General features: G+C 65.9%; 203 protein-coding genes, 2 tRNA genes, 1 other RNA gene, 1 pseudogene and 1 riboswitch (1 of these 208 only partly in view). Of the genes and pseudogenes, 107 read left to right on the top strand and 100 right to left on the bottom strand.

Annotated features, from left to right (window positions below; genetic code table 11):
* Positions 1-237: the 3' portion of a VOC family protein gene (locus tag AC07PE_RS19630; RefSeq protein ID WP_498767539.1), read on the top strand. It extends 132 nt beyond the left edge of the window; the window shows 237 of its 369 coding nt (coding positions 133-369); its start codon lies beyond the left edge, outside the window; its stop codon occupies positions 235-237.
* 11 nt (positions 238-248) lie between these two features.
* Here the strand turns inward: AC07PE_RS19630 and AC07PE_RS19625 are convergent, their stop codons facing one another.
* Entirely contained in the window at positions 249-1865 is a 1617-nt protein-coding gene (locus AC07PE_RS19625) for a M20/M25/M40 family metallo-hydrolase (RefSeq protein ID WP_498767537.1), read from the bottom strand.
* 264 nt (positions 1866-2129) lie between these two features.
* Between AC07PE_RS19625 and prpB the strand changes: the two genes are divergently transcribed.
* The 6 genes from prpB to AC07PE_RS19595 all read left to right on the top strand — a co-directional run bounded on the left by prpB (position 2130) and on the right by AC07PE_RS19595 (position 11667).
* Entirely contained in the window at positions 2130-3020 is an 891-nt protein-coding gene (gene prpB / locus AC07PE_RS19620; RefSeq protein ID WP_498767535.1) for a methylisocitrate lyase, read from the top strand.
* A 21-nt stretch (positions 3021-3041) separates the two neighbouring features.
* Positions 3042-4208, top strand: coding sequence for a bifunctional 2-methylcitrate synthase/citrate synthase (gene prpC, locus AC07PE_RS19615; protein ID WP_498767533.1), 1167 nt, complete (start codon positions 3042-3044; stop codon positions 4206-4208).
* Positions 4208-4741: a GNAT family N-acetyltransferase gene (locus tag AC07PE_RS19610; protein WP_498767532.1), complete on the top strand. Its 534-nt coding sequence runs from the start codon at positions 4208-4210 to the stop codon at positions 4739-4741. The genes prpC and AC07PE_RS19610 overlap by 1 nt, the downstream gene beginning before the upstream one ends.
* Complete coding sequence (gene acnD / locus AC07PE_RS19605; protein ID WP_498767530.1) at positions 4738-7350, top strand: Fe/S-dependent 2-methylisocitrate dehydratase AcnD; 2613 nt, start codon at positions 4738-4740, stop codon at positions 7348-7350. Before AC07PE_RS19610 ends, acnD begins: the two co-directional genes overlap by 4 nt.
* A 93-nt stretch (positions 7351-7443) precedes the next feature.
* The gene (gene prpF / locus AC07PE_RS19600; protein WP_498767528.1) at positions 7444-8640 is read left to right on the top strand and encodes a 2-methylaconitate cis-trans isomerase PrpF; all 1197 of its coding nucleotides are present in this window, start codon (positions 7444-7446) and stop codon (positions 8638-8640) included.
* A gap of 138 nt (positions 8641-8778) precedes the next feature.
* Positions 8779-11667, top strand: coding sequence for a bifunctional diguanylate cyclase/phosphodiesterase (locus tag AC07PE_RS19595; protein WP_498767526.1), 2889 nt, complete (start codon positions 8779-8781; stop codon positions 11665-11667).
* On the opposite strand, the gene xth is transcribed toward AC07PE_RS19595, so the two are convergent.
* On the bottom strand, positions 11657-12421 hold the full coding sequence (xth, locus tag AC07PE_RS19590) for an exodeoxyribonuclease III (RefSeq protein WP_498767524.1): 765 nt from the start codon (positions 12419-12421) through the stop codon (positions 11657-11659). The two genes, AC07PE_RS19595 and xth, sit on opposite strands and share 11 nt — an antisense overlap.
* Before the next feature lie 62 nt (positions 12422-12483).
* Positions 12484-13500 carry an acyltransferase family protein gene (locus tag AC07PE_RS19585; protein ID WP_498767522.1) on the bottom strand — a complete coding sequence of 339 codons (1017 nt, stop codon included), beginning with the start codon at positions 13498-13500 and terminating at the stop codon, positions 12484-12486.
* A 654-nt stretch (positions 13501-14154) separates the two neighbouring features.
* Between AC07PE_RS19585 and AC07PE_RS19580 the strand changes: the two genes are divergently transcribed.
* The 3 genes from AC07PE_RS19580 to AC07PE_RS19570 are packed head-to-tail and all read left to right on the top strand — an operon-like array spanning position 14155 to position 15172.
* The gene (locus AC07PE_RS19580) at positions 14155-14538 is read left to right on the top strand and encodes a phiTE_015 family protein (protein WP_498767520.1); all 384 of its coding nucleotides are present in this window, start codon (positions 14155-14157) and stop codon (positions 14536-14538) included.
* A complete protein-coding gene (locus AC07PE_RS19575; RefSeq protein ID WP_498767518.1) occupies positions 14538-14726 on the top strand; it encodes a DUF1653 domain-containing protein in 189 nt (62 codons plus the stop codon). Before AC07PE_RS19580 ends, AC07PE_RS19575 begins: the two co-directional genes overlap by 1 nt.
* Positions 14723-15172, top strand: coding sequence for a hypothetical protein (locus AC07PE_RS19570; RefSeq protein ID WP_498767516.1), 450 nt, complete (start codon positions 14723-14725; stop codon positions 15170-15172). Before AC07PE_RS19575 ends, AC07PE_RS19570 begins: the two co-directional genes overlap by 4 nt.
* An 85-nt stretch (positions 15173-15257) precedes the next feature.
* Here AC07PE_RS19570 and AC07PE_RS19565 read toward each other — a convergent pair whose 3' ends face one another.
* A complete protein-coding gene (locus tag AC07PE_RS19565; protein WP_498767514.1) occupies positions 15258-16754 on the bottom strand; it encodes a leucyl aminopeptidase in 1497 nt (498 codons plus the stop codon).
* A gap of 44 nt (positions 16755-16798) precedes the next feature.
* Here AC07PE_RS19565 and lptF point away from each other — a divergent pair, with 44 nt between their 5' ends.
* The 4 genes from lptF to AC07PE_RS19545 all read left to right on the top strand — a co-directional run bounded on the left by lptF (position 16799) and on the right by AC07PE_RS19545 (position 22385).
* Entirely contained in the window at positions 16799-17947 is a 1149-nt protein-coding gene (lptF, locus tag AC07PE_RS19560; protein WP_498767512.1) for an LPS export ABC transporter permease LptF, read from the top strand.
* Positions 17944-19128, top strand: coding sequence for an LPS export ABC transporter permease LptG (gene lptG / locus AC07PE_RS19555; protein ID WP_498767510.1), 1185 nt, complete (start codon positions 17944-17946; stop codon positions 19126-19128). The genes lptF and lptG overlap by 4 nt, the downstream gene beginning before the upstream one ends.
* A gap of 10 nt (positions 19129-19138) precedes the next feature.
* Complete coding sequence (locus AC07PE_RS19550; protein WP_498767508.1) at positions 19139-19510, top strand: sirohydrochlorin chelatase; 372 nt, start codon at positions 19139-19141, stop codon at positions 19508-19510.
* A 181-nt stretch (positions 19511-19691) separates the two neighbouring features.
* The gene (locus tag AC07PE_RS19545) at positions 19692-22385 is read left to right on the top strand and encodes a DUF4214 domain-containing protein (protein ID WP_498767506.1); all 2694 of its coding nucleotides are present in this window, start codon (positions 19692-19694) and stop codon (positions 22383-22385) included.
* Positions 22386-22399: 14 nt separating this feature from the next.
* Here the strand turns inward: AC07PE_RS19545 and cobA are convergent, their stop codons facing one another.
* The 6 genes from cobA to AC07PE_RS19515 are packed head-to-tail and all read right to left on the bottom strand — an operon-like array spanning position 22400 to position 28498.
* Positions 22400-23122: a uroporphyrinogen-III C-methyltransferase gene (cobA, locus tag AC07PE_RS19540; RefSeq protein WP_498767504.1), complete on the bottom strand. Its 723-nt coding sequence runs from the start codon at positions 23120-23122 to the stop codon at positions 22400-22402.
* A 46-nt stretch (positions 23123-23168) separates the two neighbouring features.
* The gene (cysN, locus tag AC07PE_RS19535; RefSeq protein WP_498767502.1) at positions 23169-24515 is read right to left on the bottom strand and encodes a sulfate adenylyltransferase subunit CysN; all 1347 of its coding nucleotides are present in this window, start codon (positions 24513-24515) and stop codon (positions 23169-23171) included.
* The gene (gene cysD, locus AC07PE_RS19530) at positions 24515-25453 is read right to left on the bottom strand and encodes a sulfate adenylyltransferase subunit CysD (protein WP_498767500.1); all 939 of its coding nucleotides are present in this window, start codon (positions 25451-25453) and stop codon (positions 24515-24517) included. The genes cysN and cysD overlap by 1 nt, the downstream gene beginning before the upstream one ends.
* Positions 25454-25494: 41 nt before the next feature.
* Positions 25495-26211 carry a phosphoadenylyl-sulfate reductase gene (locus tag AC07PE_RS19525; RefSeq protein WP_498767498.1) on the bottom strand — a complete coding sequence of 239 codons (717 nt, stop codon included), beginning with the start codon at positions 26209-26211 and terminating at the stop codon, positions 25495-25497.
* Positions 26212-26226: 15 nt separating this feature from the next.
* Entirely contained in the window at positions 26227-26814 is a 588-nt protein-coding gene (locus tag AC07PE_RS19520; protein ID WP_498767496.1) for a DUF934 domain-containing protein, read from the bottom strand.
* Positions 26807-28498: a nitrite/sulfite reductase gene (locus tag AC07PE_RS19515; RefSeq protein WP_498767494.1), complete on the bottom strand. Its 1692-nt coding sequence runs from the start codon at positions 28496-28498 to the stop codon at positions 26807-26809. Before AC07PE_RS19515 ends, AC07PE_RS19520 begins: the two co-directional genes overlap by 8 nt.
* Positions 28499-28678: 180 nt before the next feature.
* Here AC07PE_RS19515 and AC07PE_RS19510 point away from each other — a divergent pair, with 180 nt between their 5' ends.
* Both AC07PE_RS19510 and AC07PE_RS19505 read left to right on the top strand, forming a co-directional pair.
* Complete coding sequence (locus AC07PE_RS19510) at positions 28679-29620, top strand: CysB family HTH-type transcriptional regulator (RefSeq protein WP_498767492.1); 942 nt, start codon at positions 28679-28681, stop codon at positions 29618-29620.
* 3 nt (positions 29621-29623) lie between these two features.
* Positions 29624-30154, top strand: a complete 531-nt coding sequence (locus AC07PE_RS19505) for a class I SAM-dependent methyltransferase (RefSeq protein ID WP_498767490.1) — start codon at positions 29624-29626, stop codon at positions 30152-30154.
* A 118-nt stretch (positions 30155-30272) separates the two neighbouring features.
* Here AC07PE_RS19505 and AC07PE_RS19500 read toward each other — a convergent pair whose 3' ends face one another.
* The 5 genes from AC07PE_RS19500 to AC07PE_RS19480 all read right to left on the bottom strand — a co-directional run bounded on the left by AC07PE_RS19500 (position 30273) and on the right by AC07PE_RS19480 (position 35194).
* Entirely contained in the window at positions 30273-31304 is a 1032-nt protein-coding gene (locus tag AC07PE_RS19500; RefSeq protein ID WP_498767488.1) for a porin, read from the bottom strand.
* An 87-nt stretch (positions 31305-31391) separates the two neighbouring features.
* On the bottom strand, positions 31392-32540 hold the full coding sequence (locus AC07PE_RS19495; RefSeq protein WP_498767486.1) for a PAS domain-containing sensor histidine kinase: 1149 nt from the start codon (positions 32538-32540) through the stop codon (positions 31392-31394).
* A 75-nt stretch (positions 32541-32615) separates the two neighbouring features.
* Positions 32616-33398 carry a LytR/AlgR family response regulator transcription factor gene (locus AC07PE_RS19490; RefSeq protein WP_498767484.1) on the bottom strand — a complete coding sequence of 261 codons (783 nt, stop codon included), beginning with the start codon at positions 33396-33398 and terminating at the stop codon, positions 32616-32618.
* Positions 33399-33479: 81 nt separating this feature from the next.
* A complete protein-coding gene (locus AC07PE_RS19485) occupies positions 33480-34916 on the bottom strand; it encodes a sensor histidine kinase (RefSeq protein ID WP_498767482.1) in 1437 nt (478 codons plus the stop codon).
* A gap of 98 nt (positions 34917-35014) precedes the next feature.
* Positions 35015-35194 carry a hypothetical protein gene (locus AC07PE_RS19480; RefSeq protein WP_498767480.1) on the bottom strand — a complete coding sequence of 60 codons (180 nt, stop codon included), beginning with the start codon at positions 35192-35194 and terminating at the stop codon, positions 35015-35017.
* On the opposite strand from AC07PE_RS19480, the gene AC07PE_RS19475 reads away from it, so the two are divergent.
* On the top strand, positions 35193-36131 hold the full coding sequence (locus AC07PE_RS19475; RefSeq protein WP_498767478.1) for an exopolyphosphatase: 939 nt from the start codon (positions 35193-35195) through the stop codon (positions 36129-36131). The genes AC07PE_RS19480 and AC07PE_RS19475 overlap by 2 nt on opposite strands.
* A 37-nt stretch (positions 36132-36168) precedes the next feature.
* Here the strand turns inward: AC07PE_RS19475 and AC07PE_RS19470 are convergent, their stop codons facing one another.
* From AC07PE_RS19470 to AC07PE_RS19460, 3 genes are all read right to left on the bottom strand, one after another.
* The gene (locus AC07PE_RS19470; RefSeq protein WP_498767476.1) at positions 36169-38577 is read right to left on the bottom strand and encodes a sensor domain-containing protein; all 2409 of its coding nucleotides are present in this window, start codon (positions 38575-38577) and stop codon (positions 36169-36171) included.
* Positions 38578-38643: 66 nt separating this feature from the next.
* Positions 38644-39909 (bottom strand): nitronate monooxygenase, encoded by a 1266-nt coding sequence (locus AC07PE_RS19465; protein WP_498767474.1) that lies wholly within the window; start codon positions 39907-39909, stop codon positions 38644-38646.
* A gap of 109 nt (positions 39910-40018) precedes the next feature.
* Positions 40019-40504, bottom strand: coding sequence for a YajQ family cyclic di-GMP-binding protein (locus AC07PE_RS19460; RefSeq protein ID WP_498767472.1), 486 nt, complete (start codon positions 40502-40504; stop codon positions 40019-40021).
* A 106-nt stretch (positions 40505-40610) separates the two neighbouring features.
* Between AC07PE_RS19460 and murB the strand changes: the two genes are divergently transcribed.
* Positions 40611-41633 carry a UDP-N-acetylmuramate dehydrogenase gene (gene murB, locus AC07PE_RS19455; protein WP_498767470.1) on the top strand — a complete coding sequence of 341 codons (1023 nt, stop codon included), beginning with the start codon at positions 40611-40613 and terminating at the stop codon, positions 41631-41633.
* Here the strand turns inward: murB and AC07PE_RS19450 are convergent.
* From AC07PE_RS19450 to AC07PE_RS19420, 7 genes are all read right to left on the bottom strand, one after another.
* Positions 41626-42336: a glutathione S-transferase family protein gene (locus AC07PE_RS19450; RefSeq protein ID WP_498767468.1), complete on the bottom strand. Its 711-nt coding sequence runs from the start codon at positions 42334-42336 to the stop codon at positions 41626-41628. The two genes, murB and AC07PE_RS19450, sit on opposite strands and share 8 nt — an antisense overlap.
* A gap of 69 nt (positions 42337-42405) precedes the next feature.
* Positions 42406-43380 carry a chemotaxis-specific protein-glutamate methyltransferase CheB gene (gene cheB, locus AC07PE_RS19445; RefSeq protein WP_498767466.1) on the bottom strand — a complete coding sequence of 325 codons (975 nt, stop codon included), beginning with the start codon at positions 43378-43380 and terminating at the stop codon, positions 42406-42408.
* Positions 43377-45650 (bottom strand): hybrid sensor histidine kinase/response regulator, encoded by a 2274-nt coding sequence (locus tag AC07PE_RS19440; protein WP_498767464.1) that lies wholly within the window; start codon positions 45648-45650, stop codon positions 43377-43379. The genes cheB and AC07PE_RS19440 overlap by 4 nt, the downstream gene beginning before the upstream one ends.
* The gene (locus AC07PE_RS19435) at positions 45647-46312 is read right to left on the bottom strand and encodes a chemotaxis protein CheW (protein WP_498767462.1); all 666 of its coding nucleotides are present in this window, start codon (positions 46310-46312) and stop codon (positions 45647-45649) included. Before AC07PE_RS19435 ends, AC07PE_RS19440 begins: the two co-directional genes overlap by 4 nt.
* Positions 46309-47538: a CheR family methyltransferase gene (locus AC07PE_RS19430; RefSeq protein ID WP_498767459.1), complete on the bottom strand. Its 1230-nt coding sequence runs from the start codon at positions 47536-47538 to the stop codon at positions 46309-46311. Before AC07PE_RS19430 ends, AC07PE_RS19435 begins: the two co-directional genes overlap by 4 nt.
* Entirely contained in the window at positions 47535-47993 is a 459-nt protein-coding gene (locus AC07PE_RS19425; RefSeq protein WP_498767457.1) for a chemotaxis protein CheW, read from the bottom strand. Before AC07PE_RS19425 ends, AC07PE_RS19430 begins: the two co-directional genes overlap by 4 nt.
* A gap of 9 nt (positions 47994-48002) precedes the next feature.
* Entirely contained in the window at positions 48003-49817 is a 1815-nt protein-coding gene (locus AC07PE_RS19420) for a methyl-accepting chemotaxis protein (RefSeq protein WP_498767456.1), read from the bottom strand.
* A gap of 353 nt (positions 49818-50170) precedes the next feature.
* Between AC07PE_RS19420 and AC07PE_RS19415 the strand changes: the two genes are divergently transcribed.
* Positions 50171-52480: a catecholate siderophore receptor Fiu gene (locus AC07PE_RS19415; protein ID WP_498767454.1), complete on the top strand. Its 2310-nt coding sequence runs from the start codon at positions 50171-50173 to the stop codon at positions 52478-52480.
* Between the two features lies 1 nt (position 52481).
* Here the strand turns inward: AC07PE_RS19415 and AC07PE_RS19410 are convergent, their stop codons facing one another.
* The 8 genes from AC07PE_RS19410 to AC07PE_RS19375 form a co-directional block, all read right to left on the bottom strand.
* The gene (locus AC07PE_RS19410; protein WP_498767452.1) at positions 52482-53327 is read right to left on the bottom strand and encodes an HvfC/BufC family peptide modification chaperone; all 846 of its coding nucleotides are present in this window, start codon (positions 53325-53327) and stop codon (positions 52482-52484) included.
* The gene (bufB, locus tag AC07PE_RS19405) at positions 53324-54265 is read right to left on the bottom strand and encodes an MNIO family bufferin maturase (RefSeq protein ID WP_498767450.1); all 942 of its coding nucleotides are present in this window, start codon (positions 54263-54265) and stop codon (positions 53324-53326) included. Before bufB ends, AC07PE_RS19410 begins: the two co-directional genes overlap by 4 nt.
* The gene (locus AC07PE_RS19400; RefSeq protein WP_498767448.1) at positions 54265-56289 is read right to left on the bottom strand and encodes a ferritin-like domain-containing protein; all 2025 of its coding nucleotides are present in this window, start codon (positions 56287-56289) and stop codon (positions 54265-54267) included. The genes bufB and AC07PE_RS19400 overlap by 1 nt, the downstream gene beginning before the upstream one ends.
* 194 nt (positions 56290-56483) lie before the next feature.
* Positions 56484-57716: an argininosuccinate synthase gene (locus AC07PE_RS19395; protein WP_498767446.1), complete on the bottom strand. Its 1233-nt coding sequence runs from the start codon at positions 57714-57716 to the stop codon at positions 56484-56486.
* Between the two features lie 97 nt (positions 57717-57813).
* On the bottom strand, positions 57814-58740 hold the full coding sequence (argF, locus tag AC07PE_RS19390) for an ornithine carbamoyltransferase (RefSeq protein ID WP_498767444.1): 927 nt from the start codon (positions 58738-58740) through the stop codon (positions 57814-57816).
* Positions 58741-58780: 40 nt separating this feature from the next.
* Entirely contained in the window at positions 58781-59698 is a 918-nt protein-coding gene (rsgA, locus tag AC07PE_RS19385) for a ribosome small subunit-dependent GTPase A (protein WP_498767442.1), read from the bottom strand.
* Positions 59695-60039 carry a 4a-hydroxytetrahydrobiopterin dehydratase gene (locus tag AC07PE_RS19380; protein ID WP_498767439.1) on the bottom strand — a complete coding sequence of 115 codons (345 nt, stop codon included), beginning with the start codon at positions 60037-60039 and terminating at the stop codon, positions 59695-59697. Before AC07PE_RS19380 ends, rsgA begins: the two co-directional genes overlap by 4 nt.
* A complete protein-coding gene (locus AC07PE_RS19375) occupies positions 60036-61334 on the bottom strand; it encodes a M48 family metallopeptidase (RefSeq protein ID WP_498767437.1) in 1299 nt (432 codons plus the stop codon). The genes AC07PE_RS19380 and AC07PE_RS19375 overlap by 4 nt, the downstream gene beginning before the upstream one ends.
* A gap of 56 nt (positions 61335-61390) precedes the next feature.
* Between AC07PE_RS19375 and orn the strand changes: the two genes are divergently transcribed.
* On the top strand, positions 61391-61975 hold the full coding sequence (gene orn, locus AC07PE_RS19370; protein ID WP_498767435.1) for an oligoribonuclease: 585 nt from the start codon (positions 61391-61393) through the stop codon (positions 61973-61975).
* A gap of 69 nt (positions 61976-62044) precedes the next feature.
* Complete coding sequence (locus AC07PE_RS19365; RefSeq protein ID WP_498767433.1) at positions 62045-64519, top strand: hybrid sensor histidine kinase/response regulator; 2475 nt, start codon at positions 62045-62047, stop codon at positions 64517-64519.
* Between the two features lies 1 nt (position 64520).
* Here AC07PE_RS19365 and AC07PE_RS19360 read toward each other — a convergent pair whose 3' ends face one another.
* Together AC07PE_RS19360 and AC07PE_RS19355 are read right to left on the bottom strand one after the other, a co-directional pair.
* Positions 64521-65471, bottom strand: a complete 951-nt coding sequence (locus AC07PE_RS19360; protein ID WP_498767984.1) for an MBL fold metallo-hydrolase — start codon at positions 65469-65471, stop codon at positions 64521-64523.
* 130 nt (positions 65472-65601) lie between these two features.
* The gene (locus AC07PE_RS19355) at positions 65602-65946 is read right to left on the bottom strand and encodes a MarR family winged helix-turn-helix transcriptional regulator (protein ID WP_498767982.1); all 345 of its coding nucleotides are present in this window, start codon (positions 65944-65946) and stop codon (positions 65602-65604) included.
* Positions 65947-66071: 125 nt separating this feature from the next.
* On the opposite strand from AC07PE_RS19355, the gene AC07PE_RS19350 reads away from it, so the two are divergent.
* The 4 genes from AC07PE_RS19350 to AC07PE_RS19335 all read left to right on the top strand — a co-directional run bounded on the left by AC07PE_RS19350 (position 66072) and on the right by AC07PE_RS19335 (position 68799).
* Positions 66072-67241, top strand: a complete 1170-nt coding sequence (locus AC07PE_RS19350) for an HPP family protein (RefSeq protein ID WP_498767431.1) — start codon at positions 66072-66074, stop codon at positions 67239-67241.
* Between the two features lie 228 nt (positions 67242-67469).
* On the top strand, positions 67470-67892 hold the full coding sequence (locus AC07PE_RS19345) for a sigma-70 family RNA polymerase sigma factor (RefSeq protein ID WP_498767429.1): 423 nt from the start codon (positions 67470-67472) through the stop codon (positions 67890-67892).
* Between the two features lie 53 nt (positions 67893-67945).
* Entirely contained in the window at positions 67946-68461 is a 516-nt protein-coding gene (locus AC07PE_RS19340; protein WP_498767427.1) for a DUF4142 domain-containing protein, read from the top strand.
* Complete coding sequence (locus AC07PE_RS19335) at positions 68458-68799, top strand: cupredoxin domain-containing protein (RefSeq protein WP_498767424.1); 342 nt, start codon at positions 68458-68460, stop codon at positions 68797-68799. Before AC07PE_RS19340 ends, AC07PE_RS19335 begins: the two co-directional genes overlap by 4 nt.
* Here the strand turns inward: AC07PE_RS19335 and AC07PE_RS19330 are convergent.
* A complete protein-coding gene (locus tag AC07PE_RS19330; protein WP_498767980.1) occupies positions 68768-69457 on the bottom strand; it encodes a UPF0149 family protein in 690 nt (229 codons plus the stop codon). The two genes, AC07PE_RS19335 and AC07PE_RS19330, sit on opposite strands and share 32 nt — an antisense overlap.
* A 136-nt stretch (positions 69458-69593) precedes the next feature.
* Positions 69594-70634, bottom strand: a complete 1041-nt coding sequence (locus tag AC07PE_RS19325; RefSeq protein ID WP_498767422.1) for an alpha/beta hydrolase — start codon at positions 70632-70634, stop codon at positions 69594-69596.
* A gap of 211 nt (positions 70635-70845) precedes the next feature.
* On the opposite strand from AC07PE_RS19325, the gene AC07PE_RS19320 reads away from it, so the two are divergent.
* The 3 genes from AC07PE_RS19320 (at position 70846) to AC07PE_RS19310 (ending at position 74872) form a co-directional block, all read left to right on the top strand.
* On the top strand, positions 70846-71838 hold the full coding sequence (locus AC07PE_RS19320) for a serine/threonine protein kinase (RefSeq protein ID WP_498767420.1): 993 nt from the start codon (positions 70846-70848) through the stop codon (positions 71836-71838).
* Positions 71839-71937: 99 nt separating this feature from the next.
* Positions 71938-74289, top strand: coding sequence for a hypothetical protein (locus tag AC07PE_RS19315; protein WP_498767418.1), 2352 nt, complete (start codon positions 71938-71940; stop codon positions 74287-74289).
* A 94-nt stretch (positions 74290-74383) separates the two neighbouring features.
* Positions 74384-74872 (top strand): AraC family transcriptional regulator, encoded by a 489-nt coding sequence (locus AC07PE_RS19310; protein ID WP_498767416.1) that lies wholly within the window; start codon positions 74384-74386, stop codon positions 74870-74872.
* On the opposite strand, the gene AC07PE_RS19305 is transcribed toward AC07PE_RS19310, so the two are convergent.
* From AC07PE_RS19305 to AC07PE_RS19290, 4 genes are all read right to left on the bottom strand, one after another.
* Positions 74841-75815: a CE1 family esterase gene (locus AC07PE_RS19305; RefSeq protein WP_498767413.1), complete on the bottom strand. Its 975-nt coding sequence runs from the start codon at positions 75813-75815 to the stop codon at positions 74841-74843. The two genes, AC07PE_RS19310 and AC07PE_RS19305, sit on opposite strands and share 32 nt — an antisense overlap.
* 75 nt (positions 75816-75890) lie before the next feature.
* Positions 75891-76298 (bottom strand): DUF8785 domain-containing protein, encoded by a 408-nt coding sequence (locus AC07PE_RS19300; protein WP_498767411.1) that lies wholly within the window; start codon positions 76296-76298, stop codon positions 75891-75893.
* A gap of 98 nt (positions 76299-76396) precedes the next feature.
* A complete protein-coding gene (locus AC07PE_RS19295) occupies positions 76397-76972 on the bottom strand; it encodes a TerD family protein (RefSeq protein WP_498767409.1) in 576 nt (191 codons plus the stop codon).
* A gap of 19 nt (positions 76973-76991) precedes the next feature.
* Positions 76992-78032: a DUF475 domain-containing protein gene (locus tag AC07PE_RS19290; protein ID WP_498767407.1), complete on the bottom strand. Its 1041-nt coding sequence runs from the start codon at positions 78030-78032 to the stop codon at positions 76992-76994.
* Between the two features lie 135 nt (positions 78033-78167).
* Between AC07PE_RS19290 and AC07PE_RS19285 the strand changes: the two genes are divergently transcribed.
* The 3 genes from AC07PE_RS19285 (at position 78168) to AC07PE_RS19275 (ending at position 83224) form a co-directional block, all read left to right on the top strand.
* On the top strand, positions 78168-78593 hold the full coding sequence (locus AC07PE_RS19285) for a divergent PAP2 family protein (RefSeq protein WP_498767405.1): 426 nt from the start codon (positions 78168-78170) through the stop codon (positions 78591-78593).
* Positions 78594-78833: 240 nt separating this feature from the next.
* Complete coding sequence (locus AC07PE_RS19280; protein ID WP_498767403.1) at positions 78834-80006, top strand: efflux RND transporter periplasmic adaptor subunit; 1173 nt, start codon at positions 78834-78836, stop codon at positions 80004-80006.
* Between the two features lie 11 nt (positions 80007-80017).
* On the top strand, positions 80018-83224 hold the full coding sequence (locus tag AC07PE_RS19275) for an efflux RND transporter permease subunit (RefSeq protein ID WP_498767401.1): 3207 nt from the start codon (positions 80018-80020) through the stop codon (positions 83222-83224).
* Positions 83225-83333: 109 nt separating this feature from the next.
* On the opposite strand, the gene AC07PE_RS19270 is transcribed toward AC07PE_RS19275, so the two are convergent.
* The 3 genes from AC07PE_RS19270 to AC07PE_RS19260 all read right to left on the bottom strand — a co-directional run bounded on the left by AC07PE_RS19270 (position 83334) and on the right by AC07PE_RS19260 (position 85734).
* Positions 83334-83744 (bottom strand): hypothetical protein, encoded by a 411-nt coding sequence (locus tag AC07PE_RS19270; protein WP_498767399.1) that lies wholly within the window; start codon positions 83742-83744, stop codon positions 83334-83336.
* Between the two features lie 231 nt (positions 83745-83975).
* Positions 83976-84956: an NAD(P)H-hydrate dehydratase gene (locus AC07PE_RS19265; protein ID WP_498767397.1), complete on the bottom strand. Its 981-nt coding sequence runs from the start codon at positions 84954-84956 to the stop codon at positions 83976-83978.
* 13 nt (positions 84957-84969) lie between these two features.
* Positions 84970-85734, bottom strand: coding sequence for a histidine phosphatase family protein (locus tag AC07PE_RS19260; RefSeq protein ID WP_498767395.1), 765 nt, complete (start codon positions 85732-85734; stop codon positions 84970-84972).
* A gap of 211 nt (positions 85735-85945) precedes the next feature.
* Here AC07PE_RS19260 and AC07PE_RS19255 point away from each other — a divergent pair, with 211 nt between their 5' ends.
* Positions 85946-87085 carry a hypothetical protein gene (locus AC07PE_RS19255; protein WP_498767393.1) on the top strand — a complete coding sequence of 380 codons (1140 nt, stop codon included), beginning with the start codon at positions 85946-85948 and terminating at the stop codon, positions 87083-87085.
* Here the strand turns inward: AC07PE_RS19255 and AC07PE_RS19250 are convergent.
* Positions 87054-88454, bottom strand: coding sequence for an L-cystine transporter (locus tag AC07PE_RS19250; protein WP_498767391.1), 1401 nt, complete (start codon positions 88452-88454; stop codon positions 87054-87056). The genes AC07PE_RS19255 and AC07PE_RS19250 overlap by 32 nt on opposite strands.
* A gap of 137 nt (positions 88455-88591) precedes the next feature.
* On the opposite strand from AC07PE_RS19250, the gene AC07PE_RS19245 reads away from it, so the two are divergent.
* Together AC07PE_RS19245 and pbpC are read left to right on the top strand one after the other, a co-directional pair.
* Positions 88592-94345, top strand: a complete 5754-nt coding sequence (locus tag AC07PE_RS19245) for an alpha-2-macroglobulin family protein (protein WP_498767389.1) — start codon at positions 88592-88594, stop codon at positions 94343-94345.
* A 17-nt stretch (positions 94346-94362) separates the two neighbouring features.
* Entirely contained in the window at positions 94363-96540 is a 2178-nt protein-coding gene (gene pbpC / locus AC07PE_RS19240) for a penicillin-binding protein 1C (RefSeq protein WP_498767978.1), read from the top strand.
* On the opposite strand, the gene AC07PE_RS19235 is transcribed toward pbpC, so the two are convergent.
* Positions 96447-97460, bottom strand: a complete 1014-nt coding sequence (locus tag AC07PE_RS19235) for a 5'-nucleotidase (RefSeq protein WP_498767387.1) — start codon at positions 97458-97460, stop codon at positions 96447-96449. The genes pbpC and AC07PE_RS19235 overlap by 94 nt on opposite strands.
* 244 nt (positions 97461-97704) lie before the next feature.
* Between AC07PE_RS19235 and AC07PE_RS19230 the strand changes: the two genes are divergently transcribed.
* Entirely contained in the window at positions 97705-98214 is a 510-nt protein-coding gene (locus AC07PE_RS19230; RefSeq protein ID WP_498767385.1) for a transglycosylase SLT domain-containing protein, read from the top strand.
* Positions 98215-98290: 76 nt separating this feature from the next.
* Here the strand turns inward: AC07PE_RS19230 and AC07PE_RS19225 are convergent.
* The 9 genes from AC07PE_RS19225 to AC07PE_RS19185 all read right to left on the bottom strand — a co-directional run bounded on the left by AC07PE_RS19225 (position 98291) and on the right by AC07PE_RS19185 (position 104583).
* Positions 98291-98366 (bottom strand) — tRNA-Lys (locus AC07PE_RS19225).
* 57 nt (positions 98367-98423) lie between these two features.
* Positions 98424-99185, bottom strand: coding sequence for a tol-pal system protein YbgF (ybgF, locus tag AC07PE_RS19220; RefSeq protein ID WP_498767383.1), 762 nt, complete (start codon positions 99183-99185; stop codon positions 98424-98426).
* Between the two features lie 81 nt (positions 99186-99266).
* Positions 99267-99794: a peptidoglycan-associated lipoprotein Pal gene (pal, locus tag AC07PE_RS19215; RefSeq protein WP_498767381.1), complete on the bottom strand. Its 528-nt coding sequence runs from the start codon at positions 99792-99794 to the stop codon at positions 99267-99269.
* A gap of 25 nt (positions 99795-99819) precedes the next feature.
* Positions 99820-101094 carry a Tol-Pal system beta propeller repeat protein TolB gene (gene tolB / locus AC07PE_RS19210; RefSeq protein ID WP_498767379.1) on the bottom strand — a complete coding sequence of 425 codons (1275 nt, stop codon included), beginning with the start codon at positions 101092-101094 and terminating at the stop codon, positions 99820-99822.
* Between the two features lie 30 nt (positions 101095-101124).
* A complete protein-coding gene (tolA, locus tag AC07PE_RS19205; protein WP_498767376.1) occupies positions 101125-102093 on the bottom strand; it encodes a cell envelope integrity protein TolA in 969 nt (322 codons plus the stop codon).
* A complete protein-coding gene (locus tag AC07PE_RS19200; protein ID WP_498767374.1) occupies positions 102093-102521 on the bottom strand; it encodes a biopolymer transporter ExbD in 429 nt (142 codons plus the stop codon). The genes tolA and AC07PE_RS19200 overlap by 1 nt, the downstream gene beginning before the upstream one ends.
* A 26-nt stretch (positions 102522-102547) precedes the next feature.
* The gene (tolQ, locus tag AC07PE_RS19195; RefSeq protein WP_498767372.1) at positions 102548-103231 is read right to left on the bottom strand and encodes a protein TolQ; all 684 of its coding nucleotides are present in this window, start codon (positions 103229-103231) and stop codon (positions 102548-102550) included.
* A 21-nt stretch (positions 103232-103252) separates the two neighbouring features.
* Positions 103253-103657 (bottom strand): tol-pal system-associated acyl-CoA thioesterase, encoded by a 405-nt coding sequence (ybgC, locus tag AC07PE_RS19190; RefSeq protein WP_498767370.1) that lies wholly within the window; start codon positions 103655-103657, stop codon positions 103253-103255.
* Between the two features lie 173 nt (positions 103658-103830).
* Positions 103831-104583 carry an SDR family oxidoreductase gene (locus AC07PE_RS19185; RefSeq protein ID WP_498767368.1) on the bottom strand — a complete coding sequence of 251 codons (753 nt, stop codon included), beginning with the start codon at positions 104581-104583 and terminating at the stop codon, positions 103831-103833.
* A gap of 104 nt (positions 104584-104687) precedes the next feature.
* Positions 104688-104786: riboswitch (ZMP/ZTP riboswitch) on the top strand.
* A gap of 99 nt (positions 104787-104885) precedes the next feature.
* On the opposite strand from AC07PE_RS19185, the gene glyA reads away from it, so the two are divergent.
* The 10 genes from glyA (at position 104886) to AC07PE_RS19135 (ending at position 113909) form a co-directional block, all read left to right on the top strand.
* Positions 104886-106133 carry a serine hydroxymethyltransferase gene (gene glyA / locus AC07PE_RS19180; RefSeq protein ID WP_498767366.1) on the top strand — a complete coding sequence of 416 codons (1248 nt, stop codon included), beginning with the start codon at positions 104886-104888 and terminating at the stop codon, positions 106131-106133.
* Between the two features lie 29 nt (positions 106134-106162).
* Positions 106163-106633, top strand: a complete 471-nt coding sequence (gene nrdR / locus AC07PE_RS19175; protein ID WP_498767364.1) for a transcriptional regulator NrdR — start codon at positions 106163-106165, stop codon at positions 106631-106633.
* A 94-nt stretch (positions 106634-106727) separates the two neighbouring features.
* Positions 106728-107288, top strand: coding sequence for a type IV pilus modification protein PilV (gene pilV / locus AC07PE_RS19170; RefSeq protein ID WP_498767362.1), 561 nt, complete (start codon positions 106728-106730; stop codon positions 107286-107288).
* Entirely contained in the window at positions 107285-108214 is a 930-nt protein-coding gene (locus AC07PE_RS19165; protein WP_498767360.1) for a PilW family protein, read from the top strand. Before pilV ends, AC07PE_RS19165 begins: the two co-directional genes overlap by 4 nt.
* Entirely contained in the window at positions 108211-108993 is a 783-nt protein-coding gene (locus tag AC07PE_RS19160; RefSeq protein ID WP_498767358.1) for a pilus assembly PilX family protein, read from the top strand. Before AC07PE_RS19165 ends, AC07PE_RS19160 begins: the two co-directional genes overlap by 4 nt.
* Positions 108994-109029: 36 nt before the next feature.
* Positions 109030-109476, top strand: a complete 447-nt coding sequence (locus tag AC07PE_RS19155; protein ID WP_498767356.1) for a type IV pilin protein — start codon at positions 109030-109032, stop codon at positions 109474-109476.
* Complete coding sequence (locus tag AC07PE_RS19150; protein WP_498767353.1) at positions 109473-110054, top strand: GspH/FimT family pseudopilin; 582 nt, start codon at positions 109473-109475, stop codon at positions 110052-110054. The genes AC07PE_RS19155 and AC07PE_RS19150 overlap by 4 nt, the downstream gene beginning before the upstream one ends.
* Positions 110055-110102: 48 nt before the next feature.
* Positions 110103-111191, top strand: coding sequence for a bifunctional diaminohydroxyphosphoribosylaminopyrimidine deaminase/5-amino-6-(5-phosphoribosylamino)uracil reductase RibD (ribD, locus tag AC07PE_RS19145; protein ID WP_498767976.1), 1089 nt, complete (start codon positions 110103-110105; stop codon positions 111189-111191).
* 2 nt (positions 111192-111193) lie between these two features.
* Positions 111194-111820, top strand: a complete 627-nt coding sequence (locus AC07PE_RS19140) for a riboflavin synthase (protein WP_498767351.1) — start codon at positions 111194-111196, stop codon at positions 111818-111820.
* A gap of 139 nt (positions 111821-111959) precedes the next feature.
* Positions 111960-113909 (top strand): S9 family peptidase, encoded by a 1950-nt coding sequence (locus tag AC07PE_RS19135; protein ID WP_498767349.1) that lies wholly within the window; start codon positions 111960-111962, stop codon positions 113907-113909.
* A gap of 61 nt (positions 113910-113970) precedes the next feature.
* On the opposite strand, the gene AC07PE_RS19130 is transcribed toward AC07PE_RS19135, so the two are convergent.
* Positions 113971-116838, bottom strand: coding sequence for a M16 family metallopeptidase (locus tag AC07PE_RS19130; protein WP_498767347.1), 2868 nt, complete (start codon positions 116836-116838; stop codon positions 113971-113973).
* Positions 116839-116901: 63 nt separating this feature from the next.
* Here AC07PE_RS19130 and AC07PE_RS19125 point away from each other — a divergent pair, with 63 nt between their 5' ends.
* The 4 genes from AC07PE_RS19125 to nusB all read left to right on the top strand — a co-directional run bounded on the left by AC07PE_RS19125 (position 116902) and on the right by nusB (position 119233).
* The gene (locus AC07PE_RS19125) at positions 116902-117054 is read left to right on the top strand and encodes a hypothetical protein (protein ID WP_498767345.1); all 153 of its coding nucleotides are present in this window, start codon (positions 116902-116904) and stop codon (positions 117052-117054) included.
* 28 nt (positions 117055-117082) lie between these two features.
* A complete protein-coding gene (gene ribBA, locus AC07PE_RS19120) occupies positions 117083-118189 on the top strand; it encodes a bifunctional 3,4-dihydroxy-2-butanone-4-phosphate synthase/GTP cyclohydrolase II (protein WP_498767343.1) in 1107 nt (368 codons plus the stop codon).
* A gap of 77 nt (positions 118190-118266) precedes the next feature.
* A complete protein-coding gene (gene ribH / locus AC07PE_RS19115) occupies positions 118267-118746 on the top strand; it encodes a 6,7-dimethyl-8-ribityllumazine synthase (protein WP_258848016.1) in 480 nt (159 codons plus the stop codon).
* Between the two features lie 10 nt (positions 118747-118756).
* Positions 118757-119233, top strand: coding sequence for a transcription antitermination factor NusB (gene nusB, locus AC07PE_RS19110; protein WP_498767340.1), 477 nt, complete (start codon positions 118757-118759; stop codon positions 119231-119233).
* Between the two features lie 164 nt (positions 119234-119397).
* On the opposite strand, the gene AC07PE_RS19105 is transcribed toward nusB, so the two are convergent.
* Positions 119398-120159 carry a transglycosylase SLT domain-containing protein gene (locus tag AC07PE_RS19105; RefSeq protein ID WP_498767338.1) on the bottom strand — a complete coding sequence of 254 codons (762 nt, stop codon included), beginning with the start codon at positions 120157-120159 and terminating at the stop codon, positions 119398-119400.
* A 619-nt stretch (positions 120160-120778) separates the two neighbouring features.
* Between AC07PE_RS19105 and ubiD the strand changes: the two genes are divergently transcribed.
* From ubiD to AC07PE_RS19065, 8 genes are all read left to right on the top strand, one after another.
* Complete coding sequence (ubiD, locus tag AC07PE_RS19100) at positions 120779-122263, top strand: 4-hydroxy-3-polyprenylbenzoate decarboxylase (protein WP_498767336.1); 1485 nt, start codon at positions 120779-120781, stop codon at positions 122261-122263.
* Between the two features lie 78 nt (positions 122264-122341).
* Positions 122342-122440: signal recognition particle sRNA small type (gene ffs, locus AC07PE_RS19095), an RNA gene on the top strand.
* A 113-nt stretch (positions 122441-122553) separates the two neighbouring features.
* Complete coding sequence (locus AC07PE_RS19090) at positions 122554-124788, top strand: DNA polymerase III subunit gamma/tau (protein ID WP_498767334.1); 2235 nt, start codon at positions 122554-122556, stop codon at positions 124786-124788.
* Positions 124789-124827: 39 nt separating this feature from the next.
* Positions 124828-125154 carry a YbaB/EbfC family nucleoid-associated protein gene (locus AC07PE_RS19085; RefSeq protein WP_498767332.1) on the top strand — a complete coding sequence of 109 codons (327 nt, stop codon included), beginning with the start codon at positions 124828-124830 and terminating at the stop codon, positions 125152-125154.
* Positions 125155-125264: 110 nt separating this feature from the next.
* Complete coding sequence (gene recR, locus AC07PE_RS19080; protein WP_498767330.1) at positions 125265-125855, top strand: recombination mediator RecR; 591 nt, start codon at positions 125265-125267, stop codon at positions 125853-125855.
* 119 nt (positions 125856-125974) lie between these two features.
* Positions 125975-127114 (top strand): glycosyltransferase family 4 protein, encoded by a 1140-nt coding sequence (locus tag AC07PE_RS19075; RefSeq protein ID WP_498767328.1) that lies wholly within the window; start codon positions 125975-125977, stop codon positions 127112-127114.
* Complete coding sequence (locus tag AC07PE_RS19070; protein WP_498767326.1) at positions 127101-127967, top strand: DUF2334 domain-containing protein; 867 nt, start codon at positions 127101-127103, stop codon at positions 127965-127967. Before AC07PE_RS19075 ends, AC07PE_RS19070 begins: the two co-directional genes overlap by 14 nt.
* Before the next feature lie 382 nt (positions 127968-128349).
* A complete protein-coding gene (locus AC07PE_RS19065; protein ID WP_498767324.1) occupies positions 128350-130758 on the top strand; it encodes a penicillin acylase family protein in 2409 nt (802 codons plus the stop codon).
* Between the two features lie 47 nt (positions 130759-130805).
* Here AC07PE_RS19065 and AC07PE_RS19060 read toward each other — a convergent pair whose 3' ends face one another.
* The 4 genes from AC07PE_RS19060 to AC07PE_RS19045 form a co-directional block, all read right to left on the bottom strand.
* Complete coding sequence (locus tag AC07PE_RS19060) at positions 130806-132959, bottom strand: putative bifunctional diguanylate cyclase/phosphodiesterase (protein ID WP_498767322.1); 2154 nt, start codon at positions 132957-132959, stop codon at positions 130806-130808.
* Position 132960: 1 nt separating this feature from the next.
* Entirely contained in the window at positions 132961-135780 is a 2820-nt protein-coding gene (locus AC07PE_RS19055; protein WP_498767320.1) for a response regulator, read from the bottom strand.
* A gap of 140 nt (positions 135781-135920) precedes the next feature.
* Positions 135921-136118, bottom strand: coding sequence for a YbdD/YjiX family protein (locus AC07PE_RS19050; protein ID WP_230029486.1), 198 nt, complete (start codon positions 136116-136118; stop codon positions 135921-135923).
* Between the two features lie 2 nt (positions 136119-136120).
* Positions 136121-138187, bottom strand: a complete 2067-nt coding sequence (locus AC07PE_RS19045; RefSeq protein WP_498767318.1) for a carbon starvation CstA family protein — start codon at positions 138185-138187, stop codon at positions 136121-136123.
* A 199-nt stretch (positions 138188-138386) separates the two neighbouring features.
* Between AC07PE_RS19045 and AC07PE_RS19040 the strand changes: the two genes are divergently transcribed.
* The 12 genes and pseudogenes from AC07PE_RS19040 (at position 138387) to AC07PE_RS18985 (ending at position 152905) form a co-directional block, all read left to right on the top strand.
* A complete protein-coding gene (locus AC07PE_RS19040) occupies positions 138387-139760 on the top strand; it encodes a cache domain-containing protein (RefSeq protein ID WP_498767316.1) in 1374 nt (457 codons plus the stop codon).
* Positions 139753-140382, top strand: a complete 630-nt coding sequence (locus AC07PE_RS19035) for a response regulator transcription factor (protein WP_498767314.1) — start codon at positions 139753-139755, stop codon at positions 140380-140382. The genes AC07PE_RS19040 and AC07PE_RS19035 overlap by 8 nt, the downstream gene beginning before the upstream one ends.
* 139 nt (positions 140383-140521) lie before the next feature.
* Positions 140522-141667: an EAL and HDOD domain-containing protein gene (locus AC07PE_RS19030; RefSeq protein WP_498767312.1), complete on the top strand. Its 1146-nt coding sequence runs from the start codon at positions 140522-140524 to the stop codon at positions 141665-141667.
* Positions 141660-143714: a putative bifunctional diguanylate cyclase/phosphodiesterase gene (locus AC07PE_RS19025; protein ID WP_498767310.1), complete on the top strand. Its 2055-nt coding sequence runs from the start codon at positions 141660-141662 to the stop codon at positions 143712-143714. Before AC07PE_RS19030 ends, AC07PE_RS19025 begins: the two co-directional genes overlap by 8 nt.
* Before the next feature lie 42 nt (positions 143715-143756).
* A tRNA-Ser gene (locus AC07PE_RS19020) sits at positions 143757-143846 on the top strand.
* Positions 143847-144251: 405 nt separating this feature from the next.
* On the top strand, positions 144252-145073 hold the full coding sequence (locus AC07PE_RS19015) for an AbiU2 domain-containing protein (protein ID WP_498767308.1): 822 nt from the start codon (positions 144252-144254) through the stop codon (positions 145071-145073).
* A gap of 21 nt (positions 145074-145094) precedes the next feature.
* Positions 145095-145895 carry a restriction endonuclease gene (locus tag AC07PE_RS19010; RefSeq protein ID WP_498767306.1) on the top strand — a complete coding sequence of 267 codons (801 nt, stop codon included), beginning with the start codon at positions 145095-145097 and terminating at the stop codon, positions 145893-145895.
* Between the two features lie 224 nt (positions 145896-146119).
* On the top strand, positions 146120-146497 hold the full coding sequence (locus tag AC07PE_RS19005) for a lysozyme inhibitor LprI family protein (protein WP_498767305.1): 378 nt from the start codon (positions 146120-146122) through the stop codon (positions 146495-146497).
* 104 nt (positions 146498-146601) lie between these two features.
* A pseudogene (locus tag AC07PE_RS19000) lies at positions 146602-147762 on the top strand (IS30 family transposase).
* 757 nt (positions 147763-148519) lie between these two features.
* Positions 148520-148948 (top strand): hypothetical protein, encoded by a 429-nt coding sequence (locus AC07PE_RS18995; RefSeq protein ID WP_498767304.1) that lies wholly within the window; start codon positions 148520-148522, stop codon positions 148946-148948.
* Positions 148949-149081: 133 nt separating this feature from the next.
* On the top strand, positions 149082-149699 hold the full coding sequence (trhA, locus tag AC07PE_RS18990) for a PAQR family membrane homeostasis protein TrhA (protein ID WP_498767302.1): 618 nt from the start codon (positions 149082-149084) through the stop codon (positions 149697-149699).
* A gap of 140 nt (positions 149700-149839) precedes the next feature.
* Entirely contained in the window at positions 149840-152905 is a 3066-nt protein-coding gene (locus AC07PE_RS18985) for a PAS domain-containing hybrid sensor histidine kinase/response regulator family protein (RefSeq protein ID WP_498767300.1), read from the top strand.
* A gap of 30 nt (positions 152906-152935) precedes the next feature.
* On the opposite strand, the gene AC07PE_RS18980 is transcribed toward AC07PE_RS18985, so the two are convergent.
* On the bottom strand, positions 152936-154447 hold the full coding sequence (locus tag AC07PE_RS18980; protein WP_498767298.1) for an amidase: 1512 nt from the start codon (positions 154445-154447) through the stop codon (positions 152936-152938).
* 68 nt (positions 154448-154515) lie between these two features.
* Here AC07PE_RS18980 and AC07PE_RS18975 point away from each other — a divergent pair, with 68 nt between their 5' ends.
* Together AC07PE_RS18975 and AC07PE_RS18970 are read left to right on the top strand one after the other, a co-directional pair.
* Positions 154516-155247: a transcriptional regulator gene (locus AC07PE_RS18975; RefSeq protein WP_498767296.1), complete on the top strand. Its 732-nt coding sequence runs from the start codon at positions 154516-154518 to the stop codon at positions 155245-155247.
* Positions 155248-155275: 28 nt separating this feature from the next.
* Entirely contained in the window at positions 155276-156955 is a 1680-nt protein-coding gene (locus tag AC07PE_RS18970; protein WP_498767294.1) for an AMP-binding protein, read from the top strand.
* Here AC07PE_RS18970 and AC07PE_RS18965 read toward each other — a convergent pair whose 3' ends face one another.
* Positions 156956-159076: a TonB-dependent receptor plug domain-containing protein gene (locus AC07PE_RS18965; protein ID WP_498767292.1), complete on the bottom strand. Its 2121-nt coding sequence runs from the start codon at positions 159074-159076 to the stop codon at positions 156956-156958. It lies immediately after the preceding gene.
* Positions 159077-159193: 117 nt separating this feature from the next.
* On the opposite strand from AC07PE_RS18965, the gene AC07PE_RS18960 reads away from it, so the two are divergent.
* From AC07PE_RS18960 to AC07PE_RS18950, 3 genes are read left to right on the top strand one after another with little or no spacing between them, the layout of a single operon-like run.
* Positions 159194-159523, top strand: a complete 330-nt coding sequence (locus AC07PE_RS18960) for an ArsR/SmtB family transcription factor (RefSeq protein WP_498767289.1) — start codon at positions 159194-159196, stop codon at positions 159521-159523.
* Positions 159524-159531: 8 nt separating this feature from the next.
* On the top strand, positions 159532-159789 hold the full coding sequence (locus AC07PE_RS18955) for a hypothetical protein (RefSeq protein WP_498767287.1): 258 nt from the start codon (positions 159532-159534) through the stop codon (positions 159787-159789).
* 26 nt (positions 159790-159815) lie between these two features.
* Positions 159816-160259: a hypothetical protein gene (locus AC07PE_RS18950; protein WP_498767285.1), complete on the top strand. Its 444-nt coding sequence runs from the start codon at positions 159816-159818 to the stop codon at positions 160257-160259.
* On the opposite strand, the gene AC07PE_RS18945 is transcribed toward AC07PE_RS18950, so the two are convergent.
* The gene (locus AC07PE_RS18945) at positions 160226-161566 is read right to left on the bottom strand and encodes an alpha-amylase family glycosyl hydrolase (protein ID WP_498767283.1); all 1341 of its coding nucleotides are present in this window, start codon (positions 161564-161566) and stop codon (positions 160226-160228) included. The genes AC07PE_RS18950 and AC07PE_RS18945 overlap by 34 nt on opposite strands.
* 176 nt (positions 161567-161742) lie before the next feature.
* On the opposite strand from AC07PE_RS18945, the gene AC07PE_RS18940 reads away from it, so the two are divergent.
* Together AC07PE_RS18940 and AC07PE_RS18935 are read left to right on the top strand one after the other, a co-directional pair.
* Entirely contained in the window at positions 161743-162747 is a 1005-nt protein-coding gene (locus AC07PE_RS18940) for a porin (protein WP_498767281.1), read from the top strand.
* Positions 162748-162880: 133 nt separating this feature from the next.
* Positions 162881-163222 (top strand): hypothetical protein, encoded by a 342-nt coding sequence (locus tag AC07PE_RS18935; RefSeq protein WP_498767279.1) that lies wholly within the window; start codon positions 162881-162883, stop codon positions 163220-163222.
* Positions 163223-163311: 89 nt separating this feature from the next.
* Here the strand turns inward: AC07PE_RS18935 and AC07PE_RS18930 are convergent, their stop codons facing one another.
* From AC07PE_RS18930 to AC07PE_RS18915, 4 genes are all read right to left on the bottom strand, one after another.
* Positions 163312-164352 carry an SDR family oxidoreductase gene (locus AC07PE_RS18930; RefSeq protein WP_498767277.1) on the bottom strand — a complete coding sequence of 347 codons (1041 nt, stop codon included), beginning with the start codon at positions 164350-164352 and terminating at the stop codon, positions 163312-163314.
* A gap of 25 nt (positions 164353-164377) precedes the next feature.
* Positions 164378-165418 (bottom strand): SDR family oxidoreductase, encoded by a 1041-nt coding sequence (locus AC07PE_RS18925; RefSeq protein ID WP_498767275.1) that lies wholly within the window; start codon positions 165416-165418, stop codon positions 164378-164380.
* Between the two features lie 147 nt (positions 165419-165565).
* Positions 165566-166576, bottom strand: coding sequence for a sulfate ABC transporter substrate-binding protein (locus tag AC07PE_RS18920; RefSeq protein WP_498767273.1), 1011 nt, complete (start codon positions 166574-166576; stop codon positions 165566-165568).
* 103 nt (positions 166577-166679) lie between these two features.
* Positions 166680-166892 carry a hypothetical protein gene (locus AC07PE_RS18915; protein ID WP_379773138.1) on the bottom strand — a complete coding sequence of 71 codons (213 nt, stop codon included), beginning with the start codon at positions 166890-166892 and terminating at the stop codon, positions 166680-166682.
* Between the two features lie 152 nt (positions 166893-167044).
* Here AC07PE_RS18915 and AC07PE_RS18910 point away from each other — a divergent pair, with 152 nt between their 5' ends.
* Genes AC07PE_RS18910 through AC07PE_RS18895 form a run of 4 tightly spaced genes read left to right on the top strand, consistent with a single transcriptional unit; the run spans position 167045 to position 170286 of the window.
* Positions 167045-167773, top strand: a complete 729-nt coding sequence (locus AC07PE_RS18910) for a phosphatase PAP2 family protein (RefSeq protein WP_498767271.1) — start codon at positions 167045-167047, stop codon at positions 167771-167773.
* Entirely contained in the window at positions 167770-168759 is a 990-nt protein-coding gene (locus AC07PE_RS18905; protein WP_498767269.1) for a diacylglycerol/lipid kinase family protein, read from the top strand. Before AC07PE_RS18910 ends, AC07PE_RS18905 begins: the two co-directional genes overlap by 4 nt.
* Positions 168734-169570 (top strand): metallophosphoesterase family protein, encoded by an 837-nt coding sequence (locus AC07PE_RS18900; RefSeq protein ID WP_498767267.1) that lies wholly within the window; start codon positions 168734-168736, stop codon positions 169568-169570. Before AC07PE_RS18905 ends, AC07PE_RS18900 begins: the two co-directional genes overlap by 26 nt.
* Positions 169570-170286 carry a hypothetical protein gene (locus AC07PE_RS18895; RefSeq protein ID WP_498767265.1) on the top strand — a complete coding sequence of 239 codons (717 nt, stop codon included), beginning with the start codon at positions 169570-169572 and terminating at the stop codon, positions 170284-170286. Before AC07PE_RS18900 ends, AC07PE_RS18895 begins: the two co-directional genes overlap by 1 nt.
* A 9-nt stretch (positions 170287-170295) precedes the next feature.
* Here AC07PE_RS18895 and cls read toward each other — a convergent pair whose 3' ends face one another.
* Both cls and AC07PE_RS18885 read right to left on the bottom strand, forming a co-directional pair.
* Entirely contained in the window at positions 170296-171705 is a 1410-nt protein-coding gene (cls, locus tag AC07PE_RS18890; RefSeq protein ID WP_498767263.1) for a cardiolipin synthase, read from the bottom strand.
* Positions 171702-173813 carry a site-specific recombinase gene (locus AC07PE_RS18885; protein ID WP_498767261.1) on the bottom strand — a complete coding sequence of 704 codons (2112 nt, stop codon included), beginning with the start codon at positions 173811-173813 and terminating at the stop codon, positions 171702-171704. The genes cls and AC07PE_RS18885 overlap by 4 nt, the downstream gene beginning before the upstream one ends.
* Positions 173814-173970: 157 nt before the next feature.
* Here AC07PE_RS18885 and AC07PE_RS18880 point away from each other — a divergent pair, with 157 nt between their 5' ends.
* The gene (locus tag AC07PE_RS18880; RefSeq protein WP_498767259.1) at positions 173971-174807 is read left to right on the top strand and encodes a branched-chain amino acid aminotransferase; all 837 of its coding nucleotides are present in this window, start codon (positions 173971-173973) and stop codon (positions 174805-174807) included.
* Positions 174808-175084: 277 nt separating this feature from the next.
* Here AC07PE_RS18880 and AC07PE_RS18875 read toward each other — a convergent pair whose 3' ends face one another.
* The 7 genes from AC07PE_RS18875 to AC07PE_RS18845 all read right to left on the bottom strand — a co-directional run bounded on the left by AC07PE_RS18875 (position 175085) and on the right by AC07PE_RS18845 (position 181919).
* A complete protein-coding gene (locus AC07PE_RS18875) occupies positions 175085-175648 on the bottom strand; it encodes a DUF3617 domain-containing protein (protein ID WP_498767257.1) in 564 nt (187 codons plus the stop codon).
* 79 nt (positions 175649-175727) lie between these two features.
* Entirely contained in the window at positions 175728-176321 is a 594-nt protein-coding gene (locus AC07PE_RS18870) for an NUDIX domain-containing protein (RefSeq protein ID WP_498767255.1), read from the bottom strand.
* Between the two features lie 104 nt (positions 176322-176425).
* Complete coding sequence (locus tag AC07PE_RS18865; RefSeq protein WP_498767253.1) at positions 176426-179281, bottom strand: TonB-dependent receptor domain-containing protein; 2856 nt, start codon at positions 179279-179281, stop codon at positions 176426-176428.
* A 385-nt stretch (positions 179282-179666) separates the two neighbouring features.
* Positions 179667-180344 carry a YiaD family glycine zipper/OmpA-like lipoprotein gene (locus tag AC07PE_RS18860; protein WP_498767251.1) on the bottom strand — a complete coding sequence of 226 codons (678 nt, stop codon included), beginning with the start codon at positions 180342-180344 and terminating at the stop codon, positions 179667-179669.
* A gap of 105 nt (positions 180345-180449) precedes the next feature.
* Complete coding sequence (locus tag AC07PE_RS18855) at positions 180450-180596, bottom strand: lmo0937 family membrane protein (protein ID WP_230029538.1); 147 nt, start codon at positions 180594-180596, stop codon at positions 180450-180452.
* A 90-nt stretch (positions 180597-180686) separates the two neighbouring features.
* Complete coding sequence (locus AC07PE_RS18850; RefSeq protein WP_498767248.1) at positions 180687-180914, bottom strand: hypothetical protein; 228 nt, start codon at positions 180912-180914, stop codon at positions 180687-180689.
* A 153-nt stretch (positions 180915-181067) separates the two neighbouring features.
* On the bottom strand, positions 181068-181919 hold the full coding sequence (locus AC07PE_RS18845) for an outer membrane lipoprotein (RefSeq protein WP_498767246.1): 852 nt from the start codon (positions 181917-181919) through the stop codon (positions 181068-181070).
* A 178-nt stretch (positions 181920-182097) separates the two neighbouring features.
* Between AC07PE_RS18845 and AC07PE_RS18840 the strand changes: the two genes are divergently transcribed.
* Positions 182098-182841 (top strand): Crp/Fnr family transcriptional regulator, encoded by a 744-nt coding sequence (locus AC07PE_RS18840; RefSeq protein WP_498767244.1) that lies wholly within the window; start codon positions 182098-182100, stop codon positions 182839-182841.
* Positions 182842-182970: 129 nt separating this feature from the next.
* On the opposite strand, the gene AC07PE_RS18835 is transcribed toward AC07PE_RS18840, so the two are convergent.
* The 3 genes from AC07PE_RS18835 to AC07PE_RS18825 form a co-directional block, all read right to left on the bottom strand.
* A complete protein-coding gene (locus tag AC07PE_RS18835; RefSeq protein ID WP_379773103.1) occupies positions 182971-183192 on the bottom strand; it encodes a YMGG-like glycine zipper-containing protein in 222 nt (73 codons plus the stop codon).
* A gap of 25 nt (positions 183193-183217) precedes the next feature.
* Positions 183218-183529, bottom strand: a complete 312-nt coding sequence (locus tag AC07PE_RS18830) for a BON domain-containing protein (protein WP_498767241.1) — start codon at positions 183527-183529, stop codon at positions 183218-183220.
* 89 nt (positions 183530-183618) lie between these two features.
* Complete coding sequence (locus tag AC07PE_RS18825) at positions 183619-185745, bottom strand: AsmA family protein (RefSeq protein WP_498767239.1); 2127 nt, start codon at positions 185743-185745, stop codon at positions 183619-183621.
* A gap of 189 nt (positions 185746-185934) precedes the next feature.
* On the opposite strand from AC07PE_RS18825, the gene AC07PE_RS18820 reads away from it, so the two are divergent.
* The 6 genes from AC07PE_RS18820 to AC07PE_RS18795 are packed head-to-tail and all read left to right on the top strand — an operon-like array spanning position 185935 to position 189063.
* Positions 185935-186327, top strand: coding sequence for a DUF4398 domain-containing protein (locus AC07PE_RS18820; protein WP_498767237.1), 393 nt, complete (start codon positions 185935-185937; stop codon positions 186325-186327).
* A gap of 45 nt (positions 186328-186372) precedes the next feature.
* On the top strand, positions 186373-187317 hold the full coding sequence (locus AC07PE_RS18815) for an OmpA family protein (RefSeq protein ID WP_498767235.1): 945 nt from the start codon (positions 186373-186375) through the stop codon (positions 187315-187317).
* A gap of 39 nt (positions 187318-187356) precedes the next feature.
* Positions 187357-187893, top strand: coding sequence for a ferritin-like domain-containing protein (locus AC07PE_RS18810; protein ID WP_498767233.1), 537 nt, complete (start codon positions 187357-187359; stop codon positions 187891-187893).
* A gap of 41 nt (positions 187894-187934) precedes the next feature.
* A complete protein-coding gene (locus tag AC07PE_RS18805; protein WP_498767231.1) occupies positions 187935-188294 on the top strand; it encodes an ElaB/YgaM/YqjD family protein in 360 nt (119 codons plus the stop codon).
* A 17-nt stretch (positions 188295-188311) separates the two neighbouring features.
* Positions 188312-188698 carry a phage holin family protein gene (locus AC07PE_RS18800; protein ID WP_498767229.1) on the top strand — a complete coding sequence of 129 codons (387 nt, stop codon included), beginning with the start codon at positions 188312-188314 and terminating at the stop codon, positions 188696-188698.
* Between the two features lie 11 nt (positions 188699-188709).
* Positions 188710-189063 (top strand): hypothetical protein, encoded by a 354-nt coding sequence (locus tag AC07PE_RS18795; RefSeq protein WP_498767226.1) that lies wholly within the window; start codon positions 188710-188712, stop codon positions 189061-189063.
* 90 nt (positions 189064-189153) lie between these two features.
* Here the strand turns inward: AC07PE_RS18795 and AC07PE_RS18790 are convergent, their stop codons facing one another.
* Entirely contained in the window at positions 189154-189573 is a 420-nt protein-coding gene (locus AC07PE_RS18790) for a hypothetical protein (protein ID WP_498767224.1), read from the bottom strand.
* Between the two features lie 63 nt (positions 189574-189636).
* Positions 189637-190116 carry an outer membrane lipoprotein gene (locus AC07PE_RS18785; protein ID WP_498767222.1) on the bottom strand — a complete coding sequence of 160 codons (480 nt, stop codon included), beginning with the start codon at positions 190114-190116 and terminating at the stop codon, positions 189637-189639.
* Between the two features lie 195 nt (positions 190117-190311).
* On the opposite strand from AC07PE_RS18785, the gene AC07PE_RS18780 reads away from it, so the two are divergent.
* The 3 genes from AC07PE_RS18780 (at position 190312) to AC07PE_RS18770 (ending at position 192699) form a co-directional block, all read left to right on the top strand.
* Positions 190312-190881 (top strand): hypothetical protein, encoded by a 570-nt coding sequence (locus AC07PE_RS18780; protein WP_498767220.1) that lies wholly within the window; start codon positions 190312-190314, stop codon positions 190879-190881.
* 74 nt (positions 190882-190955) lie between these two features.
* Positions 190956-191270, top strand: a complete 315-nt coding sequence (locus AC07PE_RS18775) for a BON domain-containing protein (protein WP_498767218.1) — start codon at positions 190956-190958, stop codon at positions 191268-191270.
* A gap of 301 nt (positions 191271-191571) precedes the next feature.
* Positions 191572-192699, top strand: a complete 1128-nt coding sequence (locus AC07PE_RS18770; protein ID WP_498767974.1) for an AI-2E family transporter — start codon at positions 191572-191574, stop codon at positions 192697-192699.
* Between the two features lie 25 nt (positions 192700-192724).
* Here AC07PE_RS18770 and AC07PE_RS18765 read toward each other — a convergent pair whose 3' ends face one another.
* Complete coding sequence (locus tag AC07PE_RS18765) at positions 192725-193747, bottom strand: YihY/virulence factor BrkB family protein (protein ID WP_498767216.1); 1023 nt, start codon at positions 193745-193747, stop codon at positions 192725-192727.
* A 120-nt stretch (positions 193748-193867) separates the two neighbouring features.
* On the bottom strand, positions 193868-194911 hold the full coding sequence (locus AC07PE_RS18760; RefSeq protein ID WP_498767214.1) for an OmpA family protein: 1044 nt from the start codon (positions 194909-194911) through the stop codon (positions 193868-193870).
* 604 nt (positions 194912-195515) lie between these two features.
* Here AC07PE_RS18760 and AC07PE_RS18755 point away from each other — a divergent pair.
* The 5 genes from AC07PE_RS18755 to phbB all read left to right on the top strand — a co-directional run bounded on the left by AC07PE_RS18755 (position 195516) and on the right by phbB (position 199480).
* Positions 195516-196121: a winged helix-turn-helix domain-containing protein gene (locus AC07PE_RS18755; RefSeq protein WP_487852749.1), complete on the top strand. Its 606-nt coding sequence runs from the start codon at positions 195516-195518 to the stop codon at positions 196119-196121.
* A gap of 193 nt (positions 196122-196314) precedes the next feature.
* A complete protein-coding gene (locus AC07PE_RS18750) occupies positions 196315-197094 on the top strand; it encodes a glutathione peroxidase (RefSeq protein WP_498767211.1) in 780 nt (259 codons plus the stop codon).
* A complete protein-coding gene (locus AC07PE_RS18745) occupies positions 197094-197969 on the top strand; it encodes a M90 family metallopeptidase (protein WP_498767209.1) in 876 nt (291 codons plus the stop codon). The genes AC07PE_RS18750 and AC07PE_RS18745 overlap by 1 nt, the downstream gene beginning before the upstream one ends.
* Before the next feature lie 91 nt (positions 197970-198060).
* Positions 198061-198615, top strand: a complete 555-nt coding sequence (locus AC07PE_RS18740; protein WP_498767207.1) for a hypothetical protein — start codon at positions 198061-198063, stop codon at positions 198613-198615.
* Positions 198616-198721: 106 nt separating this feature from the next.
* A complete protein-coding gene (phbB, locus tag AC07PE_RS18735; RefSeq protein ID WP_498767205.1) occupies positions 198722-199480 on the top strand; it encodes an acetoacetyl-CoA reductase in 759 nt (252 codons plus the stop codon).
* On the opposite strand, the gene AC07PE_RS18730 is transcribed toward phbB, so the two are convergent.
* The 8 genes from AC07PE_RS18730 to AC07PE_RS18695 all read right to left on the bottom strand — a co-directional run bounded on the left by AC07PE_RS18730 (position 199481) and on the right by AC07PE_RS18695 (position 206828).
* Positions 199481-199867 carry a TraR/DksA family transcriptional regulator gene (locus AC07PE_RS18730; RefSeq protein WP_498767203.1) on the bottom strand — a complete coding sequence of 129 codons (387 nt, stop codon included), beginning with the start codon at positions 199865-199867 and terminating at the stop codon, positions 199481-199483.
* Between the two features lie 114 nt (positions 199868-199981).
* A complete protein-coding gene (locus AC07PE_RS18725) occupies positions 199982-200500 on the bottom strand; it encodes a hypothetical protein (RefSeq protein WP_498767201.1) in 519 nt (172 codons plus the stop codon).
* A gap of 15 nt (positions 200501-200515) precedes the next feature.
* Positions 200516-201376, bottom strand: coding sequence for a hypothetical protein (locus AC07PE_RS18720; RefSeq protein ID WP_498767199.1), 861 nt, complete (start codon positions 201374-201376; stop codon positions 200516-200518).
* Positions 201377-201460: 84 nt separating this feature from the next.
* Positions 201461-202240 (bottom strand): hydroxypyruvate isomerase, encoded by a 780-nt coding sequence (hyi, locus tag AC07PE_RS18715; RefSeq protein ID WP_498767197.1) that lies wholly within the window; start codon positions 202238-202240, stop codon positions 201461-201463.
* A gap of 73 nt (positions 202241-202313) precedes the next feature.
* Positions 202314-203621, bottom strand: a complete 1308-nt coding sequence (locus AC07PE_RS18710; protein ID WP_498767195.1) for an MFS transporter — start codon at positions 203619-203621, stop codon at positions 202314-202316.
* Positions 203622-203638: 17 nt separating this feature from the next.
* Positions 203639-204073, bottom strand: coding sequence for a MarR family winged helix-turn-helix transcriptional regulator (locus tag AC07PE_RS18705; RefSeq protein WP_498767193.1), 435 nt, complete (start codon positions 204071-204073; stop codon positions 203639-203641).
* Between the two features lie 165 nt (positions 204074-204238).
* A complete protein-coding gene (locus tag AC07PE_RS18700; protein ID WP_498767191.1) occupies positions 204239-205717 on the bottom strand; it encodes a DEAD/DEAH box helicase in 1479 nt (492 codons plus the stop codon).
* 331 nt (positions 205718-206048) lie between these two features.
* Positions 206049-206828, bottom strand: a complete 780-nt coding sequence (locus tag AC07PE_RS18695) for an inositol monophosphatase family protein (protein WP_498767973.1) — start codon at positions 206826-206828, stop codon at positions 206049-206051.
* Between the two features lie 21 nt (positions 206829-206849).
* Between AC07PE_RS18695 and AC07PE_RS18690 the strand changes: the two genes are divergently transcribed.
* From AC07PE_RS18690 to AC07PE_RS18655, 8 genes are all read left to right on the top strand, one after another.
* Positions 206850-207032 (top strand): hypothetical protein, encoded by a 183-nt coding sequence (locus AC07PE_RS18690; protein WP_498767189.1) that lies wholly within the window; start codon positions 206850-206852, stop codon positions 207030-207032.
* Positions 207013-207771 (top strand): RNA methyltransferase, encoded by a 759-nt coding sequence (locus tag AC07PE_RS18685; RefSeq protein ID WP_498767187.1) that lies wholly within the window; start codon positions 207013-207015, stop codon positions 207769-207771. The genes AC07PE_RS18690 and AC07PE_RS18685 overlap by 20 nt, the downstream gene beginning before the upstream one ends.
* 318 nt (positions 207772-208089) lie before the next feature.
* A complete protein-coding gene (locus AC07PE_RS18680) occupies positions 208090-208611 on the top strand; it encodes a twin-arginine translocation signal domain-containing protein (protein ID WP_498767185.1) in 522 nt (173 codons plus the stop codon).
* Positions 208608-210287 (top strand): GMC family oxidoreductase, encoded by a 1680-nt coding sequence (locus tag AC07PE_RS18675; protein WP_498767183.1) that lies wholly within the window; start codon positions 208608-208610, stop codon positions 210285-210287. The genes AC07PE_RS18680 and AC07PE_RS18675 overlap by 4 nt, the downstream gene beginning before the upstream one ends.
* Positions 210288-210291: 4 nt before the next feature.
* Entirely contained in the window at positions 210292-211206 is a 915-nt protein-coding gene (locus tag AC07PE_RS18670; RefSeq protein ID WP_498767181.1) for an esterase/lipase family protein, read from the top strand.
* A gap of 62 nt (positions 211207-211268) precedes the next feature.
* The gene (locus AC07PE_RS18665; protein WP_498767179.1) at positions 211269-212057 is read left to right on the top strand and encodes a response regulator; all 789 of its coding nucleotides are present in this window, start codon (positions 211269-211271) and stop codon (positions 212055-212057) included.
* A 79-nt stretch (positions 212058-212136) separates the two neighbouring features.
* Entirely contained in the window at positions 212137-212817 is a 681-nt protein-coding gene (locus AC07PE_RS18660) for a TetR/AcrR family transcriptional regulator (RefSeq protein WP_258845812.1), read from the top strand.
* A complete protein-coding gene (locus tag AC07PE_RS18655; protein WP_498767176.1) occupies positions 212814-213380 on the top strand; it encodes an LOG family protein in 567 nt (188 codons plus the stop codon). The genes AC07PE_RS18660 and AC07PE_RS18655 overlap by 4 nt, the downstream gene beginning before the upstream one ends.
* 70 nt (positions 213381-213450) lie before the next feature.
* Here the strand turns inward: AC07PE_RS18655 and AC07PE_RS18650 are convergent, their stop codons facing one another.
* The 4 genes from AC07PE_RS18650 to AC07PE_RS18635 are packed head-to-tail and all read right to left on the bottom strand — an operon-like array spanning position 213451 to position 218891.
* Positions 213451-214563, bottom strand: a complete 1113-nt coding sequence (locus tag AC07PE_RS18650; RefSeq protein ID WP_498767174.1) for a diguanylate cyclase — start codon at positions 214561-214563, stop codon at positions 213451-213453.
* Between the two features lie 2 nt (positions 214564-214565).
* Entirely contained in the window at positions 214566-217256 is a 2691-nt protein-coding gene (locus AC07PE_RS18645; protein WP_498767172.1) for a bifunctional diguanylate cyclase/phosphodiesterase, read from the bottom strand.
* Positions 217253-217687 carry a phosphate ABC transporter substrate-binding protein gene (locus AC07PE_RS18640; protein WP_498767170.1) on the bottom strand — a complete coding sequence of 145 codons (435 nt, stop codon included), beginning with the start codon at positions 217685-217687 and terminating at the stop codon, positions 217253-217255. Before AC07PE_RS18640 ends, AC07PE_RS18645 begins: the two co-directional genes overlap by 4 nt.
* Position 217688: 1 nt before the next feature.
* Positions 217689-218891, bottom strand: coding sequence for a porin (locus tag AC07PE_RS18635; protein WP_498767168.1), 1203 nt, complete (start codon positions 218889-218891; stop codon positions 217689-217691).
* Between the two features lie 248 nt (positions 218892-219139).
* Here AC07PE_RS18635 and AC07PE_RS18630 point away from each other — a divergent pair, with 248 nt between their 5' ends.
* The 3 genes from AC07PE_RS18630 (at position 219140) to AC07PE_RS18620 (ending at position 223306) form a co-directional block, all read left to right on the top strand.
* Positions 219140-219538 (top strand): DUF2946 domain-containing protein, encoded by a 399-nt coding sequence (locus AC07PE_RS18630; RefSeq protein ID WP_498767166.1) that lies wholly within the window; start codon positions 219140-219142, stop codon positions 219536-219538.
* A 166-nt stretch (positions 219539-219704) separates the two neighbouring features.
* Positions 219705-221990, top strand: coding sequence for a TonB-dependent receptor (locus AC07PE_RS18625; protein WP_498767164.1), 2286 nt, complete (start codon positions 219705-219707; stop codon positions 221988-221990).
* The gene (locus AC07PE_RS18620) at positions 221978-223306 is read left to right on the top strand and encodes a PepSY-associated TM helix domain-containing protein (RefSeq protein ID WP_498767162.1); all 1329 of its coding nucleotides are present in this window, start codon (positions 221978-221980) and stop codon (positions 223304-223306) included. Before AC07PE_RS18625 ends, AC07PE_RS18620 begins: the two co-directional genes overlap by 13 nt.
* Positions 223307-223310: 4 nt before the next feature.
* Here the strand turns inward: AC07PE_RS18620 and AC07PE_RS18615 are convergent, their stop codons facing one another.
* The 4 genes from AC07PE_RS18615 to AC07PE_RS18600 all read right to left on the bottom strand — a co-directional run bounded on the left by AC07PE_RS18615 (position 223311) and on the right by AC07PE_RS18600 (position 228337).
* Complete coding sequence (locus tag AC07PE_RS18615) at positions 223311-225998, bottom strand: PAS domain-containing protein (protein WP_498767160.1); 2688 nt, start codon at positions 225996-225998, stop codon at positions 223311-223313.
* A 186-nt stretch (positions 225999-226184) separates the two neighbouring features.
* Positions 226185-226703 (bottom strand): M48 metallopeptidase family protein, encoded by a 519-nt coding sequence (locus tag AC07PE_RS18610; RefSeq protein ID WP_498767158.1) that lies wholly within the window; start codon positions 226701-226703, stop codon positions 226185-226187.
* 130 nt (positions 226704-226833) lie between these two features.
* Positions 226834-227166, bottom strand: a complete 333-nt coding sequence (locus AC07PE_RS18605) for a KGG domain-containing protein (protein WP_498767156.1) — start codon at positions 227164-227166, stop codon at positions 226834-226836.
* Positions 227167-227308: 142 nt separating this feature from the next.
* Positions 227309-228337, bottom strand: a complete 1029-nt coding sequence (locus AC07PE_RS18600; protein ID WP_498767154.1) for an NADP-dependent oxidoreductase — start codon at positions 228335-228337, stop codon at positions 227309-227311.
* Between the last annotated feature and the right edge of the window lie 131 nt (positions 228338-228468).

The raw sequence follows: 228468 nt of genomic DNA, 5'->3' as shown, positions 1-228468 counted from the left end.
GATGAACTGCACCTGAACCTGACGCCGGGGCAAGGCCGCTACGGCCATTGCAGCACGATCGTGCTGTGCGAGGACGTGGATGCCGCGTTCGCGGGCTTCGTCGCCCGCGGGTTCACGCCGCCGGTGCGGCCGGAATCGCCGGTGCACGAAGGTCCGCTCGAGCAGACCTGGGGCACCCGCGAAGTCTATATCGACGACCCCAGCGGCAACACGCTGGTGTTCCAGCAGCGCCGCTGAGCCTTCAAGCCTCAGTCCTTGGCCGGATCCCGGTACTGGAAAGGATCGGTCGGCGTCGGCTGCTTCGGCAGCACGTTGCGCGGCATCGGCGTCTCGCTCTCGGCCGCCTGCAGCAGCACGGTGGCCATGATCACCGCGGCCTGGCGCAGGTCTTCGGTGCGCAGGTGGTCGAAGGTGTCGAGGTTCGAGTGGTGCACGCGCGAGCCGTAGTCCAGCGGATCCTGGATGAACTGGAAGGCGGGCAGGCCCATGCCGGCCATGATCTCGTGGTCGGTGCCGCCGGTCTTCTTGGCCACGACCTTGTCGGCGCCCAGGCTGGAGAAGGGCGCGAGCCAGCTGCGCAGCACCGGCATGGCCGCGAAATTCCCTTCGGCGTAGATGCCGCGGATCTTGCCGGAGCCGTTGTCCAGATTGAAGTAGGCCGCCATCTCGTTATAGCCGGGCAGGGGCGTGATCGGATAGGTCTCCCACATGAATTCCGGCAGTTTGGCATGCGCCGCGTCGCTCGGGCGCGGACGGGTGGCGATGTGCTTCTGGATGTAGGCCAGGGAACCGAGCAGGCCCTGTTCCTCGCCGGTCCACAGCGCAAAGCGGATGGTGCGCTTCGGCTTCACGCCCAGCTGCGCCAGGATGCGCGCCGCTTCCATCACCACCACCGAGCCGGCGCCGTTGTCGGCGGCGCCGTCGCCGGCCACCCAGCTGTCCAGGTGGGCGCCGGCCATCACGTAGCCGGCCTGCGGATCGCTGCCCGGGATCTCGGCCAGCACGTTGTAGGCGTTCATGTCGCCGTCCTCGAAATGCACCTTGTTGTTCATCTCGAGCTTCACTTCGCCGACCTTGGCCAGGCGCGCCAGGCGGCGGTAGTCCTCGGCGGCCATCTCGACTTCCGGCAGCGAAACCGTCTCGCCCTTGCGGTGGAAGTAGCCTTCGCCCTGCACCAGGCCGCCGCCGCGATAGGACATCTTGACCAGAGCTACCGCTCCTTCCGCCGCCATGAAGCGGTCGATCTCGCGCGCCTGCTCGAAGTATTTTTTATACAGGTCGAACGACTGGTCCGGATCGTAGTGCGGCTGGTCGTAGGTCGACAGCTTGCCGAGTTCCGCTTCGTCGTAGCGCTTGAAGGTGGCGGCGGTGTCGTCCTTCGGCGCATCCGGATAGCTGATCAGGACGATCTTGCCGCGGACCTTGCCCTTGTACTGGGCCAGGTCGCGCACGTGGCGCACCGGCGCAACGACGATGGGAGCGCTCAGCGTGCCCTTCGTCGGCGGGGTCCAGGCGACGGGAATCGCGGTCAGCGCCAGCGGGCGCGGCGCGGTCATGCGCACCGACGAGGATTCGATCCACCAGCCGCGGCCGAAGTCGTAGCCTTCGAGGTGGACATTCTGCAGGCCCCAGCCGGTGAACATCTGCTGGGTCCACTTCTCCGCCTGGCGCATGGCCGGCGAGTTGGTCATGCGGCCGCCGATGCGGTCGGTCAGGTGGGCCGCGAGGCTCACGACCTGGCCGCGGTTGTAGCCCTCGTCGGCGATGCGGTTGATGGTGTTGGCATCGACAGCATCCGCGGCGCGGGCGCCGAAGCAGGCCATGACCAGGGTCGCCAGCAGGCTGGCCTTACGAATGTCGCACATAGATCCTCTTGGTGGTTGTTGTTGTCAAAAGAGAACTGCGCTGGCGATTCTACGCTGACGAACTCGGCTATACCAGCGGAACAGGTGCGCTGAACACTGTGCGTTTCATCGTGAAACAATGTTGCAGGATGAAACGCGATACCTGGGCCGGAAAGCTTGCAAGTCCTTGAAAACAGGGCAGGGCGGCGTAGCATGGGGGTTGGCACGGCGTTTGCATTGAGGTGGCCGTACTCCGCTCAATGAATCAATCGAAAGGACAGCACCATGAGTCAACTCTCCGCAGGCGCCAAATTCCGCCTGGCCGTACAGGAAGAACATCCGCTGCAGGTGATCGGCGCGATTAACGCCAACCACGCCCTGCTGGCCAAGCGCGCCGGTTACCGCGCGATCTACCTGTCGGGCGGCGGCGTGGCCGCGGGTTCGCTGGGCCTGCCGGACCTCGGCATCTCGGGCCTGGAAGACGTGCTGATCGACGTGCGCCGCATCACCGACGTCTGCGACCTGCCGCTGCTGGTCGACATCGACACCGGCTTCGGCTCCTCCGCCTTCAACGTCGCGCGCACCGTGCGCTCGCTGATCAAGGCCGGCGCCGGCGCCTGCCACATCGAAGACCAGGTCGGCGCCAAGCGCTGCGGCCACCGTCCGGGCAAGGAAATCGTCAGCCAGGGCGAAATGGTCGACCGCGTGAAAGCCGCTGTCGACGCCCGTACCGACGATAACTTCGTGATCATGGCACGCACCGACGCGCTGGCCGTCGAGGGACTCGACAAGGCCGTGGAACGTGCGGTCGCCTGCGTCGAAGCCGGCGCCGACATGATCTTCCCGGAAGCGATCACCAGCCTCGAGATGTATGCCCAGTTCAAGAAGGCCGTGAAGGTGCCGATCCTGGCCAACATCACCGAGTTCGGCGCGACCCCGCTGTTCAGCGTCGAAGAGCTGAAGGGCGCCGACGTCGACATCGTGCTCTACCCGCTGTCCGCCTTCCGCGCCATGAACAAGGCCGCCGAGAACGTGTACGAGGCGATCCGCCGCGACGGCCACCAGAAGAACGTGGTCGACACCATGCAGACCCGCGCCGAACTCTACGACCGCATCGACTACCATAGCTTCGAGCAGAAGCTGGATGCGCTGTTTGCCCAGAACAAAGCCAAATAATTTGCCTACGGAGACCAAGACATGACCGATCAGACCACGCAAACCGACACCCCGACCTTCAAGCCGAAGAAATCCGTCGCCCTGTCCGGCGTCGCCGCGGGTAACACCGCACTGTGCTCGGTGGGCCGCTCCGGCAACGACCTGCACTACCGCGGCTACGACATCCTGGACGTCGCCGACACCTCCGAATTCGAAGAAATCGCCTACCTGCTGGTGCACGGCAAGCTGCCGAACGCCGCCGAACTGAAAGGCTACAAGGCCAAGCTCAAAATGCTGCGCGGCCTGCCGCAAGCCGTGAAGGGCGCGCTGGAAGCGCTGCCTGCCGCTTCGCATCCGATGGACGTGATGCGCACCGGCGTCTCGGTGCTGGGCTGCACGCTGCCGGAAAAGGACGACCACAACATCCCGGGCGCGCGCGACATCGCCGACCGCCTGATGGCATCGCTGGGTTCGATGCTGCTGTACTGGTACCACTTCAGCCATAACGGCAAGCGCATCGAAGTCGAGACCGACGACGACTCGATCGGCGGCCACTTCCTGCACCTGCTGCATGGCGAAAAGCCGTCGGAGGACTGGGTCAAGGCGATGCACACCTCGCTGATCCTGTACGCCGAGCACGAGTTCAATGCCTCGACCTTCACCGGCCGCGTCATCGCCGGCACCGGTTCCGACATCTACTCGGCCATCACCGGCGCGATCGGCGCGCTGCGCGGCCCGAAGCACGGCGGCGCCAACGAAGTCGCCTTCGAGATCCAGAAGCGCTACGAAAACGCGGACGAAGCCGAAGCCGACATCCGCAACCGCGTCGCCAACAAGGAAGTCGTGATCGGCTTCGGCCACCCGGTGTACACGATCTCGGACCCGCGCAACAAGGTGATCAAGGAAGTGGCGCGTAAACTCTCGGCGGAGGCCGGTTCGATGAAGATGTTCGACATCGCCGAGCGCCTGGAATCGGTCATGTGGGAAGTGAAGAAGATGTTCCCGAACCTGGACTGGTTCTCGGCGGTCTCGTACCACATGATGGGTGTGCCGACCGCGATGTTCACGCCGCTGTTCGTCATCGCGCGCACCTCCGGCTGGTCGGCCCACATCATCGAGCAGCGCATCGACAACAAGATCATCCGTCCGAGCGCGAACTACGTCGGTCCGGAAGACCTGAGCTTCGTGCCGCTGGCGGAGCGCAAGTAATGGACGGCGCCGGCAGTATCGTCGTGCGCGCACTGGCCGCGGAAGACGCGCGCCAGTACCGCGCCCTGCGCCTCAACAGCCTGCGCGATTACCAGCTCTGCCATGGTCCGACGTATGAAGACGCGCTGGAACAATCGGAAGAATGGCACGCGAAGCGGCTGACGCAGGCCGGCGATTACTGGTTCGGCGCCTTCGATGGCGACCAGCTGCTGGGCACCGTTGCCCTGCGCACGCAGGAAAACCGGCGGCTGCGCCATTCCGCCAGCTTGAACAGCCTGATGGTCGATGGGCGGCAGCAGGGGCGCGGGATCGGGCGCCTGCTGGTGTCCCACCTGATCGATTTTGCCCGCTCGCTGGGCAGCATCCGCCAGATCACGCTGGCTTACACCGACGGCAACACGGCCGCGGAACGGCTCTACGAGGCCTTCGGCTTCAAGCAGTTCGGCGTCGAGCCGGACGCCATCCTCCATGAAGGCAGGTACTACGCCAAGCAGCACCTGCAGCTCTCTCTCGTTTCACAAGATCCATCATGAACAGCCAATACCGCAAACCCCTGCGCGGGACCAATCTGCACTACTTCGACGCCAAAGCGGCGGTCGAAGAAATCCAGCCGGGCGCCTGGGACGGCCTGCCCTACACCTCGCGTGTGCTGGCCGAAAACCTGGTGCGCCGCTGCGACCCGGTCGCGCTGGTGCCTTCCCTGAAGCAGCTCATCGAGCGCAAGCGCGACCTCGACTTCCCCTGGTTCCCGGCGCGCGTGGTCTGCCACGACATCCTCGGCCAGACCGCGCTGGTCGACCTGGCCGGCCTGCGCGACGCCATCGCCCTGCAAGGCGGGAACCCGGCCCTGGTGAACCCGGTGGTGCCGACCCAGCTGGTGGTCGACCACTCGCTGGCCGTCGAGTGCGGCGGCTTCGATCCGGATGCCTTCGACAAGAACCGCGCGATCGAAGACCGCCGCAACGAAGACCGCTTCGATTTCATCAACTGGACCAAGAAAGCCTTTCAGAACGTCGACGTGATCCCGCCGGGGAACGGCATCCTGCACCAGATTAACCTCGAGCGCATGAGCCCCGTGGTCCAGGTGAAGGATGGCGTGGCCTACCCGGATACCCTGGTCGGCACCGACTCGCACACCCCGATGGTCGACGCGCTGGGCGTGATCGCGATCGGCGTCGGCGGCCTGGAAGCCGAAAGCGTCATGCTGGGCCGCGCGTCCTACATGCGCCTGCCGGACATCGTCGGCGTCGAGCTGACCGGCAAACCGCAGCCGGGCATCACCGCCACCGACCTCGTGCTGGCGCTGACCGAGTTCCTGCGCAAGTCGAAGGTCGTCTCCGCCTACCTGGAATTCTTCGGCGAAGGCTCGGCCAACCTGACCCTGGGCGACCGCGCCACGATCTCGAACATGGCCCCGGAATACGGCGCCACCGCCGCCATGTTCGCCATCGACGAGCAGACCATCAAGTACCTCAAGCTGACCGGCCGCGACGACGAGCTGGTCAAGCTGGTCGAAACCTATGCGAAGGAAACCGGCTTGTGGGCCGACACCCTGGCCAAGGCCGAGTATGAGCGTACCCTGCAGTTCGACCTGTCCACGGTGGTCCGCAACATCGCCGGCCCGTCGAATCCGCACAAGCGCGTGCCGACTTCGGAACTGGCCGCGCAGGGGATCGCCGGCAAGGTCGAGAACGAGCCTGGCCTGATGCCGGACGGCGCGGTGATCATCGCCGCCATCACCAGCTGCACCAACACCAACAATCCGCGCAACATGATCGCGGCCGGCCTGATCGCCCGTAACGCCAACAAGCTGGGACTGCTGCGCAAGCCGTGGGTGAAATCCTCGCTGGCGCCGGGCTCGAAGGCTGTGGCACTCTACCTGGAAGAGGCGGGCCTGCTGCCGGAACTGGAAAAGCTGGGCTTCGGCATTGTCGCCTTTGCCTGCACCACCTGCAACGGCATGTCGGGCGCGCTGGATCCGGTCATCCAGAAGGAAGTCGTGGAGCGCGACCTGTACGCGACCGCCGTCCTGTCGGGCAACCGCAATTTCGACGGCCGCATCCACCCCTATGCCAAGCAGGCCTTCCTGGCATCGCCCCCGCTGGTGGTGGCCTATGCGATCGCCGGCACGATCCGCTTCGACATCGAGAAGGATGTGCTGGGTGTCGACGCCAATGGCAAGGAAATCCGCCTGGCCGACATCTGGCCGAGCGATGCCGAGATCGATGCCGTGGTCGAACGATCGGTGAAGCCGCAGCAGTTCCGCAACGTGTATGACGTGATGTTCGCGCGCCAGGAATCGACGGAAGAAGCGGTGTCGCCGCTGTACGACTGGCGCCCGATGAGCACCTACATCCGCCGTCCGCCCTATTGGGAAGGCGCATTGGCCGGCGAGCGTAGCCTGAAGGGTATGCTGCCGCTGGCGGTCCTGGGCGACAACATCACCACCGACCACCTGTCGCCGTCGAACGCCATCATGATGAACAGCGCGGCTGGCGAATACCTGCACAAGATGGGCCTGCCGGAAGAAGACTTCAACTCCTACGCTACCCACCGCGGCGACCATCTGACGGCGCAGCGCGCCACCTTCGCCAATCCGACACTGAAGAACGAGATGGTCCGCAACCTAGATGGCAGCGTGCGCGCCGGTTCGCTGGCCCGCATCGAACCCGAAGGCCAGGTGACGCGCATGTGGGAAGCGATCGAGACCTACATGGAGCGCAAGCAGCCGCTGATCGTGATCGCCGGCGCCGACTACGGCCAGGGTTCCTCGCGCGACTGGGCGGCGAAAGGCGTGCGCCTGGCCGGCGTGGAAGCCATCGTGGCCGAGGGCTTCGAGCGCATCCACCGCACCAACCTGGTCGGCATGGGCGTGCTGCCGCTGGAGTTCATGCCGGGCACCACCCGCCTGACCCTGGGCCTGGACGGCACCGAGAGCTACGACGTGGTGGGCGAACGCACCCCGCGCGCTGTGCTCATGCTGGTGATCCACCGCCATAAAGGAGAGAAAGCGGGCGAGACGGTCGAAGTGCCGGTGACCTGCCGTCTCGATACGGCGGAAGAGGTGTCGATCTACGAGGCCGGCGGCGTGCTGCAGCGCTTTGCGCAGGACTTCCTGGCGACGACGAAAGTAGCAGCATAATCGTAGGGTGGGCACCCCGTGCCCACGATATGCGCCGACACCGCGCAAACGTTTTGGTGGGCACGGGGTGCCCACCCTACAAGGACGACATCAATGGCTCATCAACCCCAAATCAAGATCCCCGCCACCTACATGCGTGGCGGCACCAGCAAAGGCGTCTTCTTCCGCCTGCAGGACCTGCCCGAAGCGGCCCAGGTACCCGGCGAAGCACGCGACAAGCTGCTGCTGCGCGTGATCGGCAGCCCCGACCCCTACGGCAAGCAGATCGACGGCATGGGCGGCGCCACCTCGAGCACCAGCAAGACCGTGATCGTCGCCAGGGCCACGCGCCCGGACCACGACGTCGACTACCTGTTCGGCCAGGTCTCGATCGACAAGCCTTTCGTCGACTGGAGCGGCAACTGCGGCAACCTGTCGGCGGCGATCGGCCCCTACGCGATCAGCAACGGCTTCATCCCGGCCGAGCGCATTCCGGAAAACGGCACGGTCACCGTACGCATCTGGCAGGCCAACATCAACAAGACCATCGTCGCCCACGTGCCGGTCACGAATGGCCAGGTTCAGGAGACCGGCGACTTCGAGCTGGATGGTGTGACCTTCCCGGCGGCCGAGGTCCAGCTCGAATTCATGGACCCGGCGGCCGAGGAGGGCGAGGGCGGAGGCGCGATGTTCCCGACCGGGAACCTGGTCGACGAGCTCGAGGTCCCCGGCGTCGGCACGCTCAAGGCGACGATGATCAATGCTGGCATCCCGACCATCTTCGTGAACGCCGAAGACATCGGCTACACCGGCACCGAACTGCAGGACGCGATCAATGGCGACCCCAAGGCGCTGGCGATGTTCGAATCGATCCGGGCCCATGGCGCGATGCGCATGGGTTTGATCCAGCACGTCGAAGAAGCGGCGCGCCGCCAGCACACGCCGAAGGTGGCTTTCGTCGCATCGCCGCTGGATTACGTCGCCTCCAGCGGTAAACAAGTGATGGCCGGCGAGATCGACCTGCTGGTGCGCGCGCTCTCGATGGGCAAGCTGCACCACGCGATGATGGGCACGGCGGCGGTGGCGATCGGCACGGCGGCGGCGATTCCCGGCACCCTGGTCAGCCTGGCCGCCGGCGGCCGCGCCCATGAAGCGGTGCGCTTCGGCCACCCGTCCGGCACCCTGCGCGTCGGCGCCCAGGCGGAGCAGGACGAGAAAACCGGCGACTGGGCCGTCAAGAAGGCGGTGATGAGCCGCAGCGCCCGCGTCCTGATGGAAGGCTGGGTCCGCATCCCCGGCAATACTTTCTAAGCCTTTGTAACACCATGAGCCCGCCGTACAACACGGAGGGCTTTTTTTTGCCTGTTTGATATTTGCGACCGATTGTTGGTTTATGATTCTCCCCGGAAAAAGAGGTCCCGCGGACGGACCCGGAAATTGGGACAAGGGATGGATCGTGTAACGAGCAAACCGGCCATGGTGGCCGAGGCGCTGGCGCTGCTGGCCGCGCCGGCCTGCGCCTGCGATGCGCAGGGACTGATTTGGGCGGCCAACGAGGCCCTCGAGCGGCTGCTCGGCGCAGCGGTCGAGGGCTCGACGCTGCCCGTGCTGTTCTGCGAGCGCAGCAGGCCGCAGGCCGCGCACGAGGCCGCGCTGGCGGCAGGCGGCGAGCGGCGCTGGAGCGGGCTGCTGGCGGCCGGCGAACTCGAAATCCCGGTCGAGGTGAGGGCGCGTCCCTTGCCGCCCGAAGCCGGCATTTTGGGTGCCACCTTCGTCTTCGGCGAGCTGCCCGGCGCCCGCCAGTCCCGCTGTGCGGAAGGCGCGCTGCGCAGCGTCCAGCTGGAGCAGGCGGTGGTGCTCGAGCACGCGCCGGTCGGCATCGTCGTCACCCTGCCGCACCTGGTCAAGTCCTGCAATCCGCGCATGGCCCACATGCTGGGCTACGAGCCCGGCGATCTGATGGGACGCGATCCCGCCGCCTTCTTCGTCTCCCAATCCCAGTACGAAAGCTTCATGGAGCAGGCTGTCTGCGTGTTGACCTCCGGCGATCTGTTCGAGCGCGACGAAATCCAGCTGCGCCGCCGCGACGGCTCGCTGATCTGGTGCCGCATCCGCGCCAGGGCGGTCGACATGACCTCGCGCGATGCCGGCACGATCTGGATCCTGGAGGACGTGACGGAGGCCCGCCAGGCCCTGCGTGAAGTGCAGGCGATCATGACCAATGCCTCGATCGGCATCTTCTTCACGCGCGAACGCGTGATCACGCGCACCAACAGCAGCTTCGACCGCATGTTCGGCTACCGCGAAGGCGAGACTATCGGCAGCCTGACGCGCATCCTGTACGCCGACGATGACGCCTTCGCCTACCTGGGCGCCGAGGCCTATTCCGTGCTCGGGCAGGGCAAGCCCTTCCAGGCCGAGAGCACCATGGTGCGCAAGGACGGTACGCCGATGTGGGTGCGCCTGATCGGCTACGCCATCAACAGCGAAGATCCGGCGCAGGGCACGATCTGGATGATCGAGGACCGCACGCGCCAGAAGTGCGACGAAGAGTCGCTGCGCAACGCGGTGCTGGAAAACCAGGCCATCCTCGACAACGCGGTGCTGGGCATCGCCGTGGTCGAAGGCGGGCGCACGCTGCGCTGCAACCGCAAGATGGAGGAACTGTTCGGCTGCGCGGACGGCGCGATCGACGGCGCCAGCGTGCGCGAACTGTATCCCGACCTCGCCAGCTGGGATGCGGCGCGGCGCCAGACCCAGGCCGACTTCGCGGCCGGCCGCGTGCACATGGCCGAATACCAGCTGATGCGGCGCGACGGCACGCGCTTCTGGGCGCGCCTGTCGGGCCGGCCCTTCGACATGGCCCAGCGCAGCGGCCGCAGCGTCTGGCTGATCGACGACGTGACCGACCAGCGCCAGGCCGCCGATGCCCTGCGCCGCGCGCGCGACGAACTCGAGGTGCGGGTGCAGGAGCGCACCGCGGAGCTGGCGGGCGCCAACCGCCTGCTGCAGGCCGAGATCGTCGAGCGTCGCCAGGCAGAGGCCCGGGTCCACCACATGGCCTACCACGACGCGCTGACCGGGCTGCCGAATCGCGCGCTGCTGTCCGAGCGCCTGGACCGGGCGATGCTGGTGGCACGGCGCGACGGCCGCAAGCTGGCCGTGATGTTCATCGACCTGGACCGCTTCAAGACCATCAACGATTCGCTCGGCCACCTGACCGGCGACCACCTGCTGAAGGAAGTCGCGAACCGCCTGTGCCGCGTGGTGCGGGCAGTGGACACCGTGGCGCGCCTGGGCGGCGACGAATTCGTGGTGCTGGTGCCGGGCGTGCGCGTGGCCGAGGAATGCGCACTGGTCGGCGAGAAGATCATCGCCGCGCTGGCCGAGCCGGTGCGCTTCGAGGGCCGCAGCCTGCACATCTCGCCCTCGATCGGCATCTGCCTGTGCCCGGACGACGGCGAGGATGTCGAAACCCTGATGCGCAAGGCCGACGCCGCGATGTACCACGCCAAAGCCTCGGGCCGCAACAACTACCAGTTCTTCGCCGAGCGCATGAACGTGGCGGCGGCGCGCCACTTCGAGCTCGAGACCAGCCTGCGCGGCGCGCTCGAACGCCGCGAGTTCACGCTGTTCTACCAGCCCATCGTCGCCACGCGGGACGGCAAGGTAGAGGGCCTGGAGGTGCTGCTGCGCTGGCGCCGCCCGGACCACGGCCTGGTGGCGCCGGACGACTTCATCCCCATGCTGGAAGAGAACGGCCTGATCGTGTCGGTGGGCGAATGGGTGATCCGCGCCGCCTGCGAACAGGCGGTGGCGTGGCAGAAGGCCGGTTTGAAGGCGGTGCCGCTGGCGGTCAATCTGTCGGCGCGCCAGTTCATGCAGCGCGGCCTGGTCGACTCGATCCGGCGCATCGTCGAGGAGACGGGCATTGCGCCGGCCATGCTGGAATTCGAGATCACCGAGACCGCGCTGATGCAGCACGGCCAGCAGACCCTGGAAACCTTGGACGAGATCTCGAAGATGGGCATCCGCCTGTCGATCGACGACTTCGGCACCGGCTATTCGAGCCTGGCCTACCTGAAGCGCTTCCCGGTCCACAAGATCAAGATCGACCGCGCCTTCATCCGCGACCTGGCGGGCAGCGGCGAGGATCGCGCCATCGTCGCCGCCATCATGGCGCTGGCCGGCAGCCTGCAGCTGTCGGTGGTGGCGGAAGGGGTGGAGACCGAGGCCCAGCTGGCGCTGCTGCGCGAGCATGGCTGCGACCTGGCGCAGGGTTATCTGTTTGCCAGGCCGGCGGATGGGGCGGAGATCCCGCGCCTGCTTACTCGATAGTCGCGATGACGGGGGTGTGGTCGGACGGCTGCTCCCACTTGCGCGGCTCGCGGTCGATCACGCAGGCCGTGCAGCTCTTCGCCAGGCTGGCCGACAGCAGGATGTGGTCGATGCGCAGGCCGCGGTTGCGGCGGAACGCCATCATTCGGTAGTCCCACCAGCTGTACAGCTTTTCCGGCTGCTCGAACAGGCGGAAGGCGTCCGACAGGCCCAGGCCGAACAGCTCGCCCAGCGCGGCGCGCTCCGGTTCCGAGCAGTGGATCGCGCCGGCCCATTCGACCGGGTCGTAGACGTCACGGTCGTCCGGCGCGATGTTGTAGTCGCCCAGGATTGCAAAATCCGGGTGCGCCGCCATTTCTTCCTTCACCCACTCGCGCAGCGCCGCCAGCCAGGCCATCTTGTAGGCGAACTTGTCGGAGCCGACCGCCTGGCCGTTGACGACGTAGGCGCAGATCACGCGCACGCCCTGCACGGTGGCGGCGATCAGGCGCTGCTGCTCGTCGGGGAAGTGCGGGTTGTTGCGCACCACGTCGGTCAGCGGATGTTTCGAGATGATGGCCACGCCGTTATACGTCTTCTGGCCGGTGAACGCGACCTCGTAGCCGGCCGCGTTGATCTCGGCGACCGGGAATTTGTCGTCGGTGAGCTTGGTCTCCTGGATGCAGAGCACGTCGACCGGATTGGCGGCGAGCCATTGCAGCAGGTGCGGCAGGCGCACTTTCAGGGAGTTCACGTTCCAGGTGGCTAATTTCATGAATGCTTGAGGATGGAGATGGCGAGACTGCCATTATTACATGGCAGCCGGCCACGCTGTCCTCAGGGCAGCAGCAGCGGCACGTCGTCTTCGTCGGGCGTGACCTCGATCTTCTGGGTCAGAACGCGGTTCAGCCAGGTGCGCGCCGGATTTTCGACGAGGTAGAAGGCGGCGATCCCCAGGGCCAGCGAACCGGCCAGCGCCGGCAGCAGCGGCAGGCCCTCGCGGTGATGCAGCATGTAGAAAGGCTGCTGCCACAGGTAGAGCGAGAACGACCAGACGCCCATCTGGCGCAGCGGCCGGAATTCGAGAATCGTGCGGAACAGGCCCGGACTGCGGTCCAGCAGGTTAAGCGCCAGCGCGAAGGCGCCGCCGCCGGCGATCAGCATGAAGGCCGGCGGAAAGCGCCACCAGTAGGCGCAGATGCCGCCCGCGACCAGCACCGGCACGGCGAGCGCGGGCAGGGTGGGCCGGCGCACCCGGAAAGCCAGCAGCAGGAAGCCCGACACCACGATCCCGAAGGCCATCACTTCCGAATGCAGCCACAGGCCCTTCGGCGCATTCTGCCCGAAGGCGAACCAGTACAGCACGGCGATGCCGGCGGCGGCGGCGGCGGTCATCCCGAGCTCGGCCAGGCCAGAGGTCTTCCTGGACCGGCAGGACAGGGCCAGCAGCGACAGCAGGATGTAGGCATGCTCTTCGACGCTGAGCGACCAGATATGCCCGAGCGGCATGGTCCAGGTCTCGGTGCCGACAAAATAGTTATTCGTGAAGGTCGCGGCCGACAAGAGTTCGTAGCCGCTGATCTCGCGCCCGGTGAGCAGATAGGTCAGGGCGACCACGGCCAGCAGTACGACGACCGAGGGTAGGATGCGGGAAATGCGGCGCCTGTAGAAGATCGGCAGGGGTACCTTGTCGATGAACAGGATCTTCGACATCAGGAAGCCGGACAGCACGAAGAACAGGCTGACGCCGATGGCGCCGAAGTTCAAGCCAGGTACCGGCAGGAAGTGTCCGATCAGGAGAAACACGATGGCAAGGCCGCGCCAGCCATCCAGGTAAGGGATATGTGTTTTCATCGTCGGACGGCTTATCGTAAATATGCAAGTGTACTGGCGGGCCATCTGTTGAGCTACCCCTCAGTAAACACTGTTGTATTTGCCATTTCTCCCGCAGTGCATGAAAGCTTTGCATGCCTTCTGTCGGAATTGCTTACAATCCCTGCAGCGGAATCTCGAATTCCGCAGTAAGTATTTGATTTTTAAGGGAAAGAAAAGCAAGGAATGTATTTTGCTTAAATGATGTTGCCGCATAGGGCAGAGTATTTCTCAAGCTGGACCGCGGAGCTGTTGTTTTTTTGAAATATTTCCGTTTAAAACTATGCACTACTGCAACCATTTGCACAAAGAGCAACGTTGATGTCGTAGAATTATTGCTTGATAAGAAAAATATATTGCTCCAGGCTGGCAAACTCGGCCGAACTGTGACAAGATGTAACAATCGCGGCAATAGAGGGGACGATTACGTATCTTTTTCCCTTCTGGAAGAAAAAGTTGCAGTACGCCAATATAGCTTGTAGTATTTGCATATTTCTTTGAAGTCAAGTATCTCTTGGCAATTCATTGCTTTGATAGGGTTGCCGAGGCCGGGTACAAATCACCGGCCGCTGGCAGGTGTGTAACGATCGCGGATCCGTAAGCAGGATTTGCACACAGCTTTTATAAAGGACAGCAATGCGTCAAGCATTCGAAGCATGGGCCCAACGCGATGGCCACATTGTCCGGCGCCGTGAGGACAAGCCGGAAGAGTACCTGGTGTACGAAACCCAGCGCCGCTGGCTGATCTGGCAGGCCGCGCTCGCGCACGGCAGCAAGGCGGTCGACGCTCAGCAGGCCGAGCAGGCGCAGAAGTTCGCGCCGGCCGAGGCCAAGGCCCCGGTCATGCTGGCCGACGAAGCCGCAGTGCGCAACCGCGTGCTGAACGAGGTGCTGGATGCCTTCAGCGAGCTCGACGAGAGCGCCGGCGTCGAGGGCATCGTCCGGGTCATCCAGAACCTGAAGAAGAAAAGCCAGGCCCAAAGCCAGAGCCAGAGCCGCCAGGTCGAAGAACAGACCTGATGCATTACCGCCACTACAAGGGCGGGGTGTACGAGCTGGTCTGCGAGGCCGTGCTCGAGGCGGACCTTACCCCTGTGATGGTTTACCGGGGCGAGGACGGGCGGGTCTGGGTCCGGCCGAAGGACGTGTTTTTCGAAACTGTCGAGCTGGACGGGGCGCAGGTGCCGCGTTTTATTGAAAGCGCATGAACAGATTTTTCTTTTCGGCCGCGCTGGCCCTGGCATCCGCCATCGGCCTGTCCGGCTGCGTGAGCGGCAGCGGCGCCGCCGCCGACGCCAGCTTGCAGCAGGTGGAAGTCCACACCATCCTCGATCACCGCGAAGTCGCCGGCGTCGGCTGCCTGCTGGCGAACGATTTCGGGCGCTGGTTCGTGACGGCGCCGGGGCGCGTGACCATTACCCGCAGCAGCAAGCCGCTGGCCGTCTACTGCAAGCGCGAAGGCGTCGGCAGCGCCGACGAATGGTGGGGCGCACGCTACGACAGCAACCGCCTGATCGGCAATATCCTTTTCACGGCTGGCCTCCACAACTACGTCGAGAACGGCTATGCCTATCCGGCCACGCTGACCGTCTTCATGCATCCGTCGAAGAAGGGCGAGACGGAAGCCGTGGAACCGGGTACGCCGATCTTCTGAGGATTTGTGACTCCCGGTCATGAATAAAAAAAGGACGCCGAGGCGTCCTTTTTTGCATCCCGATGAAGCTCTTAGACGCGCTTAGTTAAACACGATTAAGCAGGAAGGTCGTCAGCAGCGGCACCGGACGGCCGGTCGCGCCCTTGGATGCACCCGATTTCCAGGCGGTGCCGGCGATGTCCAGGTGGGCCCAGGTGTAGTTGCGGGTGAAGTTCTCCAGGAAGCAGGCCGCGGTGATCGACGCGCCGCCCGGGGTGCCGATGTTGGCCAGGTCGGCGAAGTTCGACTTCAGCTGCTCGTTGTACTGCTCGCCGATCGGCAGGCGCCAGGCGGTGTCGCCGGCCTGCTTGCCGGCGTCCATCAGTTCGTCGGCCAGGGCGTTGTGCTGGTCGTCGTCGCGGGTGAACAGGCCCGAGGTGTGGTGGCCCAGCGAGACGATCACGGCGCCGGTCAGGGTCGCGATGTCGATCACGGCGGCCGGCTTGAAGCGCTCGGCGTAGGTCAGGGCGTCGCACAGGATCAGGCGGCCTTCGGCATCGGTATTCAGGATCTCGATGGTCAGGCCGTTCATCGCGGTGACGATGTCGCCCGGCTTGGTCGCGCGGCCGGACGGCATGTTCTCGCAGGTCGGAATGATGCCGATCACGTTCAGCTTCAGGCCCATCTCGCCGATGGCGCGGAAGGTGCCCAGCACCGAGCCGGCGCCGCACATGTCGTACTTCATTTCGTCCATGCCGGGGCCCGGCTTCAGCGAGATGCCGCCGGTGTCGAAGGTGATGCCCTTGCCGACCAGGACCACCGGCGCGTCGTTCTTCTTGCCGCCGTTGTGCTTCAGGACGATGAACTTCGGCGGCTCTTCGCTGCCGCGGGTGACCGACAGGAAGCTGCCCATCTTCAGGGCTTCGAGCTGCTTGCGCTCCAGGACTTCGATGTCGAAGCCAAAGTCGGCGCCCAGCTTCTTGGCGGTGTTGGCCAGGTAGGTCGGGGTGCAGACGTTCGGCGACAGGTTGCCCAGCTCCTTGGTCAGGCTCATGCCGTTGGCGATGGCCTGGGCCTGGGCCAGCACTGCCTTCGCTTGCGGCGTGGCTTGCGGGACGGCGATGGCGAGCTTGCGCACGCCGGTCGGGGCCGGGTCCTTCTTGCTCTTTTGGCTGTCGCTGCGGAATTCGGCTTCGTTGGCGGCAATCACGATGCTGCGCAGGGACCAGGCCAGGTCGCGCTCTTTCACATTCTCGACCGGGAATGCGATAATGGCATCCTGGGCGCCCAGGGTGGAGAAGGCTTTCAGAGCGCTGCTGACTGCGCTGCCGAAGCTCTTCTCGCTCACGGCTTCATCGGCGCCCATGCCCACCAGCAGCACGCGGGCGGCGGAAACGCCGGCCACGCCGCGCAGCAGCAGGGTGGTGCCGGCCTTGCCGGAGATGTCACCCGACTTGACGGCGGCTGCGATCTCGCCATTCAGGTCGAGGGCTTTGGCGGCCTCCGACAGTTTCTTGTTCTCGAACACAGCGACTGCGATGCAGCCCGATTTGGCTGCGGCCAGCGTGTTTTTTGTGTCGAATGCTTTTATGCTAAAGTCCATTGGGTTCTCCGTATTAGTGCCTAACCTGCAATTATAACTATCGAATGATTTTCCGACGCGCCCTACAGCGTGAATTGGCCAGCGTCGCCGGCGCAACCTTCACCGTCCTGTTCTCCATCCTCGTCACCTGGACCCTGATCACCATCCTCGGCAAGGCCGCGGGGGGCAAGGTCGCATCTGGTGACGTGCTGGCGCTCATTGCATTTGCGGTGCTGAATTATCTGCCAACTATCCTGATCCTCACCAGCTTTATTTCGGTGCTGGTCGTGATCACGCGCAGCTACCGCGATTCCGAGATGGTCGTCTGGTTCGCCTCCGGCCAGTCGCTGACGCGCTGGATCGCGCCGGTGCTGCTGTTTGGCCTGCCGCTCGTGATCCTGGTGGCGGTGATCTCGCTGGTCGCCATCCCCTGGGCCCAGTTGAAGAGCAACGAGTTCACCGAGCGTTTCGAGAAGCGCGAAGACCTGCAGCGCGTGGCGCCCGGCCAGTTCCGCGAATCGGCCGCCGCCGACCGCGTGTTCTTCGTCGAGAGCTCGGCCGCGCGCGCCTCCACGGTCGTGCAGAACGTGTTCGTCAACACCATCGACCAGGGCGTCAACACCACCGTGGTGGCCAAGGAAGGCCAGATCGAACCGGACGGCAAGGGCGGCCAGTATCTGGTGCTGAAAAACGGCCGCCGCTACCAGGGCACGCCGGGCAAGCCGGACTTCCAGGCCATGGAGTTCGAGCGCTACCGCATGCGCGTGGCGACCCAGGCGCCGGTGATGGGCGACCTGAGGGTGGAGGGGATGTCGACGGCGGCGCTGATGGCGATGCCGCGCAACCAGTACGCCGACGCCGAACTGCAGTACCGCCTGACCTGGCCGATCATGTGCGTGGTGCTGATGCTGCTGGCGATTCCGCTCGGCTTCGTCAATCCGCGCGCCGGCGCCTCGGCCAACCTGATCCTGGCGCTGCTGATCTTCTTCACCTACCTGAACCTGACCAAGGCCGCCGAACAGGCGGTCAAGCAGGCCAAGGTCGGCTTCGGCATGGCCTGGTGGCCGCTGCATGTGCTGGTGCTGCTGGCGGCCCTCGGCCTGTTCGCCTGGCGCCTGAACATCCACCATCGATGGCACCCGCTGCTGCTGGCGAATGCCTGGAAGCGCCGCCGCCTGCTGCAAAGCGCCGCCGCCAGGGAGGGCGCGCAATGAAGATCCTCGAGCGCTACTTCTTCGTCAACATCGCCCAGGCCGTGGCCTTCGTGCTGGTGGCCTTCCTGGCCCTGGCCGCCTTCATGGACCTGACCGGCGAGCTGCCGGCGGTGGGCAAGGGCGGCTACATGATCCAGCACGCGATGCTCTACGTGCTCCTGCTGGTGCCGGGTAACATGTACCGCGTGATGCCGGTCGCCGCGCTGCTCGGCACCATCTACACGATGGCGCAGTTCGCCCAGACCTCGGAATTCACGATCATGCGCGCCTCTTCGATGTCGACCCGGATGGCGGGTGCGATCCTGTTCAAGATCGGTATCGTGTTCGTCGTCCTCACCTTCATCTTCGGCGAACTGATCACGCCGCGTACGGCGCCGCTGGCCGAGCGCCTGCGCCTGTCGGCCAAGGGCGCGACCCTGTCGGCCGAATTCCGTTCCGGGATGTGGACCAAGGACACCGTCCACGATGGCGGCCAGAAAGGCCCCGTCACCGGTTCGCGCTTCTTCAATGCGCGCCAGATCCGCCCGGACGGCCAGCTCGCCGACGTGCGCCTGTACGAGTTCGACAACAGCATGCGCATGCGCAGCCTGATCACGGCCGCCAGCGCCGTCTTCAGCGGCAACCACACCTGGCGCCTGCAGGACGTGACCGAGACCCAGTTCAGCAACACCCGCAGCCTGCCGGCGCCGGGCACGCCGCTGCCGAACGGCCAGACGATCCAGAACCGCTTCGGCCAGGACACCGCCGCCGTCAGCACCCGCAAGCTGCCTTCGCTCGACCTGGAATCGGAGATCACGCCGAAGATCCTGTCGGTGTCGCGCTCGGACCCGGAGCGCATGTCGGCCAACGAACTGGTGGTCTACACACGCCACCTTGCGGAAAACCGCCAGGAGACGGAACGCTTCAAGATCGCCTTCTGGCGCAAGCTGGTCGGTCCGCTGTCGATCTTCGTGATGATGGTGCTGGCGCTGCCTTTCGGCTACCTGCAGGTGCGCAGCGGCGGCGTCAGCTTCAAGGTCTTCATCGGCATCATGATCGGCGTGAGCTTCATGTTGATCGACAACCTGTTCTCCCACATCGGCATGCTGTCGACCTGGCCGGCCTTCATGACAGCCGCCACGCCCAGCCTGCTGTTCCTGCTGCTCGGGCTCGGGGCCTTGCGCTGGGTCGAGCGGCATTAGGAGCATCGCCATGGAACGCGCCCTGATCCTGTTCGCCCACGGCGCCCGCGCCGCTTCCTGGGCGGCGCCTTTCCAGCGCCTGCGCGAGCTGACGGCGCAACAAAGGCCCGACCTTGCCGTCTCGCTGGCCTTCCTCGAGCTCATGACGCCCAGCCTGCCCGACGAAGCGGCCGCCCTGGTCGCGCGCGGCGTGCGCGAGATCGTCATCGTCCCCATCTTCCTGGGGCAGGGCGGGCACCTGCTGCGCGACCTGCCGCGCCTGCTCGACGAACTGCACGCCGCTCACCCCGGCGTCGCGTTCTCGACCGTGCCCGCGGTCGGCGAAGACCCCGCCGTGCTGGCCGCAATGGCGGCCTACTGCGTCTCCTCCTTGCCGAATTGACAGGTTTTCTCGTTCCTTAACTCTGTTGTTTCGCCTGCAATTCTTTCTGCAAACTGAGTTGTTTCCAGACTAATCTTTTGTTGCTTCCAGGAGATATTTCTGTGCGGGAAGTAATTTCCGCGTTGCATTTTGAGTTGCCGTGAGGAATTATAGTCATCCATGAGCCGTGCGCGCCGCCCGCATGGCAGACCTCTCGATGACGACCATGCCTACTCCCTCGACCACGATCTACGTCCGCCCAAGCTGGGGCATCTCCACCTGGACCTATGCCGGCGCGACCATGCCGTCCGGCGCCGCGTCGAGCGCGGTGACTGCGGTGTCCTTCGACGTCACGAGCAGCCTCGGGCAGCAGCTGACCCGCGGCGAGCTGCAGTACAGCTTTGACAACGGCAAGACCTGGAACGCCTATGCGGTGCCGGTCGACGGCCAGGGCGCCTACGTCGCGGCAGCGGGCACGCTGTGGCGCTTCCTCGACCACAGCAGCGACACGGCGACCCCGAACACCTTCGGCGCCCACTACAAGCTGGCCGACGGCAGCGTGGTCAACGCCGATAACACGGTCATCCCCGACAACCCGCCGGCCAGCCTGGTCGGCGAGAACAACAGCATGTTCTCGACCCTGCAGGCGGGCGCCGTGGTCGACCTGCTGTCCCCGATCGACACCGGGTCGCTGACGGGCGGGCGCTGGGTGATCGACAGCCAGTCGCAGCCCGGCCTGTTCGCGATCTCCTACAACCCGGCCACCGACACCGCGGCGCGCCTGGTGATCGCCGACGCCAGCCAGCTGCCGATGACCGGCCTGTCGGCGGCGGTGACGGTGCACTACTACGACCGCGCCCAGCTCGATACCAACGGCAACCCGATCGCCGGCCAGGGCGTGACCCAGACCCTGGGCTACACGGTGCAGGACGGCGCCACCCGCCAGCTGCCGGGCTTCGGCGACGACATCAAACTCGGCGCGGCCGCCAGCGCATGGGCCGCCAATCCCTCGCTGGCCAAGCTGTCGAACGGCGGCTTCGTCGCCGTCTGGCAGGGCAGCGACACGGTGGCGGGCGGCGCCGGTGCGGGCCTGTGGGCCCAGCTGCGCGACGCCTCCGGCGCGGCCAGCGGCGCGGCCTTCGCGCTGACCCCGAATGGCGACGCCAGCATCGAAGGCGAGCCGGCGGTGGCGGCGCTTTCGGGCGGCCGCTTCGTGGTCGCCTATTCGATCAACGATGGCGGCGCCACCCGCATCGCCTACCGCGTGGTCGAGGCCAACGGCAGCGCCGGCGTCGAGCACGTGCTCGACACGGGCGCCAGCGGTGACGCCGCCATGCCCACCGTCGCCACCCTGGCGGACGGCTCCTTCGCGCTCGGCTGGCGCAGCGGCGGCACGGTCCACGTGCAGCAGGCCGCGGCCGACGGTAGCCTGGCCGGCGGCCAGCAGGTCTACGGCGTGCTGTCCTCGGCCTTCAGCCCGAGCATCTCGGCGCTGAAAGCAGGCGGCTACATGGTGTCCTGGGGCGAGATCAACGACGGCAACGTGTACGCGGCCACCAGCGCATCCGGCCAGGCCTTCGTCGTCAACGGCGACGGCTATGCCGCCAGCCTGGCTACCGCCGCGCCGCTGCCGCATGCGACCACGCTCGCGAACGGCAACGTCGTCATCGCCTGGGACAGCTATGTCAACGCGCCCTTCGGCTTCGGCGGCAGCGATGTCTTCTTCCAGGTCTACGACAGCAGCGGCCATGCGCTGGGCGCCCAGGTGCAGGCGAATATCGACGGCGGCAGCGGGCGCTTCGACGCCGCCGTGACGGCCCTCTCCGACGGCAGCTTCGTGGTCGCCTGGCAGTCGGAAACCGGCGACTACGACGGCGCCGGCATCTTCGGCCGCCGTTTCGGCGCCGACGGCAGCGCCATCGACGCGCAGGAATTCGAGATCAACCAGATGCGCGCCGGCGACCAGACCGGCCCCGACCTGGTGGCGCTGGCCAACGGCGGCTTCGCCGCGGCCTGGGTCGACAACCAGGCCGGCAACGTGTCGGTCGAAGCGCGCGTGTTCACCGTACCGGGCCAGGGCACCGGCCCGCTGCAGGGCGGCACCGAGACATCGACCGCGGGCAGCGCCGTCAGCGATCCGGCGCCGCCGGTCACCGCCCCGATTGTGACCGCGCCGAGCACGCCGGCCAGCACCCCTGGCACCCCGGTGGCGACGGCCCCGAGCGCGCCGGTGGCGAGCACGCCCAGCAGCCCCGCGCCGAGTTCACCCAGCACCTCGGTGCCGGCGAACCTGGTCGGCACGGCCGGCAACAACGTGCTGTCGGCAAGCAGCGCCGGCGGCCTGCTGGACGGGAAGGAGGGGATCGATACGGTACTCTTCGGTAACCAGCGCAGCCAGTATGCGCTGTCGAACGACGGCACCAACGTGTCGCTTTACGACTTCGGCAGCGGCAGCACGACCAAGCTGGCCAACGTCGAGCGCCTGCACTTCAGCGACCAGAACGTGGCGTTGGACATCCACGGCAATGCCGGCGAAGCCTATCGCCTGTACCAGGCCGCGTTCAACCGCACCCCGGACAAGGTCGGCCTGGGCTACTGGATCGATGCGCTGGACGACGGCAACAGCCTGCAGAACGTGGCGCACAGTTTCGTCAACAGCGCGGAATTCGCCAGCATGTACGGCGCCAATGCGAGCGACACCCAGTACGTCGCCGCGCTGTACGCGAACGTGCTGCACCGCGCCCCGGATGCCACGGGCTACGAATTCTGGCTGCACGCGCTGCAGATCGCACCGCGTGACGAAGTGCTGGTGAATTTCAGCGAGAGCCCGGAAAACCAGGCGCAGGTGATCGGCGCGATCGCGAACGGGATCGTCTATACGCCCTGGGTGGGCTGAGCGGAAGCAGCGGTTTAGTCCGGCGCCTGGTGTACGCGGCGCTGCAAGGCTTCGCCGATCATCACCAGCACCGGGCCATTGGCCGTGTCGAGGCCGTGCGCCAGGTCGGCCAGGGTAAGGCGCAGGATGCGCTGGTCGGGGCGGCTGCAGTTTTCGATGACGACCACCGGCAGTTCCGGGCGGCGGCCCAGCGCCAGCAGGCGCTCGGCGGTGGCGGCGGCTTCGCGCCCGCCCATGTACTGCACCATGGTGTCGGTTTCCGGCAGGGCGCCATGATCCGGCTGGTCGGGGGCGGTGCTGGAAGTGAAGAAGGCGACGCTGCGCGCCACCCCGCGCTTGGTGAGCGGCTGCTTGGTGGCCGCCGCGGCGGCCACCGCGGTGGTGATGCCGGGGACGACTTCGACCTCGATGCCGGCTTCCTCGAGCGCGCGCAGCTCTTCGTCGGCGCGCCCGAACAGCATCGGGTCGCCGCCTTTCAGACGCACCACCATCCCGAAGCGCCGCGCGCAATCGACCAGCTGTTCGTTGATGAGGGTTTGCGCGGTGGAGCGCTGGCCGGAACGCTTGCCGACCGAGATCTTCTCGGCCTGCGCGCAGAGTGCCAGCATCTCGGGCGTGACGAGGGCGTCGTACAGCACGACCTCGGCCTGCGCCAGCAGGCGCGCGCCGCGTACGGTGATGAGGTCAGCTGCGCCGGGACCGGCGCCGATCAGATAGACTTTTCCCAGCACCGACATGCCTTCTTTATAGTTGCGTCATTCCCGCTTTCGCGGGATGACGGTGTTACTGATCCAGGCGAATCATACCCGCAGCAACCGTCTGATGGGTCACTTCATCGATGAGGATGAAGGCGCCGGTCGCGCGAATGTCTTCATACGCATCCGCCGCCAGCGGCTGCTGCACGGCCAGCTCGATGCGCGCGATGTCGTTCAGCTTCAGGCCTTCCGCGGCATGGCGCTGCTGGGTGTTGACGTCCAGGATGTTCTCGATCGCCTTCACCTTGGCCATGGTCTGGCGGGTGCCGTGCTTGATCCAGTACTTGCGGCGCACATCCAGCGGCTCGTCGGCCATCCAGCAGACGTCGGCTTTCACCTGCTTGAGCAGGGTTGCCGGCTGGGCGGCCCCGGCCAGCACGTCGCCGCGCGAGACGTCCACGTATTCGTTCAGCAGCAGGGTGATCGACTGGCCGGCCACCGCGGTTTGCAGGGCCCCGTCGAAGGTCTGGATTTCCTTGACCGTGGCTTCGACGCCGGAGGGCTGCACCACCAGCTTGTCGCCAACGGACACCTTGCCGGATTCGATGCGGCCCATGTAGCCGCGGAAGTCCTTGGCTTCGTGGCCGTTGTGGCGCGCCACCAGCTGCACCGGGAAGCGGAAGGGCGCGTCGTGGGCTTCGTCGTAGACGCTGATCGATTCCAGCAGTTCGATCAGGGTCGGGCCTTCGTACCAGGCCATGTTGTCGCCGCGTTCGACCACGTTGTCGCCGGCCAGCGCCGACAGCGGGATCGCGGTGATGTCCTTCAGGCCCAGGCTGTTCGCGAATTTGGTGTACTCGGCCACGATGCGCTCGTACACCGTGCGGTCGTAGTTCACCAGGTCCATCTTGTTGACGGCCACGATCACGTGCTCGATCTGCAGCAGTTTCGCGATGGTCGAGTGGCGCTTGGTCTGAGTCAGCAGCTCGACGCTGCCGTCATCGCCCAGCTTCACCTTCGAGACGTCGACCAGGATGATCACGGCGTCCGCGGTCGAGGCGCCGGTCACCATGTTGCGGGTGTACTGCTCGTGGCCCGGGGTGTCGGCGATGATGAACTTGCGCTTCGGCGTGGCGAAGTAGCGGTAGGCGACGTCGATGGTGATGCCTTGTTCGCGCTCGGCTTCCAGGCCGTCGGTCAGCAGCGAGAGGTCGATGGTGTCGCCGACGGTGCGTTTGTGCTTGGAGCGCGACACCGCCGCCAGCTGGTCGGCGAAGATGCCCTTGCTGTCGAACAGCAGGCGGCCGATCAGGGTGCTTTTGCCGTCGTCGACGGAGCCGGCCGTGATGAAGCGCAGCAGGGCCTTGTCGCCGGGGGCTGCAAGGCGGCCGGACTGGTCGGCGGCGTGGTTGATGTTTTCAGTGACGGCGTTCATCAGAAATATCCTTGCTTCTTGCGTTTTTCCATCGACGCTTCCGAGGTCTGGTCATCCATGCGGGTGGCGCCGCGCTCGGTGATCTGGGTGATCGCGGTTTCGGCGATGATGTCGAGCGGGTTGGCGGCGGTCGAGGCCACCGGGCAGGTGCAGGAGATGTCGCCGACGGTACGGAAGCGAACCGTTTGCGTTTCGACCGTTTCGCCTTCGCGGGCCGGGGTCAGCGGGGTCAGCGGCACCAGCAGGCCGTTGCGCGGGATCACCTGGCGTTCGTGCGCGTAATAGATGGGCGGAAGGGCCAGCTTTTCGCGGGCGATGTACTGCCAGACGTCCAGTTCGGTCCAGTTCGAGATCGGGAACACGCGCATGTTCTCGCCCGGGTGAACGCGGGTGTTATACAGGTCCCACAGTTCCGGGCGCTGGGCCTTCGGGTCCCACTGGCCGAATTCGTCGCGGAAGGAGAAGATGCGTTCCTTGGCGCGCGCCTTTTCCTCGTCGCGGCGGGCGCCGCCAATGCAGGCGTCGAAGCCGTGCTCGGCGATGGTCTCCAGCAGGGTCACGGCCTGGGCTGCGTTGCGCGAGTCGGTGGCCGGGTTGCGCAGGCGCACGGTGCCCTTCTTGATCGAGTCCTCGACCGAGCCGACGATCAGGCGCTCGCCCAGTTCCGCCACGCGGGCGTCGCGGAAGGCGATCACTTCGTCGAAGTTGTGGCCGGTGTCGATGTGGACCAGCGGGAAGGGGAATTTACCCGGACGGAAGGCCTTTTCGGCCAGGCGCAGCAGCACCACGGAATCCTTGCCGCCCGAGAACAGCAGGGCAGGGTTGCTGCACTCGGCCGCTACCTCGCGCAGGATGTGGATCGCTTCCGATTCGAGGGCGTCGAGGTGGCGCGCATTCACGTCGCCAAGCGTCCCGGGAGTGTCAGTAAAAGTCGTCATGATGGCTGTGCCTGTCAATGTCTTGTGTTCGTTCGCGGCGCTCAGGCGGCCACGGACTTGATACGAATAAGTTTGCCGTCAACCAGGTGCAGTCCGCATTCCTTGGACTCCGGATTCTCCCACCACCAGCGGCCGGCGCGGATATCTTCGCCCGGCTGGATCGCACGGGTGCAGGGCTCGCAGCCGATTGACGGGTAGCCGCGCTCGTGCAGGCTGTTGTAGGGCACGTTGTTATCGCGGATATATTGCCATACATCTTGCTCGGACCAGTCGGCCAGCGGGTTGAACTTGGCCATGCCGTGGGCCGCGTCGTCTTCCTGCACCGCCAGTTCGGCGCGCGTGGTCGACTGGGCGCGGCGCTGGCCGGTGATCCAGGCCTGCTTGCCCGCCAGGGCACGGCCGAGCGGCTCGACCTTGCGCACGCGGCAGCATTCCTTGCGCATCTCGACGCTGTCGTAGAAGGCGTTCAGGCCATTCTGCGTCACGTATTGCTCGACCAGTTCCGGCTGTGGGCGGTAGAGTTCGATCTCATGGCCGTAATGGGCCTTGACCTTGTCCAGCACTTCCAGGGTTTCCTTGTGCAGGCGCCCGGTCTCCAGCGAAAAGATGCCGATCGGCAGGCCGGCCTTCAGGATCAGGTCGGTCAGGACCATGTCCTCGGCCGCCAGGCTGGAGGCGAACACGGCCGGCGAAAAATCGCGCGCGATGCGTTCCAGGATGCCGCGGGTTTCTTCCACCCGTGCGTGCAGGTCGCTCATGTTCTTTCCTTGAACTTAAATGCCCGCGCCGACGTCGCTGTGTTCCAGCGGTACGTCGCGCTGGTGGCGGCGGAACAGCGGCAGCGGATCGTCGACCGAGGCCTGGTAGGTTTCGGAAAACACGGTCAGGCCCTTCAGCGCGTCGTGAATGCTGCGGTCCTGGCGCGTCGCATAGGCATCGAAGCCGCAGCGATGCATCTGGAACAGCTGGTCGCGCAGCACGTCGCCGATCGCGCGCAGTTCGCCCGTATAGCCGAGGCGCTTGCGCAGGTTGAAGGCGATCGAATAGCCGCGGCCGTCGCTGAATTTCGGGAAGTCGACGGCGATGAGGGCAAACTTGTCGAGCTCGTCCTTGACGGCGGCCGCCAGCTCGTCGGAGGCGAACCAGATCCCGATCTCGCCGTTCGCGCCGGCCCGGGCCAGCAGCGACTCGCGCTGCGCCAGCCAGACCTTCAGCGGCACGATCACCTTGCCGGCCGGGACCTCAACGGTTTCCGGCGCATCGCCCTCGTCCAGGCGCAGCACGGCCCAGTCGTCGGCGACCACGGAGTGAGAGTTGCCTTGGCCCTTGATGATCTGGGCGTGTTGTTGAATATTAGGCATATTGATCTTCTCCGACAGCCAGTTCACCGGTCGGAATCGGCGTGGCATACACATGTTCCTTGAAAGGCGCGATGCCGAGGCGCTGGACGACGTCGACGAAGCGCTCGCCCTCGACGCGCTCGCGCAGGTAGACGTCGAGCAGGCGCTGCACGACTTCCGGCATCTGCTGGGCCGAGAACGAGGGGCCGATGATCTTGCCGATCGCCGCTGCATTGCCCTGGGCGCCGCCGATCGACACCTGGTACCACTCGGAACCGTCCTTGTCGACGCCCAGCACGCCGATATGGCCGACGTGGTGGTGACCGCAGGCGTTGATGCAGCCCGAGATGTTCAGTTCGATGTCGCCGATGTCGTGCTGGTAGTCGATGTCGTCGAAGCGCTGGGCGATGGCGGCCGCGATCGGGATCGATTTCGCGTTCGCCAGCGAGCAGTAGTCGCCGCCCGGGCAGGCGATGATGTCGGTCAGCAGGCCGATGTTCGGCGTCGCCAGGCCTTTCGATTTCGCCAGCTGCCAGACTTCGAACAGCTTGGACTGCTCGACGTCGGCCAGCACCAGGTTCTGCTCGTGGGTCACGCGCAGTTCGCCGAAGCTGTAGCGGTCGGCCAGGTCGGCCACGAAGTCCATCTGCTCGGCGGTGGCGTCGCCCGGCGGCACGCCGGTCTTCTTCAGCGACAGCACGACCGAGGCATAGCCCGCCATCTTGTGCGGCTTGACGTTACGCTGCAGCCAGTTGGCGAAGGCCTTGTTGTCTTCATGGCCGGCACGCGGGTCGACGTTCTCCAGCTGCGCATACGGCGGCGGGTTGAAGTAGGCGGCGACGCGTTCCACTTCCTCGCGGGTCAAGGTTTCCGGGCCATCCTTGAGGTCGGCGAATTCCTGCTCGACCATGCGTGCGAACTCTTCCGGGCCGGTGGCTTTCACCAGGATCTTGATGCGCGCCTTGTACTTGTTGTCGCGGCGGCCGAACTGGTTGTACACGCGCATGACCGCTTCTGTGTAGGTCAGCAGGTGCTGCCAGGGCACGAATTCGTTGATGACGCTGCCGATGATGGGCGTACGGCCCAGGCCGCCACCAACCATGAACTTGAAGCCGACTTCGCCGGCGTCGTTACGCACCGCGGTCAAGCCGATGTCGTGCACGGCGATCGCGGCGCGGTCCGCGACGGCGCCGTTGACGGCAATCTTGAACTTGCGGGGCAGGGCGATGAATTCCGGGTGGAAGGTGCTCCACTGGCGCAGGATCTCGGCAAAGGGGCGCGGATCGACGATCTCGTCCGCGGCCACGCCGGCGAACTGGTCGGTGGTGGTGTTGCGGATGCAATTGCCCGAAGTCTGGATCGCGTGCATTTCCACCGAGGCCAGGTCAGTCAGGATGTCCGGCGTCTGTTCCAGCTCGATCCAGTTGAACTGGATGTTCTGGCGCGTCGTGAAGTGGCCGTAGCCGCGGTCGTAGGTGCGGGCGATGTGGGCGAACATGCGCAGCTGCTTGGTCGACAGCAGGCCGTAGGGCACGGCGATGCGCAGCATGTAGGCATGGCGCTGCATGTACAGGCCGTTCTGCAGGCGCAGCGGCAGGAATTCTTCTTCGGTCAGCTCATCGTTGAGGCGGCGTTGCACCTGGTCGCGGTATTGGGCGATGCGCTCGCGGACGATGAGATGGTCGTACTGGTCGTAACGGTACATGTTCAGGATCCTGGTATGGCACTTCACGCCGGGCGGGCGTGCAGGCTCGGTAGACTATGTCGAATATTAATAAAATGGCGTCTTATTCCAAACTACTGAGAATTTATTTGCTTATATGAGCCTGAGGTATAAGCAAGCTTGTAAAATGTCGACAAGGCTTAAATCGTATAAAAAAGGGCAATGAACCTACACCAATTACGCTTCGTCCGCGAAGCGGTCCGCCAGAACTTCAACCTGACCGACGCCGCCAAGGCGCTGTTCACCTCCCAGCCGGGAGTCTCCAAGGCCATCATCGAGCTCGAGGAAGAGCTCGGCGTCGACATCTTCACCCGCCATGGCAAGCGCATCCGCGGCCTGACCGAGCCGGGACGGCTGGTGCTGGAATCCGTCGAGCTGATCATGCAGGAGATCGACAGCCTCAAGCGGATCGGCAAGGAATACGCGGCCCAGGACAGCGGCAGCTTCACTATTGCCACCACGCACACCCAGGCGCGCTACATGCTGCCCAAGGTGGTGCAGGCCTTCATGCTCAAGTTCCCCAAGGTGCGCCTGTCTCTGCTGCAGGGCAATCCGCGCCAGATCGCCGACATGGTCAAGAACGATCAGGCCGACCTCGCCATCGCGACCGAGTCGATCGCCGCCGTCGACGGCCTGATCACGCTGCCGTGCTACCAGTGGGAACACGTGCTGGTGGTGCCGCACGAACATGCGCTGACGCGCTCGAAGGCGATTTCGCTGGAAGAGATTGCGGGATATCCGCTGATCACCTACGATGCCGCCTTCGCCGGCCGCAGCAAGATCGACCACGCCTTCGAACTGCGCAACCTGAAGCCGGACGTGCTGCTGGAAGCGATCGACGCCGACGTCATCAAGACCTATGTCGAGCTGGGCATGGGCGTGGGCATCATCGCCGGCATGGCCTTCGACCCGGAGCGCGACCGCAACCTGCGCGCGATTCCGGTCGGCCAGCTGTTCGGCATGAATGTTTCCCGCGTGGCGGTGAAACAGGGCGCCTATTTGCGCAGCTATATTTATACTTTCATCGAGCTGCTCGCGCCTACGCTCAACCGCAAGATGGTCGAGTCGGCGATGCGCGGGACGGCCGACAACTACGAGCTGTAAATCATGAATCACGAAGAACACGACGATTACGAAGATTACGACGACGAAGACTACGAGGACGACGGCGAAGGCCTGTCGGACCGCGATGCTGACCTGGCCGACGTGCGCGAGCAGGTCGCGCAGCTGACCGACGGCCTCGAGACCCTGACCCTGACCGGCGATGATGGCGTGGTGCCGGCCATCCCGGACGGCGTCGCCGGCTGTGGCGCGGTAGTGGTGGAGTTCTGCTGGTCGCGCCTGAAGCGCGATGAGCAGGATGCTTTCCTGGCCAAGCTGAAAAAGGCGTCGGGCAAGGATGCCTTGCTAGTGCTGCTGGACGAGGTGTATGTGGAAGGCAGCAGCAACACCGTGGCGCGCACCGATTTGCAGGGCAATACCTACGAAATCGTCACCACGGAAGACGGCCAGCGGGTGGAACGCCCGATGAGCTATCCGACCGACAGCGCGCTGCGCAAGCGGCTGGCGAATGCGGCCAAGGAGATCCGGGTGGCGCGCTGGGAGTATTTCTGGGTGCTGACCTGCAAGTTCAAATGATATTCGGTTGACTGCGTGGGCACGGGGTGCCCACCCTACGAATGCATCGACAATGCCAACAAAAAAACGCGGCGGCGGGATCACTCCCAGCCGCCGCGTTCATTTCAGGCTCGCCCGATCAGAAGCTGTGACGCAGACCCAGCGAGAACACGTCCGGATCCTTGCCCAGCGCGGTCGCGGCCGGGGCGATGGTGACCGACGAGGAGCTCAGACCGAACACGCCGCTGTTGTTGTTGTCCAGGGTGGCGTAGCTGGCGTAGAGGTTGGTGCGCTTCGACAGCGAGTAGCTGTAGGCCAGAGCCCAGCTGTTGCCCTTGGCATTGCCCTGTTTTTGCTGCTGGTAGTTGGCGTACACGCGGTGCGCGCCGAACGGCATCGAGCCGCCGAAGTTGGCCTGCTTGTACTTGGCCGAGCCTTCGCGGTCGGCGGCCATGTAGTTGGCCTTGAGCTCGAAGCCGCCCAGCTGGTCGAACTTGTAGGCGCCGCCGAATGCGGTTTCCTTGTCTTCGTCTGCCGGCACGCGGTTGATGGTGTGGTAAGCGGCGCCTAGGTACAGGCCGCCCAGCGTGTATTCGACGCCCACGCCTTTGAGGTCGCCCGACGGGGTGTTGGCGGCGGTGACTTCGCCGGCCGAGTAGGCGGCCAGCAGCTTCAGGCCATTCCACGACGGCGACTTGTAGTTGACCGAGTTCGACAGGCGGCGGGTCAGGCGGTTGGTGGTGAAGGCCGACAGGTTGCTGCCGTAGAAGCCCTGGCCGAAAGCGTCGGTGGCGGCGGCGATGGCGGCGATCGGCGAGTATTCGCGGCCCAGGGTCAGGCTGCCGAAGCCGCCTTCCAGACCGACCACGGCGCGGCGGCCGAACAGGGCGGAATCGCCGGCGCCGGTATCGATCGAGGCGCCTGCTTCCAGGTTGAACATGGCCTTCAGGCCGTTGCCCAGGTCCTCAGTGCCGCGGAAGCCGAAGCGGCTGCTCGACTGGTTGCCCGAGTTGACCACGGTGGTGCGGCCTTCCGGACCGCCGGTGTCCTGGGACGAGATGGCGGCATCGAGAATACCGTACAGGGTCACGTTGGTCTGGGCGGCGGCGAACAGCGGGGTTGCGGCGGCAAAGGTTACCGCGAGCGCGGCGGCCAGGCGTTTGGCTTGCATTCAGAACTCTCCAAGTAGATGACGAAACAGGTCGAAACGCGTCGCATCTTATCGAAGAGATATGTCGGTTTGATGACAAAAAGAAATTCAGACAGTGTGGCCGTGGACCGGCACCACGATGTCGATCCGGGTGCCGGGCGGCTCGTCGGAGGTGATGCTGATCTCGCCGTTCATGGCCCACACCCGTTCACGCATGCCGATCAGGCCCAGTGACTCGGCCTTTTCCATGTCCTCGGGACGGATGCCGCGGCCGTCGTCGCGGATGGTGATCAATAGGTCGCTGTTCGAGCGGAACAGGTTCATGGTGACGGCCGTCGCCTCGGCGTGGCGCGCGATGTTGGTCAGCGCTTCCTGCACCATGCGGAAGATGGCCGTGCTGGCGCTGTCGTCGAGGCGCAGTTCGGCTTCGTCGGCGAGCAGGGTGGTGGGGATGTTGTAGCGCTCGACGAAATCGTCGCGCAGGCCTTTCAAGGCGAAATACAGGCCGCCTTCGTCGAGTGCGCGCGGACGCAGGTTGGTGGCGATGCGGCGCAGCGAGGCGATCGCCGTCAGCAGGTTCTGCTCCATGCCCGCCATCAGGCGCAGGCTGTCCTCCGAGGTGCCGTCTTCCTGCTGCAGCAGGGTCAGGTCCATGCGCAGCGAGGCCAGGATCTGCCCGAGGTCGTCGTGCAGCTCGCGTGCGATATGGGTGCGTTCTTCTTCGCGGATGGTCTGCAGTGCGGCCGACAGCTGGCGCAGCTGGTCGTGCGAGCGGGTCAGCTTTTCCTGCACCCGCTGGCGCTCCGAGACGTCGCGCATGATCACGGTGTAGAAGGGCGCGCCTTCGTTGGCGCGCGAGATCGAGCCTTCGATGGGGAAGCGCTGGCCGTCGGCGCGCAGGCCGGTGACGGCGTAGTCGGTGGAGCGGCGGCCGGCGCGCCCGCTGCCGGCGCGGAAGTATTCGAGCAGCTCTTCCGGCTCGGCCTTGGCCGATTCGATGAAGCGCGCCAGCGGGCTGCCGATCAAGGCCTCGACGGTGGTGCCGAACAGCGCGGCGGCGGCGGGATTGGCCATGACGATGGTGTAGCTGCCGTCGGCGGAGACGATGGCATCGTTGGCGTCGTGGACGATCTGGCGGCTGGCCGGCACGGTGTCTGAATCTCCGGAGGACTGGCAGCCCAGCCGGCGGCCGGCCGCGAGCCCGAGCAGGAAGCAGGTCGCGGCCCAGGCGGTCGAGCGAAGGCGCTGATGTTTCATGGATGCCTATGAAAATCAACCCGCAGTGCGGGTCCGGCATCTACCTTACTCGGCAGCGCTTCGTGACAGCTTGATTTACATCTGCTTGAACAAATGCAGGAAGCTGCGGCTGACTTCCAGCTTGTCCGGGCGGCCCTTGATCAGGACCAGGTGGCGGCCGCGGATGTCGCGCGTCACGCCTTCGATGGCGTTGACGTTGACCAGGGTCGCGCGGTGGATCTGCCAGAACAGCGAGGGATCGAGTTCCTCGGCCAGGTCGCGCACCGGCTTCCTGATCAGGGCTTCGAACTTCTCGGTCTGCACGCAGGTGTATTTTTCGTCGGAGCGGAAGAACAGGATTTCCTCGACCGGGATCATGCGCAGGTCTTGGCCGATGCTGGCCTGGATCCACTGCAGGTATTTCGGCTTCGGCGAGGCGATCTTCTCGGCCAGCTGCGACAGCATGGCGGTGACGGTGTCGCTGACGTTGGTCGCCGTTTTGCCGCCCGGCCCTGCGGGCGCCGACAGGCGTTCCTTCAGGCGCTCGACCGTGATCTTGAGGCGCTCCGGCTCCGGCGGTTTCAGCACGTAGTCGACGGCGCCGCGCTCGAAGGCCTCGACCGCGTACTGGTCGTAGGCGGTGACGAACACGACCTGGCTGGCGTCGCCGATGTCGCGCGCCGCTTCCATCCCGGTCTTGCCCGGCATGCGGATATCGAGAAAGGTCAGGTCGGGTTTCAACGCGGAGACCAGCTGCACGGCTTCATCGCCGTTCTTGGCCTCGCCGACGATCTCCAGTTCCGGCCACACCTGGGACAGGCGGGTACGAAGCAGGTCGCGCATCAGTCTTTCGTCGTCGGCAATGATTGCGGTAGGCATGGCGGGTAGAGGTAAAAGAAAGAGTGACGATTATTCAACGAAATCGGGTAGCAGGCAATAGATTAGTCCTGACACCTGCTATTACTTCGAGGCTAGCTGGTAGGGGACTTCGATGGTCGCGATGACGCCGCTCGGGATGTTGGCGGCGATGTGCAGCTGGCCGGCGTCGCCGTGCAGCAGTTTCAGGCGCTCCCTGATGTTCGACAAGCCGAGCCCGGTGCCCTTGCTGGGCACCACGCCGAAGCCGACGCCGTCGTCGGCCACCGTCACGCGCAGCTTGCTGTCGGCGATTTCCGCGGTCACCGCCAGGTGCCCTCCGTCGGGCTTGGTCTCCAGCCCATGCTTGATCGCATTCTCGACCATCGACTGCAGCATCATCGGCGGGAAGGCCGCGCTGCGCAGGCCGTCCGGCACCTGCAGGTCGACCGTCAGGCGCTCTTCCATGCGCATCTTCAGCAGGTCGAGGTAGGAGGTGACCATGTCGACCTCGCGCCCGAGGCTGGTGGTCAGGTTGGCGTCGCGCATTTGCGGGATGACGGCGCGCAGATACTGGATCAGGGTGCGCTGCATGGCCGAGGCACGCGGAGGATCGGTCTCGATCAGGTGCTCGACCGAGGCCAGGGTGTTGAACAGGAAGTGCGGCTCGACCTGGGCCTGCATGGCCGCCATCCGCGCTTCCGACAGCTGGCGCTGCATCGATTCGCGCTCGGCGGCCTGGGTGGCGCTCTGCATTTCCGCTTCCGCGCGCTTCTTGCCGCTCATCAGGGCCTTGGTGCCGAACAGGGCCAGCACCAGCAGCCAGACGAAGCTGGTGAACCAGGTCGAGGCCTGCTTGTGGTAGCTGCGCGCCTTGGCTTCGGCGGCGTCGTCGACGGCCGCTTCGATGGCATCGGACAATTCCTCGCCGATCTGCGGCGGCAGGTCGATGTGGACTTCGCCGCCGTTCGCGCCGCGCACCAGCTTGGCGCCGATGCCCTTGCCGTTCGCGGGCGGGGTCGGCGTCGCCGGGGTCGCCGGTGTCGCTGGCGTCGCCGGTGCGGTGTCATTGGCCGCCTTGCCAGCGTCGATGGCGTTCTTCTCGGAATCATCGGCATTCTTCGCCGCGTCGTTTGCGCTCTTTTCCGCGTCGGCCGCGGCCTTGCTGGCCTGCTCGGCTTGCTTCAGGGCGTTCGCGGAAATCGCGCTGGCGGCCGCCTCGGCGGCTTTCTGGGCCTCGGCTTCATCGTCGTTGCCGCGGCGCTTGGCGCGCGGGCTGATGCGGATGCCGCTGTCGTCGATCGTGATGGCCGGCTCGGACTTGCGCGCGCTGCGCTCGGCAACCGGGTCTTCCTCGCCGCCCGAGAACAGCTGGTCCTGCAGGATCTGGCCGGCAACCAGCATCAGCGCAGCGAACAGGAAGAACTTCCACCAGGACAGGCGCGTCACCCAGGTCGCGACCGCATCGAATGCGTGGTACAGCCACGACAGGGTGTTGGAAAAAGATTGCTGGGTCGAACGCCGGGTCTGCATGGAGCTCATCTTGATTAAACAGTAATTTGCGAGTGTAACCGCTGGCGTGCGATGCCAGCGGAAAACCCGCTCTCGGGGCCCAGCATCACTGTTGGGATGTTGCAACTTTAATTCCTGGCCACCGCCATTGCCAGCAGAATGCGACAGCCTGCAGGAAGCGAGGTCCAGATTGCATCCGTGGCGAAAATGCAGCTTTGAAAGATGCAAAATTGCAAGGTATGATGAACCAAGCCCTGGCTGCGCCAGCCCGTTATTCGTTCTTCATGAAATGAAAGGGTAAAGCCCATGTCTGCCGTTCCTCAACGCTACCGCCTCGTTACCCGCAGCGACTTTGACGGCCTGGTCTGCGCGGTCCTGCTCAAGCACCTGGACCTGATCGACGACATCCTGTTCGTCCACCCCAAGGACATGCAGGATGGAAAGATCGCCATCAGCAAGCGCGACATCACCACCAACCTGCCTTACGTGGCCGGGGCTCACCTGGCCTTCGACCATCACTTGTCGGAAACCATCCGCAACAGCGGGCGCCGCGAAAACCACGTGATCGACCCCAGGGCGCCGTCGGCCGCGCGCGTGGTCTACGACTACTACGGCGGCTCGCGCGCCTTCCCCTCCGCCTGGCGCAGCATGATGGACGCCGTCGACAAGGCCGACGCCGCACAATTCTCGCGTGAGGAGATCCTGGATCCGCAGGGCTGGAATCTGCTGAACTTCCTGATGGACGCGCGCACCGGCCTGGGCCGCTTCCACGACTTCCGCATCTCGAACTACCAGCTGATGATGGACCTGATCGGCCACTGCCGCACCCTCGGCATCGAGCAGATCATGCAGCTGCCCGACGTGCGCGAGCGCACCGCGCTGTACATGGAGCACAACGAGCTGTGCAAGCAGCAGATTCGCCGCTGCGCCAAGGTGCACAAGAACCTGGTGGTGCTCGATCTGCGCGAAGAGCAGACGATCTTCGCCGGCAACCGCTTCCTGATCTACGCGCTGTTCCCGGAGACGAACATCTCGATCCACGTGCTGTGGGGGCTGAAGAACCAGAACACGGTCTTCGCCACCGGCAAATCGATCCTTAACCGCAGCTCGAATACCAACATCGGCACGCTGATGCTGGAATACGGTGGCGGCGGGCATGAGAATGCCGGGACTTGCCAGGTGTCGAACGAGATGGCGGAAGACGTGCTTGGCGCACTGATTCAGCGGATCACATCCGAAGGCTGAGTCCCGCAACGCCTGATTTGTGAGCCGCAGTCACAAATCAGGCGGGCTGGTGACTCCTCAACATCTGCTGCGCGGCCTCCGCATCCAGCGGCTCACTGAACCAGATCCCCTGCAACTGGTCGCAGCCATGCGACTTCAGGAAGTCCATCTGCGGCCGCGTCTCCACCGCTTCGCCCACCACCTCCATGTTCAGGTTGTGCCCGATGTCGATCAGGCTCTTCACCAGGGCGCTGGTGCCGTCGGCGATGCCGTGCACGGTGTGGCGTGACAGCTTGACCTGGGTGGCTTCGAGCTGCTGCAGGTAGGCGAGGTCGCACAGGCCGGCGCCGAAGCCGTCCACCGACAGGCAGACGCCGAGCGTGCGCAGCTGGCGCGCCACGTCGCGCCCGAGTCCCGGATTGCGCAGCAGGCCGTCGATCGGCAGGTCGAGCTGCAGGCTGTCGGCCGGCAGCTCGTGGCGCGCCAGCAGCACGGACAGGTTGTCGACGAAGTCGGCCTGGCTGTACTCGCGGTAGGACACGTTGACGGTGACAGGGACGCCGGCTGCCCGTACGCCCTGCACGCCGTCCTGGCGGAGTTGGGATGCGAATGCGCAGGCAAGGTCCAGCACGCGCCGGCCGATCGGCACGATGACGCCGTTTTCCTCGGCCTCGCTGAGGAAGCGGCTGGGCGGCAGCACGCCCTGTTCCGGGTGGCGCCAGCGCAGCAGGGCTTCAAAGCCCTTGACCTTGCCGGTGCGCAGAGAAACATGCGGCTGGTAGAGCAGGAACAGCTCGTCGTTCTCGAGCGCGTGCTTCAGGTCTTCCTCGATCTTGCGCTTGGCATCGTTACTCGACCGCATGTCGGCCGAGAAGAAATGCACGTCGTTGTGGCCGTTGCCCTTGCCGTGGTACATGGCGACGTCGGCGGCGCGCACCAGCTCGGTGGAGGTGGTGCCGTCGTGCGGGTAGAGCGCCACGCCGACGCTGGCGCCGACCGGGATCTCGCGGCCGTTGAAGGACACCGGGATCGCGAAGCTCTGGCGCAGGCGCTCGACCATGCGCAGGGTGAAGCGCAGCGAGGGCTGGTTGGCCAGCACCAGCACGAACTCGTCGCCGGACATGCGCGCCACCGTGTCGCTGTCGCGCACCGAGGCCTGCAGGCGCCGCGCCACCACCTTCAGCACCACGTCGCCGGCCTCGTGGCCCAGCGTGTCGTTGATGGTCTTGAAGTTGTTCAGGTCGATCAGCACGGTGGCCACCAGCGACTTCTGACGCTGCGCCACGTGCACGGCCTGGTCGAGCCGGTCCCACAGCAGGTTGCGGTTGGCGAGGCCGGTGAGCGGGTCGTGGTTGACCTCGTGCTCGAGGTGGGCGGTGCGCAGCATGGCCGCGGTGACGTCGTTGATGACGCCGATGAAGTGGGTGACCGTGCCGTGCTCGTCGTGGACCGGGGTGATGTTCAGGTCGTTCCAGAACAGCTCGCCGCTTTTGCGCAGGTTGCGCAGCACCACATTGACCTGGCGCTGCGCCGCGATCGCCTCGCGCAGCTCGGCGCGCTCGCTCGTGTCCATGCCGGGCGCGGCCATGAAGCGCGGGTCGCGGCCGACCGATTCCGCCGCGGAGTAGCCGCTGATGCGCTCGAAGGCCGGGTTCACGTATTCGATGGGGTTGTCCGGGCCCTCGCAGCGGGCGATCACGATGCCGTTGCTGGCCGCGTGCAGCGCGCGTTCGCGCAGGCGCAGCTGTTCCTCGCGCTGGCGCCGCTCGCCGATGTCGATGCCGATCCCGAACACGTAGTTGCCGCCGTTGCAGTGCACCCGCGTGCCGCACAGCAGGACCGGGATCTCCTTGCCGCTGCGCGACACGTACTGGACTTCCAGCTTGACCTCCTCGCCCTGGTCGAGCACGCGGCGGATGGCGTCGTTGAGCATGGTGCGCTGCTCCAGGTCGAGCAGGTCGGGCGCGCGCGCGGCGGCCAGTTCTTCCGGCGCCATGCCGGTCAGGCGTTCCAGGTTGCGGTTCCACAGCACGAAGCGGCCCTCGCGGTTGAGGGCATAGAAGGTGCCGGGGAAGAGGTCGACGACGGCCGACAGCGGGGTGCGGGCGACGTGCTCGGATTCCGGGGCGCCGCGCTCGAATTCGGTGGTGACGGCGACGGCGCAGCCGATCAGCCGGCCGGCGGCGTCGAGCTGCGGGGCCAGCGCCAGTGTGGCGGAAAACACGCGCTTGTCGCAGCAGCGCAGGTCGGCGTTCAGCTGGGCGCCTTCGGGGTGCTGGGCCAGTGCGGCCCAGCCGGCAGTCCAGGCGTCGCGGGCGCTGGCGACGAACAAATCGGTAACGGGACGGCCGAGAACGCTATCGGCATCCAGGCCGAACAGGGCTTCGCAGCCCGCATTCCAGGTAATGATGTTGCCCGCATCGTCCGTCAGGAAGACGGCGTGCGCGGGCGGGTCGGTGTCGAACATCGGGGTCCCCATGCAAGGCCAACCGCTGTTGGACAGCGGTTCATGGGAACCGTTCCGCGAAGAATATCAGGCGGCGGCTTCGGCGCGCGGGGGCAGGGCGACCTGGTTGTCGACGCTGAACTGGTAGTCCTTGAACACGTGCTCGGCCGACAGGATCTGGTAGCGGCCGTCGGCCAGCTTGTGGGTCGTGTCCTTCAGGCGATACGTGGTCGAGCCGCAGGTCCAGCAGTTGAAGTTGCGCATGTGGGTGCACAGGCAGGTCTTGTCGAAGACCTTGATGTCCTTCGAGCCCGGATTCGCCTGCACCTCGCGGTTGTACGAGTTGATGTACGCGCAGTTGCCGGTTGCGTCCAGCAGGTAGCCGTAGGATTCGCAGCCCGGGCGGATGCCGGAGCCGATCGCCGGGGTCTGCGTCAGCATGCGCATCGGATAGCCGGTCGGCGAGACGCCGTTGACGATGATGTCTTCCTCGCTGGCGCGGTAGTACTCCTGCTTGACGTCGTCCGGCAGGCCGCACTCGCGGGTCACGGTGAAGCGGGTCGCCACCTGCACGCCGCCGGCGCCTTTTTCCAGGAAGCTCACCGCATCGCTGCCGGTGAAGATGCCGCCCGCGGCGATCAGCGGGATGTCCAGGTTTTCCGCCTTCATGTACGCATGGATCTCGTCCATGATGGTGTGCAGGTCGTACTGCTGCCAGTCGTCGATGCCGAAGCCGAGGTGGCCGCCGGCCAGCGGACCTTCGACGATGATGTAGTCGGGATTGCGGTTCAGGCGCGAGACCTTGCGCAGGAACAGCTGCAGCGCGCGCACCGAGGACACGATGATGCCCAGCTTGGCCTCGCGGAAGCGCGGATGGTCCTTGATGAGCTCGAACGAACCCAGGTGCAGGCCGGCCGACATGGTGATGCCGTCGATGCCGGCGTCGAGCGCGGCCGACAGGCGGGTGCGCAGGGTTTCCTTCGGCGCGTTCATGGTCAGCTTTTCCATGCAGTTCACGAAGATCAGGCCATCGCCTTTCTTCGCCGCCATGGTCGCGCCCACGTGCAGGCGGGTCGCCTCGGCCAGGCGCTCGAGGTCGAACTGGACCACCGACTTGTCCATGTTGTTGATGTTGAACTTGTAGAGCTTGGTCTTTTCCTTGACGAAGCTCGTGTCGAACTTGCGGTCCGACACATCGGGCACCATCGCATCGGAAATGTGGCCAATGCCGCCGAGGCGCGCTGCCTCCAGCGCCAGTTCGGACGTCGAGATATCGACCCCCATTCCGCCGATCATGATGGGCACATATTCCTTGCCACCCAAGCGCAGGCGGAAATCATCTACACGTTTCATTTCTTTCCTTAACAGCCATAGACTTATCGCCCGCCATTCTACCGCAGGAGAGGGGCTTTACAGAGGGCCATTTAGCGCACGGTCGTGCGGTAACGGCCCGGTATTCCGCTCAGTCGCGGAAGTTGTTGAAAGCGAGCGGCAGGTCGGTGACGTCCTTGCGCAGCAGGGCGATCGCTTCCTGCAGGGTATCGCGATCCTTGCCGGTGACGCGCACGGATTCGCCCTGGATCGAGGCTTGCACCTTCATCTTGCTTTCCTTGATCAGTTTGGTGATCTTCTTTGCGTCCTCGCTCTCGATGCCGTTGCGCACCTTGATCACCTGCTTGACCTTGTCGCCGCCGATCTTCTCGATCTTGCCTTCATCGAGGAAGCGGACGTCGACCTTACGCTTGGTCATCTTGTTCAGCAGGACGTCCTTCACCTGGGAAATCTGGAAGTCGGAATCGCCGAACAGGGTGATTTCCTTGTCCTTTTGCTCGACCTTGGCCGAGGTGCCCTTGAAGTCGAAACGGGTTTCGATTTCCTTGCTCGAATTCTCGACGGCGTTCTTTACTTCGACCATGTCTGCTTCGCAGACCACATCAAACGATGGCATGTGTGTTCCTTTTTTTATTGGGTGACGAATGACGATATTGTAACGGACGGCTGGCGTCAGGGCGCCTGTTTCCCACTATAATCAGTGGCCAACTCCGGACCCAGCCATGCAAGCACTTCCCATCGAACACGACATCTCCCTCCAGCAATTCAACACCTTCGGCATCCCGGCGCGCGCCCGGCGCTACCTGCGCGTCGAGGATCCCGCGCAATTGACGGCGCTGGTCGCCGATCCCGAACTCGCCGCGCTGCCGCGCCTGGTGCTGGGCGGCGGCAGCAACCTGCTGATCACCCATGACGAAGTCGATTTGCTGGTGCTGCACATGGCGCTGATGGGCAAGGAGATCGTCGGGGAAACGCCCGATGCCATCCTGGTGCGCGCCCGCGCCGGCGAGAACTGGCACGCCTTCGTCCAGTGGACCCTGGACCAGGGACTGGGCGGGCTGGAAAATCTGTCGCTGATCCCGGGCACGGTGGGGGCCTCGCCGATCCAGAACATCGGCGCCTACGGGGCCGAAACCAAGGACCTGTTCCATTCGCTGACCGCCTTCGATTTTTCGACTGGCGAGACCCACAGCATGGATGCCGCCGCCTGCCGCTTCGCCTACCGCGACAGCGTGTTCAAGCACGAAGACGGCCGCTCGCTGGCCGTGCTGGACGTCACCTTCGCGCTGCCGCGCGCGTGGACGCCGAACCTGCGCTATGCCGAGCTGGCCAAGGAGCTGGACGGCATCGCCGCGCCGAGCGCGCGCCAGGTGGCCGACGCGGTGATCGCGATCCGCCGCCGGAAGCTGCCCGACCCGGCCGAGATCGGCAATGCTGGCAGCTTCTTCAAGAATCCGGTGGTCTCCGGCGAGCACTGCGCGCAGCTGCTGGCCACCTGGCCGAACCTGGTCCACCACCTGCAGCCCGACGGCAGCGAAAAGCTGGCGGCCGGCTGGCTGATCGACCAGTGCGGCTGGAAGGGCAAATCGCTGGGCCGCGCCGGCGTCTATCCGAAGCAGGCGCTGGTGCTGGTCAACAATGGCGGCGCCAGCGGCGAGGAAGTGTGGGCGCTGGCAAAGGCGATCCAGGCGGATGTGCAGGCGAAGTTCGGGGTGCTGCTGGAGCCGGAACCCGTCTTCATTTGACGGGCGCAGCCGGAATCTTGAGCCCCTTGCTCACGGCCGGCCGCTGCTGGAAAGCCTGCAGCACACGGTCCACATTCCGGAACTTGTCGAAACCGACCAGCTCACGCGCGCCTTCGAGGGACTGCAAGCCGTTCACCCAGGGGAAAGTCATGATGTCGGCGATCGTGTAGCGCCCGCCCATGATCCAGTCCCGCCCCTCGAGCCGCTTGTCGAGCACACCCAGCAGGCGCTTGGCCTCGTCCACGAAGCGGTCGCGCGGGCGCTTGTCCGGCCAATCCTTGCCGGCGAATTTCAGGAAAAAGCCCAGTTGGCCGAAGGTCGGCCCGATGCCGCCATTCTGGAACATCACCCACTGGATCGTCTCGTAGCGCCCTGCCGCGTCAGGCGGGAGCAGTTGGCCGGTCTTTTCGGCCAGGTAGAGCAGGATGGCGCCCGATTCCCAGAGCGGCAGCGGCTCGCCGTCCGGCCCGTTCGGGTCGATGATGGACGGGATCTTGTTGTTCGGGTTCAGGGACAGGTATTCGGGCGAGGTCTGCTCCTGCTGTTCGAAGGCCACGCGGTGCACCTCGTAGGGCAGGCCAGTCTCTTCCAGCATGATCGCGGCCTTGACACCGTTTGGCGTCGGCATCGAATACAGCTGCAGCCGGTCCGGATGCTGCGCCGGCCATTTGCGCGTTACCGGAAAACTGTTCAGATCCTTCATGGGCTTGTCCTCCTACCTGGTCACTGGACCATGGTAGCAAAGGACCAGGCAGGGCGCCGCGCCGCTGCCTTAGCCCGTCAAAGCGCCCGATATTTTGCCGATTGGCAAAATCTGCTCGGCCGCGCCCAGCTCGGCCGCCGCACGCGGCATCCCGTACACCGCGCTGCTGGCCTCGTCCTGGGCGATGGTCGCCTGGCTGGCCTCGCGCATCGCCAGCAGGCCGGCGGCGCCGTCGCGTCCCATGCCGGTCAGCAGGATGCCGGTGGCCTTGCGCTCCCAGTGCCGCGCCACCGAGCGGAAGAACACGTCGATGGACGGGCGGTGGATCTCGTCATGCGGGTGGGCGTCGTAGCGCAGGCGGTGGCCCGGCGCCAGGCGCAGGTGGTTGTCGGTGGCCGCCAGCTGCACCACGCCGCCCTCCAGCCGGTCGCCATCGGCGATCGCGACGACCTTCGCCGCGGTCTGCTCGCCCAGCCATTTCACCAGCTGGGCGGAAAAGCCGGCGTCGAGGTGCTGGACCACCACTGCGGCGGTATCTGGCGGCGGGCGCCAGTCCGCGAACAGGCGCGCCAGCGCCACCGGACCGCCGGTCGAGGCGCCGATCGCGACCAGCCGCGCCACGTGCGGGCTGCTCAGCGGCACCGGGGCAGGGCGCCCCTTGACCAGTTTACCTATCGTGCGGATCTTGGCCAGCAGCGCGGCGGCGCCGTCCTCCTGGCCGAGCAGCACCGGGGTGGCGACCACGTCGAGGGCGCCGGCGCCGAGGGCGCGGAACACCTGGCCGACATTGTCCTGCGGCCGCGCGGTCACGACCAGGATCGCGCACGGCTCGTTGGCCATGATGCGGCGGGTCGCCTCGACGCCGTCGAGCAGGGGCATGTCGAGGTCCATCAGCACCAGGTCGGGGCGCAGGTCGGCGCACAGGCGCACGGCGTCGAGGCCGGTGCGTGCGATCCACGCCACCTTGTGCTCGCCGCTGGCCGCCAGCACGCGGCGCAGCGCCTCGGCTGCCATCGGCACGTCGTTGGCGATGCCGATTCTCATGCCGGCGCTTCCGGATGGGCCGTGCCGATCAGGTCGCGCACGGCGTCGAGCAGGGTGGCGTCGTGGAAGGCGCCCTTGGCCAGGTAGTAGTCGGCGCCGGCTTCGAGTCCGCGTGCGCGGTCTTCCGGCCTGTCCTTGTACGAGACGATCATCACCGGCAGGCGCTGCAGGCGCGGGTCCTGGCGGATGCGCTCGAGCAGCTGGATGCCGTCCAGGCGCGGCATGTCGATATCGGTGATCACCAGGTCGTAGGCGCCGGCGCGCACGCTGTTCCAACCGTCGACGCCGTCCAGCGCGACGTCCACCCGGTAGCCGCGCGCGGCCAGCAGCTTGCGCTGCATCTCGCGCACCGTCAGCGAATCGTCCACCACCAGGATGCGGCGCGCGGCCTGCTGCGCGGCGCGAACCGCGGCTTGCGCGCCTTGCGCCGGCTGCAGCGATTCGCCCGCTTCCAGCAGGCGCGCGATCGACAGCAGCATGTCCGGCACGTCCAGGATGAGGACCGGGGCGCCGTCGTCCAGCAGGGCGCAGGAGGCGACGTCGCGCAGTTTGCCGAACATGGGCTCGAGCGGCTGCACGGTCAGGCTTTGTTCGCCGCGCACGTCGTCGACGACCAGGCCGTAGCGCTCGCGCGCGCTGCCGATGACGACCACCGCCAGCTCGGCACTGGAAGCCGATGCAGCCGCTTCGCCCAGGTCGAGCACGCGCGCGGCGGCCACCAGGCCGAGGTGCGCTCCCTCGTAGTCCAGGTACTGGCGGCCCGACAGCGTCTGCACCGCGCCGGCGGGCACGCGCAGCACGCGCTCGACGCGCGCGATCGGCAGCGCATAGGCTTCGCCACCGACGTCGGCCACCAGCGCGCGCACGATCGACTGCGTGACCGGCAGCACGATGGTGGTGCGAAAGCCGGCGCCGGGCGTGGACTCCACCCGCACCGTGCCGTTCTGGGCCTGCACCATCTCATGCACCACGTCCAGCCCGACGCCGCGGCCGGAGATGGCGTTGGCGTCCTCCTTCAGCGAAAAGCCCGGCAGGAACAGGAACTCCATCAGCTCCGCGCTGGACAGGGCCTGCGCAATCGCGGGCGGCACCAGGCGGCGCGCCACGGCGGCGCGGCGCACCTGCTCGGTGTCGACGCCGCGGCCGTCGTCGCTGACTTCGATCGCCAGCATGCCGCCGCGGTGGTGCGCCGCCAGGCGGATGCTGCCGGCGCGCGGCTTGCCGGCGGCGCTGCGCTCGGCCGGCGTTTCCATGCCGTGGTCGACCGCATTACGCAGCAGCTGGCTGAGCGGCGCTTCCAGGCGCACCAGCACGGCGCGGTCGACCAGGGTGTCGGCGCCGCTGAGGTCCAGGTGCACTTCCTTGCCCAGGCTGCGCGCGAGGTCGCGCACCATGCGCGGCAGGCCGTGCAGGCCATCGCCGAAGCGGCACATGTGCAGTTCCAGCACTTCGTCGACTAGGCGGGCGGCGACGCCGGTGGCCTGGCGCTCGTAGTGTTCGGCGTCGAGGATGCTGCGCTGCAGGGCCTGGGGCAGCTGGCGGGCGCGCTCGTCCACCTGGCGCACCAGTTCCACCAGGCGCGGGTCGCCGTGATCGAGGATCGCGTCCTTCAGTTGTTCGAGCGCGCCGAAAACACTGCGCTGCTGGCGCTTGTAACGCTGCAGGGAATCGATCCAGGGACGCAGCTGGGCGGCGTGCAGGCGCGTCTGGCCGGCCAGCGTGAGCAGCTCGTTGCGCGGGGCTTGCGCGGGCGCTTCCGGCGGCGCCTGGGGTGGCATGGGCGCCGGCGTCGGGGCGATGGGAGCCGCGGACAGGATGGGCGTCAGCGGCGCCACCGCCGGCGGGGCTTCGGCGCCGGCCTGCAGCGCGGCCAGCGCCGCCAGCACGGCCTGCACCTGGGCAGCGTGCGGACCGGCGTCGGGCAGCTGCGCTTCGGGCAGATCGGCCAGCTGGCGCATCAGGTCGACCGCGCCAAGCAGCACGTCGACGCCGGCGGGCCCCAGCGCCAACCGGCCCTGCTGGGCGGCGATGAACACGTCTTCCATCGCGTGCGCGAGGTCGACCATCGTCTCCATGCCGACGATCGCGGCCGCGCCCTTGGTCGAATGGGCGGCGCGCATCATCGCTTCCAGCGTGGCGGCGTCCGGCGCACGCTCGCTGCGCAGCAGGCCGTCGGTGAGCACACGGGCCTGCGCCCGGGCCTCCATGCGGAACAGGTCCAGCATCGAGAAGCTGCTCAGGTCCTGGCCGAAGCTCTGGTCCATGCTCATCGCAGCACGCCCTCGAGTGCCCGTTCGAGCAGGGCAGCGTCCAGCAGGCCGGCCTCGATGGCGCCGTCCGCGATCACGCCGGCCAGCAGCGGCGAGGGCAGGTGGCCGAGGGTGGCCGCCGGCGCCCGCATGGCGCCCGAGGCATGCCGCAGGATGCCGTGCATTTCCGCGACCGGCACCGCGATGCGCAGGCTGCGCTGGCCCGTGAACGCCAGCACCAGCAGGCGTTCGAAGGCGTGGCGGCCGCCAGGGGCCGGCACGGCGCTTGTAGCGATGCCGAGCAGCGCCGCCAGCGACACCGCCGGCAGCACGCGCCCGCCGACATTCACCACGCCGAGCAGGGCGCCGCCGCTGCGGTGCGGCAGACGGTGCACGGGCGCCGGCGGCGCGACCTCGGAGGCCAGCGCCACCGGCACCGCCAGCCATTCGGCGCCGATGCGGAATACCATGGCGGCGGCGTCAAGGGGCTGCGGGACCGGTTCCGGCAGGGCCAGTTCGCGCGCCCAGGCTTCGCGGTAGTCAGGCTCGACCGCGCGCTCCAGGTTGCGGCGGGCGGCGCTCGCGTATACGCCGCAGTTGCGGCAGTGGACATGTTGTGCCAGCTCGGCGCAGCTGCGGTCGCCCGCCACGCCGATGCGGCGCCAGCAGTCGTCGGCGCTCATCGCGCCTCCTTGCGCGCATGCGCGCGCGCGGCGCGGCGGCGCAGCAGGTCGGCATCCAGCGCGTCGCCGCGCTGTTCGTGCAGCAGGGCCAGGCTGCACAGCGCCTCATAGTGGTCGGGCTGCAGGTAGAGGCAGCGGCGCAGGTGGCGTTCGGCCGTGCGCGGCTGGCCCTCGGCTTCGCTGACGAGGCCGAGCAGGAACCAGGCCTCGGCCAGCTCGGGCTGCAGGGCCAGCGCTTCGTGGCAGGCCTGGTTGGCGTCGAACAGGCGGCCGGCATCGGCCAGCTGGCGGGCGTGCGCGATCAGGGCGGCTACCGGCATGGCGGCCGGCGCCCTTGCGGCTTCCTGCGGCACCCGAACGGGCTGCGGCGGCGCGGCCGGGCGCCGCTCATCCGCTGCCGGGGCCGGGAGCGGTGAGGGCCGCGGACGCCGCCGCACCGTTGCCACGGCCTGCTTCTGCAGCGCGTACGCGACGCCCGGCGATTGCGGCGCAAAGCCGCCGCGGCAGAATGCCGGCGCCTCGGCGCAGCCGGACAGCAGCAGGCCATCGTCGAGCAGCAGGTCCCGGATGGCGGCGGCGGCTGCTGCGCGCCCAGGCTCGTCGAAATAGATCAGCAGGTTACGGCAGAACACGAGGTCGTAGCGCTCGGCGTGTTTCGCCAGCCCGGCCGGCTGCAACAGGTTGCCCTGGCTGAAGCGCACGTAGCGGCGCGGCGCCTCGGCAATCGCGTACTCGTCGCCGTCCGCATCATCGTCTCTCCGGAACCAGCGCTCGCGGAAGGCGAGGTCGGCGCCGCGGAAGGCGTTGCGCGTGTAGCGCCCCAGTCGCGCGCGTTCGATCGCGGCCTGCGAGAGGTCGACCGCATCGATGCGGCACTGGGCCGGCGTGATGCCGGCGCGCGCCAGCGCCATCGCCATCGAATACGGTTCCTCGCCGCCGGCGCAGGGCAGGGACAGGATCGCCACCTGCCGGCCCGGGTGGCTGAGCAGGCGGCGCTGGACGAAGCGCAGCGCGGTCTCGAACACTTCGGGGTCGCGGAACATCCAGGATTCGGGCACGGTCACGAGGTCGACCAGGGCTTCGAACTCCGGCGTGCCGGGCAGCGGCGCATAGTCCTCGCGCGCGGACAGCTTGATGCGCAGCATGCGCTCGCGCACGGCGCGTTCGACCGCCTCGGTCGACAGCACCAGGCCGGTGACCTGCTTCAGCAGCTGGTGCAGGTTCATGCCGCGCCCTCGCCAAACAGCTGGGCCGCCACCTCGGGCGCCAGCAGGCGCTCCGGCGCGATCAGCTGCAGCATGCCGTCGCCTTCTGCGCTGGCGCCGGGCGCCACGGCGCCGAGCCAGGGCGCGGCTGCCACGCCGCCCTCGCGCAAGGCCGCAGCGATATCGGCGACGCCCGCCACGTGCTCGGCCTTCAGGCCCAGGCGCCGCGTCTTGCCGAGGACCGGCACGTCGAGCAGGAGGATGCGGGTGTCGTAGCGGACGGCATCGGGAATGCTGCCGGCCAGGCGCGACAGGTCGATCACGGGCACCGGCTCGCCGTGCAAATCGAGCAGGCCGGGCACGTAATGCGGCGCGCCCGGCAGCGGCTTCAGGCGCGCCACCGGCAGCACTCGCAGCACCGCGGTGAGGGGCAGGGCATAGCGTTCGCGCCCGATGTGAAACACCAGCACCTTCATCTGAGGCTGTTACTCGTTCACGGCGAAGGTGGCGACCGACTGCTGCAGGTCGCCGGCCGCGTACTGCAGCTGGTGCACGGCTTCGCTGGTGGCCTTCAGCGATTCCACCGTTTGCTGGGTCGCATCGGACAGCTGCATCATGGTGCCCGAGATCTGCGAGGCGCCCACCGCCTGCGACTGCATCCCCTGCAGCACCGTGTCGAAGCGCGGCGCCAGCTTGCGCACCTGGTCCATCATGCCGGACAGCTGCTCGGCCACGTGGCGCGCCTCGCCGACGTTGCGGCGGATCTCCTCCGCAAATTTGTCCATGCCCATCACGCTGGCCGACACCGCCGACTGCATCTCCTTCAGCATCTGCTCGATGTCCCAGGTCGAGACCGAGGTCTGGTCGGCCAGGCGGCGGATCTCGGTGGCGACCACCGAGAAGCCGCGGCCTGCCTCGCCGGCCTTTTCGGCCTCGATCGCGGCGTTCAGGGACAGGATGTTGGTCTGGTCCGCCACCTTGGTGATGGTGGTCAGCACGCTGTTGATGTTACTGGCTTTCTCGGACAGCGCGGCCAGCTTGGCGCCGATCGAATCGGTGGCGTTGACCATCTGCTGCATGGTGTGGTCCATGTGCTTCAGCTTGTCCTGGGCGTCGGCGGTGGCGCTGGTGGTGTAGTCGGCCACCTCGGTGGCTTCCTCCATGGTACGCAGCAGCTGGGCGGTATTCGCCGAGATCTCCTTGGTAGTGGCCAGCACCTCGACGCTGGTCTGGGCCTGCTCGATGCCGGTGGCTTCCTGCTGGCGCGCGGAGGCGGCGATCTGGGTCGCCGAGCTGGCCACCTGGATGCCGGCGCGCTGCACGTTGTTCAGCAGGCTGCGCAGATTGCCGAGCATGGTCGCCAGGCCTTCGCCGAGGCGGCCGATGGCATCCTCGCCGCGGATTGCGACGGTGCCAGTCAGGTCCCCGCGCGCCGCTTTGGAGACGACTTCGAGCAAGGTGTCGACCTTGGCCCGCAATTCGTTGGTGGCGGCCAGTTCCTTGGCCTGGCTGTCTTCGATGGCCTGGGCCATGCGGTTGAATTCGACGGCGACGCGGCCCAGTTCATCGCGCGAGACCACCTCGGCGCGCGCGCCCTGCACGCCGGCGCCCAGCTTGCGCGCGGCATCGGCCAGGCTGACCAGCGGACGCGAGATGGCGCGCACCAGCAGCGTGCCGATCAGGATCGCCAGCAGCACGCTCACCAGGGTGCCCACGCTCAGCACCAGGTCCATCGAACGCCGCAGCGCGCTCGACTCTTCGCTGCGCTGCGCCAGCAGGCGGTTCTCTTCCGCCTCGATCCCGCCCAGTACCTGGCGGATGGTGGCGACGTTGCCGGTACCGGCCAGCACCGTCGAGTCGACCTGCGCCGCAACCGGCGCCAGGCCCGCCTTGCCGGCATTGCGGCGCATCTCGATTTGCGGGCCGACCGACTTGTCCATCCACGCATCCAGCAGCGGCTCGACCTGCTTGAGGCGATCCTGCTGGGACGTATTGTCGGCGGTGAGCGCGATCGCCCGCCGCAGGTGGGTGCGGGCGCTGTCGTGTTCGTTGCGGATCGGGGCGACCAGGGTCTCGTTGCCGGTCAGGAGATAGCCGCGGGCCGAACTCTGGACCTGCAGCACGGCGGTCGAGACGTGATTGATCTCCAGCAGCACTTCGAGGGTATGGCGGTCCCATTCGCGGGCTTCCGAGAGCCGCGCGAAGTTGTTATAGGCCACAACCAGCAGGAGCAGGATGATCGCGACGACGCCGCCAAAGCCGATGATCAGTTTGTTCTTGATGCTTGAGTTGTGCAGCATGCGCGTCCCGTTCCATTCGTAGGGGTCAGAGCCCGGTTTTTCCGGGTGGGCTCTGACCCCGGAGTTAGCAACGTATGCCCATCTCCGAATGTAACATCCTGTCGAGTTGGCGGGGTAACAATGATGCGCTAGCGCAACAAAATCAGGTCACATTTCTGACGACAGCAGGGCAAGCGGCAAGGCCGGCAAACCATGGCGCGCGCGCGCCAGCAGGCACTTGTCGTCGCCGACCCGCACTTCGCGGCAATCATGTTAACGATAATGAGAATGATTCGCGTTTACATATGAGTAAAGTTTTGTTAAAGTCCCTGGCGTTCCATTAACCCATTCATAACAACTCGAACGACCAGACCATGAAGAAGCCGATCACCAGCCGCAAACACCGCACCAACCTGCGTCCCGCCGCCGGCGCCGCCCTAGCCATGCTGATGCTGCCGCTCGCCGCCCAGGCCGCGGACAGCGCCGCCACGGCCACCGCCGATGCCGCCGAGGGCAAGTCGCCGCAGCGCATCCACGTCCATGGCGAGCGCGAACGCGAGAACGAGTTCAAGGCGGACCAGGCCGCCTCCGGCAAATACACCCAGCCGCTGCTGGACACGCCGCAGACCGTCATCGTGATCAAGAAGGAGCTGATCGAGCAGCAGGGCGCCGTGACCCTGACCGAAGCCCTGCGCAACACGCCGGGCGTGGGTACGTTCTTCTTAGGCGAGAATGGCAATACGAATACGGGCGACGCCATCTACATGCGCGGCTTCGACAGCTCGGGCAGCCTGTTCGTGGACGGTATCCGCGACATCGGCTCGGTCTCGCGCGACGTCTTCAACATCGAGCAGATCGACGTGCTGAAAGGCCCGGCCGGCACCGACACCGGGCGCAGCGCGCCGACCGGTTCGATCAACCTCGCCACCAAGCAGCCGCAGCTCAAGAACTTCGGCGACGCCAGCCTGGTGGCCGGCAGCGCGGAACGCAAGCGCGGCACCGTCGACCTCAACCGGGTCCTGGACCGCCGCCGCGGCATCGCCATGCGCCTGAATGTGCTGGACCAGGACAGTGGCAATCCGGCGCGCGACGAGGTCAAGGACAAGCGCTGGGCAATCGCGCCTTCGCTCGCCTTCGGCCTGCGCGGGCCGACCCAGCTCTATCTCGACTACCTGCACGTCAAGCAGGACAACCGTCCGGACGGCGGCGTGCCCACCATCGGCCTGCCCGGCTACAGCAGCCCCGATCCCAAGCGCCCGTGGCTGGCGGATGCGGCGCCCGTCGATCCGCAGAATTTCTACGGCGCGCTGTCCGACTTCGACCGCGTGCGGGCCGACATGTTCACCGCTATCGTCGACCATGAGTTCAGCCGCAATATGCGCCTGAAGAACACCAGCCGCTATGGCAAGACCAAGCAGTTCTACCTGCTGAGCGCCTTCATGGGCAACACCGCCAACATCCTGACCCCCAGCCAGGCCGACCCCGCCGCATGGACCCTGGCGCGCACCACCCGCACCATCAAGGACCAGGAAAACACGATCCTGGCCAACCAGACCATGCTGACCACGGAGTTCGGCACCGGTGCGCTGCAGCACACGCTGGTGTCGGGTCTGGACCTCGCCAACGAAAAGCAGAACAACTGGAGTTACCTGGGCGGCGGCACGCTGCTGCCGGCCAACCTGTATCGTCCGGAAGCCTCGTCGCCGGTGACGGGCCTGAACCTGGTGCGCAGCGGCGCCCGCACTCAGGGCGAGACCACGACCATGGCGGCCTGGCTGCTCGACACCGTGAAGATCGGCGAGCGCTGGCTGCTGGGCGCCTCGGTGCGGGTCGATCACTTCGACACCAGCTACGATGCGGTGGCGCTGTCCACCGCCTCGGCGAATCCGACCCTGCCGGTCGGCACCCCGGTCCCGACCCATGTCGAACTGTCGGACAGCCTGGTGAGCGGCAAGCTCTCGCTGCTGTACAAGCCCACCGACAATACGAGTGTCTACGCGCTGTGGGCTAATTCGAAGCAGCCGCCGGGCTCGAACCTGACCCTCAGCACCAGCGCCAGCAGCGCCTCGAACCCGATCTTCGACCCGCAGGTGAGCACCACCACCGAACTGGGCGCGAAGTGGGAGACCATGCAGAAGCGCCTGGCCCTGAACGCGGCCCTGTTCCGCACCGAGGTCAAGAACGAGGTCGAGCAGGACCCGGTGGACCTGAAGTACTACCAGACAGGCCGCAAGCGCGTGCAGGGCATCGAGCTGAGCGCGATCGGCGAGATCACGCGCAACTGGTCGGTCAGCGCCGGCTACGCGTGGATGGACACCAGCGTCGAAGCGGGCAAGCTGACGACCGCGAACGGCAGCAATGCGCTGACCTACACGCCGAAGTCGGCCTTCACCAGTTGGACCACCTACAGCTTCCCCTCGGGCCTGAAGATCGCCGGCGGTGCGCGCTACTCGGGCCGTCTGCTGCGCGGCACCGACGGCGCGGTGGGTACGCCGGCCTACACCGAGGATTACTGGGTGGCGGATGCGATGGCCTCGTATGCCGTCAACCGCTGGGTTGACCTGCGCCTGAACGTGTACAACCTGTTCGACAAGCGCTATGTTGCGGCCATCAACAAGAGCGGCTACCGCTACACGCCGGGCGCGCCGCGCTGGGCCAGCGTCAGCGCCAACTTCCACTTCTGAACTAGGCGGTGACGAGGGCGGCGGTGCTGGCCAGCGGGAGCCACAGCATCGCATCCGCCAGCACGCGTCCGGCCGGCAGACCGCAGGCGCGCGCCGCTTCCATTGCGCACTGGCGCGCCGGCGCCCGTTCCGTGGCGGCTTGCAGGAAGTGGAACTGCCAGGGAGCCAGCACGTGCATGCCGACGCGGTAGTGCTGGCGGCCGATGGCGATATAGGTGGTCTCGGCGGCGGGCAGGGGTGGTGGCGGCGCGTCCTCGGCGGTGCCCGCCACCTGCTGCCAGTAGGCCGGCAGCGCGAAGGACGATGCCAGCAGGCGCGTGCACGGGGCCAGTTCCACCGCCGCCTCCGAGCCCGACAACAGCGGCAAGGCATCGACGGTGCCGGCGGCCGCGCCTTCGAGTCCGGGCGCGCGGGATGCTTCGGCCAGCGCCCGTTCCAGGCGTGCCAGCTGCGCGGGGAAGGCGAAGCGCTGCGCGTCCTCGGCGCTGGCGTCGGCCGGCTGGCTCTGCGCCAGGAAATCGGCAAAGCCCGCGCCCAGGTCGTACAGGGTGGGTGAGCGCGAAGGATGGCGCCACACATAGGCCTTGGCGAAAAAGTCGAACAGCTCGCGGCCCAGCACCTTGCACAGTACCGGGTAGTCGGCGCGCATGCATTCGAGCAGGCGCAGCACGTAGCCGTCGGCATAGATATGCAGGCGCGAGCCTGATCCGGCCGGGATGCGCAGCACCTCGTGCTCGGCCAGGCCATGGCGCGCCGATGCCAGCGCCAGGCCACGCTGGACCCCGCCCGGCGTCAGCATCGCGGTCATGAACCAGGCCTGGACTTCGGACAGTGGCGGCGCGCTCATGGCTGCAGCACCAGGTCCGCTGCGCGCTGCAGCTGGAAGCCGGCCGGCGCCGGCAGTGCGTCCGTGCCGGACTGGATGCCCACCTGCGGCAGCTCGCCGCGCAGGACGGCGCGCGCCTTGCCGAGTTCCGCCAGCAGCTCGGGGTAGGCGGGGATGTTCGCATCCCATTCGAGCAGGGTGGCCACGCCGCCCGTCAACTGCTGGGCCAGCGCGTACAGGCGCCACACCGCGGTCGGTACTGGCGCATCATGAGTGTCGATCAGGTAGCCGCCGCACTCGGTGGGCCCAGCCAGGTGGATCTGGACGATGCGCTCTGCGGGCAGGCTGCGGATGTAGTTCTCCGCGTCGAAGCCGTGGTTGGTGGCCGAGACGTAGACGTTGTTCACGTCGAGCAGCAGGCCGCAGCCGGTGTCCTCGGCCAGGCGGCCGAGGAATTCCCATTCCGGCATGCTGGAATGGGCGAATTCCACATAGGTGCTGGGGTTCTCGAGCACCAGCGGCCGCCCCAGGTAGTCCTGCACCTGGTGCACGCGCGCGGCCACATGCCGCAGGCAGGCTTCGTCGAGCGGCAGCGGCAGCAGGTCGTGGCTGTTCAGCGATGCCGCCCCGGTCCAGCACAGGTGGTCGGACACCCAGGCCGGCCGCAGTTCTCGCGCCAGCTCGCGCAGCCTGGACAGGTAGGCCAGATCGAGCGGATCGCTACTGCCGATCGACAGCGAGACCCCGTGCATGACGATCGGCACCCGGGCCGCGATCCGGTCCAGCACCGCGCGCGCATGGCCGTGGTTGCCGATGAAGTTCTCGCTGATGATCTCGAACCAGTCGACCTGCGGCCCGTGCTCCAGGATGTGCGCGAAATGCTGGTTGCGCAGACCCACGCCCAGGCCCAGATTCGGCAGGCCCAGGCGCGGAACTGCCTTGGTGGTGGCAAGCGCCATCAGGTCGACGGCGGCAGCGCCAGCCGCAGGTCGGTGGGCGGCGGCTTCTCGCCCGGCTCCTGGCCGCGCGCCGCCATTACCTTGCTGTAGGCCTCCCAGGCCGTGTCGTAGACGTTGTCGCCCAGCTGGAAACTGAGCGTCTCGTTCTGCAGCGGCATGGCGCCGTGCGGCGGCTCGACCCCGAAGTTATACATGGTCATCGTGCCGGCCGCCGGAAACAGCTGGGAGGCCGAGATCGGCACTGCGCAGCCGCCGAAGGTCTTGCACTTGTTGTCGGCCGGCGCGCTGTACAGCGACACGGTGGGTTTCGGCGGTTTCGGTCCGCCGCACAGGTTCTCGAGACCGCTGGCCAGCGGCGCCGCCTTGACCGAATGGCCGCAGGAACCGCCGCCGCTGTCGAGCTGGGCGAAGCCGCAGCCGCCCTGGGCGTGGCAGCCGTTCGAGCCGCGGCAGGTGTGGTAGATCGCCAGCGCCGCGCAGCCGGACGGCGCGCTGCCCTTGGGATCGCCGTTCAGGCTCAGGCCCTGGCAGGCGTGGTAGAGGGTGTTCTGGTCCGGCAGCGGCACGCCTTGCGACAGCTCCGGCGAGCGGCCCAGCACCGCCCAGCAGATCGAGAAGCGGTCTCCCGCGCCTACCATCGAGGGATAGGGGAACTGGGTCGACTGCACCTGCCAGTAGGTGTCCAGCACCGATGTGATGCCGTACAGGGCGCCGCCGGCCACCTTGCTGAGCAGGTCCAGGGTCTGGTCCCCGTCTTCCTTCAGGCGGTTCAGCGCCCCGGCCACGTCTTCCGGCGTCGGGATGTTGTCCGGCGCGGCGGCGGGGTCGTACTGGCTGTTGATCAGCATGTCGCGGGTCCAGACATTCACGTCGGCGCTGTGCCAGTGCGCCCAGGTCTGCACCTTGCCCAGCATTTCCTTGACCTCGGCGAAGCGCTCGTAGTGGTCATACGCGGCCGAGTCGAAACGGGCGGCGGCGTCGGCTGAGGGGGCGCGTCCGCCGGCGTTGGCGTAGGACGGGTAGTCGGCTTCGAGCGCGGCCTTGTCTTCGCGGTAGTCGGGCTGCACGGCCTTCAGCAGGCCGCCGCGGCGGAAGCGTTTGATCGAGGCCGCGTTGCCTTCGCCCTGGTCGGTGATCGCGGCCATCATGTCGATCGCCTTGTTGAAGGAGGCGTCCTGGCCGCCGTCGCGCTCCTCGGGCGAGAACGAGGTGGCGAAGCGCGGGAATTCCGCTTTCGGGTGCCCGCCGACCCGGCTGTTGAACATGTCCTGCTGGACCGAGGCGTCGTCGTACAGCTCTTCCCACAAGGTCTTGCCGCCTTCGTATTCGATGGAGATGTACTGCGCGTAGCACTCGTACATGTAGCCGATGGTACCGAACAGCGGCAGGTCGGCGGCGGTCTTGTCCTTGGTCCAGCCGGCGAAGGGCACGGCCGGGAAGTACTTGTCCGGATGGGTCTTCGAGAACGCCTCCAGTTCATGGCGCGCCTGCTGTTCCGGCTGTTCGATGGCCAGGAACAGGTCGCACTGGTTGGCGTTGAGTGCCTCGAGATTCACGCGCACGTGGCGGTAGGAACCGGTGTCCTTGAGGTCGACGATGTGCGGGATGAGGGTCTTGTCCGCGCCGTAGCAGGTCCAGCCGTGCGATTCATCCTGCAGGCCCGGACCGGTGAAGCAAGGCGCGACCTTGATCGCGGTGGCCAGGTTGGCGGCCATCTGCAGGTGCAGCATCTCCTGGATGAAGACGCTGAAGATGACGTTGAAGGCCTTCTGGTTCGGCGTGTCCGCCTGGGCGCCCGTGCCCATCCCCGGCCACTGGCGGCCGTTGTAGTAGCTGAGCCACTTCGAGTTGATCTGGTGGGTGCCGTAGATCGAGTACATGGTGTTCATGTACAGCGGAATCGTGAACAGCTCGACTTCCACGGCCGCCTGCGCGATCGCCTGTACGGCGGCGATATCGACGGGCAGCATGTCGCGGGAACGGTTCTTGATCGGTTGCGGCGGAGCGACTCCTAAAACGGGCATTTCCATTTTGTCTCCAAAAGAAGGATGCGTTTCGGACTGCGGGGCGGGTGAGCGACTGGCCGCAACGAGATTAAGTCAGAAATGTTCGGGAGACAATGTCGGTGGGGTAAAACGAAAAAAAGCCGCACATGTGCGGCTTTTACTACGCGGCTTTTGCTGAGTAGTAGGGTCAGAAGCGTCTGACCCTATCCTCCTTATTGTCCGCGCTTGGCACGCGCCTTCGCCGCAATGCGCATACGCAGCGCATTCAGCTTGATGAAGCCGCCGGCATCCGCCTGGTTGTAGGCGCCGCCGTCTTCGTCGAAGGTCGCGATGTTCATGTCGAACAGCGAATCGGTCTTCGAGTCGCGCGACACCACGATCACGTTGCCCTTGTAGAGCTTCACGCGGACCCAGCCGTTGACGCTTTGCTGGGTGTGGTCGATCAGGGTCTGCAGCGCGACGCGCTCCGGGGCCCACCAGTAGCCGTTATAGATCAGCGAAGCGTAGCGCGGCATCAGGTCGTCCTTCAGGTGCGCCACTTCGCGGTCCAGGGTGATCGACTCGATCGCACGGTGGGCGCGCAGCATGATGGTGCCGCCCGGGGTTTCGTAGCAGCCGCGCGACTTCATGCCGACGTAGCGGTTCTCCACCAGGTCGAGGCGGCCGATGCCGTGCTTGCCGCCGAGGCGATTCAGCTCGGTCAGCACCTGGGCCGGGCTCATCTTGACGCCGTTCAGGCCGATGATGTCGCCGCGCTCGTATTCGATGTCGAGGTACTCGGCCTGGTCCGGCGCCGCTTCCGGCGACACGGTCCAGCGCCACATCGATTCCTCGGCTTCCGCGCTCGGGTTTTCCAGGTGGCGGCCTTCGAAGGAGATGTGCAGCAGGTTGGCGTCCATCGAGTAGGGCGCGCCGCCGTTCTTGTGCTTCATGTCGATGTCGATGCCGGCGTCTTCCGCGTACTTCAGCAGCTTCTCGCGCGACAGCAGGTCCCACTCGCGCCACGGGGCGATGATCTTGACGTCCGGCTTCAGCGCGTAGGCGCCCAGCTCGAAGCGGACCTGGTCGTTGCCCTTGCCGGTCGCGCCGTGCGAGACGGCATCGGCGCCGGTCTGATTGGCAATCTCAATTAAGCGCTTCGCGATCAGCGGACGCGCGATCGAGGTGCCCAGCAGGTATTCGCCTTCGTAGACGGTGTTAGCGCGGAACATCGGGAACACGAAGTCGCGCACGAATTCTTCGCGCACGTCGTCGATGTAGATGTTTTCCGGCTTGATGCCGAACTTGATGGCCTTGGCGCGCGCCGGTTCCAGCTCTTCACCTTGTCCCAGGTCGGCGGTGAAGGTAACGATTTCGCACTTGTAGTTATCCTGCAGCCATTTAAGGATGACCGAGGTATCGAGGCCGCCGGAGTAGGCGAGGACTACTTTTTTAATGTCGCTCATGGGAGTTCCAGTGATGAGAGAGGGAGGGGATTGATGGTCAGCCGGCCGGGCATAGTGCCCGGGCCGACGATCGGGCTAATAGTGTGGTGGCGGTGTGTTATTTATCTTCGATGCGGCCCAGCAGCAGGTACTCGATCAGCGCCTTCTGCACGTGCAGCCGGTTCTCGGCTTCGTCCCACACCACCGATTGCGGGCCGTCGATGACTTCGGCCGCCACTTCCTCCCCGCGGTGCGCGGGCAGGCAGTGCATGAACAGCGCGTCGGGTGCGGCACGCGCCATCTTGGCGCCATCCACCATGAAGCCATCGAAGGCTTTCAGGCGTTCGGCATTTTCTTTTTCGTAGCCCATGCTGGTCCACACGTCGGTGTTGACCAGGTGAGCGCCGGCGCAGGCATCCGACGGATTCTCGAAGAAGGTGTAGTTCTTCGTCTTGACCAGGGCCGGATCCATGTCGTAGCCCTTCGGGGTCGACACGTTCAGGTGGAAGCCGAACACCTCGGCCGCCTGCAGCCACGAGTACAGCATGTTGTTGGCGTCGCCGATCCAGGCGACGGTCTTGCCGACGATGGAACCGCGGTGCTCGAAATAGGTGAACACGTCGGCCAGCACCTGGCAGGGATGGTGTTCGTTGGTCAGGCCGTTGATCACCGGGACCCGCGAATTCGCGGCAAAGCGCTCGATGATCTCCTGGCCGAAGGTGCGCACCATGATGATGTCGCACATGCGGCTCATGACCTGGCCGGCGTCTTCCACCGGCTCGCCGCGTCCCAGCTGGCTATCGCGCGTGTTCAGGTAGATCGCCGCGCCGCCCAGCTGGTGCATGCCTGCTTCGAACGACAGGCGGGTGCGGGTCGAGTTCTTCTCGAACACCATCACCAGGGTCCGGTCGATCAGCGGGTGGTAGATCTCATAAGCCTTGAACTTGCGCTTGATGACAGCCGCACGCTCGATCACGTACTCGAACTCGTCGCGGGAAAAGTCGGAGAACTGCAGGAAGTGCTTGATGGGGGTCTGGACAGCCATGTTATGTCGGGAATGCGGGGATCTTCCGAATTATATTCTATCAATACAAGGTCTGTTCGGATTCGTGCAGCAGCTGCGCATACAGCTCGTGCCGGATCTTCGCGATCTTGCCTTCCTCTACGGCGCCGAGAATCGCGCACTGGGGCTCGGCCAGGTGGCGGCAATTGTAGTACTTGCAGCCGCCCAGGAAGGGCTTGAACTCGACGAAGGCGCGCTCCAGCATGCCCTCCGTCAGGTGATACAGGCCGAATTCCTGGAAGCCCGGCGAATCGATGATCTGGCCGCCGCCTTCGCCGGGCAGCCGGTACAGGCGCGTAAAAGTGGTGGTGTGCTTGCCGGTGTCCAGCGCCGCGGAGATCTCGCGCACGGCGATGTCGGCGTCCGGCACCAGCAGGTTGATCAGCGAGGACTTGCCCATGCCCGACTGGCCGATGAAGATCGAGGACTGGCCCTCCAGTAGTGGCATGAGGGTGGCCACCGCGCCTTCCGGATCGGTCCGGGCCGAGACTTCGTGCAGCGGATAGCCGAGGCTCGCGTACAGGCCGGCACGCTCGCGCGCCCGCGCCAGCGGCTGTTCCACGTCGACCTTGTTGAGGATCAGGTGGGCCTCGACGCCGGCCGCCTCGCAGGCCACCAGGGCGCGCGAGACCAGGTCGTCGGCGAAGCTCGGTTCGGTGGCGATGACGATGAACAGGCGCGTGATGTTCGCCGCCAGCAGCTTCGACTTGTACTGGTCGGAGCGGTAGAGCAGGGTGGTGCGCTCGGCGATCTTCTCGATCACCGCCTGGTCGTTCGAGGTGCGCTTCAGGTGCACGATGTCGCCGACTGCGACGTTGGTCTTCTTGCCGCGCGTGACGCACTGGAAGAATTCGGAGGAAGCCGCGCCGCCGACGTCGGCCAGGTAGTGGCGGCCGTGGGCGGCGACGATGGTGCCGGTCAGTTCAAGAGCTTTGTTCATGCGCCGGCCCGCCCCGCGTAGAGTGCGTCCGCCTTCGCAGCGCAGATGAAATCGTTCTCGCTGAGCCTGTGCCCGGCCGAGTGCGTGGTCCACGAGGCCGTGCAGCGGCGATAGCCCACCTGCAGGTCAGGATGGTGGTCTTCGCGGTGGACCATGAAGGCCAGCGCGTTCACGAATTCGATGGTCTCGTGGTAGTCGCGGAACAGGAATTCGCGCACCAGGCGATTGCCGTCGACCTTCCAGTCCGGCAGCTGCGGCAGGAGCGCGTTGACGGCGGCATCGTCCAGTGCCGGCGCACCGTGCTTGCAGTGGCGCTGGTTCAAGGGCAGGGCCGTGTTCATGCGGGCTCCATGCCGGCCGTGCCGGTGCCGGCGAGCGCGCCCGCTTCATGCAGATGCCGGATGCGGATCGACGCCGGCGGATGCGAATCGTAGAACGCCGAATGCAGCGGATCCGGGGTCAGGGTCGAGGCATTGTCCTCGTACATCTTGACCAGGGCCGAGACCAGGTCGCGCGCGTCGCTGTGGCTGGCGGCAAAGGCGTCGGCCTCAAACTCGTGCTTGCGCGAGGTGATCGAGGTCAGCGGCGCGAAGGGGAAGGTGAATACCGGCAGCACCAGCATGAACAGCAGCAGCGCCATCGCGTCGTTGTTCTGGCCCAGCAGCGGCAGCACGCCCAAGCCGGTATAGAACCACACCTGGTTCTTCAGCCAGCCCAGCACGGCCAGGAACACCAGCGACAACGCGAAGACGACCACGATGCGCTTGACGATGTGCTTCAGCTTGAAGTGGCCCAGTTCGTGCGCCAGCACGGCTTCGACCTCGCTGGGCGCCAGGCGCTCGAGCAGGGTGTCGAAGAAGACGATGCGCTTGTTGGCGCCGAAGCCGGAAAAATAGGCATTGCCGTGGCTTGACCTCTTGCTGCCGTCCATCACGAACAGGCCTTTCGAGGCGAAGCCGACGCGCGCCATCAGGCCTTCGATGCGGCTTTTCAGGCTTTCGTCGCTGAGTGGCGTGAACTTGTTGAACATCGGCGCGATGACGGTCGGGTAGAGCACCATCATCAGCAGCTGGAAGCCGCTCCACACCAGCCAGGCATACAGCCACCACAGCGCGCCGGTGCGGTCCATCAGCGTCAGCACCACCCACAGCAGCGGCAGGCCGATGACGGCGCCCACCAGCGTGCCCTTGATCGTGTCGGCCAGCCACAGCTTGACCGTCATCTTGTTGAAGCCGAAGCGTTGTTCCAGCACGAACTGGAACCAATACGTGAACGGCAGATCGAGCACGCCGGCGATGGCGGCATAGGCCACGATCAGGGCGATCTGGTGCGCCATGCCCGGACCCGTCAGGTGCAGCAGCGCGATCGACAGCGCTTGCAGCCCGCCCAACAAGGTGAAACCGATCAGCACCAGGCCGCTCCACACCGCGTGCACCATGCCGTAGCGGGTCTTGGCGACCGTGTAGTCGGCGGCTTTCTGGTGGGCGGCAAGCGGAATCCTGCCGGCGAATTCGGCGGGCACCTGTTCACGGTGCCGCATGACGTGGCGAACGTGCCGGCTGGCCAGCCAGTAACGCAACACCAGGGTCAGCATGAAAAAAATGACGAACAAAACCGAAAACGCGAATGAAAGCATCCTGTGCCTGTGAGAAAATGCGAGATTAGCTAACAAACGTAGCCAAAGTACAGATTATGTCACAAGCCAACGAAACCCAAACCCCGACCGCAACGCCTCGCCCGAACGATATGAACCTCGTCTGGCTCGACATGGAAATGACCGGCCTCGATCCGGACAACGACCGCATCATCGAAGTAGCCGTCGTCGTCACCGACGCCGAGCTGAACATCCTGGCCGAAGGCCCCGTGTTCGCCATCCACCAGAGCGACGAAACCCTGGACAAGATGGACAACTGGAACAAGGGCACCCACGGCAAATCGGGCCTGATCGATCGCGTCAAAGCCTCGACCGTGAACGAAGCCCAGGCCGAAGAACAGCTGATCGCCTTCCTGAAACAGTGGGTGCCGGCCAACAAATCGCCGATGTGCGGCAACTCGATCTGCCAGGACCGCCGCTTCATGGCGCGCGGCATGCCGAAGCTGGAAGCCTTCTTCCACTACCGCAACCTGGACGTGTCGACGCTGAAGGAACTGTGCCGCCGCTGGAAGCCGGAACTGGCCTCGGGCTTCAAGAAAGCCCAGAAACACACCGCGCTGGCCGACATCGTCGAGTCGATCGAAGAGCTGCGCTATTACCGCGAGCACTTCATTAAGCTATAAAAACGCCCGCTGCGCAGTGCAGCATGGAAATTGTGAATTATTCCGCACGAAATGTGGAATAATTCCATTATGGCTGACATTCTGCGCATAACCGCCGGGCTCGGCGACAGCGAGACGCGGCGCCTCCTTGGCGCCCGCGACTGGCATTCTTCTCCGCTGGGCCTGCCGGCAGCGTGGCCGCCCGAGCTGGCAACGGCCGTGTCGATGGTCCTCAGCTCGACCTTCCCGATGTTCGTCGTCTGGGGCCCCCAGCAGGTCTTCCTGTACAACGACGCCTACATCCCCGTCCTCGGCGACAAGCACCCGGCCGCCTTCGGCGAGCAATTCCAGCACGTCTGGGCCGAGATCTGGGCCGACCTGGGGCCGATCGCCGCACGCGCCATGGCCGACCAGTCCTCCTATTTCGAGGACATGCCGCTGGCGATGGAGCGCAAGGGCTATCTCGAGCAGACCTACTTCACCTTCTCCTACTCGCCCTTGCACGACGGCCAGGGCAGGGTGATGGGCGTGTACTGCACCTGCATCGAGACCACTGCCCGCGTCGAGGCCGAGCGCCGCGCCGCCTTCGAGCTGGCGCTGGCCGACGCGCTGCGGCCGCTCACGTCCAGCGAGGAAGCGATCGCCACCGCCAGCGACCTGCTGGGCCGCGAGCTGGGCGCCGGGCACGTCATGTACGGCGAAGTCGACGAGGAGCGCGGCACTTTCTACGTACCGCGCGACTGGACCGCCAGCGGGAGCTCGACCCTGTCGGGCAAGACCTTCTCGATCGCAGCCTTCGGCGAGGACGTGGCGGCGCGCGGACGCGCGGGCGAGGTCATCGCCATCACCGACGTCCGCCAGGACCCGCGCACCATGCGCTACCAGCAGGCCTACCTGTCGGCGATGGGCGTGAGCTCCAGCCTGCTGGTGCCGCTGGTGAAGTCCGGGCGCCTGCTGGCCTTCCTCGCGCTGGGGCACGAACAGCCGCACCGCTGGAGCGAGGCCGAGATCGCGCTGGCGCGCAGCATGGCCGAGCGCCTGTGGACCGCGGTCGACCTGGCGCGCGCCAACGAGGCCCTGCGCGAAGAGCGCGACCGCGGCCAGCTGATCCTCGATTCGATCGCCGAGGGCTTCGTCCTGATCGCCGCCGACTGGACCGTGCTGCAGGTGAACGACGAAGGCCTGCGCCTCACCAACCGTATCCGGGCCGACGTGCAAGGGCGCCACCACTGGGAGGTGTGGCCCGAAGCACTGGACACGCCGGCAGGACGGATGTACCACCAGGTGATGGCCACGCGGGTTCCGGCCCGGGCGGAATTCCAGCACCTGGGCCCCGGCGCCAGCGGCGCCTGGTTCGAGGTGCGCGCCTATCCAGCCCGCGACGGCGGCATCGTCGCCTTCTTCCTCGACATCACCGAACGCAAGCTGTCCGAGGAAAAGCTGCACGCGGCCGACCAGCGCAAGGACGAATTCCTCGCCATGCTGGCGCACGAGCTGCGCAACCCGCTGGCGCCGATCAGCGCCGCCGCCGATCTTCTAAAAATCGGCCGCCTCGACGAGCAGCGTGTGCGCCAGAGCAGCGCCATCATCGGGCGCCAGGTCAGGCACATGACCAGCCTGGTGGACGATCTGCTGGACGTCTCGCGCGTCACGCGCGGGCTGGTGACGCTGGCGCGCGCGCCGGTGTCGGCCCGCACCATCGTCGACGAAGCCATCGAGCAGGTGCGCCCGCTGTTCGAGGCGCGCCGCCAGCACCTGCAGGTGACCCTGGTCGAGCCCGAGGCCACCGTCCTCGGCGACAAGGCGCGCCTGGTGCAGGTGCTGGCCAACCTGCTCAACAACGCCGCCAAGTACACGCCCGAGGAGCGCCGCATCGCGGTCGAGGCCAGGGCCGATACCGGCGGCGACAGCCTGGTGCTGTCCGTGCGCGACGACGGGATCGGCATGGAGCAGGAGTTGACGGGCCGGGTGTTCGAACTGTTCTCCCAGGCCCAGCGATCCTCCGACCGCTCGCAGGGCGGGCTGGGATTGGGGCTGGCGCTGGTCAAGAACCTGGTCGAGCTGCACGGCGGCGTCGTGGTCTGCGATAGTCCTGGGCCGGGCCAGGGCAGCACCTTTACCGTCACGCTGCCGCTGATGCAGCCGCTGTCGCGCAGCACCGACGAGCTGACGGCAAGCGCGCAGGCGGGACAAGCGCGCCCACTGCGGGTGCTGGTGGTGGACGACAACGTCGACGCCGCGGCCACGCTGTCCATGCTGCTGGAAGCCTGCGGCTACGAGGTGATGGTGGAGAACGATTCGCTGCGCGCCCTGGAGCTGGCGAAGAAGGAGTGCCCCGACGTGGGGCTGCTGGACATCGGCCTGCCCGAGATGGACGGCAATGAACTGGCACGCAGGCTGCGTCTCGAACCCTGCACCAAATCGGCGCTGCTGGTGGCGATCACCGGCTACGGGCAGGACCAGGACCGCCGCGCCGCCCTGGAAGCCGGCTTCGACCACCACATGGTCAAGCCGGTCGACCTGGACAAGCTGGCGGCGATCCTGGCCGCCGTCACGAACAACTAGGTCAGCGCATCTGGGTGTAGTTGACCGGCACCCAGCGGTAGCCCTTGCCCTGGGTCTGCAGGTGGCCCAGGCCGGGGAATTGCAGGTGGGCGCCGCCGACCAGGGAGCCGTTCTTGGCCGCTTCGTCGAACACTTTCTTGCGCGCGGCGGCAGCGGCCTTCTCGTCGCTGTCGAAGCCGATCGTCACCTGCGGGTTATCCATCTGCACGGCCGCCACGTGAATCAGGTCGCCGATCAGCACCAGCTTCTGGCCCTTGCTCTCGACCACATAGGTGGTGTGGCCCGGGGTATGGCCATGTTCCGCCACCGCCGAGACGCCCGGCACCAGCTCGCCATTGCCTTCGATGGCCTTGAACTTGCCGGCCTGGACGTAGGGGTTGATCGAGGCCATCGCGCCCTGGAAGAAGCCTTTCTTGTCGGTCGGGGCCTTGTCCATGTTCGCCTGGCTCAGCCAGAAATCGGCGTCCGCCTTGCCGGCGCGGACCACGGCGTTCGGGAAGACGCGCTTGCCGTCGTGGGTCAGGCCGCCGACGTGGTCGCCGTGCATGTGGGTGATGTAGATCTCGTCGATCTGCTCCGGCTGGTAGCCCGCCGCTTTCAGGTTCTGCACGAATTTGCCCAGGGTCGGGCCGAACAGGGCGCCGGCGCCGGTGTCGACCAATACCAGCTTGCTGCCGGTATTGATCAGGAAGGCGTTGTCCGAGGTTTCCAGCGGCAGCTTCAGGAAGTTCTTGTCCAGCGTCGACTTGGTCTGCTCGGGCTTCTGGCGCAGCAGCTGATCGACCGGCAGGTCGACGGTGCCGTCGCTGATCGGGGTGACTTCGATGTCGCCCACCATCACGCGGAAGAAGCCGGGGGCCGGGCTCTTGACCATCGGTGCGGCGGCGTGGGCAGCGGATACCAGCGTCGCAGCGGCGGCGACGGCAAACAGGGTGCGCTTGAGCGGATGCATCATCTTCTTATCCTCAAGATAAATAGGGTTGCGCAAGTGTGCGTATTGCTTATCGTACATGATTGTTCAGCAAGACGCTGAAGCTTGCGCAGCCCCGCGCGAAGCTTGTGATCCGGGATGGATATGGGCGTCAAGGCAGGTTGGGAATCGTGAAGACGCCTTGCAGGGCGCGCAGTTCGGCGCGGTGGATTTCGGCCAGGCGGGTGAGGATGGCTTCGCCGGGCGGCAGCAGGTGGACTTCGACGCGGCGCCGGTCATCGAGATTGGCGCGCCGCTCGACCAGGCCGGCTTCCTCGCAGCGCGTTACCAGTGCGACCACGCCGTGCTGCTTGGCCTGCAGGCGCTCGGCCAGTTCGCCGATGGTCGCCCACTCGCGGCCCTTGAAGCCCTTGATGTGCAGGAGCAGCAGGTACTGCAGGGGCGTGATGCCCTCCGCCTGCACGGCGTTTTCGGAGAAGTGTTCATAGCGCCGCATCTGGTAGCGGAATTCGGAGAGGGCGGCGAAATCGGACTTGGCGATGGGCTTCACAAGGCGGTCACTGGCAGAAAGAAGCCGAATAATATATCATATCGTGATGTATTTTTCGAAGAAGTGTCATCTTGGATTACGCATTGAACTGGTTGCGCGCCTTCGTCCCGCAACGTAATACCGTCCCGCGCCACGAACGGATGCGGGCCGTGGCAGGCGCCCTCGTCGGCCTGCTGCTCACCGCCGGCCTCAGCATGCACCTGCTGGGCACGGCGACCCTGCCGCTGGCTCTGGTGGCGCCGATGGGTGCTTCGGCCGTGCTGCTGTTCTGCGTGCCGGCCAGCCCGCTGGCCCAGCCCTGGTCCGTCATCGGCGGGAATACCATCTCGGCGCTGGTCGGCATTGCCTGCGCCAAGGCGATCGGCAACCCGTTGCTGGCGGCGCCGCTGGCCGGTTCGCTGGCGATCCTGGTGATGTTCCTGCTGCGCTGCCTGCACCCGCCGAGCGGCGCGGTGGCGCTGACCACGGTGCTGGGCGGCCCGGCCGTGCACGCGGCCGGCTTCGGCTTCGCCTTCATGCCGGTGTGCCTGAATTCGGCCCTGATCGTGCTGGTGGCGCTGGTCTTCAACAATCTCACTGGCCGGCGCTATCCGCACACCCAGCAGTCGATCCTGAACAACGTGCACGCCACGCGCGACCCGGTGCCCACCGCGCGCATCGGCTTCACCAAGGAAGACCTGGACGCCGCGCTGGCGCGCTACGGCCAGGTGCTGGACATCAGCCGCGACGACCTGGAAGAGATCCTGCTCGAGACCGAAGCCCAGGCCTACGGGCGCCGCTTCGGCGTCATCACCTGCGGCGCCATCATGGCCAAGGATGCGGTGACGGTGCGGCCGGGGATGCCGCTGGCGGAGGCGTGGACCCTGCTGCGCCGCCATGCCCTGCACGCGCTGCCGGTGCTGGACAAGGCGGGGCACGTGGTCGGCGTGGTCGGCCAGAACGACTTCCTGCACCACCTGGGGCTGGACGATTACCAGACCCTGGGCGAAAAACTGCGCGGGCTGGTCGGCCACCTGTTCGGCCTGCGCGGCGAGCGCCCGGCCAGGGTGGTCGAGATCATGCAGCGCCACGTCAAGACCGTGAGCGCCGACGACCCGATCGCGGAACTGGTGCCGCTGATGACCAACCGCGGCCTGCACCATATTCCGGTGGTGGACGCTCGCGGCATCTTCGTTGGCGTGGTCAGCCACTCCGATCTGCTGGCGGCGCTGTTCGAAGGCCGGCTCATGGAATCTTCCTAATACATTCGGATTTAATTCGGGGTCAGAACACTTTTTCGGGCCATCTTCATAGGCGTAGGTCGAAATAAAGTGCTCTGACCCCGAATTTTGGAAACGTCCGGCGCGCAATGTGCATCTAATCGGCACGATCACCGAGGAGACCCTGATGCAAGCTGCACTCGAGAATGAAACGGACGCCGCCTCCGCCAGCGCGTGGTGGACGGCGAGCAGGTGGCCTTCGCCGACCTGATGCGGCGCCGCAGTTCGGGGCGGATGGCCGAGGTCATCGCACTCGGCGCCGAGCCGCTGACGGACGAGATGGCAGTGATGCGCGAACCCGGGCCCGCCGCGTCGTCGCAGCAGCCGGAGCTGGCGTTCCAGCGCACCCAGGCCCGCGGCCTGATCGAATCCAAGATCGACGGCCTGCCGGAAGTCTTCCGCACCGTGTTCATCCTGCGCGCGGTCGAGGAGCTCAGCGTCGAGGAGACCGCCAGGGTGCTCGGCATCCCCGATGCCACGGTGCGTAGCCGCTACTTCCGTGCGCGCGCCATGCTGCGCGAGGCATTGGCGCGCGAGCTCGACTTCGCGCTCGAAGATGCCTTCGGCTTCGACGGCGAGCGCTGCACGCGCATCGTCATGAAGGTCATGGAACGGCTCCGGGAACGCGAGTAGGGTTTGCTGCATCGAATGGCACGCTTCACATCCCAAACCAAATGGAGACTGCCATGAAAAAGACCCGGATCCTGCTCGCCCTGCTGGCCGCAGCAAGCCTGAACGCCGCCCACGCCGCCAACCCCAACGATGCGCAGATCGCCGCCATCGTCGTCGTCGCCAACACGGTCGACATCGAGGCCGGCAAGCTGGCCGAATCGAAGACGAAGAACAAGGAGGTGCGCGCCTTCGCCGAGCGCATGGTGGCCGACCACTCGGGCGTCAACAAGCAGGCGGTGGCGCTGGTGACGAAGCTGCACGTGACGCCGGAAGAAAACGACACCAGCAAATCGCTGACTCAAGGCGGCGCGGCGACCCGCGACAAGCTGAAGGGACTGTCCGGCGCCGCCTTCGACAAAGCCTATGTCGACAACGAGGTGAGCTACCACGAGACCGTGCTCGATGCGATCGACAAGACCCTGCTTCCGAGCGCGTCGAACACGGAGCTGAAGGCGCTGCTGGCCAAGGTGCGGCTGGCCATCGCCGCCCACCTCGAGCATGCGAAGCACATGCAGGCGCAGATGAAATGAAAGCCCTGGCGCTAGGCGTGTGCCTGTTGGCCGCGGCCCTCGATGCCGGCGCGGCCGATCACCGTATCGTCATCAAGGACATGGCCTTTTCGCCGAAGCTGGTGGCTGTGAAACCCGGCGATACGATCACCTGGGTGAACCAGGACATCTTCGTCCACAACGTCAGCGCGGCAGCGGCGGGCATCAGGTCGGGCGAGCTGAAGCCGGGGCAGAGCTGGCGCCACGTGCTGCGCCAGGGGGAGGATTTCGACTACCTCTGCACCCTGCATCCGGTGATGACGGGCAGGGTGGAGGTCAAGGGAAAGCTCAGGCCTGCTCGGCGCCGCAGCACTTCTTGAATTTCTTGCCGCTGCCGCAGGGGCAGTCGTCGTTGCGGCCGACCTTCGGCTCCTCGCGGCGCACGGTCTCGACCGCGGCCTTGCGGCGCGGCAGCCAGTAGCGGTGGATGGCGGGCAGGTTGGCTTCGATCTCCAGCGCCAGCTTGTGGGCAAGGCGCGGGTCCTCGACTTCGGCCAGCTCGCTTTCCTCGATTTCGTCGGCGCCCAGCAGGTAGATCGGGCGCATCATGGGGCCGGCTTCCGACTCCCAGATTTCGTCCCAGGAGCCGGGGTGCAGGTCCATGCCTTCCCAGAAGCCCCAGCACCAGGCTTCGGCGTCGATCAGGGTCTCGCCGTCGACTTCGTGTTCGACGTAGAGCGGTTCGAAGTCCTTGGGCGCGACCTCGAAGGTGATCAGCACTTCGTTCATGAAACGCATGATCAGGTTGACGATGCGCTGCTCTTCCTTCGGGTTCTTCCACTTAGGCGCGGCGCCTTCTTCGCCCCAGACGCGCGGCAGCCACTCGGCCGGCATGATGGTTTCCGGGCCGATCGCGACCGCGGTCAGGTAGCCGTGCAGGGTGTCCATCGTCATCGCGCCTTCCGGGCTGCGTTCGGACAGCAGGAAGTTGTCGAGATCGTCGAATTCTTTGTCGGTGAGGGGTTGTTCGAGGTCCATGTTGATGCGTCTTTCCATTCGTTGAAGGCGCCAGTGTACCGCCTGCGCCGCCGGACCGGCATAAAAAAGCGCGCTGATAGCCTGCTCGGGCCATCAGCGCGCAAACGGAAAACCTGTGTCGCTGCGTGCTTCCCTGTCAATGCTTGGCGTCGAAGGCCTTGTTCAGCGCATCGGCCGCGTACTGCTCGGCGTCCTTCGCCTTCGGCACCACCGCGCCCATGCCGAAGAATTCATGGGTCACGCCGCTGTATTCCTTGTAGTCGACTTTGACACCATCCTTCTTGAGCTTGTCGGCATAGGCCTTGCCTTCGCTGAGTAGCGGGTCGATTTCGGCGGCGACGATGGTGGCCGGCGGCAGGCCCTTCAGCGATGCGGCCTTCATCGGCAGCGCATACGGGTTCTTCGGATCGCCCTGGTAGTGCTTGAAGAACCAGGCCATCATCGCCTTGTTGAGCGGCTTGGCATTGGCGTTGCGCTGGTAGGAGGCGTTGTTCATGTCGTTGTCGACCACCGGGTAGACCAACAGCTGGTGCACCGGCATCTGCGCTTTCTTATCGCGCGCCATCATCGAGACCACGGTGGCCAGGTTGCCGCCGGCGGATTCGCCGCCGACCGCCACGCGCGCCGGGTCGCCGTTGAATTCCTTCGCGTGCTGGGTAGTCCAGAGGTAGGCCGCGTAGGCATCGTTGGGCGCGGTCGGGAACTTGTGTTCAGGGGCCTGGCGGTAGTCGACCGCGACCATGATCGCCTTGGCCATCTTGGCCAGCGCGCGCGGCGAGGCCTCGTAGACCTTGGTGTCGGCGATCACGAAGCCGCCGCCGTGGTAGTAGACCATGACCGGGAACGGGCCCTTGCCCTCGGGCGTGAAGATGTGCATGGGCACGCTGCCGCCCTCGACCGGCACCGTCATGTCCTTGACCGTCACGCCCGGTTCCGGCGCCGTGCTCTTCTTCTCCTCGGCCAGCACTTTCTTGACCGCGTCCGCGGGTGTCGGCTGCTTGCGCGCCTCTTCTGGGCTCAGCGTCTCGATCGGCTTGCCGTTTAAGGACTTGAGGGCGTCCAGCACCTTCTGCATATGGGCTTCGGCCTTGGGCGGCTGGGCTGCGTCCTGGGCCAGGGCGCCATGGCAGGCGAGGGCGGCGGCAAGGGCGGTCAGCGGGAGGGCATTCTTGATCATCGTGTTCTCCAGATTGGCGTAGACCACATGACAACCCGCAGCGCGCAAACTCTCGGTACGTCCACACACATTACGACCACAATCTTTGGTAGAACCGGCAGATTTACCTCGAATTCGATGCATATAAGAAAAAATAGAGCGATTTTGCGCATAAATTCGTCAGAATTGAGCATGGGGTGCGCCCACCTGCCGCCGGCCTTACAATGGCGGCATGGAAGATCAAACGGCAACACATCCTTTTTCACGCCTCGATCCGCTGATGGTGCTGGACGCGGTCGACAGCGTCGGCCTGCGCGGCGACGGCCGCCTGCTGGCCTTGAACAGCTACGAAAACCGGGTCTACCGGGTCGGCCGCGAGGAGGGCCAGCCGGTGGTGGTCAAGTTCTACCGCCCCGAGCGCTGGAGCGATGCCGCCATCCTCGAGGAGCACGCCTTCACCGAGGAACTGGCCGAGGCCGAGGTGCCGGTGGTGCCGGCGCGGGTGCTTGAGGGCCGCACGCTGCATGAATTCGGCGGCTTCCGCTTCGCCGTCTTCCCCAGCCGCGGCGGCCGGGCGCCGGAGTTGTCGGATCCCAAGGTGCTGGAATGGATAGGGCGCTTCATCGGCCGCATCCACGCGGTCGGCGCCATCAAGCCCTTCGAGCAGCGCCCGGCGCTGAACCTCGACACCTTCGGCCGCGAGCCGCGTGCCTGGCTGCTGGGCCACGGTTTCATCCCGGATGAGCTGCTGACCGCCTATGCCAGCGTGCTGGATCAGGCGCTGGACGGCGTGGCGCGCTGCTTCGACCGTGCCGGTGCGCTGCCGCTGCTGCGCCTGCACGGCGATTGCCACGCCGGCAACGTGCTGTGGACCGGCGATGGTCCGCACTTCGTCGACTTCGACGACAGCCGCATGGGCCCGGCCGTGCAGGACCTGTGGATGCTGCTGTCCGGCGAGCGCCAGGAGATGGTGCGCCAGCTGGGCGACGTGCTGGCCGGCTACGAAGACTTTTGCGAATTCGACCCGCGCCAGCTCTACCTGGTCGAAGCACTGCGCACCCTGCGCCTGATCCACTATTCGGCCTGGCTGGCGATGCGCTGGGACGACCCGGCCTTTCCCGCGGCCTTCCCCTGGTTCAATACCCAGCGCTACTGGCAGGATCGTATTCTGGAATTACGCGAGCAGGTGGCTTTAATGGATGAGCCGCCGCTGTGGCCGGTTTGATCTTCTGAATTGGCAGGCAATCGCCGCTGTGTTCGGCGTGACAGGTTTTCCAGCCGTGACGCATAATCACGCTAAGCCCTAGTCCGCCCTCGAAAAGCCATGACCGACCATTCCGACCACAACGACGACGCCGATTTCACGATCGATCTGATGCCCGCATCCCACGAGCATGCGGCACCCGGCATCGAACCGCAGCGCGAGCATCTGGAACAGCGCGCGATCAAGGAAGGCATCGCGCGGGTCGAGGCCGAGGCCAAGGCGGCGGTCGCCGCCGAGAACCGCGCGCATGCCGAGGCGCGCGCCCGCGGCCTGGCCGAGGAGCGCGCGGCGATCGACGCCGAAGCCGCCGCCGCTGCGCTGGCCAATGCCCAGGCCTCGGAAGAGGCGATCGAGGCCAACCGCGACCGCATCGACACCCTGCGCGCCGCCGCCAGGGCCGCGGCCGAGCGCCTGGAAGCGATGCGCCAGGAAACCGCCGAGCTGCGCGCTCGCGTGGAAACCGACACCCAGATCCGCCTGGACGCCGAGTCGCGCGCACGGGCCCAGGAAGAGGCGCGCCGCCGCGCCGAAGAGCAGGCTCGCGCCGACGCCGAGCTGGCGGAACATGCCGCGCGCCAGGCCGACGAACTGGCGCAGCACTCCGAACAGGCGCGCCTGCAGGCCGCCGAGCGGGTCGCCGCCGTGCACGCGGCGCGCGAGGAAGTCAGCCATAGCGCCAGCGCCGATGCCAGGGTCGCGATCCTGGCGCGCGAACGCGAGCGCGCCGAGAAGGCCGCGCGCCAGACTGCCGAGAAGCTGGCCGAGGCCGAAGCCGAGGCGCTGGAACTGGCGCTGCAGCGCGAACGCGCCGACCAGGTCGCGCTGGCCTCCAGCTTTGCGCGCGCCGCCGCAGAGGCCAGGGCGCTGGAAGAGGCGAGGGCGCTGGCCCACATCGAGCAGGAGCGCGAGGCGATCGCCCTGGCCCAGGCCGAATTCGAACGCACCGCCGCGCAATCGCTGCGCATGCGCCTGCAGACCGAGAAGGAATTGCGCGACGCCGCCGTCCACCGCGAGCGCCTGGAAGAGATGGCCGTCGCCGCCCTGGCCGCACGCCGGGAAGCCGAAGGCCGGATCCTGGCCGCCACCGAAGCCCGCATCGAGGCCGACCGCAAGCTGCGCGAAGTCGCTCTGGCGCGCGCCCAGGCCGAGGAAGAGGAAGCCGCCCAGGCCCAGGCCCGCCTGGACGCCGAGCGCCTCGCCGCCGAACAGGCGCGCCGCCGCGCCGAGGCCGACCGCCAGGCGGCGGAAGCGGCAGCACTGGAAAACGAGCAGCAGCAGCGCGAACGCGCATTGGCCGAAGAACGCGCGGCCCAGGCAGCCGCCGCGGCGCAGGCGCGCGCAGCGGAGAACGCGGCCGAACAGGCGCGCATCGCACATGAGGCCGAGCAGGCGCAGATGCAGCTGGAAGCGGCGCGCCTGGCCGAACGCCGCGCCCAGGAAGCCGAGGCGCTGCTCGACGCCGAGCGCGAACGCCTGCGCCTGGAGCAGGAAGCGCTGACGGCATTGGAACAGCGTCAGGAGGCCGAGCGCGCGTTGGCGGCCGCCGCCGAGGCCCGCATCGCTGCCGAACAGGAACAGGAAGCCCTGCTGCGCGCCCAGGCCGAGCAGGAACAGCGCAGCTTGGCCGCGCGCCAGGAAGCGGCCGATGCCCAGCGCCAGGCCGTCGCCGAAGCGGCGCGCCGGGCCGAGCACGAGCAGGCGATCGCCGCCGCGCAGCAGCGCGACGCGCAAGGGGCCGCGCAGCGCGCCGAGGCCGCCGCCGCGCAAGCCGCCGAGCTGGCGCGCGCACAGGCCGAGCGGGCCGCCGCCGAACAGCGCCAACACGCCCTGGCGGAAGAGCTGCTGGCCGCCGAGCAACTGGGCGCCGACGCCGCCCGCGAAGCCCTGCTGCTGCTCGAGCAGAAGCTGAGCGCCCAGCGCCAGCAGGCCGCGCTCGATGCCCGCGCCAACGAAGCCGCCGCGGCGCGCATCGCCTCGGAGCACGCGGCGGTCGCCGCCGCCGAAGCGCGCGCCAAGGCCGAGGAAGAACGCGCCCAGCTGGCGAAGATGCGTGAGCTGGCCGAGCAGGCTGCGGCCCAGGCGGCGCTCGACAAGCGCGAGGCCCAGCGCGCGCTGCTGGAACACGCCCAGCAGGCTGCCGACATGCAGCGCAAATCCCTGCAGGCGACCCAGGAAATGGCGGAGGCCAAGCGCCGCCTGGTGGAGCTCGAAGCCGGCCGCCAGGAAGAGCAGGTGGCGGAACTGGGCGCGCTGCGCGAACAGATCGACGCGCTGCAGGCCGAGGCCAAGCAGCGCGCCGAATCGGCCGACCTGGCGCGCGAAGTGCTGGGACGCTTCTCGCAGCTGCCCTCGGCCCAGCAGGCGGCGGCGCGCCTGGCGGAAGCGGTGGCGAAGCAGCGCGGAGAAAGCTGAACCCCGGCTGACGCCTACCTGTCGGATCTTCCAGTTGGGGCGCCCGCGCGGCGCTCCTACAATGCGGCTTTCGCTGTCATGAGGAGCCGAAGGAATGAAGGTCGACATCGTCACGCTGCCGCCGGTGCGCATCGCCACCATGCGCAAGACCGGGCCCTATGGACCGGAGATCGGCCGCTTCTGGCTCGAGACTTTCCGCCCCTGGCTGGAGGAGCAGGGCCTGCTGGGCGAACCCACCTACGGCATCGGCCACGACGACCCGGCGACGACACCGGCGCAGGACTGCCGCTACGATGCGGGCGTCGAAGTGGACGGGGATTTCACGGCGCCGACCGGCGTCTTCGTCACCCTGCTGCCGGGCGGGACCACCGCCGTCGCGCGGTTCTCGGGCCAGGCCTGGGAGGTGCCGGGCGCCTGGCAATGGCTGCTGCGCGAATGGCTGCCGGCCAGCGGCCAGGCGGCCGACTTCGGCCGCCCCTGCACCGAATACTATCCGCGCAACTGGCGCGCCGAGGCCGACGGCAGCTTCGCCTGCGAATTGCGGCTGCCGCTCAGCGCAGGCCCGTCGTCCGCTTGTCCTTGAAGAAGTTCCAGGCCTCTTCGGCGGTGTCGACGTCGTGGTTCATGTTGCCGACCAGCTTGCGCAGGACCCAAGGCAGTTCCTCGGCCTTGGAGGCGTGCGTGTGGCCGCCGCCGTCGATGCGCATGAACTCGACCTGCACCCGCGCCGGGTCGCTGCCCCAGATATAGCGGGTGGCCGAGGTCGGGTCCGAGGATTGCAGGTGCGGCAGGCGGAAGCTCATCGGCGCTTCCGGCAGGCCGGCGGCGCGGCGCCATACGGCCACCGATTCGTCTGCGCTGACGCCGCTGCCGCGGTCGCGCAGCAGCCAGTGCCCGACCTTGCCGCCGTAGTAGGGCGCGATCTCGTCGGCGGTGCCGTGCGAGACGAACACCGAGATCGGATACACCGGCGCCTTGCAGCGGCTCTGCATCGGCATCAGGGCGCTCTGCACGCCGATCGCGGCCAGCTTTGGCCCCAGTTCGATGCCGAGCCGGTAGACCATGCCGCCGCCGTTCGAGCTGCCGAACACGTAGATGCGCTCCGGATCGGCGTCGAGCTCGTTGACGGCGGTGTCGATCAGGGCGGCGAGGAAGCCGACGTCGTCGCTGGTGGCATTGCTGGCGGCATCGAGGCGGCAATCGTTCCAGGCCTGCTTGCCGTCGGCGCCCTTGATGCCGTCCGGCGCGATCAGCATCACGCGCTCGCGCTCGGCGAGGCGGATCCAGTCCTGGGCCTTGTAGAAACCGAAGGATTCGAGGCCGACCATGAAGGCGGCCGAGGCGCCGTGGCCGTGCAGCAGGATGACGGTAGGGCGCTTGCTGCGCGGCAGCCGGTCCGGCTCGACCACGAGGTAGTGGCGCCGTCCCTCGGGACGCAGCAGTGTGTAGTCGACGATGGTGGAAGCCTGGGCAGCGCCCATCGTTCCCAGCATCGCCAGCAGGTATCCTGCAGCCCGCCCTCTCATTGCATCACCTGATTAGTGTTATTTGGAATTAATGGTGACACAAGCGCGCCGCTTTGGGACGATTCTTTTTTTGCTTCAAGGGCCAGGGTTCGGCGCCACCGGGTTATGGCCGCCGACGACGGCTTTCTCGATGAAATAGCCGGTCTCGCCGAAGCAGCTGGTCGGCAGGCCGACGTGCTGGGCATAGCTGAGCTGCACGCGCTGGCCCATGGCCGCCTGCAGCTGTTTCACCACGGCTTCGTCGCGCACGGTGAAGGCGAAGCGCTCGGGGATTGCGCCCGGCATGCTCGACAACAGAATCTCGCCTTCCCAGGTCTTGCACAGCCAGCCCTTGCGCGACAGCTTCTGCAGGTAGCCGGCGCGTTCGCCTTCCGAATACGACCAGTGCAGCACGAGGGCCGTGTACAGCGCGAACAGCACGATGGCGGCGACGATGACGGAAGCGAGGATGACACTGGCGCGGCGTGGGAAAGTCGTGGGCATGGGCTTTGAGCGTGAAGGATGAGCGTAGATGCGGTCGCGCCCATTCTGCCGATGAGCGCGCGGATTGTCAAAAGCTCATGAAGCGCAAGGGCCGCTGCTCAGACATTCACGCCGAAGGAACGCGCCAGCGGACCAAGGCCGCCGTTGTAGCCCTGGCCGACGGCGCGGAACTTCCACTCGCTGCCGTAGCGGTAGAGTTCGCCGAAGATCATCGCCGTCTCGGTCGAGCTGTCCTCGGACAGGTCGTAGCGCGCGATCTCGCGCTCGCCCTCGGCGTTCAGGCAGCGGATGAAGGCGCGCGCCACCTGGCCGAAGTTCTGGCGGCGCTGGTCGGCTTCGTGGATGGTGACGGCGAAGGCGATTTTCTCGACGTCGGCCGGCACCCGCGACAGCTCGACCAGCAGGCGCTCGTCGTCGCCTTCGCCCTGGCCGGTGCGGTTGTCGCCGGTGTGCTTGAGCGAGCCGTCGCTCGACTGCAGGTTGTTGTAGAAGATGAAGTCGGCATCGCCGCGCACCTTGCCGTCGCCGCGCAGCATGAAGGCGCTGCCGTCGAGGTCGAAGGTGGCGCCGTCGGTCGTGCGCGGATCCCAGCCCAGGCCGATGATGACCTTTTTCAGGGTCGGGTCTTCCTTGGACAGATTGACGTTGCCGCCTTTTTGCAGACTGATTGCCATGGCCTTCCTTTCAGTTTGATCAGGTGATTGTTTCGAGCTGTTCGCGGCGCCTGTGGCGTATCGAGGACCACAGCGACACCAGGATGAAGGCGACGCCGGACAGCCCGGTGAACCATTCCGGGATCTCGTATTCGACGCTGGCGAACATGATCAGGGCCAGGATGCCGATCGCGTAGTGGGCGCCATGCTCGAGATAGACGAATTCGTCCAGCGTGCCCTTGTGCACCAGGAACACCGTCAAGGAGCGCACGAACATCGCGCCGATGGCCAGGCCCAGCATGATGATGACGACGTCGTTGGTAATGGCGAAGGCGCCGATCACGCCGTCGAAGCTGAACGAGGCGTCCAGCACCTCGAGGTAGATGAAGCCGCCGATGCTGCCCTGCGAAATCAGCTTGCCGACCGCCGGATCCGATTCCTCCTCTTCGAGCAGGCCGCTGAGCCAGTCCACGCCCACGTAGACGATGACGCCGACCACGCCGGCGATCAGCACCGGCAGCTTTTGCGGCTCGGGCATCAGGCTCATGCAGCCGAACACGGCCACCAGGGTCAGCAGGACGGCCAGGCCTTCGCTGCCGAAATGCCCGACCTTTTCTTCGATCCAGCCCAGCCAGTGGAGTTCCTTTTCCTCGTCGAACAGGAAGTTGAGGAAGACCAGCAGCAGGAAGGCGCCGCCGAAGGCCGCCACCTCGGCGTGCTGGGCGGTCAGCTGGCGCGCGTATTCGTCCGGCGTATTGACAGCCATGTGCCAGACGTCGATCAGGCCGAGCCCGGTCGCCACGGACACGATCAGAAGAGGGAAGACCAGGCGCATGCCGAACACGGCCACCAGGATGCCGACCGTCAGGAACAGCTTGCGCCAGAATTCGTTCCAGTTGCGCAGCACCGAGGCATTGACCACCGCGTTGTCGAAGGACAGCGACACTTCAAGCACGCCCAGCACCGCCGCGATCCACAAAGCCTGCAGCAGCCCGCCGGCGCCGCCGTGACTGAAGCCCCACCAGGCGGCCAGCGCCAGCAGGACGATCGTCACCGCGAAAGACAGCTTGAAATGTTGCATTCGGTTCTCCTTATAACTGCGTTGTCTGATAAACCACACCGGACTGGATATTAACGGTTTCTATCTGTGGCAGGCGCATCGCTTCTGCGATAATGCTGCCCGGAATTACTTTTGTACTAACACATCGGAACTCACATGGACTTCACTTACCTGCTGACCCCGCTGCTGACCTGGCTGGTGGTTGGCCCGATCAAATTCCTGATCAACAGTGCACGCCAGCGCAGCTGGGCCTTCAACCTGGTCGGCAACGGCGGCTTCCCGAGCAACCATAGCGCCACCGTGACCAGCATGGCGACCCTGATCGCGCTGCGCGAGGGCATCGGCCACCCGGCGTTCGGCGTAGCAGTTACTTTGTGCTTCATCGTGATGATCGACGCCAATAGCCTGCGCCAGCACGTCGGCCGCCAGGCTGCCGCGATCAACCGCCTGGCCGCAGGAAGCGAGGACAGCGGCCACCGCAAGCTGCGCGAGCGCATGGGCCATACCCTGGTCGAGATCGGCGGCGGCATCGTCACCGGCATCCTGATGGGTAACCTGATCTACCACCTGTTCGTCAAATAAGCCCTGCCTGCGGACAGCCGGGACGCCCGGCTGTCCGCAAACTGTCCGCAGGCTGTCCGCTTACGGACGCATTTCACCCCCGCTCAACTGCAGTTCATCGCCAAAAAACGCAGTTCATCCCTCGAAAACCACGCTCTGCCGATCCTCGATTGACTGGCCTGTCATGCTCACGGATACTGCGCGCTGGCTTTTACTATTCTTATATTTACAGGTATCGAGTCCATTCGGGAGAACCACGAAATGCTGCGCAAAACCCTACTCGTCCTTGCCATTGCCTCGGCGCTCGCCGCCTGCGGCAAAGCTGACAAGGAACCCGCCAAGCCGGCCGCTGCGACCGCGCAGGCTGATGCCAAGAAAGATGGCAAGCCTGTGCAGTTGCTGGTGCAGCCGGAAGACGTGCTGACGGTACAGAGCAATGCGCTCGCTTCGGGTCCCGTGATCACCGGCTCGATCCAGCCGGAACGCAAGGCCGACCTGCGCGCCGAAGTTTCGGCCGTGGTCCTGCAGGTGCTGAAGGAGAACGGCGAGCCGGTCAAGCGCGGCGACGTGCTGGTCAAGCTCGACGAGACCTCGATCCGCGACAGCCTGATGTCCGCCGAGGCGTCGGTACGCGCCGCCGAGCAGGCCCTCGACCAGTCGAACCGCGCCCTGGACCGCCTGAAAACCCTGCGCTCGTCCGGCATGGCTTCGGCCCAGGCCCTGGACGACGCCGAAGTCCGCCGCAACACCGCCCAGAGCGAAGTCTCGGCCGCGCGTGCGCGCCTGGCGACGGCGCGCCAGCAGGTCGGCCGCACCGTGGTGCGCGCGCCCTTCGACGGCATCGTCTCCGACCGCAAGGTCTCGAACGGCGACACCGCTGCCATCGGCAAGGAACTGCTGAAGGTCATCGATCCGACCTCGATGCGCTACGAAGGCCGCGTCTCGGCCGACAAGATCAGCACCGTCAAGGTGGGCCAGAAGGTGACTTACCACATCAACGGCTATGGCGACCGCCAGTTCAGCGGCGTGGTCAAGCGCATCGACCCGTCCGCCAATGAAGTGACGCGCCAGGTCGAAGTGCTGGTCGGCCTGACCGGCGAGCAGCCGCGCGTGTCCGGCCTGTATGCCGAAGGCCGCATCGACGCCGAAAGCACCTCGGCCCTGATGGTGCCGGAAAGCGCGCTGGTGAAGTCCGGCGACAAGACCTACGCCTGGAAGGTGAACGGCAAGTCGCTGGCCAAGGCCGACCTGACCATCGGCGCGCGCGACCAGCGCACCGGCGCCTACGAGGTCAAGGCTGGCCTGGCCGCCGGCGACCTGGTGCTGCGCGCCCCCAACTCCAGCCTGAAGGATGGCCAGCCGGTGCAAATGGCGGGGAAGTCGCAGGCGCAGTCGCTGGCCAGCGTCGGCAACCCGGGCGCCCAAGGTAAATAAGGAAATACACCATGTTCCTTTCCAACTTTAGCGTCAAGAAGCCGATCGCCACGATCGTGCTGATCGTGATGATGATGTGCCTGGGCCTGCTCGCGCTCAAGAAGCTGCGCGTGAACGAGAGCCCGGACGTCGAGGCGCCCGCGATCATGCTCATGATTCCCTACCCGGGCGCCTCGCCCGAGACGGTCGAGCGCGAGATCATCAACCGCCTCGAAAAATCGATGCAGAGCATCCCGGGCGTGCACCAGATGAACGCCACGGCCAATGAAGGCTCGGCCAATTTCTGGATCGAGTTCGAGTTCAAGCGCAATATCATCGAAGCCTCGGACGACATCCGCAACGCGATCGCCGCGGTGCGCTACAAGCTGCCGATCGAGATGCGCGAGCCCATCCTGCGCCGCTTCGACCCGGCGGCCCAGCCGATCATGAACGTGGCGCTGTCGTCCACCACCCAGAGCAAGGCCGAGATCTCGCGCCTGGCCGAGGATGTTCTGGCAGACCGCTTCCGCAGCATCGACGGCGTGTCCACCGTGACCGTCAACGGCTCGCTCAAGCGTGAACTATCCGTGCTGCTGCGCGCCGACAAACTGCGTGAATACAACGTGTCGGTCAGCGAAGTCACCAATGCGCTGCAGCGCCAGAACACCAATGCGCCGGTGGGCAAGGTGCGCGGCGTGCTGGACGAAAAGAGCATCCGCCTGGTCGGCCGCATCGAGCATCCGGACGACTTCCAGCAGGTCGTCGTCAAGCGCAACGGCGAGCAGATCGTGCGCCTCAACCAGGTGGCCGAGATCAAGGACGGTTTCGCCGATATCGACGGCCTGTCGATCCGCAGCGGCGCCGACAACGTCGGTATCCAGATCGCCCGCACCCGCGACGCCTCCACAGTGACGGTGGCGGAAAAGGTGCGCAAGATGGTCGACGAGGTCCAGAAGGACTTGCCGAAAGGCACCCGCATCGAGGTCGTGCGCGACGGCGGCAAGAACGCCCAGAACAGCCTGAACAACGTGATCGAGTCGCTGGTGCTGGGCGCGGTGCTGACCATCTTCGTGGTGTACGCCTTCCTGAACTCCTGGCGCTCGACCCTGATTACCGCGATGTCGCTGCCGACCTCGGTGCTGGCCGCCTTCATCGCGGTCTGGCTGTGCGGCTTCACGCTGAACTTCATGACCCTGCTCGGCCTGTCGCTGGCGATCGGCGTGCTGATCGACGATGCCATCGTGGTGCGCGAAAATATCGTGCGCCACATGGAAAACGGGTCCGACCGCCGTACCGCGGCCCTCGAAGGCACAGCCGAGATCGGCATGGCCGTGGCCTCGACCACCTTCTCGATCATGGCCGTGTTCATTCCGGTGGCCTTCATGCCGGGCATGTCCGGCGAATGGTTCCGTCCGTTCGCACTGACCGTGACGGCTTCGGTGGCGGTGTCGCTGTTCATCTCCTTCACCCTCGACCCGATGCTGTCGGCCTTCTGGGGCGACCCGCCGGGCTACCACCATGCACCGAAGAAGGGCCTGTCGAAGGCGCTGGCGAAGTTCAACGTCTGGTTCGACCACCAGGCCGACCGCTACGGCCGCGTGATCGCCTGGGCGCTGCACCACCGCAAGTCGATGGCCGTGATCGCCGTCGCCAGCCTGGTCGGCGCGATCGCCCTGCACATGAAATTCGGCGGCTCGTCCTTCCTGCCGAAGTCCGACCAGCAGAACATCGCGATCGACGTGCGCACGCCGCCGTCTTCGTCGGTCGAATATGCACGCCTGAAGATGGAGAAGGCGGCCGAGATCGCCCGCTCGATCAAGGAAGTCAAGGAAACCAACAGCTACATCGGCGCCAGCGGCGGCCGCGTCTACGTCGACATCGGCAAGCGCACCGAGCGCAAGCGCAGTGCTGACCAGATCGCCGCCGAGCTGCGCGAGAAGATCAAGCCGCTGGTCGGCGCCGAGTTCGTGGTCCAGGATGACCTGAACAACGGCGGCGGCAAGCCGGTGCGGATCGAGTTCACCGGTCCGGATTCGCGCAAGCTGATGGAACTGACCACTGCCTACATGGAGAAGCTGCGCCAGGTGCCGGGTGCGGTCGACGTCGGCCTGTCGCAACAGGATCCGAAGGACGAACTGCAGATCGTGCTCGACCGCGGCCTGGCGAATTCGATGGGCATCTCGGTCGGCGACGCCGCCACCGCGCTGCGCGTGGCCTTCGCCGGCATCGAAGTCGGCGACTGGGTTGACCCGACCGGCGAGACCCGCGACGTGGCCGTGCGCCTGCATCCGGAAGACCGCGTGGCGACCGAAAACATCGAGCGCCTGCCGATCGCCGTGTCCGGCACCGGCATGATGGTCCCGCTGGACCAGATTGCCAACATCACCATGGGCAAGGGTCCGTCGACCATCGAGCACCAGGACGGCAAGCGCATCATCGCGGTGTCCGCCAACGTCCAGGGCCGTTCGAACGGCGAGGTGACGGACGCCGCCATGAAGCTTGCCAAGAGCATGGACTTCCCGCCGGGCTATGGCCTGCAGCTGGGCGGCATGGGCCAGGACCAGCAGGAACTGTTCACCGAGATGATCATCGCGCTGTTTTCGGGCATCGGCCTGATGTACCTGATCCTGGTGATGCAGTTCGGTTCCTTCACGGCGCCGGGCGGCGTGATGCTGTCGCTGCCGCTGTCGCTGATCGGCGTGGTGCTGGCTCTGCTGCTGAGCAACTCGACCATCAACCTGATGAGCCTGATCGGCATCATCATGCTGATGGGCCTGGTGGCGAAGAACGCGATCCTGCTGCTGGATGCGGCGCGTAGCCGCGAAGCCGAAGGCATGGACCGCGAGGAAGCGTTGATGGAAGCCGGCCGCGCCCGTCTGCGTCCGATCCTGATGACGACCTTCGCGCTGATCGCCGGCATGCTGCCGGTGGCGATGGGCCTGGGCGAGGGCGGCGAGTTCTACCGTCCGCTGGCGATCGCCATCATCGGCGGCACCATCACCTCCACCATGCTGACCCTGCTGGTCGTGCCGACCTTCTACGACAGCATCGAGATCGCGAAGGACCGCATGGGCGCCAAGTTCCGCCGCCGTGCGGTGCGCTTCACCGCGCTGCCGGCCTTCGTGATGACCTTCGTGGAAGCGATCCTGACCATCGTGATGGTGCGCTTCGTGTTCCGCATGATCGTCAAGGTGGGCCGCATCGCTACCGGCCGCCGCGAAGGTACTGCGGCTGCCTGATGCCGCTACGCCGCTGCAAAAGGAAAGGCCTGCTCGCGCAGGCCTTTTTTTTTCGCTGCTGCAAAGGACCCGTTCCAGGCCCTTTGCGGATGCGCCGTGCGATTGCCAATTAATGGCCGGTGCCGGTGCCGGTGGCAGGCGTGGTGCCGGTACCGGTGGTGCCGGTGCCAGTGGTGCCGGTGCCGGTTGCGCCGGTGCCGGTTGCGGTGCCGTCTGCCGGAGGCGTGGTGCCCGTGCCGGTGGTGCCGGTGCCGGTTGCGCCGGTGCCGGTATCGCCGGTGGTGCCGGTTGCGCCAGTGGTGCCGGTGCCGGTGGTGCCGGTTGCACCGGTGCCGGTACCGGTATCACCCGCTGCGCCGGTGCTGCCGGTGCCGCTGGTGCCCGAGGTGCTGCTCGGCGCGGTGGCCGACGTGTCGCCGGTGCCGGTCGTGCTGGTGGTGTCGTTTTTCTTGCAAGCCGCCAGGCTTGCCATCAGGGCTGCGGCAAACAGAATCTTCGATGCGTTGTTAAGAGCTTTCATTTGTTTTACTCCTCGTTCACGTCTACTTTTTTGCCGCCGTCTCCAGGTGAGGCGCTGGAGGGTCGACGACGCCAGGTTAGTTCCAACAGGACCTTTCGGCCTCTCAAGGAACCATCAGGGAACCGACGCAGAACGCGGCCCCATCGTGGTGTACGAATTCGACTCCGGTAGACCTGAGACGGTGCTTCCCAGTTCCCGAATTGCACACCTCTATAATTGAGAGCCGAGGCATCAGCGTTCAACCCTCAGTCCACCGGCGAAACTGCCGGATGGTCGTGTCGCCGTGTCGGCGGTATCGCCGGCGGCTTGTTCGAGCAGTGCGGGGACCTCGTCCACCAGCTCCCGCGCCAGGTATCCCAGTTTGCCGAGCCGGGCCGCAAGGCGCTCGCCGGCCTGGGCATGCAGCACCACGCCCCAGCCTGCGGCCTGGGCCAGTCCCGCGCCGCGCGCCGCCAGCCCGGCGATGATGCCGGCCAGTACGTCGCCTGAGCCGGACGTGGCCAGCCCGACGTTGCCGCCTTCGTGCTGCCAGCGTTCGCCCTGCGGCGTGGCGATGACGGTGCGCGCGCCCTTCAGCGCGACCACCGCGTTCCAGCGCTGCGCCATGTCCAGGGCCAGGCGGTCGTCGCCGGCCGGAATCTCTTCCTTCGGAATGCCGGTCAGGTGCGCCATCTCGCCCGCGTGCGGCGTCACCAGCACTGGAACGTCGAAGCGGAAGGGCGGGTTGACGCCAGCCGGCGGATGCAGGATCGCGCCCATCGCATTCGCGTCGAGCAGGATGCTGGTATCGGTGCCGTGCAGGCGCGGCAGCAGCGCATGCACCAGGCGCGCGGTGGCTTCCTCGTCCTCCATGCCGGGACCGATCAGAATCGCGTTGATGCGGTCGGCCAGCGGATCCAGCGCGGCCACGGCTTCGACCGTGAAGCCGCCGGCCTCGTTCTCGGCCAGGCCCAGCACGCGCGACTCCGGGATCGCCAGCGCAACCAGCTGCGCCACGCTCTTGCCGGTGGCGACCGTCAGCTTGCCGGCGCCGGCGCGCAGGGCGGCGATGGCGGCCAGGATGACGGCGCCCGGCATCTCGCGCGAGCCGCCGAGGATCAGCACGTGGCCGCGATCTTCCTTGTCGGCGTCGTTGGAGGGGATGGGCAGCGGCCAGCTGCGCAGCAGGCTTGTATCGAGGTCGCGCGGGCGGGCATTGGTTTGCAGCGTCATGGTCGGGGGCACCTCAAGCCTTGGCCGCGGTCGGCACATCCTTGCCGGTGGTGACGGGCGTACCCGTTGCCTCCAGCGGGGCGACGAAATTGACCAGGCGCGGCGCAAGCTTGCCGCGCTTGCCCAGCGTGGGGTCGAAGGCATACGAGGTGACCGAGCAGTTCGGTACGTCGCCCAGCCGGTCCTGCTCGAGGATCGTGGCTTCGTCCATGCGTTCGATCAGGTAGCGGAAGCAGTTGACGATGACCTGGTGGCCGACGATCAGCACGCGCTCGCGGCAGTATTCGCGGGTGAGCGTGTCCAGCACGCTGCGCAGGCGCAGGATGACGTCGCACCAGCTCTCGCCGCCGGGCGGGCGGAAGTAGAACTTGCCGACGTGGCGGCGCTGTTCGTACAGGTCGGGGAATTGGTCTGCAATGCCGCGCACGGTCAGGCGGTCGAGGATGCCGAATTCCTTTTCGCGCAGGCGCTCGTCGGCATGCACGGCCAGCAGTTCGTCGTGGTTCAGGCGCTCCATCAGCAGCTTGGCGGTCTGGACCGCGCGCACATAGGGCGAATACAGCACCACGTTCGGCTGCGTGTGCTCGGGCAGGGCGGCGAACCAGGCGCCCAGCGCCTGCGACTGCTGCATGCCGAGTTCGGACAGGGGGACATCGACGTCGCGTTCTGCAATATCCACGCGCAATCCGGCCGCGGCTTCGGCAGCATCGCGCGCGACATTGCCCGCACTTTGCCCGTGCCTGACCAGCCAGATTTCCTGAGGCCACTTTTGGTCCATCACCAACCTGTTTGTGATTTTGACATGACACGATCATAGACGGATTCGGCAAGACGTCTGCGCACGATTCCGGCTGAAAACGAAAGCTACGAGCTCAGCGAAAAAGGGCTTGTAGGAATGCGCCTCATCCGTCATTACGCTGAGCAGGCTCATGCCGCGCGCATCGGCCGCGTTCGATACTCCGGCATCCATTTTTCTGGCGGAGGCCCACATGCGTCGTACCCGATATCTACAGTCCCTGTTTGCCGCCGCGGCGCTGGCCGCGCCCTTGCTGGCGTCGGCCGATCCGCGCTATGCGGTCACCGTGGTCGGCGGCGCCGACAGCTGGGCGCGCGACATCAATAACCAGGGCCAGGTGGTCGGCTCGATGTACAAGGGCTCGGCCTATCACGGCTTCGTGTATGCGGGCGGCGTCCTGACCGAGCTCGGCACCTTCGGCGGCGCGAACAGCGGCGCGAACGCCATCAACGATCTCGGGCAGGTCGTCGGCAATGCAGAAGCCGCCGACGGCTACAGCCAGGGTTTCATCTACAGCGGCGGCACGATGAGCGCGATTGCCGGCGCCGGTTCCATGGCGGCCTCCAGCATCAACAACAGCGGCACCATCGCCGGTTCGATGTTCGTGACGACGCCCGACGACAGCTACAACCATGCCTTTACCTGGTCGAACGGCAGCCTGACCGACCTCGGCACCCTGTCGTATGGCGACGGCAGCCGTGCCTTTGCCATCAACAGCCATGGCGATGTGGTCGGCGCCGCTGCGAACATGTTCAACGGTGCACCCAACTGGCCGGAAGATCCCTTCGTTTACCACAACGGGGTCATGACCGGTTTGGGCAACCTGGGCGGGCCGTGGAGCGCGGCAACCTCGATCAACGATCGTGGGCAAGTGGTCGGCTATCTCGGCGTCGATTCGCTGCCGGGCAACCCCGGCGACCTTTATCCGCGGTCCGCCTTTTTTTACGAGAACGGGCAGATGCACATGCTGGAGGGCGTGCCGGCGGACTGGAGCAGTATTGCCAGCGACATCAACAACCTGGGCCAGGTCGTCGGCAACACCAGCGGCGCGGATGGGGCATTTGCCTTCCTGTACGAAAATGGCGAAATGACCGACTTGAACACGCTCATCGATCCGGCCTCGGGCTGGACCATCACGGACGCGAATGCGATCAACGACGTGCAGCAGATCGCGGCTCAGGCTTGCCGGGCAGAAGTGTGCCAGGCGGTCCGGCTGGACCTGGTGTCGGCCGTCCCCGAGCCGCCGACCTTCGCCCTGCTGGCGGCCGGCCTGGCCCTGGGACTGGCGCGAGGGAGGGGCTTCAGGCTACCTGTTCGTCGGCGTCGAGGTTGATCGCGGCGTCGCTGTTGAAGACGCGCATGTCGGTTTCGCCGAGCACGCGGCTGGCCAGGGTGCCGGCCGTGATGGAGCCGCTCACGTTGAGGGCGGTGCGGCCCATGTCGATCAGCGGCTCGATCGAGATCAGCAGGCCGGCCAGCGCCACCGGCAGGTTCATCGCCGACAGCACGATCAGGGCGGCGAAGGTGGCGCCGCCGCCCACGCCTGCCACGCCCACCGAGCCGATGGTGACGATGCCGATCAGCGGCAGCAGGAAACTGCTGGTGAACGGGTCGATGCCGACGGTCGGCGCGATCATCACCGCCAGCATGGCCGGGTAGATGCCGGCGCAGCCGTTCTGGCCCATCATCGAGCCGAAGGAGGCGGCGAAGTTGGCGATGCCTTCCGGCGTGCCGAGGCGCGCGGTCTGGGTCTGCACGCTCATCGGGATGCTGCCGGCCGAGGTGCGCGAGGTGAAGGCGAAGGCCAGCACCGGGAAGATCTTCTTCACGTAGCGCACCGGGTTCAGGCCAATGCCGGAAATGATCAGCAGGTGCACGCAGAACATCAGGATCAGCGCGCTGTACGAGGCTGCCACGAAGCCGATCAGCTTGAGGATGTCCTGCAGGCTGGAGCTGGCCAGCACCTGGGCGATCAGGGCGAACACGCCGATCGGGGTCAGGCGCAGCACCAGGGTCACCATGCGCATCACGATCACGTGGGCGACGTGCACGAAGCGGGCGAAGGATTCGAACACGTCCGCGTGCTTGGCGGCGATGCCGGTGGCCGAGATACCGATGAAGATCGAGAACAGCACCACGGCGATGGTCGAGGTCTTGCGCGCCCCGGTCATGTCGAGGAAGGGGTTTTCCGGGATGAAGGACAGGATGGTGTTCGGCAGCGACAACTGCTGGGCGGCCGCCAGCTTGCCTTCGAGGTAGGCGCCGCGCGCGACTTCGGCCGCGCTCGAGGTCAGGCCGACGGCAGTCAGGCCGTACAGCTTGGCCATCAGGATGCCGATGGAAGCAGCGATGGCCGTGGTGAGCATCAGGGTGCCGATCGTGAGCGCGCTGATCTTGCCCAGCGAGGAGGCGTCGCGCAGCTTGAGGATGGCCTGGATGATCGAGACCATGATCAGCGGGATGATGATCATCTGCAGCAGCTTGACGTAACCGGTGCCGATCACATCCAGCCAGGCATTGGTCTGGGCGATGACGGGGGAGTCGAGCCCGTACACGGCCTGCAGGCCGGCGCCCAGCAGTACGCCCAGGCCGAGGCCGGTGAACACGCGCTTCGTGAAGGACACATGGCGCTGCTGGAAGACCAGGAGCAGAGCGCAGATGGCGAGGGCGATGGCCAGGTTCAGGATCAGTGGGAGGCTCATATGCGTATGGGAAATATAACTTACGCATTTTATAGCGATTTATGCATGCCGTGCATGGCCTTGTAAATGTTGTTGACAGTGCTATTCATTCTTGCAAGACTCGGCTGGCTTCTGACTGGGGAGACGAGATGCGTAGCATGAGCTTGCTGAGGGGGCTGGTCCTGGTATTCCTGTGCTGGTGCGCCGGCGCGATGGCGCAAAGTCCTCCGGGGACGCCGCCTGCGCGCACGAGCATCGAGCTGTTTACGCCCGAAGGCGCGGTCAGCGAGGTGCGCCAGGCCACGGCGCGCTTCACCGCGCCGATGGTGGCCTTCGGCGACCTGCGCGCGCCGGCGCCCATCGAGGTCGAGTGCCCGGTACCCGGCGCCGGACGCTGGGTCGACGAACGCACCTGGGCCTACGACTTCGAGCGCGACCTGCCGGGCGCGGTGCGCTGCCGCTTTACCATGCGCCCGGACTTGCGCGACCTGGCCGGGCAGCCGGTGGAAGGCCAGCGCGAATACCTGCTGACCACTGGCGGCCCCGCCGTGCAGCAAAGCCAGCCCTACGATGGCAGCGGTGGTATCAACGAGCGCCAAGCCTTCGTGCTGGCCTTGTCCGCGCCGGCCACGCCGGTTTCCGTCAGCGCCCACGCATGGTGCCAGGCCGAAGGCATCGCCGAGAAGATAGCCGTGCGCATCCTCGGCGGCGAGGCGCGCGAGGAGGCGCTGTACGGCAGCCGCTGGATGCTGCAGCGTACCCTTCACGGCGACGACATGCGCGAACTTGGCAAGCCTTACACGCCGGCGCGCCTGAAGGCCGACGACAAGGCGGGCAAGCTGGACCGCTTCATGGTGCTGCAATGCCAGCGCACGCTGCCGGCCGATACCAAAGTGGCGCTGGTCTGGGGCGCGGGCGTCGCCGCCGTCAACGGCGTCGCCACCACCACCGACCAGACGCTCGCCTATAAAACCCGGCCCGATTTCAGCGCGAAGCTGAGCTGCGATCGGGTCAGCGCGCGCGCAAACTGCATTCCCTTCCTGCCGATGCGGCTGAATTTCAGCGCGCCGATTGCCGTGGCGGACGCGCGCGCGATCTACCTGGAAGAGGCGGGCGGCAAGCGCCACCCGGTCGTGCTGGGCAAGGAGGCGGAGCCGGGCAGTGTGGTCAGCACGGTCAGCCTGCCCGGGCCCTTCCCGCAGCAGGCACGCCTGACCTTGCACCTGCCCGAGGGCCTGAAGGACGATGCCGGCCGCCCGCTGGTGAATAGTGGGCGCTTTCCGCTGCCGGTGCGCACCGGCGAGGCGCCGCCGCTGGTCAAGTTCGCCGCGCCCTTCGGCATCCTGGAAGCGAAGGGCGACCGCATGCTGCCGGTCACGGTGCGCAATGTCGAAGCGAAGCTGGCCGGGACCATGCGCAGCACCGGCGCCGCGCTGCAGCTGAAGGCGGGACGCGAGCAGGAGATCATCGAGTGGCTGCACAAGCTGTCCGGGCCCTGGGGCGGCTGGACGCCGTCGCAGCCCTCCGGCAAGCAGCTGGAAGCGTCCGTGTTTGCCGGCGCCGCGGCAAAAGGGCAGGCGCTGCAGCGCTTCACCTTGCCCAAGCCGAACGGACGCCGCGCCTTCGAGGTCATCGGCATCCCGCTGCGCGAACCCGGCTTTTACGTAGTGGAGCTGGAGAGCCCGCGCCTGGGCGCCGCGCTGAATCCGAAGGGACGCACCGCCTGGGTGCGCAGCGCGGCCCTGGTGACGAACATGGCGGCCCACTTCAAGCTGGGCGCGCAATCCTCGCTGGTGTGGGTGACTTCGCTCGACAAGGGCAGGCCGGTAGCCGGCGCCCGGGTCGAAGTGCGCGATTGCGCCGCGCGCCTGCTGTGGAGCGGCGTCAGCGACGCGCAAGGCATCGCCCGCATCGCCAAGGAGCTGCCACCCTCGCGCTGTCGGGGACAGGACAATTACTTCATCACGGCGCGCAGCGGCGAGGACTTCACCTTCACGCTGTCCGACTGGCACGACGGCATCGAGAACTGGCGCTTCAACCTGCCGACCGGCGACCGCTTCGAGGACAGCCGCATCGTCGCCACCGTGTTCGACCGCAGCCTGCTGCGCGCCGGCGAGACGGTGCACATGAAGCATTTCCTGCGCCGCCAGACGATGGGCGGCTTCGCCATGGTCCGCGCTGCCGACAAGCCGCCTCGGGCTGACAGGAACTGGCGCAGCCAGGAGTCCGAGGCCGAGAACACCCCGCTGCCGGCCAAGGCCTTCCTGGTCCATCAGGGCAGCGGCGAGAAGACGGAGCTGGACCTGGCCTGGGATGCGAACGGTGCGGCCCAGGGCGAGTGGAAGATTCCGCAGGACGCCAGGCTGGGCGTGTACGAGGTGCTGGTCGGCGGCCTCTTGTCCGGCACCTTCCGCGTCGAGCAGTTCCGCGTGCCGACCATGAAGGCGGTACTCAAGGCGCCGGCCGAGGCCCAGGTGGCGCCGGGCGCCGTCAGCTTCGATGCGCAGGTCGGCTTTCTGTCGGGTGGCCCGGCCGGGCAGGCGCCGGTGAAACTGCGCAGCGTGGTGCAGGACACCGGCGTCCAATTCCCCGGCTACGAGGAATTCAGCCTTGGCCTGGGCGACGTGCGCGAAGGCGTGGTGGCGCAGGGCAGCGTCGGCGAGGAGGATGAAGAGGGCGGCGCGCCCGAGGGCGAGGAGGGCAGCCAGCTGGAAGCCGCCCGCACCCAGTCGCTGAACCTGGATCGGGCCGGCGGCGCGCGTATCGCAGTCGACAAGCTGCCGCCGATCGACAAGCCGAAAAGCCTGCTGGCCGAGCTCTCCTACCAGGATGCGAATGGCGAAACGTCGACGGTGTCGGCGCGCGTGGCGCTGTGGCCCTCGGCTTACGTGGTCGGCCTGAAGCCGGACGGCTGGCTGCTGACCAAGGACGCCGTGAAATTCCAGGCACTGGTGCTGGACGTCGCGGGCAAGCCGGCCGCCGGGGTACCTGTGACGGTCGATTTCTTTGCGCGCCAGACCACTTCGCACCGGCGCCGTCTGATCGGCGGCTTCTACGCCTATGAGCACAGCAGCGGGATCAAGCGCCTGGGCGAGGCCTGCAGCGGCGTCACCGACGCGCGCGGCCTGCTGCTGTGCGAGGTTAAAGCGCCGGCCGAGGGCGACCTGATCCTGCGGGCACGCGCCAGCGACGCACAGGGACGGGTGGCCGCGACCCAGCGCGAGGTCTGGATCGCCGGCGGCGAGGAGCAGTGGTTCGCGGCCGGCGACCATGACCGCATCGACCTGCTGCCGGCGCAGAAGCGCTACGAAGCCGGCGACACCGCGACCCTGCAGGTGCGCAGCCCCTTCCGCAACGCCACCGTGCTGGTGACGGTCGAGCGCGAGGGCATCCTCGACAGCTATGTGCGGCATTTGTCGGGCCGCGAGCAGGTGGTGCGTATTCCCGTCAAGGCCAACTATGCGCCGAACGTGTTCGTCTCGGCGCTGGTCGTGCGCGGGCGCGTGGCCGGCGTGCAGCCGACCGCGCTGGTCGACCTGGGCAAGCCTGCTTACAAACTGGGGATTGCCCCGCTGAAGGTCGGCTGGGCGCCGCACGAACTGAAGGTGCAGGTGACATCCGAACGGAACGTGTACAAGGTGCGCGAGCAGGCGAAGGTCAGGATCAAGGTCGAGGCGCCCGGCGGCCGCAAGCTGCCGGTGGGGACGGAAGTCGCGCTGGCGGCGGTCGATGCTGGCCTGCTCGAGCTGATGCCCAACACCAGCTGGAACCTGCTCGAGACCATGATGCGCGAACGGCCCCTCCAGGTGCAGACCGCGACCGCGCAGATGCAGGTGATCGGCAAGCGCCACTTCGGCCGCAAGGCCTTCCCGCATGGCGGTGGCGGCGGGCGCAGCGCCACGCGCGAACTGTTCGAAACCCTGCTGCTGTGGAAGGGCAAGGTCACGCTGGACGCCAACGGCGAAGCCAGCGTGCAGGTGCCGCTCAACGACACGCTGGGCAGTTTTAAAATTGTCGCCGTGGCTGCCGGCGGCGCCGGCATGTTCGGTACCGGCGCGGCCGACATCCGCACCACCCAGGACCTGATGCTGCTGTCCGGCCTGCCCGTCAGTGTGCGCGAAGGCGACAGCTTCCGCGCCGGCTTCACGGTGCGCAACGCTTCGCAGCGCGAGCTGGCGGTGCGCCTGAGCGCCAGCATGGCCGCCGATGGCACGAAGGGGCAGTCGCTGGCGCCGCTGGATGTGACACTGGCGCCGGGCGAGGCCCGCGAAATCGGCTGGACGGTCCAGGCGCCGGTCGGCGCCAAGACCCTGCAGTGGGAAGTCGAGGCCGGCGCGGGTGAAGGCGCACAGGACCGCATGCGCATCCGCCAGCAGCTCAGCCCCGCGGTGCCGGTGTGCACCCTGCAGGCCACGCTGATCCAGCTGGATGGCGAGAAGACCCTGCCGGTGCAGCGGCCAGCCGACGCGCTGCCGGGCCGCGGCGGCATCCAGACTACCTTGACGGCACGCATAGGCGGTGACCTGCCGGGCGTGACCGATTACATGCGCGCCTATCCCTACACCTGCTTCGAGCAGCGCACCTCGCGCTCGGTGGCATTGCGCGACAAGCCGCTGTGGGAATCCACCGTCGCGACCCTGCCGGCCCACCTCGACGCCGATGGCCTGGTCAAGTACTTCGTGCCCATGGATCAGGGCAGCGACATCCTGACCTCCTATGTGCTGTCGGTGACGGCGGAAGCGGGCTACGAGATTCCCGAGGACCTGAAGCAGCGCATGGAAGCCGGGCTTACTGCCTTCGTCGAGGGCAAGATCGCGCGTCCACCGCTGCTGGCCAGCGGCGAGCTCACGGTGCGCAAGCTAGCCGCGCTGGAGGCGCTGTCGAGGAGCGGCCTGGTCAAAGCGGCGATGCTGGAATCGATCACGGTCCAGCCCAACCTGTGGCCGACCTCCGCGGTGCTCGACTGGTACCAGATGCTCATGCGCACGACCGGCCTGCCGCAGCGCGACCAGCAGCTCGCGCAGGCGCGCCAGGTGCTGCGCGCGCGCATGAACCTGCAGGGCACGACCATGGGCTTCTCGACCGAGCGCAGCGATGAATGGTGGTGGCTGATGGCGGGCACCGACGCGAATGCCAACCGCCTGCTGCTGGCGGCGATGGGCGATCCGTTCTGGCAGGCCGATATCGGGCGCCTGGCGCGCGGCGCCCTGGGCCGCCAGCGCCACGGCCACTGGCTCACGACCACCGCCAATGCCTGGGGCGTGGTGGCGCTGGATGCGTTCTCGCGCAAGTACGAGGCCAAGCCGGTAAGCGGCATGGCGCAGCTGGACCTGGGCGGGGCATCCTGGACCGGCACGGTGCCGTCGACGGTGCTGCAGACCTGGCCGGAAGGGCAGGCCACCCTGAAGATGCGCCAGCTGGGCAGCGGCAAGCCCTGGGCCACGGTGCGCAGCCTGGCAGCCATTCCACTCAAGGCGCCGCTGTCCTCGGGCTACCGTATCACCCGCAGCATCACGCCGGTCGAGCAGAAGATCAAAGGCCAGTGGTCGCGCGGCGACGTCTACCGCGTGCGCCTCGACATCGACGCACAGGCCGACATGACCTGGGTGGTGGTCGACGATCCGATCCCCGCCGGCGCCAGCATCCTGGGCACGGGCCTGGGCCGCGACAGCCAGATCGCCGCATCGGGCGAGCGCTCGCGCGGCTGGGTGTGGCCGGCCTTCCAGGAGCGTTCGCAAAGCGCCTTCCGCTCCTATTACGAGTTCGTCCCGAAAGGCAGCTTCAGCGTCGAGTACACGGTGCGCCTGAATAACGAAGGCCGCTTCGGCATGCCGGTGACGCGGGTCGAGGCGATGTACAACCCGGAGATGTTCGGCGAGCTGCCGAATGCCGCGGTGGCGGTGGGGCCGTGAACAGGGTTTATGCGCTGATGTTCGTTGCGGCGCTGTCGGTGCCGGCGACCGCCGCCGTGCCGACGCCGGCGCAGGTGAAGGCTGCCTGGCAGCCGTCGGACGCCCAGCTGCTCGACCGCCACGGCGAGCCGCTGGAGAGCGTGCGCATCGACATGGCGGCGCGGCGCCAGCCCTGGGTGGCGCTGGCCGACATCTCGCCCGGCCTGGGCCGCGCGGTCATGCAGGCCGAGGACCAGCGCTTCATGGAGCACGGCGGCATCGACCTGAAGGCGGTCGGGCAGGCGGCCTGGGACAACCTGTTCCGCGGCCAGGGCGGCAGCCAGGCGCGCCTGCGCGGCGCCTCGACCATCACGATGCAGCTGGCCGGGCTGCTCGACCCCGCGCTGGCGTCGCGCGCGGCGGGCCGCAGCTGGAGCCAGAAATGGGACCAGGCGCTGGCCGCGCGCGAGCTGGAAGCCGGCTGGAGCAAGCAGCAGATTCTGGAAGCCTACCTGAACCTGGCCAGCTTCCGCGGCGAGCTGCAGGGCGTCGGCGCGGCCTCGCGCGGCTTGTTCGGCAAGGCGCCGTCCAGCCTGGACCTCGGCGAGTCGGCGACCCTGGCCAGCCTGCTGCGCGCGCCGGGCGCCTCCACGCGCGAGGTGGCGCGCCGCGCCTGTGCGCTGGCCGCCGAGCTGAAGGCGGCATCGTCCTGCGCGACCATCGAATGGCAGGTCGAGGTCGCCCTGGCCCGCCCCGGCGCCGCGTTCCGGCAGCCACCGGCCCAGCTCGCGCGCCTGCTGCTGGACGAGGGCAAGGGGCAGCGCGTACTGCGCTCCACCATCGACGGCAAGCTGCAGCGCTTCGCCGCCATGACACTGCGCCGCCACCTGGCCGAGCTGGCCGAACGCAATGTCGGCGATGGCGCCGTGCTCGTGCTGGACAACGACAGCGGCGAGATTTTGGCCTATGTCGCGAATACCGGCGCCGGCGAAGTCGACGGCGTGGCGGCGCTGCGCCAGGCCGGGTCGACCCTGAAACCCTTCCTGTACGAGCTGGCGATCGAGCGCGGCGTCCTGCACGCCGCGTCTCTGCTGGACGATACCCCGGTCGACATCCCGACCGTGAGCGGCCTGTACGTGCCGCAGAACTACGACCGCCGCTACCACGAGGTGGCGAGCGTGCGCACCAGCCTGGCCGGCTCGCTGAACATTCCGGCGGTGCGGACCCTGATGCTGACGGGCCTCGATCGCTTTCACGAACGGCTGCGCGAAGTCGGGCTATCGAGCCTGACCGAGGCTGCCGACTTCTACGGCTACTCGCTGGCGCTCGGCTCGGCCGACGTCAGCCTGCTCGAACTGACCAATGCCTACCGCACCTTGGCGAATGGCGGTCTTCAAGGGAGCGTAACTCTGCGTGCGCGCGCACCGGAACGCAAGCGCAGGGTGCTGGACGAAAAGGCCGCCTTCATCGTCGGCGACATCCTGTCGGACCGCGGTGCGCGCAGCGTGACCTTCGGCCTGCGCAACGAGCTGGCCACCAGTTTCTGGAGCGCGGTGAAGACCGGCACCAGCAAGGACATGCGCGACAACTGGTGCGTGGGATTCACGAGCCGCTACACGGTCGGGGTCTGGGTCGGTAATTTCGATGGGCGGCCGATGTGGGACGTCTCCGGCGTCTCCGGCGCGGCCCCGGTGTGGCGCGACCTGATGGATTACCTGCACCGCGACAGCAGCAGCCGCGCGCCGGCGCCGCCGCCAGGCCTGGTGCGGCAGAACGTCGCCTTCACGCCGGCCGTCGAAACGCCGCGCAGCGAGTGGTTCGTGCGCGGCACCGAGACCGCGGCTGTGGAGTTATTGGCGCCGTCGCAGCGCCAGCCGAAGATCGTGTACCCGGCCGACTCCAGCCTGATCGCGCTGGACCCGGACATCCCGGAACGGCTGCAGCGGGTGCGCTTCCTGGCCCAGGGAGAGCGCGACATGGCCTTGGTGCTGGATGGAGAAAAGCTGGGACAGGACGTGGTGGACGCCGGCTGGGCGCCGGCGCCGGGCAAGCATGAACTGAAGCTGGTGGGGCAGGACGGGCGCACGGCGGCGAGCGCCCGCTTCGAGGTGCGCGGCGGCGCTCAGCTGGTTTCGACCTTCTCGACCAGCAGCGGCGGATCGTCGGCCAGGTCGATGCCCGCCAGCGGCGAGAACAGCGGCGAATCCGAGCGGTAGGGCACGCGGCCGGAGGGCACGTGCTTGGCGGCCGGATCGAGGTGCAGGTCCTGGTCGTCGAAGAAGATGTGGGCGCGGAAGGCCTTTACCACCTTCGACTTCGGCACGCCGCCCAGGAAGAAGATCTCGTTCACGTAGACGCCCCAGTGGCGCAGGGTATTGATGACCCGCATTTCGGCCGGCGCACTGCGCGCGGTGACGATGGCGATGCGCACCGGCGAGGCATCCGCGCCGAAGGGCAGGCGCTCCTGCAGCTTGGCCAGCTTGCGCAGCAGGATGGCGTAGGGGCCGTCGTTCATCGGCTCGTTCTGCTTCTCGTCCTCGACCGTGTGGAAGCGGCCCAGGCCCTCGGTCTTGTAGACCAGCTCACTCGAATCGTCGAACAGCACGGCGTCGCCGTCGAAGGCGATGCGCACCTGGTCTTCGAGCGGCGCCTCGCCCGAATGCGGCGGCGGCTTCAGGACCGCAGCGGCGCAGGCCTGGGCGTCGATGATGCGCTGGGCATCCTCGACGTTCGTGGTCAGGAACAGGTCGACCGCGAAGGCGTCCAGGTAGTCGACCACCGACTGCCCGCCGGTAAAGGCGTGGCGCGAGATCGGCAGCCCGCGCGAGCGGATGTTGTTGAAGACGCGGACCCCGGTCTCCGGGCTGTTGCGCGACATGACCACGACCTCGACCAGCGGCTTCGATTCCGATGGCGCAAAGCGATTCAGGCCGAGGAGGGCGCGCACCAGCGGCATGCCGGTACCGTCGCGCAGCGGTTCGTTCTCGCGCTCCAGCATGTAGGCGCGGTACTCATCGAGGGCGTTCTGCGGGTTCTTCGCGTACTTCGCTTTGTAGACGGCATCCGCTTCGGCCAGGTCGAACAGGGCGGTGGCGGAAATACCGACGACGAGAGTGTCTGTGAGGTCGAGGGGCATGGCGGCTGAGTGGTTGAGTGTTGCGCTGATCGGATATTACCCGACAGGAAGGTCGGACGCGGCTTGGCCTTATAAGAATATTCCTTTGGGAAACGAATGGATGGGAATTCCGGGCTCCGTTGAGGTCGAGCAATGGACTCTGGCGTCTTGCCATTTACCCATATCGCATGCGCTTGAGCATACTCAAGCATGCCCGGCGCCGCCGGCGGGACGATGACACTGCCGGGTTTGCAAGGAGCCAGACATGGACACGCGAAACGAGCAGGTGGCGCGCCTGCGGGCGATCAGGAAGCTGGTCGAGGAGAACAACGAGTCCTGCCTCAGCACGGAAATGATCGTCTGTCAGATCTATATGGAATCCCGTTTCGACAAGTGCGCGCAGGCCGAGGGCAGCAGCGCACGCGGCCTGATGCAGCTGATGAAGGTGGCGAACCGCGAGCTGTGTCGCCTCGACAATCTACGCAAGCCGTCGGATGCCCGCCGGCCCGAGGCCACGCTGTACCGGGACGCCGACGTCTTCCACGACAGTCCTGCCTTCGTCGACGAGGCGACGAATATCCGGCTCGGCACCCGCTACCTGCAGGCGCTGATCGACAAGGCGAAGCGGGAGGGAAGCGCGGACCCGGTCGCCGAAGCCTACAAGGATTATCGCGGGGTGAGGAACGGGATCTATTACCAGAAGATCCGGGCGGCGGCGCAGAAGCTGAAGCGTGACCCGGACAGCATCGAGGCTTTGAGGCTGCTGGAAAGCTAGCGCGGTCCACAGCCACCAAAACAAAAAAGGCGTCACGAAAAAATTCGCAACGCCTTCTATGCTTACAACTAAATTCTGGTAGGCCGTGCTGGGCTCGAACCAGCGACCAACGGATTAAAAGTCCGCTGCTCTACCAACTGAGCTAACGACCCGAAAGAAGCAAGATTATAGGGGCTGTCTGCCGGGCTGTCAAATGCTCATGAACGACCTTACTTCAGGCTGGCCAGGCGGTCCTTGGCAGTCGCGGCGGCCGAGGTGTCCGGGTACTTCGACACCAGCTGCTGCAGGATCTTCTTGGCCTTCTTGTTGTCCTTCAGCTCGATGTAGTTGCTGGCGATGTTGAGCATCGCGTCCGGTACTTTGGGGCTGTTGCCGTAGTTCGAGACGACTGCTTCCTGTGCGGCGATCGCGTTCTTGTAGTCGCGCTGGGCGTAGTAGGTGTTGCCGAGCCAGTATTGCGCGTTGGCGGCGAAAGCGGAGTCCGGGTAGCGGCGGACGAAGTCCTGCAATGCGTTGGCGGCGGCCTTGTAGTCGCCCGTTTTGAACAGGTCCATCGCAGCGTCGTAGGCCTGTTTCTCCGAAGGCTTCACCTCGACGGTCTGGCCGTCGACGGTTTCCTGGCGCGGCTCGAGCTTGCGGATGCGCGCGTCGAGGTCGGCGTACAGGTCTTTCTGGCTCTTCTGCGAGCTCGCGATCTGGTTCGCCAGCACTTCGAGCTGGCCGCGCAGGCGGGCGATTTCCTGCATCGTCTGCTCATGCTGGTTCAGGATCTCGATGGTCGCGGTCTTGTCCGACTTGGTGTCGAGGCGCGCGTTGACGTCGCGGGACAGCGCATCCACCTTGGCGCGCAGGTCGAGGATGGCGCGGCGCGCTTCATCGTCGTCGAGGATGCCGGCGCTCGCATGCAGGGGCATCCAGGCGGCAAAGGCGAGGGCGATGGCCGCAAGGCGGGACTGGGACGTTTTGATCATTTCTGACTCTTCCTAAGCAATACGGGGCGGGATGCAGTCTGCACTGCATCCCGCCCCACTGTCAATCAACCGGATGACCGATTATTGATAGACGATGTCCGCGCGGCGGTTTTCAGCCCAGGCGGCTTCGTTGCTGCCGGTTGCCTTCGGCTTTTCTTCGCCCAGCGAGACGGCTTCCATCTGGCTGTCGGACACGCCCAGGGCGGCCATCGATTTGCGCACGGCTTCGGCACGCTTCTGGCCCAGGGCCAGGTTGTACTCGGTGCCGCCGCGCTCGTCGGTGTTACCCTGGATCAGGACTTTACGCTGCTTGTTCTTGGTCAGGTAAGCCGAGTGGTTCTCGACGACCGGCTTGCCGTCGTCACGAACGACGTAGCTGTCGAAGTCGAAGTAGACGCTGCGGTTCGCCAGAACGCCTTTCGGGTCGTTCAGCGGGTCCACGGTGCCGGTCTCGACCGGGCGGACGTCACGGCTGGTGTCGGCCGGCGGCGCGGTGTTGGCGACCGGGGCTTTTTCGACCACCGGGGGTTCTTGCAGTTTGGTCGACGAGCAAGCCGACAGCAGGGCTGCGGCCGAAGCGATGAAGGCTACAGTTTTAATGTTGCGCATGGGTTTTCTCCTGGTCAAAAAATATTTACTTCATAAAGGGGCCCCAGCTGGGCTCCTTGATGTTTCCCGCCTGCGTCGAAAGACGCTGCTTTACCCGACCGTCAACGGACACCACGGCCAGCGAGGCGCGCCCGCCGCCCTTGTTGGCATACATGATGTATTTGCCGTTTGGCGAAAAACTCGGTTCGGTGGCCCCTTCGGCCAGGCGCTGTTCCTGGCCGCTGGCCAGGTCCATCGCGTAAAGGCAGTACACCCCGTCGCGTTGCGAAATCCACGCCAGCGTCTTGCCGTCCGGGGAAATGCGAGGGGAAATATTTTCACGACCATTGAAGGTGACGCGGGTGGGCTGGCCACCGTTCACGCTCATCTTGTAAATCTGCGCACCGCCGCTGCGGTTGCTCACGAAATAAACCGTCTGGCCATCGCCCGAGAACTGGCCTTCGGTATCGATGTCGGTGCCGTTGGTCAGGCGGCGCAGGCCGCTGCCGTCGACGTTCACGATGAAGATCTGGGTATTGCCGGTCTTCGACAGGGACAGCAGCAGCCTGGTGCCGTCCGGCGACCATGCCGGCGCCGAGTTGTTGCCCTTTTCGTTGGACAGGATCGCGCGCTGGCCGGTGATCAGGTTCTGCACGTAGACGATCGGCTTCTGCTTTTCCAGCGATACGTAGGCGACCTTGGTGCCGTCCGGCGACCAGGACGGCGAGAAGATCGATTCGCGGCCATAGGCGGCGATCTGCTCGTTTTCGCCGTCGGCGTCGGCGACCACCAGCTCGTAGCTGTGGTTGCCTTTGCCCGGGTTCACTTTCACGTACGAGATGCGGGTCGAGAAGATGCCGCGCACGCCGGTCAGCTTCTCATAGACGTCGTCGGCGATGCGGTGGGCTTCGAGGCGGGTGTTGCGCGCACCGACCGCGTCCGACAGTTGCGAGAGCTGGGTCTGCTTGACGGTGTCCATCAGCTTGTAGCGGACCTGGAAGCGGCCGTCGGCCATACGGCTGACCGAACCGACGACCAGGGCGTCCGCACCGCTGGCCTTGAAGGCGCCGAGGTCGACGCTGGCCGTGTCGGAGATGGTCTGGCGCGCATCGATCACCTTGAACACGCCGCTACGCTCGAGGTCGGCGCGGATGATGGCCGAGACCTGGTCCGGCGCGACCGATTCGTCGGCAAAGGCCGCTACCGCGACCGGGATCTGGGTACCGCTCACGCCGGCGATTTCGACGCGCACCTGGGCGTGTGCAGCCACGCCCATCAGCAGGGTGGCCGAAAACAGCAGGGAATGTAGTTTCTTCTTCATAATGTCTCAGCTAAGTTTGGGTTCGAGCGATCAGTTCAGGTCTTTCAGCTTGAAACTGACTGGAAGTGATCGCTCTACCGTACCATCTTTCTTCTTTGGTAGTGGTGACGATTTGTTAATGCCTCGTTCCACCGCGTCGTCGAAGGCTGGAATGCCGCTGCTCTTGGTTTTGCGTACCGAAAGGATCTCACCGGTCGGCAATTGCTCCACCTGGAAAACGACCTCGGGATTGCCCGGTACATCGGTGCTGCCCGGATAGGTCGTATTACCTTTGATCTTCGCGGCGATGCTGGCGATATAACCCTTGTCGATGCGCGGCGCGGTCGATTTCTCGGCGCTGCCCGAGCTGCCCGGATTGCCGGCGCCGGAAGTCAGACGCTTCATTTCCTCGTCACGCAGCTTCTGCAATTTGGCGGCTTCAAGCTTCTCGGCTTTCGCCTTCGCGATCTTCTCGGCCTTTTCCTTCTCGGCCTTTTTCTTCTCTTCTTCCTTCTTGGCCAGTTCCTGCTCTTTCTTCTTCTGATCTTCGCGCGCCTTCTTCTCGGCCAGCGCCTTTTCCTTCTTCTCTTCCTCGCGCTTCTGCTTGGCGAGTTCCTGCTCGCGCTCGACGCGCTCTTCTTCCTTGCGCTTCAGTTCTTCCTTGCGTTTCTTCTCGCGTTCCAGGGCAATATCCGGCTGCTTCGGCGGCGCCGGCTCGGCCACCGGCGGCGGCTCGGCCACGCGCGGGGTCGGCGGCGGCGTTTCCGGCTCCGGCTCGGGTTCCGGCTGAACCTGCGGCTGCGGTGCGGGCGGCGCCGCGCTTTGTATGGTGGTGTCCCATACCTCGGCTTCGACCGCGATCGGCTGGTTGTTGGTCCAGTTAATGCCGATCACCAGGAAGGCCAGCAGCAGGGCGTGCACGCCCACCGCCAGTCCGATCGAGGACATGCGGTTCGGTTCCGGCGGCACCTGGTAGGGCGAGCCGCCGATGGCATTGCTGTTGTTCTTCGTTGCCGACATTATTTGGTAGCCAGTCCAACCCGGTTGATGCCCATCTTCTTGGCTTCCGAGATCATCTGGATCACATCGTCATACTTGCTCTCGCGGTCGCCCGAAATCATCACCGGATAGTCGGGATGCTCGGCGTGGATCGCGCGCAGGCGTTCGATCAGGGCAGTGCGGCTGGACATGTCCTCGGGCGCGCTGCTGTTCTTGCCGTTGATGCCGATCTGCAGCTGGGCATTGCTCTTCACCGAGATATTGATGTAATCGTCCGGCGGCTGGGTCGAGCGCTCGGCGCTGGGCAGCTTGATCTCGCTGGGGTTCTGCGCCGGCGGCACCGCCATGAAGATGATGAGCAGCACCAGCATCACGTCGATGTAGGGCACGACGTTGATTTCGGACTTCAGCTTGCGGCGTCCGTTGCGCAGGTTGCTGTTGAATGCCATGTTCTTACCTCACTATCCCGTTGCGCTCAGCGCGACTGGCGCTGCAGGATGTTCGAGAATTCCTCGACGAAGCTTTCGAAGCGGATCGCGAGACGGTCGATATCGTGGGTGAAGCGGTTGTACGCGACCACGGCCGGGATCGCCGCGAACAGGCCGATCGCGGTGGCGATCAGCGCTTCGGCAATGCCCGGAGCGACGACGGCCAGGGTTGCCTGCTGCACGTTGGCCAGGCCGCGGAAGGCGTTCATGATGCCCCACACGGTGCCGAGCAGGCCGATGTACGGGGACACCGAACCGACCGAGGCCAGGAAGTTCAGGTGCGTATCGAGGTGGTCCAGTTCGCGGTGGAAGGCGGCGCGCATCGCGCGGCGGGCGCCGTCCAGCACGGCGCCGAGGTCGAGGGCGTCGCGGGCGGCCTGCTTGCCCTTGATGAATTCGCCCATGCCGGCCTCGAAGATACGGGCCAGCGGGCCGCTCTGGTCGCGCTGGGTGCTGGCGCTCTGGTGCAGGGTGTGCAGGTTGCCGCCGGCCCAGAAGCTGCGCTCGAACTGCTCGGTCAGGCGACGCGCGGCGCGGATCGCGAAGACCTTGCGGAAAATATAAGTCCAGCTGATTACGGAAATCGCGAACAGCAGCAGCATGATCAGCTTGACCAGGATGTGCGCGTTGGCGATCAGTTCAATAAAGGAGAGGTCTTGGACTGCGTTCATCAGTATATTTGTTCAAATGTGTCAGTCGGCCCGCATTTTAGCAGCGATAGTTGCAGGAAGGGAACGGGGGCGCATGGTTTGGGCATCGACGCAGCCCACTTTCACGTTCGCGGTCGACAGCAGGGTTTCGCCGCGCCAGGCTTGCTGGGCGAACTGGACCGAGGCGCGGCCGAGCTTTTCCACGGTCAGTTTCAGGGTCACTTCATCGTCCAGGCGCGCGGACGCCAGGTACTCGACGCTGGCGCTGCGCACCACGAAGGCAGCGTTTTCCTCGTCGAGCAGGGTTTGCTGATGAATGCCGAGCGAACGCAGCCATTCGGTGCGCGCACGTTCAAAGAACTTCAGGTAGTTGGCGTAGTACACGATGCCGCCGGCGTCCGTATCTTCGTAATAGACCCGCACCGTCCAGGTGAAAACTGAAGGCATTTCAGCTGCCATAAATGAAATTGGGAAACATTTTACGCGATTTTCGACAGGCTTATGTGCGGTGCAGTACATAAACCTTCGAAGATTAGCGGGCATGAGTAAACGCTAAGCATGCATACTCAGCCAACAACTGTAACACTTTCTAACAACCTGCGTCGCCACGGAAACCGGCGTCAGGCCTGTGTGCGCTTGATGTTGAAAGGCGAGAAGCCCTGGCAGGTCGGCATCATTTCGATCAGGTTGATGTTGACGTGCGGGGGCAGGGTAGCGATCCAGTAGGCGGTCTCGGCGATGTCTTCGGCGGTCAGCGGCTGGGTGCCCTCGTAGACCTTGGCGGCCGCGGCGTCGTCGCCCTTCAGGCGCACGTTCGAGAATTCGGTGCCGCCGCACAGGCCCGGCGCCAGGTTGGTAGCGCGAACACCGGTGCCCACCAGGTCGGCGCGCAGGTTCAATGTGAACTGTTCGACGAAGGCCTTGGTTGCGCCATACACATTGCCGCCCGGGTAGGGGTAATGGCCGGCAACCGAGCCCAGGTTGATGACCAGGCCGCTGCCGCGCTCGACCATCGAGGGTAGGACGGCGTGGGTCATGGTCACCAAGCCCTTGACGTTGGTGGCGATCATGGTGTCCCAATCTTCCAGCGGGACCTCGTGCGCCGGCTTGGTGTTCAGCGCCAGGCCCGCGTTATTGATCAGGACGTCGATCTGGCGCCAGGACTGCGGCAGCATCGACAGCGCTTCCTCGATCGAGGCCTTGTCGGTGACGTCCATCGCGACCGGCAACGCGGATTCGCCCAGCTCCCGGGCCAGCGACTCCAGCCGGTCCTTGCGCCGCGCAGCCAGCACTACCTGGTGGCCGTTCTTGACGAAGGTGCGCGCCATCGCGGCGCCGAAGCCGGCCGATGCGCCGGTAATGAATACGATCATGATGGGATCCCGGATGATGGATGGTGAAGACAGAACTGCAAGATTGTAGCCGAAATGATCATTGCTTACCCCATGTGTCATACCTTACAATCGGCAGTTCCATTTACGTCTCACGTAACTGGCGAAAACCGCCCGCAGGCGGCGAAGGTGGAAATCCACCGGGGAGCGTGAGACGTCGTTTGCCGTTCGCCTGGGCAGCCTTCGACTGGTACGCTTCGTATCGGCGGCTGCCGTGTTTCTCGCTCCCGCCCCGGTTCAGCGCTGCCTGTTGCCTGGTACTCTTATCGATTGGAGTTTTTTTCATGTTTGCAAAAGATCACACGCTCGCCAACGTCGACCCGGAACTGTGGGATGCCATTCAGAAGGAAAACACCCGCCAGCAAGACCACATCGAGCTGATCGCGTCCGAGAACTACACCTCGCCGGCAGTCATGCAGGCGCAGGGCTCCCAGCTGACCAATAAGTACGCGGAAGGCTATCCGGGCAAGCGCTACTACGGCGGCTGCGAATACGTCGACGTCGCCGAGCAGCTGGCGATCGACCGCGTCAAGCAACTGTTCGGCGCCGAAGCCGCCAACGTCCAGCCGAACTCGGGCTCGCAGGCCAATCAGGGCGTGTTCTTCGCCATGCTGAAGCCGGGCGACACCATCATGGGCATGTCGCTGGCCGAAGGCGGCCACCTGACCCACGGCATGGCCCTGAACATGTCGGGCAAATGGTTCAACGTCATCTCCTACGGCCTGACCGAGCAGGAAGACATCGACTACGAGCAGATGGAAGCCCTGGCCCGCGAGCACAAGCCGAAGCTGATCATCGCCGGCGCCTCGGCCTTCTCGCTGCGCATCGACTTCGAGCGCTTCGCGAAAATCGCCAAGGAAATCGGCGCCTACTTCATGGTCGACATGGCCCACTACGCCGGCCTGATCGCCGCGGGCGAGTACCCGAACCCGGTGCCCTACGCCGACTTCGTCACCTCGACCACCCACAAATCCCTGCGCGGCCCGCGCGGCGGCATCATCCTGATGAAGGCCGAGCACGAGAAAGCCATCAACTCGGCAATCTTCCCGGGCATCCAGGGCGGTCCGCTCATGCACGTCATCGCCGGCAAGGCCGTCGCCTTCAAGGAAGCGCAGTCGCCGGAATTCAAGGCATACCAGCAGCAAGTCGTGAAGAACGCCAAGGCCCTGGCCGAAGCGCTGATCGCACGCGGCCTGCGCATCGTCTCGGGCCGTACCGAGTCGCACGTGATGCTGGTCGACCTGCGTTCGAAAGGCCTGACCGGCAAGGAAGCGGAAGCGATCCTGGGCCAGGCGCACATGACCTGTAATAAGAACGGCATCCCGAACGACCCGCAGAAGCCTTTCGTGACCTCCGGCATCCGCCTCGGCAGCCCGGCCTTCACCACCCGCGGCTTCAAGGAAGAAGATGCGACCAAGGTGGGCAACCTGATCGCCGACGTGCTGGACAACCCGCACGACGCCGCGACCATCGAGCGCGTCAAGCTTGAGGTGAAAAAGCTGACCGACAAGTACCCGGTCTACGCAGCATAAAGCGATCAAGCGCAGCAGCCCCGGCGACCATGAAATGCCCTTTCTGTCAGCATGAAGACACCCAGGTCCTCGATACCCGCGTATCCGAGGAGGGCGATTCCATCCGCCGCCGGCGCCGCTGCGCCCAATGCGACAAGCGCTTTACCACCTACGAGCGCGTCGAGCTCTCGATGCCGATCATCGTCAAGAAGAACGGCAGCCGTACCGAATTCGAATCCTCCAAACTGCGCGGCAGCCTGATGCTGGCTCTGCGCAAGCGTCCCGTTGCCGCCGGCGCGATCGACGCCGCCATCTCCTCGATCGAGGAAAAACTGCTCACCAGCGGCCGCCGCGAAGTCGACAGCGTCTACGTCGGCGAACTCGTGATGCAGGAACTCAAGCGTCTCGACAAGATCGCCTACATCCGCTTTGCCTCCGTCTACAAGAACTTCGAAGACCTGGCCGAGTTCCAGGAAGCGATTGCGGAAGTCGGTCCGGGCGCGAAAACCAATCCCACCTGAAGAAGTTCCATCTCTACGCTTGAGCCGTCTTTACGGCTGCCCTGAGCTCGCCTGATAAGTTCGGGTCTCCCTGTTCGAGACCTGGAGGTTCAGCATGCACGGCCGCTTACATGCCAATGCTTTCGCCGGCGGCTACACGCTGGTGGAAGTGCTGGTGGCCCTGTTCGTCGTCGCTTTGGGCGTCGCCGGGGCCGCGGCCGTGCAGGCAGTGGCCGTGCGCGCCGCGGGCGAGGCAGGGCGCCTGGCCGACGGCATGCGGCTGGCCGGCTCGCTCGCCGAGCGCATGCGTGCGAATCCGGCCGCGATGGCCTTGCCGGATGCCGCCAATCCCTATCTCCAGTTCGATGTCGACGCCGCTGCGCCGCCCGCTGCCGCGGCCTCCTGCTACGGTTCCGTCGATTGCAGTCCGCTCGAGCTGGCGAACTTCGACCTCGACGAAACCGCGGCTCAATTGCGGGACCGCTTTCCCGGAGGACGGATCCGCGTCTGCCGCGATGCCCAGGAACCGGACGCGAGCGGCCTGCTGGCCTGGGCCTGTACCGGCGGACCGGACGCGCCCGTCGCCATCAAGCTGGGCTGGCGCGACCGGCAGGCGGCACCGGACGCCCCGTCTGCGCCGGCCGTGTTCCTGACGCTTGGGGCGGGCGCGCCATGATCTTTCGCCTCCACCCGCGCCAGGCCGGCCTGACCCTGGTCGAGATGATGGTGGCGCTGAGCATCGGCCTGGCGGTCGTGCTGGCCGCCGCCCGGCTGCTGGGCCTGGCCAACGGCGCCTACGCCGCGCAGCTGGAGGCCGCCGCGCTCGACGATGCCGGCCGTTACGCTCTCGATGTGCTCGGCCGCGCCGTGCGCCAGGCGGCCCATGCCGATCCGCTTCAATTGGACCTGTCCGCGCCGATTGACATCCTGCCGGCCCGCCTGGCGGGGCTGGACGCGCGCTCGCTCGGCAGTACCAGCACCGGCATCGACATTCCGCTCGCCGTTGTCGCCAACGGCAGCGACGTGCTGGCCGTGCGCTTCCCCGGCGCCGGCAGCGGCGCGAATGGCGACGGCAGCGTCCTGAATTGCGCCGGCTTTGGCGTCGGCTCGGGCGAGGAGGGCTGGAGCATCTTCTACGTGGCGAAGAACGGCGACGGCGAGCCCGAGCTGCGCTGCAAGTACCGCGGCGCCGGCAACTGGAGCGCGGACGCCGTCGTCGCGGGCGTCGACAGTTTCCAGGTCCTGTACGGCATTGACACCGACACCCCGCGCGACGGCGCCGCCAACCGCTACGTAAACGCCGACGCGATCCGCGCGCTGGATGCGGCCTATGCCGGCCTGCCGGCGCAGGAGCTGAACCGTCATACCTGGTGGAAGCGCGTCGTGAGCGTGCGCATCGGCCTGCTGCTGCATGGCGCGCGGCCGACACGGCGGGGGCGTGGGGACATCGAGTTCCAATTGTTTGGCTCCGCGCATGCGGCCAGCGCATCGGAAAGCGACCTCGGGACGGTGGTGCGCGAGGCTGCGCTGCCGGACGGGCTGCGGCGGCGCGAGCGCAGGCTGTTCACGCTGACGGTGGCCTTGCCTGCGGGGGCCTTATGAGAGCGCGCGAACATGGCGCGGCGCTGGTCTGCGCGCTGCTGCTGATGATGGCGGCCATGCTGATCGGCGTGTCCGTGTGCAGCACCGTATTCGCCTCCATCGCCTCGGCCGGGGCCGAGCGCGAGCGCAGCATTGCGCACGAGGCCGCGGAAGCCGCCCTGCACGATGCCGAGCGCGACATCGCTGCCGCGTCCTCCGCGGTCGGCCCTGCGCGGGCCACGCAGTTTACGGAAGCCGGCGTCGCCAGCTTCGTCAGCGGTTGCGGCCGCGCCGGTTCGGCACGCGGATTGTGCCTGGCGACCTCGCCGCCGGCATGGCAGCTGCAGGACCTGGCCGATGCCGACAACCCGGCGCTGGTGCCCTATGGACATTACACCGGCGCGAGCCTGGCGACCGGCCGGGGCTTGCTGCCGGCGCGCCTGCCGGCCTACCTCATCGAAAAGATCGCGCCACCTGGCGCCGGCGCATCGCTCGGCAGTTTTTACAGGGTCACGGCGATCGGCTTCGGCAGCCGAGATTCGACACGCGTCGTGTTGCAGTCGGTGGTGCGCAAGCCCAGACCCTCACCCGCGGGCGGGGCGGGGCCACCGGACGCCGGCGGCAACGAACCGGGCGGCCCAGCCGATCCCGTCGGACCCGATCCGCCTGGCGCCGGCCGGGGCAATGGCGAAGGTCCTGGCAACGGCAACGCCGCCCCGCCGGCCCAGCTCCCGGCAGGCCGCATCGGCTGGCGCGAAATCGCCAACTGGCCGCAGCTGCACGCCCAGGCCACGGAATAAGCACTGACATCACAAGAACGAGAGAGCGAGGAAAGCATGAACACGAAGCGCGGCTTTACCCTGATCGAAATGCTGGTGGTACTGGCGATCCTGTCCATCATGGCGGCGGTGGCCATCCCGAGCTACACCAGCCACATCACCCGCACCAAGCGCACCGAAGGACAGATTGCCCTGATCGACGTGATGCAGCAGCAGGAGCGCTACCACCTGCAGCACAACACCTATGTCGAGTTCTCCTCGACCAGTGGCGACGCCGCGCCGGCGGGCTTTCCCTGGTGGTCGGGCGTGAGCGCCGCCGTCAGCTACTACGAGCTGGATGCCCACGCCTGCCCGGGCCGCGACATCGCCGATTGCGTCGAGGTGCGCGCCACCCCGGGCACGTCGAAGGTCGACGGGCGCTTTCGCGATAGGGATTGCGGCGCGCTGACCCTCGACAGCCTGGGCGTACACGGCTCGGAGAGGGCCGGCCGCTGCTGGCCATGAAGCCCGCGCCGCGAAAGCAGCGCCGGCAGCGGCGCCAGGCCGGTTTCACGCTGATCGAACTGCTCGCGGTACTGGCGATCGCCGCAATCCTGCTGGCCGTCGGCGCGCCCGACCTGCGCCAGCTGCTCCGCAACCAGCAGCTGAAAGCCGCCGCCGCCGACCTGTTCTCCGCGATCGGCCAGGCGCGCGCCCAGGCGCTGGCGCGCAGCGAGGTCGTGACCGTGCTGCCGAAAGGAACCGGCGGCGCTGACTGGCGCCAGGGCTGGACCGTATTCCTCGACCGCGACGGCGACCGTCAACCCGGCCCCGGCGACACCATCCTGGCCGAGCACGGCCCGCTGGCGCAGGGGATGGCGGTCGGCTTTTCCTTCACCACCTCGGCGCCGCCTTTCTATATCGCCTACAATGGCGCCGGGCGCAGCTGCCGCGACAGCAACCCGGCGGCGGCGCGCTATGGCACGCTGTCGCTGTTCCACGGCAGCGGCATCCGCCGTATTAAAATCAATATGCTGGGCCGGGCCCGCAGCTGCGACCCGGCGCGCGACGCGTCCTGCGACGGTCCCGCGGCGCCGCCATGAACGAACAGAGCGAATAGACAAGTGCTGATACTGAGCGATACCGAAGGCATGGCCCTGGCCCTGGAATGGGCAGCCAGGGGCATGTACATCACGGCGCCGAACCCGCGCATCGGCTGCGTGATCGTGCGCGACGGCGAAGTGATCGGCGCCGGCCATACCCAGCCGGCCGGCCAGGCGCATGCCGAGATCCAGGCCCTGCGCGATGCCCAGGCACGCGGCAACGACGTCCGCGGCGCCACCGCCTACGTGACGCTCGAACCCTGCAGCCACCATGGCCGCACGCCGCCGTGCTCGAATGCGCTGATCCAGGCAGGGCTCGGGCGCGTGGTCGCGGCAATGGAAGACCCGAACCCGCTGGTGGCCGGGCGCGGCCTGGCTCAGCTGGAAGCGGCCGGCATCGCCGTCAGCTCGGGGCTGATGGCCGAGCAGGCCTACGAACTGAATATCGGCTTCTTCAACCGCATGCGTTTCAAGAAGCCCTGGGTGCGCCTGAAGACGGCCGCCAGCCTGGATGGCGCCACCGCGCTCGACAGCGGCGAGAGCCAGTGGATTACGAGCCCGGAAGCACGCGCCGACGGCCACGCCTGGCGCGCCCGCGCGCAGGCGATCCTGACCGGCATCGGCACCGTGAAGGCCGACGATCCGCAGCTGACCGTGCGCATGATCGGCCAACTGAGCGACACGCCGATGCAGCCGCGCCGCGTGATCGTCGACAGCCGCCTCGAGATCGATACCGGCGCCCGCATCCTGCAGGGCGAACCGTGCTGGATCGTCGCGGCCCACGCCAACGCAGAAAAGGAAGCTGCGCTCCGCACCGCCGGCCACGAAGTCATCATGCTGCCGAACGGCGCCGGCAAGGTCGACCTGCCGGAACTGATGCTGGAGCTGGGCCGCCGCGAAATCAACGAGCTGCACGTCGAGGCGGGCAGTAAGCTGAATGCCTCGCTGGCACGCGAAGGCTGCGTCGACGAGCTGCTGGTCTACCTGGCGCCCAGCCTGATCGGGCCGGGGCAGGGCATGTTCGCGCTGCCGCCGCTGGTGCAATTGAAGGACAAGCTGGCGCTGCGTTTCCACGGCGTGCAGCAGGTCGGCCCCGACCTGCGCATCCTGGCGCGCTTTAATCAATCGAAAGGATAAGAATGTTTACCGGAATCGTCGCTGCCGTCGGCAGCATCCAATCGGTCAAGCCGCTCGAAGGCGGTTCGTTCGCGGGCGTGCGCCTGCAGATCGAGGCCGGCGGCCTGGGGCTGGACGACGTCGCGCTGGGCGACTCGATCGCCATCAACGGCGCCTGCATGACCGTGGTCGAGAAGACCGGCAACGCCTTCGCGGTGGACGTCTCGCGCGAGAGCCTGAACCGCACCGCGGGCCTGGACCAGCCGGGCGAAGTGAACCTGGAAAAGGCGCTGACCCTGGCCGAGCGCCTCGGCGGCCACCTGGTCTCGGGCCACGTCGACGGCCTGGGCACGGTGCACAGCTTCGAGCCGATCGGCGAATCCTTCAAGCTGGTCGTCGATGCGCCGCTGGAGCTGGGCAAGTACCTGGCCTACAAGGGCTCGATCGTGGTGAATGGCGTCTCGCTGACCGTGAACAGCGTCGAGGACCTGGAAGCGAACGGCGCCAGGGTCTGCCGCTTTTCGATCAACCTGATCCCGCACACGATCGCCGTCACCACCCTGAAGCACCTGCATGCGGGCGCCAGGGTGAACCTCGAGATCGACCTGATCGCGCGCTACGTCGAGCGCATGCTCACCGCCGCCAAGTAAGGAAAGCGTCCGGCCCCGGCCGGACAAATTTTCTCCGTTTCCCTTCTGTTTGGCGTAGACTGCCCGCTGGCAACATCATCAGTAGGCAGGGCATTCGCTCGCCTGTATTTACCGCAGAATAAAACAAGAGGGGACTAGGATGTACACGACGATTCGTGGCGTGAAGCCATTGGTATTGCTGGCGCTGCTGGCGGCGGCCGGTATCAGCTCGGCCGAGGGCATGCGCAGCTACCGCTCGCTGGCGATGTCGGGCAATGGCGAGCGCCTGGCGGCGCTGGAAATGGTCGAGGGCGAAGCGAAGAACGGGCCGAGCATCGTCGTGCGCGAGACCGCCACCGGCAAGATCGTCTCGACCTTCCAGCAGCCCGACTGCAGCGGCTGCCGCATCGAGGCGCCGGTATGGTCGCCGGACGGCACAGCCATGGCGTTCGTCAGTACCGATCCCAAGACCGGCGTCGCCACCGTCAAGGTCCTGCGCGACGGCAAACTGACCACGGTCGCCACCATCAAGGGCGTGGCGAATTCCGTGCGCTGGTCGCCGAATGGCCGCGAACTGGCCTTCCTCGCAACCGTCGGCGCCAAGAAGCTGACCGGCGCGGTGGAAGCGGGCGCGCGCCAGATCGGCGAAATCGGCGTGGCCGAGCAGGAAGACGAGCAGCGCATCGCCGTCGTCTCCGTCTCGGGCGGCTACTACAGGCTGGTGTCCCCGGACGACACCTTCATCTACGAATACGACTGGACCCCGGACGGCAAGGGCTTCGTGGTCACCAGCGCCAAGGGCAACGGCGACAACAACTGGTGGATTGCGACCCTCGGCCACGTCGATGCATCCAGCGGCAAGCTGCGCGTGCTGGCGGCGCCGAAGATGCAGATGAATATGCCGCACGTGTCGCCGGACGGCCGCACGGTCGCCTTCATCGGCGGCCTGATGAGCGACTTCGGCTCGGTCGGCGGCGACGTCTACACGGTCTCGATCGACGGCGGCGAGCCGGTCGACGTGACGCCCGGCTTTGCCGGCACCTTCAACGGCATCGCCTGGCGCGGCAGCCAGGTGCTGGCGTCCAGCCTGGCCGGCGCCGATGCGGCCGTGGTCGCGATCGACCCGGCGGCGCGCAGCAGCCGCGTGCTGTGGAAAGGGCCGGTCTCGGCCTCCGCTTCGCGCGACGGCCGCTTCGTGTTCAGCGCGGACGGCAAGGTCGCGGCCTCGGTGCACGAAGATTACGAGCACGCGCCGCGCATCGTCGCCGGCCGCCTGCCGGAGATGAATGCGATCACCCGCGACAACGAGTCCTTCGGCCCGGTGGTCTCGGCGCAAAACGTCAGCTGGACCAACGAAGGCTACAAGGTGCAGGGCTGGCTGGTCGGCCCGCGCATGGTCGGCGCCGACAAGAAGTACCCGATGATCGTGCAGGTGCACGGCGGCCCCGCCGCGGCAGCCACGCCGCGCTACATCTCGGGCGGTGAGGGCGGTAACTCGCTGGTGCGCGACCTGGTCAACCAGGGCTATTTCGTGTTCATGCCGAATCCGCGCGGCAGCTACGGCCAGGGTTCGAACTTCACCAGCGCCAACCGCAAGGACTTCGGCGGCGGCGACTGGCGCGACATCCTGGCCGGCGTCGATGCGGCCATCAGGCAGGCGCCGATCGACGGCAACCGCCTCGGCCTGATGGGCCACTCCTACGGCGGCTACATGACGATGTGGGGTGTGACGCACAGCCAGCGCTTCAAGGCCGCGGTGGCCGGCGCCGGCATCGCCAACTGGATCAGCTACTACGGCCAGAACGGCATCGACCAGTGGATGGTGCCCTTCTTCGGCGCCACCATGTACGACGATCCTGCCGTCTACCGCCGTGCCTCGCCGATCGAATCGATCAAGGATGCGAAGACGCCGACCCTGATCTACGTGGGCGAGCGCGACGTGGAATGCCCGCCGGCGCAGTCGATGGAGTTCTGGCATGGGCTGAAGGCGATGGGCGTGCCGACCACCCTGGTGATCTACGAAGGGGAAGGGCATGCCTTCCGCAAGCCGGAGCACCAGAAGGATCTGCGCGCCCGCGAAATCGGCTGGTTCAACAAGTATCTGAAATGATGCTTGCGTGGACACGTCCACGTAAAAAAGCCGGCTTGCGCCGGCTTTTTTATGCTTCCGATTACCTCGGTGCCTTTTGCGCCCCATCCGCCACCTGCACCGGTCCAGCCACCGCCTTCTCCGGATTCAGCACCACCTGCACATAGTTATCCGGCTTCAAATAACGCTGCGCCGCCAGCTTCAAATCCGCCACGCTCAGCTTCTGCACTTCCTTGTCGAAGGTAAGGATGGTGGCCGGATCCGTGCCTTCGGTCAGGGAGGTCTGCAGCGCGGCCAGCCAGTAGCCGTTCTCCTGCAGCGACTTGCGATAGGTCTGGAGCCAATTGGTCTTGACCTTGTCGAGGTCGGCCTGGTCCGGGCCCTGGGTGCGCATGCGCTCGATCTCGGCGAAGGTCGCGCTGAGCACCTTGTCGACGTTGTCGGGGCCGGTCGGCAGGGTCACACCCACCGTGAAGTGGGCGTAGGGGATGCGCGTCATCGAGGCTTCCATGCCGCCGCCGTAGATCAGGCCCAGCTTTTCGCGCAGCACGTCGATGATGCGGATGTTCATCACCTCGGCCAGGGCCGACAGGCGCAGCTCTTCGAGTTCGTTAACCTCGGTGGCGCCGGTGAAGGTCAGCGAGACCGTGCTCTTGTCTTCGGAGCCGCTGTTCACTTCCTTCTTGACCACGCCCTTGACCGGGCGGATGCCGAGGTCGCGGTAGGCCACCGGGATATCCGGGGTCGGCAGGCTGGCCAGGTAGGTCGCCAGCAGTGGCTTGATGGCGGCGACGTCGAAACTGCCGACGAAGATGAAGGTCAGGTCCTTCGCGCTCGAGAAGCGCTGGCGGTAGATGGCGATCGCGCGGTCCAGGTTGATGCTGGCGAAGTCCTCGGGACGCAGGGCGCGCGGCGCACGCGGGTTGTCGCCGTACAGGGTCGAGACCAGCACGTCGCCGAAATGGGCGCCGGGCTGCGAGGCGCGGTTGCGCGCCAGCTCGATCTGCTTGCCGAGATAGGACTTGTACAGATCCTCGTCGCGGCGCACGCCGGCGAATTTCAGCCACACCATCTGCAGCATGGTCTCGACGTCGGTGGCGCCCGCGGTGCCGGCGACGACGTCGGTGTTGTTGCCGAGGCCCGCGCTGACGGCGGCTGCCTTGCCGGCCAGGATCTTGCGCATGTCGAGCGGCGAGAAGTCCTTCAGACCCATCGCGGCGACGATCGAGTCGGCGTAACGGGCGTTGTACATGTCCTCGGTGTCGAACAGGCTCTGGCCGCCGAAGCGAGCGGCGCTCATCAAGACCTGGTCGTTGCGGAAGCTGGTCGGCTTGAGGATCACCTTGACGCCGTTCGACAGCACCAGGCGCGTGGTGCCGAGCTGCTCGTCGCGGCTTTCGCTGACGATGCTGCCCGGCGCCGGCGCCTGGTCCATCAGGCGCGCCGCCACCGCCTTCTCGTCGTGGGCCTGCACCTCGCGGCGCTCGGCGGCGGACACCGCGGCCAGCAGCTGCTCGCCGGTCGGCACGACGGCGTCCTGCTTGGCCGGGCCGGTGTAGACCACCAGCTTGCCGGATTCAAGGGGGATGGTGCGGCGCGCGTAGGCGTTGATCTCTTCCAGCGTGATGCCGGGCAGGAGCTCGCTCACGTAGCGGTATTCGTTCTCGACGCCGGGGATCGATTCGCCTTCCAGGAAGTTGCGGATGAACTCGGCGGCGTAGGCGCCCGAATCGGTCTTGTCGCGTTCGTTGTAGATGCGCTCGTAGTTGCGCATCACGCCTTTCTTCATGCGTTCCAGCTCGGCCTCGCTGAAGCCGAAGCGGCGCGCGCGCTCGTTCTCCTGCACCAGGGCGTCGATCGCCGGCGTCGCGCCTTTTTCGCCCAGCGCGGCGGCCGCGTTGTAGGAGCGGTAGCGCGGCGTCAGGCGCCCGAGCGCGCTGCTGGCGCCCATGAAGGGCGGCGAGGGCAGCTGCGACAGTTCGGACAGGCGCTGGTTCAGCATGCCGGCGAACAGGCCTTCGACCAGCTGCTCGCGGTAGCCGCCGATGGTGGCGCGCTCGCTGAAGGGCGTGACCGGATAGCGGATCAGGACCGAGGCCGGGCCGGCTTCCTTGTCGGTGACGACCAGCGCCTCCGTGTCGGTGCGCGGCGGGATCTGGGCGTAGCTGCGCGGGCGCGGCGAGGCCGGGTTCTTCAGGCCCGCGAAGTGGCGCTTGATCAGCTGCTCGGCCTGGGCAGGGTCGATGTCTCCGACCGCCACCACGGCCATCAGGTTGGGGCGGTACCAGTCGCGGTAGAAGCGGCGCAGGGCCTCGGGCTTGAAGCTGCGCAGCGTGTCTTCCTTGCCGATCGGGAGCCGCTCGGCGTAGCGCGAACCGTTGAACATCTTCGGCATCAGCACCTTCTGCATGCGGTCGCCCGCGCCTTTGCCGAGGCGTAGTTCTTCGAGAATGATGTCGCGTTCCTTGTCGATGTCGGCGTCGTTCAGGGTCAGGCCCTGGGCCCAGTCCTGCAGCACCTGGAAGGCTTTGTCGAGGTCCTGCTTGCTTTCGGCCGGCACCGGCAGCACGTAGACGGTTTCGTCGAAGGAGGTGTAGGCATTCAGGTCGGCGCCGAACTTCACGCCGATCGACTGCAGGTAGGACACCAGTTCGTGCTTCTTGAAATGGGTCGAGCCGTTGAAGGCCATGTGCTCCGTGAAGTGGGCCAGGCCTTGCTGGTCTTCGTCCTCGAGGATGGAGCCGGCCTTCACCACCAGGCGCAGCTCCAGCTTGTGCTCGGGCTTGCGGTTCTTCTGGATGTAATAGGTGAGGCCGTTGGGCAGCTTGCCGACCTTGAGCTGGGGCGCGACCGGCAGCGGGGCGTTCAAGTCGAGGGACGCAGCGCCTGCCAGCGAAGTCGCTAGCAGGATGGCGGAAACGAGGGCGGTACGGGCAAGGCGGGCGGTCATGCGCAGGTGCTCCGGTTGAGCAATAAAAAACCATTCTAACCTGTGCTTCAGCCTGCACAGTTATTGCTGAACATCATTCTTGCACTGGCGCAGTGCGCGATGGGCAGGGTGGTCGTTGTCAAAATGCAACAAGATGGTGCAGGCTCGGTCGGCATGGGGCGCGGCCTGCCGATATTGCCGGCATCCGGCCCGGTGAAAGGCCGGCAAATCCTTTAAAATAACGGGTTTCAGCACAGGATTTCGCATGCCCATCTCCACTACCCAGGAAATCGTCGAGGAACTGCGCGCAGGGCGCATGGTCATTCTGGTCGACGAGGAAGACCGCGAGAACGAGGGCGACCTGGTGCTCGCCGCCGAACACGTGACGCCGGAAGCGATCAACTTCATGATTCGCCACGCGCGCGGCCTGGTCTGCCTGACCCTGTCGGAAGAGATCTGCGACCGTCTCGAACTGCCGATGATGACGACCCGTAACGGCACCTCCTTCGGCACCAATTTCACGGTCTCGATCGAGGCGGCGGAAGGCGTCACCACCGGCATCTCGGCGGCCGACCGCGCCCGCACTATCCAGGTGGCGGTGGCGAAGAACGCGAAACCGGAAGACCTGGTGCAGCCGGGCCACATCTTCCCGCTGCGCGCGGTCAAGGGCGGGGTGCTGATGCGCGCCGGCCATACCGAAGCGGGCTGCGACCTGACCGAAATGGCGGGCCTGCGTCCGGCTTCCGTGATCTGCGAGATCATCAAGGAAGACGGCACCATGGCGCGCCTGCCGGACCTGCTCGAATTCGCCGCGGAGCATGGCCTGAAGATCGGCACCATCGCCGACCTGATCCACTACCGCAGCCAGACCGAGTCGCTGATCGAACAGGTGGGCGAGCGCCAGCTGTCGACCGAGCACGGCGATTTCCGCCTGGTGGCCTTCCGCGACAAGCCGAGCGGCTGCGCCCACCTGGCGCTGGTGCACGGCGCGCCGCAGGGCGACAAGGAAGCCCTGGTGCGCGTGCACCAGCCGGTCTCCATCCTCGACCTGCTGGACACGCGCGCGACCTCGCACTCCTGGAACCTGTCGGCGGCAATGCAGGCGATCAAGGCGGCCGAGTCCGGCGTGATCGTGCTGCTGAACTGCAGCGAGACGGCGGAGCAGCTGTTCGGCCAGTTCGAGGACAAGTCGGCGGCGCGCCCGGCCGGCCGCGCGGCGACGGTCGACCTGCGCACCTACGGTATCGGCGCCCAGATCCTGAAAAAGGTCGGCGTGCGCAAGATGAAGCTGCTGGCCAACCCGCGCAAGATGCCTTCGATGGTCGGTTTCGACCTTGAAGTCACGGGTTACCTGGCCAAGCCGGAAGCCTGAGCGAATCAGGCGCGACCGGACGGTCCGACGCGATACCATTCATTATTCATTTACAGTAAACAGAAAAAGAGGCAGCCATGACGGTAGGAACTTTTGAAAGCAATATGCAGGGTGAAGGCCTGCGCATCGGGATCGTGCAGGCACGATTCAATGCCGACGTTGGCCATGGCCTGCTGTCGGCTTGCCTGGCGGAGCTGAAGCACCTGGGCGTGGCCGACGAGGACATCCTGCACGTGACCGTGCCGGGCGCCCTGGAAATCCCGCTGGCCCTGCAGAAGATGGCCGAGACCCAGCAGTTCGACGCCCTGATCGCCCTGGGCGCCGTGATCCGCGGCGAGACCTACCACTTCGAGCTGGTCTCGAACGAGTCGGGCGCCGGCATCACCCGCGTCGGCCTGGACTACGGCATGCCGATCGCCAACGCCGTGCTGACCACCGAGAACGACGAGCAGGCCGAAGCCCGCATGGCGGAGAAGGGTACGGACGCTGCCCGCGTCGCCGTCGAGATGGCCAACCTGCTGCTCGGCCTGGACGAGCTGCAGGCCGAGGAAGAGTGAGCATCAAGCCATGAATACGACTGACAAGAGCACGCACGCCAACCCGAACAAGAACCGCACGCCGCGTCACCGCGCGCGCGAGTTCGCGCTGCAGGGCCTGTACCAGTGGCTGCTGAACAATGAGCCGGCCTCGACGGTCGCCAAGCACATCCGTTCGGCCCACGGCTTCGACAAGGCCGACAGCGAATACTTCACCGAGCTGCTGAACGGCGTGATCGCGCAGTCGGTCGAGCTGCGCGAGACCCTGGCCCCGACCGTCGACCGCCCGATCGCCGAGCTGTCGCCGATCGAGCACGCGGTGCTGCTGCTGGGCGCCTGGGAGCTGAAGAACAAGATCGAGATCCCCTACCGCGTCGTGATCAACGAAGCGGTCGAGCTGGCCAAGTCCTTCGGCGGTATCGACGGCCACAAGTACGTCAACGGCGTGCTGGACCGCATGGCCGGCAAGCTGCGGCCGGACGAAGCGGCGGCGGATGCCAAGCGCTGATTAGTTCGCTATATATATATTAGTGCGAAGCCGCCCCGGGAGACCGGGGCGGTTTTTTTTCGCCGTCATTCCCGCGAAGGCGCGAATGACGGGCAAAAAAAGGAAGGCCACCGCAGCTTTCGCCGACAGTGGCCTTCGACCAGGGATCGATACTGGGTTGTTGTTTACAGGCCCGCGACGGTCTCGCCGGTCTGGCTCGCGCCGTGGGCGGCTTCGACGGTGGTGGTGTCGGCCTTGGCGGGCGCCGGGGCGGATTTCTGCACCAGTTGCGGCGCCGGGGTGGACGGCGGGGTGATGATCGGAACGTTCTTGCCGCTCGCGACCTGCTTCAGGCGGCGGTACTCGGCCAGCACCTTGTTGCCGTAGCCCGAGTCGTCCTCGAACGCGGCGGCGCCGACGTAAGTCTTCAGGCCGCCTTCGACGGAACCGGTGCGGGTCACGTAATCCTTCAGGATCTGGGCGCCGACACGGATGTTGGCAACCGGATTCAGGGCAGCTTGCTTGCCGCCGACTTCCTCGAATTTGTCGCTGTGGACCTTGGACATCACCTGCATCAGGCCCTGGGCGCCCATCGGGCTTTCCGCGAACGGGTTCAGGCCGGATTCGATCGCCATCACTGCCAGGATCAGCAGCGGGTCGAGCTTGATCTCGTGCGCGGTGCTGTAGGCGGTGGCGACCAGCATGTTGGCGGCGTCACCGGCAACCCGGTAACGGCGCGACAGCCATTCGGTTACGTACTTCTGCTGGCGCGTGGCGCGCACGCCCTGCTTGTCGTCGTCATTGGCGGTCTCGACGGCGTCGCTGCCCTTGGCGATCAGTTGGGCGCGGGCAGGGGACGCGGCGGCCATCTGGACGCTCTGTTGCGGGCTCAGGAAATCCGACACCCGTTTTGCCAGATCGGGGCGGTTGTACAGCAGGGCAAGCATTGCTACTGCAGATAGACCGAATACGGTCAGGGTATGTTGCGCGGTCGTCAAGACGCTGCGTACCGTTTTCGTCACGGAAGACCACGTGACTGGCTGGTTGGCCATATGTTGGACAAGCTTTGCGCTCGTGCCGATGAAGCGATGGATCATCGTCTCTCCTTTGTCGCGGAAAAAGCGTCCCCACGCGGCGCACTAGCGCTGCATTTTGGGTACCTAATGCCGTGCATCAGAAAACCGTCCGTCGCCGCTCTTAGCGGTCGAGGAACGCCGTCATTGCTTGCTACAGCTGGGCAGCGCTGCAGTGGAGGTGCCCAGTGGCTAACAACTGTCTCGGGGTTAGGTTGGGCAGACGCCCAGTGAAAACACTCCTAAAATGTCATTTGGGGCCCCGACCCCGTGAAAGAATGAGACCGGCTAAAATCACGTCTTGGACGGGCCTGTCTCACTTGGTAGCCGGATTGTAGAAGCTGGTTTATATCAAGTCAATACTAGCACGATACTGTGTTATTACTTTTAAATCTAACTTTTCTGCCCTAGCTCATCAATTCTTTGGCAAATCAACCACTTGCCGCCGATTGTTAGCCTTGCTCAAAAGATGTAAAAAAGAATTAAAAACTAGATGAACTATTCGGATTTACGAGATTTTATTGCCAAGTTGCAAGAGATTGGCGAATTAAAACGCATTTCGGTACCTGTGTCGCCGAATCTGGAGATGACCGAGATCTGCGACCGGACCCTCCGGGCTGGTGGGCCGGCTCTTCTGTTTGATAACCCGACCGGTCATAAAGTTCCCGTGCTCGGCAACCTGTTCGGCACGCCGCAACGCGTCGCAATGGGCATGGGCGCGGACGACGTCAGCGAGCTCAGGAAGATCGGCCACGTGCTGGCGCGCCTGAAGGAGCCGGAGCCGCCCAAGGGTTTCAAGGACATCATGGACCTGGGTTCGCTCGTGAAGGCGGTCTGGGACATGTCGCCGAAGGAAGTGAAGGGCGCGCCCTGCCAGGAGATCGTGTGGGAAGGGCAGGACGTCGACCTGGCGCGCCTGCCGATCCAGCACTGCTGGCCGGGCGACATCGCGCCCCTGATCACCTGGGGCCTGGTGATTACCAAGGGCCCGAACAAGAAGCGCCAGAACCTGGGCATCTACCGCCAGCAGGTGCTGGGGCCGAACAAGGTCATCATGCGCTGGCTGGCGCACCGCGGCGGCGCCCTCGATTTCCGCGAGCACTGTATCGCCAACCCTGGCAAACCCTATCCGGTGGCGGTGGCGCTGGGCGCCGACCCGGCCACCATCCTCGGCGCCGTGACCCCGGTGCCCGACACCTTGTCCGAATACCAGTTCGCCGGCCTGCTGCGCGGCCAGCGTACGGTGCTGACGAAAGCCATCGGCAGCGAGCTGCGGGTGCCGGCCAAGGCCGAGATTGTGCTGGAAGGTCATATCTATCCAGATGCGAGCCACCCGAGCGGCTTCGAGCACGCGCTGGAAGGCCCGTATGGCGACCACACCGGCTATTACAACGAGCAGGACTGGTTCCCGGTGTTCACCATCGACCGCATCACCATGCGGCGCGACCCGATCTACCACTCGACCTATACCGGCAAGCCGCCGGACGAGCCGGCCGTGCTGGGCGTGGCGCTGAACGAGGTCTTCATTCCTCTGCTGCAGAAACAGTTCAGCGAGATCACCGACTTCTACCTGCCGCCGGAAGGCTGCAGCTACCGGATGGCGGTGGTGCAGATGAAGAAGCAGTACGCCGGCCACGCCAAGCGCGTGATGATGGGCGTGTGGAGCTTCCTGCGGCAGTTCATGTATACCAAGTTCATCGTCGTGGTCGACGAGGACGTCAATGTGCGCGACTGGAAGGAAGTGATCTGGGCCATCACCACCCGCGTCGATCCGACCCGCGACACGATGCTGGTCGATAACACGCCGATCGACTACCTCGATTTTGCGTCCCCTGTTAGCGGACTCGGCAGCAAGATGGGCATCGACGCCACCAACAAGTGGCCGGGCGAGACCAACCGCGAGTGGGGCACGACGATCGTGATGGCGCCGGAAGTGAAGGCGCGGGTGGACGATATCTGGCAGCAGCTGGGGCTGTAACTATATATATGTAGGCGGCATAGCGGTGCGGCGAGCGCCGGTTTGCCGCCAGCCGCATGAACGGTTATAATGACTGCTGGCGGGCCCCTGCGCATTGTGGCATGGTTTACCTGGTCAGGTCGGGAACGAAGCAGCCAAAGCCGTTCACCGCAAGTGCCGCAGATCAGGCTCGCCTCCTCATTCCTGTAAAACAGCTGCCTCGGCAGCTGTTTTCGTTTCCGGCATCCGCAAGGAAACATGCGGGCGTCGAATATTGGCTCGTCATGCCCGGTCTACGGTAAAATTCCGGTATGTCCTATCAAGTCCTCGCCCGCAAATACCGCCCCCGCAACTTCGAAACGCTGGTCGGCCAGGAGCACGTCGTTCGTGCACTGACCCATGCGTTGCGCACCGGGCGGCTGCACCACGCCTACCTGTTCACCGGCACCCGCGGGGTGGGCAAGACGACGCTGTCGCGCATCCTGGCCAAGTCGCTCAACTGCGTCGGCCCGGACGGGCAGGGCGGCATTACCGCCGAACCCTGCGGCCAGTGCGAACCCTGCCGCGCGATCGATGCCGGCCGCTTCGTCGACTACGTCGAGATGGACGCGGCGTCCAACCGCGGCGTCGACGAGATGGCCCAGCTGCTGGAGCAGGCGGTGTATGCGCCGAGCAATGCGCGCTTCAAGGTCTATATGATCGACGAGGTGCACATGCTCACCAACCACGCCTTCAACGCCATGCTGAAGACGCTCGAGGAACCGCCCGAGCACGTGAAATTCATCCTCGCGACCACCGACCCGCAAAAGATCCCGGTCACGGTGCTGTCGCGCTGCCTGCAGTTCAACCTCAAGCAGATGCCGCCCGGGCACATCGTCGGCCACCTGGAAAACATCCTGGGCCAGGAAGGCGTGACCTTCGAGCAGCCGGCCCTGCGCCTGCTGGCGCAAGGCGCCCACGGTTCGATGCGCGACGCGCTGTCGCTGACCGACCAGGCGATTGCCTATGCCGCCGGCGCCGTCACGCTCGACGCCGTGCAGGGCATGCTGGGCGCGCTCGACCAGTCTTATCTGGTGCGCCTGCTGGATGCGCTGGCGCGCCAGGATGGCGCCGACCTGATGGCGGTGGCCGACGAAATGGCCAGCCGCAGCCTGTCCTACAACGGCGCGCTGCAGGACCTCGGCACGCTGCTGCACCGCATCGCGCTCGCGCAGACCGTGCCGACCGCGGTGCCGGAAGACCTGCCGGAACTGGCCGACATCCAGCGCCTGGCGACCGTGTTCGATCCGCAGGAAGTGCAGCTGTACTACCAGATTGCGGTGCACGGCCGTAACGAGATCGGCCTGGCGCCGGACGAGTACGCCGGCTTCACCATGACCCTGTTGCGCATGCTGGCCTTCCGCCCGGGACAGGGCGGGGCGGAACAGGTAGCAAGCCCGGCGCCGGCCGCGATCGCGCGGCCCATGCCGCAAGCCCAGGCTGCGCGTCCGGCCGCGGCGGCTGCCTCGGCTGCAGCGCCTGCCGCAGCACCGGCCCGCCCGGCTGCGCCGGCCGCCACGGCGCCCGCCGCGCCGCAGGCACAACACGCACCGCAGGCACAGCCTGCAGCGGCAGCGCCCCAGGCATCCGGCGGCGCTGCCGCCCTGAGCCCGGCCCGCGCCGCCATCAACGCCGCGTTGGAAGCGGCGCGCGCTGCCTCGCGCATGACCGGCGGCGGTGGCAGGCCGCGCCCGGGACCGTCCGAAGCGCCGGCTGCACAGGCGGCCGCGCCGGCCCCGGTTCCTGCCCCGGCCGCACCGGCGCCCGGTCCGGCGCCGATGGCCAGCGCCGCGCCTGCGGGCGCGCCGCAAGCAGCGCGTCCGTCCGCACCGGCCCCATGGGACCAGCCGGCCGCGCGCCCGCAGCCCCAGTCCGTCGCCCAGCCGCAGCCGGCAATGCGCCAGGCACAGCCGCCGGCACAGGCACAGGCCCAGCAGCAAGGCTATGAACAGGCGGTGGCCGAGGACGAGCCGCCATCCTGGGTCACCGAATTTTCCGACGACACCGCCGTGGCCGCCGAAGCCCCGGCCGCGGTGACCGCGCCGCCGCCCGCCCGTGCGCAGGCGCCAAGCGCGGCGCCGCATGCCTATGTGGTCACGCCGGTACCGGCAATCGGCTGGGACGGCAACTGGCCGGCGCTGGCGGCATCGCTGCCGCTGCGTGGCGTGGCCCAGCAGCTGGCTTTCCAGACCGAGCTGATCGCTTGCACCTCGGATGGCGCGTCCGCCACCTTCCGCCTGCGCGTGCCGGTCGACACCCTGCGCGCCAGCGGCAACAGCGAGAAGCTGTGCGCGGCCCTGCAGGAATGCTTCCCGGCGGTGCGCATCAACATCGATACCGAAATCGGGCCGGTCTGGTACACCGCCAGCGCCGAAGCCAGGGCGCGCCGCGAGCAGCTGCAGCGCGAAGCCGAGGAAACGGTCGGCGCCGACCCCTTCATCCAGGCGCTGGAGAACACCTTCGATGCCTTCGTGGTGCCCGGCTCGGTGCGTCCGATCGGCACCTGATCTTTTTTCGTTTCACCGACTTTTTTGGAGAACACCACCATGATGAAAAACCAGCTCGCAGGCATGATGAAGCAGGTCCAGTCCATGCAGGACAACATGAAGAAGGCGCAGGAGCAGCTGGCGCTGATCGAAGTCGAAGGCCAGTCGGGTGCCGGCATGGTCAAGGTGGTCATGACCTGCAAGAACGACGTCAAGCGCGTCACGATCGATCCGTCGCTGCTGGGCGACGACCGCGACATGCTGGAAGACCTGGTCGCCGCTGCCTTCAACGACGCGATCCGCAAGGCCGAAGCCACCACCCAGGAAAAGATGAGCGGCCTGACCGCCGGCCTGCCGATCCCGCCGGGCTTCAAGATGCCGTTCTGATGTTCATCGTTGCCCTGACTTACACGGCGCCGCTGGCGCGCATCGACGGCTACCTGGCGGCGCACCGCGCCTTCCTGGCCGAGCAGTAACGCGCTTCACCTGGAACCATCATGTCCAAATCGCTCGACTTCCTGACCGAGGCCCTGCGCCGCCTGCCGGGCGTCGGACCGAAGTCGGCGCAGCGCATGGCCTTCCACCTGCTGCAGCACGACCGCGAAGGCGCGGCCATGCTGTCGCGCGCCCTTTACCAGGCGGTCGAGGCGGTCCACCACTGCGCCATGTGCAATACCTTCTCGGAACTCGAGATCTGCGAGCTGTGCGCGGACCCCGAGCGCGACCATGCGCTGCTGTGCGTGGTCGAGACCCCGGCCGACCAGCTGATGATCGAGCAGACCCTCACCTACAAGGGCCTGTACTTCGTGCTGATGGGCCGGCTGTCGCCGCTGGACGGCATCGGCCCGCGCGACCTGCATCTGGAAAAGCTGGTCAGCCGCGCCGCCGACGGCATCGTGGGCGAAGTGGTCCTGGCCACCAATTTCACCAACGAGGGCGAGGCCACCGCCCATTACATCAGCGAGATGCTGAAGGCGCGCGGGCTGAAGGTGAGCCGCCTGGCGCGCGGCGTGCCGGTCGGCGGCGAACTCGAATACGTGGACGCGGGCACGATTGCGCGCGCCATGCTCGACAGGCGAAGTGCATAATGGCCCTCCCAAAAGGGAATCCCTTGCGGTAGCGGTTCACGGTTGACGGTACGCAAACGGCATACCGGGTCCACTGCTATCGTGGGCCTCATTTGACCGTAGTTTGACCGGAATCGAGCATGCACCTTGTCGACATCACGATGTTTTACGCGGCCGAAGGCGGCGGCGTCAGCACCTACCTGAATGCCAAGGCGCACTGGCTGGCACGCCGCAGCCACGTTCAACACACCATCCTCAGCCCCAACGTCGAGACCCGCGACGACGCCGTGCCGGCGCTGGTGCGTATCCCCGCCGCCAACCTGCCGGGCTTCCACGGCTTCCGCATGCCGCTGTCGGTATCCGGCCCGGCGCGCCTGCTGGAAGCCGCGGGCCCCGACCTGGTCGAGGCGGGCGACGCCGGCCACTGCGCCTGGGCCGCGCTGCGCATGCGCAAGCGCTACGACATCCCCGCCGTCGCCTTCTACCACTCGGACCTGCCGCGCCTGGTGCGCCCGCGCCTGGGCCGCTGGATCGCGCGCGGCACCTGCCGCTACCTGGTCAACCTCTACCGCCAGTTCGACCTGGTGATGGCGCCCAGCCGCGTGATGGTCGAGCAGCTCGAGGAGATCGGCGTGCGCGGCGCTGTGCACCAGCCGCTCGGCATCGACGCCAGCGTGTTCCGTCCCGACCGCCGGGACGACAAGTTGCGCGAGCAGCTCGGCCTCGACCCCGACACCCGCCTGCTGATCTACGCCGGCCGCTTTACGCCCGAGAAGAAGCTGCACGTCGTGGTCGAGGCGATGCGCAAGCTGGGCCCGCGCTACCACCTGATCCTGGTCGGCGGCGGCGGCGTGCTGCCGCTGGCGGACAACGTCACCATCATCCCGTTCAAGCGCGACCAGCGCCAGCTCGCGCGCCTGCTGGCCAGCTGCGACCTGCTGGTCCATCCGGGCGATTGCGAGACCTTCGGCCTGATCGTGCTGGAAGCCATGGCCTGCGGCCTGCCCGTGGTCGGCATCAGCCGCGGCGGTGTGGCCGAGCTGGTCGACCGCGAGACCGGCATCCTGGTCGAGCCGGACAACGTCGACAGCCTGGCCGGTGCGATCGAGGCCATCTATTACCGCGACATGGCGCGCATGGGCCAGGCCGCGCGCCGCAAGGCCGCCGAGCGCTACGACTGGAACGAGATCATGCCCCAGGTGCTGGGGCGCTACGACAGCCTGCTGGGCGGCTACCGGCCCATGCGGCGCGCACCGGAGCATGTCTGTGTCACGGATTGAACCCGCCGGCGCACAGGCGCAGATGCTGTGCGTGTCGATCCACGACGTCGCCCCCGCCACCTGGCCGGACTGCCTGCGCCTGGTGCAGGCGATCCGCGCCGTCGCCGACATCCCGCTGACCTGGCTGGTGGTGCCGCACTACCACTTCCGGCCCGAGCGCTCGCCGGCGATGGAGGCGGGGCTAGCTGCGGCGCTGGCGCGCGGCGACGAATTGGCGCTGCACGGCTACAGCCACCTCGACACCGAGGCAAACGGCGGCGGCCTGCGCGCGCGCTTCCTGCGCAACGTGTACACGCGGCGCGAGGGCGAGTTCGCGGCGCTGAGTCACGACGAAGCGCGGCGCCGGCTCGAACTCGGACTGGACTGGTTTGCCGAACGCGGCTGGACGCCGACCGGCTTCGTGCCGCCGGCCTGGCTGCTGGGCGAGGGCGCCTGGCAGGCGCTGCGCAAATCGCCCTTCGCCTACACGACCACCTTCAGCCATTTCCACTGCCTGCGCGGCGGCCCGGCGATCAAGTCGCCGTCGATGGTTTACGCGGCGCGCAATCGCAGCGGCCGCTGGCTGTCGCCAAAGGTCGCCGACGCCACCGCCGCGATGCTGGCGGATGCGCCGCTGCTGCGTTTCAGCCTGCATCCGCCGGACGCGCGCTATCCCGAGCTGATGCGGCATACCCAGCGCGTGCTGGAAGGCCTGCTGGCGCGGCGCAGCGCGGTCACCAAGGCCGAGTGCGCCAGGCGCCTGGCCGGTGAAGAGAGCATTACCAGCGGCGGCCCCAGTAGCCTCCACCGCCCCAGTAACCCGGACCCCAGCCCGGGCCGGGTCCATAGCGCTGCATCTCGTCCTTCGTGCTGAGGCTCAGGATACAGCTGCGCCAGGGGTCCGAATCGACGGCATAGCCCAGCCGGGAACAGGCGGGGCCGTAGATTTGCATTAGGTTGGCCATCTCGGCCTGCTTTTGCGCGGCGCGTTCCTGCGGGGTGCTGCATCCAGTCGTGGCCAGGGCCAGGCAGAGCAGGGCGCCGCAGGCGGCAGGGGACGGCAATTTCAGTGATAGGAGAGACATATGGCCTCCAGGTCGACGGCGCTATGCGCCTGGGGTCAAGCATAGCGCAGGCGGGCCGGACGCGTCCAGATTCGTGCAATCGGACGCGTGAGGCCGCATTCTGGCGCTTGTGCAAGACTCGCTGAGCAAGAGGTTTTCTGGCAAGATGCGCGTTTCCACGGGGAGGCGGAGATGGCAGGACGGACATGGGTGGTCTGGGGACGGCGCACTTTGCTGCTGCTCGCCGCTTTGCTGGTGCTGGCCCTACTAGGCGCCTGGCTGTTCCTGCGCGCCAGCCTGCCCCAGCTCGACGGCAAGCTGGCGTCACCGCAGCTGGCCGCTGCCGTCACCGTCACCCGCGACGCCAATGGCGTGCCCACCATCAGCGGCGCCAGCCGCCTCGACCTGGCGTATGTGACCGGCTTCGTGCATGGCCAGGAACGCTTCTTCCAGATGGACCTGCTGCGCCGCAGCGCCGCCGGCGAACTGGCCGAGCTGTTCGGGCCGAAGGCCTTGCCGCTCGACCGTGCGCACCGCCTGCACCGCTTCCGCGCCCGCGCCGCCGACGTTCTGGCGCGCCTGGCGCCCGAACAGCGCCAGTTCGTCGAGCGCTACGCCGCCGGCGTCAACGACGGCGTGAACGCGCTGGGCGCGCGGCCTTTCGAATACGCGCTCACCGGCGCCGCGCCGCGGCCTTGGACCGCGGCCGACTCGCTGCTGGTGGTGTGGGCCATGTACATCGACCTGCAGGACAGCCAGGAGCCGCGCGACCTCGCCCGCGGCTGGCTGGCGCGCCACACGACGGCCGAGCAGCGCGCCTTCCTGCTGCCGGAGGCGAGCCGCTGGGACGCCCCGCTCGACGCGCCCGAACTCGCCGCGGCGCCGGCCCCGATGCCTGCCGCCGCGCCTGCATGGTGGGGCCGCAAGGATGCGCTGCCCCCAAGCCAGGTCGCCGGCCTCGATTTCACGGATTCAGTCGGCAGCAACAACTATGCGGTGGCCGGCACGCGCACCGGCAGCGGGGCGGCCATCGTCTCCGACGACATGCACCTCGGCCTGCAGCTGCCCAACATCTGGTACCGGCTGGCGCTGCGCTTCCCCGATGCGAAAGGCGCCCAGCGCCGCCTGGTGGGCGTCAGCCTGCCCGGGGCGCCGCCGCTGGTCATCGTCGGCAGCAATGGCCGCGTGGCCTGGTCCTTCACCAACAGCTACGCCGATACGCTCGACCTGGTCCGTCTGAACACGGACGGTGCGCACGCCGGCCAGGTGCAGACCCCGAGCGGCTGGGAGACGCCGTCCGAGCATCCCGAAACCATCCTGGTGAAGGGCCAGCCGGCCGAGCGCCTGGTGGTGCGCGAGACCAGCCTCGGTCCGATCCGCGAGGCCGGCGGCGAGCTGTATGCCGTGCACTGGATCGCGCATTCGCCGCAGGCCCTGAACCTCGAGCACCTGAAGCTGGAGACCGCCACCACCCTGGACGAAGCCCTGTCCGCGGCGGCCGCCGACGGCATCCCGGCGCAAAACATCCTGGCCGGCGACGACCGCGGCAACATCGGCTGGACGGTGGCCGGCGCGCTGCCGCGGCGCGGCGGATCGAGCCGCGGCCTGGCCGTGTCCTTCCCTTTGAGTTCTGACGGCGGGGTGCCGAGCTGGCAGGAACTGCTGGCGCCGGCCGAACATCCGCGCGTGGTGAACCCGGCGGGCGGCCAGCTGGTCACCGCCAACAATCGCCAGCTGGCGGGCGCGGATGCGCAGGTGCTCGGCGACGGCGGCTTCGACCTCGGTGCGCGTGCGCGCCAGCTGGGCGAGGACGTGCGCAAGCTGGGCGACAAGACCGACGTGCCGACCGCCTTCCGCGCCGCGCTGGACGACCGCGCGCTCTACGTGCGTGGCTGGCGCGAACGCGCGCTGACGGCGCTCGACGAGCGCGGCGTCGCCGGCCATCCGGAGCGCGCCGAGTTCCGGCGCCTGTTGACGGAGAGCTGGGACGGGCATGCCAGTCCAGTTTCGGTCGGCTACCGCCTGGCGCAGCAATACCGCTGGTCGCTGTACGAGCTGGTGTTCGCCGGCGCCAATGCCGAGATGGCGAAGCTCGATCCGAAGGCCAGCATGCAGGCCGCCAGCTCGCGCTGGGCGCCCGTGCTGGCCCGCCTGATCGACGAACGGCCGGCAGGCTGGCTCCCGCCGGGCTACGCCAGCTGGCAGGACCTGCAGCTGGCGGCCGTCGACCGCACTATCGAGAACGTCACCAAAGACGGCACGCCGCTGGCGCAGGCCACCTGGGGCAAGCGCAACACGGCGGCGATCGCGCATCCGATCAGCATGGCGCTGCCTTTCCTGAAGCGCTGGCTGGGCGCGCCTCCCGATCAGCTGCCGGGCGACGCCAACATGCCGCGCGTCGCGGGACCGAAGTTCGGTCAGTCGGAGCGGCTGACGGTGTCGCCGGGACGGGAAGAAGAGGGATTGTTCGACATGCCGGGCGGGCAGAGCGGGCATCCGCTGTCGCCGTGGTTCCTGCGCGGGCATGAAGACTGGGTGAAAGGGACGCCGACGCCCTTGTTGCCGGGTCCTACGCAGCATACCCTGGTGTTCTCCCGGTAGGGTGGGCTCTCCGAGCCCACGCGTGGGCACAGGGTGCCCACCCTACTTTACTTCGCGATCATCGGCACCCACAGGGACTGCAGCATCCCGGTAACCGTGTCGGCCGGCGCCGGCCGGCCCAGATAGAAGCCCTGCACCAGGTCGCAGCCGTATTCCTCCAGCAGCACCAGCTGCTCGCCGGTCTCGACGCCCTCGGCCACCACCACCATCTTGAGCCCGTGCGCCATCGCGATGATGGCGCGCGTGATGGCGGCGTTTTCCGAATCCTGCGGCAGGCCGCTGATGAAGCTGCGGTCGATCTTCAGCGCGCGGACGTCGAAACGTTTTAAATAGTTCATCGACGAGTAGCCGGTGCCGAAGTCGTCGATCGACAGGTAGACGCCGATGCCGCGCAGCTGCTCCAGTGTGGCCAGGGTCGCCTTGGCGTCGTCCATCAAGGTGCCTTCGGTCAGCTCGAGTTCCAGCAGGCGCGGATCGAGGCCGGTGTCGTGCAGGGCCGACAGCACGATCTGGCTCAGGTTCTCGTCCTTGAACTGCTTGGCCGACAGGTTCACCGCCATGCGCACCGGGCGCCGGGTCAGCTTCTGCCAGGCGCGCGCCTGGGTGCAGGCGGTGCGCAGCACCCATTCGCCGATCGGCACGATCAGGCCCGTTTCCTCGGCCAGCGGGATGAACTCGGTGGGCGAGATGATGCCGCGCTCGGCGTGGCGCCAGCGCACCAGGGCTTCGACGCCGACGATCTCGGACGAGCGCACGTCCAGCTGCGGCTGATACAGCAGGTAGAGCTCGTCGTTCTGCAGCGCCTTGCGCAAGCCGACTTCGAGCTTCACGTGGCTCATGATCTGCATGGTCAGCGACGACGAATACAGCTTGGCGTTGTTCTTGCCGCAGTTCTTGGCGTGGTACATCGCGGTGTCGGCGAACTTCAGCAGCGAGTTGCAATCGTCGCCGTCTTCCGGGAACAGCGAGATGCCGATCGAGGCGGTCACGAAGATCTCGTTGCCCTCGATGATGAAGGGGCGCCGCATCGCATCCTTGACACGGTGGGCGACGTTGAGCGCGTGCTCGACGCGGTCGAGGTCGGGGATCAGGATCGTGAACTCGTCGCCGCCCAGCCTTGCCAGGTTGGTGTCAGGGCGCGCTTCGAATTCGCGCGTGAGCGAGTCGCCGCGCGACAGCAGGTCGCTGGGGCGGATGGTATCGCGCAGGCGGTCCGAGACCTGCTGCAGCAGCTGGTCGCCGACGTTGTGGCCGAGGGTGTCGTTGATGCGCTTGAAGGCGTCCAGGTCCATGAACAGCACGGCGAACTTCTTGTTGCCGATCTTCGAGCGCTGCAGCTCGCGCTCCAGCATCTCCAGGAAGGCCTGGCGGTTCGGGATGCCGGTCAGGCTGTCGCAATAGGCCAGGCGCCGGATCTGCTCTTCGGCGCGTTTGCGTTCGCTGATGTCGCGCACCAGGCCCAGCACCTCGGACGGGCCGGTGGCCACCAGGCGCGCCTCGAAGTGCTGGGCCTGGCCGAAGCGGATCAGCTCATATTCCACCGAACGCACCTGCTGGATGCGCAGCGCGACTTCGACCTGTTCCAGCATGCGTTCGGCGATATCGCGCGGCAGCACCTCGCTGACGTGCTTGCCCACGCATTCGTCGGCCGGTATGGCCTGCTCGCGCCGGTTGCCGGTGCGGCCGGGCTCGTAGTCGAGGTAGACGCCGTTCTGGTCCATGCGGAAGAAGGTGTCAGGGATTGCCGCCAGCACCGCGCGGTTCTGGGCGTCGGCGATGCGCAGGCGCACGATGGCGTCGCTGGCGCGCAGCACATACAGCACGCGGTGGCCGAGGATGGGCCAGTTGATCGGCTTGGAGACGAAGTCGGTGGCGCCGGCCTCGTAGGCGTTGGTGACGGCTTCGAGGTCGTCGCCGCCGGTCACCATCACGATCGGCACGGTGGCGCCGTTCTCGGAATCGCGGATCGCGCGGCAGGCGGCAAAGCCGTCCATGTGCGGCATCTCGACGTCCATCAGGATCAGGTCCGGCGCGCACTCGCGCGCGAGCTGCACGGCCTGCAGGCCGTCGGCCGCCTCGATGCCGGCGAGGTTGACGCCTTCCAGCATTTCGAGCATCAGCAGGCGCATCACCGGATCGTCGTCGGCAACCAGGACGACGCCAGGCCGGTTCGCGCGTTGTTTGGAGGAAGGGGCTGGCATGTCAGGTTTCCTTCTCAAGGAGAGCGGTGAGCGAGTCGCGGACGGCCTCGAATTCCTGTTCCATATTGATCAGGAGAGAATCCGCCCCTTCGGTGGTGTCGGCGCGGCCGAGGTGCTCCATTTCCTTGCACAGGGCGGCGAGGGCCTCGGCGCCGACGTTGGCGCTGGCGGATTTCAGGGTATGGGCGATGCGGCGCACGTCGTGGGTCGCCATGACGTCGATCGCGCGGCGCAGGGTGGAGAGCTGCTGCGGCGTGTCGTCCACATAAGCGTTGATCACTTTCTGCACCAGGGCGTCGCCGCGCTCGCGCGACAGCATGCGGATCTTTTCCAGCGCCGAGCGGTTGATGACCTCGCGCTGGATCACCTCGACCGATTCGCGCGGCAGGCGCGGCGGCTCGTCGTCGTGGTGCACGGTGGCGGCCAGCGGCATCGCCATCCAGCGCCCGATCACGGCGGCCAGGTCCTGCTGGCTGAAAGGCTTGGACAGGTAGTCGTCCATGCCGGCGGCGAGGCAGGCTTCGCGGTCGCCCTGCAGCGCGTTGGCGGTGATCGCGATGATCGGCAGCACCCGCCCGCGCCCGGCCTCGCGCTCCTCGCGGCGGATGGCGGCGGTGGCGGCAAAGCCGTCCATCACCGGCATCTGGCAATCCATCAGCACGCAGTCGTACTGGCCGTCGCGCACCGCGTGCAGGGCTTCTTCGCCGTTGCGGGTGCAGTCGACGCGCAGGTCCAGGCTTTCCAGCATGGCGCGCGCCACTTCGACATTCACCGGATTGTCCTCGGCCAGCAGCACGCGGCGTGCGCGTGGGCGGCCGGACTCCTGGCCCGCGTGCTTGAGCGGGACGAAGCGCGGCGCCGGCGCCACCTGGCCGCGCGGGCGCGTCGCCAGGCAGGCGAACAGGTCGGCCGCACGCGCCGGCTTGATCAGCTGGTAGGCGACGCCGGCTTCGCGGCGCTGGACCGGGTCGGCCGCCAGCTTCTCGGGACTCAGCAGGATCAGGCGCGTCGCCCGGGTGGTCGGCTCGCTCTTGATCGAGGCCGCCAGCAGCAGGCCGCTGACCTGCTCGAGTTCCATGTCGAGGATCGCGGCGTCGTAGGGACGGCCTTCGCGCGCCGCTTCGTGCAGGCGTTCCAGGGCTTCGTCGGCGCTGTCGGCGCCGTCGCATTCGACGTGCCAGGCGCCCAGGTGGCGCTCCAGGCCGACGCGGGTGGTTTCATGTTCGTCGACCACCAGCACGCGCAGGCCGTCGATGGTGTGCTGCTGGTCGCCGGGCGCATCCGGGTCGACGCGGCGCTTGTCGAAGGCCACCGTGAACCAGAACACCGAGCCTTGCGGGTGCGCGTTGTCGACGCCGATCGAGCCGCCCATCAGCTCGACCAGCTGCTTCGAGATCGCCAGACCGAGCCCGGTGCCGCCGAACTTGCGGGTGGTCGAGTCGTCGGCCTGCGAGAAGGCTTCGAAGAGGCGCCCGCGGGCTTCGCGCGAGATGCCGATGCCGGTGTCGTGCACCTCGAAGCGCAGCATCACGGCCTGGTTGTCCTCGCTGGCGATGCGCACCCGCGCCAGGATCCGCCCCTCGTTGGTGAACTTGATGGCATTGCCCAGCAGGTTGGCCATGATCTGGCGCAGCCGGTTCGGGTCGCCGCAGATCGCCACCGGGATGTCGTTGGCGATATCGAAGTGCATGGCGATGCCCTTGCCCTCGGCCTGGGGCGTGTAGACGGTGTGGATGTCGTCCAGCAGGTCCCACAGGTTGAAGTTGATGTACTCGACGGTGAGCTTGCCGGCCTCGATCTTCGAAAAATCCAGGATGTCGTTGATGATCACCAGCAGATGCTCGCCCGACTGCTTGACCAGCTGGGTGTAGTTGCGCTGGGTTTCGCTCAGCTCGGTCCCGAGCAGCATCTCGGCCATGCCCAGCACGCCGTTCATCGGGGTGCGGATCTCGTGGCTCATGGTGGCCAGGAAGGCGCTCTTGGCGCGGCTGGCCGCTTCGGCCGCGTTCTTGGCCTTTTCCAGCTGCTCGGTGCGCACCGAGACCTGGCGTTCCAGCTCGTCGCGGTGGTGGGTGAGGGCCTGGCCGCGGCCCTCGACCTGGGCCAGCATGTTGTTGAAGCTGTCGATCAGCGCGCCCAGCTCGTCGTCGCGCTGGTGGGCGATGCGCAGCGTGTAGTTCTGGCTGGCCGCGACCTTTTGCGCGGTGTTGATCAGCTTGGCGATCGGGTCGGCGATGCTGCGCCGTATGCGCCGCGCCAGGATCCACGACACCAGCATGCCGCTCGCCAGCGCCGCCAGCATGACGCCCAGCGCGCGCGCCAGCCGCAGCCATACCGGGCGCTGGTCGGCTTCGACCATGACCACGCCCACCGGCTGGCCGTTGGCATCAGGAGACACCTGGCGGTAGACGCGCATGCTGGGCAGCCAGGGACGGCTGGCGGCCAGCGTCGCTTCGTCCAGCGCATCCTGGCCCAGCTCGGGCAGGGACGCCAGCGGCACGCTATCGCTGCCTTCGGCGCGCCAGGAGGCGAAGGGGCGGCCCTTGCGGTCGTACAGCACGGCCGCCTGCAGGGCCGGTCTTTCCTGGGCCGCCGACAGGATCTGGTCCGCCAGCTTGCGGTCGTTGAACTGCAGGGCATCCTGGCTGCTGCGCGCGAGCACCTGGGCCAGCGCGCTCAGGCCGGCGGTTTCGCTGCGGCGGTGTTCGGAGACCGTGGCCAGCGCGAACGCGGCGAATGCGATCAGCAGTGCGCTCGCGGCCGACAGCAGGCACATGGTCGTCAGTTTATGGCTGAGGCTGGAACGCTCGAATGTCGGCATAGTCGGCAAATCCATAGGGAAAGAGCTTTCCCGCAAGAAGGGACTATAGGGGAGCGTTTGTTCCCCGCATTTGTCGTGCATCAAAGTAAAAAGGGACGCACGTAGCGTCCCTTCGTTGGCGATGCCTTACGGCGCCGGCGTCAGCAGCAGCCGCCGCGTTTGCCGTTGCCGTACCTGGCCTGCTGGCGCTCGCGGAAGAACTCCTCGTAACTCATGATGGGTTGATCCGGATGGGTCTTCTCCATGTGCGCCACATAGGTGTCGTATTCCGGCAGGCCGACCATCAGGCGCATGCTTTGCCCGAGGTATTTGCCTGCCTGTGCGAGCGTGCTGAACATGATTACGCCTCGACCGCCGGCTCAGCCGGCACATACGGGGTTTCCTTGGCGCTCGGACGGCTTTCGCGGTTCGCCTGCAGGGCGGTGCGGATACCGAACACCAGCACGGCCACCACCACGAACATGAAGAAGCCGCACAGGGTGGCGTCGACGTAGTCGTTGAAGATCACGCGGCTCATCTGGTCGAGGCTCTTGGCCGGCGCCAGCACCTGGCCCTGGTCGAGGGCAGCCTGGAACTTGTTGGCGTGGGCCAGGAAGCCGACCTTGACGTTGGCGTCGAAGATCTTCTGCCAGCCGGCGGTCAGGGTGCAGATCAGCAGCCAGATGGTCGGCACGATGGTGACCCAGGCGTACTGGCTGCGCTTCATCTTGAACAGCACGACGGTGCCCAGGGTCAGCGCGATACCGGCCAGCATCTGGTTGGCGATGCCGAACAGCGGCCACAGGGTGTTGATGCCGCCCAGCGGATCGACCACGCCCTGGTACAGGAAGTAGCCCCAGGCGGCCACGCACAGGCCGGTGGCGATCAGGTTGGCCGGCAGCGACTCGGTGCGCTTGAACGAGGGCATGAAAGCGCCCAGCAGGTCCTGCAGCATGAAGCGGCCGGCGCGGGTGCCCGCATCGACGGCGGTCAGGATGAACAGGGCCTCGAACAGGATCGCGAAGTGGTACCAGAAGGCCATCATCGCCTTGCCGCCGATGACGTTCGACAGGATGTGGGCCATGCCGACCGCCAGGGTCGGGGCGCCGCCGGCGCGCGAGATGATGGTGTTCTCGCCGACGTCCTTGGCCATCTGGGTCAGGGTTTCAGGCGTGATCAAGAAGCCGAGGTTCGACACCGCGGCTGCGGCGGTCTGGGCGGTGGTGCCGACCAGCGCGGCCGGGCTGTTCATCGCAAAATAGACGCCCGGATCGATGGTCGATGCAGCGACCAGGGCCATGATGGCGACGAAGGATTCCATCAGCATGCCGCCGTAACCGATGAAGCGGGCGTGCTTTTCGTTCTCGATCATCTTCGGCGTGGTGCCGGAAGAAATCAGCGCGTGGAAGCCGGACACGGCGCCGCAGGCGATGGTGATGAACAGGAAGGGGAACAGCTTGCCCGACCAGGCCGGGCCGGTGCCGTCGATGAAGCGGGTCAGCGCAGGCATCTGCAGCATCGGCGCGACGAACACGATGCCCAGCGCCAGGGCGACGATGGTGCCGATCTTCAGGAAGGTCGACAGGTAGTCGCGCGGAGCCAGCAGCAGCCACACGGGAATCACGGAAGCGACGAAGCCGTAGCCGATCAGCATCCAGGTCAGCTGCACGCCGGTGAAGGTGAACACCGGCGCCCAGGTGGCCGAATCGTGCACGTACTGGCCGCCGACGATCGCCGCCATCAGCAGCACGAAGCCGATCAGCGAGACTTCGCCGATGCGGCCGACGCGGATGAAGCGCGAGTACACGCCCATGAACAGCGCGATCGGGATGGTGGCCATGACGGTGAAGGAGCCCCACGGCGAGCCGGTCAGCGCCTTCACGACGATCAGCGCCAGCACGGCCAGGATGATCACCATGATCATGAAGGTGCCGAACAGCGCGATGACGCCCGGGATCTCGCCCATTTCGGACTTGATCAGGTCGCCCAGCGAGCGGCCGTCGCGGCGCATCGACATGAACAGGACCATGAAGTCCTGCACGGCGCCGGCCAGGACCACGCCGGACAGGATCCACAGCATGCCGGGCAGGTAGCCCATCTGCGCGGCCAGGACCGGCCCGACGAGCGGACCCGCGCCTGCGATGGCGGCGAAATGGTGACCGAACAGCACGTAGCGATTGGTCGGCACGAAGTCGAGGCCGTCGTTGAACTTGTAGGCCGGGGTCTGGCGGCGGGCGTCGAGGCCCATCACCTTGTCGGAAATGTAGAGGCTGTAGAAGCGGTAGGCGATCAGGTAGACGCACACGGCGGCGACCACGACCCAGACCGCGTTGATGGATTCGCCGCGGTGTAACGCGACATAGGCGAGCGCAATGGCGCCCGCCAGCGAAAGCGCGGCCCAACCGAGCCGGCTTGTAAGACGATTCATGGTGACTCCTCCAAGCAGTGATTGCTTTTTCTGTAAGTGCTGTTCTTGCTTACATTACTGGCAAGCTACCGGTGAGTATCTTGCACGCCTTCGCTTGAAACAAGCGCATGATTACGCAGCCGCTTGCGTAGGACTACGTAGGGGTAAGCGCGTGATCGGGCGTACAATTTCATGTTACGACGAAATGCATGCGCACGGAATGAAGTTAAGGCAGAAGTTCATCTTTCTTGCAATCGCCCCGCTGATCGTGGCCCTGTGCGCGATCGCCCTGTTCATCCGGCAGCAGGCCGTGACCCTGGCCCAGCAGCAGCGCGCCACCATCCAGCAAGCCTACCTGGCCACCAAGCAGGCCGAGCTCGAGCATTACGTCGAGCTGGCCTCGCACGCCATCGCCCACCTCACCAGCTCCGGCCGCAAGGACCCGGCCACGCTGGAGGAAGCCAAGCGTGTGCTGGCATCGCTCAGCTTCGGCGACGACGGCTACTTCTTCGTGTACGACCTCAACGGCCGCAACCTGATGCATCCGCGCCAGCCCGAGCTGGTCGGACGCGACCTGTGGAACCTGCACGACCAGTTCGGCGCGCCGACCATCCAGAACCTGGTCGCAGTGGCCAAGCGGGGCGGGGGACTGGTGCGCTACAACTGGGTCAAGCCCTCGACCGGCGTGGCTGCGCCCAAGCTGGGCTACGTGGTCCCGATCAAGGACTGGGGCTGGATGATGGGCAGTGGCCTCTACCTCGACGACGTCGACGCCGCCCTGGCCAAGGTCGACGCCCAGCAGTCGCGCAATATCGAGAGCACGATGTGGTGGATCGCCGGGCTGGCGATCCTGTCGGCGCTGGCGATCGGCGCCTCCGGGCTGGCGCTGAACGTGAGCGAATCGCGGGTCGCCGACGCCAAGCTGAAGGTACTGGCCCAGCGCGTGGTCGATTCGCAGGAGACCGAGCGCGCGCGCCTGTCGCGCGACCTGCACGACGGCATCAGCCAGTGGCTGGTATCGATCAAGCTGCAGATCGAGGCCGGCGTGATCCGCCTGGCGGGCAACCCCGACCAGCAACAGCAGGCGCGCACCAGCTTCGAGCGCACCGCCGAAGAACTCAACAAGGTGCTGGGCGAAGTGCGGCGCATCTCGCACGACCTGCGGCCGACCTTGCTGGACGACCTGGGCCTGGCCGCCGCACTCGAACACCTGGCCGAGGAATTCAGCCAGCACAGCGGCATGCCGGTCGCCTTCTCGGCCAGCGGCCACGTCGAGAAACTGCCGCAGGTGGTGGGCACGGTGCTGTTCCGCATCGCCCAGGAAGCGCTGACGAACATCGAGCGCCATGCCCATGCGTCGACGATCTCGCTGGCGCTGGAACGGCGCCGCCATGAACTGACGCTGGCCGTCACCGACGATGGCGCCGGCTTCGATACCGAGGACGTCGCCGTGCACCCGCAGCGCGGCATCGGCCTGCGCAATATGATGGAGCGGCTCGACGCGATCGGCGGCACGCTCCGGATCACCTCATCGAAGGCGGGCACCACGGTGCGCGCGATCGTCGACCTGACTCACTGGAACCACGATGACTGACACCCCGGAAAAAACTGTCCACATCATGCTGGTGGACGACCATCCCCTGGTGCGCGATGGCCTGCGCGCCCGCCTGGAAGCGGTGCCGCACTTCCGCGTGGTGGCCGAAGCCGGCTCCGGCGCCGAGGCCCTGGCGATGGTGGACAGCGCCCCGGTCGACCTGGTGCTGATGGACATCACCATGCGCGACGGCAGCGGCATCGAAGCCACCGCGCAGCTGGGCCGCCGCCACCCGGAGGTCGCCGTGCTGATCCTCTCCATGCACGACAAGCTCGAATACGTGAGCCAGGCCATGCAGGCCGGCGCGCGCGGCTACGTGCTGAAGGATGCGCCGGGCAAGGACATCGTGCTGGCGATCGACACCGTGATGGCCGGCGGCATCTACTACAGCGCCCCGGTGGCGCGCCAGCTTGCCCGCCCGACCATGCCGGACAACCAGCTGACCGTGCGCGAGCAGGAAGTGCTGCGCCATATCGCCAACGGCGAATCGAACAAGCAGATCGCCCGCGCCCTCGACCTGTCGGTGCGCACCGTCGAGACCCACCGCCTGAACATCAAGCGCAAACTCGGCATTGAAGGGCAGGCCGAGCTCATCAAATTCGCAGTCCAGCACGCGGTGTAAATATACTTGGGAAAAGTGTATCCACTAGGAAACATTTGGGTTGCTTTCCGATAATCCCTGCACTACTATTATCGAAATAACCAATCATGCATAAACATTAATGGCTGCTGCCCCGTTCCCGTTGGTTGACATTCGCTCCGTGGCCAACGCGCAGAACGAATGGGTTGCGCTGCTGATGCGCGCAGCCGAGGGCAGTTTCGACGACGCCACCCTGCAGGCCATGTTCGGCGCGCCCGACCTGCTGGCCGCGGTGGCGCCCCTGGATTGCATCCTGCTGCTGGATTCCCCGGCGGCGCTGACACCTCCCATTCTAAAACTGCTGCCGCCGAACCGCGTGGTGCTGGCGGTCGACGCCGAATCGCTGGCGGGTGAGGGCGTAGCAAGGCGCCTGGCCGAGCTGCAGTTGACCGGCTACCGTGTGCTGCTGGACGGCCAGGCGCCGGCCGGCACGGCCCCACCGCTGGCGCTGCGCAGCGTCTCGCGTCATGTCGGTGGCGACGGCACTGCACTGCCGCCGACCCCGTTGCCGGCCCTGTTCGGCCCGCACCTGGCGCGCGGCGTCGACACCCGGGCTGCCCTGCGCGCCTGCGCAAACGCGGGCTTTAGCTGGTTTTCCGGCCTGTATGCGCTCGACGACACTGACAGCGCGGACGAGGACGCACAGCAGCCCGACGACGGCACCACGCGCCGCCGCCTGATGACCATGCTGGCGCTGCTCTCGCGCGATGCCGATTCCTGCGAACTCGAAGCCCAGCTGAAGCAGGACCCGGCGCTCTCTTACCACCTGCTCAAGCTGGTCAACTCGGCTGCGTTCTCGAGCGGCATCCAGATCACCAGCTTCGGCCAGGCCATCAGCCGCATCGGCCGGCGCCAATTGCAGCGCTGGCTGCAGCTGCTGCTGTACGCCCGCCCGCACCCGGACGGTCCGCCGAATCTGCTGCTGCCGATCGCCGCCCGCCGCGGCGCCATGCTGGAAGAACTGTGCAAGCGCGATGGCGGCGACCGCGACGAGCAGGACCTGGCCTTCATGACCGGCGTGTTCTCGCTGCTCGACCGCCTGTTCCGCAGCCCGATGGCCGAACTGCTGCGCGACCTGAACCTGCCGGAGGACGTCGAAGCGGCCCTGCTGGCGCGCGAAGGCCGCCTGGGCGAGCGCCTGCGCCTGTGCGAGATGCCGGGACCGAACGCCGCGGTACTGGACGCCGCCGGCGTCGACAGCCTGTCCTGGTGGCAGGGCCAGCTCCACGCCTATCACTGGGCCATACAGGTGGCGCGCAATGTCTAAGCTCCCCGCTGCTCCGTCGCTCGATATCGCCGGCAGCAGCGCTGCCTTGTGCCAGGCCGTACTTGGATTGCGCGGCGACGCGCTGTACGCGGAGCTGGGGCGCATCGCCGGGGCGATGCTGGCCAGTCCGGAGGCCGTGTTCGTGGCGGGACCCTGGTCCGGCGATGTGGCCGGCGATGTAGCCGATCAGGCGCTGGTGGCGCCGGTCATGTCAGGCATCGATTGCCTGGGCCGCTACCAGCTCGGCGGCCGCCCGTTCCGCGACGCCGACCGGCGCCAGCTCGACGCGTTGGCGACCCTCACCGCGACCCTGATGCAGATGCACGGCCTGGCCCAGCGCATCACCCACGCCTACGCCCAGGTCGAGGCCCAGCTGGCGCACCAGTCGCAGATCCTCGACCAGATCCACGAATCCGTGCTGACCACCGACCGCATGGGCTACATCACCAGCTGGAACCGCGGCGCCGAGCAGCTGTTCGGCTACACGGCGGTGGAAGCGGTGGGGCGCCACGTCCTGTTCCTGTACGTCGACGATGCGGAAGAGGGCGCGGACTTCCCGGACGCCTTTGCCGAGCAGGGCGGCCGCATGATGGAAGTCCGGCGCCGCAAGAAGTCCGGCGAGGTCTTCTGGGCCAGCCTGTCGCTCTCGCCGCTGCGCGACCTCGAGGACAACCCGGTGGGCCTGATCGCCTACCTGACCGACATCACCGAGCGCAAGCTGGCCGAGGAACGCCTGCACCACCTGGCCTACTACCAGGAGCTGACCGGCCTGCCGAACCGCACGCTGTTCGCGCGCCTGGTCGACCAGGGCCTGATGTCGGCCCAGCGCAACGAAGGTACGGCCTGCGTGCTGTACATCGACCTGAACCGCTTCAAGCTGATCAACGGCACCCTCGGCCGCACCGTCGGCGACGAGCTGCTGCGCCAGGTCGCCCAGCGCTTCCGCAACACCCTGCGCGACGAAGACGTGGTCTCGCACCTGGCCGCCGACGAATTCGCGATCGGCCTGTTCGACGTCCGCCAGCACTTCGAAGCGACCACGGTGGCGCAGAAGCTGCAGGCGGTGCTGGAAGCGCCATTCCTCATCGGCGGCCACGACCTGCGCGTGGGCGCCAGCATCGGCATCAGCGTCTACCCGCAGGACGGCGCGGACGCCGAGACCTTGCTGCGCATGGCGGACATTGCGATGCAGCGGGCCAAGGAACGCATCGAGACGCCTGACCAGAGCGTGGCCTTCTACCGCCTCGACATGAACGAGGGGATGCAGCAGCGGATGCAGATCGAAACCGGCCTGCGCCACGCGCTGGGCCACGGTGAACTGCTGCTGCACTACCAGCCGAAATTCGAGATCTCTAGCTCCCGCCTGGTCGGCGCCGAAGCGCTGGTGCGCTGGATGCATCCGCAGCGCGGCATGATCCCGCCTTCCGACTTCATCCCGCTGGCCGAGACCACCGGTCTGATCGTGCAGGTGGGGGAGTGGGTGCTGGAGCAGGCCTGCGCGCAGGCGGCGATCTGGCAGCGGGCTGGCTTGCCACCGTTCCGGCTGGCGGTGAACGTGTCGGCGCGCGAGTTCACGTCTTCGCTACCGGGGCGGGTGGCGGATACCCTGCGCCGCTACCGCATCGATGCATCGTGGCTGGAGCTGGAGATTACCGAGAGTACGCTGATGCACGATATCGATTACGTCATCGGCATCATGGACCATATCAGTGCGCTGGGCGTGGCCTTGTCGCTGGATGACTTTGGGACTGGGTACTCTTCTCTTTCGTATTTGAAGCGCTTCCCGATCGATACCCTGAAGATCGACCGGTCTTTCACTACCGGGATTCCTGCCGACGTGAGCGACTGCGCGATTGCCAGCACCATCATCAGCATGGGACGCAAGCTGGGGCACCGGGTCATCGCCGAGGGTGTCGAGACCCTGGAACAGATGGAGTTCCTGCGGCAGGCGGGCTGCGATGAGGTGCAGGGCTACCTGTATGGCAAGCCGCTGCCAGCGTACGACTTCGAGAAGGCGTTGCGGGAGAACTGGTTGTTGGTGGCTTGAGCTGCCTGTACGGCAACGATTTATGTATAATGCGGTTCCCCAGGAAGCGTGGCCGAGTGGTTGAAGGCAGCAGTCTTGAAAACTGCCGACGGGGGAACCCGTTCGTGAGTTCGAATCTCACCGCTTCCGCCATCAAAACCCTATAACTACTTGATTATAATAGGGTTTTTCTTGATAGCTGCTCAGCTACCCCCGTTCTTACCCACAAGGGCGTGCGAGCTTCAGGCTGTCAGCGAAGGAGTTGACCTCATCCAAGGACCATCGGGTGCATTTCCGTGACAAGCGGATGGGGGTAGGGAAATCCGCCTTTGTCGTGCACCACAGCCAAGCGGTGCTAACTCCAATCCCCAGAATGGTTGCTACTTTGGTAACGGGGATGAGATGGTCAGTGTGAGTCATGTAAAACCTCCTTCTAAAAACGTTAAAGCCGAAGCCTCCTATGTGTGTGTTTGCAATAGGCGTGCAGATTCGCCAGTGGGCCGCCACCATGAGCGCATTATCTCACTGGAAATGAGTTCCGGCAAGCACTAAGATGTCATGTTGTGCCTGCGTGGCTTAACACGGTTTCCCCGAGATGCTCATAATGTTGACAAAAATGAAATATCCAGCAGTGTTGTTGGTGATATGAAGTCGTCGCAAGTCAAGGCGAAGCTGATCAAGCTTGAGGCCCATGCCTCGCATCTGTTGGACGCTTTCCTTGTCCTTCGAGAGCGGTATGCGATGTTGCACCCTATGCTGTTTGGGGCTGGAGTTCCTGAGCGGTGGGGGAGTGGTAGGCGGGCGAGGGGCTACCTGATCCTGCGGCACACCTTGTTTCTGGCCTGCTGCCAAGACATTGCCAAAGTGGTGATGGACGATGATAAGCGGACGCCGAGCATAAAGGGTCTGATTGGGGAGTTGAATTGTCATCTTGTTCGCGCTGCTCTGCGCAAGCGTTACGTGGAGGTTAGTCCGACATTGATGGATGGCGAGCCTGATCAGGAGTTGGTGGGGTTGCTGCGTGCAATGGGCGAGCGAGAGGCGCTGGAGCGTGGAGTGATGTTTGATCGCTTGTATTCGGACTTGGTCGCGGCTTGGGCTGACCTATCGACCTCCGAGGCTGTTAAGGGATGCGTGACCATCCGAGATAAGGCGTCGGCCCATGCGGAAGTCGTTATGCGTGATGGGGTCTATTCGTTCTTCGACGTTTCCACAGCCGGAATTACGTGGGGTGATCTGCGTAGGACGATAGCGTCAGTGCAGGGTGTGGTGGAGTTGTTGGGGCGAGTGATCAGGGATGCGGGCTTTGCATGGGATATGCTGGATGATCAGCTTGCAAGGGCGGCGGATGGCTTCTGGGATGTTCGGCCGGAGCGGTAGGTTAGTCGTTACAATGTTCTCATGCGTAAAAAGAATGAGATATTCGACCGCCTTGCTCAGTCGGCGCGTGCACGAAGCCTTGTAGGGCACGGAAGGGCCCCGGTGCTGGATGCTTGGGATCGCATGCTCGGTCGCGACCCTAATCGTCAGCGTTCAGGAGTGCCCGGTACATTAGAGTGGATGGCGAGTGACTTGATGATGCCTGTTGATCTGCTCATCGAGCAGTTCAGTCGTGCAGGGCTGACTGGATTGACGGGTAGTGATCTTGTTGGTACGGCAGCGAAAGATCAGTTGCTGGCGTACCTCCGGAGTTCGCATGGTATGGATGCGGCTGCATCCCATGTGCTGTATCAGAACCCTGAGCCAACTGTTAGCCAGATTGAAGTCGTTCAGGATGCGAACGACGAGCTTATACGGCTCCTTGCGACTGATCCCTCGCTGATGTACGGGTTAAATCCACGTAGGTTTGAGGAGTTGGTGGCACGCCTCTTTGAAAAGCGCGGTTTTGATGTGACGTTGACGCCTCCGAGTAAGGATGGAGGGTTCGACTTCTTCGCAAAGCTGAGCAATCCAGTAGCGCCGTTTCTTATCGTGGGGGAGTGTAAGCGGTATAACCCGGGCCGGAAGGTTGGCGTGGAAGTTGTACGTGGCTTGCACAGCGTAACGGAGACTCAGGGCGCTCATCAGGGGTTGGTTATTACATCGTCATTCTTCACTGCTGGCGCTGTTGAGTATCAGCGTGTTCTCGGGGCGAAGATGGGGTTAAAGGATTTTGATGATCTTGTGGGTTGGTTGAATGAAACCCCGAATCTTGTGCGGTAAATAGGCTGATACACTGGGGTCTTTCTGGTTGTCCGCAATCGGCCAGGAGCGGACCTAAGTACGATCGATTATTAGGAGGAGCAATTGTGGGGTTTTCTTTGTCAGGGCGGTTGCCTGTATTGGGAATACTTCTTTGCTGCTTTTCGCTGTCATCCCTAACAAAGGCGGCCGAACAACAAAGCGATATGGCATCGATAAAGCACGAGCATTGTGAGGAAAGTAATATGGTAGAAAATACTTTCTGCATGAGCCGAGAGCTGAAAGAATCCGATACACGTTTAAACGTCGTCTATGGAACTTTGATGCGCGCGCTCGCAAAGCCACAAGGACTGCAAAGTGCGCAGCGCACATGGATTGCTTTCCGTGACGCGGAATGCAAATTCCGGAACGAGGCGATGCAGGGTGGAAGCGGTTACAATTTTTCGGTGGATTTATGTTTGATGCAGTTGACTGAAGAACGCATTACCGCCTTAGAAGCTGTGAGGCCATGTAACGGATGTGTAGCATTCAAGCCCGAATTTTACTCATTGACCAAAAAATTTAGCTTTCCAGAACGTAAACGCATATCTGCTTCAGGAAAGCCAGGGGTCGAGGCTCAGTAGCTTCCCAGCGTTGCCGCCCACTCCTGCAATGTCCGCTCCGGGTCTTGGATTCAACCGGTCAATGCAACACACTAAACTCTGCATGAGCAGAAGGAGTGTTGCGGATGAAGCAGAGACCTAGAATCTACTATACAGAAAGCCAGAAGGCGCTCATGTGAGAGCGTTGGAAGAAGGGCGAATCGCTGCATCAAATTGCCGCGCTGTTCGATCGAAATCACTCATCGATACAGCGAATTCTTGCCGAGTCTGGCGGCATTCGCCCTGCGCAAAGGCAGCGATCAAGGTTGGCCTTGTCGCTGGCAGAGCGGGAAGAGATATCGCGCTCGTTAGCTGCTGGTCATCCGATCCGGCGAATCGCCCAACTTCTCGGACGAGCACCTTCTACAATTAGCCGCGAGATCAGCCGGAACGGCGGTCAAACGAGCTACCGAGCAAACTGCGCCGACGATGCTGCCTGGACGCGCGCCCAACGTCCCAAGACATGTAAGCTGGTGGACAATCCTGTGCTGGCAGAAATCGTGGCCACCAAACTTCAATTACAGTGGGCGCCAGAGCAAATTGCCGGGTGGCTCAAACATACGTTTCCAGGGGACGAGGACTTTCACGTGTCGCATGAGACGATTTATCGTAGCCTCTTCATTCAGGCACGTGGTGCGCTGAAAAAAGAGCTTTTAGCGCATCTTCGGCGGCCCCGGATCATGCGCCGGTCGCGTCATCACACACAAAAAACCGACAACCACGGCAGGATCAAAGATACGGTATCGATCAGCGAACGGCCTGCCACGGTCGAAGATCGAGCGGTACCTGGCCATTGGGAGGGCGACTTGCTGTTCGGAGACCGTAACAGTCAGATCGCCACTTTGGTTGAGCGTCAGACCCGTTATGTCATGCTGGTAAAAATCGCCAGCAAAGACACCGAAACAGTCATCGATGCATTGATCGATAATGCGCGCGAATTGCCCCAGGAACTCTATCAATCGCTCACTTGGGACAGGGGTAAAGAGCTGGCTGACCATAAGCGCTTTACGCTTGCCACCGACATCGATGTCTACTTCTGTGATCCGCACAGCCCGTGGCAACGTGGCAGTAATGAAAACACCAATGGGCTATTGCGCCAGTACTTCCCTAAAGGCGTCGATGTCTCAGCATACTCGCAGGCTCAACTCAATGAAGTTGCCCGCAAACTGAATGAGCGGCCAAGGAAGACTTTAGAATATCAAACACCCGCTGAACGATTCAGCCAACTTGTTGCGTCGACCGGTTGAATCCAAGGTCAAAAGCGGACTGTGATAGTCGCACTAAAAGCCCTTGATCGATCATTGCGCGATGAGCTCGCGGTGCCGCCCCTGCCGCTAAGCGCGCTTGATGAGTGTGTCGCATGACCGTTTGAATGCGCAGTCGATAGCGGAGCTTGGTGAAAACCTTGCCGCATCCCTACTGGCAACTGGTTCTCACGCGCAAGCTAAATAGCCCAGTGGGCATCCCGGTGGGTAGACTGAGAAAAATGTCTGCATTTTCATAGACAAACTACTGCTGACACCGCTTCCGCCAGTTTTCTCAAAAAAGCCCTTGTCTGCCAAGGGCTTTTTGTTTTTCAACTGTCGATTGTTGCGGAATCACTGCTGCGTAAGTGTTAGCTGCCTGCGAGAGCATGGCTTGGTCAAAACCCGAAGAACAAGCTGAAGTGGTACGCCGTTTCCGCAAAGTATGCAAGCGATTTCGGTAGTGCCGCGGCCCTCTCCACTGACGACGACAGCGTCAATTAGAAGGGCAGTGCGTGTGTCAGTTCGATTTTCCATCGACCGATCCTGAGGCTTATCAAACTCTCTCGCTTGACGTGCCTCAAACATGTCGACTTGCGGAAAGCCTAGAAAACGTAGTAGAGCGCGCCAAGCGGATGCCTAGATTCATTTGCCCCCTGAACTGTAGCAACGAACGGAAAGCCAGCCATTCATTTGTGTTACAACATCCGCGAGAGTATGGGATGATGGGTCGGTCTTGAGTCGATCGGGACTGGAAACCATGAGCCTCGGATACGCGCGCTGTCGCAGGACGAAATATGTTCAGGCCGCCTACGTTGAGGCCGCTGTTCATATCAATAAACTCTACGGCTCAGATCGTGCGTACTGGATTCTCATTCGTGAAAAAATCCCGCAAGCCGTCATCGAGAGAGTACTACGGGGCGATCCGGGGCGGGTAAGACGAAAAGACCGGCGTTATGCGACCCGTCGGGCGTTCATCCGGGAGCCCGTTCCAACGAACGATATATCCGATCTGAGGAAGGATCATCTGACGTCGCAACGGGTAGAGGTTGCACTCGTGTTCGAGGCCATGCTTGGCCTTGAGGCCGCTAAAGAATATCTTCAAAATTCTGGTGTACCGATTTGGGTCTCGGAACGCGTCCTGTCTTCAACCCGGCGGAGACCGTCGCCAGAGCTTGTCATTGAGTAATTTTTCATTCGGTGGATGCCTGACATTGCCGCCTATCCGCTCGCCGGCCCGATCCGGTGCAGCGTGAATTACTGGCTGACTCGGGTGGAAATCGCAAGGTTTCCTGGCCGATAGAACTCTTCAGCGGTGCCCTATGCTTGCAGGCGAGCGCTTCAACATTATTTCCCATACCATTGGCGCGGCGCTGGCTGCAGTCAGCGGTATGGTTTTGATCGTCACCGCGAGCCGCACGGGCGACTATTGGAAAATCCTCAGCTGCTCCGTTTATGCGGCGATGCTGCTCATCCTGTACGTGACTTCCACCCTATACCACAGCACGCAAGGGCCAGCGAAAAGCGTACTGCGGAAGATGGACCATTGCGCCATCTATTTGCTTATCGCGGGCAGTTATACGCCGTTTACGCTGGTAACGCTTCGTGGCAGCTATGGTTGGCCGATGTTCGGAGCCGTGTGGACCTTGGCGCTTGTCGGTATTGGTCAGGAACTCTGGTATGCCAAAGGCGCGCGCATCTTGTCGCTTGTTATTTATTTGATCATGGGGTGGCTGGCGGTTGCCGGCATTGTCCCTCTGCTGACAAGCTTGGGCTGGACGGGTTTTGGATGGTTGGTGGCTGGCGGCATGTTCTACACGGTCGGCATCGGCTTTTACGTAAGCGACCACAAGCTGCGTCACGGGCATGGAATTTGGCACTTGTTCGTTCTCGGCGGAAGTGTCTGCCATTACGTCGCCGTCTTCTTCTACGTTGCCTGAGCACTGGATCGTGGATCCACAGCGGCGGCAGTCCGAGGAGATTTGTCACATAATAGTAGACTACCTATCCCTCCCTGTTTATGTTGCCTCCGAACCTATTTAGCGTATCGTTTCATGCCTCTCCCATAGGTCAGTGCCTGTTGGCGCCCACCGAGGAACTTGAAATCCTGGAGGTGAATGACGCATTTCTCCAAGGGGTGCACCGTTCACGTGCCGACGTGGAGGGAAAGCGACTTTTCGAGGCTTTTCCCGATAATCCGGATGATCCTTACTCGGCAGTAAAGGCGCTGGCGAAATCGATCGCGCGTGCGATCGAAACAGGAAAAAGCCAGATAATGCCTGCCCAGCTATACCCGATCGAAATGCATCGGGATGGCAGGCGATGGTTCGAGAACAGATATTGGAATGCAACCAATACGCCTGTTTACGATGCGGATGGAAATTTACTCTGCATCTCACACACCACGCTCGACATCACTGAAAAGGTCGAATCGGAGCAGCGCCTGTACGAGAGCGAAAGGCGTTTTCGGCTCATGGCGGACGCAGTACCGCAGATTATCTGGATCACCGATCGTCACGGACAGATGGAGTTCCTGAATAAGCAGTTCACCGAGTACACCGGGACGACAGGCGTGGGCGCGGCACCGGCCGAGATAGCAGCAAGATTCCTTCATGCTGACGATAGGGCCAGGGTCGTAGCGGCGTGGGAAGTGGCGCTTGGGACTGGGGAGCCGTTCGACATCGAGCATCGCATCCGCTCGGCCGCCGGCGTTGACCGCTGGTTTCACGCGCGTGCCGAACCTTATCGCGATGCCGAAACCGGAGAAATCGCTCGCTGGTTCGGCATCTCGGTCGACATCCACGACAGGAAAATGGCTGAGGCCGCGCTGCGTGAAAGCGAGGCGCGCTATCGTACCCTGTTCGAGTCGATCGACGAAGGCTTCTGCGTCGTCGAGTTCATCGACGGACCGCACGGACCGCTGTCCGATTATCTGCATCTGGAAGCGAATCCTGCCTATATTCGCCACTCGGGTATCGCCGACATCGTCGGCAAGACCGGCCGGGACAAGCTGACGAAAAGCGAGGCCGATGCCTGGGTAGCGCTGTTCCGCGGCGTGCTCGAGACCGGGGAGCCGGTCCACTTCGAGCGTCATCTTGAAGCGACCGATCGGCACCTCGAGGTCGCGTGTTTCCGGGTGGAGCCGGCTGCCAAGCGTCAGGTGGCGATCGTGTTCAAGGACGTCAGCGCCCGAAAGCGGGCCGAGCAAAGGCTTCGAGAACTGAACGAAACATTGGAAACGCAAGTTGCCGAGCGCACCGCCGAGCGTGACCGCATGTGGGATACCTCGCCCGACCTGATGCTCGTAATTGACTTCGCGGGCTATTTTCGCCGGGTAAATCCGGCTTGGACCGACGTGCTCGGTTATGCGCCTGAAGAGCTCGTCGGTCGACATGTCAACGAGTTCGTCGTTCAAGCGGACCACGCCATGACGGTCGACGCTTACGAGACGGCAGCGTCGGGCGGTCGGCCGATCATCGAAAATCGCTATCGGCACAAGGACGGTTCGATTCGCTGGATCTCCTGGGCCGCAGCGCCGGCCGGGGACATGAGCTATGCAACCGGCCGAGACATCACGGTAGAGAAAGAACGCGAAGCCGAATTGGCTGCGCGCACGGCCGAGCGCGACCGTCTCTGGAACCTGTCTCAGGACATGCTTGCCTTGGCTAACTACACCGGACACATGTCGGCCGTCAGTCCCGCCTGGACACAGATCCTGGGCTGGAGCGAAACGGAGCTGCTGACGCGCTCGTATGCGAGTTTCATGCATCCGGAAGACATGCCTGCCACCCTGGCGGCGATCGCAAGGATGGGGGAGACGCACCAGCCCGCCCGATTCGAGAACCGGATCGCTACGCGGGACGGTGGCTGGAAGCATATCGAGTGGACGGTGATGCCGGAACCCGATGGGGAGAATTTCGTTGCCGTCGGGCGTGACCTCAGCCTGAACAAGGCGCGCGAGGCGGAACTCGAACAGGCACAGGAGGCCTTGCGACAGTCGCAGAAGATGGAGGCGGTGGGTCAGCTCACGGGTGGGCTGGCGCACGACTTCAACAACCTGCTCGCTTCCATCAGCGGCGGCCTGCAGGTGCTCAAGTTCAAACTGCAACGTGGCCAGTATCACGGGCTTGAGCGTTACATCGACATCGGAGAATCCTCCGTGCGCCGCGCCGCCTCGCTTACCCAGCGCCTGCTTGCCTTCTCGCGCCGGCAAACGCTCGATCCCAAGCCCACCGATGTCAACCGCCTGATTGCAGGCATGGATGAGCTGGTCCGCCGCTCCATCGGCCCCATGGTCGAACTGCAGGTCATCAACGAGCAGGATCTCTGGCCGACAAAGGTCGATGCATCCCAGCTCGAGAATGCACTGCTCAACCTGTGCATCAATGCGCGCGATGCGATGATGCCGGGCGGTGGCAAGCTGACGCTGGTGACGGCCAATAAATCGATCGACGAACTGAGTGCGGAACGCACTATACCCCCTGGCCAGTACATCTCGCTGTGTGTCTCGGACACCGGCACCGGCATGCCTCCGGAGGTCATCGAGCGGATCTTCGATCCCTTCTATACCACCAAGCCTTTGGGGGAGGGCACGGGTCTCGGGCTGTCGATGGTCTACGGCTTCGTGCGCCAGTCAGGCGGCGAAGTACAGGTGCACTCCGAGGTGGGAATCGGCACAAGCATGTGTCTCTACCTGCCGCGTCATGCCGGCGCGGCGCTCGCCGACGAGCCTGTCGAAACCTCGTCCATCGCACGCGGCCAAGGCGAGACAGTGCTGCTTATCGAGGATGAACATACGCTCCGTGACATCGTCGAAGAGGTATTGCGTGACGCCGGCTATCGCGTGCTCACAGCGCAGGATGGCCCGACTGGCTTGCAGATATTGCGCTCGAATACGCGCGTGGACCTGCTGGTGACGGACGTGGGCCTGCCCGGTGGGTTGAACGGCCGCCAGGTGGCGGATGCGGCACGCGTATGGCGTCCCAAGCTCAAGGTACTGTTCATCACGGGCTATGCCGATACGGCGGCGGTCGGCAATGGCCGTCTCGACCCGGGCATGGAAGTGATCACAAAGCCCTTCGAGATCGGCAGGTTTGCCAACAAGGTTCGGGTATTGATCGACTCGCGGCTACGGTCGTCGACGTGACAGGCCACAAGAAAGCGGCACGCCTTTGCTTCAGGACCTGCGTTCCAGGGACGCCAGCGCCGGCCGCCTGTCGGACCAGGGCTGCGCCTGCTCCAGTTGGCGCGCCAGCTGCAGCAGGCGGTCTTCGCTGCCGAATGGCCCGACGAACTGCACGCCCAGCGGCAGGCCATCCGCCGTCCAGTGCAGGGGCACGCTCATGGACGGCGTGCCGGTCAGGTTCGACAGCTGGGTGAAGGGAACATAACGCAGGTTGTCGGTGGCGATCTTCCGCACCGTCCCATCCAGCAGCCCCATCTTCGCCAGCACGCCCATCACCCCGGTTCCATGCAGGAAGCCGAACAGCGCCTTCTCGAAGCCCGACGGATCGCCGGTGCCGTGCGTGATTGGCGGCGCAGCCAGGGTCGGCGTCAGCAGCAGGTCGTACCGCGCATGGAACGCAGCCAGAGAACGCGAGAATTCATTCCACCGATTCAGTTGCGTGGTCAGCTCCATCGCCGACACGCTCGACCCCAGCGTCACAAGAATCCGGTTCATCAGTTCCAAGTCGTGGGCCTTTGCACCGAGCGCCTTCGCCCGCGCCACCGCAGCCGGAATCTGCCCGAAGTACACGTGCAGATAACTCTGCGCCAGCGCCGCCCCATCAATCTGCGGCGCAGCCTCCTCGACGTGATGCCCCAAACTTTCAAGCAGCCGTGCCGTGCGCTCAACAGCAAGAACCGCCTCCGGATGCACCTCAGTCCCAATCGGCGAAACAGAAGTAAACCCGATCCGCAAACGCCCAGGCTCCCGCAGCATCGCCTGCACATAAGGCTCGCCAGGCGGCGCAATCACAAAAGGATCCCCAGGCTCAGCCCCCTGCAAAACATCCAGCGCCAAAGCCGAATCCCGCACACTCCGCGAAATCACACCTTCGCTGGACGCCCCGAACCACACTTCGCCAAGCCCCGGCCCGGACGACACCCGCCCACGTGTAGGCCGCAAAGAAAACAGACCGCAACAAGCCGCCGGAATCCGCAAGGACCCGCCACCATCGTTCCCGGCCGCCATCGGCACAATCCCGGCAGCCACCGCAGCCGCCGCTCCGCCACTTGAACCCCCAGGCGTCCGCGTCAAATCCCAGGGATTATTCGTCCGCCCAAACAGCTCCGGATCGGTCACCGCCCGAATCGCAAACTCAGGCAAATTCGTCTTCCCGAAAATGACCAGGCCAGCCTTCAGATAACGCTCGACCACATGCGAATGCCGCGCAGGCACCACCCCAGCCATCGAACGGCTGCCGTAAGTAGTAGGGATCCCGGCATAATCCTGCACGCCATCCTTGATCAGAAAGGGCACGCCGCCAAACGGACCGGTAAGCGCGCCAGAAGAAATCTGGGACCGCGCCTCCGACTCCATCACCCGCACCACCGCATTCACACTCCCATGCACCCGCCGATTCTGCCCAAGCGCCACATCCAGCAGTTCGCCGGCGCTGACATCGCCCCGCGCCACAAGCTGGGCGAGGGCAGTGGCGTCGCAGGCGAGGTAATCGGCAAAATCCATGTGGCGTCTCCAGTGTTGTTATGATGTAATCTGACACCGAATATTGTCACAGAAGAAACCTCACCGCAATGTCCGAAGTTACCCAGCTCCTCACCACCATCAAGCGCCAGCTGAAACTGCAGGGCAAGACCTACCGCGACGTCGCCGCCGCCTTGCAGCTGTCGGAGGCGAGCGTCAAGCGCCTCCTGACCTCGGACACCCTCGGCGTCGATCGCCTGGTCGAGATCAGCAACATGCTCGGCTTCACCCTGGCCGAACTGGCCCAAGAAGCCGCGGTGACCGAAACACGCTTGAGGACACTCAGCCCTGCCCAGGAAAAGGAACTCGTGTCCGACACGCGCCTGCTGCTGGTGGCCGTCTGCGCCCTGAACCACTGGACCCTGCAGGACATGCTGGCCGTGTACAGGCTGACGGAGGCCGAGTGCCTGCAGAAGCTACTGCACCTGGACCGCCTGCACCTGATCGCCCTCATGCCCGGCAACCGCATCCGCCTGAACGTGGCGCGCGATTTCGACTGGCTGCCGGACGGGCCGATCCGCCGCTACTTCCGCACCGAGGGCCTGGACGATTTTCTCGACAGCGGCTTCGACAAGCCGGAGCAGTCGCTGGCCTTCACTCACGGTATGCTGACGGAGAGCGCGCTGGCGCGCATGCAGGCCGAGCTGCGCCAGCTGCGCGCCCGCTTCGCCGAGCTGCACGAGGAGAGCCTGGCATCGCCGCTGCCCAAGCGCCGCGGCAGCGGCCTGCTGCTGGCGCTGCGCGAGTGGGAGCCTGCGGCCTTCACGGCGCTGCGGCGCTGACCGTTCTTCATAACAGGGAGGAGACGAGATGGGAGCCAAACCGAGCTACGTACACGGCGCACACGATGTCCCGCTGATCGGCGAGACCATCGGCAGCTTCCTGGAGGGCGTCGCGGAACGATATGGCAGCAACGAGGCTCTCGTCGTGCCGCACCAGCAAATCAGATGGACATATGCAGAGCTGAACGAGCGGGTCACGAAGCTGGCGGCCGGCCTGCTGGCGCTGGGCCTGCGTCCCGGCGACCGCGTCGGCATCTGGTCGCAGAACTGCGCGGAGTGGGTGCTGGTGCAGTTCGCGACGGCGCGCGCCGGGCTGGTCATGGTCAACATCAATCCAGCCTACCGCCGCTCGGAACTCGAATACGTGCTCGCCAAGGTGCAGTGCGCGGCCCTGATCCTGGCCCCAAGCTTCAAGTCCAGTGACTATCTCGCCATCGCGAACGATGTCGTGCCGGAGCTGGCAAGCAGCCACCCGGGCGGGCTGCAAGCCAGGGTCCTGCCGCATTTAAAACATGTGATCCGTCTGGGCGCGGATCAGACATCCGGCATGTGGAACTTCGATGATCTGACCAAGCCGCCAAGCGCACAGCAACTGGCCGACCTGAAAGCCATCGCAGCCGCCATCCAGTTCGACGACCCCGTCAACATCCAGTTCACCTCCGGCACCACCGGCTCGCCCAAGGGCGCGACGCTCACGCATCACAACATCCTGAATAACGGCTTCTTCGTCGGCGAGGCGATGAAGCTCACCGACCGCGACCGCCTGTGCATCCCGGTGCCGCTGTATCACTGCTTCGGCATGGTGCTGGGGAACCTCGCCTGCGTCACGCATGGCGCCACGATGGTCTTCCCCGGCGAGAGCTTCGAGCCGGCGTCTGTCCTCCGCACGGTCCAGGCCGAGCGCTGCACGGGCCTGCATGGCGTGCCGACGATGTTCATTTCCCTGCTCGATCATCCGGACTTCGCCGGCTTCGACCTGTCCACGCTACGTACCGGCATCATGGCGGGTTCGCCGTGCCCGGCGGAGGTGATGAGCCGGGTGATCGAGAAGATGCATTTGGCGGAGATCACGATCGCCTACGGCATGACGGAAACCTCGCCGGTCAGCTTCCAGAGTTCGGTCGAGGACCCTGTGCCGCTGCGCGTGTCGACCATCGGCCGCGTGCATCCGCACCTTGAGGTCAAGATCGTGGATGCGGAAGGCCGCATCGTCCCGCGCGGCGTGAAAGGCGAGCTGCTGACGCGCGGCTACTCGGTGATGCTCGGCTACTGGGGCGACGAGGATAAGACCCGCGAAGCCATCGACGCCGCCGGCTGGATGCATACCGGCGACCTCGCCGTCATCGACGACGACGGCTATGCGGCCATTGTCGGCCGCGCCAAGGACATGGTGATCCGCGGCGGCGAGAACATCTATCCGCGCGAGATCGAGGAGTTCCTGTACCGGCATCCGAAGGTGCTCGACGTGCAGTGCATCGGCGTGCCGGACCCGAAGTTCGGCGAGGAGCTGTGCGCCTGCATCGTCCTGCGTCCCGGCATGAGCGCGGACGAGGACGAGATCCGCGAATTCTGCAAAGGGCAGATCGCGCATTACAAGATCCCGCGCTACATCCGCTTCGTGGCCGGCTTCCCGATGACGGTCACCGGCAAGATCCAGAAGTATCTGCTGCGCCAGCAGGTGGCGACGGACCTCGGCCTGGCGCCCTGATTACAGGCTCTGCTCCCACAGCAGCCGCCATGTGGTTTGGGCGCGCTGCACGTAGCTGGAGCTCAGGTCGGGATCGCCCGCGTAGACGCTGCGGCCCACGATGTTCGGGTGCAGCAGGTCGGACACCGACAGGCGCAGCCTGGATTTGGCGTCGCGCTTCCACACCGCGTACAGGTCGAGCTGGCGCCTCGGGCCGCCATAGTCGGCCAGCAGGGGACTCTGGCGCGATGCAACACTGCTGCGATAAGTCCAGGTGCCGCCGACGTCGATGGACTGGCTCGCCGCGTAGTCCAGCCCCAGGTTGCCGGTCCACGCGGGCTGGCCGGCGATGCGGTTGTCCGGCCCCGCCACCGCTTCCAGGCGCGACCAGTTGCGCGCCACGTTCATACGTCCGGCCAGCGCGCCGCGCCGCGTCCTGGCTTCGAATTCCAGTCCGCGTACCAGCGCGATACCTTCGTTCGACGGCGTGACGATCCACACGCCGTTCTGCTGGAGCACCCGGTCCAGCGTGATGTCGCGGATGCGCTTGGCGAAGGCGCTCACGCTGATCATGTCCTCTTTGCCGAAGTACCGTTCCCAGGCCAGGTCGGCGCCCAGCGACAGCTCCGGGCGCAGGTTGGGGTTGCCCTGCTGGTCGGGGTTGGTGGCGCTGTTGTTGTTGTCGACCGTGTAGCGGCGCGGCATGAGCTGGATGATGTTCGGCGCCTTATACGTGCGGCTGAGGGCGAAGCGGAACTGGCCGCCCTTGTTATCCGGTCCGCCCGGCTTGAACAGGGTCTGGAAGATCGGGCTCCAGACGCCGGCATCGACGTCGACGCCCGCGTGCGCACTGCCTTCGCCCATGGTGTGCAAATCTTCGCGACGCAGGCCCAGGTAGGCGGACCAGCTCTCGCTCAGGTCCCACTCGTCCTGGATCCAGAAGGCGCTGCGCTGGACGGTGGCCTGGAAGTCCTCGTCGCTGTCCAGCAGCGGGCGGCCCAGCGGGTCGGCTTGGTGCTCGCGGCGGAATTCGTTGCGCCGCGTGCGGCCGAGTTCCCAGCCCAGGGCCAGCGCATGGGTCTTCAGGATCGGCCGGCGGTAGCTGCCGTTGAAATTCAGCCCGCGTTCAAGCTGGCCGGAATCCACGTGGTGGGTTTCGAGCAGGGTGTCGACGGCGTCCATGCCGCGGTAGAGGAAGCCGGCGTAGATGGACTTCGCGTAGCCGGACAGCTTGGCGGAGAGCCGCGCGCCTTCATCCAGCTTGCGGGTCCAGGACAGGTCCGCATAGCCCTGCAGCGGCGAGTGCGCGCGATAGGTGCTGGCGCCGTGCGGGAAGCTGGTGGGCGAGCCGATGTCCGTGCTTTCCAGCTCGGTCTTGGCGTTGTCGATGTGCTTCCAGCGCAGCCAGCTTTGGGAGCTGAAGCTGTCGCGCGCGGTCGGCTGCCAGTCCAGGCGCGGCGCGAACTCCAGCTGGTCGTAGGTCTGGCGGTCGAGCCAGGCTGTGTGGCGCAGCAGGGGACGCTGGCGGCTCTCTTCAAGGCCGTTGCCGGCAAAGGTCTCCTGCCTGCGGTTGAGCGTTGTCACCAGCGTGTAGGCCAGCGCCCCGGCACGCCCGTTGTGCTGGACGCTCAGGCTGGGCGAGGGCCGTCCCGCGGCGAGCGAAGAACCGGCCTTGAGTTCCGTTTGCGGCGCCGCCGTCTTGCCGGCCTTGCGCAGCACGATGTTGATGGCGCCCGCCACCGCCTGGCCGCTGGTCTCGGCCGTGGGCGCGCGCAGGATCTCGATGCGCTCGACCAGCTCCGGGTCCATGGTCTCGAGCGAGAAGCCGCCGGGCGCCGGCAGGCCGTTCAGCAGGATCGCGACGTAGCCCGCGCCCAGGCCGCGCATGCGGATGGCCTGCTTACCGGGCGCGCCGTCGATCGTGATGCCGGGCTGGCGCTTCAGCACATCGGCAAGGTTGCTGTCGCCCTGGCGCAGGATCTCGTCGCGGCTGACGACGATGGCGGTGGTGGTCGATTGCGCGCGCTGGTCGACGGCGCTGGCGCTGATCGTCACCTGTTGCATGGGCTGGGTTTGCGAAGCTGCGGCGGCGTGGAAGGCGAGCAGCAGTGCGGCTGAGAGGGCGGTGCGGGTCGTGGTCATGCCATGACTATGCAGCGCGGCTGGCATGTCGGACAAGCAACATGGGACGAATCCCCGCGGCCCTGTGACGGCACGAAATCGCTTGACTTGTTTTCACGTGTAAGGAATTATTGACACGTGAAAGACGAAACCAAACAAATCGACGGCGACCGCCTGCTGGCCATACTGGCGGCGCTCGCGAATCCGCACCGGCTGCGCATCGTCGCGGCGCTGGCGACGGGCGGACGGAACTACGTCAGCCAGCTGGCGCGCGACATCGGCCTGAGCCGTCCGCTGCTGCACCTGCACCTGCAAAAGCTGGCCGAGGCGGGGCTGGTGACCAGCAAGATGGAACTGTCCGCCGATGGCAAGGCATTGAATTATTTCGAGGTGGCGGATTTCGCGCTGCCGCTGGCCCCGGGGCTGATCGCGGAAGCGGTCAAGACCCTGAACAACAAGGAAGAGTAGAGGTTCCTATGTCCACAAGTAATTATCTGCTGACCCTGTGCCTGCCGCTGCTGACGGTGCTGCTGGTGTTCGCCATCAAGCATGTCTCGGCCGTGCTGCAGGCGAGGGCCAAGTTTGCGCAGGACGATGCCTATCGCCAGCTGGCGGCCCAGGCCGCGCAATCGCAGGCGGAGACGGCGGCGCAGCTGGCTGCCATGGGCGCGGCGCTGGCGCGGCTGGAGTCGCGCACGGCCAGCGTCGAACAGATCCTCAAGCAAGTCGAGTAGTACCCACCCAACCGACGGAGGCCATCATGGTCGAAGTATCGCTGTTCCGGCTCTACCTGTTGCGCGCAATGTATCTGTTCATCGTCGCCGGCTTCGGCGTGTTCATCTGGCCGGGCATCCTGCGTCACCAGGGGCCGTGGGACCTGATGCAGAGCGTGGTGAACTGCATGCTGATCGCCTTCTGGACGCTGTCGATATTCGGGCTGCGCTATCCCTTGCAGATGCTGCCGGTGCTGCTGTGGGAGTTCGTGTGGAAGATGCTGTGGCTGCTGGCGGTCGGGCTGCCGGCCTGGCTGGGCGGCACGATGGACGAGGCGATGCAGGCGAATGCCTTCGCCTGCGTGTTCGCGCTGCTGATTCCGCTGGTGCTGCCGTGGCGCTACCTGGCCGCCCATTACCTGGTCAAGGCGGGCGACCCGTGGCGTCGCGAGCGCGCTCAGCGGCTAGAGGCGGGCGCCTCGATCCGGTAATCCCAGGCCGCCAGCGACGTCTGCTTGCCGCCCGGCAGCGCATACTTCTGCGGCGCGTTCGACAGGTTGACGCTGACCTTTACCGCATTGCCGTCGCGCTTGCGCAGGAAGGCGAAGACCTTGTCGTTGCCGGTCTCGAGCACCTCGATGCCGCCGCCGTACTGGCCGTTCCACAGCGCCGGATTGTCGTGCTTGAGCTTGAGCAGGCCGGCGTAGAAGGATGCGTAGGGGTAGCTCTTCCACTGGATCGGGTCCTTCTCGAAGAACTCGATGCGCTTGTCGAGGCCCGCTTCCTGGCCGCCGTAGATCAGCGGCATGCCGGGCAGGGTGGCGGCCAGCACGGCCATCGCCTTGAACGCCGGCCCATACAGCTCGACGTCGCTGCCGGCCCACGAGTTCTCGTCGTGGTTCGAAGTAAAGCGCATGCGGTAAGCGCCCGGCGGGTAGGCGCGCGGCGGATGTTCGAGGAAGTCCTTCAGCGCTTTGGCGTCCTTCTTGCCCTTGGCGATGTCCTTGAACAAGTCCTTCGTATCCCAGCCGTAGGTCATGTCGAAGGCGTGCTCGTGCAGGTCGGCGGTGTCGGCCTCGGCCAGCATGAAGACCGGCTTGATGCGGTCGAGGGCATCGCGCGCCTGGTTCCAGAACGGGGTCGGCACCTTGCCGGCGACGTCGCAGCGGAAGCCGTCGATGTCGGTCTCGCGCACCCAGTAGGCCATCGCGTCCGTCATGCCCTTCCACAGGGCTTTGTTTCTGTAATCGAGGCCGGTGACGTCGGTCCAGTATTCCGGCTCCGCGCCTTCGGTATAAGTGACCGGGAAGATCTCGCCCTTGTCGTTCAGCAGGTACCAGTCCTTGTGCTCGACGGTCCACGGGTTGTCGAAAGCCGTGTGATTCGCGACCCAGTCGATCAGCACCTTCATGCCGAGCCCGTGCGCCTGCTTCACCAGGGCCTTGAAGTCGGCCAGGTTGCCGAATTCCGGATTCACGGCCGTGTAGTCGCGCACCGCGTAATAGCTGCCCAGCGTGCCCTTGCGGTTCTTCTCGCCGATCGGCTGGATCGGCATCAGCCACAGGATGTCGACGCCCATCTTTTTCAGGCGCGGCAGGTGGCTGGCGAAGGCCTTGAAAGTCCCTTCCTTCGTGTACTGGCGGATATTGACTTCGTAGATGTTGGCATTCTTCGACCAGGCCACGTGCTTGACCGGGGCGCTTGCCGCTGCCGGCTCTGAAGCGGCGGCGTGAGCGTAGGCAAAGACACTGCTCAGGGCGAGGGTGACTGTAGCAAGGGTACGCGTGAATTGTCTCATCGTTGTGGTTTTCCTGTAGTTTAGTTACAGCGGCAGGGCAATTCTAAACTGGATCAAGGCAAGCGCGTCGGAATAGGCCCACAAAAAGTCGAGCCAACTTGAGTATGTATTTGTGCGATATTGGACAGAGTAGCGCGGCAGAGAGCGGCTACTGTAGGCGTACAGAGGAATTGATCATGAAGACGCCATCCATCATCGCCATCGTAGTCTGCGGAGCCGCACGCATCGCGTTCGCACAGGACGCGATCGTCGCGGGAGATCCGCCAGCGCCAGCACCATCCACCGCATCCGCCGATACCGCGGCGGGCGCGGCGGGCAGCCACGATGTTGCCGTTTTCACCGGGGTGCCGACCCGTACCCGCAGCGCCGACTGGTCGACGCCGCCGCGCCGCGTGTACGGCCAGCTTGGCCGCTCCCCGCTCGGCGGCATCGATGGCATGACCCTGGGCCGACAGTACAACCTGGAATACCTGGCGCTGGCCGACGTCGGCGACCCTTTCCACAACGGCACGGCCGGCCGCGCCAGCAACCTGCTGTTGCAGAACGGCATGCGCACCAACAATAACGTGCGCTACTACAGCAGCCGCAGCGCCGGCCTCTCGACCGGCAGCTCCTGGACCGCCGACACCCTCGGCGGCGATGCGATGGGCGACCGCGCCTGGGGCGTGACGGTGGGCGTGGACATGGGCGCCTTTTCGCTGCGCGCCGCGCACCAGAACCGCCACGTGGCCCAGGTGCATCTGTACGACCTGACCGGCGCCAACATGGACGCCAAGAACTCGCTGATCGCTGCCAACCTGCGCATGCGCTGGGGCACGGCCTATGCGGCCTATGCTGCCAACCGCGGTTGGGGCAGCTCGCCGCTGTACAACCCGGACAATCCCTACGGCGCCGGGGTGGCCAGCACTTCGTCGACCGACAGCCGCGACACCATCGTCGGCATGGCGGTGCCGATGACGCGTTCGACCACCTTCCTGGCGTCCTTCATCCACAAGAACGACCGCGAGCTCGCGAACCGCGACGCCAACCAGTTCGCGGTGGGCGCCAGCTATGTCGTGTCGCGCAAGACGGACTTCTACGCGGCGCTCTCGCACACGATTACGGCCAGGGGCAATGGCCTGCTGATCGCGCACCCGAACGGCAGTTCCGCGGTGAACGTCGGCATGCGCCATGCGTTTTGAAATTGGGGTAGCCTGACCCAATGACTTATTGCATTCAATTGGAGGAACTATGACTGGCTCGAGCACACTTGATCCGGATAACTTTCCCGGAGCACCAGACCGTAGCCTTGGAAAAGGCCACGGCGTCGATTCCTTGGGCCCGAGCGATGTGACCGACAGCGGCAGCGACGTGGTCGGCGGCCCCGGCTTCGCAACCAACCTGGACGACGATCAGATACTGGACCTGGACCGCGGCACGACCTCGGACAATGAGGAAGGCTTCGTCCACGACAGCGCCGGCGCCGACATGGGCGATCCGAACCTGGAAAGCGACAGCGACTTCGGCGGCACCGGCGAACGCGCCGCTGCAGGCCGCGACCTCAACATCAAGGACGGCGCCGACATCGACACCGACCACATCGAGTCGATCCCGGATCTGCCGCTGACGGACGAGGATGTGGACTTTCTGGGCACCCGTCCGCCAAAGGGTAAATAATCGGCGTGAAGTTTTGCCGAACGTAAAAAAACCGGGTGCGCCCGGTTTTTTTATGGTTGATGCGCGGGCACCCCGTGCCCACGTTCACATCATGCGTGCCAAACGTTCCGCGCCGTTGGCCGCCGCATCATCCCCCACGCCGCCAACAGGGCCCCACCGACGATCACCGCCTTCACCGGCGTAGACCGCAACTGATAAGCCTGGTACACGCTGCGCTCGCTGGTCTTGTGCGGCAGATTATTCCGCTGCCGCAGCTCGCGCGCCGGATCCGGCGCATACAGCGCGTCGCGCCGGTCCGGATTGTTAGGCACGTCCATTTGCTGCTCCTGGCGGAAAGCCACCGCCCGCATCAGCCCGTCCAGCGAACGCGGCAGCATACTGCCCATCACGGACATCAGCTTCGCGCGTCCGCCCACGAACAGCTCGCGTTCCGGCGTCACCGCCGCGTGCAGGATGGTCTTCGCCACCAGCTCCGGCGCGTAGATCGGCGGCGGCAGGTCGGGCTCGTGCTCCATGTAGTTCTTGGCGTGCGCCGTGAACGGGGTATCGATCGAGGCCGGTTTCACTACGGTCAGCGAGATCGGCGCCTTGTCCTTTTCCAGCTCCATGCGCAGCGATTCCGTGAAGGCGCGCACCGCGTGCTTGGAGGCGGCATAGGTGCCCATCAGCGGCACCGAGCGGTCCGAGACTTCGCTGCCGAAGCTGATGATGGCGCCGCCGCCGCGCGGCTTCATCAGCTTGACGGCGGTCAGGCTGCCGTGCACCACGCCCCAGAAATTGGTCTGCATCACGCGCTGCATGTCTTCCAGCGGGGTCTGTTCCAGGGTGCCGTAGACGCCGACGCCGGCGTTGTTGACCCAGGTATCGATGCGGCCGAAGCGCTCGATCGCCGCCTGGCCGATGCGCTCGACGTCGGCCGGGTTGCCGACGTCGGCCGCTACCGTGATCGCATCGACGCCGCGCTGGCGCATCTCGTGCGCCAGGCTGTCCAGGGCATCGGCGTCGCGCGCGGCCAGCACCAGCTTGACGCCGGCTTCGGCCGCCTGGCGCGCCGTCACCAGGCCGATGCCGCTGGTCGCGCCGGTCAGGACCATCACTTGTTCGTTCAGCTTCTTGAGTTTGACTGACATGATCGTTCCTTTCGAATGCTGGCGTTCAGAAGGCGCTGCGCAGGTGGCTGCGTCGCGTCAGTTTCCAGGCGGCGAACAGGGCGCCGGCGCCGAGCAGGGCGGGCATGAACTTGTTCGCGCGCAGCGAGACGGCCGTGTAGGCGCTCGATTCGGCCACGTGGTGCTTGTCGTCCATGCCCTGGCGCTGGCGCAGCTCGTTGCGCGGATCGAATTCGTGCAGGGCGTCGTGCCGGTTCGGCGAGCTGGGCACGTTCGACTGCTGCTGCTTGAACATAGCCGCATTCATGAACTTGTCGAGCGCGCGCGGCATGGCGAAACCGCCGGACGAAATCGCCTTCGAGGCGCCGCCCACGAACACGTCGCGCTTCGGATGCTGGGCCGCGTACAGGATGGCATTCGCCACGACTTCCGGCGCGTAGATCGGCGGCGGCAGGGCCGGTTCCTTTTCCATGTAGTTCTTCGCGTGCACGGTGAACATGGTGTCGACGGCGGCCGGCTTGATCAGGGTGATGGCCATCGGCGCGCCTTCCTTTTCCAGCTCCATGCGCAGGGCGTCCGTGAAGGCCTTGACGGCATGCTTGGAGGCCGAGTACAGGCCCTGCAGCGGCACCGCGCGCTCGGACAGTTCGCTGCCGAGGTTGACGATGGCGCCGCCGCCGCGCGTCTTCATGTGCTTGACCGCTTCCAGCGAGCCGTGCACCACGCCCCAGTAATTGGTCTGGAACAGGCGCTGCATGTCTTCCAGCGCCACGTCTTCGTTACGGCCGAAGATGGAAATGCCGGCATTGTTGACCCAGGTGTCGATGCGGCCAAAGCGCTCCATCGCCGTGCTGCCGATACGGGCAACGTCTTCGGGCTTGCCGACATCGGCCGGGACGGTGGCGACCTGCGTGCCTTTGCGGCGCAGCTCGCCGGCCAGCTGGTCCAGCGCCTCGCCGTTGCGCGCCGCCAGCACCAGCTTGGCGCCTTGCTCTGCGGCCATGCGCGCGGTGGTCAGGCCGATGCCGCTGGTGGCGCCGGTGATCACCATCACCTGCTCGTCGATCTTGCGTAATTGCACTGACATGATTGCTCCCCTTGGTTAGCTCGTGAACACGACAATCGTGACCATGTCCGGGATTTCAAGTCGTTTTTACAAGATAAAAAAATGCCCCGCTTTGAAGGGCGGGGCACAAGCTGAGGCTAAGGAAAGCTCAGGAGACGAATGCAGCGATTATTTCTTGCCCGGCTGATAGATCTGATCGAACACGCCACCATCGGCGAAGTGGGTCTTCTGCGCCTTGGTCCAGTCGCCGGCGATGTCCGCGATGGTGAACAGGGCGACCTTCGGGAATTGCGCCGCGTACTGCTTGGCGTAGGGCTCGACCGTCGGGCGGTAGTAATTCTTGGCGGCGATCTGCTGGCCTTCGGCGCTGTACAGGTATTGCAGATAGGCTTCGGCGACGGCGCGGGTGCCGTGCTTGTCGACGACCTTGTCGACCACGGCCACCGGCGGCTCGGCCAGGATGCTGACGGAAGGGGCGACGATTTCGAACTTGTCCGGGCCGAGTTCCTTCACCGCCAGCAGGGCTTCGTTTTCCCAGGCGAGCAGGACGTCGCCGATGCCGCGCTCGACGAAAGTGGTGGTGGCGCCGCGCGCGCCGGAATCCAGCACCGGCACGTTCTTGTACAGTTTGGCGAGGTAGTCGCGTGCCTTGGCGTCGCTGCCGCCCGGCTGGCGCAGCGCATAGCCGTAGGCCGCCAGGTGGTTCCAGCGGGCGCCGCCCGAGGTCTTCGGGTTCGGGGTGATCACGGACACGCCCGGCTTGACCAGGTCGCCCCAGTCCTTGATGCCTTTCGGATTGCCCTTGCGCACCAGGAACACGATGGTCGAGGTGTAGGGCGCGCTATGGTGCGCCAGGCGGCCTTCCCAGTTGTGCGCGATAAGGCCGCGTTCGCTGATAGCATCGATGTCATAGGCCAGCGCCAGCGTGACGACGTCGGCGGACAGGCCGTCGATGACCGAACGCGCCTGCTTGCCGGAGCCGCCATGCGACTGCTTGATGGTGACGTTGTCGCCGGTCTTGGCCTTCCACTGGCGGGCGAAGGCCTGGTTGAAATCCTGGTACAGCTCCCGCGTCGGGTCGTAGGACACGTTCAGCAACGTGATGTCCGCAGCGAAGGCGGCGGACTGGCCCAGAGTAGCGACGAGGGCCAGCGCAGTGGCGATTTTTTTATGAAACATCGTTTTCTTTCAGGCAGTGAGGAAACCATAGAGTAGGTTCCTGCTCAGCGAAAGAAAACGAATTTAAACGATGAATCTTATGCGGTTTTTGCTGCAGCGCTTTTTAGTGTGCCTTGGACAGGATCAGCAGCCAGCGGCGGAACAGCAGCACTTCGAGGTGGCCCGGCACGACGCCGGTATCGAATTCGATGATCGGGTTGACTGCATAGAAACGCTTGCGGAAATCACGGGTAACCAGAATCTCGCGGCGGCCAAGGCGGACCAGGAACGGAGTCGGTGCGTATTCCAGGCCGAAGGAGCTGTTCAGAGTAGTCATGACGATTCCTTTATCGAATTATGTGGGTCAGTGTTGTGTTGCAGTGAAGCTAGAATATCACAACTACTGTATAAATCCACAGCTACTGTACAAATTCCCAGTTCTATTTCGCAACTGTTGTATTTTCGCCAAATCGCCCCATCTGGAGCGGTATGCTGACGCCCGTCTCCAAACTGCATCGTTTCCTGGCCGCGCGCTTCTCTCCGGAGGGGGAGATGGGGCTGCATTTCACCATCGGCGTGGCCCTGATCCTGTGCGCGGCCCTGGCCTTCGGCGAGATCGCCGAGGACGTGGTCGAGGGCGACACCATCACCCTCATCGACGTCCAGCTGGCCCACTGGTTCCGCGCGCGCGCGACCGCCGGCTTCACCAACTTCATGCTCTTCATTACGCACTGGAACGGCATCGCCGGCTCCAGCGTCATGGGCGTGCTGCTGGCGGCCTGGTTCTGGTACCGTAGGGCGCACTACTGGCTCGTCGTGGTGCTGGTGGCGATGCCGGGTGGGATGCTGCTCAACGTCGCCCTCAAGCACGTCTTCCAGCGTGCCCGGCCTACTCTGGAGGATCCCCTGTTGACCCTGTCTACGTATAGCTTCCCAAGCGGCCACACGGCGGCCGCAACCGTGTTCTATGGCCTGCTGGCCTGCTACCTGGTGCGCCGCGTCCAAGCCTGGCCGGCGCGCGCCGCCATCGTCGCCGCCTGCGTTGCGATGGTGATGCTGGTCGCGCTGTCGCGCATGTACCTGGGCGTGCATTATCTGTCCGACGTATTGGCCGCCGCCGCGGAAGGCGCGGCCTGGCTGGCGGTCTGCATCACGGCCGTCTCGACCCTGCAGCGGCGCCGGCACGCGCGGGCGCGCGGGCAGGAGGCGACGGTATGAAATCCGATATGAAACCGGTCACCGTGATCGTCAACGGCGGCGCCGGCCACGGCCACGACGACCAGGCCTGCGAGGAATTGCGCACCAAGCTGCGGGACGCCGGCCTGGACGCCGAGCTGGTACTGGCCAAGGATGGCGAGGAGATGATCGCCACCGCCAAGCGCGCGCTGCAGAACGGCGCGCGGCTTGTGGCGGCCGGCGGCGGCGACGGCACCATCAACGCGGTCGCCTCCGTGATGGTAGGCAGCGGCGTGCCTTTCGGCGTGCTGCCGCTCGGTACGCTCAACCATTTCGCCAAGGACCTCGGCATCCCGCTCGATCTCGACGAGGCCGTGCGCAACCTGGCAAGCGGCACGCCGCGCAAGGTCGACGTCGGCGAGGTCAACGGCCGCATCTTCCTCAACAATTCCAGCCTGGGCCTGTACCCGGACATCGTGCGCGACCGCGAGAAGCAGCAGCGCCGCCTGGGCCGCGGCAAGTGGCTGGCGGCGCTGTGGGCCAGCCTGGCCGCGCTGCGCCGCTATCCCTTCCTGTCGATGCGCCTGACGGTCAAGGGCGAGACCCTGGCGCGGCGTACGCCCTTCGTCTTCATCGGCAACAACCGCTACACCATGCAGGGCTTGTCCATCGGCGAGCGCGACTGCCTCGACGACGGGCTGTTGAGCCTGTACGTGGCCCAGCATCCGACCCGCCTGGGCCTGCTGCGCTTTGCCGTCGATGCCTTGCTCGGCAAGCTGGGCAGCGAGCGAGACTTCGACGTGCTGGAAGCGGACGGCTTCGAGATCGACACGCACCACAAGCGCCTGCACGTCGCCACCGATGGCGAAGTCACGCTGATGGACACGCCGCTGCGCTACCGGGTGCGGCCTGGCGCACTGACGGTGCTGGCGCCAAGCGCGACAATGGACACGACAACGACAATGACAACTACAGCGACATCGGGAAAGGAGCTTGATATCCATGCGCACACTCGTACACCTCTCTGATCTGCATTTCGGCCGCGTCGATCCCGAACTCCTCGGCCCGCTGCGCGACCTGGTGCACAAGATCGCCCCGACCGTGGTGGTCGTCTCCGGCGACCTGACGCAGCGCGCGAAAAGCGAGCAGTTCGAGGAGGCCAAGGCCTGGCTCGACACCTTGCCCGGACCGCAGATCATCGTCCCCGGCAACCACGACATCTCGCTGTACAACGTGTTCCGCCGCTTCGTGCTGCCGCTGGAGCGCTACAAGCGCTACATCACCGAAGACCTCGATCCGGTCTACATCGACGACGAGATCGCGGTGCTGGGCGTGAACACCGCGCGCTCGCTCACCTGGAAGGATGGGCGCGTCAACAAGGAACAGGTGGCGAAGATCCGCGGGACCCTTGCCGGCCTGCCGCAGGACGTCGTGCGCGTGGTCGTCACCCACCATCCCTTCGACCTGCCCGAGGGCGCGGAAGAGGATGACCTGGTGGATCGCGCCCACATGGCCATGGATGCATTCGCCGAAAGCGGCGTCGACCTGCTGATGGCCGGCCACCTGCACCAGAGCCACGCCGGCAACACGCAGGCGCGCTACAAGATCAGCGAGTACGCGGCGCTGGTCGTGCAGGCGGGGACCGCCACTTCTACACGCGGCAGGGGCGAGGTGAATTCCTTCAACGTGATCCGTACCGAGCCGCAGAAGATCGAGGTCGACCGCTATGGCTGGGATTCGGTGCACAAGCAGTTCCAGTTGCTCGCGACCGAGAAGTTCATCCGGAGCGGGAATATCTGGGCCGAGGTCAACGAAGGCTTGCTGGCGGCGGGGATCTGATGCGCGCCGGTCTGGCGCTCGCAGGCGCCTGCCTGGCCGCTTCGACGGCGTGGGCCGGGCCGTCCTGCGGCCTCGGTCCGCCCGCGGGCACGGCCGCCTTTGCCCAGGCCCAGGCGCGCGAGGCGGCCGAGGTGGCCCGCGACGGCTTCCAGCGCGTCTGCGACGCCAACCTGGCGCGCTACGACGGCGCCACCTTTGGCTTGCGGCCTCTGGCAACGGCCACCAGGGGCCTGGCCTTCCGCCCGCTCGACCTGGCCAGCACGCCCTTCGCCGGCTTCACCCCGGTCGGCGCCGCGCCCGAATCGGTGGGCGCCGTTCCTTCGCGCCTGTACCGCGTGTTCCGCATGAAGGACGGCCACCTGCTGACGCTGTTCGAGCACGACATGTCGGCCGACGGCAGCAGCATGCAGCGCGATGCGGCCGACGAGCCGGAACGGATCAACGGCCTGCCGGCGCGCCTGATCGTCCTGCAGGGCGAGTCGGGCAGGGCGGTGTCAGTGCTCAGCTGGCTGGAGGGCCGCCGCTATCTCGAATTATGGCTGGATGCGAACGTCGCACTGACCCACACGCGCCCCCAGCTGATGGCGCTGGCGGCTTCGCTGCCGAAGTCGGTGCCGGCCAAGGCCGGGCCGGCGCCCGCGCCGCAGGGATTCCTGGACAGGGTCACGATCAGTGCCGAAGAAATGAAGGCGATGCAGCAGCAGAACAGGCGCTAGCGGCGCCGCTCAGATCCAGTATTCCCCGAGGCGCGCTGCCCATTCCCGGATCCGGTCCATCCACGGCCGGTGCTTCCAGCGCTCCAGCGTCACTTCCTTCGAATCCCGCAAATCCTCGTTGAACGCGCTCTCCATGTCGCGTCCGAAGGCCGGGTCCATCACCACCACGTTCAACTCATAATTATGCAGGAAGCTGCGGCGGTCGATGTTGGCCGAGCCGATGGTCGACCAGGCGCCGTCGATGACCGCCGTCTTCGCGTGCAGCACCGCCACCTGCAGCTCGAAGATCTTCACACCGGCCTTCAGCAGCTGGTCGTAGAAGCCCTGGCCGGCGTAGCGTATCAGGCTGTGGTCGGACACGCCCGGCAGCACCAGCTTGACGTCCACCCCGCGCCGGGCGGCAGCAGCAAGGGCGTCGACGATCTGCTGGTCGGGCACGAAGTAGGCCGAGGTGATGTGGATGCTCTTCTTCGCTTCCTGGATGCCGACCATCAGCGCTTTGTAGATGTCGGAGTCGCCGTCCGGATTGCCGGCCAGGACGCGGATCAATTTGTCGCCGGCCGGCACCAGGGCCGGGAAGTAGTCGGCCTTCGGCAGATCGCCGCCTTCCTGCTCCACCCACAGGTTCACGAAGGACCACTGCAGCGGCGCGACCGCCGGGCCCTCGATCTTGACGTGGGTGTCGCGCCAGCCGACCTTGGAACCGTCGGCCGTCTCCTTCTTGTATTTCGAGCGGAACAGCGAGCTGTTGGCATAGGTCGAGCTGATGTTGATGCCGCCGGTGAAGGCGATGCGGCCGTCGACCACCATCAGCTTGCGGTGGTTGCGGTTGTTCAGGTCCCAGTTGCCCTTGGCCTTGGCCGGATTTACCGGATTGAAGATCAGGACCCGGATGCCGGCCGCGCGCATGCGCTCGAAGAAGGCGGCCGGGGTGGCGATCGCGCCGACCGCGTCGACCATGATGTTCACCGCCACGCCCTGGCGCTGCTTCTCGATCAGCACGTCGGCGAATTCGTTGCCGATCTGGTCCTGGTCGAAGATATAGGTTTCGAGGTTGATCGAATTGGTGGCGGCGCGCGCCGCGGCCATCATCTCGCGCATGGTGGCCGGGCCGTCGAACAGCAGGGTCACGCGGTTGCCGGCGATGAGCGGCACGCCGGTTGCCTGTTCCTCCAGCAGGGCCATGGCCTTGAGGTCGGGCGAGGCATTCGCCCAGCGCTTCGAGACCAGCGCCGACACCTGCTTCGGCGCCAGCGTGCCCTTGGCGCCGGCGACGGTGGGCGTGGCATTGGCGGGGGCGACCGGGTCGACCTCGGGCAGGGACTTGCAGGCAACCAGGGCCAGCCCCAGGCACAGGGCCGCGGTCCAGGACTGCCAGGCTTGCCGGGTCTTGCGGGTTTGCTCTCGCGGGAAGCTCATTCGACACCTCTGCTTGGTTCACTCATGAAATCGGCCCTGGGACCGATGAAGAAATCCACCGGCGCCGCGCGCAGGCGCCGGCCCAGCGCGCGCAGCAGCGCGAAGCCGTGGTAGAAGCGGATCTTGCGGGCGCGCAGCGCGACCCACAGCGCCAGCCCGAAGCTGACCAGCAGGTTGACCATGCCGATCAGGGCGATGCCCAGCAAGGTGATGCCTATGGTCTCCCAGTCGACCCGGTAATCGAGGCCGACGAAGCCGATCGCGAAGTTGGCCGAGGAGAAGGTCACGTGGCGGATGTCGAGCGGCAGGCCGAGCAGGAAGCCGACGGTGGCGGTGGTGCCCATCAGGATGCCGAACACCGCATTGCCCATCAGGCCGCCGAGATTGTTTTCGACGTAGCGGCCGAAGCGTTCCAGGCGTTCTTTCCCTAACAGGCGCCGCAGGCCGTGCAGCTGCTGCACGCGCTGGCCCATGCGGGTGTACAGCGCCTTGTTGTCGTAGTAGCCGGACACCAGGCCGGACACGAACAGCCAGACCCCGGCGATGGCGGCATGCAGCAGGGCCAGCGAATGCCATGGGTGGCTGTCTTCGATCAGGTGACGCGCCTTGAACACGTTGACCAGGTGATGGCCGGTCAGGTACCAGTAGCCCAGCGCGAGCAGGAAGGAGATCGGGATCACGGTGGCCAGGTTGCCCAGCACCGCCACCACCTGCGTGCGGAACACCTTGTTGACCAGGGCCGCCATGCTGTCGGCGTCGGCCTGGCGGTAGCGGGTGCTTTTCTGGTCGCTCTCGTGCAGGGCGGCGGCGATGCGCGCGGCCGTCATCGCCGGCTGCTTGGTGGCGATGGTGAAGTGCAGCACGTGCACCAGCATGAAGCCGAGCGAGTAGTTCATGCTGTACAGGGCGGCCTCGATCAGCGGAGCGCGCTGCAGGTAGGACATCAGGATCTTGATGACCGCCATGACACTGATGATGAAGCCGGCGCCGGCGGCGGCATTGAACATCTGCCGCAGTTCGCTGCGGTGCTCGGCGATGTAATGCTCGCCTGTGCGGCTGGCGTTTTCCGTCACGTTACGGGCCAGCAGGTCGATGTTGTCGCGCACCAGGCCGCGCACTTGGTACTTGGTGTTGTGGGCCTCGGCCAGCTCCTGGGCCAGCGAGATCGCGGCCGCGCGGCGCAGCGAGGTCGGCGGTTCGGACGGGGCCGTCGCTTCGTTGGCCAGCGTTTCCAGGTCGACGGTCGGGGCGCCGGGCAGCTCGCCGCTGGTGTCGACCAGGAACAGGAGCTTGCGCAGGCGGTCGATGCTCTGGGTGACCGCCAGCAGCAGGTAGGTGAGGGAGACGCTGGTGCCGGCCGCCAGCGCGCGCCTGCGCACCTTCAGCACCACTTCTTCGCACTGGTCGAGCATCACCAGCAGGTGGCGCGCGTCTTCCATCTGCTCGACCTCGCCGGCCAGCAGGCGGCCGTACTGGTCGAGGTAGTTGTTGGCCTCGATGTTCTGCATCAGGAAGGGCGAGTCGACTTCCTCGATCTCCATGTGGGCGTGGATCAGCTTCGGCTCCAGGCCCAGCGCGCAGACGCGGCAGGAGAGGGTGCGGATCGCGTCCAGCAGGCCCAGCAGGGTGACGTGGCGGGCGCGGTCCGGGGTCGCATCTGCCGGCCAGCTGCCGGGCGGTGCGGCGTTGGAGACGGTGTCGAACAGTTCCAGCCAGTCGGCGTTCGGCACCGCGCGGATCCACAGGTAATCGTCCTCGCGGCACAGCAGGCGGTCCAGGGTGTCGGAGAGGTAGATTTCGTCGAGGGCCGGCGGCAGGATGCGGTAGGCGATGCGCTTTTTCAGCTCCGTAAAGAAACCGTCGTTCGACAGGATGCCGACGTCCGAGTAGAGGCTGGTATGGCGGCGCGTCTCGAGCAGGGTGGTGATGTAGCGGCGCAGGGCCCAGGCGTGTTCGGGATCGCCTTTCAGGAGCTGGGTCAGCGTGCGCACCTGGGCGCGCGCATAGGCGGCGTCCTGCGCGCGGCGCGGGCGCAGCTTGTCGGCCAGTTCGACCAGCAGGTCGATGCGGTCGCTGTTGGGGTCGAGGCGTTCCAGGATATCGAGCATGGAGGGAAAATACGGCTGGCGGATACACCGCGCGGAAAGGATAGTGTACTCGTGGAACCTCGAGAGCTGTGTTCGCCACCGAACTGAGCGGGCCTGGGCGCTGCAGGGGCCGATCTGCTGGGTTACACTTGACGGGTCCACCTAGGGAGAAAACAAGATGTACCTGACTTACTACAACGGCGAATGGGCCGAAGGGAACACCCCGCTGTTCGGCGCCATGGACCACAGCGTCTGGCTGGGTTCGTCCGTCTTCGACGGCGCGCGCGCCCTGCGCGGCCACCTGCCGGACCTGCGCCCGCACCTGCAGCGCGTGATTGACTCGGCCGAGAAACTGGGCCTGACCTGCCCGCTGTCGGTGGACCAGATGGAAGCGCTGGTGCGCGAAGGCGTGGCCAGTTTCCCGGCGGATGCCGAGCTGTACATCCGTCCGCTGGTGTTCGCCTCCGAGGGCTTCCTGATCCCGGTGCCGGAAAAGGCCAGCTTCGCCCTGACCTTGTTCGACGCGCCGCTGCCGCCCTTCGCCGGCTTCTCGGCCTGCCTGTCGGACCGGCACCGTCCGCAGCCGACCATGGCGCCGACCGACGCCAAGGCCTCGGCCCTGTACGCCAACACCGCCCGCGCCCTGCGCGACGCGCGCGCACGCGGCTTCGACAACGCGGTGATGCTGGACCTGGCCGGCAACGTGGCCGAGTTCGCGTCCTCGAACCTGTTCCTGGTCACGCACGACGGCGCCGTGGTGACGCCGGCGCTGAACGGCACCTTCCTGGCCGGCATCACCCGCGCACGCGTGATGGCGCTGCTGAAGGAAGTGGGCGTGACGGTCGAAGAACGCACCGTGCTGCCTGCCGAGCTGGACACGGCCCGTGAAATCTTCAGCACCGGCAACTACGGCAAAGTCACGCCCTGCGTACGCTACCAGTCGCGCGAACTGCCGGCGGGCCCGGTGGCAAAGCAGGCACGCGACCTCTACATGGCCTATACCGAAACCACTTGAACCAATAATTCGGGGTCAGAGCACATTTCGCTGCAAATTCGGGGTCAGAGCACTTTTTTGATCAATTGATTTGCGGTGATATCGGTCGCGCCGGTGTGACGATCGGCTCAGGCCGGCCAGGCTTGAAGCGCGTAGATTTTTGGTGGCAGGACATTTCCCCAAAAAGTGCTCTGACCCCGAATTAAGCCGGAAAAGTGCTCTGACCCCGAATTTTGGGGCGAAAAAAATGCCGGGCTGGCTTGCACCAGTCCCGGCGAAAATCCCGTGGGGGTCCTTGCTACTTTGCTTGCGGGATACCGATTGGACGGAGATTGCCGCAGTCGGCGCTGAGCCACTTGCCGGCGACATCCATGTCCACTGTCTGTTGCTTGCCGCCGTCCGTGCCCTTGACGTGCATCTTGGCGCGGTAGCTGGTGTCGCTGTCCAGCGTCATTTCGCCTTCGCCGCTGGTGGGCGGCTTGGTGCAGCTGAAGGCGATCTTCATCTTGCTGGGCGACTGCTGGGTCACCTTCTGCTTACAGTCGCCTTCTTGCACGGGAAATTCCTTCCGCTGGATCATTTCCTTCGTCATGCACATGCGCGTCGTCAGGGTGCCGCCGGCGCCGACGTTCATCTGCACGCCATTGCGTTCCATCATTTGTTGCATGGCCTTGCGCTGTTCCGGCGGCATGCTGGCCAGCTGCTTCTGCATCTCGGCCATGGCCGACTGCATCTGGCCGTCCGAGGAGCTGACCTGGTTGCTCAGCTCCCAGAGCCCCGGCTTCATGGTTTGTGCGCCGGCCGGCAAGGCCGCGCAGGCAAGCGCGATGGCGCCGGCAAGGAAAGCAAGGGTCTTCTTCATGGGGATGTTCTCCTGTAATGGGATGCATTGTGGCGGGCGCGCCGGTTTCCCGGCAGCACCACCGATGGGGGGAAAGAATTCAGGACGCCTCGTGCCGGCCCAGCACCCGGCGTTCCAGGTGCAGCAGGAGCAGCACGGTCTTGGCGTCATTGACACCGCCGGTCTCGATCAGCGCCAGCGCATCGTCGAAGTCCATCTCGAGCACCTCGATGTCCTCGCCTTCCTCGGGCTTGCCGCCGCCATCGCCGCTGCGCCGCGCAGGATCGTATTCCGCGACGAACAAATGGATGCGCTCGGTCATCGAGCCGGGGCTGACGAACAGCTGCATCACCGGGTCCACGCGCTCGATCTCGTAGCCGGTTTCTTCGCGCGCCTCGGCCTTGACGCGCTCGTCGGGCGTGGCGCCGTCCAGCATCCCGGCCGTTGCCTCCAGCAGGAAGCCGTCGCCGCCATTCAGGAAAGCCCCCAGCCGGAACTGGCGCGTCAGCACCACCGTGCGGCGCTCGCGGTTGTACAGCAGCACGGCGGCGCCGGAGGCCGCGTCGTAGACCTCGCGCTCCTGCGCCTGCCAGCCGCCGTCGCTGCGCAGCTGCTCGTACTTCACTTTCTTCAGCGGATAGTAGTCGTCCGAGAGGATCTTCTCGCCGACGATGCGGATGCGTTCTTCTGCCATGGCCTCTCCTGGTAAAGATGTCAGCCGAGCATACACCGCAGGAATGAAAAAAGCCGCCCGGCTTGCGCGGGGCGGCTTTCAATCATACTAAGTTCAGGCAGCGATTACTTGAACTTGTACGAAGCGGTCAGGCGGAAGTAACGGCCCATACCGTTGTGCAGCTGGGTGTTGAAGCCTTCGTTCGGATAACGCGGATCGTAAGGAGCCTTGGTATCCAGCAGGTTCTTGATGTTGGCCGACAGGGTCCAGTTCTTGAAGCCGGTGTACGAGTACGACGCGCCGAAGGTCAGCCATTCGTCGACGTTGCAGTCCGGGTTCGAGTACAGGTAGTTCGGCAGGCCGCCGGTCGACACGCCCTTCGGCACCGGCACGGTGTTCGTACCGTAGTAGCAGAACGGAACCGGGTAGGTCGTGGTGTTGTCGGTACGGCGCATCAGCGAGACCGACGACACGTAGTCAGCCGACAGGGTGGCAGCGTGCTCGCCGCGGGTCCAGGTCGTGGCCAGGTTCAGGCGGTGACGCGGGATGTCGCCAACCGAGGTCGCCCAGTCGGACAGACCGCCGTTGGTGCCGACCACGTTGGTCGCGATTTCGCCCGGACGCTCCGAACGCTTGTAGGTCAGCGCGTAGGTGTAGTTCAGGCGGGTCGACAGGCGGCCGTTCTCGCCCAGGTTCAGGCGGTGTGCGACTTCGACGTCGATACCCGAGGTATCGGTCGAGCCCTGGTTCACGAAGGTGCGGTTGATCGCCAGCAGCTGGCCCGAATTCGGGATCACCTTGCCGGTCGAGTCGACCAGGTTATTGTTGTCGCGGATCGCCAGGCCCGGGTACAGGTCCGGGTGCTCGGCCACGAAGGTTGCCGACAGCAGGGCGGTCTCGTTTTCCTTACGAATACGGTAGTAGTCGATCAGGATGTCGAGGTTCTTGGTCGCGTTGATGATCGAACCGAAGGAGTAGCTCTTCGAGGTTTCGTTCTTCAGGTTGGCGTTCGGGGTCGACATGGCCGAGATGCTGCGCGAGCAGTCCAGCTTGTCTGCACCCGGCAGCGGGTTCACGCCGTCCGGGCAACGGACCGGATCGACGAAACCATTGTTGAACGACTGCACGCCGCCCGGCGACACTTGCGACAGTGCCGGTGCGCGGAAGCCCTTGGCGAACGAGCCGCGGAAGGTGACCTGCTCGGTCGCTTCCCACTTGGCGCCGACTTTCGGCACGAAGCTCTTCGCGGTCGGGTACTTGTCGTAGCGGCCGGCGAAGTCCATCTCGAAGGACTTGGTGAACGGGGTGCGCAGTTCGACGAAGCCCGACTTGACGATGCGGCGGCCGTCCATCACGGAGTTGGCCAGGCCGATGATGTTGCCTTTGGCCAGTTCCGGATCCGAGGTCAGGCCAATCTTTTCCTGGCGAACTTCACCGCCGAAGGCGAAGCCGATGTCGCCGCCGGCCAGCTTGCCGAAGGTGGTCGAGGCCTTGGCGTCGAGCTGGGTGACTTGCGAGAAGCCGACGTTGTCGACGTCGCGGACCGCGGTCGGGTCGGCGAGGGTCGCGGCGATGGTGCGGTTCTCGGTCACGATGCGGTCGATGACCGGACGGTACAGGTAGCCGTGGCCCAGATCGTCACGCTCGGTGCGGTTGTACAGGAAGCCGGTTTCCCAGTCGAAGGCGCCGGTAGTGCCCTTCAGGCCGGTCAGGAAGCGGTAGGCCTTGTTGACGTTCTCGCCGCTGGCGTCGGTGCCGACGAAGCGGAATGCCGCCGCTGCGCGGTAGCCGGTGAACGGGTTGTCCGGGTGGCCGGACGGCAGCAGCAGCTGGTAGCTGGTCGGCAGGCCGTTGACGCGGAACACGGTGGTCGGTGCGGTCGACGAGATGGTCTTCGGCAGGCCGACGTATTCGCGCTGGACGCGCGAGAAGCCGATTTCGGTGAACGAGGTGACGCTCTCGCCGATCTTGAAGGTGACTTTCGACAGCAGGTTGACGTCGGTGCCCTTCGACTGCGCTTCGTAGTTGTCGTAGATGTCGTAGTTGCAGAACTGGCGGTTGTACAGCATCGAGGTCGACGCGATGTTGTACTGCGGGCCGCCGGTGATGACGTTGCCCTGGCAGCCAGCGGTGCTGTTGACGACGTACTTGCCGTTGGCGGCGCTGGTCGAGAAGTTGGCGGCGCCGGCGGTCAGTTCACGGAAGATGAAAGGGTTGCCCGAGACGTAGCTGCCGTAGCCGTTCAGGCGGCTGTTGATCTTCGACAGCTCGTCCTTTTCGATGTCGTTGACATCCTTGATGCCGGTGTGGCCGCGCTTGGCGACGTCGAAGCTGATGAAGGCGTTGTAGCGGTCCTTTTCCAGGTCGCCGAAGCCGAACACGCCGTTGACGTTGTTGCGGTTGAACTGGCCGTCATCGTTGGCCGAGGTCGAGGCCGAGATCTGCGCGCCCTGGTAGTCGTCCTTGGTGATGAAGTTGATGACGCCGGCGATTGCGTCCGAGCCGTACACGGCCGAGGCGCCATCCTTGAACACTTCGACGCGGGCGATGGCCGACACCGGGATGTTGTTCAGGTCATAGACGGTCGATTTGCCGTTGTTCGGGTCTGCATAGGCCGAAGCGGCGATGCGGCGGCCGTTCAGCAGGATCAGGGTCGAGGACGAACCCAGGCCGCGCAGCGAGGCGGTCGAAACGCCTTTCGAGAAGCCGCCGTCGGTGATGTCGTTCGAGGTGCCCGAGCCGAAGGCCGGGATGTTGTGCAGCAGTTCGGCAACGGTGTTGGCGCCGGTTGCGGTGATTTCCTTGGCGGTCATCACGGTGATCGGCGAGGAGTCTTCCTTGTCGGCACGCTTGATGTTCGAACCGGTCACGTAGACTTTTTGCGGCGCGGCCTGCTCGGCCTGCGCGAATACGAAGCCTGGCGCTGCCAGGGTAAGTGCGACAGCGAGGACGCTGTGCTTAACTGCGAATTGCTTAGTCAAAATCTCTCCAGTGCTTATCATCTCGAAGCCGGGGCTTCTCTTTGTCAACCTCGGCGGGTACGTACTCCAGCCAAGGGGGACGATCAAACCATTTCTGATGAGAAAAAGTCAAATTGGATTGGTGAATTTGTGTGATCAATACAACGGGTATAAACAGCAGTGATAGTGCTATGCGGAGATAAAACGTTTACGCGTATGCATAAGGAAAACTGATGCATATGTATATGCATGCCTGAGCAGCCGTGCGGCGTCAGTGGTTTTGTTTGTGCGGGAAGGAGCGGGGCGGGGTGTGGCGGAGTGATACGTGCTGCAGCGCAATAGCCGTGCAATTGTCACGAAAACTCATGGATACCGCGCCGGCGCCGGCGCGGTATCCATGACGGGATCAGCCGGCGCGCGCCGGCTCGCTCACGTAGATTTCGACGCGGCGGTTGCGGGCGCGGCCGGCGGGGTCGTCGTTGGAGGCGACCGGCTCGCGTGCCGCGCGGCCTTCCACCGTGATGCGGTTCGGATCGATGCCGCGCGCCGACAGGTAGTCGCGCGCATGGGCGGCGCGGTCGAGCGACAGCGGCTGGTTGATGCCGTCGCCGCCGGTGCTGTCGGTGTGGCCGATGATGGTGACATAGGTGGCCGGGTTCTCGTTCAGCGTGGTGGCGAAGCGGTCGAGGATGGGCCGGAAGTTCGGCTTGATGTCGGCGCGGTTGGTGTCGAACGAGATGTCGCTCGGAATGTCGAGCTTGAGGCGGTTGTCGGCGGTCTGCGAGACCTGCACGCCGGTGCCGCGGGTGGCCTGCTCCATCGCCTGGCGCTGCTGCTCCATGTGCTTCGACCAGACATTGCCGGCCACCGCGCCGGCCAGGCCGCCGAGCACGGCCCCGCGGGTGGCGCGGCCGCTGCCGCCCCCGCCCGTGCTGGCGCCGAGGATGGCGCCCAGGCCCGCGCCGACGCCGGCGCCGGTGGCGGTGCCGCGCTGCGTGGCGTTCATGTCGGCGCAGCCGCTGGCGGCCACGGCGAGGGCGGTCGCGCACAGCGTGGACCGGATGAAGGTAGCGTGTTTATGCATGATGTCCTCCTCCAAAAAAAATATCCGTTTCGTAGTCGCACCCGCTAGCCAGGGGCACGACCGCGAAACGGATCGGTCAATATTGCTGGTGATACGTGACCGGCCTTATATGCCGCGTCCACTGATCAGGCGAACCAGGATCATGATGACGGCAACGACCAGCAGGATGTGGATGAAGCCGCCGACGGTATAGGAAGTTACCAGGCCCAGCAGCCAGAGAATGATGAGTACGACAGCGATAGTGTAGAGCATGATAGTGTCCTCTTCGTTTGAACCGGCGATGTCTTTGCCGTGAATCCAGTATCTCGATATCCGCGGCTGTGCTCCGTACGTTGCCGTACATTAGGCCACGGATTTTTGTTCTTTTCGCAAGCCCGGCACCCAGCCCATGAAGCCCATCAGGCCGATGAAACCGATGAGGCAGGTCAGCAGGCCGCCGGCGATCAGGAAAAACACGTCGTGGGCGGCGATGTCGGCGCCGGCCTGCGGCGCGGGGCCGGCGCTGACGAGGCCGAAGCCGGTGAGAAGCAGACCCCAGAGAATGATACCCATCCATGCGATGCTGTTCATTTGGACCCCTTTCGTGTGGTTTTCTCCGATTCTTGATCGCCGAACGGTCGCGTTCCGTGCGCTGGCGCACATTGCGAAAAAGAAAACAAAAACGGGGCCGCAGCCCCGTTCGAAACGACCCGGCATGCATGCCCGGGCATCCATTTGACGTATTTATGCCGCGCGCAGCGCCCCTTTGACGATGCGCACGCGGTCGCCGGTGCGCCATGCCGGCGCGCTCTGCTGGTGGAAGGTGCGCAGGGTGCCGTCGTCCAGACGGACCCGGATCTCGTAGCTGTGATTGGCCTTCATGTTGCCTTCGACCTGGTTGCCCATCACGGCACCGCCGACCGCGCCGGCCACCGTCGCCAACTGGCGCCCGTGGCCGCTGCCGATCTGGTTGCCCAGCAGGCCGCCGAGGATGGCGCCGCCGGCCGCACCGACGCCGCTGCCTTGCGCGCGGGTCGCGATCTGGCGGATCGACTCGACGTTGCCGCAGTTGCCGCACCAGTTGCTCGAGGACTCTGCCTGCGCCACGCGGGTGGTGGTCCTGGCCTTCGGATGGCTTTCACGCACCGGAGCCGGTTCGTCGTAGCCGGCTGCGGTCGAGCCTTGGGCGCTGTTGCCGTAGGCCGTGCCGCCCTGGGCGACGTAGCCCGGCGGGTAGGTGCTGGCGGTGGTCGGCGCGATGGTGGCCGGCGGCATGGCCGGCAGCGGGGCCGTGGTGGCGGGCGTGGCCGGCACGTAGGAACCGACTGCCGGCTGGGCCGGATAGGCGGGAGGCAATGCGCCCGGCGCCATGGTGCCCGGTGCCGCGCCCGGCTGTTGCAGGCTGGCGGACAGGGCGGCGCGGTCGGCTTCGCTCAGGCCGTTGGTGGTGGTGCGTCCTTTCGAGCTCGGCAACCAGCCCATGATGGCGGCGGTGCCGACCGCGCAGAACAGGATCACGGCAAGCGCCGCCAGGATCAGGAGCGGATGGTGCCCCCTGCGGATCGGGGATGTCGGGGGTGTCTGGTGCGTATTCATGGCGTTTCCTTTTTTTCTTCAGTCTGGTGAAGCCATTGTCTCTGTCAACAACATCCGGTTCCGTGCGTCACCGTACATACTTCGCCTGCCCGCGCCGGTACGCTGACCGAAAGTTGTTAGCAAATGATACCGCGACGTCAGCCGCAGTTTTTCCCTGGCGTCCAACCGCGAGGGTCCGATGAATTCTCCTGCTGCACCCATGGTCGCCGAGCATAATGCCAACCTGCTGCTGGCCGCGCTTCCTCCGGAAGATCTGGCACGCATGCTGCCGGCGCTCGACCAGGTCCAGGTGGAATTGGGGGCCGTGCTGTGCGAGCCGGGCGACCCCATCCGCCATATCTATTTTCCGCATGATTGCCTGGTCTCGATGATGGCCGTGGCCGAAGTGCGCATGACGCTCGAGGTCGGCCTGGTCGGCCGCGAGGGCATGCTGGGCGCCACCGTCGCCCTCGGTCACGACACCACCCAGGTGCGCGCCGTGGTCCAGCGCGCCGGCAGCGCCAGCCGCATCGACGCGGATTTGTTCCGCAACGAATTCGCCCGCAGCCCGGCCTTGCAGCGCGTGCTGTACCGCTATACCGACTCGCTGCTGGCCCAGGCCATCCAGATCGCCGTCTGCAGCCGCTACCACGTGCTGGAGGCGCGCCTGGCGCGTTCCCTGCTGGTCACGCGCGACCGCCTGCGATCCGACCGCTTCCACCTGACCCACGAATTCCTCGCCCATGCGCTGGGCGTGCGCCGGGTCGGCGTCACCAAGGCCGCTAGCGCCCTGCAGCAGCAGGGGCTGATCAACTACAGCCGCGGGAATATCGAGATCCTCGATCCCGAGGGGCTGGCACAGGCTGCGTGCACCTGCTACGAGATCGTGCGGGAAGCGGGGGCGGGCGCCGGCGTTTCCGCTGCGGCGCCGCTGTTCGTGTAGGGTAGGTAGGGTGGGGTAAATCAGTCCGGGGGACTGATTTACGAGCCCACGTACCAAAAGCAAACGCCCCGTCGAGACGGGGCGTTTTGCTGCATGGTGGGCACGGAGTGCCCACCCTACGTCAGTTGCTTAGTGGGTCTTGCTGGTCTGGTTGCCGATCACGCCGCCGACGGCTGCGCCGCCCACGGTGCCGACAGCGCTGCCGCCGGTCAGGACCGAGCCGGCCACTGCGCCGACGCCTGCGCCGACCGCGGTGTTACGGTCCTGGTTGGACATGCCTGCGCAGCCGGTCAGGGCCAGGGCAGCGGTAGCCAGCGAAGCGGTAACGACGATTTGTTTGATGGTTTTCATGGTGATCTCCTTACGGTGGGTTTCGTTATCTGAGGCGCAGGTCATTCCTGACCGATTTCACGCCCCTGACGGTTCTGGCAGCTTCCGCTGCTGCTGCCACATCGTCCGCCGAGCTGACGAATCCGCTCAGCTGGACGACTCCTCTCTCGGTTTCCACATCCAGCTCGGACACCGAGAGATTCGGATTCCCGTTGATAGCTGCCTTGACTCCGGTCGTTATGGTGGCGTCATCGACGGCCTGGCCGGCTGCTACGCCGGTTGCGGCACATCCCGAGACGGTCGCCAATCCCAGCACCAAGGCGGCCAGCAGCGTCGCGGTACATCCGAATTGCTTCATCTTGCGTCCTTGCTTTGTTACGTGATGCAGTGGTTCCATTTTATTAACGCACACAAGCAAGGTCTGTACGACATCTCACACTACCGTGCTCAACGCTTCTGCTTGCCCGGCGGCGGCGCCTGCGGCTTGGCCCTGGCTTCCGCCAGCAGGGCGGCGCAGGGGCTGTTCTCGCCCGGGCCGGTGTTGATCAGCGGGAGCAGGGCGGCGGCCGGCGCGGCCACCATGGCCAGCGCGACGGCGGCGCCGCCCTTCATGGCCAGCACTTTCTTGTCGAGCTGCAGGTCGGGCTTCTTGAAGGTGCCGCGCACATAGAAGGGCGTGCGCAAGGTGAACAGGCGCAGCGCCTTGGTCTCCGGCTTCACCCGCAGGTCCATCTGCTCGCTGCTCAGGTTGACGGTACCGTTGATGTCGACGATCGCTTCCTCGGTGTCCAGCACGAAGGTATTGGTCGAGGCCACGCCGTTTTTGACGTCGAGGTCGGAGGCCAGGCAGTTCAGCTTCACCTGCTTGTCGCCGAACAGCTTGGTGATGATCACGTTGCCGACGTTGAGGCCGGCTTCCTCGAGCAGCAGCTTGCTGACCACGCCTTCGCTCACCAGGCCCTTCACTTCGCCGTTCGACTTCGCCAGCATCTCGCCGACCGAGTCGCCGGTGGCGGTCAGCTTGGCCTGGGCATAGATGTCGCCGGCGGTCGCCTGCTGGATCTTCTGGATTTGCGGGAACAGCTGCTTGACCTCGATGTGGCGCGCGGTGGCGTCCAGCGTGGCCTTGATCGAGTCCTTGCCGGCGCTGCCGCTGCCGTCCAGCGTGATGTTGGAGGTGACGGTGCCGCCGGCCATGCCGAAGTCCAGCGGCCGCAGCTTCAGCACGCCGTTGTCCATGGTCAGGTGGGTATTCAGCTTGTTGAGCGGCAGCTGGGCGGTCTTGACGATGCGGTCGGCGGTGAAGCGCACGTCGGCGTCCAGCACCTTCCACTTCTCGGTGTGGAACTTCTCGACAGGCAAGGCCTTGCCCGCCGGCTGCACTTCTGCCACGCCGCGCTCGCGCTTGCTGGCGTTGGAATCGGCGCCGATCAGCGGGCCGAGATCCGCAAAGCGCAACTGGTTCGAATGGACGGTGCCGGTCAGCTTGTTGCGCGGCTTGTGGGTCGCGAACGTCAGGCTGCCGTTGATGTCGGACTCGCCCACCTTGCCCTTGAACTTCTCGTAGGTCCAGCGGCTCTGCTTGCCGTCCGAACCGTCGCCCAGCGAGCCGGTCAGGTGGCCTTCGGTCGAGAAGGCCGGGGTCTCGGGCAGCACCACGCCGGTGAAGGCGTACAGGCGCGCCATGCTGGGCCCGGCCAGCTTCAGGCGCAGGTCGAGCCCGGCCAGCCTGGCCGGCCGCGTGATGGTGCCCTCGACGGCCAGCGCATAAGGACCGGAATGCACGTCGGCCTGGATGGGGAAGGGCGCATCCATGTTGTCCTTCAGGGTCAGCACGCCGCCGGTCTTGCCGCCGCCCGTTACCGGCGCGTCGTTGTAGGTGCCGTGCAGCTTGAAGGCGATGCCGTAGGTAGGGTTGTTGGGGATGGTGTCGACGTCGGCCGTGATGTCGGCATCGGTCACGGCATCCTTGATGTGGATGACGCCTTTCGCCAGCACCAGGCGCTCGAGGTCGAGCTCCCACTTCGATTCCTTCTTCTCGTGCTTATAGGCCCAGTTGTAGTGCGTGGCATCGGTGCGCAGCAGCTCGAGGCGCGGCCCGTCGACGCGCAGCACCGGAATATTGATCGTGTGGTGGAGCAGCGGGAAGGGGTTCAGCGAGAACGAGATCTGGCGCACGCTGGCGGTGTCGCCCTTCTGCATGTTGGCCGGATTGCCGACGTGGATGTCGTTCGCGTACAGATGGGGCCAGGGAATGTGGTCGCGCCAGGTGCGCTGGCCCGGGACGATGGTGTCCGAAGGGCGCTCCCACTTGACCGACAGATCGCCGACGATGGCGAAGGGGCGCTCGATGGCGTCGCTGACCTTGGCGTTCAGCCAGGGCTTGACGCGGTTCCAGTCGAAGGTCAGCAGGATGATGATGGCGATGACCGGAATGGCGATCAGTATGCCGAGGATCCAGAGCACGGCCTTCAGCGCGCGCGACTTGGGGCGCTTGCCCTGCTGCTTGCCGGATGCGTTGCCGCGGTTCGCCTCGTCCGCCGGCTTGTTCTCCTCATGCTGTTGGGTTGTCATGGCAATCCTTCTGGTGGGAGTGTGTTGAGATCAGATTAACGTAAAGGTCCCTCGATCAATGTGCGGTGCCGCACCGTACCGGGACAGGCCTTGCGCCATCTCCGCTCTATGTGCGGCACCGAACCGATCTCTGTGAGCAAGAGGCTTATAACGTTACCAACACAATCTTTCCTCAATGGGAGAACACAGATGGACAAGAACTCAATGAACCTGCTGATGCGGGTTGGCGCGGCCGCCGCGGTCCTGAGCCTGGCCGCCTGCGCGAGCCCGGAAAAGACCCCGGCCACGGCTGCCGTCGCGGTGTCGCACAACGCCGTCGATAACGCCGTCTCGGCTGGCGCGCCCGAACTGGCGCCGCAGGAAATTTCCGCTGCGCGCGACAAGATGATGCGCGCCAACCAGGCGCTGGCCGCCAAGGACTATAAGACGGCGCGCGAACTCGCGGTGCAGGCCCAGGCCGACGCCAAGCTGGCGCAAGCCAAGGCAACGTCGGCCAAGGCCACCGCGGCATCGAATGCGCTGAACGAAGACCTGCGCGTGCTGCGCCAGGAAGTCGACCGCGCAAATTCGGATCAGCAATAACGACCAACGCGCCGGGCAGGCGCACACAAGAAGAAAGGAAGCACGATGAACTCGAAGTTTCTCAAGTCGGCGATGTTTGCCTGCAGCGTGATGCTGGCTGCCTGCAGCACCGTTCCGACCACCACCGCCACCCTCGACGAGGCGCGCGCCGACTACGTTGCCGCAAGTAACAACCCGGCGGTCTCGAGCTACGCGCCGCTGGAATTCCGCCAGGCCAGCGAAGCCCTCGACCGCGCCAACCAGGCCGCCGCCAAGCGCGAGAGCCTGGACACCATCGACCGCCTGGCCTATGTGGCCAAGCAGCGCATCGCCACCGCCCAGGAAATCGCCAAGGCCAAGTCGGCCGAGGCCGAAATCGCCGATGCCAGCCGCCAGCGCGACCGCGTGCAGCTGGAAGCCCGCACCGCCGAGGCCGAGCGCGCCAAGCGAGAAGCCGCCGCCGCCAACGCCCAGATCGCCGTTGCTCAGCAGCAGGCCCAGAACGCCCAGCAGCAAGCCCAGGACGCCCAGGCCCAGGCCGCCGCGGCCCAGCAGCAGGCCGCCCAGCTGGCCGAGCGTTCGGCGCGCCTGGAAGCCATCCTGGTCGAGCTGCATGCGCAGAAGACCGAGCGCGGCATGGTGGTCACCATCGGCGACGTGCTGTTCGCCACCGACCGCGCGGAGCTGAACGCGAACGGCATGGCGACCGTGCGCAAACTGGCTGAGGTCATGATGCAGAACCCCGACCGCACTGTGCTGGTCGAAGGATTTACCGACAGCACCGGCAGCGCCGCCCATAACAAGGACCTGTCGGAACGCCGTGCGCAATCCGTGGCCCAGGCCCTGACCAGCCTCGGCGTGCCGCGCGAGCGTGTGGCGATGCGCGGCTATGGCGAGGCTTATCCGGTGGCGTCGAACGACACTGCCGCCAACCGCCAGCTGAACCGCCGCGTGGAGATCGTGCTGTCGAACGAGAACGCGCAGATCCCGCCACGAGCGGCGGGGCGTTGATTTTGTATTGGCTTTATTGAGAAGAAGGGAAGACAGACCATGAACGAGACAAATAGCAACCTGGGCCACGGCTTCGACATCGAAGAGATCCGCCGTGCCGCCGCCAACCTCGAGGACGGCGCCGTCACCGAAGGCTACGCCGCCGACCGCGAGGCGGTGATCGCGATGCTGAATGCCGCGCTGGCCACCGAGCTGCTGTGCGTACTGCGCTACAAGCGCCACTACTACACCGTCAGCGGCCCGAACACCGGCCACATCAAGGCCGAGTTCCTCGAGCATGCCCAACAGGAACAGGACCACGCCGACCGCATCGCCGAGCGCATCGTCCAGCTGAACGGCACGCCGAACTTCAACCCGGCCACGCTGACCCAGCGCAGCCATGCAGAGTACGACGATTCCGAGGACGTCCAGGCGATGATCCGCGCCGACCTGATCGCCGAGCGCGTGGCGATCGAGTCCTACCGCCAGATGATCCAGGCGATCGGCGACAAGGACCCGACCACCAAGCACATGCTGACCGAGATCCTGGCCGTCGAAGAGGAACACGCCGACGACATGAGCGACCTGCTGGCATAACAAATCTTTTTCTTAACCCACCGAAGAACAAGGAGTACAACATGCTCGATTCCATCCGCGCCAATACCGACGCCGTCCGCGCCAAGGCCACCGCCTCTTCCATCGACGGCAAACTGGACGATGCGTCCACCGACATGAAAACCCTGGTCAAGGATGCCCAGTCGCTGCTGACCTCGGCCGCTTCCCTGACTGGCGTCAAAGCCGACGAACTGCGCGCACGCGGCATGCGCATGCTGGATGCGGCGCTGGGCAAGAGCAGCGAGTACAAAGATCAAGCCATGGTCAAGGGCAAGGAACTGGCCAAGAACGCCGATGTCTACGTTAAGGACAATCCGTGGCGCACCGTCGCCGCGGCGGCCGGTGTCGGCCTGCTGGTCGGCATCCTTCTGGGCCGCAAATAACAAGAGCCGGGGGCACCATGGAAAATAACGAAACTGTCGTGCATGGCCCCGGCCTCATGGGTGGTATCACGGGCCTGGCAAAAAATTTGTTCGGCCTGGTGGTGTCGCGCGTGGAGCTCGCCGCGCTCGAAATGACCGAGGTGCGCAACCACGTGATCGAACTGGTCGCCATCTTCGCCTGCGCCATTCTCGCCACCTGGTTCGCGCTTGCCTACGGCACCGCAACCATCGTCGCCCTTGCCTGGGACGAAATGGGCTGGAAGATCCTGTTGGTCATGTTCGTCGTCTTCATCGTCATCACCGGCATCCTGGTGGCCAAGGGCCTGTCCATGCTGAAGCAGGGCAAACTCGCCTTCCCCGAGACGATGAAGGAACTGCGCAACGACCGCGACATGCTGATGTAAAGGAAAAGAACATGGACAAGAACGATCATCGCAGCCACGAGGAAAAGAAGCGCGCGCTGCTGCGCGACGGCGAGTTCTATCGCGCGGGCCTGGCCCATTCCCGCGCCCAGATCAAGCACGCGGCGCGTCCCGAAGTGATGTTTCATACGGTGCTCGACCACGCTACCTGGGCCCTGCGCACGCGTGCCGATGCACTGCTGAGACCTACCGGTACAAGCGTATCGGTGCTGGCTCCTTATGCCCTAACCGTGCTAGGCTTCATCCGTAAGCGCAAGCTCGGTAAGCCTGCGCTGGGGGTAGCAGCACTGGCAGGTATTGCCGCTTGGTACGTACAGCGCAAACGTGCGCAGCAAATGGCATACTGAGAACGACTTCTCACAGAATATGGTGGGGCTTGAGCGGCGTCGCAATCCTCGGATTGGACGCCGTCTTTTTGTGGCCGCTTCGCGCGGTGCTCAGTGCGAGGCCGCAGTCGTGCTCTGAACGGTGGTCTGGACGGTCGTCTGGACCGAGCCTTCCGGCGCCGTGTCCAGCTGGGACGGCGCATTCTTCATATCCTGCTCGTAGGTGGCGCGCGCTTCCTTGAGGCAGGCGCTGCGTTCTGCCGGGTTCTGGCCGCAGGCTTTCTTGGCTTCCGCGTAGGCGGCGCCGATTTCCTTCTGCAGGGTTTGCAGGCGCGCCTGGCGCGTCGGGTCGCCCTTGTGCCAGCGCGCCGGATCGCCGCTGCGGATTTCGCTGGCCTGCTTGGCTTTCACGGCCGGCGCGACCGCGCTGTCGTCGTTGGCCTGCGGCTGGGTCTGGGCCTGGGCTGCACCGATGGCGGCGAAGAGGCCGGCCAGCGCGACGGCGCGCCAACTTCCTTGTAGTTGTCTCATTGCATTCTCCATGCTCTGGACGAGCGAAAGCCGGCGCACAAAGCGCCGGCTGGTTTTCACATCTCAATAACGGTAGACGCGGCCGTCGACGATGCGCACGCGGTTGCCCACGCGCAGGTCGTACACATTGTCCTGCACCACGGTGCGGTATTCGCCGTTGTCGAGGCGGATATTCACTGCATAGCCCTGGGCGCCGTTGGCGTCGCGGTTGCGCTCGACATTGTTGCCGATTGCAGCACCAGCCACGCCGCCGGCCACGGTGGCCGCGGTACGGCCGCCGCCGCTGCCGACCTGGTTGCCGGCCAGCGCACCGACCAGGCCGCCGACGATGGCGCCGGCGCCGCTGGTGCGGCCTTCGACGTTCGTCACCTGGATCGATTCGATAGTGCCGTAACCGGCCGAGGCGCTGTCGCGGTAGCTGGTGTTATAGCCGTCGCGGTAGCCGCTGTTGTTGCCGTAGTAGGGATCTGGATTGCTGCTGGCACAGCCGCCGAGGATGGCGCCGACCGCGACCAGCGCGGCGATAGAGCGGGTAGCTTTCATGACTTGTTCTCCTGGCAAAAGATGTACGTTCAGATTAATGACGCGCATACCTGAGGTCTGTGCGATGACGCACCGTATGTCCTTGCAGCTCATCCATGTCCGTACAACACTTTTGTTCTGTGTTCGGCACCGTACAGAAGACACGCTTACGGCAGAGTAAAACGTCAACTGTGCATAAAAAATAAGGAGAACAAAATGCGGACACCACCACATGTGATTTTGCTGCTGGGTGCAGCGATGCTGTATGCGGCCCATGCGCGCGCCGGCGGACCCCTGATCCGGTCCGTTGCGCCAGAAGTCAAGATGGCCTACGAACAGGCGCGCGAGATGGCGGCGGCCAACTACAAGAATGCGCGCGCCCAGTGCGACGCCGTGACCGGTAACCCGAAGGACCTGTGCATCGCCGAAGCCAAGGCCACTCGCGTGCGCATGGAAGAAGAGGCGCGCGCCAAGTACGAGGACACGCTGAAGGCTTATACCCGTGCCCGTCTGCGCATTGCCGATGCCGAGTACGACCGCGACAAGACGCGCTGCGCCGGCCTCGCGGGCAACGACAAGGACGTCTGCCAGGCGCAGGCCAAGGCGGCGCTGATCGCCGCCCGCGCCGACGCCAAGGCCGACCAGAAGACCATCGAAGCGCGCAACGAAGCGCGCGACGACAAATTGGACGCGGCCTGGAAAGTCGCCATGGAACGCTGCGATGCCTTTGCCGGCGCCGCCCGCGACCAGTGCGTCTCGAATGCCAAAGTCCAGTTCGGAAAATGATTCAAGGATTTATAACCGGCCGTACCGGCCACTTCGTATCACCCGTGTGATGCATTGACAACAAGGAGCTCATCATGAACATGACCAAACGTATCGCTACCGCCGTCTTCACCGCCACCGTCGCCTTCACCATCGTCGGCTGCTCGTCGGGCCCGAACAAGGAAAGCACCGGCGAGTACATCGACGACGCCGCCATTACCACCAAGGTGAAAGCTGCCTTCGCCGCCGACCCGAACGTCAAGGCCACCGAAATCAACGTCGAAACCTACAAGGGCTCGGTGCAGCTGTCGGGCTTCGTCGCCCAGCCTGCAGATGCTCAGCGCGCCGCCGACATCGCTCGTGGCGTGAAAGGTGTTTCGTCGGTGAAGAACGACATCCGCGTCAAGTAAGTTCAGTAGAATTAGCTGACGCCGGATCTTATCTCCGGCCGCGCGGGCGATCGGCTCACGGTCGCCCGGGCGCGTCGGCTGGAGTGGAATCGACGGCCAGCCCTGGGGTTGGCCTTTTCTTTTTGCAGGTAACGATATGCAGCTCGCTCCACCCGGCAACACCAGCACCGTCCCCTCCGATGCTCCCGCCGCGCCGCCGCCTCCGCCTTCGCCAGGCAGCGTGCTCTCGCCCGAAGAGGCGGCGCGTGAAGCCGGCCTGCTGAGCGGCGAGGGCGCGCCCACCGGCGAAGAGCTGGGGGCCATGCATGGCGCGCTGCGCCTGCCCGTGCACGTGAACGCGCGCGGCATGTCGCTCGGCATCCTCGCCACGGTTGCCTTCGTATTCGCCCTGCAATGGGCCAAGAATTTCTTCGTGCCGCTGCTGCTCGGCATCTTCATCGCCTACACCCTCAGCCCGGTGGTGCGCTGGCTCGAACGCTGGCACATCAAGCGCGCGATCGGCGCGACCCTGGTTTCGGCCGCGATCCTTGCCGGCATGGGACTCACCATCCAGCGCGTGCAGGGCGAGTTCTTCAACATCATCGACGAGCTGCCCTCGCTCACGCACAAGGTCACCAAGCTGATCATGCAAGCCTCGGACGGCCAGCCCTCGACCATCCAGCAGGTGCAGGCGGCGGCCGCCGAGATCGAGCAGGCGGCCTCGAACGCGTCCGGCGCGGATGCGCGGCGTGCGGCGCAACAGCGACGGCCGGCGCCGGCCAACGTGCCTGGCGGCAGCAATTTCCGCGTGATGGACTGGCTGCTGGCCGGCTCGGTCGGCCTGGCCAGCTTCATCTCCCAGGCCACCATGGTCGTGTTCCTGGTGTTCTTCCTGCTGCTGGCGGGCGACACCTTCAAGCGCAAGCTGGTCAAGCTGACCGGCCCTTCGCTGACGCGCAAGAAGGTGACGGTGCACATCCTCGAGGACATCAACACCTCGATCCAGAACTACATGTTCATGCTGCTGGTGACCAACGTGCTGCTGGCCCTGCTGATGTGGGGCGTACTGCGCATGGTCGGCCTCGAGAACGCCGGCGCCTGGGCCATCTTCGCCGGCGTCGCCCACGTGATGCCTTACTTCGGGCCGCTGCTGATCACCCTGGCCACCGGCCTGGTCGCCTTCCTGCAGTTCGAATCCCTGCGCATGGTGATCCTGGTGGCCGGCGCCTCGCTGGCGATCGCGACCCTGGTGGGCATGGTCGTGACGACCTGGATGACCGGCAAGATCGCCAAGATGAATCCGGCCGCGGTGTTCGTCAGCCTGCTGTTCTGGGGCTGGCTGTGGGGGATGTGGGGCTTGCTGCTCGGGGTGCCGGTGGTGGTGGTGGTGAAGGTGGTGGCCGAGCGGGTGGAGGGGATGGAGGTGGTGGCCGAGCTGCTCGGAGAGTAATTCCCCGCAGCCCGGCCCTTACTGCTCAGGCGTTCTGGCCCACGGCCACGCCCAATCTGCGGTCCGGCGTCCCTCCGGTGCGGCGGTCGCGCGAACCCGAGGTCCGGCGTTCGCGAATGCGCCGCTCCGGCCGACCATCCGGCAGGTCGCCCAGCGGCGATACTTCCTTCTGCTTTGCATCCTTGCGCAAGCTGCCCAACTGAATGGCGTACTGGCGTGCGAATTCGGCGCCGAGGAAGAAGATCTGCGCCGAGTAGTACACCCACAGCAGCAGGGCGATCAGCGAGCCTGCGGCGCCGAAACTGTCGGTCGTGCCGCTGTTGCCGATATACAGGCCAATCGCGAACTTACCGAGGGTCCACAAGAGCGCCGTCCCGAGCGCGCCGATGGTCACGTCATGCCAGGACAGTTTGATGCGCGGCAGCAGCTTGTAGATGGCGCCGAACATGGTGGCGATCACCAGGAAGCTGAAGAGCGAGGCGACCCATCCCAGGACGACGGTAGCGTCATGCCACATGCCGCCGATGAAGTTTTCGACCACATTCAGGGCGGCCGAAATGACCAGCGAGGTCATCAGCAGCAAGGCCAGGGTGAGGATCAGGCCGAAGGACAGCAGACGCGTGCGTATGGTGTCCCACAGGCCGGCATCCTTGGGCGGCGGCACGTCCCAGATCTCATCCAGGCTATCCTTCAGTTCGGAAAAGGCCGATGTGGCGCCGACCACCAGCAGCACCGAGGCGACGATGGTTGCCCACAGGCCGCTGTCCTTGTTGCGGGCGCCGGCCACGATCGACTGGATCGTTTCCGCGCCTTGCGGGCCGAGCAGGTGCCGCAACTGGCCCATCAATTGTCCTTGCGCCGCTTCGGTGCCGTAGAAGAAGCCGGCGACGGCAATGACCAGCACAAGGATAGGGGCGAGCGAAAACAGGGAATAGTAGGCCAGGGCCGCACCCTTGCTCGCTGCCCGGTGCGCCATCCATTCCGTTGCCGAGCAGCGCAGCACGTGGATGAGCTTGCGAGGCTCGGGCAGCATTTTTTTAAAATCCATATCGCTTCCTCCAAATAAAAAACGCGCCCGAAGGCGCGTTGGTGGCCATCCGGGCCGACGCCCTGAGTGGCAACACGATGCGGGAGCGTCCGGCGATCCCGCATCGCGTTCATGACAGCATTACTGCACGCGGCGTTCGACGGTGATCTGCTCGACCTCGACGCGGCGGTTCGGTGCCAGGCACTCGATCAGCGCCGACTTCTTCTTCTGCTTGCAGTCGGTGACGACCGGATTGGTCTCGCCCTTGCCGTGAGCCTGCAGGCGCTTGGCGTCGATGCCCTTGCCGATCAGGTACTCGCGCACGGCGTCGGCACGGCGCTGCGACAGCTTCTGGTTGTACTTGGTCGAACCCAGGCGGTCGGTATAGCCGTTGATGTCGACGTCGGTGATCGACGGATCGGCCTGCAGTGCGGCGGCGATGTCGTCCAGCTTAGGCTGCGGCATCGACAGGGTGGCGCTGTCGAAGGCGAACAGTTCGGTCGCCGACAGGGTCACCTTCTCGAAGCGGGCCGGCGGCGGCGGCGGAGCGACCGGTTCCGGTGCCGGCGCCGGGGCTGCCTCGGCAACCGGTGCCGGTTCGATGACCGGAGCCGGTGCCGGCGGTGCCGGCGGCGGGTTGAAGGCGTAGATCAGGCTGAAGCTGACATACTTGGTCAGGGCCTTCGAGAAGCCGAACTTGTCGTCGTCGTTCAGGTTGCTCTTCATGGCGCGGCCGTCCAGCTGCATCGACCAGCGGTCGTTCAGGCTGGCCTGCACACCCAGGCCGGCGGTGTAGTACGGCGACCAGCCGGATGCCTTGAAGCCCGGACGGGTGGCGCGATCGCGCTCGCCGCCGACGCCGACCAGCAGGAACGGACGGATCTGCTTACGCGACAGCATCAGCAGGGCGTCGGCGCCGACCACGGTCTGACGGTATTTGGTGAGATTGTTATCGGCACGCGCTTCGGTAGCGCCGATCTGGATGTCCCACAGCGGGTGCACCGGCTTACCGAATTTCAAGCCACCGCCCCAGTCCTTGTCACCGACGCCGAAATCGTGGTCAGGCTTGATGCCGACGACGGTCGGCGCAATGTACCACGACGGGTTGATGACTTCCTGAGCCAGCGTCGAACCAGCCGAGCAGAGCAGGGCAGCAGCAAGAGCGATTTTCTTAATATTGTTCACAGATAACTCCCATAGGTTGTAAAAGTACTTACATCGCGTGCCTAGCAGTGATGTTGTGGTCAAGAATACAAGCCGGTGTTTCCGAGGGTCCGTGCGGTACCGCACCTAGTCGTCCGTGTTTGTGACAATTCCGCAACGCGACAGTTCCTGCTTTCGTCTGCTCAGCCGTTATTTGTGGTTTAAGATGCCTCATCGTCGTTCTTTGTCGGTTATTTATTTCCTCGACGGAAGATGGTCGTTAGGAAAGAAGTTTCCAAACTGAATTGTTTCTAATTGTAATAATTGCCGGATCAGCAGGTCACGATCCCTTCTTTCTTGTTTCCGGAAGCCCAGCGCTTCCCGGGCAGCCCATGTCAGGCATGCCATAAAAAACCGTCGGGTTTCCCCGTTTATCGCAATCGAGCGCCTGTGCCGCGTCAATACGGCATCGGGAAAATAACTTTGAGAAATTTTCGGCAATGTTGGCTGGCGCACAGAACTCCGGGTCTGACGCAGGCAATCTTGTATCCAGTTAAGCGGAACCGGCAAGTTGTCTGGAGGTCATAGAGATAAACGCCGGTCCGGGCCATACCGAACACAGTCTCATAACATGGAGTAAACCAACATGCATGCAGCGACTCACCACAATGCGGTGCAAGGCGACATCGGCGCAGTGCACACGTCCAGCAACTCTGCACTGATCGAACGTGTCCCGCCCCAGCCGACCGAGCGCGCCCCGATTTCGCTTGCGCCGATCGAGCGTGTGCGGTCGACCTCGGCCACCCAGCGCCGTATCGAAAACATGCAGAAGCTGATTGGCGAGCTGCAGACGCATGAAATGCTGGCCGACGAGATCGCCTGGTTCCTGAAATTCTCGCCGTCCGGCGCCCGCAAATACATCCGCGACCTGCGCGAAGCCGGCGTGATCGAACTGGCCCGCTACATCGAGGGCACCGCCACCTACCTGGGCAAGGCGGTCTACCGCATCTCCCCGGATCCGGAGCGCGTCAAGGCCTTCCTGGCCGCGATCTGCCAGCCGAAGCGCGAAGGCGCCGCCCCGCGCAAGGAGCGTCCGGGCCTGCGCGAGCAGAGCATGGCCGGCACCGGCCGCCACTTCCACATCCTGGCTGACGACACCCACTACGCGATCCGCGTGAACCGCAGCCCGGTCACCCGCGATCCGCTGGTCGCCGCCCTGTTTGGCCCGGCCCCGAGCCAGGTCGCAAAATAAAGCCAGACCTATCTGCCTGGAACGGAATCTGCCCTGACCCGTACGCGGCCTTGACGGCTGCAATGCGAGGAAACGGCACGATGCACGCCACCGCCCACGGGCGGTGGTTTTTTTTTGCAATTGAAAAGTAGATAAGGGTTCCCATATGCGGCGGGAAGCGGCAAACCGCCGTGCTGCCAACAGAGGAGAACCCATGTTACCGAGTGCCGAATCGCTGGAAGGAAAGCCCGTCCCCCAAGTCATCTTCAAGGCGCGCCCGGGAGACCAGTGGCGCGACATCACGAGCGACGAGCTGTTCAAGGGCAAGACCGTGGTCGTGTTCGCCCTGCCGGGCGCCTACACGCCAACCTGTTCCTCCGCCCATCTGCCACGCTATAACGAACTGGCACCCGTTTTGCGCGAAAATGGCGTCGACGACATCGTCTGCATCACCGTCAACGATCCTTTCGTCGTCAACGAATGGCAGCGCAGCCAGGAAGCGGACAATATCACCATGATCCCGGACGGCAACGGCGACTTCAGCGAAGGCATGGGCCTGCTGGTGGACAAGCGCGATCTCGGCTTCGGCAAGCGCTCCTGGCGCTACTCGATGCTGGTGAAGGACGGCATCGTCGACAAGATCTTCATCGAGCCGGACAAGGAAGGCGACCCCTTCGAGGTGTCGGACGCCGATACCATGCTCCGCCACATCAATCCCGACGCCAAGCCGCGCGAGCCGGTGGTCATGTTCTCGAAGCCCGGCTGTCCCTTCTGCGCACGCGCCAAGGCGGTGCTGAAGGCGAAGGGCATCACCTTCACCGACATTTCGCAGGACCAGAAGATCAATACCAGCGTCCTCCGCGCCGTCTCCGGCGAGATGACCTGGCCGCAGGTCTTCATTGGCGGCCAGCGGATCGGCGGCGCGGAGGCGGTCGAGGCGCATTTCGGCGCCGCACCCGGCGCGCCGGCAGCCGACGCATCGGCGGCAGCCTGATGGATACCGGCGCCGCCATCGTCTGTGCCGCCATCGCCGGCGGGCTGCTGCTGGCCTGGGGCTGGCCGCGCTGGCGCCTGCGCCAGGCGCTGGCCCGTCCGCTCAGCAACGCCCAGCTCGCCATCATCGAGCGCAATGTCGTGCAATACCGCGGCATGCCGGCGGCAATGCGCGAGCAGCTGCAGGGCCTGGTCAAGCGCTTCCTGCACGAAAAGACCTTCGTCGGCTGCGCCGGCCTCGACGTCACCGAGGAAATGCGGGTGACGATCGCGGCCCAGGCCTGCCTGCTGCTGCTGAACCGCACGACGGAGGTCTATCCTGGCCTGCATGCGGTGCTGGTGTATCCGGGCGCCTTCCTGGTGCCGCGCAAGCAGGTCGACGCCGGCGGCGTGGTCACCGAGACGCGCCAGGACCTGCTGGGCGAATCATGGGGCGACGGGCGCGTGATCCTGTCCTGGGACCACGTGCGGCGCGCCGGCCACGATCCGGAGGGTGCGCAGAACGTGGTGCTGCACGAGTTCGCGCACCAGCTGGACAGCGAGTCCGGCAGCACCAATGGCGCGCCCCTGCTCGGCAGCGCCGAGCGCTACAAGCGCTGGTCGGAAACCCTGGCGCGCGATTTTGCGCTGCTGCAGCGGGACACGTACTGGGGCTACCGCGACGTGCTCGATCCCTATGGCGCCAGCAGCCCGGCCGAATTCTTCGCCGTCGCCACCGAGAGCTTCTTCGAACAGCCGCACGCGCTGGCGGCGCGCCATCCCGAACTGTATGCCGAGTTCGAACGCTATTTCCGCGTCGACCCGCGCGCGTGGTTCGCGCAGCCGCAGTGGGAGGAACCGGAGCCGCACGGGCTGGCGTACGGGCAGTGGCAGTAATGATGGAAATGGACTGCGTGCGTTTGCGTACAGAGAGCAAATCGCTACGCGCGCATGCTCTGCAGTACTGACGAATCCAGGAGGATTTTCTATGTCCATGATCATTGCAGGGCACTTCCAGCTTCAGGAGGAAGTCGAGCGCGCCCGCCGTGCGCTGCTCGACGCCGGCTTCGCTGGCGAACGCATCAGCGGCTTCTACCTCAGCCAGCCGGGCCAGCACGACCAGACCCCGATCGGCGGCGATCACATCCAGTCGCCGGGCGCCAAGGAAACGCCGGAAGGCGTGGCCCAGGGTGCGGCCGCCGGCGCTGCAGTCGGCGCGGTGGCGGGCGCCGCGACCTCGCCGGTGACCGGGCCGCTGGGCCCGATCGTCGGCGGCCTGGTCGGCGCGCACGTGGGCTCGCTGTTCAGCTTCTCCAAGATGAAGGAAGCCGGCGAGAAGGAAGAGGGCGGGCGTGCACCGGTCGAAAACCGCCATGCCGGCATGCTGATCGCGGTGGCCTTCGACGATGCCGGCCTGGAAGGCAAGGCGGTCGACGTGCTGCGCAGCCTCGGCGCCACCCAGATCGAGCGTGCGCGCGGCAACATCGTCGACGGCGACTGGGCCGATTTCGACGCCGGCAGCACGCCCGAAATCATCCGCTGAGCAAGATTTTTCGTTTGACCCAAGTCAAAGCTAGGCCTGGCAGCGCTCCTAGACTCGGTATTTCCCGCCGCAAATCCGCGGCCTTACCGACGACAGGACGACAGCCATGCACGATGACAAAGCGACGACGAAAGTAGCCTTGGTAACGGGCGGAATGGGTGGATTGGGCACGGCGATCTGCCGGCGCCTGCACGACGAAGGCTTCCGGGTGGCGACGACTTTTTCGCCGGGCAATCCCACGCCCGAAGCCTGGCTGGCCGCCCAGCGCGACGACGGTTACCGCTTCAAGGGCTACAAGGTCGACGTCACCGACTATGGCGACTGCGAATGGATGATGCAGAAGCTGCTGGCCGAGATGGGACGCCTGGACGTGCTGGTCAACAACGCCGGCATCACGCGCGACCGCAGCCTGCGCAAGATGACCCCTGAGGACTGGCACGCCGTGCTGCGCGCCGACCTGGACAGCGTCTTCAACCTCAGCAAGCAGGCGATCGAGCCGATGATGGCGCGGCGCTGGGGACGCGTGGTGAACATCTCCTCCGTCAACGGCCAGCAGGGCGCCTTTGGCCAGGTCAATTATTCCGCCGCCAAGGCCGGCATGCACGGCTTCACCAAGGCGCTGGCGCTGGAAATGGCGCGCCACGGCGTCACGGTCAACACTGTCTCGCCGGGCTATCTGCGCACGCGGATGGTCGAGGCGGTGCCGGCGGAAGTCATGAACGAGCGCATCCTGCCGCAGATCCCGATGGGCCGCCTGGGCGAGCCGGACGAGGTGGCGGGGCTGGTGGCCTACCTGGTCTCGGAACAGGCCGCCTTCATGACCGGCGCCAACCTGGCCATCAATGGCGGCCAGCACATGTACTGATCAGCGGGGGTTTTTCTCGGAGCGCGTCTGGCAGGCAATGCACAGGCGCGCTTCGGGGCGGGCCAGCAGGCGCGAGGCGCCGATGAACTGGCCGCAGAGTTCGCACAGGCCGTAGCTGCCGTCCTCGAATTTGGCCAGCGCGTGGCGCAGCACCTGCATTTCGGCCGCGTGATGGCCGGCAGCCTCGCGGCTGAGGTCGTTCAGCAGGCGCACAGTGGCGCGGTCGAGCGGTGAGCTTTCCACTTCGGAGACGGGCAGTTCGCCCTCGACGGCCGGCGCCGCCTCCGTGCCTTCCAGCGCGCGCAGGCGCTGTTCCAGCATCGCTTTCAGGAGGGGTAACTGTTCCGGGTCCAGCGCCTGCGACTGGACAGTTGGATTGACGCTCATTGGAAGGTCCCCCGAAAGATCGCGGAAGACCAGTGTAGCGCAAACCCGCAGCGTTCAACAAAGCCCTCATGGCGGCGTTGCAGCGTCTCGCCACTGGCTGCTGCGCTGCTGGGCCTAGGCGGTTGGCGCCTCGTGCACGGCCACCACGTCGAGCTGGGTCTTGAGCTGGTCGACCGCGGCGAGGATGGGCATGACCTGGCCGGTGGCGGCCGCGGCAGCCAGGCCCAGCAGGCGCGCGACCAGGGTGATGCCGTCGCCGATGCGGGTGATCTTCTTGATCTTGTCGGCGGCATCCGCGGTGAGGGCCACCAGGTGGGCCTGCGACTGGCCGAGCGGGGCGACGATGCAGGCCGCGGCGTCGGCATACAGGCGGTTGGCGCGCTGGCGCAGCTCGATCTCGGCGTCGAGCAGGGCGCGGGCCACGGATTGCTCGGCCTCCGGCACCTCGCCATGGTTCTGCTCCTGGCTGCGCCGGATGTCGCGCATCACCCGCTCGTGGATGCTGTCGGCGCAGGCGGACAGGCGGTCGGCCAGTTCCTCGACCTGCTTGGCGGTGGAGAGCGCCTGGGCCGGGGTCTGCTGCTCCGGGGTGGCGGGCGCCGCCGGCTGGGTCGTGGATTTGTCGTTTGCCATGCTGTTTCCTCGCGGTCAGTCGGACATTGCATCGCGCAGTGCGCGCAGGTCGCGGCCGTAAGCGGCAATCATCTTGCGCGTCTCGTCCGCCCTCAGGTCGTGCAGGTGTTCGCGCAGCTTCTGGTGCGCGAGCGCGACCTTGGTCAGCCCCTGCAGGGCCAGGTCGTAGCGCTTGTCGATCAGCTTGTACTCGGTCGACTTGCTCAGGTAATGGACCTTGGCCAGGGTCACCAGCATCCGGTCCGAATTCTTGGTGGAGAAGGGGATCTCGACGTCGAAGATGCCGAGGATGGTCTTCTTCTCGTTCTCGTTGGTCTTGGCGTACAGCCGGGTGAGATTGATCATCGCCTCCAGCAGCACCTGCACGTCGGCATCGCCGTCGCGCACCATGGTCTCGACGCTGCGGTTCTGGTAGCCGGAAGCGATCACCCGCGTCAGCAGGCGCGTCAGGCCGGTGTAGGCGACGATGTGGCGCTGCTGCAGGCCGGACTCGCTGTTCGCCTTCAGGCCGGTGCCGAGGTCGTCGAGCTGGGTCGAGAGGTCGTAGCGGGCTTCGCCGGCCAGCAGGCTCAGGGTCTGCATGTAGAGCACCAGGCTCTTCTGGATGGCGATGAAGTCGTCGTAGACGGCCTTGCGGCGCGCATCGTTTTCCTTGGCGATGCGGTCGGCGGCCGGCGACAGGTAGGGCTGCTCGCGCTCGTATGTGTCGCGGTAGCGCTTCGACAGCTCGGCATAGCCCCCGAGCCGGGCCGAGGCGTCGGCGAATTCCCGCACTTCCGCGAGACTGACCGGTCCGCCGGTGCTGGCGCAGCCGCCCAGCAGCAGCGTGGCGACGAGGACAAGCAGGTAAGGGCGCCAAAACAGTTTGATGTTCATGGGTCCTTTCTAGGCGGCAAAAGGCCGTGCCCGAAAAGCCCATTCTTTCAAAGTTGCCTAGTGGCTACCTTGCCTCTTATCAAGTCAACTGGTGAAAGCTTCGCGCCAGGCGAGGCCTTCGACGGTATCGCCTTGCGGGATGTATTCGCAGCCGACCCAGCCGTCATAGCCGAGTTCGTCCAGCAGCTTCAGCAGGAAGGGGAAATTGATTTCGCCGGTGCCCGGCTCGTGGCGGCCGGGGACGTCGGCCAGCTGCACGTGGCGAATGATGGGCAGGCGCTCGCGCAGGGTGTGGGCGAGGTCGCCCTCCATGCGCTGCATGTGATAGAAGTCGTACTGCAGGAACAAATTGCCCGCCCCGCATTCGGCGATGATGTCCGCGGCCTGGCTGCTGCGCGTCAGGAAATAGCCGGGGATGTCGCGGTCGTTGATCGGCTCGATCAGGACCTCGATGCCGTGCCTGGCACAGGCCTCGGCAGCAAAGCGCAGGTTGGCGACGAAGGTGGCGTGGGCGCGCTCCGGCGCCACGTTCGGCGGCAGCTTGCCGGCCAGGCAGTGCATGCGCGGCACGCCCAGCTCGGTCGCGTAGTCGATGGCCAGCTCCACGCTGTCCTGGAATTCGCCGATACGGCGCGGATCGCAGGCAAAGCCGCGCTCGCCCGCGGCCCAGTCGCCGGGCGGAAAATTGTGCAGCACCAGCTGCAGGCCGTAGCGCTGCAGCCGGCCGACGATCTGTTCCGGCTCGAAGGCGTAGGGGAACAGGAACTCGACAGCGTCGAAGCCGGCCGCGCGGGCCGCGGCGAAGCGCTCGAGGAAGCTGAGCTCGTTGAACAGCAGGCTCAGGTTGGCGGCGAATTTTGGCATGACTTAGTGTAGCCGAAATGGCAAGGCGCAGTGGCTTGGGGCACGGCGCGCTTGCGTGTCGGACGCCAGCTAATCAGTGTGTCGGCGTGGGCGACGCGGCGTCGGAATCGGCCGGGCTGAGGTCGGCCAATTGTGCCATCGGCGTGAACAGCCAGGCCGCCAGTGCCGCCACGCTCAGTCCCAGGCCGGCGCCGATGAACAGGGTCGCCAGGCTGACCAGGCTGGCCAGCCAGCCGGCCAGCGTCGCCGTCAGCGGCGCCAGGCCCATGAAGACGAACATGAAGATGCTCATCATGCGGCCAAGCATGTTCGGCGCCACCCGCTGCTGGATCCAGGTGAATACGGCCACCTGGATATAGCCGCCCAGAATGCCGATCGCGCCGAGGACCAGCATGCCCTGCCAGCTGCTCTCGATCAGGCCCAGCGGCATCAGCAGGAGGCCAGCCAGGCCGTCCACCAGCAGCAGGGTCAGGCCGAGGTTCCGCAAACGGCGGCCCTTCAGGATGCCGGACAGGGCCATGCCCGCCAGCGCCCCGGCGCCGTGCGCGCCCATCAGCAGGCCGAGGGCGGAGGCGCCGTGCAGGCGCTCGCTGGCCAGCAGCGGCATCCCCACCTGCATGACGCCGCCCGTGATGCAGGCGCACAGGCCCCAGTACAGGAAGGCGGTGCGCAGCGTGAGGTCGCGCCATAGCGCGGCCAGGGCGTCGCCGACCGAGCGCAGCACCGATGGCGCCGCTGCGGCTTTGTGCGCGGCCGGCTGGGCGCTCAGCGGTTTCACCTTGGCCAGGGTCCAGGCGGACAGCGCGAAGCTGAAGGCGTCGAAGGCGAAGGCCAGGCCCAAGCCCAGCGCGTGTCCTTCCTGCATGCCGCTGCTGCCGTCGCCGGCCAGCGCGAACAGCAGGCCCGCCAGCAGCGGCCCGGCCAGCATGGTCACCTGGCGCACCGCCATCATCATCGCGTTCGCACCTGGTAATTGCTGGGGCTTCACCGCATGCGGGAGCATCGAGGTGCCGGCCGGGATGCTGAAGGCCGAGGCCAGGCTCAGCACCACAGCCAGCGCGATCACCAGCGGCAGGGTCGCGCGGCCGGTGAGCACCAGCGCGGCCAGCAGGCCCAGCAGCACGGTGTTGACGTATTTGGTCAGCATCAGCACCCGCTTGGGCGAGTGGCGGTCGACCAGGGCGCCGCCGAACAGGATCAGCACCGCGCGCGGCACGCCCAGCAGGGCCAGCATCGCGCCAAGCGCGAGCGGATCGTGGGTCAGTTGCAGCACCAGCCAGGGCAGGGCGATCATGGTGAACTGGTCGCCGAGGGCGGAGATGACGCCCCCGCCCATCAGCCAGGCGAAATTCGGGTCGCGCAGCAGGTTTTTATTGTCCATGTCTCTTTTTCGGAAGATTATTGTCCGGTCCCCGCCAGCTGCGCCAGCAGGCTCGAGGTCGCCTCCAGCTGGGCCCGCGAGGGTGCGCCCAGCATGGCGCGGCTGATGTTGTCGACCACGGTCGTCGCGTTCGTGACCAGCTCGCTGCCGGCGGCGGTGATGATGGCGTAGCCGACGCGGGCATCGCGCGGATCGCTCTGGCGGTCGACCAGGCCGATCTTTTCCAGCGGCAGCAGCGAGCGGGTGACGCCGGAGGCGGTCAGGCCCAGCTTCTCGGCCAGATCGACCCGGCGCAGGCGGCCGCCGGGGGCGCGCTGCAGGTGCAGCAGCAATTGGTAGTCGGCAAAGCTGATGCCGTGGTGGCTGCCGAGGGAGCTGTCCAGGCGGCGCGACAGGGTAGCCCAGGCGCGTCCCATGCGCAGGCAGAATTCGGTGGTCAATGTGTCGTCCATGACGATCTCCTAACAGTTGAAGAGTACTTGATTAGTCAAGTATATGCCCGTTTTTCGACACTTGGCAAGTACTTGAGTAATCAAGTATCTCGAAAAGCCACAAAAAAGCCGCAGCACCCGGTTTCAGGTGCTGCGGCTCTTATTCAGTGCCGTCGGACTGGACGATCAGCGATCGCCGCCGCTGCGTGCGCCTGCCGGACGCGGACCACGGCCCTGGCCGCTACGGCCGCCGCCGCCATTGCCGCCGCCATTGCCACGGCCGCCGCCGGCGTTTGCGCCGTTACGGTTGCCCGGCTGGCCGCCGCCGTTGCGCGGCGCGCCGCCTGCCGGGGCGCTGCTGCGCTGGCCGGCCGGAGCAGCGCCCCGGCCGGCGCCTGCACCGGCAGCGCGCGGCTGGCCACCACCCGGACGACCGCCGCCAGGACGGCCGCCACGGTTGCCGTGGCCCGGCGCGCCGCTGCGCAGCTGGATCGGCTGGGCCTTGGCGTTCGGATCCGGCTCGAAGCCCGGGATCACTTGGCGCGGCAGGGTCTGCTTGATCAGCTTCTCGATATCCTTGAGCATCTGGTGTTCGTCGACGCAGACCAGGGACACCGCTTCGCCGGTGGCGCCGGCGCGGCCGGTGCGGCCGATACGGTGCACATAGTCTTCCGGCACGTTCGGCAGGTCGTAGTTGACCACGTGCGGGAGCTGGTCGATGTCGATGCCGCGCGCCGCGATGTCGGTGGCGATCAGCGCGGTCAGGCTTCCGTCCTTGAACTCGGCCAGCGCCTTGGTGCGCGCCGACTGGCTCTTGTTGCCGTGGATGGCCATCGCGCCGATGCCGTCCTTGCCGAGCTGCTCGACCAGTTTATTGGCGCCGTGCTTGGTACGGGTGAACACCAGCACCTGCTTCCAGTTGTTGGTCTTGATCAGGTGCGCCAGCATCGGGTGCTTCTTGTCGCGGTCGACCGGGTGGATCATCTGTTCGATGACTTCCACGGTCGAATTGCGGCGCGCCACTTCGATCAGTGCCGGGTTGTTCAGCAGCTTGTCGGCCAGGGCCTTGATCTCGTCCGAGAAGGTGGCCGAGAACAGCAGGTTCTGGCGCTTCGGCGGCAGCACCGCCAGCACCTTCTTGATGTCGTGGATGAAGCCCATGTCCAGCATGCGGTCGGCTTCGTCCAGCACCAGGATCTCGATCTTGTCGAGCTTGATGGTGCCCTGGCCGACGTGGTCGAGCAGGCGGCCCGGGGTGGCGACCAGGATGTCGACGCCATTGGCCAGCATCTTGATCTGCGGGTGGATGCCGACGCCGCCGAAGATCACGGCGGAGTTCAGGTTGGTGTACTTGGCGTAGGTGCGGATGTTTTCCTCGACCTGGGCCGCGAGTTCGCGGGTCGGGGCCAGCACCAGGGCGCGGATCGGACGCTTGGAGGATTTATTGGTCAGCGCCATGCCGGCCTTGTCGGTCGACAGGCGGTGCAGCACGGGCAGGGTGAAGCCGGCAGTCTTGCCGGTGCCGGTCTGGGCGCCGGCCAGCAGGTCGCCGCCGCCGAGCACGGCCGGGATGGCCTGCGCCTGGATCGGAGTCGGAGCGGTATAGCCCGCTTCAGTAACGGCACGCACGAGGGCGTCGGTCAGACCGAGAGTATTGAATGACATAGTTTTTCTGTAGGGATCGGCGCGTCGCCATCGATATCGAAGGCGCCAGTCAAGCCGATCGGATTACACAAGGCAGGGCGGCCGGTACTGGTGCCGGTACGCCGTGTCGCAGCCATCAACACAAAGGTTAAGGACCGCTCGAATTATAATTCAAAATGTTTCGCTAGGGAAATTTTAGCGCAGCCGTCGGGCTGATGAGGCAGGGGACGCGGCGCAGTGCAACGGTGCAGGGCGCCGGAAGCAGACAGGTATTTTACGCGAAAGCGACCAAGTCCGCTGCACGCGGACCAATATCGCGATAAAGGGCGACGTTTTGCCGCCCCTCAGGCACTCAGGCGAACGGTTTTAACACTTGAACCATGCCGGCAAAGACCTTCGGGCCGGCGGCGATGATGTCGCCCTTGTTCAGGTACTCGGATTCGCCGCTGAATTCGCCGACGATGCCGCCCGCTTCGGTCACCAGCAGCGAGCCTGCGGCGATGTCCCAGATCTTCAGGCCTTTTTCATAGTAGCCGTCGACGCGGCCGGCGGCCACGTTGGCCAGTTCCAGCGCAGCCGAGCCGCTCGAGCGCACGCCGTGGCAGCGCGCGGCGACCACTTCGTACATGCGCAGGTATTCGGCCAGCGCGCGCGGGTCGGCGCCGTGGCCGGAGCCGATCAGGGCCTTGTTGATGCGGTCCGGATTACGCACGCGGATGCGCTTTTCGTTCAGGTAGGCGCCGGCGCCCTTGGTGGCGGTGAACAGGTCGTTGCGGACCGGGTCGTAGATCACGGCCTGGGTGATCACGCCGCGCTGCTGCAGCGCGATCGAGACGCAATAGTTGGGGTAGCCGTGCAGGAAGTTGGTGGTGCCGTCGATCGGATCGATGATCCAGACGTATTCGCTATCGTCGTTCAGGTTGGCCGTCGGGCCGGATTCTTCGCCCAGGACGGCGTGGTCGGGGTAAGCCTTCAGCAGGGTCTCGACGATCGCCTGTTCCGCCGCCTGGTCGACGTCGGTGACGAAGTTGTTGTGGCTTTTTTCGCTGACGGTGATACGGTCGAGATCGAACGAGGCGCGGTTGATGACCGTGGCGGCGCGGCGGGCGGCCTTGATGGCCGTGTTGAGCATTGGGTGCATGAGGGCTTCCTGATGAATGCTGACGCCCACCGCGCTGCAGCGCGCCGTGAACGATCAAATAGCGATAAGAATGACAAAGAGCAAAGCGGTGCCGAAACCGTTAAAATCGCCGCCGGATCGCAAGACCCAGACCGCATTTCAACCGCTCGTCACCGCGCGATGGCGCTATTTTACAATGAACCCGACCGAAACTGACATATCTCTTTTCAAACGGCTACGCTTTGTGCTAGTGGAAACCAGCCGCGCGGGCAATGTCGGCTCGGTCTCGCGCGCCATGAAGACCATGGGCTTTTCCGACCTGGTGCTGGTGACGCCGCGCTGCGACTCGCCCCTCACCGATCCGGAAGCGGTCGCCTTCGCCAGCGGCGCGATCGACGTGCTGGAAGGGGCGCGCATCGTCGGCAGCGTCGCCGAGGCTTTGGAGGGCTGCAATTTCGCGGCCGCGGTGTCGGCCCGCCTGCGCGAGTTCTCGCCGCCGGTGTGGACGCCGCGCGACTTTTCGGCGCACGTGGCGGCGACGTCGGACCTGCGCCCGGCCCTCATCCTCGGCAACGAGCGGGTCGGCCTGCCGAACGACATCGTCGCCGGTTGCAATGTGCTGATCAACATCCCGGCCAATCCCTCGTATTCCTCGCTCAACCTGTCGCAGGCGGCCCAGGTGCTGGCCTACGAATGCCGCCTCGCTGCCGAAGGTGAGAACCGGACCCAGACCGGCATCGGCTTCCAGGGCGAAGCGGCCAGCATGGCCCAGATCGAAGGCATGTACGCCCACTTGGAAGAAGCACTGGTCGCGATCGGCTTCCTGAACGCGGACAACCCGAAAAAACTGATGCCGCGCCTGAAACGCCTGTTCGCCCGCACCCAGCTCGAAACCGAAGAAGTCAACATCCTGCGCGGCATCGCCCGCCAGATGATGAAGCACCGCGGCGAGTGAACCGAAAATTCGGGGTCAGAGCACTTTATTAAAGAAATTCGGGGTCAGAGCACTTTATTGAACAATGGCGCCCGGGAACAGACTGCGCAGAAGCTTTGCCATTCCAGCTTCCAATGCAAACGAAATTCGACTCACAAGCCAGGGATGCAAACGACGTTTGCCCGCCGCGCCAGGGAATAAAGTGGTCTGACCCCGAATTCAAAGCAAAATGTGCTCTGACCCCGAATTTTGGTGGCTAGACGAAGGGCTCTAGTTTTCGTCGTTTTCCGTGTGGATCTTTCGCTTACACTAGGCAAAAAAGCAAGATAAAGGTTCGACATGGAGACTAGCCGCAGATCCTTCCTCAAGGCCGGCGCCCTGGCTGCGCTCGTGCTTGCCGCCGGCGGCGGCATCTATCGTTACGCCCATCCGCCCGCGCCCAAGGGTTTCGTGCTCGACGGCGAGGCGCGCGCCGCCATGCATGCGATCGTGCCGGCGATCCTGGCCGGGGTGCTGCCGACCGAGCCGTCCGCGCGCGCGCAGGCCATCGCCGGCGCCACCGAGCGCCTGAACCAGACCATCCTCGGCCTGCCGCTGGCCACCCAGCAGGAGGTGCAGGACCTGTTCGGCCTGCTCGCGCTGGGGCCGGCGCGGCGCCTGCTGACAGGCATTCCGCACGGCTGGCGCGATGCCACCGACACCGAGGTGACAAACTGGCTGCAGGACTGGCGCACCCACCGCCTGGCGCTGCTGCGCACGGCCTACCAGGCCCTGCACGACCTGGTGCTGGGCAGCTGGTACAGCGATCCCGCCAACTGGGCGGGGATCGGTTACCCTGGACCGCTGAAGGAGCTGGCATGAGCAATCCGAACATCATCCCCGACCCGATCGCGGCAGGCCTGGCGCGCGGCTGGAAGGTCGTCGACGGCGCCCGCCTGGATGCCGACCGCAATCTCGACGCCGATGTCGTGATCGTCGGCAGCGGCGCCGGCGGCGGCGTCACCGCCGAGATCCTCGCGCTCAGCGGCCTGTCCGTCATCATCGTGGAAGAGGGCGCGCTGCAGTCCTCGCGCGACTTCCGCATGCGCGAAGCCGAGGCCTATCCCTCGCTGTACCAGGAATCGGCCGCGCGCAAGACCAAGGACAAGGCGATCAACATCCTGCAGGGCCGCACGGTGGGCGGCTCGACCACGGTCAACTGGACTTCGAGCTTCCGCACCCCGCCGGACACCCTCAAGTTCTGGCAGCAGCGCTACGGCTTGAACACCTACAGCGAACAGGAACTGCAACCCTGGTTCGAGCTGATGGAAGCGCGCCTGCACGTCGGCGACTGGCAGGCGCCGCCCAACGAGAACAACGACCTGCTGCGGCGCGGCGCCGAAAAGCTGGGCATCCCGACCGGCTTCATCCGCCGCAACGTCAACGGCTGCTGGAACCTCGGCTATTGCGGCATGGGCTGCCCGACCAATGCCAAGCAGTCGATGCTGGTCTCGACGATTCCCTCGGCCCTCGATCACGGCGCCACGCTGGTCACGCGCGCCCGCGCCGAGCGCTTCCTGATCCAGGGTGAACGCATCGAAGCACTGGAATGCACGGCACTCGACGCCGCGGGCATCCAGGCGACCGGCCGCCAGCTGCGGCTGCGCGCCAAACACTATGTGCTGGCCGGCGGCGCCATCAACTCGCCGGCGCTGCTGCTGCGTTCGAAGGCGCCCGATCCCAACCGGCTGCTCGGCAAGCGCACCTTCCTGCACCCGACATTGATTTCGGCCGCGGTCTTCCCGCAGCGCGTCGAAGGCTATGCCGGCGCGCCGCAGACCGTCTACTCCGACCACTTCCTGCACACCCAGGCAGTGGACGGCCCGCTCGGCTACAAGCTGGAAGCACCGCCGCTGCATCCGGTGCTGCTGTCGACCACCATGACCGGCTTCGGCGCCCAGCATGCGGAGATGATGCGCCAGTTCCCGCACCTGCAAGGCATGCTGGCCCTGCTGCGCGACGGCTTCCATCCGGATTCGCAAGGCGGCGCCGTGGAGCTGAACCAGGGCGCGGCGCTGCTCGACTATCCGCTGAACGATCCGCTCTGGGATGGCGCCCGCCGCGCGCTGCTGACCATGGCCGAGATCCAGTTCGCGGCCGGCGCTGGCGCGGTGCAGGTGGCGCACGAGAGCGCACCGCGCTATGCGTCCTGGCAGGAAGCGAAGCAGGGGATCGCGGCGCTGCCGTATAAACCGCACCTGACCAAGGTGGCCTCGGCCCACGTGATGGGCGGCTGCATGATGGCGGGCGATCCGCGCGCCGGCGTCACCGGTCCGGATGGGCGCTACCACGGCCTGGCGAACCTCTCGGTGCACGACGGCTCGCTGTTCCCGACCTCGATCGGCGCCAATCCGCAGCTGTCGATCTACGGCATCACGGCGCGCCTGGCCAGCCAGCTGGCGCAGACGCTCACCGGCCGCCCGGCGGCGCGTCCCGTCGCCGCGCCGGCGCCAGCCGCCGGGATGCCCGCGGGCGCGGTCCCGATCAAGGCCGCATAAGCCCATGCAGAGCGCCCGCCGCCTCTCGCGCACCCTGCTGCTGGTGCAGCTGGGCGCGGCCCTCCTGATCGGCTGGGCGGCGCTGGCGCGCTTCGGCATGGCCGGCTGGCAGGCGGCGCTGCTCGGCATCGCCAGCGTGGTGCTGGTGCGCCTGCTCATCAACATGAACAACTTCGTGATGGCGGCGCGCTTCGCCAGCGCCACCCCGCCGGGCTTCCGGCTCGGCCTCACGGAAAGATTGCGCCTGCTGGCGGAAGAATTCAGGGCCAGCATGCTGGTCAGCTCCTGGCAGCTGCCGCGCGCCAGCGCCGCCACCCGCATCTACCCGGACAGCCGCCACCCCCCGGTGCTGCTCCTGCACGGCTACGGCTGCAACAGCGGTTACTGGGTGCACTTGACGCCTTTGCTGGACGCCGCCCGCATCAGCCACGCGACCGTGGACCTGGAACCGGTGGCGGGCGACATCGACGGCTACGTGCCGCTGGTCTTGCGCGCGGTGCACGAGCTGCAAAAGGCCACCGGCGCGCGGAAAGTCGCCATCGTCGCCCACAGCATGGGCGGCCTGGTCGCACGCGCCTGGATGCGGGCCCATGGTACGGATGCGGTGGCGCGCGTGATTACCCTCGGCACGCCGCACCACGGCACCGCGCTGGCGCGTTTCGGACTGGGGCAAAACGCCCTCCAGATGCGCGACGACAGCGCCTGGCTGCGCGCGCTGGCGGCCAGTGAAAATGCCGTCACGCGGGCCCTGATTACATCGCTGTACACCCACCACGACAACATCGTCTCGCCGCAGGAATCGAGCCGCCTGGAAGGCGCGCGCAACCTGGAGTTCGGCGGCGTCGGCCACGTCGCCCTCGGCAGCAATCCGCGCGTGCTGGCGGTGCTCATGCAGGAGCTTGCAGCACTGGTTTCCTGAGCGCCGCAGTGTTAGAGTAAATACAAACAACAAAAAAGATAAAACACCCCACGGAGACAGGCATGCCGGCCCGCATACTCATCGTCGAAGACGACCCTTCCACCCGCGAGCTGATGGCTTTGCTACTGCAGGATGCAGGGCACGAAGTCAGCGACGCCGACGACGGCGCCGCCGGCCTGCGCCTCGCCCTCGACACCCGCCCGGACCTCCTGATCTGCGATCTGCACCTGCCTACGCTGGACGGTTATTCGGTGGCGCGCGCGCTCAGGCTCGATCCCGATTGTGCAAGCATCCCGCTGCTGGCTGTCAGCGCGCTAAGCTGGGACGGCGACCGCGAGCGGGTGAGAACGGCCGGCTTCGACGGCTACCTGTGCAAGCCGATCGAACCGGCCAGCTTCGTCGCCGAGGTCGAGGCCTTCCTGCCGGCCGCCGGCAATGAAGCGACTGCGCCTGCGATGCCGACCCTGCTGGTGGTCGACGACGACGCCTTTATGCGCGAAGTGCTGGTCGACGCCCTCGAGAGCGAACCCTGGCGCATCCTCAGCGCCGGCTCGGCCGAAGAGGCGCTGGCGCTGCTGGCGCGCCATCCGGTCGACGTGGTGCTGTCCGACCAGAGCATGCCGGGCATGCAGGGCACCGAGCTGATGGCCCGTGTCAGCCGCGACTACCCGCGCACCGTGCGCCTGATTCTTTCGGGGCTGTCGGGGCCTTCCGAGCTCGAGGCGATCGAACGCGCCTGCGCCGCCGGCCAGGCCGACCGCCACCTGGTCAAGCCCTGGGTCGCCGGCGCACTGCGCGACGACTTGCGCGCCGCCTTCCAGCTGCAGCGCCAGCGCGCCGGCCGGCATTGAGGCCAAGCCCTAGCTTGAAAGTGGCCGCGGCGGACCGTCGGTGTTATCCTTGCGGGTGAGTTCAACCATGCCGTCTTCCATGCAACAAAAAGCTCCCCGCCGGACCCGCGAACGGATTCTCGAATTGTCGCTCAGGCTGTTCAACGAATTCGGCGAGCCGAACATCACGACCACCGTGATCGCCGAAGAGATGAACATCTCTCCGGGGAACCTCTATTACCATTTTCGGAACAAGGACGACATCGTCAATTCGATCTTCGCCCAGTTCGAGGCCGAGATCGGGCGCATGCTGACCGTGCCGGCCGGACGCCGTTCGAACCTGGAGGACGTCTGGCTCTACCTGCGCATGATGTTCGAGCTGATCTGGCGCTACCGCTTCTTCTACCGTGACCTGAACGACCTGCTGTCGCGCAACCGCAAGCTGGAACTGCACTTCAAGGCCATCCTGGCGCACAAGATCAAGGTCGCGCGCCAGCTGTGCGAAGACCTGCGCAGCGAAGGTTCGCTGGAAGCCGGCGAGGCCCAGATCGGCGCCATGGCCACCAACATGGTGGTGGTGGCGACTTATTGGCTGTCCTACGAATACGTGCGCAACCCGCGCAAGTACAGCGAGCAGCAGGCGATCGCCGACGCCCTCGCGCGCGGCTGCTACCAGGTGCTGTCGATGGTCGGCCCCTACCTGCGCGGCGAGACCCGCGAGCTGTTCCAGCGCCTCTCGGAAGATTATCTGAAGCAGCTGCCGCCCGAAGGAAAAGCATGAAAGCCATCGCCGTCTACTGCGGCGCGTCGCCCGGCGCCGATCCCCTGTACGCGCAAGCCGCGCGCGGCCTCGCGCGGGTGCTGGTCGAGCGTAACATCGGCCTGGTCTACGGCGGCGGCAAGGTCGGCCTGATGGGCGTGATCGCGGATGAAGTGCTGCGTCTGGGCGGCGAAGCCACCGGCGTGATCCCGCGCGCGCTGATCGAGCGCGAAGTCGGCCACACCGGCCTGACGCGCCAGTTCGTGGTCAAGGACATGCACGAGCGGAAGGCGATGATGTCGAACCTGGCGGACGGCTTCATCGCCATGCCGGGCGGGATGGGCACGCTGGAAGAGCTGTTCGAAATGGTCACCTGGGCCCAGCTGGGCATCCACGCCAAGCCGATCGGCCTGCTGAACGCGAACGGTTTCTACGACGGACTGGCGGGCTTCGTGACCCACATGGTGGCGCAGGGCTTCGTGCGCCCGCCGCATGCGGAACTGATGATGCTGGATGCCGATCCGGATGCGCTGGTGGCGCGGCTGCAGGCCGCAGCGCCGCCGCGCGCCGAACCCCTCGTGTAGGTAGGGTGGGCACCCTGTGCCCACGATCGGCCGGCATGACGCGAACGTCCGTGGGCACGGAGTGCCCACCCTACGTCGTAATGACCCGGTCGCGTCCCGCGGACTTGGCCTGGTATAGCGCCTTGTCGGCGCGGTTGACGGTATCCGCCAGCGCTTCCATGCCGCGCCGCGCCGTCAGGCCCGCCGAGAAGCTGACCCGGCGCTCCAGCGACACCCCCTTCACCTCCAGCGAAGCGACGCGCGCGCGGATGCGTTCGAGCACCGCGGCGGCCGCCGCTTCATCGGTATCCGGCAGCATCAGCAGGAATTCCTCGCCGCCCCAGCGCGCCAGCACGTCGCCCCCGCGCAGCTCGGCGCGGGCGGCGGCGGCAAAGCTGCGCAGCACCTCGTCACCGGCGGCGTGGCCGTGGCGGTCGTTGATCTGCTTGAAGAAATCGATGTCGAGCAGGGCGATACACGTGGCGTGGTCCGGCAACCCGGCGCTGCCGCCGTGGCGCCTTTCCTCCTGCGCCAGCATTTCGTTCATGTGGCGCCGGTTCGACAGCGCGGTCAGCTCGTCGACCGTGGCCAGGGTGCGGATCGTGTCCAGCGCCTTCACCAGGTCTTCCTTCTGCGCCTTCAGGCGCGCCCGCAGCTTGCTGGCTTCGCCGGTCAGCACCGTCACCGCCATCGAGCAGCCGGCCATGATCACGAAAGTCACGGCCTCCACCAGCGGCGGATAATGCGCCGGGTCGTGCAACTGGTGCCACCACATCGTGGTCCCCATGCCGATCAGGCCCACGGCGGTCAGCGCGAGGGTCTGGCGCGGGCGCAGCGCGAAGGTGCAGAACACCACCACTACCATCAGCCCCATCAGCGTGGCGCCGCGGAAGGGGCCGGTGATGACATAAGCCCACATATTGCAGGTGATGCCGAATACGGCCTGCAGCGCCGCGGCGCCGGTCGGCGCCAGCCCGAACCTGGCGCCCAGGCGCACCAGCAGGTAAGACAGGACGATGCCGCCGCCGGCATAGGCCGTCAGCCCGAGCGCGTCGCCGCGGTCGATCAGGCCGCGCTCGCCGACCTCGACCAGCAGCCCCATGAATACCGTGTAGAGCGCCGCCGTCGCGCCCCAATAGGACATCATCCGGCGCAGCTTGGGCTCGGCGCCGAACAGGAGATCGGATATCCGGGCCGGTCCCATGCTCAGGCCGCCGTCCGGGTCTGGGCCTGCAGCATCTCGCTGATGCGTTCGGCCGCCACCGGCGGCGAGAACAGGTAGCCCTGCATCTCATCGCACTCGTTGGCCGCCAGGAACTCGCGCTGCTCCTCGGTCTCCACGCCTTCCGCGATCACGCGCAGCTGCAGGCGGTGGCCGAGCGAGATCACGGCCAGCGCGATCGCCTGGTCATCGGGGCTGGTCGCCAGGTCGCGCACGAAGGATTTGTCGATCTTGAGGGTGCTGATCGGGAAGGACTTCAGCGCCGACAGGCTCGAATAGCCGGTGCCGAAGTCGTCGATCGACAGCGAGACGCCCATGTCCTTCAGCGCGCGCATGCGTTCGATCGCCTGGTTCTGGTCGCGCATCAGCAGGCTTTCGGTCACCTCCAGCTCCAGCGCATCCGGCGCCAGGCCGGTGTCGCGCAGGGCCACGGCGATGCGCTCGACCAGGTGCTTTTCTTCGAACTGGCGCGCCGAGACGTTGACCGACACCGTCAGCGGATCGAGGCCTGCGTCGACCCAGAGCCGGGCCTGGCGGCAGGCGGTGCGCAGCACCCATTCGCCGATCGCCACGATCAGGCCGGATTCCTCGGCCAGGCCGATGAAGCGCGGCGGCGGCACCATGCCGTGCTCCGGGTGGCGCCAGCGGATCAGGGCCTCGACGCCGAAGACGCGGCCGGTGCGCAAGTCGACCTTGGGCTGGTACATCAGGAAGAAATGACCCGCGGGGCCGGGGACGAGCGCGCCCGACTGCGTGGCATCCAAGGCCTTGCGCATCCCTTCCAGCAGCATCAGCTTTTCCTCCACGCTCGCGTTCATTTCACGAGTATAGAACTGGAAGTTATTACTGCCCAAATCCTTTGCGCGGTACATCGCCGCGTCCGCGTTCATCATCAGGGTTTTCGGGTCTTCGCCGTCGCGCGGGTACACCACCACGCCCATGCTGCAGCTGACCTGCACCGCCTGGTCGCCGATCGCCACCGGCTCGGTCACGGCCTGGCGGATCTTTTCCAGCACCGGCGTGAGCGCCAGCGCCTGGTCGGACACGTCCGGCAGCAGGATCACGAATTCGTCGCCGCCCAGGCGGCCCAGAGTGTCGTTGCTGCGCAGGCAGGCCTGCATGCGGCGGCCGACTACCTTCAGCAGCTCGTCGCCGGCATTGTGGCCGAGGCCATCGTTGACCAGCTTGAAGCCGTCCAGATCGACGAAGGCCAGCGCCAGATGCTTGCCGTTGCGCTGGGCGTTCAGCACCGCCTGGTCGAGGCGGTCGCGGATCAGGCTGCGGTTCGGCAGGCCGGTCAGCTCGTCGTGGTGGGCCAGGTGGCGGATCCGCTCCTCGGCCAGCTTGCGCTCGGTGATGTCGCGCACGGTAGCGACCGCGCCGCCTTCGACCGGCACGATCTGGCGCTGCAGCCAGCGGCCGACGGCCGGCGAATTCGCGGCCTGCCATTCGGTTTCGACCGCCTCGCCGCTGGCAACCACGGACAGCAGTTCCTGGTACATGCCGTTCACGCGGTAATAGGGCAGCAGCTCGCCCAGCAGGCGGCCGCGCAGCTGGTCCTTGGGGACACCGGTGACCTGCTCGGCGCGCGAATTGGTGTCCTCGACCAGGAAATCGGTGACCTTACCGTCGGCGTCGACCACGCTGCGCAGCACGAAGAAGGCGTCCAGACTGGCTTCCGAGGCGGCCGCATAGGTTTCCTGCGCGCGCCGCTCGCGCCGGCGCGCCTTGGACAGCTGCCATGACCAGGCGCTGACCATGCCGACCACGGCGATCAACAGGAAGCTGCCGGCGACGGCCGCGACGATGTAGTTGCCACGGCGCTGCTCGTACTGCGCCATCTGCTCGCTCTCGGCCAGGCCGATCACGGCGGCCAAGGGGAAGCCGTGCAGGTGGCGCACGCTGGCATAGCGCACCACGCCGTCGGGCGCGGTGGGGGAGGGTGCAATCGCATCGTCATGCATGCGGTCCAGTGCGATCCGCTGGCCCCAGCTGACTTTGTCGCCGATGCGCAGGGCGCGCGCCAGGCCGTCGTTGCCGATCAGGCCGATCAGCCCCAGCTCGCCCTCGCGCGAGCGCTCGTAGGCGCTGGTGAAATAGGCCGGGTCGGCTTCGACGATGGCGACGCCGGCGAAGCGGCCGGCGGCGTCATTGATGCGGCGCGTGAAATGCAGGTGGTGCTCCGGCTTGATGCTGTCGGCGACGGTCTGGCTGACGTAGGGCAGGCCGCTGTCGGCGTCGAGGTGCGCCCTGAAATAGGCCTCGCCGCCCACCTCCTGCGGGCGCGGCGCCGGGTTGCCGGCGACGATCCTGCCGTCGCGGTCGGCGATGCTGACCGCGAACACCAGCCCGGGCGGCAGCAGGGCCTGGCGGCGCAGCTGGTCGAGCGCGGCCTCGGGGCCGTGCTGTTCGACCGCGTACTTGAGCACTTTCAGGGTCTGGTCGATGGCGGTCAGGCTGCGCACCATCTGCGCTTCGTAGGTGTCGACCTGCTCGCGCGCGGCGTCGCGCGCGGAGGCGACGGCGGCATCGTGTTCGGCGGCGATGAAGTGGAAAGTGGCGATCCAGATCGCGATCAGCGGCAGCAGCGCGAACAGCGGCAGCGCGATATGGGTTTCGAGCGCGCGGCCCAGGCGGCGGGACATGCGCGGCGGCTTGGCGGCCTGGCTCATCATCGCACCATCAGCACCGGGCGCACGCTGGCGTCGAGCGCGGCGCGTTCGATGTAGCCGATCAGCTCCGGATTATCGGCCACCCGGCGGCGCACGGCGGCGCTGTCGCGGGCCTCGGCGGGCGGCTGGCCGCGGCCGGTGAACACCATCTTCGACCAGTGGGCTTTCAACAGGGCCGGGGTCTTGCTGGCCACGCGCAGGTAAAAGTCGTCGCGCAGTGGCGAGCCGAGCGGCAGGTCGAGCGGCACCGCCTCGAGGCCGTCCGGAAAGCGCGCGGTCTGGCCCAGGAAGATCGCAGCCACCTGGTCGGGTCGCAGTGCGTTCAGCTGGCTCTTCGCGGACACGATCACCACCAGGTCGGCGGCGCCGGCGCCGGCGGCGGCAAGGGAAAGGAGGGCGCCCGCGAGCAGGCGCCTGATGCGGCCGGTCCTCATCCTAGTACACGAAATCGAGGGCGACGCTGGCCACGTGGGCCGTCCGGCCGGAACGGAAGGCGGGCGTCAGGTTGATCAGCGTGCCGCGCGAGCCATGGTAGGGCGTGACGCGGTCGTACTGCAGCTTGAGGGCGGCGTTGCTGGCCAGGTCCCAGCGCAGGCCGACGGCCTGGCTGTTCTGCTGGGGGATGGTGGCCAGCAGCAGGTTCAGGCCGGCGTTCAGCTGCGCCAGCTGGCTTGCCAGCGCAGGCGGCAGGCCGCCGGTCGGCAAGCCTGCATCGGCGGTCGCACTGGTGGCACGGACCGCGGACACGCTGAGATAAGGCGTCAAGGCGCCCAGGCGCATGCCGGCGCTGGCGTAGGCGCTCTTGGTCGATCCCAGCAGGGACTCGGTATGGGTGCGGCTTGCCTCGGCCATCAGGAACCAGGTACCCGGATCGTAATTCATGCCGATGCTGGCGATGCTGGCGATCTTGTGGTCGATCCGGTAGCGATGCGCGATGGCTGCGCCGGCCGGGCCGGCGATCTCGTAGGCGTCGAACAGCGCGTCGCCGATGTCCGTCGTGACCTCGGCGCGGATCAGGTTGGCGCGTACGCTGAGCGCACCCCAGTCGCTGGTGTTGGAGATGCCGACGATGCCGCGCGCCGAGGCGCGCAGTGGGTCGATCAGCTTGACGTCGTCGCGGCCGTAGAACAGCTGCGAGGCATTGCGCAGCGGCCCCGCGCTCCAGCGCAGGGTGGCGTCGACGCCGTCGCTGCTGGTAAAGGCCAGCGCGCTGTAGCCCTCGACCGGCGGGCGCGCCCACGGGTAGATGTAGCCGACCTTGCGGTAATCCGCGGTGAGAAACATGGGAAGGGCGATGCGGCCGAAGCGCAGGGCCAGGTCGGGCGTCGCCTGGTATTTCACATTGGCCCATTCGACGTGCGGGCGGTAGCTGTTGTCCAGTCCCTGCTCGCTGACCACCTGCAGCACCGCCGACCAGCGGCGGTCGAGGCGCAGGTCGAGCTGGACGCCGAGGCGGCTGTCGACGTTCGCGCTCCAGCTGCGCGTGGCGCCGGCGCCGTCGGCCTTCAGCGCACTGGCCGTATAGTCGGCGTTGCGTTCGCTGGAGTGCACGGCGCCGATCGTGCCGAAGCCGGACAGTTTCCAGCCCGGCGCGGTGGCGCCATCGTCCTGTGCGCTCGCGCCGCTTGCGAGCAGCATGCCGAACGCGAGCAGGGGGAGGGACAGAAAACGGCCAGGAAGGTGTTGCGGCATCACTTGCTTTCTCGACTTCGGAGGCTCGGGCAGGAATAGGACTGAAACGCGGGCGCAACTAGCGCGAGATTGACTTTATACGGAGGGAAACTGAAAGTCGATAGCGAACTTCTAATGCTGTCGAATGAAAGGCAATATTCGTTGTGCAGGGGCAACGTAACGCGCCTGACTAGCCCGTGGCCTATAATGCAAGCATGCACACCCTGACACGGCATAGCCTCGTTCGCGCACGGATTGCCTGGATCGCCTGCCTGGCCATCCTGTTCAATGCGTTCGCGCCGCTGGTGTCGCATGCCATGGAGGCGCCCGCATCCGCCGCCATGACGATCGAGGTCTGCACCGCGCTGGGCATGACCACCATGCCCGTGGCGCTCGCGCCGGATGACGCAGATGCATCCAGCGCCGGCAAGCTGCACAAGGCCATGAACCACTGCGGCTATTGCGTGTCCCATGCGGCCAGCCACGGCCTGCCGCCGCCCGCCATGTCCTTCGCGGCGCCCGCCGGCCGCGACATCTATCCGCCGCTCTACTACCACGCCCCGCGCCCGCTGTTCCCCTGGTCGCTGGCGCAATCGCGCGCCCCGCCTGCCTGATTTCCTGCGGCATCGCGCCGCCCCGCAAGCACCGCAGCGTCATGCCACCGGCCGCGTCCCTTCGCGCGGCGCCAGGCCTTGACGCGTGCCGACAGCCCCTTCGGGCGACTGAACCATGAGCCCGTTTGACCATCGAACCGGTTCCATGGCCACCACAGGAACAAGAATGAAACATGCAAGCAGATCGCCGGCGCCGCTATTGATAGTGACGGCGCTGGCCGCCGCCACGTCCACCGCCTATGCCCAGGAAACGCCGCGCGAGGCGCGCGAGATGGGCACCGTGATCGTCAGCGGCAACCGTCCCACCTCGCTGCCGACCCAGATCCCGACTACCATCGAAACCGTCAGCGGCGAGGAGATCGCCCGCGGCATCAACGCCAGCGACGCCGAGGACGCGCTCAAATATTTACCCAGCCTGCTGGTGCGCAAGCGCTACATCGGCGACTACAACCACGCGGTGCTGTCCACACGCGCCTCCGGCACCGGCAACAGCGCGCGCTCGGCGGTGTACGCCGACGGCATCCTGCTGTCCAACTACCTCGGCAACGGCGCCAGCTTCGCGCCGCGCTGGGGCATGGTCAGCCCGGAAGAAATCGAGCGCGTCGACGTACTGTACGGCCCCTTTTCGGCGGCCTATGGCGGCAACTCGGTCGGCGCGGTGGTCGACTATGTCACGCGCATGCCTTCGCGCTTCGAGGCGCATGCGAAGTTCGCAGCCTCGTACCAGCCCTTCAAGCTGTACGGCACCGACGATACGTACCACGGCCGCCAGGGCAGCTTCTCGCTCGGCAACCGCGCCGGCGCCTGGTCCTGGTACCTGGACCTCAGCCGCCTGGAAAGCGAGGGCCAGCCGCTGACTTTCCCGACCCGCTATCCGGCCACCGCCGCCTCGAGCACCGGTACGCCGGTGACGGGCGCCGTGCCCGGCCAGGACCGCACGGGGCGCGACTGGCTGATCCTCGGCGCGGCCACGCAGTACCACACGAGGCAGGAGCACCTGAAGGCCAAGCTGGCCTATGATTTCTCGCCGGCCCTGCGCGCGACTTACGTGTTCGGGCTGTGGGACAACGATGCCCAGGGCCGCCCGCGGAGCTATCTGCGCGATGCCGCCGGCCAGCCGGTGTATGGCGGCGCGGTGAACATCGCCGGCCGCGCCTACACGCTGGCGTCGACCGACTTCAACCAGTCCAACGAGAGTCTGCGCCACCTGATGCACGGCCTGACCCTCAAAACCAGCACGCACGCGAGCTTCGACTGGGAGCTGGCCGCCAGCCTGTACGACTACGATCGCGACCTGCTGCGCGCGCCGACCGTTGCACTGCCCGCGGCCGCCGGCGGCGGGGCCGGGCGCATCGTCGACCAGGGCGGGACCGGCTGGCACACGCTTGCCGCCAAGGGCGTGTGGCGCCGGGACGGCGCGCATGTCGCGGAATTCGGCTGGCAGCGCGAGGCCTACAAGCTGCGCAGCATCGAGAACGCCACCGCGGACTGGCTGGCCGGTGGCCCCGGCGCCCGCAACCAGGCCTTCAGCGGCCGCACCATGGTCGATGCGCTGTATGCCCAGGACACCTGGAAGTTCGCGCCGCGCTGGAAGACGGTACTGGGCCTGCGCGCGGAGCGCTGGGAAGCCCGCGACGGCAAGACCTCGAACGCCAGCACCAGCGTCGCCCACGGCAGCCGCAGCGAGCATTACTGGTCGCCGAAGGCCGCGCTGGCGTTCCAGCTGACCGACGAATGGCTGCTGAAAGCCTCACTGGGACGAGCGGTGCGCATGCCGACGGTGTCCGAGCTGTACCAGGGCGGCATCAACGCGGCCGGCACCCTGATCAACAATGACCCGAAGCTGAAACCGGAAAAATCCTGGACCGGCGAGTTGACGGCGGAGTGCAGGCTGGAGACGGGCCAGCTGCGCCTGACGGCCTTCGGCGAGCGCACCCGCGACGCCCTCTACTCGCAGACCAACGTGCTGGTGACGCCCAACGTCACCAATGTCCAGAACGTCGACCGCATCGGCACCAAAGGCCTGGAGGCCGCCTACGGCGCCAGCGACGTGGCGCTGCGCGGCCTGGACCTGAACGCCAGCCTGACCTGGACCGATTCGAAGATCGACCGCAACGACAAGTTCCCGGCCAGCGTCGGCAAGTGGCAGCCGCGCATTCCGGCATGGCGAGCGGCGACCCAGGCGACCTGGCGCGCCAGCGACCGGCTGGCGGCCACGCTGGCGGGGCGCTACAGCGGCCGCCAGTATTCGACCCTGGACAACTCGGACCCGAACGGCTTCGCCTACCAGGGCGCCAGCAAGTACTTCACCGCCGACCTGCGCGTGGTCTGGCGCCTCGACCGGCACTGGACGGCGGCAGTCGGCATCGACAACCTGAACAACTACCAGTACTGGAATTTCCACCCTTATCCCCTGCGCACCTGGGTGGCGGAGCTGAAATGGGATCTCTGACGGCACAGCGCCGCAGCCTGTTCTGGCGCATCCACTTCTGGGCGGCGCTGATCGCCTCGCCGTTCGCCCTCGTGGCTACGCTGACGGGCCTGCTCTACATCTTCACGCCGCAAATCGAAGCCGCCCTGTACGCGCAGTTCGAGCGCGTCGCGCCGCAAGGGAAGCAGCTGCCGCTCGACGCCGCCGTCGAGGCCGCGCGCAGGGCGGCGCCGGCCGGCTTCGAGGTGCAGGCGGTGGTGCCGCCGGTGCGCGCCGAAGATGCGGTCCGTGTCGGCTTCGGCCCGCCCAGGCCCGGGGCCGGCGCGCATGCGGGCCATGGCGAGCCGGCGGCGCTGCCGGCGCCAGCCAGTGCGCGGCCGGGGCAGGGCGGCGAGCGCATCACCGTCTTCGTCGACCCCTACCGCGCCCGGGTGCTCGGCAGCCAGCGCGACCAGGAGCGCTTCAGCGAATGGGCGCGGCGCCTGCATTCGCGCCTGCTGCAGGGCGAGTCGCTGCGCTGGATGATCGAACTGGCGGCCAGCTGGATGCTGGTAATGCTGCTGACCGGCGTGGTCCTGTGGTGGCCCCAGCCCGGCCAGCCCGCGCTGCCGCGTGCCGGTGCGCGTGGCAGGACGGGGTGGAAGCAATGGCATGCCTTCATCGGCGTGGCGCTGGGCCTGCTGAGCCTGGCCATGGTCCTGACCGGGATCACCTGGAGCCGCTACGCTGGCGAGAACGTGCGCGCGCTGCGCGACTGGTCCGGCCAGGCGTCGCCGCAGGTGCCGGCGCGCCTGCATTCGATGCCCCAGGGCGAGCCGCTGAATTACCAGCAGGCCTGGGAGCGCACCCGCACACTGGTGCCGGACACCGCGCCGCAGTTGACGCCCCCGCGCGGCCCGCACGGCGTGTGGCGCGCCAGCTCGGCCGACAGGCGCCATCCGGCCAGCCGCTTCGACCTGGTGCTGAATGCCTACGACGGCCGGGTGCTGTACTACGCGGGCTGGGAGCGTCAGACGGCCTTCGGCAAGGCCACCGCGGTCGGCATTCCCTTCCACCGCGGCGAGCTGGGGCTATGGAACCAGCTGCTGCTGTTCGTGTTCGCAGCCAGTGTGCTGTTCTCGCTGGTGTCGGGTTGGGTGATGTTCTTCAAGCGCCGCCGCGCCGGTGCGCTCGGGCTGCCGAAGCTGCTGCCCGGCGCCTGGCGCGCAACGCCGCCGGCGGCCGTGGTGCTCGGCATCGGCCTGTGCGCGCTGATGCCGCTGCTGGCCTGGAGCGCGGCGGCGGTGCTGGCCTTCGAGGCGGCGCTGGCCGTCAGGCGGCAGCGCGGCGCCGCCTGAACCCTCAGCCGTGCGCCAGCGCCATGCTGCGGCCAAGGCGCAGCATGCTCCAGGTATTGCGGCCCGCTTCCTTGGCCCGGTACAGGGCGCGGTCGGCGGTGTCGAGCAGGCGCTCGGGCGGCGGGTCGGGCAGTTCGGTCAGCGCCGCGCCGATCGATGTGCTGAGCTGCAGCACCACCGCATCGAGTTCGAAGGACGGAAGCATCGCGGCCTGGATCTTGCGCACCACCGCCTCGACGTCGGCCTCGCCGGCCACGTCGTTCAGGAGCACCGTGAATTCGTCGCCGGCCAGGCGCGAGACCAGGTCCGAGCTACGAACCGCGCCGCGCAGGCGGTGCGCGAACTCGATCAGCACGGCGTCGCCGACGGCGTGCCCGTAGCGGTCGTTGATCTGCTTGAAATGGTCGACGTCGAGGTAGAGCAGGGCGGTGCCACGCTCCGGACGGGAGGCGCGCTTGACCGCGTTTTGCAAGGCGTTCTCGAAGTGGCGGCGGTTCGGCAAACCGGTCAGGGTGTCGGTGTGCGCCAGCGCGTGAAGGCTGCGCTCGTGCAGGCGCGAGGCGGTGGTGTCGAGGGTCAGCACGTACACGCCCACCACCTGGCCGTCGCGCATCTGCGGCAGGAAGGTCGTGTGGGCGATGCGGGTGTGCTTCTTGCGCACGATCTCGTGTTCGCACTGCGAGGCCTGGCCGCTCCAGGCCTGGGCCAGGGCCTTGGCCTGGGGCGCGACGTAGTCGGCGCCGAAGGCTTCTTCCATGGTCTTGCCGAGGATCGCGCTTGACGCCTTGCCCAGCCAGGACTGGTGCACGGCATTCGCGAACACGTAGCGGCGCGCGCTGTCGAGGTGGGCGATCAGCACCGGCACGTTGTCGGTGATGGTGCGCAGCCTTTCCTCGCTGTCGGCCAGGCGCAGCTCGCCCAGCTTGCGCTCGGTAACGTCGAAGGCCATGGCGAAAAAGCCGTCCGGCCGCCCGTCGGCTGTGTGCTGCGGGACGAAACTGCACTGGTAATGCATCGCGCGTGCCGAATCGCCCGCCACATATTCGAAAGACACGTGCTCGCCGGCCGCTGCACGTTCCAGATAGGGCAGCAGGCGCGCATGATCGGCAGGTGAATAGGCTGCGGAGACGTCCTTGCCAAGCAGCTCGTCGGCGCTCTTGCCGTAGGCCTTCAGTGCGTGGCCGTTCAGGAAAGTGAAGCGGCCGCCTGCATCGACCTTGCCGATCATTGCCGGCAGGTTTTCGGTAATGGCATGCAGACGGCGCTCGTTCGCTTCGATTTCCTGGCGCGCGGCGCTGAGCGTCGTGATGTCCTTGAGCGCCACCACCGCGCCCAGCGGACGGCCGGAGCTGCTCCGCAGCGGGCGGCCGCTGGCCAGCAGGGTGTGCGGGACGTCGCCTTTCGGGGCGATCACCATCGCCTGGTTGCGTACCGTCTCGCCCTTCAGCGCGCGCACCAGCGGCACCTCGTCCAACGTCAGCGGGGTACGGCCGTCGACATGGTAGAGCGAGTAATGCGCCGACCATTCGGCGGACGCGATGCGGTCGAGGTCCCGCCCCGAGGCCGTTCGCGCCGCGCGGTTGAACAGCGACAGGTTGCCGGCCGCGTCGCAGGCCACCACGCCGACGTCGATCGTCTCGAGCACGGCGTCGAGCAGTTCCTGCTTTTCTTCCAGCTGCTGGCGGGTGCGGATGCGCTCCGAAATGTCGTTCATGAACGCGCCGAAGCAGCGCATGCCCTTCCATTCATAGCTGCTGATGGTCATTTCGACCGTGATCTGGCGACCGCTCGCGGTCAGTGCCGGCAATTCCAGCCTGCTGTTCAAGACCGGGCCGTGGCCGGTTTCAATACAACGCCGCATGCCTGCTTCGTGCGCCGCGCGCAGTGCGGGCGGCACGATCAATTCGGACAGCTTGCGCCCCAGCGCATGCGTGCGCGACCAGCCAAAGATGCGCTCGGCCGAGGCATTCCATTCGATGACGCGGCCGTCGGCGTCGGCGCCGACGAAACCGCTGTAGGAGGAGGCGACGATGCTGCGGTTCCAGTCCTCGCTGTGCTGCAGCGAGACCTCGATTTCCTTGCGCCGCAGGATCTCCTGCGACAGTTCGCCGACCTTGCGCTCGAGTTCCGCCGTGCGCGCGGCGACCCGCTGTTCCAGTTCCTTGTTCAGGGCCTTCAGGGCCTGCTCGGCCATCAGGCGCGCAGTCGCGAGCTTGATGTGCTCCAGCTCGATCTCGACCAGGCCGGCGAGGTCGCGCAGGGCCTGGCGCTGCTCGTCGTCGAAGGTCCGCGGCACGCGGTCGATGACGCACAGGGTGCCGACCGGCTGGCCGTCGCAGAACAGCGGCTGGCCGGCATAGAAGCGCACGTAGGGCGCACCTAGCACCAGCGGATTGGCGGCAAAGCGCGGGTCCAGGGCGGCATCCTCGATCACCATCATCTCGGCCTGCGCCACGACGTGGCTGCAGAAGGCGATCGAACGCGGCGTCTCCGTGACGTCAAGGCCGCAGCGCGACTTGAACCATTGGCGGTCGCCGTCGACCAGCGACACCAGCGCGATCGGCACGCCGAAGGTGAGCGCGGCCAGCCGCGTGAAGCGGTCGAAGCGTTGTTCCGCGGGCGTGTCGAGGACGTCCAGCGAGTCGAGTGCCTTGAGGCGGTCTTGTTCGGATGATGTGGTGGGATGGTGCATGGCCACTCCAGTAATCCAGGCGGAAAACGGCGGGGTAAGGGCCGGTTGGAGGCTCGATGCCGGGGACGGGGGCAATCGATGAGTCCATCCTACCATGCGTGCTGCATGGAAACTATTTCCTTGTGGATACTTTGTGATATTTGTTGCGCGGGCGCCTTGATAGTTCGTTATGTGCGTCGTGGGAGCTTAGTCCCAGAGCCGCTCGCCGCCCAGTTCAAGCTGAGTCAGGTAGAGCCGCAAGTCGAACTCGAACTGGTGGTAGTCCGGCTCCATCCAGCAGCACAGCTTGTAGAAGGCCTTGTCGTGCTGCTTTTCCTTCAGGTGGGCCAGCTCGTGCACGACGATCATGCGCAGGAATTCCGGCGGGGCGTCGCGGAACACGCTGCCGATGCGGATTTCGTGCTTGGCCTTCAGCTTGCCGCCCTGTACGCGCGAGATGGCGGTGTGCAGGCCCAGGGCTTGCTGGACGATGCCGATCTTGCTGTCGTAGGCGACCTTGGCGACCGGTTCGGCGTTGCGCAGGTATTCGTCCTTCAGGTCCTGCACATAGCCGTACAGCGCCTTGTCGGTGCGGACCGCGTGGGCGTGCGGATAGCGGCTGCGCAGGTGGCCGGCCAGCTTGCCGTCGGCGATCAGGCCGCGGACCTGGTCGAGCAGGTGGGCCGGATAGGCGCCGAGGTATTTGAGGAAGGGGGCATCGGACATGGGATGCGCACTCTAGCATAGAGTGCGCTCCCGGTGAGGAAGCCGGCGCAGAACAACCGGTAACGGGACGGCACCCGTGGATGCCATCCCTGGTCAGACAAGGAGCCTGGCGTTGCCGCTTTCCCTATCCTTATTCCGGCTTGCCGCCCTGGCGGTTGCCCCCCTTGGCGGCGGCCGCGGCGCGGTTGGCCGATTGCCGGCTTTCCCCGCCTTTGCGGCCAATGTCGGCCATGTGGGCGCGGTTACGGCTGACCACTTCCCCGCCTTTCTGGCCTGCGCGGCGCGCTTCCTCCGAATCGAATTCGTGCGCCGTTCCCTTCTGGTGAGCGGCTTGGCCGCCCTTGCTGGCGATTTGACGCTGCTGGTTCTGGTCCATTGCAGCGAAACCGCGCTTGGCAGGCTGGCTTTTCTGCTCGTTGCCGCCCGAGCTCGCGCCCTTGCCGCCGTCCTTGCTTGTGGCCATATCGATCTCCTTGTGCCTGTCGGTGAACAATCAAACCCGAGAGCGTTACGGATGCGCTCGTGCGGTTAGAGAGGCACTAGATGCGATAGTTCCGGCTGACGTGAAACTCGATTGCGCTGGCCGCGCTCAGTGGCAAACCCGGTCAGGCGTCGGCGATCTTCAATACCAGTTTGCCGAAGTTCTTCCCTTCGAATAGCATCAGCAGGGCGGCCGGGAAGTTCTCGAGACCCTCGACCACGTGCTCGCGGTGCTTGAAGCTGCCCTCGCGCAGCCACTGCGCCAGTTTGGCCACGCCTTCCGGATAGCGATGGGCGAAGTCGAACACCACCATCCCTTCCATGCGCGCGCGGTTCACCAGCAGCGACAGGTAATTGGCCGGCCCCTTCACCGGTGTCGTGTTGTTGTACTGCGAGATCGCGCCGCAGATCACGATGCGCGCCTTCATGTTGATGCGGGTGAGGGCGGCGTCCAGGATCTCGCCACCGACGTTGTCGAAGTAGACGTCGACGCCGTCCGGGCAGTGCTGCTTCAGCCCCGGGCCGATCGGGCCTTCCTTGTAGTCGATGCAGGCGTCGAAGCCGAGTTCCTCGACCACGAAGCGGCATTTGTCGGCGCCGCCGGCGATGCCGACCGCGCGGCAGCCCAGGTGCTTCGCGACCTGTCCGACTGTCGCCCCGACCGCACCCGCGGCGGCCGACACCAGCACCGTCTCGCCGGCCTTCGGCTGGCCGATTTCCGTGAGGCCGAAATAGGCCGTCATGCCCGGCATGCCCAGCACGTTCAGCCAGGCGGGTAGCGGGGCGATCGTGGGATCGATCTTCACCAGCGGGTTGGCCTTGTCGTCGGCCGCGCCGGTCCAGTAGCGCTGCACGCCGAAGCCGCCGCTGACGTGCTCGCCGACGGCAAAGCGCGGCGAGCGCGATTCCGCCACCACGCCCACCGCGCCGGCGCGCATCACCTCGCCGATCGCCACCGGGCGGATATACGACTTCCCTTCGTTCATCCAGCCGCGCATGGCCGGATCGAGCGACAGGTAGAGGACTTTCACGCGCACCTGGCCGTCTTCCAGCGGGGCCAGGGGCTCGTCGACGAGCTGCCAGTTGGCGTCGGTCGGCAGGCCGACGGGGCGGGAGGCGAGGCGAATCTGCTGGTTGGTCTCGGTGGTGGACATGGCATCCCTTTCATGAAAGTGAACGATCGTTCAACTATAGCGCAGGAGAGGAACCCTGTTGCGTACATGCCCGAATTACAACTCATGCGACAATGTCCTGACGTCCCCATCCATCACCCCAGCAGAGCGCC

It is taken from the genome of Telluria sp. GW821-FHT07G12 (genome assembly GCF_059418525.1).
Note: the sequence above shows the minus strand (reverse complement) of the source record. Positions and strands in the feature narration are given on the sequence as shown.

Coding starts and splice junctions, on each gene's coding strand:
- cheB (WP_498767466.1), bottom strand. CDS start 43,380: ATGAGAATCGGCATCGCCAACGACGTGCCGATGGCAGCCGAGGCGCTG.
- AC07PE_RS18685 (WP_498767187.1), top strand. CDS start 207,013: ATGAACCCGACCGAAACTGACATATCTCTTTTCAAACGGCTACGCTTT.
- rsgA (WP_498767442.1), bottom strand. CDS start 59,698: ATGAACAAAGCTCTTGAACTGACCGGCACCATCGTCGCCGCCCACGGC.
- AC07PE_RS18870 (WP_498767255.1), bottom strand. CDS start 176,321: ATGGCAGAAGAACGCATCCGCATCGTCGGCGAGAAGATCCTCTCGGAC.
- acnD (WP_498767530.1), top strand. CDS start 4,738: ATGAACAGCCAATACCGCAAACCCCTGCGCGGGACCAATCTGCACTAC.
- AC07PE_RS19040 (WP_498767316.1), top strand. CDS start 138,387: ATGAAGTTAAGGCAGAAGTTCATCTTTCTTGCAATCGCCCCGCTGATC.
- AC07PE_RS19365 (WP_498767433.1), top strand. CDS start 62,045: ATGGCTGACATTCTGCGCATAACCGCCGGGCTCGGCGACAGCGAGACG.
- prpF (WP_498767528.1), top strand. CDS start 7,444: ATGGCTCATCAACCCCAAATCAAGATCCCCGCCACCTACATGCGTGGC.
- AC07PE_RS19305 (WP_498767413.1), bottom strand. CDS start 75,815: ATGAGAGGGCGGGCTGCAGGATACCTGCTGGCGATGCTGGGAACGATG.
- AC07PE_RS19625 (WP_498767537.1), bottom strand. CDS start 1,865: ATGTGCGACATTCGTAAGGCCAGCCTGCTGGCGACCCTGGTCATGGCC.
- AC07PE_RS18840 (WP_498767244.1), top strand. CDS start 182,098: ATGAATTCTCCTGCTGCACCCATGGTCGCCGAGCATAATGCCAACCTG.
- AC07PE_RS18850 (WP_498767248.1), bottom strand. CDS start 180,914: ATGAACAGCATCGCATGGATGGGTATCATTCTCTGGGGTCTGCTTCTC.
- AC07PE_RS19260 (WP_498767395.1), bottom strand. CDS start 85,734: ATGGACCAAAAGTGGCCTCAGGAAATCTGGCTGGTCAGGCACGGGCAA.
- AC07PE_RS19475 (WP_498767478.1), top strand. CDS start 35,193: ATGTCTGCCGTTCCTCAACGCTACCGCCTCGTTACCCGCAGCGACTTT.
- AC07PE_RS19235 (WP_498767387.1), bottom strand. CDS start 97,460: ATGCCCCTCGACCTCACAGACACTCTCGTCGTCGGTATTTCCGCCACC.
- AC07PE_RS18795 (WP_498767226.1), top strand. CDS start 188,710: ATGGACAAGAACGATCATCGCAGCCACGAGGAAAAGAAGCGCGCGCTG.
- AC07PE_RS18710 (WP_498767195.1), bottom strand. CDS start 203,621: ATGGACAATAAAAACCTGCTGCGCGACCCGAATTTCGCCTGGCTGATG.
- AC07PE_RS19520 (WP_498767496.1), bottom strand. CDS start 26,814: ATGCCTAATATTCAACAACACGCCCAGATCATCAAGGGCCAAGGCAAC.
- AC07PE_RS19500 (WP_498767488.1), bottom strand. CDS start 31,304: ATGCAAGCCAAACGCCTGGCCGCCGCGCTCGCGGTAACCTTTGCCGCC.
- AC07PE_RS19045 (WP_498767318.1), bottom strand. CDS start 138,187: ATGAATCGTCTTACAAGCCGGCTCGGTTGGGCCGCGCTTTCGCTGGCG.
- AC07PE_RS18975 (WP_498767296.1), top strand. CDS start 154,516: ATGTCCGAAGTTACCCAGCTCCTCACCACCATCAAGCGCCAGCTGAAA.
- AC07PE_RS19470 (WP_498767476.1), bottom strand. CDS start 38,577: ATGTTCGACACCGACCCGCCCGCGCACGCCGTCTTCCTGACGGACGAT.
- ribD (WP_498767976.1), top strand. CDS start 110,103: ATGGCCCTGGCCCTGGAATGGGCAGCCAGGGGCATGTACATCACGGCG.
- AC07PE_RS19085 (WP_498767332.1), top strand. CDS start 124,828: ATGATGAAAAACCAGCTCGCAGGCATGATGAAGCAGGTCCAGTCCATG.
- AC07PE_RS18730 (WP_498767203.1), bottom strand. CDS start 199,867: ATGAGCGTCAATCCAACTGTCCAGTCGCAGGCGCTGGACCCGGAACAG.
- AC07PE_RS19135 (WP_498767349.1), top strand. CDS start 111,960: ATGTACACGACGATTCGTGGCGTGAAGCCATTGGTATTGCTGGCGCTG.
- AC07PE_RS18785 (WP_498767222.1), bottom strand. CDS start 190,116: ATGAAAGCTACCCGCTCTATCGCCGCGCTGGTCGCGGTCGGCGCCATC.
- AC07PE_RS19375 (WP_498767437.1), bottom strand. CDS start 61,334: ATGCTTTCATTCGCGTTTTCGGTTTTGTTCGTCATTTTTTTCATGCTG.
- AC07PE_RS18610 (WP_498767158.1), bottom strand. CDS start 226,703: ATGTCCGATGCCCCCTTCCTCAAATACCTCGGCGCCTATCCGGCCCAC.
- AC07PE_RS19430 (WP_498767459.1), bottom strand. CDS start 47,538: ATGAACCTGCACCAGCTGCTGAAGCAGGTCACCGGCCTGGTGCTGTCG.
- AC07PE_RS19075 (WP_498767328.1), top strand. CDS start 125,975: ATGCACCTTGTCGACATCACGATGTTTTACGCGGCCGAAGGCGGCGGC.
- AC07PE_RS18835 (WP_379773103.1), bottom strand. CDS start 183,192: ATGAAAACCATCAAACAAATCGTCGTTACCGCTTCGCTGGCTACCGCT.
- AC07PE_RS18950 (WP_498767285.1), top strand. CDS start 159,816: ATGGTCGAAGTATCGCTGTTCCGGCTCTACCTGTTGCGCGCAATGTAT.
- AC07PE_RS18750 (WP_498767211.1), top strand. CDS start 196,315: ATGTTACCGAGTGCCGAATCGCTGGAAGGAAAGCCCGTCCCCCAAGTC.
- tolA (WP_498767376.1), bottom strand. CDS start 102,093: ATGTCGGCAACGAAGAACAACAGCAATGCCATCGGCGGCTCGCCCTAC.
- AC07PE_RS18725 (WP_498767201.1), bottom strand. CDS start 200,500: ATGGCAAACGACAAATCCACGACCCAGCCGGCGGCGCCCGCCACCCCG.
- AC07PE_RS18885 (WP_498767261.1), bottom strand. CDS start 173,813: ATGCTCGATATCCTGGAACGCCTCGACCCCAACAGCGACCGCATCGAC.
- AC07PE_RS18655 (WP_498767176.1), top strand. CDS start 212,814: ATGAAAGCCATCGCCGTCTACTGCGGCGCGTCGCCCGGCGCCGATCCC.
- AC07PE_RS19230 (WP_498767385.1), top strand. CDS start 97,705: ATGGACACGCGAAACGAGCAGGTGGCGCGCCTGCGGGCGATCAGGAAG.
- xth (WP_498767524.1), bottom strand. CDS start 12,421: ATGAAATTAGCCACCTGGAACGTGAACTCCCTGAAAGTGCGCCTGCCG.
- AC07PE_RS19290 (WP_498767407.1), bottom strand. CDS start 78,032: ATGCAACATTTCAAGCTGTCTTTCGCGGTGACGATCGTCCTGCTGGCG.
- AC07PE_RS19395 (WP_498767446.1), bottom strand. CDS start 57,716: ATGAGCGACATTAAAAAAGTAGTCCTCGCCTACTCCGGCGGCCTCGAT.
- AC07PE_RS19380 (WP_498767439.1), bottom strand. CDS start 60,039: ATGAACACGGCCCTGCCCTTGAACCAGCGCCACTGCAAGCACGGTGCG.
- ubiD (WP_498767336.1), top strand. CDS start 120,779: ATGAACTATTCGGATTTACGAGATTTTATTGCCAAGTTGCAAGAGATT.
- AC07PE_RS19280 (WP_498767403.1), top strand. CDS start 78,834: ATGCTGCGCAAAACCCTACTCGTCCTTGCCATTGCCTCGGCGCTCGCC.
- recR (WP_498767330.1), top strand. CDS start 125,265: ATGTCCAAATCGCTCGACTTCCTGACCGAGGCCCTGCGCCGCCTGCCG.
- AC07PE_RS18620 (WP_498767162.1), top strand. CDS start 221,978: ATGGGATCTCTGACGGCACAGCGCCGCAGCCTGTTCTGGCGCATCCAC.
- AC07PE_RS19250 (WP_498767391.1), bottom strand. CDS start 88,454: ATGAGCCTCCCACTGATCCTGAACCTGGCCATCGCCCTCGCCATCTGC.
- AC07PE_RS18875 (WP_498767257.1), bottom strand. CDS start 175,648: ATGAAGAAGACCCTTGCTTTCCTTGCCGGCGCCATCGCGCTTGCCTGC.
- cobA (WP_498767504.1), bottom strand. CDS start 23,122: ATGTCGGTGCTGGGAAAAGTCTATCTGATCGGCGCCGGTCCCGGCGCA.
- AC07PE_RS19575 (WP_498767518.1), top strand. CDS start 14,538: ATGCATTACCGCCACTACAAGGGCGGGGTGTACGAGCTGGTCTGCGAG.
- AC07PE_RS19450 (WP_498767468.1), bottom strand. CDS start 42,336: ATGAAGGATCTGAACAGTTTTCCGGTAACGCGCAAATGGCCGGCGCAG.
- AC07PE_RS19130 (WP_498767347.1), bottom strand. CDS start 116,838: ATGACCGCCCGCCTTGCCCGTACCGCCCTCGTTTCCGCCATCCTGCTA.
- AC07PE_RS19185 (WP_498767368.1), bottom strand. CDS start 104,583: ATGATCGTATTCATTACCGGCGCATCGGCCGGCTTCGGCGCCGCGATG.
- AC07PE_RS18675 (WP_498767183.1), top strand. CDS start 208,608: ATGAGCAATCCGAACATCATCCCCGACCCGATCGCGGCAGGCCTGGCG.
- ribH (WP_258848016.1), top strand. CDS start 118,267: ATGACGGTAGGAACTTTTGAAAGCAATATGCAGGGTGAAGGCCTGCGC.
- AC07PE_RS19355 (WP_498767982.1), bottom strand. CDS start 65,946: ATGCGGCGCTATGAACACTTCTCCGAAAACGCCGTGCAGGCGGAGGGC.
- AC07PE_RS19425 (WP_498767457.1), bottom strand. CDS start 47,993: ATGAAGGTGCTGGTGTTTCACATCGGGCGCGAACGCTATGCCCTGCCC.
- AC07PE_RS19400 (WP_498767448.1), bottom strand. CDS start 56,289: ATGCCCGTTTTAGGAGTCGCTCCGCCGCAACCGATCAAGAACCGTTCC.
- AC07PE_RS18690 (WP_498767189.1), top strand. CDS start 206,850: ATGAATGCTGACGCCCACCGCGCTGCAGCGCGCCGTGAACGATCAAAT.
- cysN (WP_498767502.1), bottom strand. CDS start 24,515: ATGAACGCCGTCACTGAAAACATCAACCACGCCGCCGACCAGTCCGGC.
- pal (WP_498767381.1), bottom strand. CDS start 99,794: ATGCGCAACATTAAAACTGTAGCCTTCATCGCTTCGGCCGCAGCCCTG.
- AC07PE_RS19315 (WP_498767418.1), top strand. CDS start 71,938: ATGACCGACCATTCCGACCACAACGACGACGCCGATTTCACGATCGAT.
- AC07PE_RS18665 (WP_498767179.1), top strand. CDS start 211,269: ATGCCGGCCCGCATACTCATCGTCGAAGACGACCCTTCCACCCGCGAG.
- AC07PE_RS19005 (WP_498767305.1), top strand. CDS start 146,120: ATGGTAGAAAATACTTTCTGCATGAGCCGAGAGCTGAAAGAATCCGAT.
- AC07PE_RS19420 (WP_498767456.1), bottom strand. CDS start 49,817: ATGCTGCACAACTCAAGCATCAAGAACAAACTGATCATCGGCTTTGGC.
- lptF (WP_498767512.1), top strand. CDS start 16,799: ATGATTTTCCGACGCGCCCTACAGCGTGAATTGGCCAGCGTCGCCGGC.
- AC07PE_RS18995 (WP_498767304.1), top strand. CDS start 148,520: ATGAGCCTCGGATACGCGCGCTGTCGCAGGACGAAATATGTTCAGGCC.
- AC07PE_RS19480 (WP_498767480.1), bottom strand. CDS start 35,194: ATGGGCTTTACCCTTTCATTTCATGAAGAACGAATAACGGGCTGGCGC.
- ybgF (WP_498767383.1), bottom strand. CDS start 99,185: ATGATCAAAACGTCCCAGTCCCGCCTTGCGGCCATCGCCCTCGCCTTT.
- AC07PE_RS18640 (WP_498767170.1), bottom strand. CDS start 217,687: ATGAGGACCGGCCGCATCAGGCGCCTGCTCGCGGGCGCCCTCCTTTCC.
- AC07PE_RS19465 (WP_498767474.1), bottom strand. CDS start 39,909: ATGAAACGTGTAGATGATTTCCGCCTGCGCTTGGGTGGCAAGGAATAT.
- AC07PE_RS19150 (WP_498767353.1), top strand. CDS start 109,473: ATGAAGCCCGCGCCGCGAAAGCAGCGCCGGCAGCGGCGCCAGGCCGGT.
- pbpC (WP_498767978.1), top strand. CDS start 94,363: ATGTTCGTTGCGGCGCTGTCGGTGCCGGCGACCGCCGCCGTGCCGACG.
- AC07PE_RS18895 (WP_498767265.1), top strand. CDS start 169,570: ATGCGCGCCGGTCTGGCGCTCGCAGGCGCCTGCCTGGCCGCTTCGACG.
- AC07PE_RS18965 (WP_498767292.1), bottom strand. CDS start 159,076: ATGACCACGACCCGCACCGCCCTCTCAGCCGCACTGCTGCTCGCCTTC.
- phbB (WP_498767205.1), top strand. CDS start 198,722: ATGCACGATGACAAAGCGACGACGAAAGTAGCCTTGGTAACGGGCGGA.
- AC07PE_RS19105 (WP_498767338.1), bottom strand. CDS start 120,159: ATGCTTGCCCTGCTGTACAACCGCCCCGATCTGGCAAAACGGGTGTCG.
- AC07PE_RS18600 (WP_498767154.1), bottom strand. CDS start 228,337: ATGTCCACCACCGAGACCAACCAGCAGATTCGCCTCGCCTCCCGCCCC.
- AC07PE_RS18915 (WP_379773138.1), bottom strand. CDS start 166,892: ATGACTACTCTGAACAGCTCCTTCGGCCTGGAATACGCACCGACTCCG.
- lptG (WP_498767510.1), top strand. CDS start 17,944: ATGAAGATCCTCGAGCGCTACTTCTTCGTCAACATCGCCCAGGCCGTG.
- AC07PE_RS19585 (WP_498767522.1), bottom strand. CDS start 13,500: ATGAAAACACATATCCCTTACCTGGATGGCTGGCGCGGCCTTGCCATC.
- AC07PE_RS18860 (WP_498767251.1), bottom strand. CDS start 180,344: ATGCATAAACACGCTACCTTCATCCGGTCCACGCTGTGCGCGACCGCC.
- argF (WP_498767444.1), bottom strand. CDS start 58,740: ATGGCTGTCCAGACCCCCATCAAGCACTTCCTGCAGTTCTCCGACTTT.
- prpB (WP_498767535.1), top strand. CDS start 2,130: ATGAGTCAACTCTCCGCAGGCGCCAAATTCCGCCTGGCCGTACAGGAA.
- AC07PE_RS19335 (WP_498767424.1), top strand. CDS start 68,458: ATGAAAGCCCTGGCGCTAGGCGTGTGCCTGTTGGCCGCGGCCCTCGAT.
- tolB (WP_498767379.1), bottom strand. CDS start 101,094: ATGAAGAAGAAACTACATTCCCTGCTGTTTTCGGCCACCCTGCTGATG.
- AC07PE_RS19285 (WP_498767405.1), top strand. CDS start 78,168: ATGGACTTCACTTACCTGCTGACCCCGCTGCTGACCTGGCTGGTGGTT.
- AC07PE_RS19565 (WP_498767514.1), bottom strand. CDS start 16,754: ATGGACTTTAGCATAAAAGCATTCGACACAAAAAACACGCTGGCCGCA.
- AC07PE_RS18775 (WP_498767218.1), top strand. CDS start 190,956: ATGAACATGACCAAACGTATCGCTACCGCCGTCTTCACCGCCACCGTC.
- nrdR (WP_498767364.1), top strand. CDS start 106,163: ATGAAATGCCCTTTCTGTCAGCATGAAGACACCCAGGTCCTCGATACC.
- AC07PE_RS18770 (WP_498767974.1), top strand. CDS start 191,572: ATGCATGGCGCGCTGCGCCTGCCCGTGCACGTGAACGCGCGCGGCATG.
- AC07PE_RS19550 (WP_498767508.1), top strand. CDS start 19,139: ATGGAACGCGCCCTGATCCTGTTCGCCCACGGCGCCCGCGCCGCTTCC.
- AC07PE_RS18830 (WP_498767241.1), bottom strand. CDS start 183,529: ATGAAGCAATTCGGATGTACCGCGACGCTGCTGGCCGCCTTGGTGCTG.
- AC07PE_RS19320 (WP_498767420.1), top strand. CDS start 70,846: ATGGAAGATCAAACGGCAACACATCCTTTTTCACGCCTCGATCCGCTG.
- AC07PE_RS19525 (WP_498767498.1), bottom strand. CDS start 26,211: ATGAGCGACCTGCACGCACGGGTGGAAGAAACCCGCGGCATCCTGGAA.
- AC07PE_RS19330 (WP_498767980.1), bottom strand. CDS start 69,457: ATGGACCTCGAACAACCCCTCACCGACAAAGAATTCGACGATCTCGAC.
- nusB (WP_498767340.1), top strand. CDS start 118,757: ATGAATACGACTGACAAGAGCACGCACGCCAACCCGAACAAGAACCGC.
- AC07PE_RS18635 (WP_498767168.1), bottom strand. CDS start 218,891: ATGCTGCTCGCAAGCGGCGCGAGCGCACAGGACGATGGCGCCACCGCG.
- AC07PE_RS19055 (WP_498767320.1), bottom strand. CDS start 135,780: ATGCCGACATTCGAGCGTTCCAGCCTCAGCCATAAACTGACGACCATG.
- AC07PE_RS18745 (WP_498767209.1), top strand. CDS start 197,094: ATGGATACCGGCGCCGCCATCGTCTGTGCCGCCATCGCCGGCGGGCTG.
- AC07PE_RS19435 (WP_498767462.1), bottom strand. CDS start 46,312: ATGAGCGCCGACGACTGCTGGCGCCGCATCGGCGTGGCGGGCGACCGC.
- AC07PE_RS18955 (WP_498767287.1), top strand. CDS start 159,532: ATGTCCACAAGTAATTATCTGCTGACCCTGTGCCTGCCGCTGCTGACG.
- AC07PE_RS18705 (WP_498767193.1), bottom strand. CDS start 204,073: ATGGACGACACATTGACCACCGAATTCTGCCTGCGCATGGGACGCGCC.
- AC07PE_RS19300 (WP_498767411.1), bottom strand. CDS start 76,298: ATGCCCACGACTTTCCCACGCCGCGCCAGTGTCATCCTCGCTTCCGTC.
- AC07PE_RS19065 (WP_498767324.1), top strand. CDS start 128,350: ATGGCAGGACGGACATGGGTGGTCTGGGGACGGCGCACTTTGCTGCTG.
- AC07PE_RS18720 (WP_498767199.1), bottom strand. CDS start 201,376: ATGAACATCAAACTGTTTTGGCGCCCTTACCTGCTTGTCCTCGTCGCC.
- AC07PE_RS19015 (WP_498767308.1), top strand. CDS start 144,252: ATGTTGTGCCTGCGTGGCTTAACACGGTTTCCCCGAGATGCTCATAAT.
- cysD (WP_498767500.1), bottom strand. CDS start 25,453: ATGACGACTTTTACTGACACTCCCGGGACGCTTGGCGACGTGAATGCG.
- AC07PE_RS18815 (WP_498767235.1), top strand. CDS start 186,373: ATGAACTCGAAGTTTCTCAAGTCGGCGATGTTTGCCTGCAGCGTGATG.
- AC07PE_RS19025 (WP_498767310.1), top strand. CDS start 141,660: ATGTCTAAGCTCCCCGCTGCTCCGTCGCTCGATATCGCCGGCAGCAGC.
- trhA (WP_498767302.1), top strand. CDS start 149,082: ATGCTTGCAGGCGAGCGCTTCAACATTATTTCCCATACCATTGGCGCG.
- AC07PE_RS18940 (WP_498767281.1), top strand. CDS start 161,743: ATGAAGACGCCATCCATCATCGCCATCGTAGTCTGCGGAGCCGCACGC.
- AC07PE_RS18605 (WP_498767156.1), bottom strand. CDS start 227,166: ATGGCCACAAGCAAGGACGGCGGCAAGGGCGCGAGCTCGGGCGGCAAC.
- AC07PE_RS18980 (WP_498767298.1), bottom strand. CDS start 154,447: ATGGATTTTGCCGATTACCTCGCCTGCGACGCCACTGCCCTCGCCCAG.
- AC07PE_RS18780 (WP_498767220.1), top strand. CDS start 190,312: ATGCGGACACCACCACATGTGATTTTGCTGCTGGGTGCAGCGATGCTG.
- AC07PE_RS19255 (WP_498767393.1), top strand. CDS start 85,946: ATGCGTCGTACCCGATATCTACAGTCCCTGTTTGCCGCCGCGGCGCTG.
- AC07PE_RS18845 (WP_498767246.1), bottom strand. CDS start 181,919: ATGAATACGCACCAGACACCCCCGACATCCCCGATCCGCAGGGGGCAC.
- AC07PE_RS19440 (WP_498767464.1), bottom strand. CDS start 45,650: ATGAGCATGGACCAGAGCTTCGGCCAGGACCTGAGCAGCTTCTCGATG.
- ybgC (WP_498767370.1), bottom strand. CDS start 103,657: ATGCCTTCAGTTTTCACCTGGACGGTGCGGGTCTATTACGAAGATACG.
- AC07PE_RS18660 (WP_258845812.1), top strand. CDS start 212,137: ATGCAACAAAAAGCTCCCCGCCGGACCCGCGAACGGATTCTCGAATTG.
- AC07PE_RS18805 (WP_498767231.1), top strand. CDS start 187,935: ATGCTCGATTCCATCCGCGCCAATACCGACGCCGTCCGCGCCAAGGCC.
- AC07PE_RS19060 (WP_498767322.1), bottom strand. CDS start 132,959: ATGCCAGCCCCTTCCTCCAAACAACGCGCGAACCGGCCTGGCGTCGTC.
- AC07PE_RS19155 (WP_498767356.1), top strand. CDS start 109,030: ATGAACACGAAGCGCGGCTTTACCCTGATCGAAATGCTGGTGGTACTG.
- AC07PE_RS18825 (WP_498767239.1), bottom strand. CDS start 185,745: ATGACAACCCAACAGCATGAGGAGAACAAGCCGGCGGACGAGGCGAAC.
- AC07PE_RS18855 (WP_230029538.1), bottom strand. CDS start 180,596: ATGCTCTACACTATCGCTGTCGTACTCATCATTCTCTGGCTGCTGGGC.
- AC07PE_RS19340 (WP_498767427.1), top strand. CDS start 67,946: ATGAAAAAGACCCGGATCCTGCTCGCCCTGCTGGCCGCAGCAAGCCTG.
- AC07PE_RS19200 (WP_498767374.1), bottom strand. CDS start 102,521: ATGGCATTCAACAGCAACCTGCGCAACGGACGCCGCAAGCTGAAGTCC.
- AC07PE_RS18800 (WP_498767229.1), top strand. CDS start 188,312: ATGGAAAATAACGAAACTGTCGTGCATGGCCCCGGCCTCATGGGTGGT.
- bufB (WP_498767450.1), bottom strand. CDS start 54,265: ATGGCGCTTGCCACCACCAAGGCAGTTCCGCGCCTGGGCCTGCCGAAT.
- AC07PE_RS19325 (WP_498767422.1), bottom strand. CDS start 70,634: ATGATCAAGAATGCCCTCCCGCTGACCGCCCTTGCCGCCGCCCTCGCC.
- AC07PE_RS19265 (WP_498767397.1), bottom strand. CDS start 84,956: ATGACGCTGCAAACCAATGCCCGCCCGCGCGACCTCGATACAAGCCTG.
- AC07PE_RS18900 (WP_498767267.1), top strand. CDS start 168,734: ATGCGCACACTCGTACACCTCTCTGATCTGCATTTCGGCCGCGTCGAT.
- AC07PE_RS19495 (WP_498767486.1), bottom strand. CDS start 32,540: ATGAAACATCAGCGCCTTCGCTCGACCGCCTGGGCCGCGACCTGCTTC.
- AC07PE_RS19035 (WP_498767314.1), top strand. CDS start 139,753: ATGACTGACACCCCGGAAAAAACTGTCCACATCATGCTGGTGGACGAC.
- orn (WP_498767435.1), top strand. CDS start 61,391: ATGTCACAAGCCAACGAAACCCAAACCCCGACCGCAACGCCTCGCCCG.
- AC07PE_RS19545 (WP_498767506.1), top strand. CDS start 19,692: ATGGCAGACCTCTCGATGACGACCATGCCTACTCCCTCGACCACGATC.
- AC07PE_RS18790 (WP_498767224.1), bottom strand. CDS start 189,573: ATGAGACAACTACAAGGAAGTTGGCGCGCCGTCGCGCTGGCCGGCCTC.
- AC07PE_RS18910 (WP_498767271.1), top strand. CDS start 167,045: ATGCTGACGCCCGTCTCCAAACTGCATCGTTTCCTGGCCGCGCGCTTC.
- AC07PE_RS19515 (WP_498767494.1), bottom strand. CDS start 28,498: ATGTACCGTTACGACCAGTACGACCATCTCATCGTCCGCGAGCGCATC.
- AC07PE_RS18920 (WP_498767273.1), bottom strand. CDS start 166,576: ATGTTTCATAAAAAAATCGCCACTGCGCTGGCCCTCGTCGCTACTCTG.
- AC07PE_RS18765 (WP_498767216.1), bottom strand. CDS start 193,747: ATGGATTTTAAAAAAATGCTGCCCGAGCCTCGCAAGCTCATCCACGTG.
- ribBA (WP_498767343.1), top strand. CDS start 117,083: ATGCCCATCTCCACTACCCAGGAAATCGTCGAGGAACTGCGCGCAGGG.
- AC07PE_RS18925 (WP_498767275.1), bottom strand. CDS start 165,418: ATGTCAGTGCAATTACGCAAGATCGACGAGCAGGTGATGGTGATCACC.
- cls (WP_498767263.1), bottom strand. CDS start 171,705: ATGAGCTTCCCGCGAGAGCAAACCCGCAAGACCCGGCAAGCCTGGCAG.
- AC07PE_RS19490 (WP_498767484.1), bottom strand. CDS start 33,398: ATGCCTACCGCAATCATTGCCGACGACGAAAGACTGATGCGCGACCTG.
- AC07PE_RS19310 (WP_498767416.1), top strand. CDS start 74,384: ATGAAGGTCGACATCGTCACGCTGCCGCCGGTGCGCATCGCCACCATG.
- prpC (WP_498767533.1), top strand. CDS start 3,042: ATGACCGATCAGACCACGCAAACCGACACCCCGACCTTCAAGCCGAAG.
- AC07PE_RS19570 (WP_498767516.1), top strand. CDS start 14,723: ATGAACAGATTTTTCTTTTCGGCCGCGCTGGCCCTGGCATCCGCCATC.
- AC07PE_RS18645 (WP_498767172.1), bottom strand. CDS start 217,256: ATGATGAGCCAGGCCGCCAAGCCGCCGCGCATGTCCCGCCGCCTGGGC.
- AC07PE_RS18755 (WP_487852749.1), top strand. CDS start 195,516: ATGCATGCAGCGACTCACCACAATGCGGTGCAAGGCGACATCGGCGCA.
- AC07PE_RS18695 (WP_498767973.1), bottom strand. CDS start 206,828: ATGCTCAACACGGCCATCAAGGCCGCCCGCCGCGCCGCCACGGTCATC.
- AC07PE_RS18650 (WP_498767174.1), bottom strand. CDS start 214,563: ATGGGACCGGCCCGGATATCCGATCTCCTGTTCGGCGCCGAGCCCAAG.
- AC07PE_RS19510 (WP_498767492.1), top strand. CDS start 28,679: ATGAACCTACACCAATTACGCTTCGTCCGCGAAGCGGTCCGCCAGAAC.
- AC07PE_RS19010 (WP_498767306.1), top strand. CDS start 145,095: ATGCGTAAAAAGAATGAGATATTCGACCGCCTTGCTCAGTCGGCGCGT.
- AC07PE_RS19160 (WP_498767358.1), top strand. CDS start 108,211: ATGAGAGCGCGCGAACATGGCGCGGCGCTGGTCTGCGCGCTGCTGCTG.
- AC07PE_RS19595 (WP_498767526.1), top strand. CDS start 8,779: ATGGATCGTGTAACGAGCAAACCGGCCATGGTGGCCGAGGCGCTGGCG.
- glyA (WP_498767366.1), top strand. CDS start 104,886: ATGTTTGCAAAAGATCACACGCTCGCCAACGTCGACCCGGAACTGTGG.
- AC07PE_RS19270 (WP_498767399.1), bottom strand. CDS start 83,744: ATGAAAGCTCTTAACAACGCATCGAAGATTCTGTTTGCCGCAGCCCTG.
- AC07PE_RS19245 (WP_498767389.1), top strand. CDS start 88,592: ATGAGCTTGCTGAGGGGGCTGGTCCTGGTATTCCTGTGCTGGTGCGCC.
- AC07PE_RS19505 (WP_498767490.1), top strand. CDS start 29,624: ATGAATCACGAAGAACACGACGATTACGAAGATTACGACGACGAAGAC.
- AC07PE_RS18820 (WP_498767237.1), top strand. CDS start 185,935: ATGGACAAGAACTCAATGAACCTGCTGATGCGGGTTGGCGCGGCCGCC.
- AC07PE_RS19485 (WP_498767482.1), bottom strand. CDS start 34,916: ATGAGCTCCATGCAGACCCGGCGTTCGACCCAGCAATCTTTTTCCAAC.
- AC07PE_RS19345 (WP_498767429.1), top strand. CDS start 67,470: ATGCGGCGCCGCAGTTCGGGGCGGATGGCCGAGGTCATCGCACTCGGC.
- murB (WP_498767470.1), top strand. CDS start 40,611: ATGCAAGCACTTCCCATCGAACACGACATCTCCCTCCAGCAATTCAAC.
- tolQ (WP_498767372.1), bottom strand. CDS start 103,231: ATGAACGCAGTCCAAGACCTCTCCTTTATTGAACTGATCGCCAACGCG.
- AC07PE_RS19580 (WP_498767520.1), top strand. CDS start 14,155: ATGCGTCAAGCATTCGAAGCATGGGCCCAACGCGATGGCCACATTGTC.
- AC07PE_RS18930 (WP_498767277.1), bottom strand. CDS start 164,352: ATGTCAGTCAAACTCAAGAAGCTGAACGAACAAGTGATGGTCCTGACC.
- AC07PE_RS19275 (WP_498767401.1), top strand. CDS start 80,018: ATGTTCCTTTCCAACTTTAGCGTCAAGAAGCCGATCGCCACGATCGTG.
- AC07PE_RS18625 (WP_498767164.1), top strand. CDS start 219,705: ATGAAACATGCAAGCAGATCGCCGGCGCCGCTATTGATAGTGACGGCG.
- pilV (WP_498767362.1), top strand. CDS start 106,728: ATGCACGGCCGCTTACATGCCAATGCTTTCGCCGGCGGCTACACGCTG.
- AC07PE_RS18740 (WP_498767207.1), top strand. CDS start 198,061: ATGTCCATGATCATTGCAGGGCACTTCCAGCTTCAGGAGGAAGTCGAG.
- AC07PE_RS18700 (WP_498767191.1), bottom strand. CDS start 205,717: ATGTCATTCAATACTCTCGGTCTGACCGACGCCCTCGTGCGTGCCGTT.
- AC07PE_RS18615 (WP_498767160.1), bottom strand. CDS start 225,998: ATGCACCATCCCACCACATCATCCGAACAAGACCGCCTCAAGGCACTC.
- AC07PE_RS19050 (WP_230029486.1), bottom strand. CDS start 136,118: ATGTTCAGCACGCTCGCACAGGCAGGCAAATACCTCGGGCAAAGCATG.
- AC07PE_RS19165 (WP_498767360.1), top strand. CDS start 107,285: ATGATCTTTCGCCTCCACCCGCGCCAGGCCGGCCTGACCCTGGTCGAG.
- AC07PE_RS19140 (WP_498767351.1), top strand. CDS start 111,194: ATGTTTACCGGAATCGTCGCTGCCGTCGGCAGCATCCAATCGGTCAAG.
- AC07PE_RS19410 (WP_498767452.1), bottom strand. CDS start 53,327: ATGAGCGCGCCGCCACTGTCCGAAGTCCAGGCCTGGTTCATGACCGCG.
- hyi (WP_498767197.1), bottom strand. CDS start 202,240: ATGCCAAAATTCGCCGCCAACCTGAGCCTGCTGTTCAACGAGCTCAGC.
- AC07PE_RS19090 (WP_498767334.1), top strand. CDS start 122,554: ATGTCCTATCAAGTCCTCGCCCGCAAATACCGCCCCCGCAACTTCGAA.
- AC07PE_RS18810 (WP_498767233.1), top strand. CDS start 187,357: ATGAACGAGACAAATAGCAACCTGGGCCACGGCTTCGACATCGAAGAG.
- AC07PE_RS18880 (WP_498767259.1), top strand. CDS start 173,971: ATGTACCTGACTTACTACAACGGCGAATGGGCCGAAGGGAACACCCCG.
- AC07PE_RS19360 (WP_498767984.1), bottom strand. CDS start 65,471: ATGCATCCGCTCAAGCGCACCCTGTTTGCCGTCGCCGCCGCTGCGACG.
- AC07PE_RS18970 (WP_498767294.1), top strand. CDS start 155,276: ATGGGAGCCAAACCGAGCTACGTACACGGCGCACACGATGTCCCGCTG.
- AC07PE_RS18630 (WP_498767166.1), top strand. CDS start 219,140: ATGCACACCCTGACACGGCATAGCCTCGTTCGCGCACGGATTGCCTGG.
- AC07PE_RS19295 (WP_498767409.1), bottom strand. CDS start 76,972: ATGGCAATCAGTCTGCAAAAAGGCGGCAACGTCAATCTGTCCAAGGAA.
- AC07PE_RS18670 (WP_498767181.1), top strand. CDS start 210,292: ATGCAGAGCGCCCGCCGCCTCTCGCGCACCCTGCTGCTGGTGCAGCTG.
- AC07PE_RS19415 (WP_498767454.1), top strand. CDS start 50,171: ATGAAGAAGCCGATCACCAGCCGCAAACACCGCACCAACCTGCGTCCC.
- AC07PE_RS18905 (WP_498767269.1), top strand. CDS start 167,770: ATGAAATCCGATATGAAACCGGTCACCGTGATCGTCAACGGCGGCGCC.
- AC07PE_RS18945 (WP_498767283.1), bottom strand. CDS start 161,566: ATGAGACAATTCACGCGTACCCTTGCTACAGTCACCCTCGCCCTGAGC.
- AC07PE_RS18680 (WP_498767185.1), top strand. CDS start 208,090: ATGGAGACTAGCCGCAGATCCTTCCTCAAGGCCGGCGCCCTGGCTGCG.
- AC07PE_RS19610 (WP_498767532.1), top strand. CDS start 4,208: ATGGACGGCGCCGGCAGTATCGTCGTGCGCGCACTGGCCGCGGAAGAC.
- AC07PE_RS19460 (WP_498767472.1), bottom strand. CDS start 40,504: ATGCCATCGTTTGATGTGGTCTGCGAAGCAGACATGGTCGAAGTAAAG.